The sequence below is a fragment of the Streptomyces sp. NBC_00448 genome, assembly GCF_036014115.1.
GTDB lineage: Bacteria > Actinomycetota > Actinomycetes > Streptomycetales > Streptomycetaceae > Actinacidiphila.
In genome coordinates this window covers 8,822,501-9,053,186 of sequence record NZ_CP107913.1, presented here as the reverse complement: position 1 = coordinate 9,053,186, position 230,686 = coordinate 8,822,501, and the positions used below count along the sequence as shown (strand labels likewise).

Annotated in this window: 178 protein-coding genes, 1 tRNA gene, 2 rRNA genes, 1 pseudogene and 2 riboswitches (2 of these 184 cut by a window edge); of the genes and pseudogenes, 89 read left to right on the top strand and 93 right to left on the bottom strand. The window is 73.3% G+C overall.

Annotated features, from left to right (window positions below):
- Positions 1-1,771, top strand: the 3' portion of a protein-coding gene (locus OG370_RS38850) for a helix-turn-helix transcriptional regulator (protein WP_328472804.1). The gene continues 1,226 nt to the left of window position 1, outside the view; 1,771 of the gene's 2,997 nt are visible here — the last part of the coding sequence; its start codon lies off the left edge, out of view; it ends in the stop codon at positions 1,769-1,771.
- Between the two features lie 101 nt (positions 1,772-1,872).
- Here OG370_RS38850 and OG370_RS38845 read toward each other — a convergent pair whose 3' ends face one another.
- The 3 genes from OG370_RS38845 to OG370_RS38835 all read right to left on the bottom strand — a co-directional run bounded on the left by OG370_RS38845 (position 1,873) and on the right by OG370_RS38835 (position 6,010).
- Entirely contained in the window at positions 1,873-3,216 is a 1,344-nt protein-coding gene (locus OG370_RS38845) for a cysteate synthase (protein ID WP_328472802.1), read from the bottom strand.
- A 29-nt stretch (positions 3,217-3,245) separates the two neighbouring features.
- Positions 3,246-5,237, bottom strand: coding sequence for a thioester reductase domain-containing protein (locus OG370_RS38840; RefSeq protein ID WP_328472800.1), 1,992 nt, complete (start codon positions 5,235-5,237; stop codon positions 3,246-3,248).
- A 566-nt stretch (positions 5,238-5,803) separates the two neighbouring features.
- Positions 5,804-6,010 carry an MbtH family protein gene (locus OG370_RS38835; RefSeq protein WP_328472798.1) on the bottom strand — a complete coding sequence of 69 codons (207 nt, stop codon included), beginning with the start codon at positions 6,008-6,010 and terminating at the stop codon, positions 5,804-5,806.
- Positions 6,011-6,758: 748 nt separating this feature from the next.
- Between OG370_RS38835 and OG370_RS38830 the strand changes: the two genes are divergently transcribed.
- The gene (locus OG370_RS38830; RefSeq protein WP_328472796.1) at positions 6,759-9,080 is read left to right on the top strand and encodes an ATP-binding protein; all 2,322 of its coding nucleotides are present in this window, start codon (positions 6,759-6,761) and stop codon (positions 9,078-9,080) included.
- Between the two features lie 26 nt (positions 9,081-9,106).
- On the opposite strand, the gene OG370_RS38825 is transcribed toward OG370_RS38830, so the two are convergent.
- The 5 genes from OG370_RS38825 to OG370_RS38805 form a co-directional block, all read right to left on the bottom strand.
- Positions 9,107-9,628 (bottom strand): hypothetical protein, encoded by a 522-nt coding sequence (locus OG370_RS38825; protein WP_328472795.1) that lies wholly within the window; start codon positions 9,626-9,628, stop codon positions 9,107-9,109.
- 233 nt (positions 9,629-9,861) lie between these two features.
- Entirely contained in the window at positions 9,862-10,008 is a 147-nt protein-coding gene (locus OG370_RS38820; RefSeq protein ID WP_328472793.1) for a hypothetical protein, read from the bottom strand.
- Positions 9,996-12,659 (bottom strand): class III lanthionine synthetase LanKC, encoded by a 2,664-nt coding sequence (lanKC, locus tag OG370_RS38815; protein ID WP_328472791.1) that lies wholly within the window; start codon positions 12,657-12,659, stop codon positions 9,996-9,998. The genes OG370_RS38820 and lanKC overlap by 13 nt, the downstream gene beginning before the upstream one ends.
- 238 nt (positions 12,660-12,897) lie before the next feature.
- A complete protein-coding gene (locus OG370_RS38810) occupies positions 12,898-15,531 on the bottom strand; it encodes a lanthionine synthetase C family protein (RefSeq protein WP_328472789.1) in 2,634 nt (877 codons plus the stop codon).
- Positions 15,528-17,810, bottom strand: a complete 2,283-nt coding sequence (locus tag OG370_RS38805) for a peptidase domain-containing ABC transporter (protein ID WP_328472788.1) — start codon at positions 17,808-17,810, stop codon at positions 15,528-15,530. The genes OG370_RS38810 and OG370_RS38805 overlap by 4 nt, the downstream gene beginning before the upstream one ends.
- A gap of 647 nt (positions 17,811-18,457) precedes the next feature.
- Here OG370_RS38805 and OG370_RS38800 point away from each other — a divergent pair.
- The 4 genes from OG370_RS38800 to OG370_RS38785 all read left to right on the top strand — a co-directional run bounded on the left by OG370_RS38800 (position 18,458) and on the right by OG370_RS38785 (position 24,029).
- Positions 18,458-21,979: a type 2 lanthipeptide synthetase LanM family protein gene (locus tag OG370_RS38800; RefSeq protein WP_328472786.1), complete on the top strand. Its 3,522-nt coding sequence runs from the start codon at positions 18,458-18,460 to the stop codon at positions 21,977-21,979.
- A gap of 122 nt (positions 21,980-22,101) precedes the next feature.
- Entirely contained in the window at positions 22,102-22,287 is a 186-nt protein-coding gene (locus OG370_RS38795; RefSeq protein ID WP_328472783.1) for a hypothetical protein, read from the top strand.
- 76 nt (positions 22,288-22,363) lie between these two features.
- Positions 22,364-22,546 (top strand): hypothetical protein, encoded by a 183-nt coding sequence (locus tag OG370_RS38790; protein ID WP_328472781.1) that lies wholly within the window; start codon positions 22,364-22,366, stop codon positions 22,544-22,546.
- A 337-nt stretch (positions 22,547-22,883) separates the two neighbouring features.
- Positions 22,884-24,029 (top strand): PP2C family protein-serine/threonine phosphatase, encoded by a 1,146-nt coding sequence (locus OG370_RS38785; RefSeq protein ID WP_328472779.1) that lies wholly within the window; start codon positions 22,884-22,886, stop codon positions 24,027-24,029.
- A 94-nt stretch (positions 24,030-24,123) separates the two neighbouring features.
- Here OG370_RS38785 and OG370_RS38780 read toward each other — a convergent pair whose 3' ends face one another.
- On the bottom strand, positions 24,124-25,053 hold the full coding sequence (locus OG370_RS38780; protein ID WP_328472777.1) for a LysR family transcriptional regulator: 930 nt from the start codon (positions 25,051-25,053) through the stop codon (positions 24,124-24,126).
- 127 nt (positions 25,054-25,180) lie between these two features.
- On the opposite strand from OG370_RS38780, the gene OG370_RS38775 reads away from it, so the two are divergent.
- The 4 genes from OG370_RS38775 (at position 25,181) to OG370_RS38760 (ending at position 30,237) form a co-directional block, all read left to right on the top strand.
- Positions 25,181-26,146, top strand: coding sequence for a hydroxyacid dehydrogenase (locus tag OG370_RS38775; protein ID WP_328472775.1), 966 nt, complete (start codon positions 25,181-25,183; stop codon positions 26,144-26,146).
- 80 nt (positions 26,147-26,226) lie between these two features.
- On the top strand, positions 26,227-27,357 hold the full coding sequence (locus tag OG370_RS38770; RefSeq protein WP_328472773.1) for a mandelate racemase/muconate lactonizing enzyme family protein: 1,131 nt from the start codon (positions 26,227-26,229) through the stop codon (positions 27,355-27,357).
- 221 nt (positions 27,358-27,578) lie between these two features.
- On the top strand, positions 27,579-28,367 hold the full coding sequence (locus tag OG370_RS38765) for a sugar phosphate isomerase/epimerase family protein (RefSeq protein ID WP_328472771.1): 789 nt from the start codon (positions 27,579-27,581) through the stop codon (positions 28,365-28,367).
- A gap of 241 nt (positions 28,368-28,608) precedes the next feature.
- A complete protein-coding gene (locus OG370_RS38760) occupies positions 28,609-30,237 on the top strand; it encodes an FAD-dependent monooxygenase (RefSeq protein ID WP_328472769.1) in 1,629 nt (542 codons plus the stop codon).
- Positions 30,238-30,346: 109 nt separating this feature from the next.
- Here the strand turns inward: OG370_RS38760 and OG370_RS38755 are convergent, their stop codons facing one another.
- Positions 30,347-31,150, bottom strand: coding sequence for an SDR family NAD(P)-dependent oxidoreductase (locus OG370_RS38755; protein WP_328472767.1), 804 nt, complete (start codon positions 31,148-31,150; stop codon positions 30,347-30,349).
- Between the two features lie 186 nt (positions 31,151-31,336).
- Complete coding sequence (locus tag OG370_RS38750; RefSeq protein WP_328472765.1) at positions 31,337-32,443, bottom strand: NAD(P)/FAD-dependent oxidoreductase; 1,107 nt, start codon at positions 32,441-32,443, stop codon at positions 31,337-31,339.
- Between the two features lie 358 nt (positions 32,444-32,801).
- Between OG370_RS38750 and OG370_RS38745 the strand changes: the two genes are divergently transcribed.
- Complete coding sequence (locus OG370_RS38745) at positions 32,802-33,728, top strand: NADP-dependent oxidoreductase (protein ID WP_328472763.1); 927 nt, start codon at positions 32,802-32,804, stop codon at positions 33,726-33,728.
- A gap of 233 nt (positions 33,729-33,961) precedes the next feature.
- Here the strand turns inward: OG370_RS38745 and OG370_RS38740 are convergent, their stop codons facing one another.
- A complete protein-coding gene (locus OG370_RS38740; RefSeq protein WP_328472761.1) occupies positions 33,962-34,267 on the bottom strand; it encodes a hypothetical protein in 306 nt (101 codons plus the stop codon).
- Positions 34,264-34,875, bottom strand: a complete 612-nt coding sequence (locus tag OG370_RS38735) for an OvmZ protein (protein WP_328472759.1) — start codon at positions 34,873-34,875, stop codon at positions 34,264-34,266. Before OG370_RS38735 ends, OG370_RS38740 begins: the two co-directional genes overlap by 4 nt.
- Before the next feature lie 804 nt (positions 34,876-35,679).
- Between OG370_RS38735 and OG370_RS38730 the strand changes: the two genes are divergently transcribed.
- The 16 genes from OG370_RS38730 (at position 35,680) to OG370_RS38655 (ending at position 53,615) form a co-directional block, all read left to right on the top strand.
- Positions 35,680-37,170 (top strand): FAD-dependent monooxygenase, encoded by a 1,491-nt coding sequence (locus OG370_RS38730; RefSeq protein WP_328472757.1) that lies wholly within the window; start codon positions 35,680-35,682, stop codon positions 37,168-37,170.
- Positions 37,171-37,447: 277 nt separating this feature from the next.
- Positions 37,448-37,777 (top strand): TcmI family type II polyketide cyclase, encoded by a 330-nt coding sequence (locus tag OG370_RS38725; RefSeq protein WP_328472755.1) that lies wholly within the window; start codon positions 37,448-37,450, stop codon positions 37,775-37,777.
- Positions 37,774-39,045, top strand: coding sequence for a beta-ketoacyl-[acyl-carrier-protein] synthase family protein (locus OG370_RS38720; protein WP_328472753.1), 1,272 nt, complete (start codon positions 37,774-37,776; stop codon positions 39,043-39,045). Before OG370_RS38725 ends, OG370_RS38720 begins: the two co-directional genes overlap by 4 nt.
- A 41-nt stretch (positions 39,046-39,086) precedes the next feature.
- Positions 39,087-40,304: a ketosynthase chain-length factor gene (locus tag OG370_RS38715; RefSeq protein WP_328474834.1), complete on the top strand. Its 1,218-nt coding sequence runs from the start codon at positions 39,087-39,089 to the stop codon at positions 40,302-40,304.
- 167 nt (positions 40,305-40,471) lie between these two features.
- The gene (locus OG370_RS38710; protein WP_328472751.1) at positions 40,472-40,741 is read left to right on the top strand and encodes an acyl carrier protein; all 270 of its coding nucleotides are present in this window, start codon (positions 40,472-40,474) and stop codon (positions 40,739-40,741) included.
- Between the two features lie 82 nt (positions 40,742-40,823).
- Positions 40,824-41,669, top strand: coding sequence for a 3-oxoacyl-ACP reductase FabG (fabG, locus tag OG370_RS38705; RefSeq protein WP_328472749.1), 846 nt, complete (start codon positions 40,824-40,826; stop codon positions 41,667-41,669).
- Between the two features lie 55 nt (positions 41,670-41,724).
- Positions 41,725-42,666, top strand: coding sequence for an aromatase/cyclase (locus OG370_RS38700; RefSeq protein ID WP_328472747.1), 942 nt, complete (start codon positions 41,725-41,727; stop codon positions 42,664-42,666).
- Between the two features lie 3 nt (positions 42,667-42,669).
- A complete protein-coding gene (locus OG370_RS38695) occupies positions 42,670-44,325 on the top strand; it encodes an FAD-dependent monooxygenase (RefSeq protein WP_328472746.1) in 1,656 nt (551 codons plus the stop codon).
- Between the two features lie 86 nt (positions 44,326-44,411).
- Positions 44,412-44,930, top strand: a complete 519-nt coding sequence (locus OG370_RS38690) for a nuclear transport factor 2 family protein (RefSeq protein WP_328472744.1) — start codon at positions 44,412-44,414, stop codon at positions 44,928-44,930.
- 417 nt (positions 44,931-45,347) lie between these two features.
- Positions 45,348-46,358 carry a methyltransferase gene (locus OG370_RS38685; protein WP_328472742.1) on the top strand — a complete coding sequence of 337 codons (1,011 nt, stop codon included), beginning with the start codon at positions 45,348-45,350 and terminating at the stop codon, positions 46,356-46,358.
- A 62-nt stretch (positions 46,359-46,420) separates the two neighbouring features.
- Entirely contained in the window at positions 46,421-47,098 is a 678-nt protein-coding gene (locus OG370_RS38680; protein WP_328472740.1) for an antibiotic biosynthesis monooxygenase family protein, read from the top strand.
- Positions 47,099-47,153: 55 nt separating this feature from the next.
- Positions 47,154-48,059, top strand: a complete 906-nt coding sequence (locus OG370_RS38675; protein ID WP_328472738.1) for an LLM class flavin-dependent oxidoreductase — start codon at positions 47,154-47,156, stop codon at positions 48,057-48,059.
- 187 nt (positions 48,060-48,246) lie between these two features.
- Positions 48,247-49,902: an ABC transporter substrate-binding protein gene (locus tag OG370_RS38670; RefSeq protein WP_328472736.1), complete on the top strand. Its 1,656-nt coding sequence runs from the start codon at positions 48,247-48,249 to the stop codon at positions 49,900-49,902.
- Between the two features lies 1 nt (position 49,903).
- Positions 49,904-50,854, top strand: a complete 951-nt coding sequence (locus tag OG370_RS38665; RefSeq protein ID WP_328472734.1) for an ABC transporter permease — start codon at positions 49,904-49,906, stop codon at positions 50,852-50,854.
- Positions 50,851-51,735, top strand: a complete 885-nt coding sequence (locus tag OG370_RS38660) for an ABC transporter permease (protein ID WP_328472732.1) — start codon at positions 50,851-50,853, stop codon at positions 51,733-51,735. The genes OG370_RS38665 and OG370_RS38660 overlap by 4 nt, the downstream gene beginning before the upstream one ends.
- Positions 51,732-53,615 carry an ABC transporter ATP-binding protein gene (locus OG370_RS38655; protein ID WP_328472730.1) on the top strand — a complete coding sequence of 628 codons (1,884 nt, stop codon included), beginning with the start codon at positions 51,732-51,734 and terminating at the stop codon, positions 53,613-53,615. Before OG370_RS38660 ends, OG370_RS38655 begins: the two co-directional genes overlap by 4 nt.
- 211 nt (positions 53,616-53,826) lie before the next feature.
- Here the strand turns inward: OG370_RS38655 and OG370_RS38650 are convergent, their stop codons facing one another.
- The 4 genes from OG370_RS38650 to OG370_RS38635 all read right to left on the bottom strand — a co-directional run bounded on the left by OG370_RS38650 (position 53,827) and on the right by OG370_RS38635 (position 58,453).
- Entirely contained in the window at positions 53,827-55,239 is a 1,413-nt protein-coding gene (locus tag OG370_RS38650; RefSeq protein WP_328472728.1) for an MFS transporter, read from the bottom strand.
- A gap of 198 nt (positions 55,240-55,437) precedes the next feature.
- Positions 55,438-56,328 (bottom strand): LLM class flavin-dependent oxidoreductase, encoded by an 891-nt coding sequence (locus tag OG370_RS38645; RefSeq protein WP_328472726.1) that lies wholly within the window; start codon positions 56,326-56,328, stop codon positions 55,438-55,440.
- Complete coding sequence (locus tag OG370_RS38640) at positions 56,325-57,332, bottom strand: sulfurtransferase (protein WP_328472724.1); 1,008 nt, start codon at positions 57,330-57,332, stop codon at positions 56,325-56,327. Before OG370_RS38640 ends, OG370_RS38645 begins: the two co-directional genes overlap by 4 nt.
- On the bottom strand, positions 57,329-58,453 hold the full coding sequence (locus OG370_RS38635) for an LLM class flavin-dependent oxidoreductase (RefSeq protein ID WP_328472722.1): 1,125 nt from the start codon (positions 58,451-58,453) through the stop codon (positions 57,329-57,331). The genes OG370_RS38640 and OG370_RS38635 overlap by 4 nt, the downstream gene beginning before the upstream one ends.
- A 53-nt stretch (positions 58,454-58,506) precedes the next feature.
- Here OG370_RS38635 and OG370_RS38630 point away from each other — a divergent pair, with 53 nt between their 5' ends.
- Positions 58,507-59,244, top strand: a complete 738-nt coding sequence (locus OG370_RS38630; RefSeq protein ID WP_328472720.1) for a TetR/AcrR family transcriptional regulator — start codon at positions 58,507-58,509, stop codon at positions 59,242-59,244.
- 78 nt (positions 59,245-59,322) lie between these two features.
- Here the strand turns inward: OG370_RS38630 and OG370_RS38625 are convergent, their stop codons facing one another.
- Entirely contained in the window at positions 59,323-59,793 is a 471-nt protein-coding gene (locus tag OG370_RS38625; RefSeq protein WP_328472718.1) for a hypothetical protein, read from the bottom strand.
- A 289-nt stretch (positions 59,794-60,082) separates the two neighbouring features.
- Positions 60,083-61,126: a LacI family DNA-binding transcriptional regulator gene (locus tag OG370_RS38620; protein ID WP_366411718.1), complete on the bottom strand. Its 1,044-nt coding sequence runs from the start codon at positions 61,124-61,126 to the stop codon at positions 60,083-60,085.
- Between the two features lie 300 nt (positions 61,127-61,426).
- Here OG370_RS38620 and OG370_RS38615 point away from each other — a divergent pair, with 300 nt between their 5' ends.
- The 8 genes from OG370_RS38615 to OG370_RS38580 all read left to right on the top strand — a co-directional run bounded on the left by OG370_RS38615 (position 61,427) and on the right by OG370_RS38580 (position 69,434).
- Positions 61,427-62,575 (top strand): Gfo/Idh/MocA family protein, encoded by a 1,149-nt coding sequence (locus tag OG370_RS38615; protein WP_328472717.1) that lies wholly within the window; start codon positions 61,427-61,429, stop codon positions 62,573-62,575.
- A complete protein-coding gene (locus tag OG370_RS38610; protein WP_328472715.1) occupies positions 62,572-63,498 on the top strand; it encodes a PmoA family protein in 927 nt (308 codons plus the stop codon). The genes OG370_RS38615 and OG370_RS38610 overlap by 4 nt, the downstream gene beginning before the upstream one ends.
- Complete coding sequence (locus OG370_RS38605; RefSeq protein WP_328472713.1) at positions 63,492-64,220, top strand: cupin domain-containing protein; 729 nt, start codon at positions 63,492-63,494, stop codon at positions 64,218-64,220. Before OG370_RS38610 ends, OG370_RS38605 begins: the two co-directional genes overlap by 7 nt.
- 173 nt (positions 64,221-64,393) lie before the next feature.
- Positions 64,394-65,728, top strand: coding sequence for an ABC transporter substrate-binding protein (locus OG370_RS38600; RefSeq protein ID WP_328472711.1), 1,335 nt, complete (start codon positions 64,394-64,396; stop codon positions 65,726-65,728).
- Positions 65,725-66,690, top strand: a complete 966-nt coding sequence (locus OG370_RS38595; protein ID WP_328472709.1) for a carbohydrate ABC transporter permease — start codon at positions 65,725-65,727, stop codon at positions 66,688-66,690. Before OG370_RS38600 ends, OG370_RS38595 begins: the two co-directional genes overlap by 4 nt.
- The gene (locus tag OG370_RS38590) at positions 66,690-67,526 is read left to right on the top strand and encodes a carbohydrate ABC transporter permease (protein WP_328474830.1); all 837 of its coding nucleotides are present in this window, start codon (positions 66,690-66,692) and stop codon (positions 67,524-67,526) included. Before OG370_RS38595 ends, OG370_RS38590 begins: the two co-directional genes overlap by 1 nt.
- A 12-nt stretch (positions 67,527-67,538) precedes the next feature.
- Positions 67,539-68,159 carry a hypothetical protein gene (locus tag OG370_RS38585; protein ID WP_328472707.1) on the top strand — a complete coding sequence of 207 codons (621 nt, stop codon included), beginning with the start codon at positions 67,539-67,541 and terminating at the stop codon, positions 68,157-68,159.
- 39 nt (positions 68,160-68,198) lie between these two features.
- Entirely contained in the window at positions 68,199-69,434 is a 1,236-nt protein-coding gene (locus tag OG370_RS38580; protein WP_328472705.1) for an epoxide hydrolase family protein, read from the top strand.
- Between the two features lie 183 nt (positions 69,435-69,617).
- Here OG370_RS38580 and OG370_RS38575 read toward each other — a convergent pair whose 3' ends face one another.
- From OG370_RS38575 to OG370_RS38555, 5 genes are all read right to left on the bottom strand, one after another.
- Complete coding sequence (locus OG370_RS38575; protein ID WP_328472703.1) at positions 69,618-70,589, bottom strand: acetylxylan esterase; 972 nt, start codon at positions 70,587-70,589, stop codon at positions 69,618-69,620.
- A 386-nt stretch (positions 70,590-70,975) separates the two neighbouring features.
- On the bottom strand, positions 70,976-72,064 hold the full coding sequence (locus tag OG370_RS38570) for a hypothetical protein (RefSeq protein ID WP_328472701.1): 1,089 nt from the start codon (positions 72,062-72,064) through the stop codon (positions 70,976-70,978).
- Between the two features lie 134 nt (positions 72,065-72,198).
- A complete protein-coding gene (locus OG370_RS38565) occupies positions 72,199-73,041 on the bottom strand; it encodes a DUF1206 domain-containing protein (RefSeq protein WP_443060823.1) in 843 nt (280 codons plus the stop codon).
- On the bottom strand, positions 73,038-73,334 hold the full coding sequence (locus OG370_RS38560; protein WP_328472699.1) for a hypothetical protein: 297 nt from the start codon (positions 73,332-73,334) through the stop codon (positions 73,038-73,040). The genes OG370_RS38565 and OG370_RS38560 overlap by 4 nt, the downstream gene beginning before the upstream one ends.
- A 141-nt stretch (positions 73,335-73,475) precedes the next feature.
- A complete protein-coding gene (locus tag OG370_RS38555) occupies positions 73,476-74,636 on the bottom strand; it encodes a nuclear transport factor 2 family protein (protein WP_328472697.1) in 1,161 nt (386 codons plus the stop codon).
- A 93-nt stretch (positions 74,637-74,729) separates the two neighbouring features.
- Between OG370_RS38555 and OG370_RS38550 the strand changes: the two genes are divergently transcribed.
- Positions 74,730-75,647 (top strand): LysR family transcriptional regulator, encoded by a 918-nt coding sequence (locus OG370_RS38550; protein WP_328472695.1) that lies wholly within the window; start codon positions 74,730-74,732, stop codon positions 75,645-75,647.
- Positions 75,648-75,996: 349 nt separating this feature from the next.
- Positions 75,997-77,298: a PQQ-dependent sugar dehydrogenase gene (locus tag OG370_RS38545; RefSeq protein ID WP_328472693.1), complete on the top strand. Its 1,302-nt coding sequence runs from the start codon at positions 75,997-75,999 to the stop codon at positions 77,296-77,298.
- A 21-nt stretch (positions 77,299-77,319) separates the two neighbouring features.
- Here OG370_RS38545 and OG370_RS38540 read toward each other — a convergent pair whose 3' ends face one another.
- A complete protein-coding gene (locus OG370_RS38540; protein WP_328472692.1) occupies positions 77,320-78,066 on the bottom strand; it encodes a TetR/AcrR family transcriptional regulator in 747 nt (248 codons plus the stop codon).
- Positions 78,067-78,319: 253 nt separating this feature from the next.
- Here OG370_RS38540 and OG370_RS38535 point away from each other — a divergent pair, with 253 nt between their 5' ends.
- Positions 78,320-80,548 carry an MMPL family transporter gene (locus OG370_RS38535; protein ID WP_328472690.1) on the top strand — a complete coding sequence of 743 codons (2,229 nt, stop codon included), beginning with the start codon at positions 78,320-78,322 and terminating at the stop codon, positions 80,546-80,548.
- An 81-nt stretch (positions 80,549-80,629) separates the two neighbouring features.
- Here the strand turns inward: OG370_RS38535 and OG370_RS38530 are convergent, their stop codons facing one another.
- The 9 genes from OG370_RS38530 to OG370_RS38490 all read right to left on the bottom strand — a co-directional run bounded on the left by OG370_RS38530 (position 80,630) and on the right by OG370_RS38490 (position 91,589).
- Positions 80,630-81,457, bottom strand: coding sequence for an SDR family NAD(P)-dependent oxidoreductase (locus tag OG370_RS38530; RefSeq protein WP_328472688.1), 828 nt, complete (start codon positions 81,455-81,457; stop codon positions 80,630-80,632).
- A 252-nt stretch (positions 81,458-81,709) separates the two neighbouring features.
- The gene (locus OG370_RS38525) at positions 81,710-82,231 is read right to left on the bottom strand and encodes a MarR family winged helix-turn-helix transcriptional regulator (protein WP_328472686.1); all 522 of its coding nucleotides are present in this window, start codon (positions 82,229-82,231) and stop codon (positions 81,710-81,712) included.
- Between the two features lie 204 nt (positions 82,232-82,435).
- Positions 82,436-83,119, bottom strand: a complete 684-nt coding sequence (locus OG370_RS38520) for a hypothetical protein (RefSeq protein WP_328472684.1) — start codon at positions 83,117-83,119, stop codon at positions 82,436-82,438.
- A 130-nt stretch (positions 83,120-83,249) separates the two neighbouring features.
- Positions 83,250-85,280, bottom strand: coding sequence for a hypothetical protein (locus tag OG370_RS38515; RefSeq protein ID WP_328472682.1), 2,031 nt, complete (start codon positions 85,278-85,280; stop codon positions 83,250-83,252).
- A 5-nt stretch (positions 85,281-85,285) separates the two neighbouring features.
- Positions 85,286-86,884: a heparinase II/III domain-containing protein gene (locus OG370_RS38510; protein WP_328472680.1), complete on the bottom strand. Its 1,599-nt coding sequence runs from the start codon at positions 86,882-86,884 to the stop codon at positions 85,286-85,288.
- 665 nt (positions 86,885-87,549) lie between these two features.
- The gene (locus OG370_RS38505; RefSeq protein WP_328472678.1) at positions 87,550-88,317 is read right to left on the bottom strand and encodes an SDR family NAD(P)-dependent oxidoreductase; all 768 of its coding nucleotides are present in this window, start codon (positions 88,315-88,317) and stop codon (positions 87,550-87,552) included.
- An 89-nt stretch (positions 88,318-88,406) separates the two neighbouring features.
- A complete protein-coding gene (locus OG370_RS38500) occupies positions 88,407-89,315 on the bottom strand; it encodes a carbohydrate ABC transporter permease (RefSeq protein ID WP_328472676.1) in 909 nt (302 codons plus the stop codon).
- Entirely contained in the window at positions 89,305-90,288 is a 984-nt protein-coding gene (locus OG370_RS38495) for a carbohydrate ABC transporter permease (protein WP_328472674.1), read from the bottom strand. The genes OG370_RS38500 and OG370_RS38495 overlap by 11 nt, the downstream gene beginning before the upstream one ends.
- Positions 90,288-91,589, bottom strand: coding sequence for an ABC transporter substrate-binding protein (locus OG370_RS38490; protein ID WP_328472672.1), 1,302 nt, complete (start codon positions 91,587-91,589; stop codon positions 90,288-90,290). The genes OG370_RS38495 and OG370_RS38490 overlap by 1 nt, the downstream gene beginning before the upstream one ends.
- A gap of 182 nt (positions 91,590-91,771) precedes the next feature.
- Here OG370_RS38490 and OG370_RS38485 point away from each other — a divergent pair, with 182 nt between their 5' ends.
- The gene (locus tag OG370_RS38485; RefSeq protein WP_328472670.1) at positions 91,772-92,821 is read left to right on the top strand and encodes a LacI family DNA-binding transcriptional regulator; all 1,050 of its coding nucleotides are present in this window, start codon (positions 91,772-91,774) and stop codon (positions 92,819-92,821) included.
- A 121-nt stretch (positions 92,822-92,942) separates the two neighbouring features.
- Here OG370_RS38485 and OG370_RS38480 read toward each other — a convergent pair whose 3' ends face one another.
- Positions 92,943-93,842: a LysR family transcriptional regulator gene (locus OG370_RS38480; protein ID WP_328472668.1), complete on the bottom strand. Its 900-nt coding sequence runs from the start codon at positions 93,840-93,842 to the stop codon at positions 92,943-92,945.
- A gap of 122 nt (positions 93,843-93,964) precedes the next feature.
- Between OG370_RS38480 and OG370_RS38475 the strand changes: the two genes are divergently transcribed.
- The gene (locus OG370_RS38475) at positions 93,965-95,053 is read left to right on the top strand and encodes an alcohol dehydrogenase catalytic domain-containing protein (protein WP_328472666.1); all 1,089 of its coding nucleotides are present in this window, start codon (positions 93,965-93,967) and stop codon (positions 95,051-95,053) included.
- A 49-nt stretch (positions 95,054-95,102) separates the two neighbouring features.
- Here OG370_RS38475 and OG370_RS38470 read toward each other — a convergent pair whose 3' ends face one another.
- The 3 genes from OG370_RS38470 to OG370_RS38460 form a co-directional block, all read right to left on the bottom strand.
- Complete coding sequence (locus OG370_RS38470; RefSeq protein ID WP_328472664.1) at positions 95,103-96,317, bottom strand: FHA domain-containing serine/threonine-protein kinase; 1,215 nt, start codon at positions 96,315-96,317, stop codon at positions 95,103-95,105.
- A 2-nt stretch (positions 96,318-96,319) separates the two neighbouring features.
- Positions 96,320-99,913, bottom strand: coding sequence for a serine/threonine-protein kinase (locus tag OG370_RS38465; protein WP_328472662.1), 3,594 nt, complete (start codon positions 99,911-99,913; stop codon positions 96,320-96,322).
- A gap of 312 nt (positions 99,914-100,225) precedes the next feature.
- Positions 100,226-104,419, bottom strand: a complete 4,194-nt coding sequence (locus OG370_RS38460) for a S8 family serine peptidase (RefSeq protein ID WP_328472661.1) — start codon at positions 104,417-104,419, stop codon at positions 100,226-100,228.
- A gap of 196 nt (positions 104,420-104,615) precedes the next feature.
- Here OG370_RS38460 and OG370_RS38455 point away from each other — a divergent pair, with 196 nt between their 5' ends.
- From OG370_RS38455 to OG370_RS38445, 3 genes are all read left to right on the top strand, one after another.
- Positions 104,616-105,647 (top strand): helix-turn-helix domain-containing protein, encoded by a 1,032-nt coding sequence (locus OG370_RS38455; protein WP_328472659.1) that lies wholly within the window; start codon positions 104,616-104,618, stop codon positions 105,645-105,647.
- Positions 105,648-105,860: 213 nt separating this feature from the next.
- Positions 105,861-108,443 carry an outer membrane protein assembly factor BamB family protein gene (locus OG370_RS38450; RefSeq protein ID WP_328472657.1) on the top strand — a complete coding sequence of 861 codons (2,583 nt, stop codon included), beginning with the start codon at positions 105,861-105,863 and terminating at the stop codon, positions 108,441-108,443.
- 160 nt (positions 108,444-108,603) lie between these two features.
- Positions 108,604-109,245, top strand: coding sequence for a hypothetical protein (locus OG370_RS38445; protein WP_328472655.1), 642 nt, complete (start codon positions 108,604-108,606; stop codon positions 109,243-109,245).
- A 119-nt stretch (positions 109,246-109,364) separates the two neighbouring features.
- On the opposite strand, the gene OG370_RS38440 is transcribed toward OG370_RS38445, so the two are convergent.
- Positions 109,365-109,439: transfer RNA gene (locus OG370_RS38440), tRNA-Trp, on the bottom strand.
- Between the two features lie 160 nt (positions 109,440-109,599).
- Between OG370_RS38440 and OG370_RS38435 the strand changes: the two genes are divergently transcribed.
- Complete coding sequence (locus tag OG370_RS38435) at positions 109,600-109,950, top strand: hypothetical protein (RefSeq protein ID WP_328472653.1); 351 nt, start codon at positions 109,600-109,602, stop codon at positions 109,948-109,950.
- 37 nt (positions 109,951-109,987) lie between these two features.
- Here the strand turns inward: OG370_RS38435 and OG370_RS38430 are convergent, their stop codons facing one another.
- Complete coding sequence (locus OG370_RS38430) at positions 109,988-111,475, bottom strand: MFS transporter (protein ID WP_328472651.1); 1,488 nt, start codon at positions 111,473-111,475, stop codon at positions 109,988-109,990.
- 116 nt (positions 111,476-111,591) lie between these two features.
- Between OG370_RS38430 and OG370_RS38425 the strand changes: the two genes are divergently transcribed.
- Positions 111,592-112,485, top strand: coding sequence for a LysR family transcriptional regulator (locus OG370_RS38425; protein ID WP_328472649.1), 894 nt, complete (start codon positions 111,592-111,594; stop codon positions 112,483-112,485).
- An 82-nt stretch (positions 112,486-112,567) separates the two neighbouring features.
- Here OG370_RS38425 and OG370_RS38420 read toward each other — a convergent pair whose 3' ends face one another.
- Positions 112,568-113,503 carry an alpha/beta fold hydrolase gene (locus OG370_RS38420; RefSeq protein ID WP_328472647.1) on the bottom strand — a complete coding sequence of 312 codons (936 nt, stop codon included), beginning with the start codon at positions 113,501-113,503 and terminating at the stop codon, positions 112,568-112,570.
- 542 nt (positions 113,504-114,045) lie between these two features.
- A complete protein-coding gene (locus OG370_RS38415; RefSeq protein WP_328472645.1) occupies positions 114,046-114,666 on the bottom strand; it encodes an L-threonylcarbamoyladenylate synthase in 621 nt (206 codons plus the stop codon).
- 173 nt (positions 114,667-114,839) lie between these two features.
- On the opposite strand from OG370_RS38415, the gene OG370_RS38410 reads away from it, so the two are divergent.
- The 6 genes from OG370_RS38410 (at position 114,840) to OG370_RS38385 (ending at position 122,326) form a co-directional block, all read left to right on the top strand.
- Positions 114,840-116,000 (top strand): hypothetical protein, encoded by a 1,161-nt coding sequence (locus OG370_RS38410; protein ID WP_328474826.1) that lies wholly within the window; start codon positions 114,840-114,842, stop codon positions 115,998-116,000.
- 167 nt (positions 116,001-116,167) lie between these two features.
- Positions 116,168-117,553 carry an MFS transporter gene (locus OG370_RS38405; RefSeq protein ID WP_328472643.1) on the top strand — a complete coding sequence of 462 codons (1,386 nt, stop codon included), beginning with the start codon at positions 116,168-116,170 and terminating at the stop codon, positions 117,551-117,553.
- 130 nt (positions 117,554-117,683) lie between these two features.
- Entirely contained in the window at positions 117,684-119,390 is a 1,707-nt protein-coding gene (locus tag OG370_RS38400) for a purine-cytosine permease family protein (protein ID WP_328472641.1), read from the top strand.
- Between the two features lie 26 nt (positions 119,391-119,416).
- Positions 119,417-120,337 carry a GntR family transcriptional regulator gene (locus OG370_RS38395; RefSeq protein ID WP_328472639.1) on the top strand — a complete coding sequence of 307 codons (921 nt, stop codon included), beginning with the start codon at positions 119,417-119,419 and terminating at the stop codon, positions 120,335-120,337.
- Between the two features lie 151 nt (positions 120,338-120,488).
- Positions 120,489-121,949 (top strand): amidase, encoded by a 1,461-nt coding sequence (locus tag OG370_RS38390; RefSeq protein WP_328472637.1) that lies wholly within the window; start codon positions 120,489-120,491, stop codon positions 121,947-121,949.
- 80 nt (positions 121,950-122,029) lie between these two features.
- The gene (locus OG370_RS38385; protein WP_328472635.1) at positions 122,030-122,326 is read left to right on the top strand and encodes a hypothetical protein; all 297 of its coding nucleotides are present in this window, start codon (positions 122,030-122,032) and stop codon (positions 122,324-122,326) included.
- An 85-nt stretch (positions 122,327-122,411) separates the two neighbouring features.
- On the opposite strand, the gene OG370_RS38380 is transcribed toward OG370_RS38385, so the two are convergent.
- From OG370_RS38380 to OG370_RS38360, 5 genes and pseudogenes are all read right to left on the bottom strand, one after another.
- Positions 122,412-124,211 (bottom strand): adenylyl cyclase, encoded by a 1,800-nt coding sequence (locus tag OG370_RS38380; RefSeq protein ID WP_328472633.1) that lies wholly within the window; start codon positions 124,209-124,211, stop codon positions 122,412-122,414.
- Between the two features lie 591 nt (positions 124,212-124,802).
- A complete protein-coding gene (locus OG370_RS38375; protein ID WP_328472631.1) occupies positions 124,803-127,565 on the bottom strand; it encodes an NPCBM/NEW2 domain-containing protein in 2,763 nt (920 codons plus the stop codon).
- 164 nt (positions 127,566-127,729) lie between these two features.
- A complete protein-coding gene (locus OG370_RS38370; protein WP_328472629.1) occupies positions 127,730-129,004 on the bottom strand; it encodes a PP2C family protein-serine/threonine phosphatase in 1,275 nt (424 codons plus the stop codon).
- Between the two features lie 172 nt (positions 129,005-129,176).
- The gene (locus OG370_RS38365) at positions 129,177-133,166 is read right to left on the bottom strand and encodes a GH92 family glycosyl hydrolase (RefSeq protein ID WP_328472627.1); all 3,990 of its coding nucleotides are present in this window, start codon (positions 133,164-133,166) and stop codon (positions 129,177-129,179) included.
- A 1,056-nt stretch (positions 133,167-134,222) separates the two neighbouring features.
- Positions 134,223-136,565 (bottom strand): annotated as a pseudogene (locus OG370_RS38360) (GH92 family glycosyl hydrolase); the annotation flags it as partial.
- 320 nt (positions 136,566-136,885) lie between these two features.
- On the opposite strand from OG370_RS38360, the gene OG370_RS38355 reads away from it, so the two are divergent.
- Complete coding sequence (locus OG370_RS38355; RefSeq protein WP_328472625.1) at positions 136,886-139,534, top strand: alpha-L-rhamnosidase-related protein; 2,649 nt, start codon at positions 136,886-136,888, stop codon at positions 139,532-139,534.
- A gap of 65 nt (positions 139,535-139,599) precedes the next feature.
- Here OG370_RS38355 and OG370_RS38350 read toward each other — a convergent pair whose 3' ends face one another.
- Entirely contained in the window at positions 139,600-142,905 is a 3,306-nt protein-coding gene (locus OG370_RS38350; RefSeq protein WP_328474824.1) for a GH92 family glycosyl hydrolase, read from the bottom strand.
- A 396-nt stretch (positions 142,906-143,301) separates the two neighbouring features.
- Entirely contained in the window at positions 143,302-143,736 is a 435-nt protein-coding gene (locus tag OG370_RS38345; RefSeq protein ID WP_328472623.1) for a winged helix-turn-helix transcriptional regulator, read from the bottom strand.
- A gap of 100 nt (positions 143,737-143,836) precedes the next feature.
- Between OG370_RS38345 and OG370_RS38340 the strand changes: the two genes are divergently transcribed.
- The 4 genes from OG370_RS38340 (at position 143,837) to OG370_RS38325 (ending at position 146,828) form a co-directional block, all read left to right on the top strand.
- Positions 143,837-144,706 carry an alpha/beta fold hydrolase gene (locus tag OG370_RS38340; protein WP_328472621.1) on the top strand — a complete coding sequence of 290 codons (870 nt, stop codon included), beginning with the start codon at positions 143,837-143,839 and terminating at the stop codon, positions 144,704-144,706.
- A 255-nt stretch (positions 144,707-144,961) separates the two neighbouring features.
- A complete protein-coding gene (locus OG370_RS38335) occupies positions 144,962-145,429 on the top strand; it encodes a hypothetical protein (RefSeq protein WP_328472619.1) in 468 nt (155 codons plus the stop codon).
- Entirely contained in the window at positions 145,426-146,082 is a 657-nt protein-coding gene (locus tag OG370_RS38330; protein WP_328472617.1) for a hypothetical protein, read from the top strand. The genes OG370_RS38335 and OG370_RS38330 overlap by 4 nt, the downstream gene beginning before the upstream one ends.
- Positions 146,083-146,393: 311 nt before the next feature.
- A complete protein-coding gene (locus OG370_RS38325; protein ID WP_328472615.1) occupies positions 146,394-146,828 on the top strand; it encodes a DUF779 domain-containing protein in 435 nt (144 codons plus the stop codon).
- A 30-nt stretch (positions 146,829-146,858) separates the two neighbouring features.
- On the opposite strand, the gene OG370_RS38320 is transcribed toward OG370_RS38325, so the two are convergent.
- From OG370_RS38320 to OG370_RS38315, 3 genes are all read right to left on the bottom strand, one after another.
- A complete protein-coding gene (locus OG370_RS38320; RefSeq protein WP_328472613.1) occupies positions 146,859-147,056 on the bottom strand; it encodes a hypothetical protein in 198 nt (65 codons plus the stop codon).
- Positions 147,053-147,232, bottom strand: coding sequence for a helix-turn-helix domain-containing protein (locus tag OG370_RS41620; RefSeq protein WP_443060930.1), 180 nt, complete (start codon positions 147,230-147,232; stop codon positions 147,053-147,055). Before OG370_RS41620 ends, OG370_RS38320 begins: the two co-directional genes overlap by 4 nt.
- 246 nt (positions 147,233-147,478) lie before the next feature.
- Positions 147,479-147,844 (bottom strand): ATP-binding protein, encoded by a 366-nt coding sequence (locus tag OG370_RS38315; protein ID WP_328472611.1) that lies wholly within the window; start codon positions 147,842-147,844, stop codon positions 147,479-147,481.
- Between the two features lie 359 nt (positions 147,845-148,203).
- On the opposite strand from OG370_RS38315, the gene OG370_RS38310 reads away from it, so the two are divergent.
- Together OG370_RS38310 and ribD are read left to right on the top strand one after the other, a co-directional pair.
- On the top strand, positions 148,204-149,685 hold the full coding sequence (locus OG370_RS38310; RefSeq protein WP_328472609.1) for a hypothetical protein: 1,482 nt from the start codon (positions 148,204-148,206) through the stop codon (positions 149,683-149,685).
- Entirely contained in the window at positions 149,672-150,565 is an 894-nt protein-coding gene (ribD, locus tag OG370_RS38305; protein ID WP_328472607.1) for a bifunctional diaminohydroxyphosphoribosylaminopyrimidine deaminase/5-amino-6-(5-phosphoribosylamino)uracil reductase RibD, read from the top strand. Before OG370_RS38310 ends, ribD begins: the two co-directional genes overlap by 14 nt.
- 678 nt (positions 150,566-151,243) lie before the next feature.
- On the opposite strand, the gene OG370_RS38300 is transcribed toward ribD, so the two are convergent.
- Positions 151,244-151,978, bottom strand: a complete 735-nt coding sequence (locus OG370_RS38300; RefSeq protein WP_328472605.1) for a helix-turn-helix transcriptional regulator — start codon at positions 151,976-151,978, stop codon at positions 151,244-151,246.
- A 279-nt stretch (positions 151,979-152,257) separates the two neighbouring features.
- On the opposite strand from OG370_RS38300, the gene OG370_RS38295 reads away from it, so the two are divergent.
- The 3 genes from OG370_RS38295 to OG370_RS38285 all read left to right on the top strand — a co-directional run bounded on the left by OG370_RS38295 (position 152,258) and on the right by OG370_RS38285 (position 154,371).
- The gene (locus OG370_RS38295; protein WP_328472603.1) at positions 152,258-152,926 is read left to right on the top strand and encodes an alpha/beta fold hydrolase; all 669 of its coding nucleotides are present in this window, start codon (positions 152,258-152,260) and stop codon (positions 152,924-152,926) included.
- Between the two features lie 188 nt (positions 152,927-153,114).
- Positions 153,115-153,792 carry a hypothetical protein gene (locus tag OG370_RS38290; protein WP_328472601.1) on the top strand — a complete coding sequence of 226 codons (678 nt, stop codon included), beginning with the start codon at positions 153,115-153,117 and terminating at the stop codon, positions 153,790-153,792.
- An 84-nt stretch (positions 153,793-153,876) separates the two neighbouring features.
- A complete protein-coding gene (locus tag OG370_RS38285; protein WP_328472599.1) occupies positions 153,877-154,371 on the top strand; it encodes a DUF1269 domain-containing protein in 495 nt (164 codons plus the stop codon).
- Between the two features lie 95 nt (positions 154,372-154,466).
- Here OG370_RS38285 and ligD read toward each other — a convergent pair whose 3' ends face one another.
- Positions 154,467-155,354 (bottom strand): non-homologous end-joining DNA ligase, encoded by an 888-nt coding sequence (ligD, locus tag OG370_RS38280; protein WP_328472597.1) that lies wholly within the window; start codon positions 155,352-155,354, stop codon positions 154,467-154,469.
- Between the two features lie 38 nt (positions 155,355-155,392).
- On the opposite strand from ligD, the gene ku reads away from it, so the two are divergent.
- The 8 genes from ku to OG370_RS38240 all read left to right on the top strand — a co-directional run bounded on the left by ku (position 155,393) and on the right by OG370_RS38240 (position 164,465).
- On the top strand, positions 155,393-156,370 hold the full coding sequence (gene ku / locus OG370_RS38275; RefSeq protein ID WP_328472595.1) for a non-homologous end joining protein Ku: 978 nt from the start codon (positions 155,393-155,395) through the stop codon (positions 156,368-156,370).
- A gap of 113 nt (positions 156,371-156,483) precedes the next feature.
- The gene (locus OG370_RS38270; protein ID WP_328472593.1) at positions 156,484-158,178 is read left to right on the top strand and encodes a DHA2 family efflux MFS transporter permease subunit; all 1,695 of its coding nucleotides are present in this window, start codon (positions 156,484-156,486) and stop codon (positions 158,176-158,178) included.
- Positions 158,175-158,786, top strand: coding sequence for an acyl-CoA-like ligand-binding transcription factor (locus tag OG370_RS38265; RefSeq protein WP_328472591.1), 612 nt, complete (start codon positions 158,175-158,177; stop codon positions 158,784-158,786). The genes OG370_RS38270 and OG370_RS38265 overlap by 4 nt, the downstream gene beginning before the upstream one ends.
- 716 nt (positions 158,787-159,502) lie before the next feature.
- The gene (locus OG370_RS38260) at positions 159,503-160,510 is read left to right on the top strand and encodes an amino acid ABC transporter permease (protein WP_328472589.1); all 1,008 of its coding nucleotides are present in this window, start codon (positions 159,503-159,505) and stop codon (positions 160,508-160,510) included.
- Complete coding sequence (locus OG370_RS38255; RefSeq protein WP_443060822.1) at positions 160,507-161,337, top strand: amino acid ABC transporter ATP-binding protein; 831 nt, start codon at positions 160,507-160,509, stop codon at positions 161,335-161,337. The genes OG370_RS38260 and OG370_RS38255 overlap by 4 nt, the downstream gene beginning before the upstream one ends.
- Positions 161,338-161,473: 136 nt before the next feature.
- Positions 161,474-162,490, top strand: coding sequence for a transporter substrate-binding domain-containing protein (locus OG370_RS38250; RefSeq protein WP_328472587.1), 1,017 nt, complete (start codon positions 161,474-161,476; stop codon positions 162,488-162,490).
- Between the two features lie 143 nt (positions 162,491-162,633).
- Positions 162,634-163,524: a GNAT family N-acetyltransferase gene (locus tag OG370_RS38245; protein ID WP_328472585.1), complete on the top strand. Its 891-nt coding sequence runs from the start codon at positions 162,634-162,636 to the stop codon at positions 163,522-163,524.
- A gap of 5 nt (positions 163,525-163,529) precedes the next feature.
- The gene (locus OG370_RS38240; protein WP_328472583.1) at positions 163,530-164,465 is read left to right on the top strand and encodes an NADP-dependent oxidoreductase; all 936 of its coding nucleotides are present in this window, start codon (positions 163,530-163,532) and stop codon (positions 164,463-164,465) included.
- 105 nt (positions 164,466-164,570) lie between these two features.
- On the opposite strand, the gene OG370_RS38235 is transcribed toward OG370_RS38240, so the two are convergent.
- From OG370_RS38235 to OG370_RS38225, 3 genes are all read right to left on the bottom strand, one after another.
- Entirely contained in the window at positions 164,571-165,635 is a 1,065-nt protein-coding gene (locus tag OG370_RS38235) for an ABC transporter substrate-binding protein (protein WP_328472581.1), read from the bottom strand.
- Between the two features lie 91 nt (positions 165,636-165,726).
- Complete coding sequence (locus OG370_RS38230) at positions 165,727-166,602, bottom strand: ABC transporter permease (RefSeq protein ID WP_328472579.1); 876 nt, start codon at positions 166,600-166,602, stop codon at positions 165,727-165,729.
- Positions 166,592-167,407, bottom strand: coding sequence for an ABC transporter ATP-binding protein (locus tag OG370_RS38225; RefSeq protein ID WP_328472577.1), 816 nt, complete (start codon positions 167,405-167,407; stop codon positions 166,592-166,594). Before OG370_RS38225 ends, OG370_RS38230 begins: the two co-directional genes overlap by 11 nt.
- 298 nt (positions 167,408-167,705) lie before the next feature.
- On the opposite strand from OG370_RS38225, the gene OG370_RS38220 reads away from it, so the two are divergent.
- Both OG370_RS38220 and OG370_RS38215 read left to right on the top strand, forming a co-directional pair.
- Positions 167,706-169,325 (top strand): sensor histidine kinase, encoded by a 1,620-nt coding sequence (locus tag OG370_RS38220; protein WP_328472575.1) that lies wholly within the window; start codon positions 167,706-167,708, stop codon positions 169,323-169,325.
- The gene (locus tag OG370_RS38215; protein ID WP_328472573.1) at positions 169,322-170,023 is read left to right on the top strand and encodes a response regulator; all 702 of its coding nucleotides are present in this window, start codon (positions 169,322-169,324) and stop codon (positions 170,021-170,023) included. Before OG370_RS38220 ends, OG370_RS38215 begins: the two co-directional genes overlap by 4 nt.
- A 145-nt stretch (positions 170,024-170,168) precedes the next feature.
- On the opposite strand, the gene OG370_RS38210 is transcribed toward OG370_RS38215, so the two are convergent.
- Together OG370_RS38210 and OG370_RS38205 are read right to left on the bottom strand one after the other, a co-directional pair.
- Positions 170,169-174,230: an ABC transporter ATP-binding protein gene (locus OG370_RS38210; RefSeq protein WP_443060929.1), complete on the bottom strand. Its 4,062-nt coding sequence runs from the start codon at positions 174,228-174,230 to the stop codon at positions 170,169-170,171.
- A gap of 515 nt (positions 174,231-174,745) precedes the next feature.
- On the bottom strand, positions 174,746-175,333 hold the full coding sequence (locus OG370_RS38205) for a TetR/AcrR family transcriptional regulator (protein WP_328472569.1): 588 nt from the start codon (positions 175,331-175,333) through the stop codon (positions 174,746-174,748).
- Between the two features lie 125 nt (positions 175,334-175,458).
- Between OG370_RS38205 and OG370_RS38200 the strand changes: the two genes are divergently transcribed.
- Complete coding sequence (locus OG370_RS38200) at positions 175,459-176,169, top strand: SDR family oxidoreductase (RefSeq protein ID WP_328472567.1); 711 nt, start codon at positions 175,459-175,461, stop codon at positions 176,167-176,169.
- A gap of 103 nt (positions 176,170-176,272) precedes the next feature.
- On the opposite strand, the gene OG370_RS38195 is transcribed toward OG370_RS38200, so the two are convergent.
- The gene (locus OG370_RS38195) at positions 176,273-177,703 is read right to left on the bottom strand and encodes a dihydrolipoyl dehydrogenase family protein (protein ID WP_328472565.1); all 1,431 of its coding nucleotides are present in this window, start codon (positions 177,701-177,703) and stop codon (positions 176,273-176,275) included.
- 385 nt (positions 177,704-178,088) lie between these two features.
- Here OG370_RS38195 and OG370_RS38190 point away from each other — a divergent pair, with 385 nt between their 5' ends.
- From OG370_RS38190 to lnt, 3 genes are all read left to right on the top strand, one after another.
- Positions 178,089-178,685: a histidine phosphatase family protein gene (locus tag OG370_RS38190; RefSeq protein WP_328472563.1), complete on the top strand. Its 597-nt coding sequence runs from the start codon at positions 178,089-178,091 to the stop codon at positions 178,683-178,685.
- Between the two features lie 137 nt (positions 178,686-178,822).
- Positions 178,823-179,368 carry a DoxX family protein gene (locus OG370_RS38185; protein ID WP_328472561.1) on the top strand — a complete coding sequence of 182 codons (546 nt, stop codon included), beginning with the start codon at positions 178,823-178,825 and terminating at the stop codon, positions 179,366-179,368.
- A gap of 288 nt (positions 179,369-179,656) precedes the next feature.
- A complete protein-coding gene (gene lnt, locus OG370_RS38180; RefSeq protein ID WP_443060821.1) occupies positions 179,657-181,339 on the top strand; it encodes an apolipoprotein N-acyltransferase in 1,683 nt (560 codons plus the stop codon).
- Here the strand turns inward: lnt and OG370_RS38175 are convergent.
- Positions 181,317-182,258: a Gfo/Idh/MocA family protein gene (locus OG370_RS38175; protein WP_328474820.1), complete on the bottom strand. Its 942-nt coding sequence runs from the start codon at positions 182,256-182,258 to the stop codon at positions 181,317-181,319. The genes lnt and OG370_RS38175 overlap by 23 nt on opposite strands.
- Positions 182,259-182,393: 135 nt before the next feature.
- Between OG370_RS38175 and OG370_RS38170 the strand changes: the two genes are divergently transcribed.
- Positions 182,394-182,810 carry a hypothetical protein gene (locus tag OG370_RS38170; protein ID WP_328472557.1) on the top strand — a complete coding sequence of 139 codons (417 nt, stop codon included), beginning with the start codon at positions 182,394-182,396 and terminating at the stop codon, positions 182,808-182,810.
- A 61-nt stretch (positions 182,811-182,871) separates the two neighbouring features.
- Here the strand turns inward: OG370_RS38170 and ung are convergent, their stop codons facing one another.
- From ung to OG370_RS38140, 6 genes are all read right to left on the bottom strand, one after another.
- Positions 182,872-183,546: a uracil-DNA glycosylase gene (gene ung / locus OG370_RS38165; RefSeq protein WP_328474818.1), complete on the bottom strand. Its 675-nt coding sequence runs from the start codon at positions 183,544-183,546 to the stop codon at positions 182,872-182,874.
- A gap of 143 nt (positions 183,547-183,689) precedes the next feature.
- A complete protein-coding gene (locus OG370_RS38160; RefSeq protein ID WP_328472555.1) occupies positions 183,690-184,655 on the bottom strand; it encodes an aldo/keto reductase in 966 nt (321 codons plus the stop codon).
- Positions 184,656-184,766: 111 nt separating this feature from the next.
- On the bottom strand, positions 184,767-185,528 hold the full coding sequence (locus tag OG370_RS38155; RefSeq protein ID WP_328472553.1) for an SDR family oxidoreductase: 762 nt from the start codon (positions 185,526-185,528) through the stop codon (positions 184,767-184,769).
- Positions 185,529-185,565: 37 nt separating this feature from the next.
- Positions 185,566-186,327, bottom strand: a complete 762-nt coding sequence (gene fabG / locus OG370_RS38150) for a 3-oxoacyl-ACP reductase FabG (RefSeq protein ID WP_328472551.1) — start codon at positions 186,325-186,327, stop codon at positions 185,566-185,568.
- 246 nt (positions 186,328-186,573) lie between these two features.
- Complete coding sequence (locus tag OG370_RS38145; protein ID WP_328472549.1) at positions 186,574-186,957, bottom strand: DUF3037 domain-containing protein; 384 nt, start codon at positions 186,955-186,957, stop codon at positions 186,574-186,576.
- Positions 186,954-187,772 carry a HipA family kinase gene (locus tag OG370_RS38140; RefSeq protein ID WP_328472547.1) on the bottom strand — a complete coding sequence of 273 codons (819 nt, stop codon included), beginning with the start codon at positions 187,770-187,772 and terminating at the stop codon, positions 186,954-186,956. Before OG370_RS38140 ends, OG370_RS38145 begins: the two co-directional genes overlap by 4 nt.
- A gap of 32 nt (positions 187,773-187,804) precedes the next feature.
- Here OG370_RS38140 and OG370_RS38135 point away from each other — a divergent pair, with 32 nt between their 5' ends.
- On the top strand, positions 187,805-189,910 hold the full coding sequence (locus OG370_RS38135) for a S9 family peptidase (RefSeq protein ID WP_328472545.1): 2,106 nt from the start codon (positions 187,805-187,807) through the stop codon (positions 189,908-189,910).
- Positions 189,911-189,988: 78 nt separating this feature from the next.
- Positions 189,989-190,486: a Rieske (2Fe-2S) protein gene (locus tag OG370_RS38130; protein WP_328472543.1), complete on the top strand. Its 498-nt coding sequence runs from the start codon at positions 189,989-189,991 to the stop codon at positions 190,484-190,486.
- A 140-nt stretch (positions 190,487-190,626) separates the two neighbouring features.
- Here the strand turns inward: OG370_RS38130 and OG370_RS38125 are convergent, their stop codons facing one another.
- Complete coding sequence (locus tag OG370_RS38125) at positions 190,627-191,541, bottom strand: LysR family transcriptional regulator (RefSeq protein WP_328472541.1); 915 nt, start codon at positions 191,539-191,541, stop codon at positions 190,627-190,629.
- Between the two features lie 72 nt (positions 191,542-191,613).
- Between OG370_RS38125 and OG370_RS38120 the strand changes: the two genes are divergently transcribed.
- Both OG370_RS38120 and OG370_RS38115 read left to right on the top strand, forming a co-directional pair.
- Positions 191,614-192,627, top strand: coding sequence for a DMT family transporter (locus OG370_RS38120; RefSeq protein ID WP_328472539.1), 1,014 nt, complete (start codon positions 191,614-191,616; stop codon positions 192,625-192,627).
- Between the two features lie 70 nt (positions 192,628-192,697).
- Positions 192,698-193,672: a serine/threonine dehydratase gene (locus OG370_RS38115; protein ID WP_328472537.1), complete on the top strand. Its 975-nt coding sequence runs from the start codon at positions 192,698-192,700 to the stop codon at positions 193,670-193,672.
- A gap of 113 nt (positions 193,673-193,785) precedes the next feature.
- On the opposite strand, the gene OG370_RS38110 is transcribed toward OG370_RS38115, so the two are convergent.
- Positions 193,786-195,117, bottom strand: coding sequence for an aminotransferase class I/II-fold pyridoxal phosphate-dependent enzyme (locus tag OG370_RS38110; protein ID WP_328472535.1), 1,332 nt, complete (start codon positions 195,115-195,117; stop codon positions 193,786-193,788).
- A gap of 35 nt (positions 195,118-195,152) precedes the next feature.
- On the opposite strand from OG370_RS38110, the gene OG370_RS38105 reads away from it, so the two are divergent.
- Together OG370_RS38105 and OG370_RS38100 are read left to right on the top strand one after the other, a co-directional pair.
- Complete coding sequence (locus tag OG370_RS38105) at positions 195,153-195,914, top strand: pyridoxamine 5'-phosphate oxidase family protein (protein ID WP_328472534.1); 762 nt, start codon at positions 195,153-195,155, stop codon at positions 195,912-195,914.
- On the top strand, positions 195,908-196,552 hold the full coding sequence (locus OG370_RS38100; protein WP_328472532.1) for an FMN-binding negative transcriptional regulator: 645 nt from the start codon (positions 195,908-195,910) through the stop codon (positions 196,550-196,552). Before OG370_RS38105 ends, OG370_RS38100 begins: the two co-directional genes overlap by 7 nt.
- Here OG370_RS38100 and OG370_RS38095 read toward each other — a convergent pair.
- The 4 genes from OG370_RS38095 to OG370_RS38080 form a co-directional block, all read right to left on the bottom strand.
- The gene (locus tag OG370_RS38095; protein ID WP_328472530.1) at positions 196,541-197,602 is read right to left on the bottom strand and encodes a DMT family transporter; all 1,062 of its coding nucleotides are present in this window, start codon (positions 197,600-197,602) and stop codon (positions 196,541-196,543) included. The two genes, OG370_RS38100 and OG370_RS38095, sit on opposite strands and share 12 nt — an antisense overlap.
- Positions 197,603-198,053: 451 nt before the next feature.
- A complete protein-coding gene (locus OG370_RS38090; RefSeq protein ID WP_328472528.1) occupies positions 198,054-199,136 on the bottom strand; it encodes an EamA family transporter in 1,083 nt (360 codons plus the stop codon).
- 159 nt (positions 199,137-199,295) lie between these two features.
- Positions 199,296-200,027, bottom strand: a complete 732-nt coding sequence (locus OG370_RS38085; RefSeq protein WP_328472526.1) for a pyridoxine/pyridoxamine 5'-phosphate oxidase — start codon at positions 200,025-200,027, stop codon at positions 199,296-199,298.
- 188 nt (positions 200,028-200,215) lie between these two features.
- A complete protein-coding gene (locus tag OG370_RS38080; RefSeq protein WP_328472524.1) occupies positions 200,216-202,465 on the bottom strand; it encodes a glycoside hydrolase family 3 N-terminal domain-containing protein in 2,250 nt (749 codons plus the stop codon).
- Positions 202,466-202,748: 283 nt separating this feature from the next.
- Here OG370_RS38080 and OG370_RS38075 point away from each other — a divergent pair, with 283 nt between their 5' ends.
- On the top strand, positions 202,749-203,771 hold the full coding sequence (locus OG370_RS38075) for a LacI family DNA-binding transcriptional regulator (RefSeq protein ID WP_328472522.1): 1,023 nt from the start codon (positions 202,749-202,751) through the stop codon (positions 203,769-203,771).
- Positions 203,772-204,024: 253 nt separating this feature from the next.
- Here the strand turns inward: OG370_RS38075 and OG370_RS38070 are convergent, their stop codons facing one another.
- On the bottom strand, positions 204,025-204,651 hold the full coding sequence (locus OG370_RS38070; protein WP_328472520.1) for a PadR family transcriptional regulator: 627 nt from the start codon (positions 204,649-204,651) through the stop codon (positions 204,025-204,027).
- A gap of 193 nt (positions 204,652-204,844) precedes the next feature.
- Between OG370_RS38070 and OG370_RS38065 the strand changes: the two genes are divergently transcribed.
- Positions 204,845-206,185 carry an MFS transporter gene (locus OG370_RS38065; RefSeq protein WP_328472518.1) on the top strand — a complete coding sequence of 447 codons (1,341 nt, stop codon included), beginning with the start codon at positions 204,845-204,847 and terminating at the stop codon, positions 206,183-206,185.
- A gap of 98 nt (positions 206,186-206,283) precedes the next feature.
- On the opposite strand, the gene OG370_RS38060 is transcribed toward OG370_RS38065, so the two are convergent.
- A complete protein-coding gene (locus tag OG370_RS38060; protein ID WP_328472516.1) occupies positions 206,284-207,165 on the bottom strand; it encodes an MOSC domain-containing protein in 882 nt (293 codons plus the stop codon).
- Positions 207,162-207,782, bottom strand: a complete 621-nt coding sequence (locus OG370_RS38055; protein ID WP_443060820.1) for an ArsR/SmtB family transcription factor — start codon at positions 207,780-207,782, stop codon at positions 207,162-207,164. The genes OG370_RS38060 and OG370_RS38055 overlap by 4 nt, the downstream gene beginning before the upstream one ends.
- Before the next feature lie 180 nt (positions 207,783-207,962).
- Between OG370_RS38055 and OG370_RS38050 the strand changes: the two genes are divergently transcribed.
- Complete coding sequence (locus OG370_RS38050; RefSeq protein ID WP_328472514.1) at positions 207,963-208,154, top strand: DUF1059 domain-containing protein; 192 nt, start codon at positions 207,963-207,965, stop codon at positions 208,152-208,154.
- A 216-nt stretch (positions 208,155-208,370) separates the two neighbouring features.
- Positions 208,371-209,198: a PhzF family phenazine biosynthesis protein gene (locus tag OG370_RS38045; RefSeq protein WP_328472512.1), complete on the top strand. Its 828-nt coding sequence runs from the start codon at positions 208,371-208,373 to the stop codon at positions 209,196-209,198.
- A 95-nt stretch (positions 209,199-209,293) separates the two neighbouring features.
- On the opposite strand, the gene OG370_RS38040 is transcribed toward OG370_RS38045, so the two are convergent.
- From OG370_RS38040 to OG370_RS38030, 3 genes are all read right to left on the bottom strand, one after another.
- On the bottom strand, positions 209,294-210,100 hold the full coding sequence (locus tag OG370_RS38040; protein ID WP_443060928.1) for a CPBP family intramembrane glutamic endopeptidase: 807 nt from the start codon (positions 210,098-210,100) through the stop codon (positions 209,294-209,296).
- A 185-nt stretch (positions 210,101-210,285) separates the two neighbouring features.
- Positions 210,286-211,725 carry a serine hydrolase domain-containing protein gene (locus OG370_RS38035; RefSeq protein ID WP_328472510.1) on the bottom strand — a complete coding sequence of 480 codons (1,440 nt, stop codon included), beginning with the start codon at positions 211,723-211,725 and terminating at the stop codon, positions 210,286-210,288.
- 89 nt (positions 211,726-211,814) lie between these two features.
- Positions 211,815-213,308: a glutamate--cysteine ligase gene (locus OG370_RS38030; protein ID WP_328472508.1), complete on the bottom strand. Its 1,494-nt coding sequence runs from the start codon at positions 213,306-213,308 to the stop codon at positions 211,815-211,817.
- Between the two features lie 473 nt (positions 213,309-213,781).
- Between OG370_RS38030 and OG370_RS38025 the strand changes: the two genes are divergently transcribed.
- Entirely contained in the window at positions 213,782-214,369 is a 588-nt protein-coding gene (locus OG370_RS38025; protein ID WP_328472506.1) for a hypothetical protein, read from the top strand.
- Between the two features lie 171 nt (positions 214,370-214,540).
- Here OG370_RS38025 and OG370_RS38020 read toward each other — a convergent pair whose 3' ends face one another.
- Together OG370_RS38020 and gcvP are read right to left on the bottom strand one after the other, a co-directional pair.
- Complete coding sequence (locus OG370_RS38020) at positions 214,541-214,747, bottom strand: DUF5999 family protein (RefSeq protein WP_328472503.1); 207 nt, start codon at positions 214,745-214,747, stop codon at positions 214,541-214,543.
- Between the two features lie 261 nt (positions 214,748-215,008).
- Entirely contained in the window at positions 215,009-217,894 is a 2,886-nt protein-coding gene (gene gcvP / locus OG370_RS38015) for an aminomethyl-transferring glycine dehydrogenase (protein WP_328472501.1), read from the bottom strand.
- 58 nt (positions 217,895-217,952) lie between these two features.
- Positions 217,953-218,079, bottom strand: a riboswitch (glycine riboswitch).
- Positions 218,080-218,191, bottom strand: a riboswitch (glycine riboswitch).
- A 147-nt stretch (positions 218,192-218,338) separates the two neighbouring features.
- On the opposite strand from gcvP, the gene OG370_RS38010 reads away from it, so the two are divergent.
- Positions 218,339-218,710 (top strand): PRC-barrel domain-containing protein, encoded by a 372-nt coding sequence (locus OG370_RS38010; RefSeq protein WP_328472499.1) that lies wholly within the window; start codon positions 218,339-218,341, stop codon positions 218,708-218,710.
- Here OG370_RS38010 and OG370_RS38005 read toward each other — a convergent pair.
- From OG370_RS38005 to OG370_RS37950, 12 genes are all read right to left on the bottom strand, one after another.
- Entirely contained in the window at positions 218,632-220,179 is a 1,548-nt protein-coding gene (locus tag OG370_RS38005) for a DNA polymerase IV (RefSeq protein WP_328472497.1), read from the bottom strand. The two genes, OG370_RS38010 and OG370_RS38005, sit on opposite strands and share 79 nt — an antisense overlap.
- 169 nt (positions 220,180-220,348) lie before the next feature.
- Positions 220,349-220,951, bottom strand: a complete 603-nt coding sequence (locus tag OG370_RS38000; protein ID WP_328472495.1) for a MerR family transcriptional regulator — start codon at positions 220,949-220,951, stop codon at positions 220,349-220,351.
- Between the two features lie 277 nt (positions 220,952-221,228).
- Complete coding sequence (locus tag OG370_RS37995) at positions 221,229-221,702, bottom strand: bifunctional nuclease family protein (protein WP_328472493.1); 474 nt, start codon at positions 221,700-221,702, stop codon at positions 221,229-221,231.
- Between the two features lie 189 nt (positions 221,703-221,891).
- Positions 221,892-222,638 carry a transcriptional regulator FtsR gene (gene ftsR / locus OG370_RS37990; RefSeq protein WP_328472491.1) on the bottom strand — a complete coding sequence of 249 codons (747 nt, stop codon included), beginning with the start codon at positions 222,636-222,638 and terminating at the stop codon, positions 221,892-221,894.
- 33 nt (positions 222,639-222,671) lie between these two features.
- On the bottom strand, positions 222,672-223,517 hold the full coding sequence (locus tag OG370_RS37985) for an FHA domain-containing protein (protein ID WP_328474812.1): 846 nt from the start codon (positions 223,515-223,517) through the stop codon (positions 222,672-222,674).
- Between the two features lie 64 nt (positions 223,518-223,581).
- Positions 223,582-224,490: a DUF881 domain-containing protein gene (locus OG370_RS37980; protein ID WP_328472489.1), complete on the bottom strand. Its 909-nt coding sequence runs from the start codon at positions 224,488-224,490 to the stop codon at positions 223,582-223,584.
- Positions 224,491-224,497: 7 nt separating this feature from the next.
- A complete protein-coding gene (locus OG370_RS37975) occupies positions 224,498-224,830 on the bottom strand; it encodes a small basic family protein (protein WP_202237672.1) in 333 nt (110 codons plus the stop codon).
- Between the two features lie 3 nt (positions 224,831-224,833).
- On the bottom strand, positions 224,834-225,769 hold the full coding sequence (locus OG370_RS37970) for a DUF881 domain-containing protein (RefSeq protein WP_328472485.1): 936 nt from the start codon (positions 225,767-225,769) through the stop codon (positions 224,834-224,836).
- Positions 225,770-226,055: 286 nt separating this feature from the next.
- Positions 226,056-228,551: a mannose-1-phosphate guanyltransferase gene (locus OG370_RS37965; RefSeq protein WP_328472483.1), complete on the bottom strand. Its 2,496-nt coding sequence runs from the start codon at positions 228,549-228,551 to the stop codon at positions 226,056-226,058.
- Between the two features lie 23 nt (positions 228,552-228,574).
- Positions 228,575-229,183, bottom strand: a complete 609-nt coding sequence (locus OG370_RS37960) for a CDP-alcohol phosphatidyltransferase family protein (protein WP_328472481.1) — start codon at positions 229,181-229,183, stop codon at positions 228,575-228,577.
- Between the two features lie 167 nt (positions 229,184-229,350).
- A 5S ribosomal RNA gene (rrf, locus tag OG370_RS37955) occupies positions 229,351-229,467 on the bottom strand.
- 108 nt (positions 229,468-229,575) lie between these two features.
- Positions 229,576-230,686 (bottom strand): 23S ribosomal RNA (locus tag OG370_RS37950); it runs 2,014 nt beyond the window's last position.

Sequence of the window (230,686 nt, the reverse complement as noted above, 5' to 3'; positions counted from 1 at the left end):
CGCCGCCCTGCGGCAGGCGGCCGGGGACGCCCGGGCCGCCGCGCTTCGCTTCGCGGATGCCGGCCGGTCCGCACTGGACAGCGGCGCCGTCAACTCCGCCGTGTCACTGCTCGAACGGGCCCTCGACCTGCTGCCCGGGGCCGACCAGGCCGCCGAACGGGCGCCGCTGGTCGAGCAGTTGGTGTACACGCTGGTGGAGAACGGCCAGCTGGACCGGGCCTGCGCCCTGGCCGACGAGCTGCCGGAGGCCGGTCCTGGCGCGCTGGACGCGATGCGGGCCGCCACCTTGCAGGCCCGGATCGCCTGGGCGGCCGTGACGGCCGCGCGGTTCGAGGACGCTGCGGGGCGGGTGCGCCAGGTCCGCCAACTGCTCCGGCTGGTTCCCGACGGCGACGGCCCGTCCGCCGGCGCCGCGCTGGGGCCGGCGGTCAAGATGGTCGAGGCCCATCTGATCCTCTCCGGCGTGCGGGAGAGCGGCGGTGACCGCACCCACGAGGCGGAACGGCTGGCCCGGCAGGCCGCGGACGGCGCGGAGCGCGCCGGGCTGCCGGAGATCGCCTGCCAGGCATGGCAGTTACTCGCCGTGCTGGCCCGCCGGCACGGCTTCGAGCAGTCCGACGCGTACCTGGAGAAGTGCCTCGTGCTGGCCAACGAGCACCGGCTGACCGCGTGGCAGCTCGACACCCTGATGTGGCTGGGCGTCAACGACTTCATGCGTACCGGCTCCTCCGCCCGGCTGGAGCGGGCCCACCGGGCGGCGCTCGGCCATGGCGCGCTGGCACTGATGTACCGGGCCGAGGCCGCCATGGCCATGCAGCAGGTCCTGCGGGGCGACTACGCCGGGGCCCAGGAGCTGGCCGAGCGCTGCGCCGAGGGCACCGCGCGGCTGCGGGACGCCGACAACCACCAGTTCGTCCTGCTCACCCGCGTGGCGCTCGCCGCCCACCAGGGGCGGCGCCGGCAGATGGAACGGGAGCTGGCCGAGTTCCGCCGCTGGGGCGGTGAGCAGTCGCTCCAGTCGCCGCAGGCGTTCGGCAGCCGCGCCATCTGCGCGCTGCTGGAGGAGGACCAGGAGCGGGCGCTGCGCGAACTCGACGAGGCGTTCGCCTGGGAGCAGGGGAACCCTTCCGTGCACTACCTCAACGGCCGCTACGGACTACGGCCGCTGCTGCGCGCGCTGACCGGGCAGGCCGACCCCGAGGAGCACGCGGAGATCGTCGCCGACCCCTCCGCGGCGCTCCCGTGGAACCGGCAGTTCGAACGGCTCGCGTTCGCGGTGCACGAGGGCCGGGCCGGCCGCGGAGCGGCGGCCGAGGCCGCGGTGGCGCAGGCGCAGGAAGCGGGCGAGCCGTTCCTGATGGCCCGCCGGCTCGGCCAGCGGCTGGTGGCGCCGGTGGCGCTGGCCGACGGCTGGGGTGACCCGGTGGGCTGGCTGCGCGACGCCGAGGAGTACTTCTACGGCGCGGGCGTGCCGGCCGTGGCCAACAGCTGCCGCGACCTGCTGCGCCGGGCGGGCGCGACCGTCCGGCAGCGGCGGGACGGAACGCCCGGCGTGCCGACCCAGCTGCGACGCCAGGGGCTGACCGCACGCGAGTACGAGGTGTTCTTGCTGCTCGCGCCGCGCCTGGGGAACCAGGAGATCGCCGAGCGGCTGTACATCTCCCCGCGGACGGTGGAGAAGCACGTCGCCAAGCTGCTCGCCAAGACCGGTCGGCCGCACCGCTCGGCCCTGTGCGACTACGCGACCGAACTCATCACGCAGCTCCCCTGAGCCGCCCGCGGGATCTCTCGCCACGGCCCACTCGTATCGCCCATCATGGACATACCGCGTCCGCTCGCGCCGCGTGCCGGGCCGGGCGGCCTGCCGCGCGCTCAGGCGGACGCCTCCGCCGCGGGGAACAGCTCCCGGACCCGCTGGAGGGTGCCGGGGGATTCGAGCGTGGCGGGGTCCAGGCGCAGGACCGGCCGGGCGGCGAGGTCGTCCCGGGTCCCGGCGGACAGCCGCGCGCGGCCGCCGCCGGTGATGTTCAACAGGACGCGGGCGCCCCTGGGCACGCGGCCCTCCCGCACGGATCGGCCCAGGCAGGCGAGGGCCACCGCCGCCGCGGGTTCGATGTCGATCCCCTCGGTCCGCGCGAAGAGTCCGGCCGCCGCGCGGGCCGCCTCGCCGGGGCAGTGCAGGACGTCACCGCCGCTCGTGCGCAGCGCCTCCTCGATGCCTCCGGTGAGGGCGTACGGCGGGTGCTGGTTGACGAGTTCGTCCGCGTACACCCGGCCGGTCGCGGCGCGGCGCTGCTGCTTGTCCAACGGACCGCGCGCCGCGGGGCCTTCGTGCCACAGCCGGTGCACCGGTGCGACGCCCTCGTTCTGGCAGATCAGCAGCCGCGGTGTCGCCGGGCCGTAGTGGCCGGAGGCGATCAGCCGGGTGGCCGCCTCGTGGACCGCGATCGCCCCGACCGCGCTGCCGACGGCCTGGACGTAGACCTCCGGCAGCGCGCCCATCACCTCGACCGCGGACAGCAGGACCGTGGCGAGACCGTCGCGCCGGGCGACGTTCCACGCCCCGCCCACGGCCCGGAACCCCGGTAACGCCGAGACCCGTTCGGCCAGTTCGATGGCGTCGTCGTAGTCGCCGCCCGCGATCGACACCAGCCGGACGGTCGGCGCGAGGTCGGGGACCGCGGCGAACCGGTGCAGTCCGCTGTCCGGCACCACGAGCAGGCACTCCACCCCGGTCCTGGAGAACACGGACGCGAACGCGGCGGCGGTGTTGCCGACGGACGGCACCACGAGGACGGGGGGATGCTCGGGCAGCCGGCCGAAGACGGCGTACGCCTCGAGTTCCTTGAACGTGCCGGTCCGCAGGTCGGCGCCGCGTTCCGGCCAGTAGCCGTTGAACGCGATCCACAGGTCGTCGAGCCCCAGCGCGCGCCCCAGTTCCTCGCCGCGGTAGACGACCGTCCGGCCCGCCCCGGGAAGGGTGCGGACGACCGGCAGCCAGCGCCGGTAGCGGTACAGGCCGTCGGCCGCGGGGCTCACCGCGAGTTCCCGGTCGTGGTAGCGGGTGCGCAGCAGCGCGGGCGGGTGGCTCCGCGGGCAGCGCAGGGTGAGTCCGTCGTCGGCCATGGTGTGGCCGCAGGCCCGGCAGACCAGGTCGTAGTGGCGTGCGGTGTGCGTCGGGACCGTGCTGTTGCGGACAACGTCCTTCGCGCTCACGGGTGTTCCCTCTCCTCGGGCGGTCGGCATCACGCACCGCTCTCGTGGGCGTCCTCCGGCGGCCTCGGCAGGAAGCCCGTCTCGATGAAGTACGTGAGGTACTGGTGCAGCAGCGCGGACCCGACGGGGGCCCCGATGAGCCGGGTGCCGGCCAGCCCCCGCAGGAGGTTGCGCCGGTCGGCCCGGAGCCGATAGGCCCCGGTGGTGGGCCGCGGAGCGCTGTCGAGCAGCAGGGCGGCGTGCAGCGACGTCCGTTCGGAGACGGGCGTCCTCGCCGCCGCGTCCGCGAGCCGCTGCCGCCACGCGTCGTACGGGACGGGCTCCAGGCGATAGCCGAGGGCGGCCACCCGGTCCAGCACGGTCACGGTCACGGTCTCGGTCGCGGCCGGGGCGGCGATGTTGTAGACCGTGCCGTCCGCCCGTCCGCCGAGCGCGAGATGGGTGAACGCCTTGGCCACGAAGTCCACGGGGACCAGGTTCGCCTGGAAGTCGACCTCCGTGGCCGGGCGTGCGCCCAGCTCGACGCAGGCCCTGACGAAGTGCCAGAGCGCGTCGTCGCCGCTCACCACGCCGCTGCGGGAGTCGCCGCTGACGTGCGCCGGGCGGTGGACGGCGGTCGGGATGCCCCGTTCGTGCGCGAGGCGGAGGATGCCCTCCGCGACCCACTTGCTCGCCGCGTAGCCGCTGAACTCCAGCAGGGCCGGGTCGCTGCGCCATGCCTCGGGCAGGACCTCGGGGTCGCCGGGGCCCGCGATGGCGGTGCTGAGCGTGGAGACGTAGTGCACCGGCTTCACCCGGTGCAGGGCCACCAGCCGGCAGATCTCGCGTACCGCCAGCACGTTGGCGTTCCTCAGGCGCGCGTACGGTTCGGTGAGGTTGACCCGGGCGCCGTTGTGGAAGACCGCCTCGACCTGGCGCGCGAGCCGGTCGAAGCGCTCCGGCGGCAGTCCCAGGAGGGGCTGCTCCAGGTCCCCCGGGACGGGGACGATCCGCCCCGCGAACCGCTCCTCCCACAGTCCGTACCCGTCCAAGGTCCGGTGGACCCGCTTCAGGGCCTGGCCCGGATCGGCCGCGCGCACCAGGCAGAAGACGTCCGCGGCCGTGCGGTCCAGCACCTCGCGCAGGATGAACGCGCCGAGGAAACCGGTGGCGCCGGTGAGGAGCACGCTGCGCGGGGCCCGCCCGTCCGGCACCCGGGGCGTGTGCCCCTCGGCGGTGACGGCGGGGTCGAGGTGGACATCGGCGATCAGCCGGTCCGCGGCGGCGGGCAGGCTCGTCGCCCCGGCCGCCGGGGCCGCGTCCAGCAGCGGCGCGAGCGCGGCGACGGTGTCGTGGTCGAAGATCACCTTCAGCGGAAGGGCCGCGGCCAGGCGTTCGTTGACGATCCCGACCAGCCGGGTGGCGAGCAGCGAGTGGCCCCCGAGGACGAAGAAGCTGTCGTCGACGCCGACCCGCTCGACGCCGAGCACCTCGGCGAACAGCGCGCACAGTTCCGCCTCGCGCCGCGACCGCGGCTCCCGGCCGGTCACGTCGGCCGGATACGCGGGCACGGGCAGGGCCCGCCGGTCCAGCTTCCCGTTCGCCGTGAGCGGCAGCGCGTCCAGCACGACCACGGCGGCGGGCACCATATGGGCCGGCAGCCGGTCCGCGACGGCCGCCCGCAACTCCGCGGCGCTGACGTCCGCGCCGGCGGCGGCCGGGACGACGTAGCCGGTCAGGCGCTTGTCCCCGGGCGTGTCCTCCCGCACCACCACCACGGCCCGGGAGACCCGATCGTCGGCGAGGGGGGCCGCCTCGATCTCGACCGGCTCGATCCGGAAGCCGCGGATCTTGACCTGGTGGTCGGCCCGGCCGACGAATTCCACCAGCCCCTCGGGGCTCCACCTCACCACGTCGCCGGTGCGGTACATCCGCTCCCTGGACCGGTGGGGGTCGGCGACGAAACGCTCCGCCGTCAGCGCGGCCCGGCCGAGATAGCCGCGCGCCACATGGGCCCCCGCGACGTACAACTCGCCGGGCACGCCCGGCGGGACGGGGCGCAGCCAGGCGTCGTCTCGGCGGTCGCGGCACGCAGCGTGTTCATGGGCTGGTCAACCTCCAGTCGGGGCCGGCGGAAGGGCCCCGTGGACGTGGCACCACGGGGCCGTCCGACCGGTCTCCGGGACTCGGCGCACGTCGCCGGAGTGTGCCGAGTGGTCCGCGGGCGTCATCGGCGGAGTCCGCACAGTTGCGTAACCCGCTTTCCCTGCCCGGCTCCTGCGGACCGGGCGGCGAGGTGGGCCCGCGGGCGCGGACCGAACCGCTCGCGGAGGTGCCGGGTGCGCCGTACATGCCGGGTGCAGCGGGTACACCGGGTGCGCCGGACATGCCGGGTGCGCCGGGTGCACCGGGGCGGAAGGGCCCCCGCCCGGCTTGGTGGCCGACGGCTTGGCGGGCCGTCGCCGACCGGCCGGCCCGCGACGCGGAGAGCCCTCTCTCACCGGGGCGCGCGTGCCGGCCGGGTGACCCGCCGCGCGGCGCTTCTCGATCGGTGCACCGCCTGGGATCGGTGCCCGGTCGAGCGGGCGCGCGCGACGGGAGCTGCAACTCACCCGTCCATGGCCTCGGCCAGGCTCCTGGGCCGCATGTCCGTCCAGTTCTCCTCGATGTAGGCAAGGGCACCGGTGCGGCCGGCCCGGTCGTGGCCCACGCGCCAGCCGTCGGGCACGTCGAAGGACGCGGGCCAGAGGGAGTGCTGTCCTTCGTCGTTGACCAGCACCAGGAACTCGCCGTCCGGTTCGTCAAAGGGGTTCATGCCCCGAAGGTTCCAGACATCGAACACTTCGGGTATCGGTGATGACCGCAGTTACGCCGGTTCGCGCCGCCGGGGCCCGTACCACCGACCGCTGAAGCACGCGTCGGCGTCCCCCTCCATGAAATCCGCGCAGACTCGTGATTCAAATGAAGAACGTGCGTCATTTCCCACCGGAGGAATCGCCCAGAGGCGGCAACGGGAAGTGCGCGGCGGCCGGCACAGGTCCCGTGGAGCCGGCCCCGGCCCCGTACGGACGGCGCGAAGGCGGTGCACACACCTCGTGAACTGGGTCGCAGTCCGCCCGGGCCGGAGGCATACGGTCCCCGCCGGCCGCGCGACCGACCGGAGTTTATCCGCCATCCTCTTTTCCGGATGACCGAAATCAGCCTCACTCGGCGGTGTGTTCAGCCCCGCGCGCGGACGGAAACCCGTGAGCGTACACCCGCCCGACCTCCCGACAAGCCGGAACGCTGTCATAATATGACGAAAGATGAAGCCTTGAAACCCCGGTCAACGGGCCCTACGATCACAGCGGCTGACTGATCGTCACCACCCATGAGATCCGCCATGTCCACCGCGCGAGACTTCCCCCCATTAGTGTCGTGGAGTTTTTTTCATGGTTCATCCGAATTCCATGCCGCATTCCTGCAATTCATGTGGCTCCCCCCTGGAAAAAGGATTGAGAACTGAGGCCTCGTCCGCTCGGTACTGCTCGAACGCATGCCGGCAGCGCGCCTATCGACGACGTATGAAGAGCGAGTCTCTGGCGACGGAGACGTCCGGTGATCTGCTGACCCCGCTGAGCAGCTTCGTCGGCCGGGTGGACGAGATGGTGGAGGCGAGCAGACTGCTGCGGGGCACCCGGCTGCTCACGCTGACGGGAACCGCGGGCGCCGGGAAGACCCGGCTGGCCCTCGAAGTGGCCAGGAAGGAGCAGCGCGGCGGGCGCCAGGCGATCGCGGTGGTCGAACTCGGCGCGTGTGCCGGACCGGAGTCCGTGGCCAGTCGCGTCTTCGCCGCGCTGCACGGCCGTATCGACGCCGACACGCTCTTCGCGGAGGCGAAGGGGTCGGGCGTCAAGCTGGACGGCTGGCTGGTGGTGATCGACAACTGCGAGCACGTGATCGGCGAGTGCGGGCTCCTGGTGGGCCGGCTGCTCGCCCGGTATCCGGGGCTCCAGATCCTCGCCACCAGCCGCGAGGCGCTGCGGATACCCGGCGAGACCGTATATCCGGTGACCGGGCTGCCGCTGCCGGACCCTGACGGCAGGCCCTCGGCCAGCGAATACCTGCGATCGGACGCGGTCCGGCTGTTCGCCGACCGGGCCCGCGCCGTGGTGCCGGACTTCGCACTCACCCAGGAGAACGCCGCGGACACCGGGGCGGTCTGCGAGCGGCTGGGCGGCCTGCCGCTCCCCATCGAACTCGCCGCACAGCTGATCCGGACCTTCTCGGTGGCCGAGCTGCGGAAGCGGCTGGACGACCCGCTCTCCCTCCTGGTCGGCGGGTGGCGGACGGCGTCCACCCGGCACCGGAGTTGGCGGGCGGCGCTCACCTGGAGCTACGACCTGCTCAAGCCGATGGAGCAGATGCTGTTCCGGCGGCTCTCGGTCTTCCCGGGCGGCTTCGGCGTGGACGCCGCGGTCGCCGTGGTCGCGGACGAGGTCCCGGCGTCGTCGGTGCCCGGGCTGCTGACGGCGCTCGAATCGAAGTCCGTCATCCGGTCCCCGGCCGGCCCGGGTCGCGAGGAGGCGGGGGCCGGCAGGTTCCACATGCTGGAACCGGTCCGATGTTACGCCCACCAGCAACTCCGCGATCTGCACGAGGAGGAGCAGGCGTACGAAGGACTCACCCGGTGGCTCGCGGCCCTGGTGAGTCCTTTGTGGCGAACGGGGATCGCCTCCCGGGAGACGATGCGCACGGCGGGGGCCGAACTCGCCAACCTGCGGCACGCCCTCGAAGGGCCGGCCGCCGACGATGACGAGCGCCGGCTGCTGCTGGTGGGCGGGCTGGTCACCCTGGACACGGACACGGACACGGACCCGGGGGCCGGTACGGATACGGCCCTCCTCGTCCACGGCGCCTTACGCGCCACGAAGCCCGAGGCGCGCTACCGGGCGATCGCCCTGGAGGCAGCGGGGATGCTGGCCGCTCGGCGCGGCGCGCACCGCGAGGCGCTGCACGCCATGCAGGAGGCAGTCGACCGGGAACGCGCGAGCGCGCCGAGCCCCCTGCTGTGCCGCCTGCTGCTCCGGCTCAGCCTGCTGAAGGAGCACGCCGGCGACCGTTCCGGCGCCCTCGAAGACCTCACGGCGAGCGTCCGCGCGGGCGAACAGCCGGCGGACGAGCTGACCTTCGCGGTGTGCGTGGGCCACCTCGCCAGGCACGAGTTGACCCGCGGCGATCCCACCTCGGCGGCCCGGTTGATCGACCGGGCGCTCCCCGCCGTACCCGCCGTCCCGCCGGAGTGGCAGTGCGACGTCATGCACGTGGCGGGGGCACTCGCCGTCGAACGTGACGACCTCTCGACGGCGGAGCGGCACTTCACCGCGCCGCTGCGGTCGCCGGCAAAGGGCCCCGGCGACGCGGCCGGGCTGATCGAGGGGCTCGCCGTGGTGGCCGTCCGGCGCTTCCAGTTCGAGCGCGGGCTCCACCTGATCTCGGCCGCCGAGGAGATGGCCGAGTCGGTCACCTGCGGGCTGCGGTCCCATCCTTGGTGGCGTCAGCGGGTCGAGGCCGCCAGGGCCGCCGGCGTCAACGGCCTGACCTCCCGGGCGGACCGCGAGCTGGCCCTGGGCCGTTCGCTCCGCCCGGACGAGGTGGTGGCTTACGCGCTGGGCGACGCACCGGCAGCGCCGCCGGCGCGGGACGAGGTCCGGCACGGCCCGCTGAGCCCGCGCCAGTGGGCCGTGGCCGCCTTGCTGATACAGGGATTGACGAACCGTCAGATCGCGTCGCGGATTCACGTGTCGGTGCGCACGGTGGAGACCCACGTCCGCAACATCCGCGGCACGCTCGGCCTGCGCTCGCGCTCCCACATCGCGGCATGGGCCGCCCAGTCCCAGCAGTGACGCGGCGTCCGCGGCCCCCTCGGGGGTCAGTTCGACAGCGTGTACACGCCGGTGCCGGTCGCGGTGGTCACCCCGCCCGGGAGCGCGCAGGCCGAGGGGAGGTTGCTGAGGGTGTAGGAGGCGGTGATGGTGTCCCCGGTGAAGGGGCCCGAGGTGATGGTGCCGCTGTTCACACTGACCAGGGAGCCGTTGGTCTGGAGCACGCGCAGCGCCGTGAAGGTGAAGTGCGAGGTGGTCTTGTCGTTCCAGGTGATGTCGCCCTCGACCTTCAGGCTCCCGGCGGTGCAGGAGAAGGAGTCGCTGGAGCCCTGCGCGGCGATGGTCCCGGAGGTCACTCCCGCCTTCCCGACGCAGTTGTCCAGGGTGCCGGGCCCGTTCAGGGTGACGGCCGCGGGGGTGAGGGTCAGCCCGGGGGTGTACTGCGGGGCGATGGTGCTCGTGCAGGCCAGGTCGACCGCGGTGGCGTGGGCCGCCGACGTGGCGGTGAGCGTGGTGCAGGCGGCGAGCACGAGCGCGGCAGCGCCCGTGGCGGGACGGAGAATACGCACGGGGGCGCCTTCCGGTCGGCGGACGAACGTCCGGGGGTGGCGTTCCCAGGAGAATTACGCTCCCCCGCCCATCCTCAAGCGATCCGGCCCCGCGATTCACGCGAATGAGGTCCACCCGCCAAGTGGCCGAGCCTCCGGTGCCGCACAGGGTCCGCCGGCCGTCCGGGCGGGCCCGCGGTGGGGGCGCGGGCCCGGGCGGGGACGGGGCCGGGGACGGGGGCGGAGGCGGGTGCTCAGATGCAGACGCTGACGCTGAACTCGCTGGGGAACGGTCCGCAGATCGCGAAGCTCAGCTCGGAGATCGCGATCTCCCCGTTCTCGGGGGCGGGGTCGTGCCGGGGTGCGTCGGGCAGGCTCTGCAGGGCGATCACTTGGTCCATGGTCCGCTCTTTCCGTGGGAGGGGTCGTGTCGGTTGCGTCCCGTGCCGTCGTCGGCGCGGGGGTCGGTGGCGGCCGGTGCCGTAGCAGCCGCGCGGTGGCGCGCGCTCAGCCGGTCGAGGCTGAACAGCCGGTCCTGGCCCGCGCCGAGCACCTGGTCGAGGAAGAGCAGGACGCCCGCGCCGCCGCTCCACAGGTCCGCGCTGAACCGCTTGAGCTTCTCGCCGTGGAACCTGACGCCGGTGGCGCCGGGGACCGCGTACTTGAACAGGGCCCGGGCGGTGCGCAGCGCGGAGCGGGCGGATGCCTCGTCGCCGCTGACGGCCGCGTGGTCGGCGAGCGCGAAGCCCAGCCCGGCCAGGCCCTGGTACAGGCCCGGCATGACCGTGTACGTGGTGCGCAGCCGCGGCAGGAGGTCGCTCTCGACGGCGGCGAGGCGCTCGTCCGCGCAGACGGTGGTGTAGCGGCAGACCGCGCGCAGGATTCCGGCGGTGCCGCTGAACAGGTACGGCATCGACCGGCGGTCGGTGGCGGAGAGCGGGAAGTGCGGCGACGCCGACGCGGCGGGCATCGCCCGGTCCAACTCGTGGTGCAGCAGCCGCACCCCGCGGTCGAGATGGCCGGTGTCCCCGGTGACCGCGGCGAGCGGGTGGAGCGCCCAGGCGATGCCGCACCTGCCGTGCAGCCATCCGGTCGGGTCGTCGGGCGCCAGCAGTCCGGCCAGTTCCCCGTCCGCCGGCAGCGCGGACAGCAGGCGCTCGGCGGTGTCGACGTGCCGGTGGTCGCCGGTGTGCTCGAAGAGCGACAGGTGGGTCATCGCCACCCCGGCCGCGCCTTCGGCGAAGCCGGCCCGCCGGCCGGTCAGCGGGTGCTCGGTCGCGGCGGCGAGCAGGTCGCGCGCCTCGTCGAGGTATCCGTGGTCGGCCAGCACCCAGGCGACGCCGGCCAGCCCGACGTGCAGCCCCGGCGGCAGGCTCCCGGCGGTGGCCAGCGCGTCGCGGCGGAAGCGTGCGACGAGGTCCTCGTGCACGGTGACGCCGCTGTGCCGCAGCGCGTGCAGGACACCCGCGGAACCGTAGGCGACGCACACGGTGTTGCTGGCGTACCCGTCGGGGATGGTCGGGAAGAGGGTGTCCGCGCGGTCCGGGTCGGCCATCGAGGTCAGGGCGTCCGCGACCTTGTCGCGCAGATCGCGGAGGTGGCGTACCGGGTCGGCCGCCACCTCCCGCGGGCCCGGCAGCAGTTCCGGGCCGTCGGCCGGGTGGTAGCGGACCGCGCGCTCCCACAGCGCCGGGGGCACGGCCATCCTCTCCTGGAGGTCGGCCCGCAGGTGCTCCAGCGAGCGGGGGTAGCGGTCCGCCGTGGCGAAGGTCGGGCCGAGCATCAGCCGGACCAGCGCCGAGATGCCGTAGTCGTCCTGGACCGCCGGGTCGTCCTGCACCAGGTGGGCGGGGGGCGCGTATCCGTCGGTGGCCACCGAGACGCCCTTGTCCCGCAGCCCGCGCGCCGCCTCGAAGTCCACCAGGCGCGGCTGGTCGCCGTCGCCGACCAGGACGTTGCCGGGGCTGACGTCGCCGAAGAGGTACCCCAGCGCGTGCAGGACCCGCACCTGCTCCGCCAGCGACGCGACGACCGCCTCGCAGTCGGCGGTGTACCGGTCGAAGTCCGGCCGCCGCGCCTCCACCTGGGTCACCGGGCTGCGGGCGACCACCCAGGAGTTGAGCGTCATGCCCTCGATGAACTCGGTGACCAGGAACTCGTGTTCCCACTCGCGGAAGTACGCGATCGGCTCGGGGCAGATCCCGGGGTGCGCGTCGTGCAGCGCCCGCAGGGTGTCCCACTCGCGCCGGGTGCGCTCGACGGCGGTCAGGCCGTCCCAGGAGAGCCCGGTGTGGTCGCGGGCCTCCTTGATGAAGACCTTCCGGCCGGTGGCGAGTTCGCGGCCGGCGTAGGTCCCGCCGCCGTTGCTGTGCCGGACGGCGTGGTCGAAGGCGAAGCCGTGGAAGTCGGTCCCCGTGTCGTCGGGCGCGCTGTCCGGCGCGAACGGGTCGGTGATCCCCTCGGGCAGGTGGAACCTCGGCTCGCGGCGGTCGGTGACGATCCGGCCGCGACCGTCACGCAGCACCGGCGTGCCGGTGCCGTCCGGCTGGAGCCGGCGCCGGGGCGTGAAGGAGCCGTAGCGGTAGTGGACCACCTGGGAGTCGCCGAAGCGGCGGTCGGTGAGGATGAACTGCCCCTGCTCGGACTCCAGTCGCGCGGCGAGCGCGCCCATCAGCGTCCGGGCGGCCCGTTCGTCGGCCGGGTAGGCGACCACGAGTTTGCCGCTCTGCGTGCGGGAGGCGTGCTTGTGCTGGAGCAGCAGCACGAAACGCGTGGCCGCGACGTGCTTGAAGGGGATGCCGCGCGCGAAGCACTCGTCGGCGACCACGTCGAGGACGTCGGCGATCCGGTCGGCGCGGGCCGAGACGTGCACCTTCCAGCCCTGGTCGGGCATCGGCCGGCCCTTGCGCCCCCAGGACCGCCACAGGTAGTGGTCGAAGGACTGCCAGCCGTCCGGGACCTTCGACGGGGCGTACTCCCGGCCGCGGTCCGCGAGGGTCTCGACGGGCCGGTAGTAGTCGGGGTCGGCCATCGCATAGGTCTGTTCGATCATTGCTGCCTCGCGTTTCCCGGACGTGGGTGAGCAGGTGGGCCGTCCGCCCGCGGGGGGCCGGGGCGACGCGTGTCACGGACGCGCCGCCCCGGCAGTGCCTCACGCGCAGAGGAACCAGCTGGCGTCGCTGCAGATGAAGTAGCTGCCCTCTACCTCCTGCTGCTGGTCGGGGGCCGGGATTTCCATCTCCTGGAGGTTCAGCACCTGGCTCATGGGTCTCTCCTGATCTGTCGGGACTTCACGGCTTCCGCGCCGTCGGGTGACGGGCGGACATCTGGGGGGTGCGCGCCGGGGCCGGCGTGACGGCGCGGCGGGCGGCGGGGGCCGGGTGGCCGGCGCGGCGGGCGGGGGACGGTGAACCGGTGCCGCGCGCGAGGGAGTCGACGCTGAAGAGCGGGTCGGGGCGCTGGTCGAGCAGGTGCGAGAGGAAGAGCAGGACACCGGAGGCTCCGCTCCACAACTCGCAGCTGTGGCGCAGCCGCAGGTCGCCGAGGAAGCGGACGCCGTCGCCGCTGGGCCGCGCGTGGGCGAACAGGGTGCGCGCCGACTTCCACGAGGCGGCCCGCGCCCGCGCGTCGTCGAGCAGCCGGCCGCACTCGGCCAGGGCGAACCCCAGTCCCGCCAGCCCCTGGAAGAGCCCGGCGTGCGCCACGTACGTGATCGACGACTTCGCCACGAGCTTCGGTACGGCCATCGCCAGCCGCTCGTCCGGTGCGGCGGCCAGGTGGCGGGCGGCCACGGTGAGGAAGCCGGCGGTGCCGCAGTGCAGGTAGTACATGCCCCTGCGGTCCTTCGCGGAGACCGGGAAGACGAGTTCGCCGGTCCCCGACTCCCGGGCCCGGTCGAGTTCCGCGTGCAGCAGCCGGACGCCGTCACGCCGCAGGCGGTCCTCGCCGGTGACGGCCGCCACCTGCTGGAGGGCGTGGGCGATCCCGGTGCGTCCGTAGCACAGGCCGGTCATGTCGTGCGGGCCGAGCCGTGCGCTCAGCGCGGCCGGCCGCTCGGGCAGGCTCGTCAACTCCAGGGCGCGGTCGAGGTGGTGCTCGTCGCGGCTGTGCCCGTACAGGGCCAGGTGCGCCATGGCGACGCCCGCGGCGCCCCACGCGAGGGTGGCCGAGTCGCGGGTCAGCGGATGGCGGTCCGCCACGCCGAGCAGGGCGCCCGCCTCGTCATGGCACCCGAGGTCGGCCAGCACCCAGGCGATGCCGGCCAGGCCCGAACAGAGCCCGGGCGGAAGGGAGTCGGCCTGCGCCAGCGCGTCCTCGCGCAGCCGCCGGGTGATCCAGTCGGGGACGTCCACCCCGGACCTGCGCAGGGCGTGCACCACGCCGGCGGTGCCGTAGGCCACGCCGAGCGTGTTGGTCTCGTAGCCCTGCGGGACGGTGGGGAAGACGCCCCAGGGACGGTCGGCCGCCGCGTCCACGATGCCCGCCGCGACGCGGTCGCGCAGCTCGGTGAGGGCCTTGCGCTCGTCGGCGTCGACCTGTTCGGGGGTGGGGAGCGCGGCGGTGGCCGCCGCGGTCACGGACGATCCGGCCGAGCGGGTCGCCCGGCGCCACAGCTCCGGCGGCACCGGGCCGCGTTCGGTGAGGTCGCGCAGGAGGTGCGCCAAGGCGCCCGGGTTCCGCTCGGCCGACGGCGCCAGCGGCGTCAGCAGGAGCAGCCCCAGGCGGGCGGCGGTCGCGGCCGGACCGTCCGTGCTCCCCCGTCGGGCGCCACCGGAACCGGCGCTGTCACCGGCGCCCTCACCGGGACCGTCACCGTCACCGTCACCGTCCGGGCCGCTGCCGATGCCCGCGCCGACGAAACCGCCGGTCAACCGGATGCCGTCGTCACCGTCGACGAGGACGTCGCGCGCCTCGACGCGGTCCACCGGCCGGCCGAGGAGCCACAGGCGGTGCAGGTCGCGCTCGATCCGGGCCATCAGGTCCGCCGCCCGCCGGTGGTAGCGCGCCCAGTCGCCCGCCGACGCGGCCGGGTCGGCCAGCGGGCTGTTCGCGACCACCCAGGAGGTCAGCGGCACTCCCTCCACCAACTCGGCCAGCAGATACGGGTATTGACGCCCCGCGACGAAGACCAGCGGGCGCGGGCACAGGCCGGGCGCCTCCTTGTGGATCAGGGTCAGCGCCCGCCACTCCGCGCGCAGCCGATCGGCCGCCGTGCCCCCGTTCTCGGTCGGCCCGGCGTGCGGGAACGCCTGCTTGACAAAGATCTCGGAGCCGTCGAGCACGTTGCGCGCGGTGTACGCATATCCGGCGGTGGAGGCCGCCTTGAGCCGCCGTACCTCGAAGCCCTCGGGTGGCACGGGGGTGGGCGCGGGGCCGTCCATCAGATAGTCCTCGGTGGCCCGCGTGCCGTCCGGGCGGATCGCGGACGCGGCCGGGGAGGGGACGCGGCCGGGCCGTACGAACGACGGGCCCTGGTGCTGCGCCTCTGCCGCCCCCGCCGGCCCGGCCTCGAAGACCGCGGCCGTGCGCAGCGCCCGCAGCAGGTCCTCCGAGGAGGCCGCGTCGGCGGGGGCGGCGACGCAGAACCTGCCCGCCTGCGCCCGCGAGCCGCGCGGGTGGTTCAGATGGCGGTGGACGCTCCGGTTCGCGACGTGCCGGAAGGGGATGCCGCGCGCGAAGCAGGCCGCGGCGAAGGCGTCCAGCGCCGGCTGGAGCTGTTCGGGGTGCGCGGAGGCGTGGACGCGCAGGTCGCCCGCCCCGAACCGCCGCCCGCCGTCGGGCGTCCACTGGGTCCACCACCCGGTCATCGCGGCGGTCCAGTCCGGCGGTACGGTCCCCGGCCGCAGGTGGGGCGCGCGGTCCGCGACCGCGGACGGCGGCAGGTAGAAGTCGGGATCGGCGAAGGTGAACACGTCGACGCTCATGAGGTGACCTCCACGCGGCGGCCGGCGGTGGGTGCCGCCAGATCGGGGGCCGCACCAGCTGCGGGCGCCGCCAAGTCGGGGTGCGGGCCGGGGTCCGCGCCGGCCGCCTCGTCGTGGCCGAACAGATCCCGGTAGACGCCCGGTTGCGCGATCAGCCGGCGGTGGTCGCCGCGCTGGACGATCCGGCCGCGCTCCAGCGCGATGATCTGGTCGGCGTTGCGGACCGCGTTGATGCGGTGCGAGATGACGACGCGGGTGATGGACAGTTCGCTGAGCGCCGCGTCGACCCGGCGCTCGGTCTCGGGGTCGAGGTGGCTGGTCGCCTCGTCGAGCAGCAGCAGCCGCGGCCGGTGGATCAGTGCGCGGGCGAGCGCGACCCGCTGGCGCTGGCCCGCCGACAGCCCGGTGCCGCCCTCGCCCACCGCCGTGTCGTAGCCCATCGGCAGGGCGGCGACGTCGTCGTGCAGCCCGGCCAGCCGCGCCGCCCTGACGATCTCGTCGAGTCCGGCGTCCGGTCTGCTGAGCACCAGGTTGTCCCGGATCGAACCGTCGAACAGGGTCAGGTCCTGCAGGACGGCGCCGCAGTGCGCGCGCAGGTCCGGCAGGTCCAGGTCGGCCAGCGCGACACCGTCGTGCCGGATCTCGCCGCGCTCGGGCAGGTGCAGGCCGAGCAGCAGCCCGCCGAGCGTGCTCTTGCCCGAGCCGGTCCGGCCGACGATCGCCGTCTTCCGCCCGGCGGCGACGGTGAAGGTGATGTCCTCCAGCGTCGGGCGGCGGCCTCCCGGGTAGCGGAACGCGACGTCGCTCAGGGAGATCGCCGAGGACGCCGCCGCGGGCAGCCGGACGGTGCCGGACCGCTCGCGCGGGGCGTCGAGGACGTCGAAGACCCGCTCGACCTGCGCCCTGATGCCCTGGTACATCTGGCCGGAGTTGGCGAACGTCTCGATGGGGCTGAGGACGGACAGCGCGATCGCGTTGTCGGCGAGCATGGTGCCGACGCTCATCCGGTGGGTGAGCACCAGCCACGCCCCCAGCCAGAGCAGCGCCAGCGGCCCGAACATGCTCAGGCCCTTCTGGGCACCGGTCAGCCAGGCGGTCCATCGGCCGCGGTGCGCGCTGGCCGTCTGGTACGTCGTGAACAGCCGCTCCCAGCGGGCGGTGGCGCGCCGCTCCACGCCGTTGGCCTTCAGCGCGCTGATCGCTTCGAGGGCCTCCACGAGGTAGCCCTGCTCCTCGGTCTTGGCCGCCAGCTCCCGCTGCGCGAGAATCCGCGTCTTGCGGTAGCTGCCCGTGACGACGGCGAGTTGGAGCACGAACAGCGGGACCACGGCCACGGCGAACAGCGGCGCGGTCACCAGCAGGCCGATGACGTACCCGGAGAGCAGGCAGCCGTCGAGGACGGTGGTGAGCAGTTGCTGGGTCAGCGCCTCCCGGGTCGACGACACGCTCGCCAGGCGCATCAGCAGGTCGCCTCGGCCCCGGTCGCCGAAGAAGCCGAGCGGCAGGGCGAACAGATGCGTCACGAACTCCCGGCTCAGCCGCTGGTCCCCGCGCACCCGCAGGGCGAGCATCGCCAGGCCGCGGGCCGCGGCGAGCACCCCGCACAGCACCGCGACGCCCACCGCGGCCACGAGGAAGAAGCCGAGCGAGCCCACACGGTGGCCGGGGATGACCGAGTCCACGATGGCCCTGGTCGCCATCGGCGCGGCCAGCCCCAGCCCCTGCAGGCCGGCGGCGAGCAGCGCGGCGAGCGCGAGCCGGCGCCGCCCGCCCGGCATGGCGACGAACTGCCGCAGGTAGCGCACCATCGGCAGGTCCCGGACCGCCGACCGGCGGTGGGCGAAGTCCGGGCCCGGTGCGAAGCGGAGCAGCACCCCGCCGTAGCCCTCGGCGAACTCGGCGCGGGGCAGCCGGCGCCGCCCGGCGCCGGGGTCGGCGATCCAGACGTGGGAGCCCGACACCTTGGCCACCACGACGAAGTGGTGGCGGGACAGGTACGCGATCGTCGGCCCGCTCCGCGGTCGCGCCCACGCGTCGTCGGAGGTGTCCAGCGTCACCCGCAGCCCGAACGTCTCGGCAGCGCGCGCGATCTCGCCGGCGGAGACCCCGTCGCGCCCCATCTCCAGGCGCGCGCGGCTCTCGGGCACCGACGTCTGCCGGCCGTGGAAGCTGAGCACCATCGCCAGGCACGCGGCGCCGCACTCGGTCCTGGTCAGCTGGACGCGCAACGGGACCCGCCGGGCCGGAAGGAGGCGACGCGCGAACGGGGGGAGGCTCATGGCTGTTCCTCCAGGGGAAGGGCGGACGTGACGCTTTCCGGCGCGGCGCGAAGGAGCGGCGACCCGTACCGCGCGTCGGCAGGCCGTGGGGCGGGGCCGACCCGGGCCGGCGCCGTCAACTGCCAGAGCGCCAGGGGCTGTTCGAGAACCGGCGGCCGTTCGAGGACCGGTGGCCGTTCGGCAAGCAGCGGCCGTCCAGCGACCGGCGGCCGTCGACGAACCGGCAGGGCACGGCTCGGCAGGGCACCGCTCGACCGGCCGGCGGGCGGTGCCGGGCGGGCGGGGGCGAGGAGCTTCCGCCCGTTCTCGTCGACTGTCGGCACCAGACCCTCCTCCCTCGTCGTACGCACCCGGTGACGTCCGTTCGTGCGGGTGGGTCGCGGCGCGGCATCTCGGTTCCGGCCGGGCGCCGGATCGGCGCCGGATCGGCGCGACCGGGATCGACGATCGCAGCGGCCCGCGGCACGGACATGCGTGCTGAGCACCCAAGTTCCGCCCCACCCGGCGCCCTTGACGGCCGCGACCGGCGGCGGCCGGACCTCGCCCCGGCGCGCACGCGCGAATGTGGGTGGTGAACGCGCATGCGGTGCGACGGCACCTAGCGGTCGACTCATGGCAGCTACCCGACCGCGACGAGGGAGGCCCCCATGGCGTCGAAGACCCGGCCGACCGCTGCCCGCCCGCTCACCATGCCCTGGGAGCGTCGCGGCCGGCCGGCCCTGACCGGGGCCTGGTGGGTCCGGGCGCTCCGCCTCGACGAGCGCTGCGCCACCGGGTGGCCGGAGGCCGACGACGGGGACGCCGAGAGCGACGACGCCGCGGCCGTGGCCGACATCCGGCTGCGGCGCTGGCGCGACGCCTTCGCCGACCTCGCCGCGGACGCGCTCGACCGCCAGACGGGCGAGTACGGCGGTACGCCCCGGCAGCTCAGGACACTGCTGGCCGAACCGCCCGAGCGCCTCGCGCAGCGCGTGGCCAAGCCCGCGTGGGCCCTGGACGTCGAACGGGTGGCGGCGTCGGTGACGGGAGACCACGGCGCGGAGGAACCGGCCGGCCGTCCCGCCCCCGGCGGAAGCCAACACGGAGCAGGCCAACAGGAGGCAGGCCGACTCGGCAGCTGGCAGCGCGGCTTCGCCTTCGTCGTCGAGCCGTTCGTGCACGAGTCGCTGCGCCGGTTCGACGCCGCGACCGACAACGTCGGCCCGTCAAGCGCCGCGGACCGCGCGGCGGTCAGGGACGCGGCGCGCGGCGAGGTCACCCGCCGTCTCGTACGCCTCGCCAGCCGGGTGCTCGTGCTCGAACTGAACGTCCTGCGCGTCACCGGCCGGCTCGACGGCGACGCGCCCGAGGAGCGCTTCTGGTCGTTCGTCCGGCACTTCCGCCGCCCCGCGCCGCTCGCCGAACTGCTCGACGAGTACGCCGTGCTGGCCCGTCTGCTGATCGCCGCGGCCGGCCAAGTGGCCGCGGTCCACGCCGAGTTCCTCCAGCGGCTCGTCCAGGACCGGCCCGAGCTGGTGCGCCGGCTGTTCGGCGGCGCCGACCCGGGCCCCCTCGCCCGCGTCGAACTGGCCAAGGGCGACACGCACGGTGGCGGCCGTTCGGTGGGCGTCGCCACCTTCGCCTCGGGCGCCCGGGCAGTCTACAAGCCCCGGCCGCTGAGCATGCACCGCCACTTCAACGACGTGATCGACTGGTACAACGGGCGGCTGCCGGGCCCGTCCCGGCTGCGGACCCTGACCGTCGTCGACCGCGGGGAGCACGGCTGGGTCGAGTTCGTCGCGCCGGCGCCCTGCGCGGACGGCGCCGCCGCGACGCGCTACTTCCACCGCCAGGGCGCGCTGCTCGCGCTCCTGCACAGCCTGGGCGGCGTCGACTTCCACTTCGAGAACCTGATCGCCGTCGGCGACCAGCCCGTCCCGATCGACCTCGAATCGCTGTTCTGCGCCGACCTGCCCCGCTCCTACGGCAGCGCGACCCTGGACGGCGACCCGGCGGTGACGGCGTACCGCGAGTCGGTGGGCCGGGTCGGCCTGCTGCCCTCCGTCGTGGTCGGCGCCGACGGGCAGGCGTTCGACGCGGGCGGCATGGGGGGCGACGAGGACGCGGCGCTGCCGTACCGGGTGGTGGACTGGACCGGGGCGGGCACCGACGCGATGCGCCTGGACCGGGTCCAGCCCGTCCTCGGCAGCGTCCACAACCGGCCCCGGCTGGACGGCGCAGACCTGGACGCGGTGCGGTACGCGGGCCCACTGCTGGACGGCTACCGCGAGGGATACGCGGCGATCGCCGCCGGACGCGGCGAACTGCTGTACCCAGGACAGCCGTTGCCGACGAGCGAGGCACGCACGTCGCGCGAGGCGCCCGCCTCGCCCGGCGAACTGCAGGCGCCGGGCGGGCCGTTGGCCCCCTTCGCGGGCGACCTCGCGCGTGTCATCCCGCGGCCCACCCACGAGTACGCCACGCTGCTCGCCGAGACCACGCACCCGGACGTGCTGCGCGACGCGCTCGACCGGGACCAGGTGTTCGGCGTGCTGTGGGCCAGGGCGGCGACCGATCCGGCCCGCGCCCGGCTGGTCCGGCACGAGGTGGCCGATCTGTGGGCGGGCGACGTCCCGCTGTTCACCGCCCGCGGCGATTCCCGTGACGTGCGCACGGCCGGCGGCGCGGTCCTCGCGGACCTGCTGCCGGAATCCGGCGCGGCCCTGGTCGGGCGCACCCTGGCCGGGATGGGCGGGCGCGACCTGGACGACCAGCGGTGGATCGTGGCGGCGCACCTGGCCACGCGTACGAGCGGCGCCGAGCCCGGACCGTCGGGCGACACCGCCGGGTCCGGCCGGGCCCTGCCCGAGCAGGGCCTCCTGCCACCGGACCTGCCCGAGCGGGCGTTGTCCGCCGCGCGGGCCGTCGCGGACCGCCTCGAAGCGTCGGCGTACGCGAGCGGGGGGCGGCTCGGCTGGCTCGGGCTCGACCTCTGGCAGGAGTCGCGCTGGTCGGTGCGGCCGCTGGGCGTCGATCTGTACAACGGCTACGCGGGCATCGCCCTGTTCCTGGCGCAGCTCGCCCATGTCACGGGCGAGCCCCGCCACGCCGACCTCGCCCGGGGAGCCCTCGGCCCGGTCGCGGGTTACGCGCGGGAGGTGCTCGACGCCGGCGGTGCGCACGAAGCCGAGGCGATCGTGGGGGCGTTCACCGGGATGAGCGGGGTGGCGTACGCGCTCGCCTGCTGTTCCGCGCTGCTCGGCGACGCGTCCGCGCGCGCTCTTGTCGCGCCGCTGCTCGAACTCGCCCGGGAGCGCGTGTCGCAGGACGTCGCCCACGACGTCATCAGTGGCACCGCGGGCTGCCTCGCGGTCGCCGAGGCCCTGTCGTCCGATCACGGATGGGCGGCGTACCGGCCGGCCGCGCACCGGCTGGCCGAACGCTGCGCCGAGGCGCTCGTCGCGGGCGCGGTGCCGGCCGGCGACGGTGTCGGGTGGCCGGGGACGGCGCACCGCCCGCTGCTCGGTTTCTCGCACGGTGCCGCGGGCGCCGGCTGGGCCTTGCTGTCGTACGCCGCGCGGACCGGTGACGGGGGTGCGCGCGCCACGGGCCTGCGCGCGTTCGGCTACGAACGCGGCGCGTACGACGCGCGGTCGGGCAACTGGCCGGATCACCGCAAGGCGGAGCCGAGCAGCCAGCACTCCTGGTGCCACGGGGCGCCCGGTGTCGGCCTGGCCAGGGCCGCGGTCCTGCACGCGTACGCACGGGCCCCCGAGGCACCCGCCTTCGTGGCGAACCTCGCGGACCTGCGGCGCGCGCTGGACAGCACCGCCCGGTTCGGCCGGCACCGCAACCACAGCCTGTGCCATGGCGCGTTGGGGAACCTCGAACTGCTCTCCGCCGCAAGGACGTTGGGGACGTCGGTCAGCGCGGATGGCGCGGGCGGCGCGGATGGCGCGGATGGCGCGGATGGCGCACACCACACGGCGGTTCAGCTCGCCTGGTCCCGGGAGGCGTCGGCCGCGGTGGCGCAGATCGAGCGGGACGGGCCGGTCTGCGGAACGCCGGGCGGCATCGCGACGCCGGGGCTGATGACCGGTCTGGCCGGGATCGGCCACGGGCTGCTGCGGATCGCCGCGCCCGAACAGGTGGCCCCCGTACTGCTGTTGGCGCCGCCTCCACCGGTTTGAGATCCGCGGACGGTCCCCGTCCTGGGCCCGCGGGTCGGCAAGCGCGCATCCGCCGGGAGTTCCCGGCGATGTTGCGGCACCACATCCGGCACCACCAGAGAAACGAACGAAAGGGTCGACACATGGACTTGGACAACGACGTCGTGCGCTCCTGGAAGGAATACACCCCCACCGGGACGCCCGACTCCAGCCCCGTCAGCTCCATCGACATCGCCGACGTCGCACACGGCGGCATGATCGCCCAGAGCTGGCAGTGGTCGTTCAGCTGCTGCGACACGACGCTCTGCTCCGACTGCTCCATCCACTGATCACCACTGCCGGCCGGGGGCCGCATCGCGACGGTGCGACTCCCGCGGCGTGGCCCGCCTCAGAAAGGGTCGACACATGGACATGGACAACGACATCGTGCGCTCCTGGAAGGAATACACCCCCACCGGGACGCCCGACTCCAGCCCCGTCAGCTCCATCGACATCGCCGACGTCGCACACGGCGGCATGATCGCCCAGAGCTGGGAATGGTCGTTCAGCTGCTGCGACACGACGCTGTGCGCCGGCTGCACGGCCTGACCACCGCTGCTCGCGTGGGCCGCATCCCCCGGGGTGCGGCTCCCGCGGCGTAGGCCCCGTCCCGCAGGTGTCACGGACGCGCCCCCGGCAGGCGGCGGGTCCGGGACGCCTGCGGGCGCGCGCACGACGCGGCCGGTGACCTGGCGGTACGGCGCCGGCCCGCGCGCGTACCGCCACCCGGACAGCGGTGTCGCCACCCGTACGGGCCCATTTCGGCGCGGTCGCGGCCAGCCTTCCGACGGGCGGTCGGCGGGAGGGAATGATCGGGGCGGTCTGTCTGCTGCCGGGTGCGGTACTCGCCGCCGGCTCGCCGCGATCGCCGCTGGAGGAACCGCGCATGCCCCGTCTGCTCCGAGCAGCGCTGCCCTCGGCACGAGGGCTGACGGACAGCGACGAGGACGCCCCCATCGGCACCCCGCCCACCCGCAATGTCGTACTGACGACCGTGGTGTCGACGGCGGTGGCGCTCGCCCTCGTCCTGCTGACCGGTACCGCGGTGCTCGTTCTCGGCCTGCTGGTGTTCCTGCCGGCGTTCGCCGCCGCGCGGTGCAGCCCGCGCCAGACCGCGATGGTCTCCACCTGGGTCTGCGCCATCGTCATCATCCCGGTGGCGCTGCAGCCCACGGGGCGGATCGTCGACCGGGTGGTCCTCTCGCTGTTCGCCGTCGCGTTCGGCGCGTTGGCCGTCTACGCCTCCCGCGCGCGGATCAGCCGCGAGGCGGAACTGGTACGGCTGCGGTCGACCGCGGCCGCGATGCAGCGGCAGATCCTGCGGCCGCTGCCCATGCTCACCGACGACGTCCTCGTGGACGGCGTGTACGAGCCGCTGCAGCAGGACAAGCTCGTCGGGGGCGACATCTACGACGTGGCGGCCACCCCTTGGGGCACCCGGGTGCTGATCGGGGACGTCCAGGGGAAGGGGCTGCCCGCCATCGGCATGGCCATCGACGTGGTGGGCGCCTTCCGCGAGGCCGCGCACCGCGAGCCGACGGTGACCTCGCTCGTCGACGCCCTCGAGGGGGCGGTGGTCCGCCACAACGACGACGCGCTCGGGCGCGGCGAGCCGGAACGGTTCGTCACCGCGCTCGTCCTGGGGGTGGACGGGGCCGTCGACACCCAGGTCGTCTCGTGCGGCCACATCCCGCCGTATCTGCTGCACGCCGGCGACGTCACCGCCATCGGCGTGGGAACGGAGCATGTGCCGCTCGGTCTGGCGAAGCTGGTCGACGAGCCGCGCACCGTGTCCTGGTTCGCCTTCCCCGCCGGGGCGACGCTGCTGCTGTGCACCGACGGTCTGACCGAGGCCCGTTCGCCCGACGGCGCCTTCTACCCGCTGGAGGCGCGCCTCAGCGGTCGTACCGACATCACCGCCGATCGGCTCACCAGTTCGCTCGTCGACGACGCGCGTTCCTTCGCCGCGGGGGTACAGCAGGACGACCTCGCGGTCCTCGCCGTGCGCCGCTCCCCGCACCGGGCGCTGTAGCCGGGCAGGCGCGGGCCCGCTTCGCCGACGCCGGGGAACTGCTCGCCGCCGCCCGGGGCGACATCGCCCGGGTGCGACCGCCCGGTCCTGGCAGCTACGCGCTCGCGGTCCGCTCGCTGCCGCGCGCGTCGGGCAGGGCCGGCAGACCGGAGCCGGAGGTGCGCAGGACGTCGGCCAGGCGGCGCAGCACGGGATTGGGACTGTCCGGGCTCCAGCAGGCGTGCAAGGTGACGGAGTGGGCGTCGGCCGGGGCGAGGTCGCGGTAGCGGACGCCGTGTACCCCCATCGCCATGATCGAGCGCGGCACCAGGGCGCAGCCGAGGCCCGCCCTCACGAGTGCCAGCATGGTCGGCACCTGCGAGGTCAACTGGCTGACGGCATAACGGTCGACTCCGATCAGCGCGGCACAGACATCGTGGAGGTAGCGGGAGCCCTCGGGGCTGTAGCCGATGTACTCGTGCGTGACGTCGGCCAGGAGGACCGGTCCCGCCGCGGCGAGCGGGTGCCCGGCGGGGACCGCGAGCACCAGGTCCTCCGTGTGCACCAGGACCGACTCGTACTGCTCCGGGATCGGTGGGCGCACCAGTCCCATGTCGACGCGCAGTTCCGACAGGGCGGTGAACTGGTCGGGGCTGGCGAGTTCGGTGAGTTCGACCGCCGCGTCGGGAAGATGGGCGTCCGCGAGCTTCAGCATGTCGGCCAGTACGGCATAGGCGCCGATCGAGGTGAAGGCCAGGCGGAGGGTACCGCTGCGCCCGTCGGCGGCGCGCCGCGTCGCGGCCGGCGCCGCCTCCAGCAGGGCGAGCACCCGGCGGCAGTGGTCGAGGAAGACCGCCCCGGCGGCCGTCAGCCGCGTGCCCCGGCCGCCGCGCTCGAACAGGGTGACTCCCAGGATGCGTTCGAGGGCCTGTATCTGCCGGGTCAGCGGCGGCTGGGTCATGTTGAGGCGAACCGCGGCGCGGCCGAAGTGCTGCTCCTCCGCCACCGCGACGAAGCCGCGGAGCTGCTGAAGTGAGTAGTTCATACCGTCACGGTATCGGTCGATGCGAATTTGGGCTTGGACGCGCATGAGCGGTCCTTCCTAGTCTCGTGCCCGGTAGCACGAGGCATCCCACATCCAGGAGTTCAGGTTGCTGAAACTGGCCGTAGCCATGACACCGCAGCGCGTTGACGACGTGTGCGGGCGGGAGCTCCGCCGCGAGATCGAGGGAAGCTACGAAGTGGTCTGGGGCGGTGCGCGGATGAGCGGTGCGGAGGTCGCCCGGCTCGCCGTCGGCAGCGACGTGCTGCTGACGGGTTGGGGTACGCCCCACCTGGACCGGTCGATCTGGGCCGGCGCGGACGGCCCGCGCGCGGTGGCCCACGCGGCCGGCACCGTGAAGAGGCTCCTCGACCGGGAGGTCCTCGACCAAGGCGTCGCCGTCTTCTCGGCGGCGAGCCGGATCGCGTGGTCGGTGGGCGAATACTGCCTCGGGGCCATGCTCACCCTCGCCCGGCGGCTTCCGCAGCTGGACGCCGCGGTGCGGGCCGGCGGCTGGACACAGCCGCGGCTGCGGGGCCACGAACTCGCCCACCGCCGGGTGGGCATCCTGGGCGCCAGTTCGACGGCCCGGGCCCTGATCACCCTGCTGGCGCCCTTCCACTGCGACATCGCGGTGTACGACCCCTATCTCGACGAGGAGCGGGCCCGGCGGCTCGGCGTGCGCACGACCTCCCTCGAAGAGGCGCTGAGTTGTCCCGTCGTCTCCGTCCACGTGCCGAACCTGCCCGCGACCGAGGGAATGGTGAGCCGCACGCTCATCGACGCCATGCCCGACGGCGCGATCGTCGTCAACTCCTCCCGGGGCCCGGCCGTCGACCAGTCCGCGCTGATCGAGCAGGCCCGCGCGGGCCGGCTCCTCGCCGCCCTCGATGTCTACGACTCGGAGCCCCCGGTGCTCGACGCGGACACGCTGAGCTGCCCGAACCTTCTGCTCACCCCGCACGTCGCGGGCGACACGGTGGAGGGCCACCTCGCACTGACCGGCTACGTCATGGCCGATGTCGCCGCGTGGTGGGAAAGCGGCGCCCGCGGTCCCTCCTGGGTCGACCCGGCGGCGTGGTCCACCGCCGCCTGAGCCGTCCCCGGCCGGCCGCCGGACCGTACCGCGTCCTCACATCCGCGCGCCCGGCACCCGATGCGAAAGGTTCGACTTCCATGTCCCGAATCACGGCGGTTGACGTCTTCACCGTCGCCGTCCCCTTCGCCCGCCCCTTCGTGCTCGGCAGCGGAGCCGTCGGCGGCCCCGACCAGGCGGGTTCGGTCGTCTTCGTGAAACTGACGACCGAGGACGGCGTCAGCGGCTGGGGCGAGCAGCGAGCCCTGCCGAGCTGGAGCTACGAGACGGCGGAGACGATCCGCTCGGTGATCGAGCGCGAGCTGACCCCCATCCTGCTGGAACTCACGCCCTTCGACGTGGAGTTGTTCCACGCCCGGGCCGCGCGCCGGCTCAGCCCGTCGGTGTCCAACGGCTTCCCCTTCGCGCGGGCCGCGGTGGACATCGCCCTGCACGACGCCGCGGGCAAACTGGCCGGCCAACCGGTCCACGCCCTGCTGGGGGGCAAGGTGCGTGACGAGATACCGCTCTGCTCGGCCATCGGAGTCGGTGAACCCGCCGCCGTCCGCTCCCACGCGCAGGAATCCCGCGGCTACGGCGCGTACAAGGTGAAGATCGCCGGCGACCCCGTCGCCGATGCCGCGGCGGTCACGGCCGTGGCGGGCGTGGCCGGCGACAAGCCGATCTGGCTGGATGCCAACCAGTCCTACCGTCCCACCGCGGTGCTGCGTCTCCTGGACCGGCTCCGGGACGTCTCGACCCTGCACTGCGTGGAGCAGCCCGTGCCGAGCACGGACACGCTCGGCATGCGGCGGCTGCGGCAGATGACCGCTCTGCCGGTCGCCATCGACGAGGGGTGTTTCACCGCACGGGACCTGGCCAGGTGCCTGCGCCTGGATGCCGCCGATCTGGTGGTGGTCAAGATCTGCAAGTCCGGCGGCATCCGCAACGCCCTCAAGACCGCGCAACTCGCCGCGGCCGACGGGCTCGAAGTGCTCGGCAGCGGTCTGACCGACTGCGGCATCGGGTTCGCCGCGGCGCTGCATCTGTTCAGCCAGCTGGAGCTGGCCCTGCCGGCCGAGCTGAACGGCCCGGAACTGCTCGCCGACCTCTACGTCGAAGGGCTGTCCATCACCGCGGCCACGGCGACCGTGCCCACCGCGCCCGGGCTCGGCGTGGAGGTCGACGAGGAGCGTATCCGCGCCGAAGCGAAAGCCCTGAGCCGCGGGTGACCCGGCCCGGACGGTCGTCCGGGCCGAACAGGACCGCCGTCCCGGCCGAACAGGACCGCCGTCCCGGCCGAACAGGACCGCCGTCCCGGCCGAACAGGACCGCCGTCCCGGCCGAACAGGACCGCCGTCCGGGCCGAGCAGGGCCGCCTTCCGGGCCGGCGACGGCGCTGGTCCCTTCCCTGACGAGCATCACCATGAGCGGGCTCGGAGGCCGCCGAACCATGACATTCCTGTGGTCCGTCTTCACCAAACCCTGGTCCGAACTCCCCGGCGACCGGCTGGGGCCCCTCGTCGCCGGCCTGGGCTTCGCCGGCGCCGAGGTGCCCGTGCGGGACACCTCGTATGTGACGCCCGCGGTGGCCGAGCGAGAACTGCCCAAGCTCACCCACCGGTTGAGGGACGACGGCGTCGAAGTGATCAGCATCGCCGGTTACCTCGACGAGTCCTTCTTCGCGGCGTGCGCCGCCGCGGGAGTCCCCATGATCCGGGTGATGGCAGCACTCGGCCCGGACGGCTACGCGGCGTCCGCCCACCGCGCACGCGCCTGGCTCGAAGCGGCGGCGCCGCTCGCCGAGCGGTATTCCGTGCAGGTCGGTGTGCAGCCTCACCACGGGAGCTACGTCTCGTCCACACTCGGGGTGCTGGCCCTCCTCGACGGCCTGCCCTCCGCGCACTTCAGGCTGGTCTGGGACGCCGCGCACGACGCGCTGGCCGGCGACGACCCGAGGGTCACCCTGCCGCTGGCGGCCGACCGGCTGGGCATCGTCAACCTCAAGAACGCCGTCTACGCCCCGGTGGAAGCCGGCGGCTCCTCCACCGGCGACCGCTGGCACACCTGGTTCGTTCCCGGCGAGGAGGGGCTCGCGAACTGGGCCACCGCGCTGGAGGTGCTGGCCGGTCTCGGTTACCACGGGCCGGTCTGCCTGTCGGGCCAGTACTCGGACCCTTCGGTCCCCGTCGAGGAGCTCCTGGTCACCGACTTGGCCGCGGCCCGCCGGGCGGCACGGTAGGCGCCTGCGAAGGGGCCCGCGCCGGGACCGGCAGCCCGTGGTGGCCCGTACGCGGAGCCCCGGGGGCCGACATGCCGCCGCAGCACGGGGTTCACAGACGCGGAGCAGGATGAGACGTGTCGCGAGCCGGCCCCGCGCCCCCTGTTCCGCGGAGCCCGCGGTGCCCGCCGCGCTCCCGCCGCACCGCCGACTCCGGGCCGGCACGCGTTGCCCCGTCTTCTCTTCAGGAAGCGAGTCGCGCATGTCCCAGGAACCTCGGCACCGCACCGGCACGGGTGCGGCCGAACCGCCCTCCCGCACGGTCGTGGTGGCCGGCGCCGGCCCGAGCGGGCTGCTGCTCGCGGGCGACCTCGCGGCTGCCGGCGTGCACGTGGTGGTCCTCGAACGGCGCCCGGAAGGCGTCAGCAACCTCACCCGCGCCTTCGGCGTCCACGCCCGTACCCTCGAACTCCTCGACGCCCGGGGCCTGGCGGACGAGCTGGTCCCCACCGGACAGGTCATCCGGGAGCTGCGGCTGTTCGGCGCGATACCGTTCGACATCGGCCAACTGCCCTCGCGGTTCCCGTTCCTGCTGGTCACCCCGCAGTACGAGGTGGAAAAGCTGCTGCTGCGCCGGGCGTTGGAGCAGGGCGCCACGATCCGCTACGGCACCGAGGTCCACGGCCTGACGCAGGACGCCGACGGGGTGACCGTCTCGGTGCGCGACACCGACACCGATGCCGACACCGACACCGATGCCGACGCCGGCCGCGAGGACGGCACCGGCACCGGCGGGGCCCGCGAGGAGACGACGGTGCGCGCCGCCTACCTCGTGGGCGCCGACGGCGTACGCAGCGCGGTGCGCGAGGCGTTGGGGCTGCCCTTCCCCGGCAAGGTCGTCATACGGTCGGTCGCGCTCGCCGACGTGAAGTTCACCGAGGAGCCCGAACTGGTGGTCCGCGTGCACGGCACCGGCGACGCGTTCGGCTTCATCGCCCCGTTCGGCGACGGCTGGTGGCGGGTCGGCGGCTGGGACCGCGCCCACCGGGGCCAACCGGACGACTCCCCGCTGGAGTTCGAGGAGCTGCGGTCGATCATCGAGCGGGCCTTCGGCAGCGACTACGGCATGCACGACCCGCGCTGGCTCTCCCGGTTCCACAGCGACGAACGCCAGGTGCCGCGGTACCGGGTGGGCCGGGTGTTCCTCGCCGGGGACGCCGCCCACCAGCACTCGCCGGCCGGCGGCCAGGGCATGAACACCGGCCTTCAGGACGCCGCCAACCTCGGCTGGAAACTCGCCGCGGTGCTCGGCGGCTGGGGCGACGACGCCCTTCTGGACAGCTACCACAGCGAGCGCCACCCGATCGGCCGGGCCGTCCTGCGCACCAGCGGCCTGAACCTGCGGCTGGCGATGGCCCACAATCCGCTGGAGGTCGCGCTGCGCACCCTGCGGAAACTCGTGGTCACCCACGTCCGGCCGGTGACACGGCAGGCCGTCGGCGAGATCACCGGCATCGGCTACTCCTATCCCGCCCCCCGCGGCGCCCGTCGCGACGTCGGCAGGCGCGCCCCGGATCTGGAGCTGGACGCGGGCCGGCTCTACGAGCTGCTGCGCGAGGGGCGGTTCGTCCTGGCCCTTCCCGCAGCCGCGGCAGCCGGCGCCACCGCGGACACCCGCCCGGCGGACGACGACCCGGCTGACCTGCTGCCGGTCCTCGCCGACCGCAAGGACCGCCTGGTGGTGGCCCGTCGCACCCCTCCCACCGATGGCGACGGCAACGGCGGCGCGGCAACGGATGCCGTCCTGGTACGCCCCGACGGCTACGTCGCCTGGGCCGGCCCGGCCACCGCGGACGCCCTCCAGGCCGGCCTCGCACCCTGGATCGGGTGACCCTCCAGCTGCGTACGCGCCCCGGCACCGGCAACCGGCGGTGGCCCGGACCGGCCCGCGAGGGTCGGCCCGGGCCACGGCCGGTCGGTGCCGGGCGCGGCGCCCCGCGTCAGCGCGGAGGCAGCGGTGACAGCGTGGGCAGGTGGGAGAGGAAGCCCCCGTCGACCGGCAGCACCTGACCGGTGATGAAGGACGCCGCCGGAGAGGCGAGGAACGCCACCAGCTGCGCGACGTCGTCCGGCGTACCCAGGCGCGGGATCAGGTTCGCGCTCTGGAACATCTGCTGCACCGGCACCGGCATGTCCGCTTCCAGCGCCGGGGTGCGGACCAGCCCGGGCGCGACGGCGTTGCAGCGGATGCCGTCGGCACCGTAGGCGGCGGCGACGAAACGGGTCAGCGAGACGAGCCCGCCCTTCGAGCTGCCGTACGCGACCATGACCCGGTCGCCGGACAGGCCCTGCCCGCTGGTGATGTTGATGATGGAGCCGCCGCCGCGCTCGATCATCACCGGCACGGTGTGCTTGCACAGCAGCATCGGGCCGCGCAGGTTCACCGCGAGCACCTGGTCCCACAGCTCCACCGACATCGACACCACGTCCCGGTCGGCCCGGATCGCCGACGTCAGGGCCGCGTTGTTGTCCAGCACGTCGATGCCGCCGAACGTGTCCACGGTGAAGTCCACCAGGGCCCGGACACTGTCCTCGGAGGCGACGTCGACCGTGCGGCCCACCACGGAGAGCCCCTTCGCGGCCAGCCGGCCGGCGATGTCCTGGACGGGGGCGTCCTCGACGTCGGCCAGGACGACGTCCGCACCCGCCGTCGCCAGCGCCTCCACGGTGGCGACACCGATGCCTCCCGCACCGCCGGTGACCACGGCCACCTTGCCCGCAAGGGACTGCGTTCCGTTGCCCATCGATGGACCACCTCTCGTTCGAGCCCTCGTTCGAGCCGGGATGTGCTCCCGATCCTGGCGGACACGTGTGACGGCGGCGCTGCGGAGTTGTGTCGGGATCTCGGTCAACGCGCCTTCATGTGAAGGAACATGACGGACCGTCACATCTGCCGGGGCGCCGTCCCGGACTCCGGCTCGGGCTCCTGGTCATCCGGCGACCGGCTGCCCGAGGCCGAACAGCTCCGCGTAGCGGCCCACCAGGAGGTCGCCGCCCTTGTAGCGCGCCGTGTCCTGCGCGCCCAGGACGACCGGCCCGTCCGGCCCCGGCACCTGCGACGCGCCCCCGGTGGAGCCCAACGGGACCAGGACGCCGTCCCCGCCCGGCTGGTGGACCCGCTGCGGGGAGCGCCCGGCGGCGAGCGCCGCGATGTTGTCGGCCACCACGGCGGCGTGCTCGGAGGCGGCCTTGGACCGCTTGGGCTCGGGCACCGCGGTGACGTCGCCGACGGCGAAGACGTTCGGCGCCCCGGGCACCCGCAGGTGCTCGTCCACCTCCACGAAACCGTCGGGCCGGCGCGCGGCGGCGAGGGCGCCCCGGAGCATGTCGCTCAGCGGTGAGACGCCGTAGCAGCGGAACCACAGGTCCGCCTCGATGCGGACGCCCGCGAGGGTGTGCACGGTGAACGGCGCGTGCTCGCCGGAGGGCACCGGCGGGGGCGAGGCCAGCGCGCTGCCGAGGACGAGTTCCACGCCCAGCGCGGTGAGTTGCTCGCGCAGCGCGTCGCGCAACTGGGGCAGGTAGCGTCCGCCGAGCACGTCGTCGGCCGGGTCGACCAGGACGACCTGCCGACCGGGCCAGCGCTCGGTGATCTCGCCGGCCAGCTCCAGCCCGACCGGCCCCGCGCCGAGCAGCAGGACCCGCTCGGCGGCGGCCAGCGCGGTCCGCGTCGCGGCGTGCCGGGCGCGCGCGACCGCGGAGTCGTCGGTCTCCGGTTTTGCCGGATACGGGTAGGAGGAGCCGGTGGCGAGCACCACGTAGTCCGCGTCCAGCCGCACCCCGCCCGCGGTGGTCACCCCGCGCTCGTCGACCGCCACGGCCCGGTCGCGCAGATGGCGGCCCCGCCGCAACAGCCCGTCGAACGGGAAGTAGATCCGCTGTGACCAGTCCTCGTCCACCAGCCCGCGCAGGGCGGCGACCGTGTGGACGAAGGCGTCCTTGGGGTCGACCAGCACCACATCGAAGTCCGCGTCGAGTTGACGGGCCAATGCCGCCCCGCCGTATCCGCCACCGACGACCACGACCGTGCTTGCCATTCGCTGTGCTCCTTGTCCGTGTCGCCCGCCGCCGGGAATCGCGCGGGGACGGCCGAGGGGCTCGCCGGGCGCGCGGCGCGGGCCGAATGCCGTGCCTTCGACGGAGAACTGAGGCTCCGTCGTACTTCGGTGGAGCCTAGCCAGCGTCTTAGGTAAAATGCAATCTGCATGGCATTTTCGCGGGAGTCGCGGACGAACGGAGTCTCCGTTGCCGGGAACCCGCACGGATCGGTCGTGGATCGGTCGTGGATCGGTCATCGATCAGCCGCCGATCGGCAGAAGGAATCGCCGTGCAGGGGAAGTCGTCGGACCGGTTTCCGTATGGTGCGGAAACCGCTTGGGAAGACCGGGGAAACACATGCCGCTGGCCTATGTACACGCTCGCTACGGGGGCCCGGAGGTCGAGCACTTCGCGGACCTGCCGCGCCCCGCGCCGGGGCCGGGGCAGTTGCTCGTCGCGGTCCGCGCGGCCGGCGTCAACCCGGTGGACTGGAAGCGCCGTTCGGGCCGCCGGCCGCGCGGGGCGCCGGTCGTGCACCTGCCGGCCGTGATGGGCGGCGAGGCGGCCGGTGAGGTGGTGGCGGTGGGGTCGGGGGTGGCCGGGTTCGCGGTCGGCGACGCGGTCCTCGGCGGTCCGCTGACCGGCGGGTACGCCCGGTTCACGCTGTTCGCCGCGGACGCGGCGGTACGCAAGCCCCCCGAGGTGGCCTGGACGGACGCGGCGGTGCTGCCGATAGCGGCGGCGACCGGGTACGGCGCGGTGCGCCAACTGGGGCTGCGGGCCGGGGCGACGCTGCTGGTGACCGGGGTCGGCGGCGGGGTGGGGGTGGCCGCCGCGCAGGTCGCCGCCCATCTCGGCCTGACGGTGGTGGGCTCCGCGTCCGCCGGCAAGCGGGAGTTCGTCGAGTCGCTGGGCGTACGGCACGTCGCCTCCGGGCCGGGGCTCACCGCGAGGGTGCGGGCAGCCGCGCCCCAGGGCATCGACGGCGTGCTCGACCTGGTCGGCGGCGAGGTGCTGCGCGAGGCCGCGGCCCTGGTGGCGGACCCGGCCAAGGTGGTCAGCGGGGCGGACCGGGAGGCGGTCGGCGCGCTGGGCGGCGCGCCGGTGGGACCGGTTCGCGACCCCGCGCTGCTCGGCGCGGTGGTGGAGCTGGTGCGCGCCGGCGCCCTGGACCCGAAGGTGACGCGGGTGGTGCCGTTCGCCCAGGCACCGGAGGCGGTGCGGGCGGTGGAGGGCGGTCACACCGTGGGGAAGGTGGTGCTGGAGATGCCTCCCGCACCATGAGGCCCGCCGGGCCGCGGCGGGGCCGCGAGGGAACCACGGCGGGGCGGCGGTGGCGCGGCAGTGGGGCGGCGGTCGGGCGTCAGGAGCCGCCGCTCCAGGGGTCCGGCATCGCGGAGACCGCACCCGTAAGGACGTCTCTCCGTAAAGGGGAATCCGCGGGCGCGGACGTGCGCGTTCCGCGAAATACCGCTCGGAAACCCCTCGCGCCCGGCGGCGCGACGCGCACTTACGTCTCACCGGCAGGCGCCGCAGTCGACTTCTCCACGGAGGCCGTTCTCGATATGCGTTTCGGGTGCTCCACCGATTTCATCTCCCTCGGATGCGCGGTCTTCCGAGGAATGGTCCGCCGGAATCTCCCGGTTGCCGCCATCGGCCAGTTCGAAGAGTTCGTCGAGGTCGTATTCCGCGCGCTGCGGAGTTCCGTACCGGGTGATCTTCCCGCGGCTCGCCCATTTCCTTATGGTCGCCTCGGAAACGCCCATCGCGAGTGCGGCGAGTTCCGTGGGCACGGTGCGCGCGCGGCGCCGGCCGGCGCTCACCGCACGGCGCCTTCCCGGGCCGGCCGGCCGGGGCGGGTGGGCGTGGCGGGTCCCGGTCGCCGGTCGCCGGGCCCGCGGCGTATCCGCTCGGCCAGCAGGAACCACTGGCGCGGGGGGATGGCGTGGCCGTGCTCGCAGCGGACCTGATCGGCGGCGGGCAGCGCATCGCCCGCGGCGGTGGCCGGTCCGCGCAGCGTGCCGCCGCAGCCCGGCTGCGAGCAGGGCCCCAGCGGCGCCGACGCCTGCGGCGCTGGGCCCGCGGGCACGCCCGCGGACGCCAGCAGCTCGGCCACCTCGTCGGCGAGGTCCTGCGCCGCCGGGTGGCCGCAGAGCCAGTCCAGATGGCACACCAGGAACCGCAGCAACCCTCTGACCTCGGTGTCACCGGCCCCCGGCACCCCCCGCTCGTCGGCGACCAGCCGCGCCCACGACTGGAGCACGGAGCGGATCGCCGAGCGCACCGCCACCGTCTCGTCGTCGAGCACGATCCCGACCGAGCGGCTGCCGCTGACCCGCTGCCGCAGTCCCACCGGGGAGCGCACCAGGGCGCGTTCGGACTCCTCGTAGAGGGTGAGCACCCGGCACAGGTCGGTCCGCAGTCGCTCCACGCACCGCCCGCACAGCCGTCGGCCCGAGGGGGAGCCAGGTCTGCCCGGCCGGGCCTCGCCGCCGCAGCGCGCACACGCGGCGACGCGGTCGACGGGCGTGGCGGGTGCATGCCGCGGTGCACGGGCCTGCGTCACGAGCGGGGGCGGGCACATGAGGACACCCTTTCTGGTCGGCCGGCCGGGTGGTCGAAATTCTCGTCCCGGCCGGAGAGGTGAATCGAAGGGCTGTTCGCAGCTGAGTCCGGCAGAACACTAGGCAGTCCCGCGGCGGGACGTCAAGGAAATAGGGGCGGGGCGGGCGGCGGCCGACCGGGGGAAATGTTTCGCCCAATGACATGCGGATGAAGGACGTGTGTGGAGACCCCGCCGAGCAGCGATCACCGGCGCGGAGACCGGCCGCCGACCAGCTTTGCACCGTCCTGCCAACCGGTCGCCGTCCAGCTTTGCACCGGGCGTATGATCGCGATTCAGATCGGCTATTGACATTGCCGGAAGGGCACTGTCACACTTTTTCCGCGGCACACCTGTGCCCACATCGGGAAGCCTTACTGGCTCCCGCGGGAGACCCGGAGCGCTCTCCTCGCCCCGAGGGCGACGCCGCGCCCCGGGCGCCGGTCCGGCCCGGCGCCCTGTCCGCCCGGCACCCTTGCGCCCGGCGTCCTTTCCCTGCCGGCCCCGGTGCGCCCGGAACCTCCCGGCGGTCCGCGGCCCGGCTACGGCTGCGGCTGCGACCGCCGCCCGATCCCTCCCCCGTCGCCCCTTCGCTTCCACCTGCCGTGGAACACACCGAGAGGAGGCACCACCATGGACGCTGCCGTCATCGTCGTCGGCGCGGGCCCCACAGGACTGATGACCGCCGGCGAACTGCGGCTGGCCGGCGTCGACGTCCTCGTGCTGGACCGGCTGCCCCGGCCCAGCGGCGAGTCGCGCGGGCTCGGCTTCACCCCGCGCACCATGGAGGTTTTCGACCAGCGCGGGCTGCTGCCGCGCTACGGACCGCTCGACACCAGCCCGCTCGGCCACTTCGGCGGCGTGCCGGTGGACTTCGGCGTGCTCGACGGCGCGCACTTCAGCGTGCGGGGCGTGCCCCAGCACCGCACCGAGGCGGTGCTCGGCGACTGGATCACCGAACTCGGCGCGCGTGTGCTGCGCGGCACCGCGGTGGTGGGGCTTCGCGCGGACCCCGACGGCGTCAGCGTCGACGTGGACGGGCCGCGGGGCCGCCGCACGCTGCGGGCGGCCTGGCTGGTCGGGTGCGACGGCGGCCGCAGCACCGTACGCGGGCTCGCCGGATTCGCCTTCGACGGCACCGAGTCCACGATGGAGATGTTCCTCGCCGACATCGGCGACTGCGACATCGCGCCGCGCCCCATCGGCGAGTCGCTACCGGGCGGCATGGCGATGTCGGTCCCGATCGGCGACGGCGTGCACCGGATCATCGCCTGCGAGCGCGGCGCCCGCCCCCGCGCCCGGCCGGAGGGCCTGCGGTACGCCGAAGTGGCCGCCGCCTGGCAGCGGTTGACCGGCCAGGACATCGCCGGGGCCACGCCGCTGTGGATCAGCGCCTTCGGCGACGCCGCCCGGCAGGCGACCGAGTACCGCCGCGGCCGGGTGTTGCTGGCCGGCGACGCCGCCCACATCCACCTGCCCGCCGGGGGCCAGGGCATGAACACCGGCGTCCAGGACGCCGTCAACCTCGGCTGGAAGCTCGGCGCCGTCGTACGCGGCGACGCCCCCGAAGCCCTGCTGGACACCTACCACGGCGAGCGCCACCCGGTCGGGCGCCGGCTGCTCGCCAACACCCGCGCGCAGGGCCTGCTCTACCTCAGCGGCAGCGAGGTGCAGCCGCTGCGCGACGTGCTCACCGGCCTGGTGGTCCACGACGAGGTGGGCCGGCACCTGGCCGGGATGGTCAGCGGCCTCGACATCCGCTACGACGTCGGGCCCGGCACGCACCCGCTGCTGGGCCGCCGCCTGCCGCACCAGGAACTGGCCACCGCCGGCGGCACGGTGGGCACCACCGAACTGCTCCACCCGGCCCGCGGTGTGCTTCTCGACCTCGCCGACGACCCGGGGCTGCGCCGCCGCGCCGCCGCCTGGCGCGACCGGCTGACGATCGTCACCGGCGCGCCCCGGCACGGCGGTTCCGCGCCTCCGACCGGGACGAGGGCCGTCCTGGTCCGCCCGGACGGCCACGTGGCCTGGACCGCGCCGGGCACCGGCGTCCGGCTGGACGAGGCGCTGACCCGGTGGTTCGGCCCCGCCCACCGGCCCGTCCGCGCCGCCGCGGCCTGACCCGTACGCGAGGCCGCGGCCGCGTCTCCGAAGTCCGCCCGAGCACCCTTCGCGGCCTCGCCCCTGTCCGACCCCGCCCCCGCCCCCGCCCCCGCCCCCGCCCGACGGTCCCCCTCAACCCGCCGCTCCCGCAAGCGACTCCGCCCCCATCACCGCCCAACCCGTAACCGGCCCCCGCCCGACCGACCGTCCCCCTGACCACCCCGCACCGCAGGGCCCGACGACGTGCCCCCGCTCTCCTGTCACCCCGCCAACGGAACGACCGAGAGAAGGACCCATGCACAGCACCCTGATCGTGGCCCGGATGGAACCCGGCCACGCCGCCGACGTCGGCGCGCTCTTCGCCGACTTCGACCGCACCGACGTGCCGCACCGGATGGGCACCCGGCGCCGCCAGCTGTTCTCCTACCACGGCCTCTACTTCCACCTGCAGGACTTCGACGACAACGACGGCGGCACCCGGATCGAGGAGGCGAAGACCGACCCCCGCTTCGTGCGGATCAGCGCCGACCTCAAGCCGTTCATCGTCGCCTACGACCCGGCGACCTGGCGGTCCCCGTCCGACGCCATGGCCACCCGGTTCTACGACTGGGACGGTTCGGCATGAGCGGGCGGCGTGTCGTCATCACCGGTATCGGCGTCCTCGCCCCCGGCGGCGTCGGCGTCAAGAACTTCTGGAGCCTGCTCAGCGAGGGCCGCACCGCGACGCGGGGCATCACCTTCTTCGACCCCGCGCCCTTCCGGTCCCGCATCGCGGCCGAGATCGACTTCTGCCCCGAGGCGCACGGCCTCGGCCCGCAGGAGATCCGGCGGATGGACCGGGCGGCCCAACTGGCGGTGGCCGCCACCCGCGAGGCGCTCGACGACAGCGGCCTCGACATCGGCGCCCTGGACCCGCACCGGGTCGGCGTCACCGTCGGCAGCGCGGTGGGCGCGACCACCGGGCTCGACACGGAGTACCGCGTCGTCAGCGACGGCGGCCGGCTGGCCGAGGTCGACCACACCTACGCGGTGCGGCACCTGTACGACTACCTCGTCCCCAGCTCGTTCGCCGCCGAAGTCGCCTGGACCGCGGGCGCCGAGGGGCCCTCGGCCGTGGTCTCCACCGGATGCACCTCCGGCATCGACTCGGTCGGCCACGCGGTCGAGCTGATCCGGGAGGGCAGCGCCGACGTCATGGTGGCCGGCTCCTCCGACGCCCCCATCTCCCCCATCACGGTGGCCTGCTTCGACGCCATCAAGGCCACCACCCCCCGCAACGACGACCCCGCGCACGCCTCCCGCCCCTTCGACGGCACCCGCAACGGGTTCGTGCTCGGCGAGGGCGCGGCCTTCTTCGTCCTGGAGGAACTCGGCAGCGCCCGCAGGCGAGGTGCCCGGGTCTACGCCGAGATCGCCGGCTACGCCTCCCGCTGCAACGCCTTCCACATGACCGGACTGCGGCCGGACGGCGCCGAGATGGCCGAGGCGATCCGGGTCGCCCTGGACGAGGCCCGGCTCGATCCCTCCGCCGTGGACTACGTCAACGCCCACGGTTCGGGGACCAAGCAGAACGACCGGCACGAGACGGCCGCGTTCAAGCGCAGCCTCGGCGAGCACGCCCGCCGGGTCCCGGTCAGCTCGATCAAGTCGATGGTGGGCCACTCGCTGGGCGCCATCGGCTCCATCGAGATCGCCGCGTCGGCACTCGCGATACGGCACGACGTGGTGCCGCCCACCGCGAACCTGCACACCCCCGACCCCGAGTGCGACCTCGACTACGTCCCGCTCAACGCACGCGAGCACCGCACCGACACCGTGCTCACCGTCGGCAGCGGCTTCGGCGGCTTCCAGAGCGCCATGGTGCTCGCCGAGCCGGACCGGAGCGCGGCGTGACCGGGGCAGCGGCGACCGGGGCGGTGGCGACCCGGGCGCCGGTGACCGGGGCGGTGGTCACCGGTCTCGGCATCGTGTCGCCCACCGGCCTCGGCACGCGCGCGTACTGGTCCGCGGCCGTCGAAGGGCGCAGCGCCATCCGGACGATCACCCGCTTCGACGCGGACCGGTATCCCGCCCGGCTGGCCGGGGAGATCACCGGCTTCGTCGCCGAGGACCACCTGCCGGGCCGGCTGATCCCGCAGACCGACCGCATGACGCGACTGGCCCTGGTCGCCGCCGACTGGGCACTGGACGACGCGGGGATCGACCCGTCGCAGCACGCCGCGTTCGACATGGGCGTGGTCACGGCCAGCACCTCCGGCGGCTTCGAGTTCGGGCAGAACGAGCTGCGGAAGCTGTGGAGCCAGGGCGGGCAGTACGTGAGCGCGTACCAGTCCTTCGCCTGGTTCTACGCCGTCAACAGCGGCCAGATCTCCATCCGCCACGGCATGAAGGGGCCGTCCGGCGTGGTCGTCAGCGATCACGCCGGCGGCCTGGACGCGCTCGCGCACACCCGGCGGCTCATCCGCAAGGGCACCCCGGTGATCGTCTCCGGCGGTGTGGACGCGGCGCTGTGCCCCTGGGGCTGGGTGGCCCAACTCGCCAGCGAGCGGCTCAGTACGAGCGACGACCCGGCCGGCGCCTACCTGCCCTTCGACGCCTCCGCCTCCGGCCACGTCCCCGGCGAGGGCGGGGCCATCCTCCTGGTGGAGGACGCCGCCTCGGCGCGCGGCCGCGGGGTGCCCGGCTACGGCGTCATCGCGGGCTACGGCGCCTCCTTCGACCCGCGGCCGGAGACCGGTCGGGAGCCGGGGCTGCGGCACGCCATCGACGTCGCCCTCCGCGACGCGCGGGTCACGGCCGAGCAGATCGACGTGGTCTTCGCCGACGCCGCGGGCCTGCCCGCGCTGGACCGGGTCGAAGCGGACGCCCTCGCGGCGGTGTTCGGCCCCGGCGGCGTCCCGGTCACCGCCCCCAAGACCGCCACCGGCCGGCTCGGCTCCGGCGCGGCCCCGCTGGACCTGGCCACTGCGCTGCTGGCCCTGCGGCACGGCGTGATCCCGCCGACCGTCCATGTCCGGCCCGACCCCGCGTACCGCATCGACCTGGTCACCGGCGCGGCCCGCGAGGTCCCGCTGCGCACGGCCCTGGTCCTGGCACGCGGCTACGGCGGCTTCAACTCGGCCGTGGTGGTCCGCGCGGCGGAACCGATCTGAGCCGATCCGAGCCGCTCGGACCTGAACTCGTCCGAGCCGGCCCGAGCCGGTCCCGGCGGCGCCCGGCGCGCGGCCGTCCCGCCGCGGTCCGGGCGCCCCGGGGCCCTCGGCCCCCGCCGGCACCGCTCCCCCGCTCCCCCACTCCCCCGCACCGATGAGAGGACGTCATGCCCCAACTGCCCTTCCACCTCGATGACCTGCGCCGAATCCTGCGGGAGGGGGCCGGCGCCGACGAGACCGTCGACCTCGACGGCGAGATCCTCGACACCGACTTCGACGCGCTCGGCTACGAGTCGCTCGCCCTGCTGGAGACCGGCAGCCGGATCGAGCGCGAGTACGGCATCGCGCTCGCCGACGACGCGCTCGCGCCGGACACCACCCCCCGGGCGCTGATCGCCGCCGTGAACGGCGAACTGGCCGCGGCCCCGCCCGCGTGACCCGCATCCCCCGCGTACCCGGCCCGGGTACGCCTCGACACCCGTCGCCCGCGAGGGCGCCGCGAGGACCAAGGAGCAGGACGTGGCACCAAGCGAACAGCCGGACCGGCAGGGCCGGCCCCAACAGACCGAACGCAACGAACGCAACGAACGACCCGAACGCGTCGCCGTCGTCACCGGCGGAACCAGCGGCATCGGCCTGGCCGTCGCCCGCCAACTCGCCGAGCAGGGCCATCGGGTCTTCCTCGGCGCACGCACCGGCGAGGCGGTCACCACCACCGTCAAGGAACTGCGCGCCGCCGGGCTCACCGTGGCCGGTGCCGAGGTCGACGTGCGCGCCCCCGGCTCGGTGCGGCTCTTCGTCGAGGCCGCCGTCGCCGCGTACGGCAGCGTCGACATCCTGGTCAACAACGCCGGGCGCTCCGGCGGCGGCGTCACCGCCGACATCGCCGACGAGCTCTGGTACGACGTGATCGACACCAACCTCAACAGCGTCTTCCTGGTCACCCGGGAGGTGCTGACCACCGGCGGCCTGCGGGACCGGCCGTGGGGCCGGATCGTCAACATCGCGTCCACCGCGGGCAAGCAGGGCGTCGTCCTCGGGGCTCCCTACTCCGCGTCCAAGCACGGCGTGGTCGGCTTCACCAAGGCGCTCGGCAACGAACTGGCCCCCACCGGCATCACCGTCAACGCCGTCTGCCCCGGCTACGTGGAGACGCCCATGGCCCAGCGGGTGCGGGCCGGTTACGCCCAGGCGTGGGACGTCAGCGAGGGCGACGTCCTCACCCGCTTCCAGGCGAAGATCCCGCTCGGCCGCTACTCCACCCCGCAGGAGGTGGCCGGCCTCGTCGGCTACCTGGTCTCCGACGCGGCCGCGTCGGTCACCTCGCAGGCCCTCAACGTCTGCGGCGGCCTGGGCAACTTCTGACCCGGCCCCGTACCCGCCCCGTACCCGGGCCACCCGACCCCTCACGGAGGTTCCCATGCCGCCGAGCGGCACACACGAGACCGAGCACACCGTCACCGTCGCGGCCCCGGCGGCCGCCGTCTACCAGTTGCTCGCCGATGTCGAGAACTGGCCGCTGATCTTCCCGCCCACCATCTACGTCGACCACCTGGAGCGCTCCGGCGACCAGGAGCGCATCCGTATCTGGGCCACCGCCAACGGCGAGGCGAAGAGCTGGACGTCGCACCGCTCGCTGGACCCGGACGCCCGCCGGATCGACTTCCGCCAGGAGGTCTCCGCCCCGCCGGTCGCGCGCATGAGCGGCACGTGGATCGTCGAGGAGGCGGGCGAGGGCTCCCGGGTCCGGCTGCTGCACGACTACCGCGCCGTGGACGACAGCCCGCAGGGGCTGGAGTGGATCGACCGCGCGGTGGACCGCAACTCCCGCACCGAGCTGGCCGCGCTGCGCGAGAACGTCGAACGCGCCCACGGCGCCGAGGAGTTGACGTTCACCTTCGAGGACGTGGTGCGGATCGACGGCTCGGTGAAGGACGTCTACGACTTCGTCAACGAGGCCGACCGGTGGGAGCACCGGCTGCCGCACGTCGCCCGGGTCCGGCTCACCGAGCACACCCCCGGCCTTCAGACGCTGGAGATGGACACCCGCGCGAAGGACGGCAGCACCCACACCACCGCGTCCCACCGGGTCTGCCTGCCCCCGCACCGGATCGCCTACAAGCAGGTCACGCTGCCGGCGCTGCTGTCGCTGCACACCGGCCTGTGGACGTTCACGGACACCGGCCGCCGGGTCACGGCGGCGTCGCGGCACACGGTCGTCCTGGACCCCGGGGCGATCCGCGGCGTCCTGGGTCCCGAGGCGGACGTGGCGTCCGCCCGCGAGTACGTCCGCGGGGCGCTGAGCGCCAACAGCCTGGCAACGCTCGGCCTCGGCCGGGACTACGCGGAAAGCAGGCGCTGAACGATGACCACCGTGAACGGCACCACCTCCCCGAAGCGCACCCCCGCGACCGACACCGCCACGACCGGCGCCCCCACGAACGGTGCCCCCGGCCTCGACGCCGACGTCGTCGTCATCGGCGCCGGCCCCGTCGGGCTGCTGCTCGCCGACGAACTGCGGCTGGGCGGCGCCGACGTGCTCGTACTGGAGCGGCTGGCGGAACCCACCACCGAGTCCCGCGCCTCCACCCTGCACGCGCGCACCATGGAACTCCTCGACAGCCGGGACCTGCTGACCCGGTTCGGCGTCCTCCCCCAGGACCCGCGCGGCCACTTCGGCGGCATCCCGCTGGACCTCACCGTGCCGGGCCCCCACCCCGGCCAGTGGAAGGCGCCGCAGACCGTGACCGAGAAGCTGCTGGCTTCCCTGGCCGCGGACCTGGGCGTGCGGGTGCTGCGCGGCCACGACGTGCACGCCGTCGAACCCGGCCCCGACCACGTCGCGTTGCTCGCCCGGACCCCGGACGGCACCGACACGCGGATACGGGCCCGCTACGCCGTCGCCTGCGACGGGCAGGACAGCGGGCTGCGCGGCCTGCTCGGGGCGGACTTCCCCGGCCGGCCCGCCGAACGCGAACTGCTGCGGGCCGACGTCGCCGGCCTCGACATCCCCGACCGCCGCTTCGAGCGGCTGGATCGCGGACTGGCCATCGCCGCCCGGCGCGGCGACGGGGTGACGCGGGTGATGGTCCACGAGTTCGGCACGCAGCCCTCCCCCAGCCGCGCCACGGACTTCGCGACCGTCGCCGACGTCTGGAAGCGGGTCACCGGGGAGGAGATCGGCCACGGCACCCCGCTGTGGTCCGGGTCCTTCGACGACTCCGTCCGCCAGCTCACCCGCTACCGGCACGGACGCGTGCTGTTCGCCGGCGACGCTGCCCACCGGCAGCTCCCGGTCGGCGGGCAGGCACTCAACCTCGGCCTCCAGGACGCCTTCAACCTCGGCTGGAAACTCGCGTCGGCCGTCCGGGCCGAGGCCGCCGGGCCGGGCACGTTCGCCGACGCGCTCCTGGACACCTACCACGCCGAGCGGCACCCGGCCGGGCAGCAGGTGCTCACCTCGATCACCGCGCAGGCACTGCTGCTGCTCGGCGGCCCCGAAGTGGGCCCGGTGCGGGCGGTGTTCGAGGAGCTGATCGCGCTGGCCCCGGCCCGCCGGCACCTCGCGGGCGCGGTCAGCGGCCTCGACACGCGCTACGACCTGGGCGGCGGCCACCGGCTGACCGGCGCGCTGCTGCCGCACGTCCCCCTGCACACGTCCGAGCGCACCGGCGAGGATACGGGCACGGGCGGGGGCACGGCCCCGTGGCGAACGGTCACCCACAGCGCCGCGCTCCTGCGCGACGGGCGCGGCCTGCTGCTGGACCTCACCGGCGACGCCGCGCACGGGGAGCGGCTGGCCCGCGCCGTCGCGCCCTGGCTCCCGCGGGTACGGCACGTCCGCGCGCAGACGTCAGGGCCCGGGGCGGTCCGGCTGGACGACGTCGGAGCCGCGCTGGTCCGCCCGGACGGCCACGTGGCCTGGGCGACCGGCCCCGACGCCACGCCGGCCCGGGCGCTGGCCGGCGCGCGGAGAGCCCTGCGCCGCTGGTTCGGCCCGCCGGCCCGCACCTCCCGCTGAACCGGCCCGCCGACCCGTTGAACCCCGGCCCGCCAACCCGTCGACCCGTCGGCCCGCCGGCCCGCTACCGAAGAGGCGGTACCGCCATGACCCGTCCCCTCCGCGCCACCACCCGCACCGCCGCCCCCGGCCCGCCCGCGCACGAGGACGCCGCCGGCCTCGCGGACCTGCTCGACCGCGCCGAGATCGGCGGTCTCCTCGACCGCTACCTGCTGGACTTCGACAGCCGCCCGGACCCGCCGCGCGACGACTCCTTCTACCGCTCGCTGTTCACCGAAGACCTGGACCTGCGGTTCCCCGTGGGCGGTCACCGCGGGCTGGCCGGCCTGGCGGAGTTCCAGCACGCCGCCAAGCGGAACTGGGCACGCACCCACCACGCCAGCACCAACCACGTGGTGGAGCTCCTCGGCGACAGGGCCGAGGTGTCCGCCAAGCTCCTGGTGACCCATGTGCACCCGCCGCTGTCGGGCCGGGCCGACCTGCGGACCGGCAGCCGGATCGAGGCGGAGGCGGTCCGCACCGCGGACGGCTGGCGGTTGCGCGCCTTGGCGATCCACCTGGTGTGGAGCCGCGGCGACCTGCCGTCGGGCGCGGGCCGGCAGTGAGCGCCGCCTCCGCCGCGGCGGTCGCACGGGGCCCTCCCGCCTCCGTCGTCACCTCGCTCCCACGCGCTGCCGGGCCTCGCCGGACCGATCCATGTCGCCTGTCGACGGCGCGTGTTGACGCTCCGCTTCGGCATGTGTCACGCTTTCCAGGCGGCTTCGCCCTGCCCGGAAAACGACGGTTCGTCGACGACCTGCCGAGCAGCGCCTCTCGGAATCCCGGAATCTCCCACTCCGCACCTTGCCGCAGTCCACCCCGCCCGGTGCCCCCGCGTCTCCTCGTCGTGCGCTCTCGCGCGAACGCCGCAGGCGCGGACGGTTCGGGACGCGGAGCGCCGCCATCCGCCCCGCGCGCCGACAGCGCGCCGGTGGGGCGGTGCGCCGGTGGATCGGCAACCCCATCTTGGAGGCAGCTTCGCCATGTCCGCTCCGCTTCCACCCCCCGTCCGGATACTCCAACTGGCGACCGCCGGCTGGATGTCCCAGGTCGTCAGCGCCGCCGCCGAGCTCGGAGTCGCCGACGCGCTGGCCGCCGGCCCCCGTACCGTCGAGCAGATCGCCGTGGACATCGACGCCCACGCCCCCACGCTCTACCGGCTGCTGCGCGCCTGCGCCGACATCGAGCTGTTCGAGGAGCGACCGGACCGGGTCTTCGCGCTCACCGAACTCGGCGACGCGCTGCGCGGCGACTCACCGGTCTCCCTGCGCGACTTCGCCATCTGGACCGGCCTGCCCGCCGAGCGCCACACCTGGACCCAACTGGCCCGCAGCGTCCGCACCGGCGCACCCGCCTTCGAGGGCGTGCACGGCGTGCCGGTGTGGGACCACATCCGTGAACACCCCGACGTGCTGGGCGTGTTCGACCGGGCCATGACGCAGACGTCCCGGCAGATCATCGGATCGATCGTCGCGGCCTACGACTTCGGCGGCCTGCGCACGCTCGTCGACGTCGGCGGCGGGCGCGGCGCCCTGCTCTCGGCGATCCTGGCGGCCAACCCCGACCTGCGCGGGGTGCTGTACGACCAGCCGGAGGTCGTCGCCGAGTCCGGGCCGGTGCTGAAGGAGGCCGGTGTCACCGAGCGCAGCACGACCGAAGGCGGCGACTTCTTCGACTCCGTGCCCGCCGGCGGCGACGCCTATCTGCTCTCCAACATCATCCACGACTGGGACGACGAGCCGTCGGTCCGCATCCTGTCGCACGTGCGCGCGGTGCTGCCCGCGCACGGGCGGGTGCTGCTGGTCGAGGCGGTGCTGCCGACCGACCGTCCGGCGCTGAACGTGAAGCTGATGGACCTGGACATGCTCGTGCTGTGCGGCGGACGCCAGCGCACCGAGGCGGAGTTCGCCGCCCTGCTGGCCCGCGCCGGACTGCGGCTGACCCGGGTCGTCCCCGGCGGCCACTGCAGCGTGGTCGAGGCCGTTCCCGCCTGACCGCGGGCCCGCCCCGGAGCCCGTTCCCGCGCCCGACCGCGCCCCGACCCCACGGAGACACCATGCCTTTGCTCTCGCCCGACGACGGCTATCTGACCGTGTTCAACCTCTTCCGCACCGAGACCGAGCAGGGCCAGGACCGGCTGCTCGACGCGATGCGGGACATCATCGACCACGCCGACTACCCCGGGTGGATCTCCTCGACCCTCCACGCCGGCCGGGACGAGCGCGGCACCGCCAACGTCATCCAGTGGCGCAGCCTCGAAGACCTCCAGGCCCGCTACGCCGGCGAGGGGTTCAAGCACCACACCGTGCCGCTCTTCAACGAACTCGCCACCTCCATCCGCCTGTTGCAGACCGAGGTGGTCGCCTCGCAGCTGCACCCGGACCTGGAGCAGGTGGAGTTCTCCACCCGCCGCGACGACTACACGGTGATCATCGTCTTCGACGTCGACCCGCAGAACCAGAAGGACCTGGTCGACACCCTCGCCCAGCCGGAGGAGTGGGTCCGTACCCGGCCCGGGCACCGCTCCCACACCATCCTGCGCGGCCTCGACGGCACCACCGTCGTCAACTACGCCCAGTGGGAGAGCAAGGAGGCGTACGACGCCTTCCACCGGCTGCCGGAGGAGGACCGCCCGGTCAGCGTCCGGCGGGGCCGGGAGCACGCCCGCTCGCTGATCACCGCACGCGACGCCAACACGTACACCGTCGTGCACGACCGGTCGGCGGCCGGCTGACCCGGGCGCCACCGCAGCACCGCACCACCCGTCCACGAACGAGGAGAACGCACCGATGCCGCAGCACACCACGTTGTTCGGATTCGCCCCGGGGACCGAGACCGCCCGGGCGGCCGAGATCGTCCGGCTCGGCGTGCAGGCCGACCGGGCCGGCCTCGACCTCTTCTCCACCTCGGACCATCCGTACTACGGGCACCGGCTGGACGCGTACTCCACGTTGGGCTTCGTCCTCGGTGCCACCTCGGGCATCGCCGGACTGGCGAACGTGACCAACCTGCCCAGCCGGCCCGCGCCGGTCCTCGCCCGCGCGCTCACCTCCCTGTCGGCCCTGTCCGGGGGCCGGATCGTGCTCGGAATCGGCGCCGGCGGGCTGTGGGACGACATCGAGCGGTTCGGCCGGCCCCGGCTCGGCCCCGGCCAGGCGGTGCGCGCGCTGGAGGAGGCGATCACGCTGGTGCGCGCCCTGTCCGGCGGGGGCGAACCGGTCACCTTCCTCGGCGAGTTCAACGAGATCCACGGGATCGAGCCGGCCGACGTGCCCGCGCCGCTGATCTGGACCGGCTCGCTCGGCGAGCGGTCGCTCGCCGTGACCGGCCGGCTCGCCGACGGCTGGATACCCGGCCACGCCTCGGACTGGGTGAGCGAGCGGTACCGCGCCTCCCGGCCGCTGGTCGACCGGGCCGCCGAGCAGGCCGGGCGCGATCCGTCCGCCGTCGCCACCGTCTTCAACCTGCCGGGGCAGATCACCGAGGCGCCCCTGGCCCGGACCCGCGACAACAGCGGCCGCTGGGTCGGCGGCTCGGTGCGGCAGTGGACGGACGAACTCACCGGCGCCGTCCTGGAACACGGCGCCGCCGGCTTCATCCTCTTCCCCACCGGCGACGCCCCCCTCGACACCGCCCTCGGGCGGTGGGCCGAGGAGGTCGTGCCGGCCGTCCGCGAGAACGTCGCCAAGGGCTGACCGCCCCGACGCCCAAACCACCCCGCCACCTGCCACCCGCCGCCGTAGGGCAACCACCCGTACGACCGGCACGGACCGCACCACCGCACCACCGCACCACCGCACCACCGACACACCCTGACGGCCGGGCCGCGCCACGCGGTCCGGCCGCCGCCATGCCACCACCAGGTACCTCCGGGAGACCCGCATGTCCCGCCTCAGCCGCAGACCCGTCCCGCTCGCCGTCGCCACCGCCGCCGTACTCCTCGCCGCGGCCTGCGGCTCCGGTTCGGGGTCGGGCGGCAGCACCTCCTCCGCCGGCAAACCCGTCTCCGGCGGTTCCCTCACCTACGCGGTGGACACCGAACCGGTCTCCTGGGACATCGACGTCAGCCAGCAGGACATCACCGGCTCCATCCAGCGCAACGTCTTCGACTCCCTCGTCCACCAGGACGACAAGGGGCAGTTCCACGCCTGGCTCGCCTCGTCCTGGACGGTCGCCAAGGACCTGCGCACCTACACCTTCCACCTGCGCAAGGACGTCACCTTCACCGACGGCACCCCGTTCGACGCCCAGGCGGTCAAGGCCAACTTCGACCGGATCGTGGACCCGGCGACCAAGTCGCAGTACGCCGCCGGGCTGCTCGGCCCCTACACCGGGACGAAGGTCGTCGACCCCTACACCGTCCAGGTCACCTTCTCCAAGGCGTTCGCCCCCTTCCTGCAGGCGGCCAGCACCCCCTACCTCGGCTTCTACTCGCCGGCCGCGATCGCCAAGTACGGCTCCAAGCTCGGCGCCGGCGGCCCCGCCGACGTGGGCACCGGCCCGTTCGTGTTCTCCTCCTACACCAAGGGCCAGAGCGCCGTGCTGACCCGGAACCCCAAGTACCGGTGGGCGCCGTCCACCGACGCCCACCAGGGCCCCGCCTACCTCGACAAGCTCACCTACCGCTTCCTCAGCCAGGACTCGGTCCGGGTCGGAGCGCTGCGCAGCGGACAGGTCCAGGTCGCCAAGTCCATCCCGCCGACCGACGTCAAGACCCTCACCCCCGGCGCCGGCCTCACCGTGATCTCCAAGCAGGCGCCCGGCGGCGTGTACAACCTGGTCCTCAACGCCTCCCGCGGACCCTTCACCGACCAGCGCGTCCGCCAGGCGGTGCAGCGCGGCATCAACGTCGACGCCGACGTCAAGAGCGTGTACTTCGGCGCCTACCAGCGCGCCTGGAGCCCGCTGTCCCCGGCGACCCTCGGCTACGACTCCTCGCTGACCGGCACCTGGCCGTACGACCCGACGCTGGCGGCGAAGCTGCTGGACCAGGCCGGCTGGAGCACGCGGGACTCCGCGGGCTACCGCACCAAGAACGGCAAGCGGCTGTCCCTGGTCTGGCCGCTGATGCCGCAGAACCTCGTCAGCCAGCAGCACGACATCCTCGGCCAGGCCGTGCAGGCCGACCTGAAGAAGCTCGGCATCCAGGTGGAGCGGCCCCGGCAGGACGTCGGCACCTTCGTCAAGCAGCTCTTCGGCGGCAAGGACGACATCTCCGACTACAGCTGGTCCCGGGCCGACCCGGACGTGCTGCGGCTGTACTTCAACAGCGCCGAGACCCCCGCGAAGGGCGGCGCCAACGGCACCTTCATCAAGGACGCCGACCTCGACAGGTGGACCGAGCAGGGCCAGACCACCCTCGACCCGGCCGGCCGGGCCAGGTACTACACCCAGGTCCAGAAGCGCGCCGTCGACCTCTCCCTGGTGGTGCCGATGTACGTCGTCTCCTCGGTGTACGGCGCCTCCAGCCACGTGCACGGCATCGCCGCCGACGCCAACACCTGGCTGGAGTTCCACGACGCCTGGCTCGGGAAGTGACGTGAAGGCGACACACCTGCTCCGGGCGGTCGCCCGGCGGGTGGCGGCGGCCGTGGCGGTGCTCCTGGGCGCCGCCACGGTCGCGTTCGCCGCCCTGCAACTCATCCCCGGTGACCCGGTGACCACCATGCTCGGCCCGTTCAGCTCCGCCTCGCCGGAGGTCCGCGACCGCATCCGCGCCCAGTACGGCCTGGGCGAACCGGTGTGGCAGCAGTACCTGCACTACCTGAGCCACCTGCTGCGCGGGGACCTCGGGGAGTCCTACCAGGTGCAGCGGCCGGTCAGCTCGCTCATCAGCGGCCAGCTCGCCCCCACCGCGCAACTGGCCCTGGCCGCGCTGGCGGTGGCCCTGCTGCTGGCCGTGCTCAGCGCCACCGCCACCGCCGGACGGCGCCCGGTGCTGCGCGGCGCCGCGTCACTGCTGGAACTGCTCACCGTCTCCAGCCCGTCGTACTGGACCGGCATCCTGCTGCTCACCGTGTTCTCCTTCCACTGGCAGCTGTTCCCGGTGGCCGGCGCGCAGAACGGCACCGCGCTGGTGCTGCCCGCGCTGACCCTGGCGCTGCCCATGACCGGCGTGCTGGCCCAGGTGCTGCGCGAGGGGCTGGAGACCGCGCTGCACGAGCCGTTCGCGGTGACCGCGCGCTCCCGGGGGCTGAGCACCACCGCGGTGCGGCTGCGCCACGCGCTGCGGCACGCGGCGCTGCCGCTGATCACCCTGACCGGCTGGCTGGCCGGTTCGCTGCTGGGCGGCGCGGTGCTGGTCGAGACGGTGTTCGGCCGGCCCGGCATCGGCGCCCTCATCCTCCAGGCGACCACCAACAAGGACATGCCCCTGGCGATCGGTCTGGTGCTGCTGTCCGCCCTGGTGTTCGTCGTGCTCTCGACCCTGGTGGACCTGCTCTACCTGGTCATCGACCCCCGCCTCAGGACGGACCAGGTGACACCGTGACCGTGCTCCCCACCCTGGAGTCCGCTCCGCATCCGCCGGCCGCGCCCGCGGCCCGCGCCGGGCGCCGACCGCGCCCCCGTACCCTGCTGCTCGGCGCGGCCGTGCTCTTCCTCGCCCTGCTGGTGGTGGCCGCCGCGGCGCCCGGCCTGTTCACCGGGAACGCGCCCGACACCACCGACCCGCTCCAGGCGCTGCGGCCGCCCGGCTCCGGCCACTGGTTCGGCACCGACCAACTCGGCCGCGACCTCTACACCCGGGTCGTCTACGGCACCCGGCTGTCCCTGCTGCTCGGCGCGGGCGCCACCGCGCTGTCCGTGCTGGCCGGCGCCGCCCTCGGCCTTGCCGCCGGGCTCGGCGGGCGGGTGGCCGACCAGGTCCTCATGCGGGTCGCCGACGTGCTGCTCGCCCTTCCGCCGATCCTGCTCGCCCTGCTGGCGGTCGCCGTCCTCGGCAGCGGCACCGTGAACGTCGCGATCGCCATCGCGGCCGCGTTCGCCCCCGGTTACGCCCGGATCGTCCGCGCCGAGACCCTGGTCGTGCGCCGCTCCGGCTACGTCGAGGCCGCCACCACCCTGGGCCTGTCCCGGCCGGTCCTGGTGTGGCGGCATGTCGTGCCCAACGCGCTCGGCCCGCTGCTGGTCCTGGCCACCGTCGGCTTCGGCTCCTCGCTCATCGCCGCCTCCGGGCTGAGCTTCCTGGGCCTGGGACCGCAGCCGCCCACCGCGGAGTGGGGGGCGATGCTCGACCAGGGCCGCGACTTCCTGCAGACCGCCTGGTGGCTGGGCATCTTCCCCGGCGCCGCCATCACCGCGACCGCGCTGGTGGTCAACATCGTGGGCCGCCAGGCCCAGGCCCGCTTCACCCGGAGGACCGGCCGATGACGCCCCTGCTCACCGTCGACGGCCTCGACGTGTCCTTCGGCGCGCTGCGCGCCGTACGGGAGGTCTCCTTCACCCTCGACGCCGGCGAATGCCTCGCCGTGGTGGGCGAGTCCGGCTCCGGCAAGAGCGTCACCGCCCGCGCCCTGGTCGGGCTCGCGGGAGAGGGTGCGCGAGTACGCGCCGGGACGCTGTCGTTCGACGGCCACGACCTCACCCGGCTGCGCGAGCCGCAGTGGCGGCGGCTGCGCGGGCGCCGGGTCGGCCTGGTCCTCCAGGACGCCCTGTCCTCGCTCGACCCGCTGCGCACCGTCGGCGCCGAGATCGCGGAGCCGCTGCGCGTGCACGGCGTGGCGGCCCGCCAGGACCGCGCCGAGCGGGTGCAGGAACTCCTCGCCGATGTCGGCGTGCCCGAACCCGGGCGCCGCGCCGCGCAGTACCCCCACCAGCTCTCCGGCGGGCTGCGGCAGCGCGCCCTGATCGCCTCGGCCATCGCCGCGGGCCCCGACCTGCTCATCGCCGACGAGCCCACCACCGCCCTCGACGTGTCCGTGCAGGCACAGATCCTCGACCTGCTCGACCGGCTGCGCCGCGAGGGCACGGCGCTGCTGCTGATCAGTCACGACCTGTCCGTGGTGGCCCGGCTCGCCGACCGGGTGGCGGTGATGTACGGCGGGCGGATCGTCGAGACGGGCACCGGCCGGCGGGTGCTGGAACGGCCGCGCCATCCGTACACCCGGGCGCTGCTGGACGCGGTGCCGGCCCTGCACGCCAAGGGCACCCGGCTCTCGGTGCCCGCGGCGCCGAGACCGCACGCCGGCCCGGACGGCTGCCCCTACGCCCACCGGTGCGCGGCCGCCGACGAGACCTGCCGCACCCTGCTGCCGGTCGTCTCCGGCGCGGACACCGCGGTCTGCCACCACCCGCTGGACGGGCCGGAGTCGGAGCGAACACCGGTACGCGCGCCGGTGCGGGCGCCGGCCGTGGCGCGAAGCGCGGTGCGCGACCGCAGGCCGCCGGGCGCGGCCGGGCGCGCGGAGGACCTCGCGGAGCGGGCGCCGCTGCTGGAGGTCGACGCGGTGTCGAAGGGCTTCCGCGGCCCGGACGGCTCGGTGCACCACGCGGTGCGCGAGGTCTCGCTCCGCCTGGGCGCGGGCGAGGCGGTCGGCGTGGTCGGCGAGTCCGGCTCGGGCAAGACCACCGTCGCGAGGATCATCCTCGGCCTGCTGCCGCCCGACACCGGGCAGGTGCGGTTCGACGGGCGGCCGTGGAGCGGGGTGCCGGAGCGGGAGCGCCGCGCCGCGCGTCCCCGTATCCAGGCGGTGCAGCAGGACCCGCTGGGCTCGTTCGACCCCCGCTACAGCGTGGAGCGGGTGGTCGGCGAGGCCGTGGCCCGGGCCGGGGTGCGCGGCCGCGCCGAACGCCGCACGCAGGCCGCGGAGTTGCTGGACCGGGTGGGGCTGCCCGCCGCGGTGCTGCAACGCCGCCCCGCCGAACTGTCCGGCGGGCAGCGCCAGCGCGTGGCCATCGCCCGCGCGCTGGCCACCGCGCCCGACGTGGTGGTCTGCGACGAGCCGGTCTCGGCACTCGACGTGTCGGTGCAGGCGCAGATCCTCGATCTGCTCGCCGACATCCAGCACGACCTCGGGGTGGCGCTGCTGTTCATCTCGCACGACCTCGGCGTGGTCCATCACGTCAGCGACCGGGTCGTGGTGATGAAGGACGGGCAGGTGGTGGAGAGCGGGCCGGTGGACGCCGTCTTCGCCGCGCCCTCGCACGCCTACACCCGCACGCTGCTGGCGGCAGCGGCGCCCGCCGCCGCGTCACCGGCTGACGCCGAACCACCGGCGACCGCGGCGTCCCGGCCCGCCGGTTCCGTCTGACCCCGGGCGAGGACACGGCAGCGGCCGAGGCCGCGCCTTCGGCTTCGACCGCACACCTCAAGGGCCCTGGGTCCACGGGAACATCCGTGGCCCCAGGGCCCTTTGCGCTGTCAGCCGCCACTCGGGAGCCGCCCGGGACGCCAGGTGGACGCCGTACGCACGCCGTACGCGCGCCGGTCGGGCGCCGGTTCCGCTCCCGGTCGCGGTGTCGTCAGGCCCCGGCGGCCTCGGGCTGTGCGGCGGTGTCGGCCGGGGCCGGGCGGACGGGCGGCGGCACGAAGTCCTTCTGCCGGATCAGCAGGGCGCTGAGCACCGCCGACACCAGCGCCACGACCGCGCCGATCCACAGGATCAGGTTGAGCCCGCTGGCGAAGCCGTGGTGCTCGCTGCGGGTGGTGAACACGGTGCCGAGCACCGCGATCGCGGTGGCCAGCCCGACCTGCCGGGCGGTGGCGTTCACCCCCGACGCCACACCCGCCTGGGCCGGGGCGACCACACCGACGGCCGTGGAGGCCAGCGGCACGGTGACCATGCCCGCGCCCGCGCCGGAGACGATCATCCCCGCCAGCAGGTGCGTCCACGTCGAGGAGTCCTTCACCCCGGTCATCAGCGCGATGCCGACGGCGATGAGCACGAAGCCGACGCTGATCATCAGCCGTACCGGGACCGCGGAGCTGAGCCGACCGGCGGTCGTGGACGCCACGAACATCGCCCCGGTCAGCGCGAGCAGCCGCAGGCCCGCCTGGGCGGGGCTGAAGTGCAGGTCCTGCTGGAGGTAGAGCACCAGGTAGGTGATGAGCGCGTAGATCGAGGCGTTGAGCCCGAACGCGGCCACCAGCCCGCCGTTGAAGGTGGGCTTGCGGAACAGCGACAGGTCCAGCATCGGGTGCGCGGCCCGCCGCTCCAGCAGCAGGAAGGCGGCCAGCAGTACCGCGGCACCGACCAGCGTCCCCCACACCTTCGCCTGCGACCAGCCGTCGGCGGCGTTGATCAGGCCGTAGAGCAGGAGCGAGAGCCCGGCGCTGAAGAGGACGAAGCCGGTCCAGTCCGGGCGGGCCGCGGTCGGGTTGCGGGACTCCTCAAGCTTCAGCAGGGTGATCGCGACGACCGCGACGCCGATGGGCACGTTCACCCAGAAGATCCAGTGCCAGCTCAGCCCGCTGGTGAGCGCGCCGCCGAGCACCGGTCCGACCGCCACCGCGATGCCGAGGACCCCGCCGTAGATCCCGAACGCCAGGCCGCGTTCACGGCCCTGGAACGCCTGGCTCAGCAGTGCGAGCGAGGTCGCCCACACCACCGCGCCACCTATGCCCTGGCCGGCCCGGGCCAGCGCCAGGAACAGCGGGCCGGTGGCCAGGCCGCACAGCAGCGAGCCGATCGTGAAGACCGCGGTGCCCACCGCGTACAGCCGGCGCCGCCCCCACAGGTCCGCGAGCGAGCCGCCGGTGAGCAGACCAGCCGCCAGCGCCAACGCGTAGGCGTCGATGACCCATTGCAGATCCGACAGCGACGAGTGGAAGTCGTCCCGGATGTCGGGGAGTGCCACGTTCACGATGGTGATGTCCAGGACGAGCATGAACACTCCGGCCACGACGGCCACGAGCGTCCACCATTTGCGTGCCATGCGTGATCTTCCTTTCGTGTCCGGGCAGGCCGGATCGGCCGGCCTGCCCGGCTGGGTGTGGGTGTCGCGGGTCTCCGCCCGTCCGGCTCTCGGGCCCCTCGGCCCCCGGCGGGCCGGCATGTCGGCGCGCGGACGTCACGCGTCAGGGGTCGGGCGTCAGGTGACGGATGTCAGGGGTCAGTGGTCAGGCGTCAGGGGTCAGGCGCGGACGAACTCGGCGCGCACCAGGGGCATCACCTCGGTGGCGAAGCGCTCCCGGGTCTCGGGGTGGGTCAGCCCGAACAGCAGCGGGAAGGTGAAGCCGGCCCGGACGACGGCGACCAGCTGTTCCGCCACGTCCTGCGAGGAGCCCGCGAGGACGTGGCCAGGGACGCCGCGCCGGCGCTCCAGCAGCACCTGCACGTTGCAGGCACAGGTGAGGGTGTCCGGGTCGCGGCCGGCCGCGCGGGCCGCGGCCCGCACCTTGTCGCGCAGGCCCACCGCCTCGGCCAGGCCCAGGCGTTGCAGCGACGGCAGCCAGCCGTCCGCCAGCCGCCCGGTGACCTCCAGGGCCCGCGGGCCGTAGGTGCCGAGCCAGATCGGGACGGGGTGCGCCGGCCGCGGCTCGATCCGCGCGTCGTACACCGCGAAGTGCCGGCCCACGAACGTGGTCGTCGGCCGCTGCCACAGCGAGTTGATGACCTGCACCGCCTCGTCGAGGGCGGCGACCTTCTGCCCCGGGGTGCGCATGCTCAGGCCGAACGCGGCGAACTCCGCGTCGTAGCCGCCGTTGCCCAGCCCGAGCACCAGCCGGCCGTGCGAGAGCCGGTCGAGGGTCTCGGCCATCTTCGCGAGCACGGCCGGCGCGCGGTACGGCAGCCCGAGCACGTCCGTGGCCAGGGTGATCCGCTCGGTCGCCGCGGCCAGGAAGCTCAGCGCGGTCCACGGCTCCCAGGTGTCGCGGTCGCCGTGCAGGTGGTCGCTGAGCGCGAACAGGTCGAAGCCCAGCCGTTCGGCGTCGCGCGCCTCGGCCACCAGGTGCTCGGGGTCGGGCCCCTGGTAGTGCGAGACGACGCCGAAGCCGAGGTGCTGTCCGGTGAGGGTGCTCATCGCGCTGCCCCTTCGGTACGGGACGCGTCGGCGGTACGGGACGCGTCGGCGGCATCGGCACGGCCCGCCCGCGGACCGGCCGGGTCCGGGGCGTCCGGGCCGTCTGGGCCATCCGTGGCGAACGGGTACGGGCCCGCCACCACCGGCCGCTCCGGGTCGGCCGACCACGCCGACCACGAGCCGGGGAAGAGGGCGGCGTCCGGCAGGCCGGCCCGCTCGACGGCCAGCAGGTTGTGGCAGGCGGTGACCCCGGAACCGCAGGAGAACACCACCTCCTCGGCGTCGGCGGCGCCCAACTCCTCGAAACGGCGGCGCAGTTCCTCCGGCGAGCGGAAGGTGCCGTCGGCGGCCAGGTTCTCCTGCCAGGGAGCGCTGAGTGCCCCGGGAACGTGGCCGGACCGGGTCTCGCCGGCGTGCGCGTCGGCCCCGGAGTAGCGGCCGGCGGCGCGGGAGTCCAGCACCAGCGCGTCCGGTGCGCCCGCCGCCCGGGCGACCTGGTCCGCGTCGCGCAGCAGCGCGGCCGGCCACGGCGTCACGCGGCGCGTGACCGGCGCCCGGTGCACCGGGCCGGTGTCCAGCGCGCCGGGCCATCCGGCCAGGCCGCCGTCGAGCAGCGCGGCGGCGCGGCCGGTCCGCCGCAGCAGCCACACCAGGCGGGCGGCGAACCCGCCGCCCTGGTCGTCGTAGGCCACCACCACGCTGTCGTCGGCGATGCCGAGCCGCCCGAGCCGTGCGGCGAACTCCTCGGGGGCGGGCAGCGGGTGGCGCCCGCCGGACGGGGTGGGCGGTGCGGCCAGGTCGGTGTCGACGTCCACCCAGAGGGCGCCGGGGAGGTGCCCGCCGAGGTAGGCGTCGTATCCGGAGCGCCCGTCGAGGTACCAGCGGACGTCGGCGAGCACCAGCGTGTCGTCCCGCTCGGCCGCGCCGGCCCGTTCGCGTACCCATGCGGCCGGGACCACCGGCGGTACCGGCTGTGCCACCGCGTCCGCCCGTATCGCGCTCACGCCTTCCCTCCGACCGGCTCGGCCGCCGCGGCCGCGAGCGCCGAGGGCGCCGGGGGCCGGCCGCCGACGGTGCCGCCCGTGGGGCGGTCCGCACCCAGACCGGCCACCTGCGGGATCACCTCGGCGGCGACCAGTTCCATCGCGCGCGCCACCTTGCCGTGCGGGATGCCGCCGATGTCGATGGACAGCAGGTGGAGGTCGTGCCCCCACAGGTCGTGCAGCCGGCCGAGCTTGTCGACCACCTCCGCCGGGCTGCCGCAGATCGCCGAGCCCGGGCCGACCAGGTCGTCGAAGTCGAAGGCGAACGGGCGGGCGCCGGCCGGCAGTTTCGCGCCGCGGAAGTAGTTGCCGTAGTACTCCCGCCACTGCTCGCGGGCCTCGGCGGTGGTGTCGGCGACGAAGACATGGCTGGCGGCGCCGGTCCTGGCCTGATCCGCCGGGCGGCCGGCGCGCTCCCACAGCTCGCGGTAGAGCCGGAACATCGGCGCGTGCGTCTCGGGCGGGCGGGCGGTGGTGCCGAAGACCATGGGCAGCGCGGACTCGACCGCCAGGTGCACCGACTCGGGGCGGGAGCCCCCGCTGACCCAGATCGGCGGCCGGTCCTGGTGGAGGCGGGGCTGTACGCGCACCGCGTCCAGCGGCGGGCGGAACGCGCCCTCCCAGGTCACCTCGGGCTCTTCCTCGGACCACAGGCGCAGCAGGAGTTCGAGGTTCTCCCGCTTGCGGTCGGCCTTGCTCTCCGGGGGCTGGGCGAAGACGGTGTAAGGGTCGGGGAAGAACGAGGCGCCCGCGATGAGCTGGAGCCGCCCGTGGGAGAGCAGGTCGAGCGTGGCGTAGTCCTCGGCGACCAGGACCGGGTCGCGGTTGGCGACCAGCGTGGTGCCGGTGGCCAGAGTGATCGTGGAGGTCCGGGCGGCTATCGCGGCCAGCACCACCGGCGGCGCCGATATGACGTCGCGCTCGCCGAAGTGGTGCTCGCCGACCGTGAACCAGGAGAAGCCCAGCCGCTCGGCGAGCACCGCGGCACGGACCACCTCGTCGAGGCGTTCCGCCTGGGAGACGCGGTGCCCGGTATAGGGGTCGCTGAGTAGGGTGCCGAAAGTGATAGTGCCGATGTCCATCGCACGGTCCTTAGCCAGGTGAAGGAAAGCCCTGAAAGTAAAGTACAACGTGCATGGTAAATTGGGCAACGGACGACCGACCGCAGGAGGCCCCCCTGAGCACCTCACCGACAGCCCACGCCACCCCCGCCGCCCCGGCGACGCCGGTGCGCCCCGGTCCGGCCCGCACCGGCGGGCGGGCGGGGAAGCGCCAGGCCATCACCCAGGGCGCCCGGACCGTCTTCGGCCGGGAGGGCTACAGCCGCACCAGCATCGAGGCCATCGCGGCCGAGGCGGGCGTGTCCACGCGCACGATCTACAACCACTTCGAGGGCAAGGAGCAGCTCTTCTCCGACGTGGTCCACGACAGCGCCGGCCAGGTCGCGGACGCCTTCATCGCGACGGTCGAGCAGCAGGTGACCGGGACCGACCCGCGGACCGATCTGCTGGCGCTCGGCCGCGCCTTCGTCGGCCAGCGCACCCAGTTCCCCGAGCACTTCGCGATGGTGCGGCAGATCAAGGCCGAGGTGCAGCACTTCCCGCCGGCCGTGATCGACGCCTGGCAGCAGGCCGGACCCCAGCGCGTGCAGCGGGAGGTCGGCCGCCGGCTCCAGCAGCTCGCCGACGGCGGCCTGCTGCGCATCCCGGAACCGGCCCGGGCCACCGTGCACTTCATCGCCCTGGTGACCTCGGAGATCACCATCCGCCCCTACGGCAGCCCGTCCCTGAGCCCGGCCCAGGTCCAGGACCGCGTGAGCCGCGGGGTCGACGCCTTCCTGCACGGATACGGCGCCGGCGCCCCGACCGCGTGAACGGACGCGTGCGGGCGCGAACCCGGAACCACCGGGTGCGCGCCCCGCTCATCCACGGTCAGGCGCCGCGCTCCACGGTCAGGCGCCGTGCTGGGACAGGTAGGCGGCCAATCCGGTGTTCGCGGCGTCGCGCCGCCCCGCGGCGGTGGTGTTGACCGTCGCCTCCCAGGAGTGCGCGCCGCCGGTCACCACGACCACCCCGGCGTACACACCGGTCTGCGCCCCGACGTCGTTCGTGCAGCTGAAGCGGGTCTTGCTCCGATCACCCCAGCGGCAGGACCGGCCGAGCCGGTCGAAGGAGCCGAAGACCGACCGGGCCTGGCCGGCCGAGGACGTGAGCCGCTGGATCGCGACGGTGTCCCCGCGGCCCATCGCGTCGAGGCTGCCGGTGTAGGCGCAGCCGAAGCCCTTGGTCTTCCGCGACGTCACCGTCAGCCCGCTGATCCGGCTGACCTGCGCCGGGGTGAGGCCGACCGCCGCGCAGCCGGTGGCGCCCGAGGGCACCGCCGGAGTGCTGCCGGACGGCGACCCCGACGGCGAGCGGTCCACAGGCGCGGACGAGCCGGTCGTGCTCGGGCTCGCCGGCGAACTCGCTGCGGGGGCGCCCGCGGAGTGCGAGGACCCACCGCCCCCGCCGCTCCCACCGCACCCGCTCGCGGCGATCAGTACGGCGCACCCGGCGATCACTCGGTTCCAGCAGCCCACACGCATGGCCGGGAACACTACCAACCCGAACATGCCGTGCCGCCCTCCCCCGCACGGCACGCAGGTCCGCGGCCGCGGGAACGGAGCCGCAGCCGCGGGGAAGCCGGCCGGGCCTTCGTGGAAGCGCCGCCGCTCAGTCGTCCACCGGCCGCCGCACCCCGGTCGTGGACTCCCCCACCTCCAGCCGGTACGGCGCCAGGTGCACCGCGTGTCGCGGCGGGGTGGCCGCCCCGATCCGGTGGGCCAGCGAGGTGACGGCCAGCGAGGCGATGGCCGCCTTGTCGGGGACCACCGTCGTCAGCGAGGGGGTGGCGTACCGGGCCTCCTCGCTGCCGTCGACGCTGGCGACGGCGATGTCCCCGGGCACCGCGAGACCGGCCTCGTGGAAGGCCCGGATCGCGCCGACGGCCAGCAGGTCGTTGAAGCAGAACACCGCGTCCGGGCGGGCTTCGGCCGGGAGGGCGGCGAGCGTGCGGCCGGCCCGCAGCCCGCTGCGCCGGTCGAACTCCTCCACCGGCGGCGCGAGTCGGGGGTCGAACGGGATACCCGCCTCGTGCAAGGCGAGTTGGAAGCCCTCCAGGCGCTGCCGGCTGGTCGCCGAGCCCTGCCGGTCCACGCCGACGGCGGCGCACCGGGTCCGGCCGAGGGAGGCGAGGTGGGCGGTGGCCTCGCGGGCGGCGGCCACGTTGTCGATCAGGACGTGGTCGGTCTCGAGCCGCTCCCGGCCGTCCTCCCGCTCGCCCAGCAGCACCAGCGGGAAACCGGCCGTGGTGGCGGCGAGTTGGTCGAAGGGCACCCGGAGCGGGGAGAGGATCACCCCGTCCAGCATGGCCGCGCCGAGCCCGCTGGCCAGCCGCAGCTCCTCCCGGGCGTCGCCCAGCGTCTCCTCGATCAGCACGGTCAGCCCGATCCGGGACGCCTCGGTTCTCACGTGGTGGGCGAGTTCGGCGAAGTAGGGCGTGGCCAGGAACGGCACCGCCAGGGCGATCAGCCCGCTGCGGCCGGTGCGCAGCCGCACCGCCGACGGGTTGGGGCGGTAACCCAGTTCGCTCACCGCGGCCATGACGCGCTCCCGGGTGGCGGGTGCCACTTTCGACATTCCGCGTACAACGTTGGAAACGGTCTTGACGGAGACGCCCGCACGGTCGGCGACATCCTTGAGCCTCACTGCCGTCACGTACCTGCCCCTTCTCGAAGTGGCCTCATTGTAGGGCAGTTCATGGCAGACCGCGCCGGTGGCGACCATGCGGAGAAGTCGGCGATGCCCAAAGGGTTGACCCGCGGCACGCGCGCTGGTTACAACGTTGGAATAGCCCGGGCGAAGGAGCCGCCGGCCCACCCTTCCGGTGGCTCCGCGCGCCCGCATGCCGTGGGCACGGGGGCCGACCGCCGCCGTGCCCGCGGCGATCGAGCGGCCGGCCGGCACCCCGGTTCCGCGCCGCTCATGACGTACCGCCAGCCTCACGAGAGGGCCCGTATGTCCCCGCACCGTCCGAAACCCCCGTTGCGCACCGCCGTGGTGGGCACCGGAAGCATCGCCCGAGGAGCCCACCTGCCCGCGCTCGCCACCCTGGCGGGCGAGGGCGCGGTGGAGATCGTCGCCGTCGTCGACGTCGCCGAGGAGGCGGCCCGCGCCGCCGCCGAGGAGTTCGCCGTGGCGAGCGCCTTCACCGACCTCGACACCATGCTCGGCGAGCTGCGCCCCGACCTGGTGGTGCTCTGCACGCCGCCCTCGCTGCACCGGGAGCAGGCGATCGCCGCGGTGCGGGCCGGCGCCCACGTGTGGTGCGAGAAGCCGCCGTGCCCCTCGCTCGCCGACTACGACGCGATGACCGCCGCCGCCGGCGAGGAACCCGGCTCTCCCGCCACGTCCTTCGTCTTCCAGCACCGGTTCGGCTCCGGCGCCCGGCACGTCCGCCGGCTGCTGCGCGAGGGCGCCTTCGGCCGGCCGCTGGTCGCGCACTGCCAGACCACCTGGTACCGGGACGCCGCCTACTACGCGGTGCCGTGGCGCGGCCGCTGGGACACCGAGGGCGGCGGCCCCGCCATGGGCCACGGCATCCACCAGACCGACCTGCTGCTGGACCTGTTGGGCCCGTGGCGGGAGGTCCGCGCGATGGCCGCCCGGCTGGTGCACGACGTGCAGACCGAGGACGTCTCCACCGCCCAGGTCCGGTTCGCCAGCGGCGCGGTCGCCACCGTCGTCAACAGCGTGCTCAGCCCCGACGAGGTCAGCCGGGTCCGGATCGACTGCGAGCTGGCCACCATCGAGCTCACCCACCTCTACGGCTACCGCAACGCCGACTGGCGGATCACCCCCGCCCCCGGCGTCCCGGAGCGGAAGGTCCGGGACTGGAACCACTTCGGCCCCGACGAGCCCAGCTCCCACCTGGCCCAACTGCGCGCCCTCGTGGCGGACATCGAGGCCGCCGCACCCCACCCGACCAGCGGCGAGGGCGGTCGGCGGGTGGTGGAGTTCACCGCCGCGCTCTACAAGTCCGCCTTCACCGACACCCCCGTCCGGGCCGGCGAGATCGGCCCCGGCGACCCGTTCTACGCCGCCATGCACGGCGGCGACCCCGACCGGCTGCCGGTCGGCGCCCGCGAGGAGGAGCAGGCCGTATGACGCTCTCGCTGACCCACGTGCACGGCGACCGGATCACCGTGGCCCACCAGGCCACCGGTACCGAGCTGTTCGCCTACGTGTACCGCCCCGAGGCCGCCTGGGAGGCGCCCAAGCCGTACCTCCACCCGATCCGCACCCTCGGCGGCGCCCTGGTCACCGACTACCGCCCCAACGACCACCGTTGGCACAAGGGCCTCCAGCTGACCGCCTCGCACCTGTCGGGCCAGAACCTGTGGGGCGGCAACACCTACGTCCACGGCGAGGGTTACCTGGCGCTGCCCGAGCGGATCGGCTCGATGGATCACGCCGGCTTCGACGAGGTGTCCGCCCGGCCGGAGGGTGTGGTGATCGCCGAACGCCTGACCTGGCACCCGTACGACGGCTCGCTGTGGGCCGAGGAGGAGCGCCGGATCGAGGTCCGGGCCGACGCCGAGGCCGGCAGCTGGAGTCTGACCTGGTCCTCCGCCGTCACCAACCGGCGCTCCGAGCCGTTGCGGTTCGGCAGCCCCACCACCGCCGGACGCCCCGCCGCCGGCTACACCGGGCTGTTCTGGCGCGGGCCCCGGGCCTTCCGCGACGGGCACGCCTTCACCGCGGACGCCGACAGCGCCGAGCGCGACCTGATGGGTGATCAGGCGCCGTGGCTGGCCTACTCCGGCGAGCACGACGGCCGCGACGGGCACGCCACTCTCGTCTTCGAGCACGCACCCGGCAACGACCACACCGGAGCGAAGGGCACCCACCCCGCGCACTGGTTCGTCCGCACCGACCCGTTCGCCGCCGTCGCCCCCTCCTTCGCCTTCCACGAGGAACTGGTCCTCGACCCCGGCGAGGAACTGGCCCGCCGCTACCGCGTGCACGTCGCGGACGGCGCCTGGGACCGCGCGGCGGTCACCGCACACCTGGAGCGGCACCCATGGTGACCACGGCCTACGACGGGTTCCCCGGGGCGGTCGCGGTCTCCCGGCTGACCGTCTACGACTGGCCGACCGTCGACGGCCGGCCCGGCGGCGGCACCCCGCACCTCCACCTGACGTGCAGCGAGGGGTACGTGGTGACGGACGGCGAGGGCGCCGTGCAGACCCTGACCACCTCAGGCTTCGAGGAGACCCCGCTGCGGGCCGGCACGGTGGCCTGGTTCACCCCCGGCACCATCCACCGGCTGGTCAACCACGGCGGGCTGCGGATCACCGTCGTCATGCAGAACAGCGGGCTGCCCGAGGCGGGCGACGCGGTCCTCACCCTGCCCCCGGACCGGATCACCGACCCCGACACCTACGCGGCGGCGGTCCGGCTGCCCACCGCGGGGAGCGAGCAGGACCAGGTCGTCGCGGCGCGGGCCCGCCGCGACCTCGCCACCCGCCGCTTCGTCGAGCTGCGGGAGGCGGTCGCCGCCGGCGACCCGGAGCCGCTCGCCGCCTTCCACCGCGCGGCGGCCGAGCTGGTGCGGCCCCGCCTCGCCGAGTGGGAGCGCCGCTGGCGCGAGGGCGCCCACGCGGCCGCCACCGCCACCCGCGACCAGTTGGCCGCCCTCGGCGACGGCGACCCGAGCCACCTCGCCGCCGCCCGCACCCGGGCCGGCGGGCCCACCGCGACCGGACGGTTCGGCATGTGCGGCCGGCTCGACGTCTACCACGACGCCTGAGCCGACCCGTTCCCTCAAGCCCCCGTTCCCGGCGGGGAGTCGACCGGCCGGTCCGCACCCGGCGCCCGCCCGGGCGCCTGAGCCGACCGGCCGGTCCCCCACCGGGCCCCCGGCCGGCGGCGCCCGCCCCGCCTCGCGCCACCGCTCCACCCACTCACCCCGGAAAGGCCACCATGCCCGAGCCCCGAAGCGGCCGGCGTCGGTTCCTCCGCCGCCGGGCGGTCGCCACGGCGGTCGCCGCCGGCTGCAGCACCGTCCTGCTGGCCGCGCTCACCTCCTGCGGTGCCTCCGGCGCCGCGGGCCACCACATCACCCTCACCTTCACCTGGTGGGGCAACGACGACCGGCAGGCCCGTACCGAGAAGGCGGTACGGCTGTTCGAGAAGGCGCACCCGGACGTCACCGTCCAGATGTCCAACGCCGACTTCGGCTCCTACAAGCAGCGGCTGGCCACCCAGGCCGCCGGCGGCGGCATCCCGGACCTGGCGCAGCTGGACTACCGCCAGATCTCCCAGTTCTCCACCGGTGGCGCCCTGCTCCCCCTGGACAGCTACGTCCAGGACGGCACCCTCCACACCGGCGAGATGGACCCGTCGCTGGTGCACACCGGCCACCTGGCCGGCAAGCAGTACGCCCTGCCGATGGGCCGCGGCATCACCGGCTACGTCTACGACGCCACCGTCTTCGCGCAGGCCGGCATCCCCGCGCCGCAACCCTCCTGGACCTGGCAGGACTACGCGGCGGTCGACGCGAAGATCGCCGCGATGAAACTGAAGTCCCCCGACGGGCGGACCGTGGCGGGCTCCAACGACGGCGGCAGCAACGAGGACGTCTTCGAGGACTGGCTGCGCAGCCACGGCAAGCAGCTCTACGCCGGCCCCACCAAGCTCGGCTACACCGAGCAGGACCTCGCCGCGTTCTGGTCCTTCTGCCACCGGCTGCAGAAGTCGGGGGCGCTGGTGTCGGCCAAGGACAGCGCGCAGGCCGACGCGACGGGCATCAGCGCCTTCAGCCGCGGCCTGGACGCCCTCGACTACTCCTGGGACGCCACCTTCACCGGCTTCACCAGCCCGACCGGGCACACGATGCGCTACGCCCCGGTCCCCGGCGTCGACGGCAAGGCGGGCGCCTACTTCAAGCCCACGATGCTGATCGGCATCGGCGCCCACTCCAAACACCCCCAGATGGCAGCCGAGTTGATGGACTTCCTCCTCAACGACCAGCAGGCCGGCGACATCCTGGGCGTCACCCGGTCCCAGCCCCCCAACCGGGCGATCGCCGCCGAGGTGGACAGGAAGCTGAGCGGGCCGGACCTGAAGGTGTGGCAGTTCGACGAGCAGATGCAGAAGTACGGCGTGCAGCCCCCGCCGGCCGCGCCCCCCAAGGGTGACGTCGCGATCGAGAGCGCCTTCGTCCGCGAGTACCAGCGGGTGGAGTTCGGCCTGGCCTCGCCCGCGAAGGCGGCCCACGAACTCGTCGTCCAGGCGAAGCAGGAGCTGGAGTCATGAGCGTCTCGCAGATCGACGTGCCCAAGCCCGCCGGGCCGGCGGCGGACCGGGCGGACGCGCGCCGGCGCGCCCGCGGCCGCCGCGAGGCGCGCTGGCCGGCGTATGTCTTCCTCACCCCGTGGATGATCGGCGCGGTCGCGGTGACGCTGGTGCCGATGGCGGTGTCCCTCTACCTCTCCTTCACCAGCTACGACATGTTCAACGCCCCGCATTGGGTGGGCCTGCGCAACTACCGGGAGATGCTGTTCGACGACCCGCGGTACTGGCGGTCGGTGCTGACCACCCTGAAGTACGTGGTGATCGCCGTCCCGCTCAAGCTGGCCCTGGCGCTCGGCGCCGCGCTGCTGCTCAAGCGGCTCAGGGCCGGCCGCGGCTTCTACCGTTCGGCGTTCTACGCCCCGTCCCTGCTCGGCGCGAGCATGTCGATCGCCCTGGTGTTCCGGGCGCTGTTCAACGACGGCGGCACCGTCGACAACGTGCTCGGCACCTTCGGCATCCACCTCGGCGGCTGGGTCGGCGACCCGCACCTGGCCACCTTCGTCGTGGTGATGCTGACCATCTGGCAGTTCGGCGCCCCCATGGTCATCTTCCTGGCCGGCCTCCAGCAGATCTCGCCGGAGCTGTACGAGGCGGCGGGGCTCGACGGGGCGGGCGCCTGGCGGCAGTTCGTGTCCATCACGGTGCCGATGCTCTCGCCGGTGGTCTTCTTCAACCTGGTGCTGGAGATGATCCAGTCCTTCCAGGTCTTCACGCCCGCCTTCGTGGTCAGCGGCGGCAACGGCGGGCCGGCCGACTCCACCCTCTTCTACACGCTCTACCTGTACGAGCGCGGGTTCACCGCCTCGCACATGGGCTACGCCTCGGCCATGGCCTGGCTGATGCTGCTCGCCATCGCGGCCGTCACCGCGGTGATGTTCAAGGTCTCCCGGGCCTGGGTGTTCTACGCGGACGAGGCGGAATGATGAACCTGACCATGCGACGCTGGCTGCCCCACACGGTCGCCCTGATCGCGCTGCTCGCCCTGCTCTACCCGCTGCTGTGGCTGCTGGTGACCTCCGTGAAGCCGGCCGACGAGGTGGTGACCAGCGTCAACCTGTGGCCCAGCCACTTCGAGTGGAGCAACTACAGCACCGCGCTGGACGGCGTCTCGGGCGTCTCCGTGACCCGGCTGCTCGGCAACAGCCTGCTGATCAGCCTCGGCGCGGTGGTCGGGAACGTGATGTCCTGCTCGCTGGCCGCCTACGCCTTCGCCCGGCTGCGGTTCCGGATGCGCGGCCCGATGTTCGCGTTCACCGTGGCCACACTGATGCTGCCGCAGCACGTGGTGCTGATCCCGCAGTACATCATCTTCAACAAGCTCGGCATGACCAACACCTTCTGGCCGCTCATCCTGCCGAAGTTCCTCGCGGTGGACGCGTTCTTCGTCTTCCTCATCGTGCAGTTCATGCGGAACCTGCCCAGGGAGCTGGAGGAGGCGGCCCGGATCGACGGCTGCGGCCCGTTCCGCTCGTTCTTCCACATCGTCCTGCCGCTCAGCCGCCCCGCGCTGATCACCACCGCGATCTTCTCGTTCATCTGGTCCTGGAACGACTTCTTCGCGCAGATGATCTACCTGTTCTCGCCGCAGAAGGCCACCATCACGCTGGCGCTGCGGAACTTCGTCGACCAGTCGAGCACGTCCGCCTACGGGCCGATGTTCGCCATGTCGGTGATCTCCGTCCTGCCCATCGTGCTGTTCTTCTTCGTCTTCCAGCGCTACCTGGTGCAGGGCATGGCCACGTCCGGACTGAAGAGCTGAGGAGGATTCCCGATGACGATGACCCACGTACCCGATCAGGCCCGCCCGGCCCGGCGCGAGCCGGGCGAGGTGTTCGGCTCCGGCTTCACCCTCTTCGCCGACATGCTGCTGGTGGGCGTGATCACCGCCGTGGCCTGCCTGCCGGTGGTCACCGCCCCGGCCGCGCTCTCCGCCGCGAGCGCCGTGCTGCGCCGGTCCGCCGGCAACGGCGTCCAGGTCAAGGTGCGCGACCTGCCGGCCGGACTCCGGGCCCGGCTGACCCTGGCCACGCTCGCCAAGGGCCTGGTGCCGCCCGCGTTCGGCGTGCTGTTCCTGCTCGACGAGCGGCTGCTGCGCTCCGGGCTGCCCGGGGCCGCCGCGATGGCGCCGGTCCTGCTGCTGCTCGCGCTCGGCGCCGCCGCCGTCGGCCTGCGCGCGGTCGCCCTGGACGGGCCGCACCGGCTCTCCGGACGGGAGGCGCTGGCCCGCTCGCTGGCGGACCCGCGCGGCACCGCGCTGCTGGCCGCCGCCGTGGTGTTGGCGGCCCTCCTGCTGTGGGCCCTGCCGGTGCTGCTGCCGCTGCTGCCCGGGCCGCTGGCGTTCGCCGCCACCGCGGTGGACCTGCGGGACTCCGCCCACCGGCAGGACGGATGACCGGTCCCGCCGGTCGACGGCCCGGTAAAATTCCCCGCCATGACCTCCGCGCGCACGTTCGCACTGGAACCCACCCCGATCCACGTGCCCGACGAGGTCCTCGACGACCTGCGCGCCCGGCTGCGGCTGACCCGGCCGCCGCTGGACGAGGGGAACGAGGACTGGTCCTACGGCGTACCGGCCGGCTATCTGGGCGAGTTGGTCGCCTACTGGCGGGACGGGTACGACTGGCGCGCGGCCGAGCGCGCCATCAACACCTACCAGCACTACCAGGTGAACGTGCGGGGTGTCCCGGTGCACTTCCTGCGCAAGGCCGGCCGCGGCCCCCGCCCGATCCCGTTGATCCTCACCCACGGCTGGCCGTGGACGTTCTGGCACTGGTCGAAGGTGATCGACCCGCTCGCCGACCCGGCCGCATTCGGCGGCGACCCCGCCGACGCGTTCGACGTCATCGTGCCCTCCCTGCCCGGCTTCGGCTTCCCCGGCCCGCTCACCGGCTTCCCCGACGTCAACTTCTGGAAGGTCTCCGACCTCTGGCACACCCTGATGACCGAGACCCTGGGGTACGCGAAGTACGCCGCCGGGGGCTGCGACATCGGCGGGATCGTCACCAGCCAGCTCGGCCACAAGTACGCCGACGAGCTGTACGGCATCCACATCGGCTCCGGCCTGCCGCTCGACTTCTTCACCGGCCCCCGCGCCTGGGACTTCGCCCGCAACCGGCCCCTCACCGACGACCAGCCCGCCGACGTGCGCGCCCGCATCGTCGCGATGGACCGCCGCTCGGCGTCCCACCTCGCCACGCACATGCTCGACGGCGCCACCCTGGCCCACGGGCTGAGCGACTCCCCCGCCGGACTGCTCGCCTGGCTGCTGGAGCGCTGGAACGCCTGGAGCGACAACGGCGGCGACGTCGAGTCCGTCTTCAGCAAGGACGACCTGCTCACCCACGCCACGATCTACTGGGTGAACAACTCCATCGCCACGTCGATGCGTTACTACGCCAACGCCAACCGCTACCCCTGGGCCCCTTCCCACGACCGCACCCCGGTGGTGCAGGCCCCGGTCGGCCTCACCTTCGTCACCTACGAGAACCCGCCCGGCGTCCACTCCGCCGACGCACGCGTCCAGGCGTTCACCTCCGGCCCGCAGGCCCGGTGGTTCCACCACGTCAACGTCAACGCCCATGACCACGGGGGCCACTTCATTCCCTGGGAGAACCCCGACGCCTGGGTGGGCGACCTGCGCGGCACCTTCCGGGGCCGCCGGCCCTGAGCGCACGGGAGCGCCTGGGGGTATGTGGGACCACCCGTGAGCGCCCGGGAGCACCGGTGGGCGCCCGGCCCGGCGGTCACGGGCCGGGCCGGGGCTCATGCGCTCATACGTACGAGCATGGAAACGGGGCGCGTTGCGGGGGGCGTCAAGACGATGTGCGGGAATCTCCTCGCAGGAGGGGCGTTACCGCTCGGCCGTCAGGAACTCCCGCTGGGCGCGCAGCAGTCGGGCCTCGTCCCGGGCCAGTCCTGGGTGGTCGAAGTGGCCGGCCGCCAGGACGAACAGCTCCTTCGGCCCGGCCAGCGCGTTGTACACCGCGAACTGCCCGGGCGGCGGCACCGAGGGGTCGAAGAGCGCCGCACCGACGTGCACGGGGACCCGTATCCGCGTGGCCGCGACGGCCGCGTCGAAGTAGCCGAGCACGTCGGTCACTTCGGGGTGCCGGGCGTGGTGGCCGCGGACCGCCTCGCCGCTGCCGGTGCAGGGCAGGGTCAGCCGCAGCGGGTGGTTGCCGAAGCTCGGCACCACCAGCGCCCCGCGCGCGAACCGCTCGTCCCAGGGCAGCGCGAGCGCGCCGATCCCGCCGCCGAAGCTCACCCCGGTCAGCGTCAGCCGGTCCGCGGCCGGCGGCACCAACTCCAGCAGGGCGGAGGCCGCGCACCACACGTCGGCGGCGCATCCGCCGTGCACGTAGCTCTCCCGCGAGCCGATGCCGTGCAGCACGTGCCCGGCCGAGACCGGGGGGATGTCCGGGTCCAGGCTGCGTGTCCCCAACCCCCGGGCGCACGGCCAGATCGCGGCCGTGCCCGGCGGCGGGAGCGGCACGTCGACCGCGGCCCTGCCGCCGTAGCCGTGCAGCACCACCATGCCGCGCGTGACGTGGCCGTCGGCCGGCACCGTCAGCCAGCCGCCCACCTGGAAGCCGCCCGCCGAGGTGTACGACACCGCGTGGACGCGGACCCCGTCCCGCTCCTCCTCCACGGCGCCCACCCGCGGCGCCGTGTCGACGGCCCGCGCTTCGGCGTACTTGGCGCGCCAGAAGTCGTCGAAGCCGGGCGGTGGTTCGGGCGCGCCGACCTCCAACAGCCGGTCCAGGTCGTAGCCGTGGGTGGGGTCGAACGGGAAGTCGTGGGTGCGGATGGTCTCGACGGTCACGGGCGGGGTCCTCTCCTCGGTGCTTCTGGTCGGACCTGCTGCTCGGTCCTTCTGCCCAGCTCGGGACCACCCTGCCGGGCCCGGCGAGTGCGCCGCCAGTCGGGATGATCGACGCGCGCGGCGGAGGCGGCTCCCCTCGGCGCGTCCACACCTCGATCTCTCGCGTCCACCTCGATTTCCCGCGTCCACGTCGATTTCCCGCGTCTCCGTCGAGCCCCGGGCGCGCTCGTCCTGCCCCTTCGGCGAGGTGGCGGTCGTCCGGAAGCCCCCCGCCCCGGGCCACGCGGCGGCGGACGGGGGAAGGCGTCCACGTGAGCCCGCCGACGGGTCACCCTCGCTCGCACCGAGCGGCGGTGACCCGACGGCACCGTGCGGCCCGGTCCTTGCTACGAGGCCGACCCGGCGTCCTTCCGCGGGGCGGCCGACGTCCGGTAGGGGCAGACGAGTTGGCGCTGGATCGCCGGGGCGAGCAGATCCTCGGGGCCCTTCAGCGCGTCCGCCAGCTTCCGGTCGGTGGGGAAGACCAGCTCCGCCGCGACGTTGTCCTGCACGATCCGGGCCAGGTTGTCGAGAGCCACGAATACCGGGTCGGCGGGGAGTTGGGCCGTCGGCAGGTCGATCAGGTGCGTGTCCGCCGTCGCGGGGGCCAGGAACCGCTTGACGATGAGCGAGTTCTGGTTCGGCGCGGACGTCGTCCAGATCGACAGCACGACGACGTACAGGCCGGGCCAGTCCGCCTCGCCGACCTCGGCCCGCCACCGCTTCATGAGCCCTTCCACGCCCGCGATCTGCGCCCGGGCCGCGTAGTTGAGGTTGGTGCCGATGGCGTCGTCCAGGACGCCCGCGAAGTGCTCGAACGACCGCATGTCGAAGGCGCCGCGCCGGACGGCCCCCTCGGCGAACTCCACGGCGGCATCGAGGATCTGCGCACTGGACGCCGCCAGCTCCCGTGGCAGGCGCGCGTCGCCGAGCTGCCGCCGAGCGGTGGTCAGGGTGGCGCCGAACTCCCGGAGCGGGCCGACCCAGTCCTTCGTCCGGGGCCCCTTGAACGCCACCATCCGCAGGTCGTGCCGGTCCGGGCGGGCCGCGCCGGGCAGGCCCGGAACCCGGTGGTCGAGATAGGGCGCGAGGATCGAGTAGATGCCCAGCGGGGCGTGGGCGATCGACTTGGCCAGCGCGAAGAGCGCGGGGACCGGGTGCGCCGACTCCCGCGTCCCGTGGTGGACCAGGGTGTACAGGCCGCCCCGGTCGTCGTTCTGCACGACGATCACCGGGCCGAGCCGCCGGGCCAACTCGGCCCGGAGCGCGTCGTAGTGACGCTGGGTGGCGGTGTCGACCGCGAGCACCGCGTGCCGGGCCGGCAGTTCCGGCGCCGCCGCGTCCGGTCCGGCCGCAGCCGCGGCGTCGGCGCCGTCGAGGAATGCCATGGCGCCGACCGCGGTGGCGGTGCCGAGAAAACTTCTGCGGGTGCTCACCCTCCGTCCCTTCCCTCCGCGGAATACGAACATTCCCGCACGAACGCCTCTGCGAGGGTGAAAGATGAGCTAAGTCTCAGAAAAAGGAGGAAACGTGTCGAACGAGGGCACGAAGCCACCCCGGCCCGGCGTCATCAGAGCGCGCGCCAGCGGGCGCAGGCCCAGGAGAAGCCGCCGAAGGCGACCAGGCCCACGGCAACCAGCACCAGCAGCCACGGGCCCGCGGGCGTCCCGGCGAACGACCTCAGCGTGTCGTCCATGCCCTTGGACTCGCCTGGCCGGTGCTGGACGGCGGCCACCACCGCGAACACGCCGGCGGTCGCGAAGAGGACGCCTCGCGCCACCCCACCGGACACCCCGAGGACGTCCACGACGCGACGCTGCCGTACCGACATCTCGCCCGTCTTCAGGTGCTTGTGGAACGTGCGCATCACCGCACGGGCGGCGATCCACGCGCCGGCGCAGGCCACCGCGACCCCGGCGACGCCGGCGATCCACTGCCCGCCCGGCCAGTCGAGAACCCGGGCTGTCACGTCGTCGGTCCGCTTGTCGGTCGAGCCGCTCCCGCTCCCCTTGTCGCCCACCGCGTAGGCGAGGACGGAGTACGACACGAACCCGTAGAAGACGCAACGCCCCGCGGCCGCCGCGCGCTTGGCGGGCTTGCCGCCGTCAGGGCCCGCCTGGCCGAAGGCCGCCTCGGAGAGCCGCCACAGCGCCATGCCCGCCAGCCCCGCGCCCAGCAGCCACACCAGCACCTCGCCGAACGGCTCGTGGGCGATCTCCGCGAGCGCGCCGCCCCGGTCGGCCTGCTGCCCGCCCGCGTCGGAGAAGGCGACGCGCACCGCCAGCACGCCGACGAGTACGTAGATCACGCCGCGCGCCGCGAAACCGGCGCGCCCGCCCCACTCGACGGCCGTGCCACCGGCCGCTCTCCCGATGCCGCGCCGGCCGGCCGCTGTCCCTGCTGAAGTGTTCACGCCGTCCGCGTGCCCGCGACCCGGACGTTCAGACCTGCCCACCGCCGGCCGGCCGCTCCGATCGGCGTACCGGAGCGGCCGGCCCGCGGCGGCTGTCGGTGGCGGGCACCTCGGCCGAACGCCTTGCCGGAAAGGTCGTCCCATGCCTCCCACTCGGCGATCCGCCGGGCGTACTCGGTGCGCATCAGCGGGAGCGGCCGGTCGCCGAAGAAGACCCGCGGCGGCGGCTCGTCGACGTCGGCGATCGCCAGGATCGCCGCGGCGGGCGGAGGCGCTGACCGGCAGGTTCGCACGGAACTTCGCGCACGCGGGCGCGTGTTCGGCCTGGTCCGCCGAGGCGCCCTGCCAGTCGGTGGCGAAGCCGGCCGGTTCGACCAGGGCCACCTTGACGCCGGGGCCCTCCTCCGTACGGGCCGGACGTGACTTCCACTGCCTCAAGGGTGCCGGTGGTACACCTTGTTGGCGATACGCCAGCCGTCGCCGCCCTGGACCAGCAGGAAGAGGTCGGTGAAGGTGTCCGGGCCGTGCCGGAGCGTCATGGTCGCGGTCGCCACGGTGCCGCGGACCTCGACGGAGTCGATCCGGCGCGAGCGGGCCGGCTCGTCCGGGGCGGGCCGGCCGCCGAACAGGGCGCAGTAGTCGTCCAGTCGCCACGACACGAACGCGCCGTCCCGCAGGCCCTCGATGTGGGCGGTGGGCAGGAACGCGTCGCGGAAGTGGCCGGGGTCGCCGGTGGCGTGCCCGCGCTGGTAGGCGCGCAGCGGGGCGAGCACCGCGTCGCCGGGGGCGGGCACGGTGGCGGCGAGGGCGATGTCGGCGTCAGAGCCGGCCGGGCAGGCGCCCCACTCGGCCGCGCCGCGCAGCGGGACGTCCGACGCCGCCGCCAGCAGCGCCATGTCCTTGGCGAGCGCGCCGATCGTGAACTCGGCGGCGGCGGAGGCCGGTTGGTCGCCGAGGAAGGCTCGCTTGCGGCTGACGAGGCCGCCGAGGTGCCCGAGTTCGAGGACGTCCAGCGCCTGGGCGCGGGGCACGCCCAGGGCGTCGGCCTGCCGCAGCGACTCGCCCAGCGCGAGCACCGCGCCGGCCAGCGAGCTGTTGGCAACCAGCTTGAGCGCGGCGGCGGTTGCCGCGTCGTCCACCGCCCACACGGTGCCGAGCGCCTCCAGGACCGGCAGCGCCCGGTCCAGCGCGGGGCTCTCGGCGGCGGCGAGAATCCGCAGCGTCCCCGCGGTGGCGGCGGGCACCGAGCCGAGCACCGGGGCGTGGACGTAGGACGGGCCGAACTCCCTTGCCAGCAGCGCCGCTTCGGCGGGGGCGATGGTGCTGGTGTTGAGCACGAGCGTGTCGGGGCGCAGCGACGCGCGGACCCGGTCGGCGACGTCGCGGCAGGCCGGGCCGTCGTACAACGCCAGGAGCGTCACGTCGGCCTTCGCCACGGCGTCGTTCGGGTCGCCGGTGGTACGGACGGCGCCGGCCGCGCGCCCGGAGCGCGTCCAGCCGACGACGTCCCAGCCCTCTCCGGCCAGCCGTGCGGCGATCGCGGCGCCCATCCGGCCCAGGCCGAGGACCGCGATCGTGTGCGGTGTGGTGGTCATACGTCCAGCGTGGTGCACCGCGATAGCTGCGACAAGCGCAGATCTCACAGGTCAGCTCTGCGCAACGCGCATGGCAGCGGGCATACTGGCGTCATGGATCTGCTGGTGTGGCGGGCGTTCGTGACGGTGTGCCGGCTCGGCTCGCTGTCGGCGGCGGCGGCGGAGCTCGGGCACACCCAGTCGGCCGTCTCCCGGCAGATCGCCGGGCTGGAGCGCCGACTCGGCGTGCCGCTGGTGGAACGCCACGCGCGCGGGGTGCGCCCGACACCGGCCGGCGAGGTGTTCCGCCGCCACGCCCTGGTCGCGCTCAACGAGGCCGAGCGCGCGGTCCGCGCCGTCCGCGACCTGCGCGACGGGGCGGCCGGCCGGGCGCTGGCCGTCGGTGCGACGCCGTCCCTGGCGGCCGGGGTGGTGCCCGCGGCGATCCGCCGCCTGCTGGACGAGGAAGGTCCCCTCGGCTGGAGCCTGTCGCCCGGGCTGAGCGCGGACCTGCACGGCCGGGTGGCCGCCGGCGATCTCGATGTCGCCGTGGTCACCGACGCGCCGCCCGGGCTCCCCGACGATCCGCGGGTCGAGCGGCGGTTCCTCGGGATGGACGCCATGGTCGTCGTGCTGCCGGCCGGCCATCCCCGCGCCGGGCGCGGACCCGTACCCGTCGAGGCGCTGGCCGGCGAGACCTGGGTCGAGGACAACGACGGCTCCGCTGCGCTGCTGCGCCGGCACGCCGCCCGCGCCGGCGTCACCGCCCGCATCGACCTGACCGCCGCCGATCTGCCCGGCAAGATCGCCCTGGTGGCGACCGGCCACGCCGTCGCGCTGATCCCCGGGGTGCTGAGGTCCGCGCTCCGGACCGACGTCACGACCGTGGCCCTCGTGGACCCTCCGACCCGTGGCGTCTACGCCCTCGCGCCGCGCCGCGACCCGCACCCGTCCACCGCGGCGCTGCTCGACCGGCTCGCGTCGGCCTTCACCCCCGGGGCGCCCTCCACCCCGCCCGCTCAACGGACTTGAGCCGGACCCCGCCCGCCCGGCGGCGGTGTGCGTGGCGCCGGCGGTCCTGGCGCCGGGCGGTACGACGGCCTGACCCGAGCGCGGACCCGGACCCGCACGCCGACCCGCACGCCGCCCCAAGCCCCGACCCGCACCCCCGCGCACGGATCGGCGGGCCCCCGGCCCGGGAGGGAACGGGAGGGGCCGTTCGGGCGCTGGTGGCCGGTGCCGGTCGCGGCGGGCCCGGGCATGGGGTAGGAGTGGCCCGAGGGCCCGGACCGGGCCCGGTCGGCTTACGGCACGCGGCATACGGCATACGGCATACGGCACACCGGCGCACGGCACCGGGTACGAGAAGGGCGACCGTCCGATGACGGCATGGCGCAGGACACTGACGGAGCACGCGGACCGCTTCCACCCGCAGCGGCGGACCGGGACCGCGGCCCGGCGCGGGCGGGGCATCGCGGTGGGCGCCGCCGCGGTGGCGGCCGTGCTGCTCGCGGGCTGCTCGTCGGGATCGGGCGGCAGCGCGTCCACCCCGTCCGGCGACGCCGGCGCGTCGTCATCGGCGTCACCGTCGGCGAGCGCGTCGGCCCCGACCGGTACCGCGGGTTCCGCCACCACCTCGGCGCCCGCGACCGCGACGCCGACCGCCACCGCGGGAGCCGCCTCCGGGTCGGCGGCGGTCACCCGTACCGTCGCCAAGAACCTGGACGTGCCGTGGGGCATGGCCGCACTGCCCGGCGGCGACCTGCTGGTGAACTCGCGCGACACCGGGGTGATCCAGCGGATCGCGGCCGGCACCGGCAAGCGCACCGTGGCCGGCACGGTGCCCGGGGTGGTCTCCACCAAGAGCTCCGCGGGCGAGACCGGCCTGCTCGGGCTGGCGCTCTCCCCGGACTTCGGCGCGAACCAGCTGATCTATGTCTACTTCTCCACGGCGACCGACAACCGCATCGCGAAACTGACGTACACCCCCTCCGCGACCGCCGGCCACCAACTCGGCAAGCTCGACGTCATCCTCAAAGGCATCCCGCGCAACATCCACCACGACGGCGGCCGGATCGCCTTCGGTCCGGACGGCTTCCTCTACGCGGGCACCGGCGACGCGGAGAACAAGGCACTGCCGCAGAACAAGTCCTCGCTCGGCGGCAAGATCCTGCGGATGACGCCGGACGGCAAGCCGGCACCGGGCAATCCCTTCGGCCACTCCGTCGTCTACACCCTCGGCCACCGCAACGTGCAGGGCCTGGCCTGGGACCCGTCCGGGAACCTGTGGGCCTCCGAACTCGGCGACAAGAAGGCCGACGAGCTGAACCTGATCAAGGCCGGCCACAACTACGGCTGGCCCGCCACCCAGGGAAAGACCAACCACCCCGGATACACCTCGCCCGTCGCCCAGTTCGGCACCGAGCAGGACTCCCCCAGCGGCATCGCCTGGGCCGACGGCTGCATCTGGATGGCGGCCCTGAAGGGCGAGCGGCTGTGGCGCATCCCGCTGAACGGCACCAAGCTGGTCGCCGCGCCGCAGAGCAAGCTGGTCGCCACCTACGGCCGACTGCGTACCGTCCTGGCCTACGACGGCGGGCTGCTGGTGACCACCAGCAACACCGACGGCCGGATCAGCCCGAAGCCGGGTGACGACAAGATGCTGATGGTGAAGGTGAGTTGACGATCCGTCAGCACACCCGGGTCAGGCCGGCGCGCTGACTGCGGCGGGTATGCGGCGGTGGACGTCCTGGAGCATGTGGGACATCGCCATCCGGAAGATCTCGGCCTGGCCGTCGCCGATGAACGAGGTCTGCCCGAAGACCTCGAGGACGACGAGGCCGTGCACCCGCCCCCACGCGTCGATGAAGAGCGCGATCGCGGGCGGCGGCAGCTCGCCCGGCCCTTCGGCCGGCAGGCTCTCCAGGTGCGCCAGGAGTTCGGGCGAGAGCGCCGAGGTGTCGGCCGCCGCGAGTTGCTCCCTGCTGAACCCGTCGAACAGCTCGCGCTGGAAGATGCCGGCTATCCGGCGCATCGCCTTGGTGGTGGCGCCCTCGGCGGGGGCCGCATAGCCGCGCAGCGGCGTGCCGAAGAGGAGTTGGAACCGCTCGGGGTGGGCCATGGCCCAGCGGCGGTAGCCCTCGGTCGCGGCCACCAGGCGCGGCACGTCCGAGGAGTCCGGCACGCCGTCGAGGGCGGCCTGCAGCGCGTCGGCCAGGTCTTCGTACTCCTTGGCGACCAGCGACGTGACGAGGGCTTCCCGCTTCGGGAAGTAGTGGTAGAGGGCCTGCACGGTCATGCCGAGGCTGCGGGCGACCGCCCGCAAGGACAGGGCCGCGGGGCCGTCCTCGGCGATCTGGCGCTCGGCGGCCTCCAGGATCTCCCGGACGGCGGCGGCCCGGCGCCGCTCGCGCAGGGTGGGCGGGGCCGTGGCGTGCTCTTCTGCGGGCATGAAGTCACCGTACGGCCTACGGCTCCTGACGGTCTTCAGGAATTCGAACACTGTCAGGTAAATCTCACACTGCCAACTCCCGCTCCGTCTCACTAACGTCGTTGCCGCGACGAAGAGCGCGGTGCCGGTCCCGGTGACGCGCCAGGTTCCGACGCGCGCCCAGCCGCCGTCGAGCGCCGCGTGGTTCCCCCTGCCTCCCGGCCGCCACCACGTCGCCTTCACCGCAAGCGCAAGGACAAAGAGGAGATCCCGCGTGTTCCCACACATAGCCGAACTGGCGATCCGCCGGTCCCGGCTGGTACTCATCGTCGCTGTCGTGGCAACGGCCCTCATGGGTGCCGCGGGCAGCGGCGCGTTCACCAAGCTGCTGGGCGGCGGATTCGACGACCCCTCCTCCCAGTCGACCCGGGCGAGCAACGTCATCGACCGGAAGTTCGGCGGTGAGACGAACCTGGTGCTGCTGGTCCGGGCCGGCGACGGCCGCATCGACACCCCGGCCGCGGAGCGCGGCGGCCGCGCGCTGGAGGCCGACCTCAAGCACGAGAGCACCCTGGCGAACGTCGTCTCGTTCTGGGACACGCACAGCGCCCAACTCCGCTCGCGGGACGGCCGCGAGGCCATCGTGCTCGCCCACGTCAAGGGCGACGAGACCCAGCAGAAGAAGAGCGCCGAGCACCTCATCGACACCTACAGCGGCGCTTACGGGCACACGCTCACGGTCAAGGCCGGCGGCGGCGCCGCGGTGAACTCCGACATGTCCAAGCAGGTGGTGAGCGATCTCTTCCTGGCCGAGACCATCGCCATCCCGCTGACCCTCGTGCTGCTCCTGTTCGTCTTCGGCAGCGTGGTCGCCGCGCTGCTGCCGCTGGCGATCGCCACCATCGCCGTCCTGGGCTCGTTCGCCCTGCTCTCCCTGCTCGGCAGCCTCACCAGCGTGGCCGACACCGCGACCAACCTCACCACGGCCCTCGGCCTGGGACTGGGCATCGACTACGCCCTGCTGATGATCAGCCGCTTCCGGGAGCAGCTCGCGACCGGGGCGAGCGTGGACGACGCGGTCCGGCGCACCGTGCACACCGCGGGCCGCACCGTCGCGTTCTCCTCCGCGACCGTGGCCGCCGCGCTGGCCGCGCTGCTGGTGTTCCCGCAGTACTTCCTGCGCTCGTTCGGCTACGCCGGGGTCGGGGTCGTCGCCATCGCGGCCCTCAGTGCCCTGTTCGTGCTGCCGCCGCTGCTCGCCGTCCTGGGCCACCGGGTCAACAGCGGGCGGCTGCCGTGGCTGAAGTCCGAGCGCTCCGGCGTGCGCGAATCCGTGTGGGGTCGGCTGGCGCGCACCGTCATGCGGCGGCCCGCGCTCACCGCGCTGCCCGTGCTCGCGGTCCTGCTGGTGGCGGCGAGCCCCCTGCTGGGGATCACCTTCGGCACGCCGGACGAGCGCGTGCTGCCCACGAACGCCGAGAGCCGCCAGGTGTCCGCGGCGCTGCAGAAGAACTTCGACGGGAACGACGACACGGCCCTGCAGATCGTCATCGACCAGCGGGTGGGCGAGGCCCCGCTGGGCGCGTACGCGACGGAGCTGTCCCGTCTCAAGGGCGTGGAGCGCGTCGAGACCAGCACGGCGACCTACGCCGGCGGGCAACGCTCGGCGGCCGGACCCGGCAGCGCCGTCCTCGGTCGGCCGGACGCCCAACGGATCAGCGTGGTCAGCTCGTTGACGCCGAGGTCGGAGGACGCGCAGGACCTCGTCCGCGAGGTGCGGGCGCTGGCTCCGCCGCCCGGGGCGCACCCGCTGCTGGGCGGGCAGGACGCCGAACTGGTCGACGCCAAGCACTCCATCAGCAGCCACCTCCCGCTCGCCATCGGCCTGGTCGCCCTCACCACCTTCGTGCTGCTCTTCCTGTTCACCGGCAGCGTGGTGCAGCCGCTGCGCGCCCTGGCGCTCAATGTGATCACCCTGGGGACGACCCTCGGCGCCATGACGTGGATCTTCCAGAGCGGCCACCTGTCGGGCCTGTTCGGTTTCACCGCGCAGCCGATGGAGGTGTCGATGACGGTGCTGATGTTCTGCATCGTCTTCGGCCTGTCGATGGACTACGAGGTGTTCGTCACCAGCCGGATCAAGGAGCTCCACGACCAGGGCGAGGACACCGGGTCCGCCGTCGCCAACGGCCTGGGGCACACCGGCCGCATCGTCACCGCGGCCGCCTGCCTGCTCGCGGTCAGCTTCTTCGCCTTCGGCACGGCCAAGGTCAGCTTCATGCAGATGTTCGGCCTCGGCAGCGGACTGGCCATCCTCATCGACGCGATCGCCGTCCGCGGGGTCCTGGTTCCGGCCGCGATGCGGCTGCTGGGCCGCTCGGCCTGGTACGCGCCCGGGTTCCTGCGCACGCTGCACGGACGGATCGGGCTCAGCGAGGGCGGGCCCGAACCCGTGGCCGCCGCACCTGAGTTGCCCCAGGTGAAGGACGCCTCGGGGGTCTGACGGCCGGACCGGACCGGCAACTGGGTCGGCCGACCTGGCAGTTGCCGGGGCGGGCGCCCCTCGGGCGGGCGACGGGCGCCGTCATCGCGGCAGGCCGGCGAGGAGCCGCTCGGTCATCTCGTGCAGGCGGGCGGCGTCCGCCGGGTCGAACGCCTGCCCGTCGGTGGGGACTTGGCGGCCCTCCAGTACGGCGGTGAGGCGGGCGGGCGGCTCGTCGAGGAACGGCTGGATCTGCGCGAGGGCCTCGGCCACGGGCTTGCCGGTCGCCTTCAGCCGGTCGACGGCGGCCGCGGTGGCCGGGTCGTACTCCCCCGCGAAGCTGGTGGACACCACCCCGGGGTGGTTGAGGACGTAGTGCACGGGGGTGCCGGCGTGCAGCCGGGCGAAGTGGACGCCGAGCAGGTCGCAGAGGGCGCCGCCGTGGCCGAGGGCGCCGGTGCCCGGGTAGCCGTGGCGCAGTTGCAGGTCGTTCCAGCGGACCGGGCCGGTCTGGCCGGAGCCGCCGAAGTTGAGCACGACGGCTCGCTCGGCACGGCTGAGGGGTGCGATCAGCCCGTGGCTGAGCAGGTGGCGGCTGAGGTAGTACAGCGCGAAGTTGCTCTCCAGCCCGTCCGGGGTCTCCGCCCGGGTCGAGCGGTGGAAGCGCGCGCCCAGCACCAGCAGGTCGAGGGCCGGGTAGTCGCGCGTGATCTCGCCGATGACGCGGTGGTTCTCCGCCACCCGGCTCAGGTCGGCCCTGAGGAACCGCGCCCGGTCGCCGGCGCCGCTCCGCTCGGCCGCGGCCAGGAACGCATCGCCCTTCTCGGCACTGGTGCCGACGATCAGCACGTCGTGGCCGCGCCCCAGGTAGCGGTCGGCCAGCGCGCGACCGATGCCGTCGGTGCCGCCGGTGATGACGGTGGTTCCCATGGTCTCCCCCAGGCTCTCTTCAACTAGTTTGATCAATCAAAGCAGATTGCCGAGAGGTGAGCAACGCGCTTGCGGGGATGGGGACTTCGGCACACGTCGGGGACGCGGGCGAACTTCCCTGGCAGCGGGGGCCGTCGGGTGCGGGTGCGGGTGTGGGTCCGCGTGCGGGTGCGGGGAGACTCGGGCGCGCTCGGGGCGGGGGGCCGGGGGCCGGGATCCGGGGGAAGGTCGGCGCGGAGGCCAACGCGGCGGTCAGTCGAGCGACTTGACGTAGCCCGCCTCGACCATGCCCGCGAGCATGTGGTCCTGGACCTGGATCAGGGTGTCGGCGGCCCGGCCGAGTTCGTCCGGCACCGCCTCGGTGAAGACGGTGGCGAGCAGTTCGCAGCGTGCGGCCCGGACGCGCGCGAGGACCTCGCGACCGCGTTCGGTGATCGCGATGACCCCGGCGCGGCCGTCGGACGGGTCCCGGAGCCGGCTGACCAGCGCGTCGGCCTTCAGCTGGCGAAGCTGCAGCGAGACCGTCGAGATGTCGATCCTCAGGCACTCCGCGATGTCCGACACCCGCATCGCGCCGGCGACGTCGAAGTGCTCCAGCAGCCGCAGCGCGCTCGACGGTATGTCGCACCCCGACCGGCGGGCCACCTCGGCCCGGATGTACTTGCTCTCGCTCCACCGCATCAGCGCCGACAGCGCCACTTCCAGGCGGGCCAACTCCGGCGCGGCGGAAGGATTCCTCGGTGCGACTCCGGACACCGGCGTGGATGAGGCCATTGCTCCAGGCTACAAGGGCGGCGCTTCCCGCGGGGCCGTGCTCCGGCAATGATCGGCGCCGTGCGCCACGCTCGCCTCAGTCGGCAATGCGGGCGTCCGTACGAGCCCCGGCGGACATCCCGGGCCGACCAGGCCGACCAGGCCGACCAGGCCGACCAGGCCGACCAGGCGCCGGTCGCACCCCGCGGGCCGACGCACCTGCCGCTACAGGGGCGACGGCGCCGGCCTCGCGGGCCCGTGCGGAGCCGCCGACGACGCCCCTCCGGACGGGCCACGGCCGTACACACCCGGCGCCGCGCGGAGGCCGGCCGGCGTCACCGGGGCGGCCAGGGACAGCGCGGCCATCAGCGGCAACGTCGGCCCGAGCAGCACCGGTCCGAGCGGCACCGGCAGCACCGACAGCGGCAGCACGGCCACCGCCGCCACGAGGCCGAGGGTGCGCCACGGCGAGCCGAACGCGAAGACCGCCGCCGCCTGGTGCAACTCCCTTCGGTCCGCGTCCGGTTGGAGCGTCGTCGTCACCGCGAGGGCGACGGCGTAGACCGCCGCGGCGGCGAGCAGGACGGCCTGCACGGGCAGCAGCGCCAGCGCGGGTCCGCTCCGCCCCACCAGGAACACGGTGTTGGAGACGCAGAGCAGCAACACCGCCGTGCCGAGCAGCGCTTCGCCCCGCAGCCGCCGCCACTGCGCCGGGAAGGCCCGCAGCGTCGCGGTGAAGCAGCGGTCCGAACCGTCGGTGCGCCAGCTCTGCAGCGCGGTGGCGGCCGCCGCCAGGGCCGGCAGCCAGGTGACGACGCCGAGCGCGAGCACGCAGAACGCGGCCCCGGCCAGGGCCGGGTAGGCGACGAACTCCGCGGCGCGCAGCGCCTTGCGTTCCCAGCCGTCCATGAGTGTGCTCCTGCCGGTCGGTGTGCCGTGGATGTGCGGTGGAGGGAGGTGAGGCGTCGAAGGTGAGGGATCGGAGGTGGTGGGCCGGGTGTACGGCGGCCGAGGGCCGCGAGCCGGCGCCGGCTCGCGGTCAGCTCAGGATCGCGGTGACCGGCTCGCCGGACGCCAGGAGTCGCTGCCCTCCTCGGTGCACCGCGCGTGCCCCGACCACCGCGGTGCGGCCGCCCGACATGACGACGGCGGCCGCGTCCGCCCGTACACCGCCCGCGTCGATGCGCCGGGTGAGCGGGGCGAGCAGCACCGTTTCGGCGTCCTCGCCCCGGCCGACCCGGACACCCCAGCCCTCGGCCGTATCGAGCGCCACTGCGGCCGCCGGTGTGGCGTCGAAGGCGTCGGCGCACTCGATGACCGTCAACAGCGCTGTCTCCCGGGCGGGTTCTGTGGTCAGGTGCAGGGTCTGGAGGGTCTTCTCGATCCGCAGACTCGGCGTGCTGGACGTGGGGTTCGCCTCGATCGGGGTCGCGAAGCGCGTGGCGCGCACCGTCTGCGGGGCGAGCCGGGTCAGCCGTGCCTGGGCCGGGCCCGACGCCAACAGCCAGCTCTCGCCGTCGATTTCCTCGGCCGGCCAGTCGGAGTGCAGCACGAACGTCCACTCCCGGGGCTGCCCGGCAGCGAGCAGGTCGAGCACGACGACCCGGCCGCGCGGGGTCACCACGAGCGTGCGGTCCAGCCGGGTCACGCCGAGTTCGGCGGGGAACATGCGGGCCGTCTCGCTGGTGGCGTGCGCGAACCCGCCCTCGGCGAGCACGTCCCGCACCCGGGGCCGCCGCTCGTAGGGGATGTCGCGGTAGACGTGGTAGCGGTCCTCGTCGGCCCAGCCCCGGCCGTCGACCAGCACCAGGTTGTGGTGCGCGGCGCGCTTGCGGTTGCTGTAGCCCTCGTCCACCGCGAGGAAGGCGCCGCGCGAGGCGATGACGAACGCGCCCGCGTCGGGGTGGTGGTGTCCCGCGCTGGCGGCCTCCCAGCCGGTCGCGCGCCGCAGCCGCTCGCCCTCCTCCCACGCGTGGTGGCCCCCGCCGGGTGCCGCCTTGAAACTGACGACGGTGGCCGGGGCGTCCCAGCCGGTGCGGGCGGTGATCTGCCCGAGGTCGGGGAAGTACGCGGTGGCCGGCGTCTCCCCGCCCGGGGCGCGGGCCGGTATCCGCGGGTCGTACCAGAGCAGTTCGAGGTACGCCTCGGGCATCACGCCGGGCCGGACCCCCGACGCGTACGCCTCGCGCCAGAAGTGCCGTTCGGCGACGAGGGCGCCGAGCCACTGGGCGGTGGGGTCGGCGTACGCGGCGGCGAGCCGGTAGTACAGGGCGACGCTGTGGCCGCTGCGGCGGTCGTGGCAGTCGCCGTGGTCGATGTTCTCCTCGAAGGTGCCGCCGGCCGACTGGTGCAGCCGCCAGTTCGTGGTGTTGCGCAGGAAGTCGCACGACTTGAACAGGTCGGCGCCCTCGACCCGTTGGACGAGGTCGGCGTGGATCGCCAGCCAGGGCACGCCGTAGCGCCAGTAGACGACGCCCTCGGAGTCGGAGCCGTCGCGGGCGAGGTTGGCCAGCACCGTCTCCAGGTTGGCGCGGGCCGCGTCGGACCACTCGGGGCGGCCGAGCGCGTAACCGGCCGTGGCCAGCCCGGCCCAGCAGATCCAGTTGTGGTTCTGCCAGTAGGCGTCCGTCCACCATGTGCCCTTGTTCTGCTGGACGTACGCCCACAGCCGCTCACCCTGGAGGGTCAGCTTCTCCCGCAACTCCGCGCGCCGGTCCGGCTCCAGGTCCTCGCCCAGCCAGGAGTACGCCAGCGACAGCCCGTGCAGCAGCCAGCCGGCGTCGAGGTCATGGTCGGGCATGTTGGCCTTGCCCCAGTGCGGGTAGGCCACGCACGCGGAGATCCAGCGCCGGCACTCGTCGAGGTAGCCGCGCCGGCCGGTGAGGCGGTAGGCGAGCGCGAGGTTCGCGGCCGCGGGGCCGAAGTACGTGATGCTGGCGGTGGGGTGCTCGGCCGGCGGCGTCTGGCCGCGGTACCAGTCGCACTGCTCGTACAGCCTGCGCCACTGCGCGGCCCGTACGGTGCGCAGTTCGGCCCGCAGCGTTTCCAACTCGCCGTCGAGTAGCAGCACTTCGCTCACTCTCCCAGGTCGTGGTGGTCGGTGGTGCCGTCGAGGAGTTCGACGGCGAGCAGCGAACCGTCCAGCCGCATGGCGCGGACCGGGGACAGCCCGCGGCAGTAGGCGGAGGCGAAGACGACGCGGCGGCCGTGCGCGGACCAGTCGGCGCCCTGCCGGACGGCCGCCGGGTCGTCGGCCGGCCCTGGGTGCGGCCGGACCGCGAACTCCGCCTGCGCCGAGGCGACATGGCTGCCGGTGAGGACCGGGCCCGCCTCGTCGCCCCAGACGGTGCGGACCACGCCGTCCGGGCCTCGCACCGCGTCGAACTCCACCGCCGGGCGCAGGTGCGCGGTGAGCGTGCGCGCGCGGTCGGCCTCGACGGTCAGCACGTCGAGCAGGTAGCCCGCGGCCGCGGTGACCGTGCGGGTGGCGGTCACCCCGTCGTACGCCTGCGCGCACACGCCGTGCGCGGAGCGCTCGTCCGCCCGGTCCAGCCGGGCGTCCACCTGCCGCTGGTCCGCGCCGTCCACGCAGAAGGCGGGGTGCGCGGCCGTCGAGGCGTAGTACGCCCGGAAAGCGCGGTGCGCGTACGGCACCTGGCCGGGGTCCGGCTGCCACGCCACGCCGTCCGGGCCGTACAGGTACAGCGCGAGCTTGTCCTGGTGGCCGTGGCCGCCGCCATGCGGGCCGGCGTCCAGGACGGCGTGCACGCCGCCGCCCCTGACCACCGCGAATCCGGCGTCGGGGAAGGTCCGGCGGGGGCGGGAGTACGGCCACGGCAGCGCGGGGCCGTCGAACCAGCCCTCGACGTCGGGCGCGGGCGCGGCGGACCGGGACCGGACCCGGTCCAGGACCTCAGCCAGCGGTTCGCCGGTGAACAACTGGTGTACCAGCAGGCACACTTCGTGCAGCTCGGCCAGGGCCTCGGCTCGCCGGTAGGGCCCGTCGTGCAGCTCCGGCAGGTCGCCGTCGGGTGCGGCGACTCCGGCCAGCGCGGCGGCCATCGCCGCGAGCCGCTCCCGGTCGTCCGGCGCGATCCGGGCGGGGTCGCAGCCGCGCAGCGACAGCAGGTAGGCCCGCAGCACGAACAGGTGGTAGTAGGTGCTGCCCTCCCACTCCCAGCCGTCGGGGTGGGTGGCCAGTCCCGGGTGTCCGCGCAGGTCGCCGTCGCGGCGGCCTCGGCAGACCGCGGCGGCGGCGTTCAGCCACGCGGTGTAGTTGGAGCGCTCGTCGCCGCGGGCCACCAGCCGTTCGCGGGCCGCATCCGCGGAGTGCGCGAGCGCGGTGAGCAGGCGTGCCACGGCCGCGCCGCCGGTGCCGGTGCCGGTGTCCTCGCCGCGCTCGGCGAGGCTCCAGGCCGCGTGCCCGATGTTCACCGCCCAGATCGCCTCGGTCAGCGCCTGCTGGAAGAGTCGGCCGCGCAGCATCCAGTCGGGCGCGCCGCTGTGCTCCCCCGGCCGGGTCAACTCCGCGTACAGGGCCGCGTATCGCTCCAGTCCCCGGGCCGCGCTCACCCGATCCGCGGCATCGTCGGACGCGGCGAGGTGCCGCAGCCGCAGCGCGCACGCCTGATGGGCGAGCACCGTCCAGGCGCCGCGCACCTCAGCGGTGTCCACCCGGCAGCCATGCGGGCACACCGCTCCACCCGCGGGAAACCGCCCACCGAGCAGATCCCCGTGCCCGAGCTCCGTGCCGTGCACGGGACACACGTAGGCATGCCACCACCCACCCCGCTCCCCCGGCGGGACGACCGCGCGCTCCCCTGCCGGGGTGACCGGGTGGCCGTGCTCCCCAGCCGGGGGCGTCAGGTGTCCGCGCTCCTCGGCCGGGGTGACCGGGCGGCTGTGCTCCCCAGCCGGGGTGACCGAACCTCCGCGCTCCCCAGCCAGGGCCGCCAGGCGTCCGTCCTCCCCGCCGGTGCCGCGGGTGGCCCCGGTGCCGCCGTTCGTGTCGGTCGCGCCCATGCCCTCAGTCCCGCCGCTCGCACTGGCCTCACCGGCCGCGCTCACAATGCCGGTTCCGCTGGTGCCGCCGATCCTGTCGGTTCCGCCCATGCCCTCAGCCTCACCAGCCGTGCCGCTCTCACCGGCCCCGCCAACACCGCCGACCATGCCCGGTAGGCCCACGCCCCCGGCCCCGCCGATCGCGCTGCTCTCAGCGACCCTGATCACCTCGCCCGTTCCGCCAGTCATATCGGCTCCGCCCGAACCCTCGGTCCCGCCGACCACGCCGGGCTCACCGGCGGCACCGGACGCACCGGCCGCGCCCCGCGCGGACGCGCTCATCGCGGCCACGCGCCGCCGCCGATGTCGAAGGTGGCCCCGGTGAGGTAGCCCGCCTCGTCCGAGGCGAGGTAGACGGCCGCGCCGGCGACGTCGTCCGGGACGCCGCCGCGGCCGATCGGCAGGCCGCCGACGATCTTCTCCTGGACCTGCGGGGCGGTGAAGGTGCCGTGGAAGGCGGTGTCGCCGATGAAGCCGGGGGCGAGGGAGTTCGCGGTGATGCCGTCCTGGCCGAACTCCTTGGCCAGGCCCTTGGTGAACCCGACGACCCCGGCCTTCGCCGCGGCGTAGGCCGCCGCGCCCGGTCCGCCGCCGTCGTGCGCGGCCTGCGAGGCCATCGTGATGATCCGGCCGCGGCGGCCGGCTTCCCGCAGGTACGGCACGGCGGCGCGCACGGTCCGGTAGGTCGCCGTCAGGTTGACGTCGATAACGGCGTGGAAGTGGTCCTCGGTCATCTCGGCGACCGGCACCCGCGCCACGAGGTGGCCGGCGTTGGTCACCACGATGTCGAGGCCGCCGAGGAAGCCGGCCGCCGCGTCGACGAGCGCGGTGACCTCGGCGCCGTCGGTGACGTCGGCGTGCAGCGCCGTGGCCTTCCGGCCGAGTCCGGCGATCTCGGCGGCGACCTGTTCGGCGCCTTCGGCACTGCGGCCGTAGTGGACGGCGACGTCCGCGCCCGCGGCGGCCAGACCGCGGGCGACGGCGGCGCCGATCCCGTGGCCGGCCCCGGTGACGAGGGCGCGGCGCCCGGTGAGATCGAACGGCATGGGGGTGCCTCCTGGTGTGCGGTGGGTGAACTGCGAAGGGTGGGTGCGAGGGAAGGGAGGAAGAGTGGTGAACGGGCCTCGCGGCGCGGTCACTTGATGCCGGAGTTGGCGAAGCCCTGCACGAAGTAGCGCTGGGTGAAGAGGAAGAGGACGACCATCGGCACGGTGGCCATCGTGGTGCCGGCCATCAGGTAGGCCCACGCGTTCTGGTCGGACTGCTGGAAGCTGGACAACCCCACCTGCAACACCCGCTTGTCGGGACTGCTGGTGACGATCAGCGGCCACAGGAAGTTGTTCCAGCTCGACTCGAAGGTCAGCAGCGCCACCGTCGCGATGGCCGGCTTCACCTGCGGTGTCATCACCCTGGCGTAGATGCCGAACTCGCCGAGCCCGTCGATCCGGGCCGCCTCCTCCAGTTCGCGCGGCAGCGACAGGTAGAACTGCCGGAACAGGAAGATGGCGAACGGGGTGAGCGCGCCGGGGACGATCAGCCCCCACCACGAGTCGAGCCAGCCGTGGCCGCCGCGGCCGAGGTAGTCGTTGCCGCCGAAGAAGGGCATGCCCTTCGCGATCAGGTACTGCGGCACGACCTTGGTGTAGGTGGGGATCATCATCATGGCGAGGATCGCCATGAACAGCGGTGTCCGGCCGCGGAACGGCACACGGGCGAGCGCGTATCCGGCCATCGAGGCGAGCAGCAGGTTCAGCGCCGTGTGGCTGACCGCGATCACCAGGCTGTTCAGGGAGTACGTGCCGAACGGCGCGTAGCTCAGTGCCGTCGAGTAGTTCGACCACCGCCAGTGCTGCGGGAGCAGGTGCGGCGGATAGGACGCCAGGTCCGCCTCGGTCTTCACCGAGGTGAGGACCATCCACACGAACGGGGCGATCATCGCCAGGGACACCAGCAGCAGCACCAGGTGCAGTGCCGCCCTGCGCAGCCGCCGTGCGAGCAGCGGGTCGAGGGACCGTATCCGGCCCCGGATCGGCTCAGCGGACATCGTCCTCCCTCCCCGTCACTCGCCGGCTGATCAGCATGAGCACCAGCAGGAAGGCGAAGAGCACCACGCTCATCGCGCACGCCTGGCCCATCTGGAACTCCTTGAACGCCTTGGTGTAGATCTCGTACGTCATCACGGTCGTGGAGTTGGCCGGCCCGCCGTCCGGCGTCAGCACGTAGAGCTGGTCGAACGCCTGGAAGGAGTCGATGATCGACACCACCAGCACGAAGAACGTCGCGGGCTTGAGCAGCGGCAGCGTGATCGACCAGAAGGTGCGGGCCTTGGAGGCGCCGTCGAGCGCGGCCGCCTCGTACACGTCCTGCGGCATCGCCTGGAGCGCGGCCAGGTAGATGAGCATCTTGATGCCGACGCCCTTCCAGATCGACACCATGATCACGGCGAACAGCGCCCAGCTCGGGTCGCCGAGCCACACCGGGCCCTTCACGCCGAACCAGCCCAGCGCCGTGTTGAAGATGCCGATCCGCGGCTCGAACATCCACATCCACACCAGCGCGATCGCCACCGTCGCGGTGATGTGCGGCATGAAGATCGCCGCCCGGTACCAGGCGCGCCCGCGGATCTTGTTGTTGAGCAGGACCGCGAGCACGACCGCGATGGCCATCGCCACCGGCACGGTGAAGAAGGTGAAGACCACGGTGTGCCAGATCGAGGCGTTCCAGGTGCTGTCGGAGAAGATCGCCCGGAAGTTGTCCAGGCCGGTGAACGTGGCGGTGCCGGCGAGGATGTCGTAGTTCATGAAGGCGAGCACGAACGTGGCGGCCACGGGTACGCCGATCCACCACACGAGGTGGATGGTGGCCGGGGTGAGCATGAGCAGCGCGACCCGGCGGCGGTCCCGCCCGAACTTCGGCCGCCGGCCGCCGCCGTGCCGCCGTGCCGCCGGGAGCGGGAAGCCGCGCGGCGGCGGTGTGCCGCCGCGGGGGTGCGGGGCCTGCGCGGTGGGCGCGGCCATCAGGCGTCCTTGGCCATGATCGCCCGGGCCTTCTCGGCCAGCCCCTGGAGCGCCTTGGCCGGGGTGGTCCGGCCGAGCAGCGCGCTCTCCAGCGCGGGCTTGAACTCGTCGCGGATCTCCAGCCAGGACGGCACGCCGCCCTCGGAGAAGGCGTGGTCGAGGTTCTGCATGGCGAAGCCGACGAGCTTGTCGTCCTTGACGTACGCGGAGTCGGCGGCGCTGTTGACGGCGGGGAGGTTGCCGCGCTGCTGCGCGGCCTGCGGGGAGACCTGCGCGCTGGAGAGGAACTCGACCAGTTTCTTCGCCTCCTCGCGGTGGCTGGAGCGTGCCGCGACGGTGGCCAGGGTGCCGCCCTGGAACATCGCCGGGCGGGCCTGGTTGAGGGTGAACCCGGCGACCTTGTCCTCCTTGATCAGGTCGGGCGCGGCCGCCTCCATCTGCCGCCACAGGTCGTTGTGGCCGACCGCCATCGCGGCCCGGCCCTGGGTGAGCGGGGCGGCGACCGCGCTGGTGCTGGAGAAGCCGTAGTCCTCGATCCTGTCGTTGCGGACGACGTCCACCATCCACTGGAGCGCGTCGATCGCCTCCGGGGAGTCGAAGGCGGGCTTGCCGTCCTTGAACAGGTCGGCGCCGAAGGCCCACATCAGCGGCAGGAAGGTCTGCCGGATGTCGTTGCTGAGGATGTCCACCCCGGCCCGTTGCAGGGTGCCGCCCTTACGGACCGTCAACTCCTTTGCCATGTGCTTGAGTTCGGTGAGATCCTTCGGCGGCGCGGTGATGCCGGCCGCCGCCAGGATGTCCTTGCGGTAGATGCCGAGCCGGGTGTCCAGGACGACCGGCCGCGCGTAGGTCCTGCCGTCGTAGACGCCCGCCTCGACCACTCGGGAGTTGTAGACCTTGCCCAGTTCGGCCGCGCTGGTCTCCAGGTCGGCGAGCACCCCCTTCTTGGCGAAGGGCGGTATCCAGCCGACCCCGATCAGCATCACGTCGTACGGCATACCGCCGACGATCGAGGTGGTGAGCTTCTCGTTGAGCTTGCTGTAACTGGTGTAGTCCGGTTGGACCGTGACCCCGGGGTTGGTCTTCCGGAAGTCGGCGATCAGCGACTCCAGCAGCTTCTGGCCGTCGGAGCGGTCGAAGATCGGGGTGATCATCCGGAGCGTGCCGCCGCCGCCTCCGCCGCCGCCCGACGAGTTCGGCGCCGGACCGCCGCACGCGGCGAGCGCGGCGCCGGCCGCCGCTGCCGTACCGAGGCCGAGGAAGTGTCTGCGGGACAGTGCTGCTGAGCGTGTTGGAGGCATGGCTGAACTCCCGTCGGCGAGCAGGATCGCCGTGGTAGAAGACTCGCTTGGTCTTGCGCTGACGCCAGTGCATCGATTTACTTGGCTGCGTTGCAGAGCAGACTAGAAATGTCACCAGAGAGTGTCAACATGTGTGAAACACATTGGTTATCAGCGCGAGTGAGGGTGGGACCTTGAGTGGTGTGACGATCTACCAGGTGGCGGCGGAAGCGGGCGTCTCGCCGAGCACCGTCTCGAACCTCCTCAACGGGCGGCACGCCAAGATGCAGCCGGAGACCCGGGAGCGGGTGGAGTCCGCGATACGGAAGCTCGGCTACCGGCCGAACCGGGCCGCGCGGCAACTGCGCACCGGGCGGGTGCAGACGGTCGGCCTGATCGTGCCGTCGGTGGCCAACCCCTTCTGGGGGACCTTCGCCCGGCACTTCGAGGCGGCCGCGCTCGCCGACGGGTTCTACGTGCTGCTCTGCAACAGCGAGCGCGATCCGGTCCGCGAGCGCGGCTACGTCGAGGAGTTGTGGGACGACGGCATCGGCGGGGTGGTGCTGTGCTCCTCGCTGCCCTCGCTCGACCACCTGCGCCCGGTCGTCGAACGCGGCCTGGCGCTGGTCGCGTTCGACCGCACCGCGCAGCCGGGCGACCCGTCGACCGTGGTGAACGTCGGCACCGACAACGTGCTCGGCGCGCAGATGTCCGGCAGCCATCTGATCGAACTCGGCCACCGCCGCTTCGGGTTCGTCTCCGGCTCCATCGGCAGCGTCAACCGCTCCGAGCGGTACCGCGGCTTCCGGCAGGCGCTGGAGGCAGCCGGGCTGCCGGAGGACGCCATCACCGTCTCCTCGGCCGCCGCCACCGCGAACTTCGACGACCGCGACTCCGCGGAGATGGGCCGTACCGCGGCCCGCGAACTCCTGGACGGGGAGCATCCGCCCACCGCGATCGTCGCCATCAACGACGTCTGCGCGCTGGGCGTCTGCGCGGGGGTGCGCGACGCGGGCCTCGAAGTCGGCCGGGACGTCTCGGTCGTGGGGTACGACGACATCATGCTGGCGCAGATGGCCATGCCCGGGCTGACCACGGTCCGCCAGCCGATCGCCGAGATGGCCACGGGCGCCTTCGCGAAGCTGCGCGAGCAGACCGAGGCCGAGACGGCCACCGCCGGCCACTCGGTGCTGCACCGCCCCGAACTCGTCGTCCGCGGCTCGACCGGCCCGGCCCCCGCGCCACGGTCCTGACGGCGCGGCCCTGACGGCGGGGCGCGGGTCCTGACGGCGCGGCCCTGACGGCGCGGGCGGCCGCGCGCCCCACCGGAAGGCGGCGCCACCAGTGCGCCGTGCGCCGCCGGTCGGAGGGCCGTCACCCGCCGGTCGAAGCGGCCATGACCGCGCGGGTGACAGCCGCGACCGCGGGGGTGGGGCGGCCGGGAAGGCGGGCCAGCAACACCCGGCGGATCTCGGGCGGCGCGCCCTCGACACGCAGCAGGATCACACCCGGGGGCAGCGCCGTCGAGGACCGGGAGGGCACTGTCGTCACGCCGAACCCCCTCGCGACGAGCCGGAGTTTGGTCAGCCAGTCGGCCGCGCGGTGGGCGACGCGGGCCCGCCCGGGCAGGCCCGGCCACACCCCGAGCAGCGGCTGTGCGGACGAGGAGGGGGTGGCGATCCAGGCGGCGTCCACGAGTTCGTCGACGTGCACCGCGGTGCGGCCGGCGAACTTCCCGTCCGACGACGCCGCGACGGCCAGTTCGGTGTCCTCGACGGTCTCCAGGCGCAGGCGCGGCGACTCGCCGTCCGACGGCCTGTGCGGCGGGCGGGAGGTCAGCAGGGCCAGGTCCGTCGAGCCGGCGCGCAGCGCCCGGATCAGGGCGGGCGTGCTGCCCTCGCTCGTCGTCACGGTGATCCGCGGGTGGGCCGAGAGCCGGTCGAGCACGTCGGGCAGGACGGCCCAGCCCGCACTGGGGAACGCGCCCAGCCGCACCACCTCGGTCCGCGAGCCGGCGCCGGCGAGTTCGCGCTCGGCGTCCGCGACGGAGTCCAGGATGGTCCGGGCGTGGCGCAGCAGGACGAGTCCGGCGGGGGTCAGCCGCACCCCGTCCGTGTGGCGCTCGAACAAGGCGGCGTTCGCGTTCCGTTCGAGGGCGGCCGCCTGGCGCGAGACGGCCGACTGCGTGTAGCCGAGGTGGGCCGCGGCGGCGGTGAAGCTGCCGGACTCCGCGATCTGCCGCAGGACCCGCAGGCCCGCACTGGAGATGTCCATGCGCACCAGGCATACCACGCATGCTCGATCGTCGCTTCCCGCATGGCCGGCCCGGTCGTAGCGTCGATACCGGAAACGCGGACGAAAGACCCGGAATCACGGACGAAAGACGAGGTCATCACGTGCGAGCAGCGGTTCTCACGGAGTTCGGCGCGCCGCTCACGGTGCGGGAGGTGCCCGACCCCGAGGCGGGCGGCGGTGAGGTGGTAGTCGACGTGCTGGGCGCCTGCGTGCCTCCATACACCGCCGAGGTCTTCAGCGGCGAGCGCAACTACCCGCTGGTCCCTCCCGTCGTGCCCGGTGTCGGCGGTGTGGGCCGGGTGGTCCACGTCGGGCCGGACGCCACCCGGCTGCGGGCCGGCGACCTGGTGTGGTGCGACTCGACCGTGCGCTCCCGGGACGACGCCCTGGCCCCCGACATCACGTTGCAGGGCTGGAGTTCCCGTGGCGACGGCGGCGCGCGGCTCGCCGAGCACCTGCACGACGGTTCGTTCGCCGAGTCGATGCGGGTGCCGACCGAGAACGTCTTCCCGCTGCCCGCGGCGGCGCGGTCCGATCCGGCCCGCTGGGCCGCGCTCACCGTGCACGCCATCCCCTACGGCGGGCTGCTGGCCGGCGGGCTCGAAGCCGGTGAGACGCTGCTCGTCAGCGGGGCCACCGGGAACCTCGGCAGCAGCGCGGTCGCGGTCGCCCTGGCGATGGGGGCGGGCCGGGTGGTGGCACCGGGCCGGAACCAGGCCGCACTCGACCTGCTCGCCGACCGGTTCGGCCCGCGCGTGCAACCGGTCCGGTTGACCGGGGACGAGGCCGCCGACCGTGCGGCGATGTCCGCGGCGGCCCGCGGCCCGGTCGACATGGTGATCGACCTGCTGCCGCCGCGCGCGCCCGGCTCCGTGACGCGCACAGCCGCCATGACCGTACGGGAGAACGGCCGCGTCGTCCTGATGGGTGGCGTCGGCATGCTCGGCGGCGAGGACCTGGCGCTCCCGTACCGGTGGATCATGCGCAACTCGATCACCGTGCGCGGGCAGTGGATGTATCCGCGCTCTGCGAACGTGGGCATCGTCCGGCTGCTCGCGTCGGGCGCGCTCGACCTCGCCCCCGAACGTGTCCGGTCCTTCGGGCTCGACGCGGTCAACGACGCCGTCGCGTACGCCGCGGCGCACCCGGGACCGTTCGACCGCACGGTCCTCGTCCCGCCGGCCGGCTGACCGCCGTTACGTCAGACGGCAGAAGGCGTACGGCAGACGGCAGGCCCGCTCACAGCGTCCGTCGCAACGCCGAGGCCAGCTCGGACGCCGAGGACGGTGCCGTGCCGCCCGACTCGTCGAGGGTGGCGTCGATCAGCTCGGCGAGCCCGCGTGGCAGCGACGGCACGCGGGTGCGCACCGGCACCGGCGGCTCCCACAGCACGATCTCGGCGGGGTCCACGTCCGGGGGGAAGTCGCGTGGCGTGTGGCCGGTCAGCATCCAGTACAGGCAGGCCGCGGTCGCCCACAGGTCGACGTCGGGCCGGGAGTACTTGTAGTCCAGCAGCTGGCGGCGCGGCATGAAGGCGATGCTGCCGCCGACCGCACCGGTGTGGGTGCCCCCGGACAGGCCGGCGTAGTCGAACGCCTTCGCCAGGCCGAAGTCCGCGACCTTCAGCACCGGTTGCCGGCCGGGACCGTCCAGCAGCAGGTTCTGGGGCTTGATGTCACGATGCACCAGTCCGCGCGCGACCGCCGCCCCACCGTCGGCGCGGCGTACCGTGACCTCGGCCTCGTGGGCGTACGCGAGCCCCTCCAGGGCCTGGAGCGCCAGGGGGACGGCCGTCTCGACGGGGAGCCGGCCACCACTGCGCCGCACCAGGTCGGCGACGCTGCCGCCGGCGCAGTACTCGCACAGCAGCCAGAACACGCCGTCGCGCGCGGCGCTGTCGTGGAAGCGGACGATGTGCGGATGGCGCAGCGCCTTCGTGCAGTCGAGTTCCCGGCGGAACGCCTCGCGCGCGGCCGGGTCGACATGGCCCTGCGGGATCAGCGACTTCACGGCGACGAGCCTGCGGGAGCGTGCGTGCCGGGCCAGTTCGACCACGCCCTGCCCGCCTCGCCCCAGCTCCCGCAGGACACGCAGTCCGGGCGGCAGGTCGGCGCGGACGTCCGGGCGCAGCACCACCCGCACGGTCGTGCCGCCCGCGCGCAGCTCGTCCCCGTCCGCCAACTCCCGTGCGCCGGCGGCCTCGTCGACGCGCTCGCCGTTGACGTAGGTGCCGTTGCGGCTGTCCAGGTCGCGCACGAAGGCGTGCGGTGGCCGGACCTCGACCAGGCAGTGCCGGCGGGACACCTTGTGCTGCTCGGCGGCGATCCGGACGCGCGCGTCCCGGCCGCGCCCGAGCACGCAGTCGGCGCGCTCGGTGAACACGTGCTCGTCGGTGAGTTCGGCCCCGTCGTCGGTCCGCCCGGTGGTGACGACGAGCACCGCGGTCCACGGCACGGTCACTCCCCGTCCGCGGGTGCGAGGGTGTGGTCCCAGGCCAGCTCCCACACCCGCAGGTTCGACCCCAGGTCCGTGGTGGCGAGCAGGGTGCCGTCCCGGCTCAGCTCGATCCCGCCGACGGCGGCCTCGTGGCCCTCCAGTGTCCGCAGGCAGCGGCCCGAACGCAGGTCGTACACCCGGACCGGCCCGTCCCAGTCGCCGGTGATCGCGAACGTGCCGTCGGCGCTGAGGGTGAAGGCGTACGGCATACCGCAGGGCAGCGAGTGGAGCACCCGGCCGGTCGCGGTCTCCCACACCTGCACCGCGCCGCCGGCCGGGGAGGCGGCCAGCCTGCCGTCGGCGCTGAAGGCGCCGGCCGTCTGGCCGGTCGCGAACACGCCGCCGCCCCGGACCGAGTACCGCAACGACCCGCTCGCCACGTCCCACGCCGTGGTCATCAGGCCGGCGGAGAGGAACAGGGTCCGCCCGTCCGGGCTGAAGTCCAGCTCCTCCTGGCTCGATCGGGACGGCAGGGTCCAGGCGGGGCGGTCCGCGTCCAGCGGCCACAGGTGGACCTCGTGCTCGCCCGCGGGCGGGAACGAGGTGTCCGTGTCCGGCCGGGTCAGGCCGTGCGTGGCGGCGAACCGGCCGTCGGGGCTGAGCGCCACCGCGCCCACATTTCCGCCGTGCGCCCGGAACTCGCGCAGGACGGTGCAGCCGGGCAGGTCGCGCAGGCGCACCGTGCCGGTCGCGTCGCCGATGAGTATCCGGTCGCCCGCGGGGTTCAGCGCGAACGTGCCGATCCGGCCGAACTCGTCGGTGAGCAGATACCTGCCACCGTCCTCCAGGCTCAGCAGCCGGATCGTGCCCGCGTTGGTCAGGACCGCCAGCACTCGGCCGTCGAGGGCGAACCGGATGTCCTTGGCGTGGCCGCCCTCACCGTGGTCGAAGGTGTGCAGCAGCTCCCCGGCCTCGACATCCCAGATGTCCACCTCACCGCTCCACCGCCCGGTCGCCAGCAGGCTTCCGGCGGGGACGAGCGCGGTGGTGGCGGGCTGGGTGAACTGCCGGTGCCCGCTGTACGCGTACAGCCCCCAGGCACCGAGCAGCGTCGCCCTGCGGCCGTGCGCGCCGACCCTGGCCCACGCCTGGCGCAGCTCGGGATGGCGGGCGAAGCCGGGCACCTGCTGTGCGGCGCGCAGGGCCTCGGCGGCGGGCGCGTAGCGCGCCGCGTCCGCGAGGTCGCGGGCACGTGCCATCAGCTCGCGGAACGTCTCTCCCGCGGTGGTGAGTTCACCGGCCGAGCTCGGGCGGGCGTAACACCACGGCGCACGGTAGCCGGTGGCGGGCAGCGAGCGCAGCACGACGGTGGAGCGGCCGCCGAGCACGACCACCCGGCCGTTCGCCGCCAGGGCCGCGGAGTTCACCGAGCGAGCGTCGGACGGCACCTCCCTATCGAGGGTGCGCAGGCAGCGGCCGGTCGTCGGGGCCCATGCCTGGATCGGCACCCCGGCGTCGCCGGCCGTCAGGAGGGTGGGTCCGGCCGAGGCGACCACCATGAACGTGTTGTGCTGCAACCGGTGCGGCACTTCGCTCACCACCTCGCCGCGTCGGGCGTCCCACACCGTGAGCGGCCCGTCCCACCAGGCGACCACGGCACAGCGGGCGTCAGGGGAGATGCCCGCCACGTCCATCCCGAGGGCCCGCACGTCCCTGCCGTGCAGCGTTCCCCGGACCGGACCGACCAGGGTGCCGACCAGCCGCGGGCCGACCAGGTTCCACGAGCGGACGGTGCCGTCCCGGCCGAAGTCGTCGAAGGACGCGGACACGGCGCGGCTGCCGGTACTGTTCAGCGCGAGCGAGGTGACCGCGCCGCCGTGCGCCTGCACGACGGTGGCTCCGGCGCTCATCCGATCCGGTTCCCAGACCCGGATGGTGCCGTCCTGGTGTCCCACGGCCACGTAACGGCCGTCGCCGCTGATCGCCAGCGCGCGGACGGCGGAGTGCGCGTCCCTCGACACGATTCGCCGGCGGCCCCGTTCCAGGTCCCAGATCTCGACGGCGCCGTCCTCGCGGGCCGCCGCTCCCCGCGTGCCCGTCGCGTCCACGGCGAGGTGCGCGACGGCCGGCCCGTTCCGGGCCAGGGTGCGCCGCGCGCGCCTTCGGTGCTGCTCGCCGGGCGCCGACAGCAGCAGCCGGCCCGCGCGGTCGCCGGACAGCACGAGGCCGCCGTCCGCGCTGACCGCGACCGCCGACACCTTCTCGGAGTGGCCGTCGAGGTCGGTGCGGACCGGCGGCGGCCGGCGCGCCAGCTCGGCCAGCGCCGCCGCGGCGTCCGCCGAGTCCGGGTCCGCGGCGGCCGCCTCGCGCAGCAACTCCCCGGCCCGCTCGTCCTCGTGGCGTTCCAGCTCCAGGCAGCCGAGCAGGAGGGCGCCGAGGCCGGCCGGGGCACCGGCGGCGCGGGCCGCCGCCAGGTCGGAGGCCGCCTGCTCGCCGGTGGCGTGACCCGAACGCCAGCGGTGCAGGCCGAAGTTGTACAGGGTCGGGAGATGGTGCGGGTCGGCGCCCGTGGCCCGTCGCCACAGTTCCTCGGCCTCCTCGGCCCTGCCCAGGTCCAGGAGCGAGAGCGCCTGGTTGGACAGGCCGTCCGACAGCAGGCGTACCGCCCTGGGCGCGGGCCGCGGATGGGCGGTGCCGAGGGCCGCGCGGTACACCTCGCCGAGCGTCGCCGCGATCTCGTCGAAGCCGGACGGGCGGGCCGCCGGGTCCTCGGCGAAGCACCGGCGCAGCAGTTCGCCGACCCCGGCGGGCATCTCCGGCACGCGTGCGTCCTCGGCGCCGCCGCCCCGTAGGAACGTCGCCAGCGCCTCGCCGGCGACCTGTCCCCGAGCGGTGAGGCGGCGTCCGGCGAACATCTCCAGGACGCTCACCGCCCAGGACCACACGTCGGTCGCCGCGGTCAGCCGGACCGCGCCGCGGCCCGCGCCGGCCGCCGCCTGCTCCGGGGAGCAGTAGGCGGGTGTCATCCCGGCGTACGTCGCGGTCAGCGGGTCGCCGGCCGGGGGCTCGGCCGCCTCCGGCCGGCTCGCCGCCGGTCCCCCGGCCAGGCCGAAGTCGGTGACCTTCGCCGTGCCGTCCGCCTGGAGCATCACGTTCGCCGGTTTGACGTCCTGATGGACCAGCCCGCTGTCGTGTGCGTGCGCCAGCCCCCAGGCCATCTGCACGGCGATGTCGAGGACGCGGCCGAGCGCGGCCCGGTGCCCGCCCTCGTACAGCCTGCCGCCGCGTACGGCCTGCGCCAGGCTGCCGCCGTCGACCCACTCGGCGAACACCCGGGGCAGCCCGTCGATGGTGCGCACGTACACGCAGTTGACGGTGTGCGGATGGAGCCCGAGCCCCACCCACGTGCCCGCCTCGTTCTCGAACCGCCGCCGGTCGTCCGGCGTCCGCACCCGGTCGGGGCGCGGGGTCTTCACGGCGAGGTCCACCTGCCAGTCGCGGTGCCGGACCCGGTGCACCAGGCCCATCCCGCCGTCGCGCACCACGTCGAGGACCTCGTACAGCCCGAGGACGGTATCGCCCGGCGCCCAGATACGGGCGGGTCCGCGTGCCACGGCGGCCTCAGCCCCCGAGGCCGAGCGGCGACGGCAGCGGGGCGGCCCCCGCGTCGCCGACGTGCCGGCAGTAGCGCAGCGGCATCCGGCCGCCCTCCCCCGATATGACGTCAACTCACCGACGTCAGGCTAGCGGCCGGCGCGGCCGGCTGTTCACGCTTTGCGGTTCCGGCGCACGCGGAAGGCCGGTGCCCGGGGGGTCTGCCCCGGGCACCGGCCTGAGTGACCGGCCGGATCGGCCTGGTGGGCCGGGCCGGCCGGTTCCGCCTCGATCAGCCGCCGTCAGCGGTGATCGGCCGCCGTCAGCCGCGATCAGTAGCTGAACTGCTGGATCTGCTGGTCGTACGCCCCGAAGGTCCACCCCGTCCGCGTCGACGGGTCGAGCTGGATGGCGTCGGCGGGCGAGGCGTGTCCGCCGAGCGTGAAGCCGGTGAGCGTACGCAGCACCGTGCCCGTGGTCAGGTCCACCACGACCAGTTGGCCGCTCGCGTTGTTGTCCGGGACCCACATGCCCGCCCCGAAGTACGCGGTGCCGGCGGGCGAGGAGTAGGAGACGACGGCGATCTTGTGGGTGCCGTCGACCGCGAGCGCGGCCGGCTTGCCCAGTCGCACCGTCACCGAGTCGCCGGCGGTGGCTCCGGTGGTCTCGTCGGTGCCGGAGATGACGCCGGTGGGCACGATGTTCACGCTGATCGCGGTGGCGAACAGGTTGTAGAGCGTGCCGGTTCCGTCGGAGGCGATGCCGTGGCTGCACGCCGAGGTGCTGCCGGCCGCGGTCACCGTGCGGGCGGCCAGGTCGACGCGGGCGACGGTGGCCCCGCCCAGGCAGTTGAACGGCCCGGCCGGGCGGGCCAGGAACACCGCCCCGGTGGAGGTGTCGACGGTCAGCAGCCCGTACGACCCGACGAGCACGCCGGGCAGGTCGGCGGGGATGGGCGCCGCCGCCGTCCCGGTGGACAGGTCAACCGGCAGCACCAGGTCGGCGCTGTCGGCGCCGTGCAGCAGCAGGGCGCCACGGCCGTGCGCGGCGTCCACCCGGCCGGTGACGAAGGTGTCCTCGGCGGCGGGCAGCACGGTGGAGCCCACGAGTGCGCCGGACGCGGTGTCCCACGTCTCGACCCGCAGGTCGCCGCCCGGTGCGGAGCGGTGCACGAGCAGCACGCGGTCGGTCGTGGCGCCCACCACCTGGTAGGCGGAACCGGCCGCGGTGTCGGCGGTGATGACGGCCCCGTAGCGGCCGGTCGCCGACGCGTAGTGCCGCACCTCGGTGCCGCCGGACGCGGTGGTGAGGGCCACCACCGAGTGGTCGCCGTCGGCCGCGAAGCCGCTCACCGACGAGCCGTCGGGGGCGAGCCCGTCGTCGAAGGCGAGCGAGGACAGCGGGGACGCCTGGCCGACCGCGTGCCCGGCGCGGTCCAGCGCGAGGACCCGCACGCCGTAGCCGTCGGAGCTGCCCAGGCCGAGCGCGGACGCGTCCAGCCGGACCGTCCCGGACGCGCCCGGCAGCACCCGGTGCGCGGCCGAGGGGGTGTCCACGCCGTCGTCGTCGAGCCCGGTGCCGTTGGCGTTGGTGAACGTGTTCATCGAGCCGAACGCGGTGGGCGCCGGCGCGGAGAACTCCAGTTCCGCGCTGTGCGCGCCCGGCACCGTACGCACGTCGTAGCGCACGTCGAACCGCGGTGCGGCGCGGGTGGGTTCGGCGGTGTGGCCGGCCGCGCCGCCGGCCGCGGACAGCAGCGGGGCGTCGGGGCGCTGGGCCGCGGTGGCGCCCGCGACCCGGATCGGGGCGAACTCGCCGTACCCGGTGAGCTGCGGGTTGCCGCCGTAGCCGAACTGCGCGATGCCGATCCCGTAGATGCCGCCACCGTCGTCGAACGCGGACGCCGGGATGGTGACGGTGCCCTTGTCCGCGGTCAGCTCCTGGTGCCAGGCGGCGGTGAACAGCGGGGCGAGCTGCGGGTTCCAGTGGCCCGCGGTGGAGACGACCAGCTGCGGGCTGGAGGTCTTCGCCACCCCGGTCAGGTCGTAGGAGACGGTCACCGCGTGCCCGGCGGCGACCACGGCGGGCGCGGTGGGAGCGGCCGCCTCGGCGTAACGCCCGTCGCTCGGGCCGACGGTGAGGGTACGGCGCCGGCTCGCGACGGTGCGGCCGCCGCTGACCACCGCGTAGGTGACGGTGACCTGCCGGTCCGTGCCGGAGACCACGGGCAGCCCCGCGGCGGCCAGCAGCCGGCTCGGCGTCAGCCGGATCGCAGGCGAGTCGGAGCGCAGGACGGTGTGGCCGACGGTGAGGGTGTACGACGTCCGGCCGCCGGTCAGGCCGGTCACGTCGCCGGCGAAGGTGATCGGGCCGACCAGGCCCTCGCCGTTGCCGCCCGAGGCCATGTCGCCCAGGTCGATCCGGTCCTGGTCGGTGCCCTCCAGGAAGGTGCCGCCCAGGCCGCCTTGGGTGACCCGGTGCGCGACCGACAGCCGCACCAGTGCCGGGCGGGCCGGTGCCTTGCGGCCCAGCGCCCGCTCGGCGGCGGCGGTCACGTCGATCTGCGGGCCGACGTGCAGCGTGCGGTCGATCTGCGGCGGCGTCGGCACCGCGCGGCCGGTCTGCTCCAGCAGGTCGCGGACCTGCTGCGGGCTCAGCTCGCGGCCGTCGAGCCGGCCGGCCTGCAGCACCACGGCGGCCGCCGCGGCGATCTCCGGGGCGGAGGCCGAAGTGCCGCCGTTGAGCGAGACGTTCACGTCCTGCGCGGAGCCGCCCGCGGCGTGCGAGAAGGCGAGGATGTTGTCGCTGGGCGCCGACAGGTCGACCCGGCTGCCGAAGCCGGAGGAGAAGCTGCCGAAGCCGCTGAGCCGGGTCTCGGCGGTGGTGGCCGGGCCGCTGGTGCCCTGCGCGAGCGTGTCGTCGAGCGTGCTGCCGCCGGCGGCTATGGCGCCGGTGTCCGGCACCCGGGTGGGCGTGGTCGACAGCGCGTCGTCGTTGATGGTGGTCGCCGGCGAGTGGCCCGGCGCGGTGTCGGTCGGGGTGCTGCCGCCGTCCGGGCCGACCGCGGCCGGGGTGTAGAGCCGGGTGCCGTCGTTGGAGGAGATCGACACCACGATGTGGTCGCGCTGCACGATCGACGCGACGACCGAGCGGATCACCGGGTCGTCCTCCAGGTAACGGCCGGGCAGTCCTTGGGAGTCGGTGCCGAAGCCGAGGCTCGCGGTGATCACGTCCGGCTTGGGCGACTGGTCGGCCGCGGCCAGCAGCGCCCCGGCGATACGGTCGGTGGTCGGCTGCTCGGGCACCACCAGCCGGTAGTTCGCGCCGGGTGCGATGCCGAGCAGGTCGGTGTAGCCGCTGCCGGTCGCGCCGTCGCGCTGCTGGTCGTGCGGCAGCGGCGCCATCACCCCGAAGTCGAGCATGACCTCGTCGAGGGAGGGGTCCTGCTGCTCGGTGGAGGCGGCGCCGTCCAGGCCGCCGGAGTCCTTGGCGACGTACGCCGGGATCAGCGGCATCGACGGCAGGTCGAGATAGCGCTGCCCGTGCTGGAGGACGGTGGTCGGGCCGTTCCCCTGGACGTACGTGTCGCCGGCGTCGGCCATCGACTGGTCGGTGAGGTCGCCGATCGACACGTTGGTGATGGTCTCGCCGGCGCCGGGCTGCCGGCCGAACTCGCCGCCCAGCAGGGAGTAGGCGCCGACCGCGTCGACGCCGCCGGCGTCGAGGAACGCCTGCGCGGAGTCGGAGAGAGTGTCGTTGGCGGGGAGGGAGGCGGTGCCGGAGGTGCCGGGCTTGCCGGGCTTGCCGGGCTTGCCGGGCGTGGCGCTCTCGGCGGGGGTGTGCGCCGCCGTGCCGGGCGCGGTCACCCCCTTCGGGAGCTGCTGCGCGCCGCTGTTCATGGTGTTGACGTAGCGGTCGGGTTCCGCCGCGACCACGCCGGGGCTCTTCGCCAACTCCCGTGCCACGGCTGCCGCGTCCTTCCCGGAGGTGCGCAGCACATAGGTACGGCCGAGGTCGGGGGCGGCGGTGCCCAGCCGGCTGCGGGCGGCACCGGTCAGCGTCTTGGCGGCGGACTCGGACACGCCGGGCAGCAGCGGGCTCAGTGACTGCGCGCCGACCGACTTCAGCCGCGTGTCGAGCGCGGAGTTGCTGGTGTCGGGCCGGCGCGCGGCGATCCGGGTGCCGGGCACGCCGCTCCCGGTCACCGAGGTCGCGGCGTCCAGCGTCACCAACACCTGCCCCGGCACGACGCCTTGGCGCTGGGGCGGGGGCGGGGGCGGGGTCGGTGCGGCGGCCTTGCCGAGCGGGGACAGGGCCGGGGCGGGCGGGTCGGTGGAGGGGTTCCCCGAGGAGGCGGTCGAGCCGGATGAGTCCGGCGCGGCCGGCGCGGAGAACGCCTGAGGGTGCGGGGTCGCCGCTGACACCGTTGTCGGAGCGGCCACGGCGGTGGCGACGGCCGCGACGACCGCCACCACGGCGGCACGTGCGCGGCCGGGCGCGCTGCCCGGCAGGTTGGAGCGGTGCATGGAACACCTTCCGACGGAGGGAGTGCGAGTGCGGGCGCACAGGGAAGGAACGGGCGGCGCTTCCGGGGCTGCGTCGACACGGGAACGACACCCTGTGCGGTGGAAGATGCCAACTGCGGTCGATCATGCGCAAGATGTTCACGTTGGCCGGGTTGTGCCAGGTGGCTGCGGGCCGCCACACGAGTACGGAGAAACCATGAAACTTGACGTCCTGGGACTCGGTGCGGAAACAGAGCGCGTCTACACGGCGCTGGTCGGCCTTCCCCGGTCCAGCGCCTCGGAGCTGGCCGAGGCGTCCGGCGGCAGCACCGCCGCCGTCGCGAAGGTGCTCGCGGCGCTGGTCGCCAAGGGCCTCGCGACCCGGGCCGGCGGCAGGCCGCCGCGCTTCACCGCCGCCCCGCCGGACGTCGCGGTCACCGCGCTGATCCAGGAGCGGCAGCGCCGGCTCGACGCGGCGCGCACGCTGGTGCAGCGCCTCGCGGAGACGCACCGCGAGGCGCTGCGCATCAACGACCCTGACATCGCGGTGGAGTTGCTCACCCACCGTGACGACATCAGCGCGGCCGCCGGACGGCTGATCAACGAGGCGGAGCGCGAGGTGCGGGCGTTCGACCTGCCGCCGTACATCGACCGGCCGGGCAGCAACCTCCAGCACCAGCTGCGGCGGCAGCGCATCGGGATGGCACACCGGGTGATCTACTCGCGTGACGCGGTGGCGTGGCCGGGCCGGCTCCTCGACGACATCCTGCCGAGCGTGCAGGCCGGTGAACAGGCGCGGGTGCGCGGCGAGTTGCCGTTGAAGCTCGTCATACGCGACGACGTGGCGGCGCTCATCCCGTTCAGCCTGTCGGCCGGCGGGCACTCCGCGGCGTACCTGGTCCACCCGTCCCCGATCCTGGCGGCGCTGGAGGCGCTGTTCGAGGCGGAGTGGGACCGGGCGGTGCCGCTCGGCGCGGGCGGGCCGGGGCTGTCGCAGGGGGCCGCGGGAGCCGTGGAGGCGCCGGGGGCCGGGATCGCCGGGATCGCCGGGGCGTCGGCTGCGCCGAGCGAGGAGACCAGGACCCTGCTCATGCTCCTCACCTCCGGGCTGACCGACGCCGCGATCGCCAGAACCCAGGGGTGGAGCCCGCGCACCACGCAGCGGCGCATCCAGGCCCTGATGACCGCCCTCGGCGCGACCACCCGCTTCCAGGCCGCCCTGGCCGCCGCCCGCCGCGGCTGGGTGTGACCTCGCGCCGCCCCCACCGCACCCCCGCACGACCAAACACCTTGCGCCCAGGGCCAACTTGTTCCGTCCACCGCACCTCGGCGTCCGCCCATTCCATAACGGAGCGATAACGGGTCTAGTCCAGATTTCAGAGGCTGTTCACGCGCCGGTTCGCCGCTCCTCGCGGGGGCTACGCCGGTGCGGCCGAGGGTGGGGACCATGTGCAACCACGACATGACCCGACGTACGTTGATGGGCGCGGGCGCCGCCGCGGCCGCCGCGCTCACCTTGGACATCTCCCCGGCGCTGAGCGGGTCGGCGGCCGCCGACTCCGGCGCCACCGCGACGGTTTCGGGGGTGGTGTACCTGGACCGCAGGAAGAACGGGACGGCGGGCCACGGCAACCCCGGCATCGCGGGGGTCGCCGTCAGCGACGGGGTGCAGACCGTCCTGACCGACCGCGACGGGGCGTACCACCTGAGCGTGGACCCGGGCCGCCGCGCGCAGACCATCGTCTTCATCTGCGTGCCCGACGGCTGCACCGCGCCGCTCGACCAGTACCGCGTCCCCCGCTTCTACCGCCGGGTCGGCGCCCTGAGCGCCGGTTCCCAGGTGACCGCCGACTTCGGTCTCGACCGCGACCACGCCGCCGGCGGCAGCGCGTTCACCTTCACCCAGATCTCCGACACCCATGTGAACACCATCGACATCCCCGAGCCGCCGAGCGACGACAAGGGTGCCGCGATCGGCCGGATCAGCCGCTACCTGGAGCAGATCGGCGCGCTGACGGCCGCTCCCGCGTTCATCCTGAACACCGGCGACCTGTCCTTCGACGGCGCGGACGGGATGTTCCAGGGGCTGCTGGCCGCGTTGAAGAACTCGCCGCTGCCGGTGTGGCCGGTCGTCGGCAACCACGACCACGGTGGCGGCGGCTCGTTGGGCACCGACCGTTACCGCTCCTACCTGGGCCCGGAGTGGTACTCCTTCGACTACCGCGGCTGCCACTTCGTCGTGCTGGAGAACAACGGCGGCTTCGGTGTCGCCGAGCAACTCGCCTGGCTCCAGCAGGATCTGAAGCTGCACGCGCGGGACTCCAAGGGCCGGATGAAGAAGCTGATCGTGGCCACCCACGAGCCCTGGGACACCCCCGCGGCCGGCGGCTCCACCGTCCAACTCCAGTCGTACCTCGACGCGCTGGCCCCCTACGGACCGCGCACGCTGCTCAACGGCCACAGCCACGCGAACTACGTCTCCGAGCGCATCGCGCCCAACACGGTGCAGTACAACACCAGTTCGTCGAACTACAACGACGACCAGAGCCCGATGGGCTACCGCGAGTTCGCGGTCACCACCAAGGGGGTCAGGAGCACTTTCCGGCCCTACGACTACGAGCGCCGCACCGCGTTCCTCAACCCCCTGCCCGGGCAGACCGTCGCCCGCACGCGCACCGACTTCCAGGTCAACGTGTTCGACACCTCGGCCGAGATCGAGTGGGTCCGCTTCCGCGTCGACGACCGCGGCGGCTGGAACGACCTGATGCGCACCGGCCTGTTCACCTGGTCCGCCCCCTGGAACACCAAGCAGCTCGGCCTCGGGCGGCACACCGCGCAACTGCGCGTCCACGCCCGCGGCAACACCGCCTGGAGCGCGGAGACCACCTTCACCGTCACCGCCGCGCCCGCCGCGGTTCCCGCCGTCGCCAACCGGCCCGAGCTGCAGCAGTTCCACGGCGGCCCCGCCCACACCGGCATCGCCGCCGGCCGGGTCGGCCCCGAGCTGGACCTCCTGTGGAGCCACCGCTCCGGCGCCGCCACCGTCATGAGCTCCCCGGTCATCGCCTCCGGCGTGGCCTACTGGGGCACTTGGGACAACGACGCCGAAGCCGGCAACGGCCTGGTCGCCGTCGACACCGCCACCGGCGGGCAGTTGTGGCGCTTCCCCACCCGCTCACAGATCCAGGGCACCCCCGCGGTCAGCGCCGACACCGTCTACGCCACCGAGGTCCACGGCCTGCTGCACGCGGTCGACGCCCGTACCGGAAAGCAGCGTTGGAGCCTGATGCTGCCCGGCGTCAACGCCACCCTCGGCGGCTGGGCGTACACCTCCCCCACCGTCGTGGACACCACCGTGTACGCCATCGGCTACGGGGCGACCCCCCAGTGCAGCGCCATCGACGCCCTCAGCGGCCGCGTCCTGTGGTCGGCGCCCCTGGACGGCGGCTGGTGGAACAGCACCGCCCCCACCGTGGTCGGCGACAAGGTCTACATCAACTCCAACCCCTCCGAGCTCGTCATCCTGGACCGGGCCACCGGTACCCGCCTCGCTGCCTCCAGCCAGCTCGGCGCCCTGACCCACTCCACGCCCGCCGTCGACGGCGACACCGCGTACGCGGGCGCGTTCGGCAACATCCTGGTCGCCCGCGACGCCACCACCGCCGCCGAGAAGTGGCGCTTCACCTCCACCGGCCCCTCCGTGCACGAGGCCGCGCAGATGGGCTCCTCCCCGGCGGTCGACGGCACCACGGTCTACGTCGGGTTCACCGACGGCCGGGTCACCGCCGTCGACAAGGCCACCGGCGGCCAGAAGTGGAGCGTGATGACCGGCGCCGCGATCGTCTCCTCCCCGACCGTCGCCGGCGACCTGGTGTGGATCGGCTCCATGGACGGCTTCCTCTACGCCTTCGACAAGGCCACCGGCGCCAGGCGCGCCGCCGTCGACATCGGCGCCCCCGTCGACGGCACTCCCGCCGTCGCCGACCACCTCCTCCTCGTCACCGCCTACGACGGCAACCTCTACGCCCTCACCACCCGGCGCTGACCCCCACCCGGTGCGGCAGCCGCCCGGCGCCCGGGGCAACCCGGCCGTCCACCGGCTGCCGCACCGCACGCGGGAGTTCACCCCGCGACCCCGACCCACCGGGCCCGTCGGCGGGCACACTGGCTGTAGTTCCAACTGCCGCTCGCCGTATGGGGGGACGATGCTGACGCTGTCGATCTCGGTGCTGGCCGTACTCGTGTCGCTGGGATCGCTCTTCCTCGCGTACGCGTCGGACCGGCGCTCCGAGATGCCGGTGCTCCAGTTCATGTGGGAGAGCGGCCAGGGAACGAGCGGCGAGCCGAAGTGGTGGCTGGTCAACGTCGGCGCCGGCCCCGCCACGAACGTCGTCGTCGCGCAGTCGCTCCGCACGGGTCTCGGCCGCGGCCTGGACCACGAGACGTGGTTCAACCCGGTCCTGGTGCCGTCGATTCCGGCGGGCGGCAGGCTGGCCCTGGCGTGGCTGGGGGGCACGCAAGGTCTCGACTGCGGCTTGGGCGCGAGCTGTACGGACGTCCACCGGTTCTTCTACACCACCAAGTGCGGCGACGACGTGTCGATGTTCCACGTCGGCTTGCACCTGCCGCGATGGCCGCTGCTGAAACTCCACGGGGAGAAGGCGGTCAAGACCTGGTGGGGCGTGGAGGATCTGTCCGGTCCGGAGTGGTCGCACGCCGCGGCGGGGTGCGTGCGCAGGCGCTGGTGGCTGCCGCGGCGGTTCGGGCTCAGCCGCCGCCTCGGGGGGTGGGCGGACCCCGTGCTCTCCTACCGCCCGCAGGCCGTCGTCAGCGGCGCCCCGCAGTGACCGCGCCGGCTCGGCTCAGCCGGCTCCACAGTGCCCGAAAGCCCCGCCGCTGCCAGAGATCCCGGCCCCCTCCGCGAGCGGAAACGTGTCGGAGGAGGCGGCCGGCTGCGCGAGGTGGACGAAGCCGGCCGGATTCGAACCGGCGTCCTCGCGGTTTTGGAGACCGCGCGCGTCGACCGCTGCGCTACGGCTTCGCCCAGCCGGAATCCCAGGCCCCCGCGCCGCGGACAGCTCCGGCTTTCGGTGCCCCTGGCGGCGCGGGCCGGCCGACGGACCGTCACTGCCCCTTGGTCTCGCCCCGCGCGGACGTGTGGGACTACCTTCGGCACGTTCGGACGCGTCGAAAGGGGACACATGACACTGGCCGGAAAGGGATCACGGCGCACCGTGGTCGATGGTGCGGCATACCGGTGGCGGCTCCGGGCGAGGCCCACCTACTCCCAGGGGCTGTGCTGGTCGCCCGCCACGTACGCGGTGGAGAGCGCCGACCGGCCCGGCGCCGTTCTCCTCGTCACCACCGACCAGCCGCACCTGTCCAACTGGGTCGGTCGGACGGGGCGTTCGGTTCTGCCGGCGGACGTCGCGGCCGCCGTACGGCAGGCCCTGGTCCTCGGCTGGGCGCCCGCGCGCCCCGGTGCACCGTTCCGGCTCGACCAGTCGCGCGGCTTCGTTCCGTGGCCGGAGGCGCCGCTCGCCGAGCGGTGATCCGCGGCGAGAGCGGGAGCGCCCCGTACGGCCGGCGTCAGCGGCTCAGCGCTGCCGGTTCGGGGGAGGCCGCGGGCGGCCCGGACTTGGAGCGCGCGGCGAAGGCGACGTCGGCCGCGGCCACGACCAGGGCAAGCGCGATGAAACCGATGCAGTACAGCAGCCCCTTGCCCGCAGCGGCGGGGAACCGTCGGTGCGAAGCGCGCAGCGCGCCGAAGAACGCCGAGCTGGTGACGGCGAGGCCGACCGCCGCTCCGATGCGCTGAGCGGTCTGGAGCGCCGCGGCGGCGGTACCGCCTTCGGACGGGGGCACCTCGTGCAGCGCCAGCGTCAGGTTCGGCCCGACGACCACCCCGCTGCCGGCGCCGGAGAGCAGGAACGGCCCCAGCAGGACCAGCCAGATCGGGGTGCCGTGCACGGTGCGGATCAGGACGACGGTGGCGGCGAGCCCGATCACCACGGTGACCGCGCCGAGCAGGACCAGGAGGCGGCCGAGCCGGATGACGAACCGTCCGGTCAACGCGGCGCCGGCCGCGGCTCCGACCGCGAACGGCACCCCGGTCGCGCCCGAGGCAAGTGCCGTATAGCCGAGCCCCTGTTGGAGGTAGAGCGAGGTGATGAAGGGAATGGCGCTGTACCCGGCGAAGTACGGCACCCCGATGAGCGCGGCGAAGACGTACGACCGCTGCCGCAGCAGCGCCGGATTGATCAGCGGCTGCCCACCGCGCCCGCCGCACCGTCGCTCCCACCCCGCGAAGCCGACCAGCACCACCACGCCGAGGCCGACGGCCGGCCATCGCTGCGCGCCGCCGAAGGAGGTCAACGGCAAGGTGACCAAGGTGATGCCGGCGCCGAGCAGCAGCACGCCGACGGGGTCGAACCGGACGGTACGGCCGCGTGTCCGGTCGAGCCGCCGGCGGTCGTGAGGGATGCGACGCGCCCCGAGGGCATACGCGACGACGCCGATCGGCACGTTCACCAGGAACACCCACCGCCACCCGTTCGCGTTCCCGGCTCCCTGGACGATCAGCCCGCCGGCCACCGGCCCGACGGCGGTCGCCGCCGCGATCATGGCGGCGTACCAGCCGTAGGCGACACCGCGTTCCCGCCCGACGAACAACTGCTGCATCACGCCGACCACCTGCGGCGCGAGCAACCCGCCCGCGACCCCCTGGGCCAGCCGGGCGGACACCAGCCACTCTCCGGAGGGGGCCGACCCGCAGGCCAGGCTGGTCACGGTGAACAGCACCAGGCCGGACAGCAGGAGCGTACGGCGTCCGAACACGTCGCCGAGCCGGCCGGCGGGCACGAGCACCAGTCCGAAGGCCAGCGTGTAGCCGGCCACCGTCCACGACAACTCGCCGGAGGAGACGCCGAGCCCGGCCTGCATCGACGGCATCGCCACGTTGACGATGCTCACGTCGAGCAACGTCATGAACCCGGCGATCAGGCACACCGCGAACGCCGACCAGCGTCGCGGGTCCGTGCCGCGCCCCGGATCGGGTTCGGCGATTGATTCGACCACGTGCACTCCCTGGTTTCCCGTTCGTCCGGGCACCAGTCCACCGGGCTCGGCGAGGGGTGGTCAATGACCGATGCGCCCGTAGACTCATCACCAAACGGAATCAATGGAGATCAACGATGGAGCTCCGGCAACTGCGTTATTTCGTCGCTGTCGCGGAGTTCGGCCACTTCGGCCGGGCCGCGGCGCATCTGCACATCGTGCAGCCCGCGGTGAGCAAGCAGATCGCCGGCCTGGAACGCGAACTCGGACTCGACCTGTTCGACCGCTCCCGCCGGCAGGCGAGGCTCACCCCCGACGGCGAAGCCTTTCTGCCGCACGCGCGCCGGGTGCTGCGCGCCGTCGACCGGGCCGCGACCGCGGCGGCGGATCTCGCGGCGGGCTCGACGGGAACGCTGCGCCTGGGCGGCAACCCGGGCCTCGGCCGCCGACTGGAGGACATCCTCACCGAGTTCCGCAAGCGGCGCCCGGCCGTCACGGTGCATCTGACGACGACCCGGTCGGCCCCGGAGAAGGTCGACGCGGTGCTGGGCGGCGACCTCGACGCCGCGTTCGTCGCGGCGGTGCCGAGGAATCCGCGCCTGAGGGTGCGTCATCTGTGGGACGAGCCGCTGCTCCTCGCGGTACCGGCCGGCCGCGCGCAGGTCGCCGCCGGCCTGATCGGCCTCGCCGACCTGCCACTGTCGAGGACGACCCGCGAGGAGAACCCCGACACGTTCGACCTGATCACCGACGCGTGCAAGGCGGCCGGCTTCACGCCGAGGCCCGGCCCCACCCTCGTCACGGCACAGGACATCCTGCTCGGCCCGGTCGCCGCGGGACGGTGCTGGACGGTGCTGCCCGCGCACACCGCGCACGCGGACTCGGCCGCCGTGGCGTTCGTCGAGCCGGACCGGCCGATCCTGGAACCCACGTCGTTCGTCCTGCCGCACCCCTCCGCCCGCCCGGCCGCCGAGGAACTGCTCGCCGCCGTGCTCCAGGTGACGAAGCAGCGGACCGACGACCGTCGGTGACGACCGGCCGCCACGGCGCGCGGTCACGACGGGCCGTCACGACCGGCGGTCCACGGCCGGCACGCTCCAGCGGCCGATACGGTCAGCGGGTGGCCGTCACCATGGCTTCGATCTGCGCCTCGACGATGTCGGGGCGGTCGACGGGGATGTCGTGCGAGCTGTGCGCGGCCGTGACCAGACGCCGGTTGGACGCCTCCTTCGCGAACGCGGCCTGCGCGGCACGCCACGCCTGCGCGTCGGGCGGCGAGGTCGGGAACGGCGTCTGCTCGGACACGATCACGGTGGCGGGCACGCTCACCGGCCACGCGGTCCGGTGGTACGCGTGCTGGTCCGCCACGTAATCGGCGGCGACCGCCAGCAGTTGACGGTCCGCCTTCGTCACGGGCTTGCCCTTCAACGCGTCGACCTGCGCCTGGGTGGCCGCCGCGACCCGGGCCACCTCGGCGTCCGTGGAGAACTGCGGCACGCTCGCGTCCACCAGCACGGCCCCGGCGAACTGCCCCGGGTGCTGCCGGGTGGCATACGTGGCGATCTCCCCGGCCTCCGAATGCGCCACCAGGATCACGTCGTGGGTGGCCCCCAGATCGGTGAGCCCGGCCTCCAGATCCGAGACCGCGCTCCGCACCTTCCACGGACCCGGCACCGCGTCGCTGGCACCCATCCCCGCCCGGTCGTAGGTGATGATCTCCGACCCGGTCTTCTTCGCCAGCACCGGCACGATGGTCTTCCAGTACGACGAGTCAAGACCGCCACCCGCGTCCAGCACGATCGCGGGCTGATGCCCAGCGGTCACGTGAAACGCCAACCGATGCCCCTGGTTGCCGACCATACGCAACGTCGAACCGGCGCCGGTCGCCCCGGCTTGCGCACTCCCGGCGGAGTGCGACGCGGCGGCGGGGTGGGAAGCACCGGTCCCGGAGTGCCCGCACCCGGCGAGCACCCCGGTCAGCGCCGCGGCCACCCCCACGGCGATCGCCGTACGCCGGCGCTTGGTTGACGACAGGAATCGTGCGGTCATGAGGGTCTCCCCCACAGCTACGGTCGCGGCCCGTGCGGCCCGGAACAGTGGGTTCCCCCGCGTTCCTTCGACAAGTTCAACCCTGCCGTGGCCCGCACACCCGCACGCTGCAGTTGAAACCCCGAACGGGGTGGACACAACCCCACCCCCACCCGGGGGCCTACTCGAAGCGCGTGGGGTCGCCGGCGCCGTGCTCCCCGGACGTCCCACCACCGCGAGGGATCGGTGGCACCGGGTCCGAGCGGTCACGCTTCCGGTGCTTGCTCCACCAGTCGCCGCCCTGGAACACCAGTAGACCGGCCAGGAACGAGGACGCACCGCCGTACGCGAGGCCGCGCCCGTGCATGCCCTCCGCCCAGTCATCCGTGGCAACCGTCCCAGCAGCCATCAACAGCGACCGACCCACGTTCGCAAGACGCACCACGCCGCCTCCCCCCGACACCCGACCACCAGAGTGTCCTACCCCACCACCGCCGGGCCGTGAACTCCCGGCACGCACGGGTGCCGGGGCCCCGGCAGACGTATGCGGGCCGGGCGGGCTCCTACTCGAAGCGCGTGGGGTCGCCGGCGCCGTGGCGGAGGATTTCGCTCGCGCCGCTGGAGAAGTCCACGACGGTGGTGGGCTCGGTGCCGCAGTCGCCGGAGTCGACCACGGCGTCGACGACGTGGTCGAGCCGTTCCTTGATCTCCCAGCCCTGGGTCAGCGGCTCGCCCTCGTCGGGCAGCAGGAGGGTGCTGGAGACGAGGGGTTCGCCGAGTTCGGCGAGGAGCGCCTGGGTGACGACGTGGTCGGGGATGCGGACGCCGACGGTCTTCTTCTTGGCGTGCAGCAGTTGCCGGGGCACTTCGCGGGTGGCCGGGAGGATGAAGGTGTAACTGCCCGGGGTCGCCGCCTTGATCGCCCGGAACACGTCGTTGTCGATCTGCACGAGCTGGCCGAGCTGCGCGAAGTTCTGGCACATCAGGGTGAAGTGGTGCCGGTCGTCGAGGTTGCGGATGGACCGGATTCGGTCGATCCCGTCGCGGTTGCCCAGCCGGCAGCCGAGGGCGTAGCAGGAGTCCGTCGGGTAGGCGACGAGCGCGCCGGACCGGATGCTGTCGGCCACTCCGCTGATGATGCGCGGCTGGGGATTCTCAGGATGTACGTCGAGGTATCGCGCCATCGGCCAAGCGTAGTACCCCGCTTGCGCTTTGCTGTCCGCCCAGGTCAGGCGCGTCGGCGGGGGCCGGGCGGCACGGAGTGGCGTAGTTCACGAAAAGAGCGCAAAAGGAACTTTATGCCATCAGCTGTCCGTCTGTTCTTGCGGTTGACCGTGAGAGGTGGGCAGTGTCTGACATGGGAGCGGGACGGGTCGGCGACGAGCCCCCGGAGCAGGGCGAGCAGGTGGAACAGGGCGAGCGCCCCGACCTGGGCAAGCACCCGGGGAAGGGCCGGCGCCTCGACCTGAGCGTGCCGCAGGTGGCGGGGAGCGCCGTCGCCGCGGTCGTGGCCGCCAAGCTCGCGTCCAACCTCGGCGTGTACGGGACGATCATGGGCGCCGGAGTGGTCAGCGTGCTGGGCACCTGCGGCGGCTCGCTCCTCCAGCACGTCTTCCACCGCACCGGCCGGCACGTACACGAGGTGGCCGGGCACGTCCACGGGGCGGCGACGCAGGTCAAGCCGAAGATCCTCCGCTCGGCGATCGAGACGGCGGCTACGGCGACGCGCCCGGCCGCCGATACGGGCACGGCCGCCGCGCGTACGTTCACCGCCGTGGAGCCCCCCGCGCCCGCCGCTCCCACGGCGATCGGTCCCGTGATGGACACGACGGTGGAGCCGCGGGTGGAGCCGGAGGCGGAACCGGCGGCCGACGCGACGAGACCGTTCCCCCTGGACGCCACCGGCACCTTCGCGGCCCCCACCGCGTACACCGCGTACACCTCGTACACCACGCCCACCGCCCACATCGACCCCGAGAGCACCGACTACTCCGAGGGCACCGTGCACCGCGCCCGCGGGCTGCGCTGGAAGCGGCCGGCGGCGGCGGTGGCGCTCGCGTTCGGCCTGACCATGGGCGGCATCACGGTGTGCGAACTCGCCTCGGGCCAGAACATCAGCGGCCACGGCAGCGGCACGACCATCGGCAACGCCTTCACCGGCGGCAACTCGTCGCACTCCAAGAAGACCCCGTCCCCCGGGACCACGGAGAGCCCCTCCGGCGGCCCCTCCAGCGGCACGCGGGACGGGGGCGACCCCACGCCGTCCGACACCCGTCCGAGCACCGGCGGCACCGCGCCCACCTCCCCCACCCCCTCCCGGACGCCGAGCACCGGACCCGGAACCGGCGGCGGCGCGAACACGGGCGGCGGCACCGGGACCAGCGGCGGCGCGGGTACGGGCGGCGCCGGCACGGGCGGGTCCGTCCGGCCTTCCCCGTCCGCCCCGTCGGCGTCCCCCTCCCCCTCCGACAGCGGCGACCCGGGCGGCGGCGCGGCCGACGCGCAGGACCTGCCGTAGCCCTCGGCCGCACGGCCCGGGACACCCGCGCCATCCACCGCACTCGCCCCACCCACCCCACCCCGTACATGTGTCGACGTCAAGTATCTTGACGTCAAGCAATATCGCGGGGCAGACTCACGTGGTCTCTCGACATCGAGAGACATTCGCGACGAAGGGGCGGGCACATGCGCGGCGGGGGAACCGGCCGGCCGGACCGGGGACAGCGGCACGGCAGCCTGATCGCCCAGACACGGAACCCGCCGGGCGGCCGCGACGCGCGGACGATGCTCTTCGCCCTGCTGCTGGACCGCACGGGCTCCGGCATGTGGTCCGCGGTCTCGGTGCTCTACTTCACCTTCGTGACCGGGCTCGACGCCCGGCAGGTCGGGCTGCTGCTGGGCGTGGCCGGCGCGACCGGCATCGCCGGGTCCCCGCTGGCCGGCCGGCTCGCCGGGCGGTTCCCGCTCCGCCCCCTGCTGCTCGGGTCCCACCTGCTGCGGATGGCGGCCGTCGTCCTGCTGCTGGTCTGCGGCGACTTCGGCACGCTGCTGCCCGTGGTCGCCGTCATCTGCGTCGCCGACCGCGCGGCGAAGACCTGGGAGACGCTCTTCGCCACCCGCGCCGCGGGGCCGGAGCGCACCCGGTACCGGGCCCTGTCGCGCGTCATGATGAACGCCGGCTACGGCGTGGGCGCGGGCGTCGCCGCCCTCGGACTCGCGGTGGGCACCCGCGGCGCGTACACCGCCCTGGTGCTCGGCAACGCGCTGTCCTTCCTGCTCGCCGGCACGCTGGTCGCGCGCACCCGCGAGTCGCGCCGATCGTACGAGGCACCGGCGCGGGAGCAGGGCGCCGTCGTCGGGCCGGCACCCGGCACGAGCCCGTGGCGCGACCCCGGCTACCTGCTGTTCGTCCTGCTCGACACGCCCCTGAACATCGACGACGCGATCCTCAACGTCGGCCTGCCGCTCTGGCTGGTGAACCACACCAGCGCGCCGCACACCGTGGTGCCCGCGTTCATGATCGTCAACAACATCCTGGTCGTCGGCTGCCAGATGCCGGTGTCCGCCCGGATCGACGGCCCGCGCCGCGCGCTGGGGGCGGTGGTGGCGTACGGCGGCGCCCTGCTCGCCTGCTGCGTCCTGGTGGCGCTGTCCGCCGGCGGGGGCCCGGTCACCGCCTCGGTGCTGCTGCTGGCCGCGGCGGTGGCGGTGACCGCCGCGGAGATGATGCGGGCGGTGAGTTCGTGGGAACTGTCGGTCTCCATGGCGCCGGCCCGGTCGCAGGCGGCCTACCTCGGGGTCGCCGGGGTCTCGCAGGGCGTGGCGCGGTCGGCCGGCCCGGTGGTGCTCACCGGCGCGGTGATGGTCGCCGGTCCGGCCGGCTGGCTGGTGCTGGGGACCGCGGTGGCCGGCGTGTCGCTGGCCCAACGCCGCTGCTCCGCACGCCGGCTGGACACCCTGCTCCCGCCGGAGCGCCCTGGCCCGAAACAGCCGCCGCGGCCGGCCGGCGAGCGGCGCATGCCGGCCGAGACCGGCGTTCCGGCCCCGGGCGCGGCCGATCAGCGCAGGTAGCCGGGGTGGGCGCGGCCCGGCGGGCGGCGTAGCGAGGCGTAAAGCGGCGCGGCATCCGCACGAAACACACCATTCATAGCTTCCCGGCCAAGCCGCCTGCGACGGCTCCGCTACGAAGGAGATGGTGGGTATGGGCCTGGCCGACAACCCGGAGATGGAAGACTACTCGCTACGTTTCACCCCCGCGGCCTTCCGCAAGTGGTCGCCGTGGATGGTGTTCCTGTCCTGCCTGGTGGGCATCTCGGCCATGGCGGGGTACGCCCTGGACGCGGCCTTCGTCGACGCGTACGGCTTCGGCAACGCGCTGGTCGGCTTCCTGGTGGCCGCGGCGGTGACGGTGCCGCTGACCTTGGTGCTGGCCTTCGCCATCGCCCGCAAGCACGTGGACATCGACCTGCTGACCCGCGGTTCGGGCTTCGGCTACCTCGGCTCGACCCTCACCTCGCTGGTGTACGCGACGTACACGCTGATCTTCCTCGCCTACGAGGGCGCCATCATGGCGCAGGCGGTCACCGCGCTGACCCACCTCGACATCCACCTGTCGTACGTGCTCGTGGCCGCGGTGATGATCCCGCTGACGCTGTACGGGATGACGTTCAGCTCCAAGTTCCAGGCGTGGACCTGGCCGTTGTGGGTGGCGCTGATCGGCCTGGCGGTGGGGGCGGCGATCACCTCGCCGGACGCCGGGCACCACATGACCTCGCCGGCCACCGTGTCGGCGTCGGGGGCGGCCGGGATCGGCGTGCTGGCGGTCTTCACCATCGCGGCCGCGCAGCTGTCGCTGGCCACCCAGATCGGTGAACAGGGCGACTACCTGCGGCTGATGAAGGACCCGGAGCCGGGCCGGGAGCGCGGCTGGCGGCTCGCGGTGATCTTCGGCGGACCGGGCATGTCGCTGTTCGCGGTGGCCATCTTCTTCGCCTCCACGCTGCTGGTCGGCTACGCCGGCACCAAGGCCGACGCGAGCGTGGTCGCGGTGCCGGTGGACCTGTTCACGGTGGTCTTCGAGCGGGTGACCGGCGGCCACACCTCGGCGCTGGTGCTGGCCGGCAGCCTGGTGCTGCTCTCCCAGCTCAAGATCAACATCATGAACACCTACTCGGGTTCGCTGTCCTGGTCGAACTTCTTCTCCCGGCTGCTGCACCGCCACCCCGGCCGCGCCGCCTGGGTCTTCCTCCAGGTCGGCCTGGCGCTGGTGCTGATGGAGCTGGACATCTTCCACCACATCGTCACGGTGCTGACCTGGTACGCCAACATCGGCGTCGCCTGGATCACCGCGATGTTCAGCGACCTGGTGATCAACAAGCGCTGGCTGCGGCTGAGTCCGCCGCAGCTCGTCTTCCACCGGGCGCACCTGTACAACGTCAACCCGGTGGGCTTCGGCTCGATGCTGATCGCCGCGGCGGTGTCGATGACCGCCTCCTACAAGGTTTTCGGCCCGACCGCGGCGGCGCTGGCGCCGTTCCTGTCCGTCGGCCTGGCGCTGGTGCTGCCGCCGCTGATCGCCGCCGGGACCCGAGGCCGCTGGTACATCGCCCGGCTCAGCGAACTCCCCGCGGGCGCGGAGGAGTTGCCGTGCGCGGTGTGCGGCGGCGACTACGACGTGTCCGACCTGGCGACCTGCCCCTTCCACCGCGGCACGATCTGCTCGCTGTGCTGCTCGACCGAAGGCGCCTGCCACGACCGCTGCAAGCCGAACGCCTGGCGGCCGCCGGCCGGCGCCACGATGCTCGGCATGCCGGCGATGCCCGTCCTGGTCGCCCGCGGCGGCGACGATCCGGCCGCGGTGGGCGCGCACGCCGGCGGCCCGGCCGCCGTCGAGGAGGCGCAGGCGTGAGGGCGCCGGCCGCGACCGCGGAACGTATGCCGGAGACGGAGCAGGAGACGGAGACGGAGCTGGAACTGGAGCCGGACCGCGCACCGCACCCGCCGGCCGCGACGCTCGCCGAGCGCAACGCGCTCGTGCGGGACCGGAAACCCCACGGCAACCGGATGCGGCCAGCATGGCACCGGATGAGACCTGTACCGCCCTCCCCCGGCCGCCGCGAGAGCGCGCGCGTCCACGAGGTGCGCCGGCTGCGGGACATGATCAGGACCACCATCCAGCGCGACGGCTACCCCGGCGGCCTGCTCCCGTACGAGTCCGAGCTGATGGCCGGCCACGGGATGTCCCGGGCCACCGTCCGGGAGGCGCTGGCCATGCTGCGCGCCGACGGTCTGATCGAGCGCACCCAGGGCGTCGGCACCCACGTGGTGACCGCCACCGTGACCACCGGCCTGGCCGAGGCGCACGGCGCGGTACGGCCCACCGCCAACGGTCTCTTCGACCGGCGGATGCGCCCGCGGGTGCTGGACCGCAGCCGGATTCCGGTGCCCGGCACGGTCGCCGAACGCCTCGGCGTCCCGCTCGGCACCCCCTGCCTGCGCCTGGAGTACGTCGGCCTGCTCGACGAGGAACCGCTGCTCGTCGCCACCAACTACGCCCTCTACCCGGAGGCGGAGCGGCTGGGCGACAGCCCGTTCGTCTCGGACTGGTACGCCCTGATGGCGGCGGCCGGCGCGGACTTCGGACAGTCCGAGTTCGTGATCGGCTCCGAACTGGCCGACCCGCTCACCGCCGACATGCTGGGCCTGCGCCCGGGAGCACCGCTGCTCGCGATGGAGCAGGTCATCTACGACCCGGACGGGCGGCCGTTCGACGTGGCGTTCATCTACACCCGCAGCGACCGGATGCGGTTCATGTCCAGGGCCGTGGTGGACACTCCGCCGCCGGCCGGCGCCTGAGCGCCGCGCCGCACCGTTCCCACACCGCCGTTCCCACACCCCGCCGTTCCAGCACCCCGCCGCCCCACCACGCAGCCGCCCCAGCACGCGGCCGCGCCCGGTCGCGCTGCCGCCAACTCCCCTTCCCGCCAAGCACTTTGGAGCTGCCACCATGACCACCACGACCACGACCACGACCACGACAACAACCGCCACCACCGCCCTGCCGGTGACGCTCACCGACGCGGCCAGGGCGCTGCGCGAGGGCACCGTGACCTCGACCGCCCTCACCCGGGCCGCGCTGGCCGCCGCCGACCGGCTGGACGCGGCGACCGGAACGTACCTGCACCGGCTCGACGCCTACGCACTGGCCACCGCCGAGCGCGCCGACCGGGAGCTGGCCGACGGCCTGGACCGCGGCCCGCTGCACGGCATCCCGTTCGGCGTGAAGGACATCCTGGCGATGGCGGAGGGCCCGACCACCGCGCAGAGCCTGATCCTGGACCGCCGGTGGGGTGCGGACAAGGACGCGCCCGTGGTCGCCCGGCTGAAGGCGGCCGGCGCGGTGATCACCGGCAAGACCTCCACCATGGAGTTCGCCTGCGGCATGCCCGACACCGACAAGCCGTTCCCGGTGCCGCGCAACCCGTGGGACACCGCGACCTGGCCGGGCGGGTCCAGCTCCGGCACCGGCACCGGGGTGGCCGGCGGGCTGTTCCTGGCCGGGCTCGGCACCGACACGGCCGGCAGCATCCGCATCCCGGCCGCCTTCTGCGGGGTGACCGGACTGATGCCGACCTTCGGCCGGGTGCCCAAGTCCGGCTGCGTGCCGCTGGGTTACAGCCTCGACCACATCGGCCCGCTGGCCCGCAGCGCCCGCGACTGCGCGGCGGTGCTCGAAGTGCTGGCCGGCCCGGACGCCAGCGACCCGGACTGCGTGGACGCGCCGTTCACCGCTCCCGCCCTGACCGGCGACCTCACCGGCGTGCGGATCGGCCTGGTGCGCGAGCACCACTTCCCCGAAGGCAGCGACCCGGCGGTGGAACCCGCCTTCGAGGCGGCGGCGGCTGTGCTGGCCGAGCGCGGCGCGACCGTCGTCGAGGCGGTGCTGCCGTACTGGTCGGAGATGATCACCGCCGACATGGTCACCATGTCCTGCGAGGCGCTCGCCTACCACCGCACCGACCTGTCCGACCGCTGGGGCGACTACTTCCGCTCCACCCGCGCCACCATCGCACTCGGCGCGCTGGTCTCCGGTGCCGACTACGTCCAGGCCCAACGGGTGCGCCGGGTCGCCCAGGACGCGCTCGCCCGGCTCTTCCGCGAGGTCGACGTCCTCGCCTGCCCGACCATCTCGGTCGGCGCGCCGGCCTACGAGTCGGTGGTCGACGCCGAGGGCCGGCTCGACGTGGAGGCGCTCTTCCGCTTCATCCACACGCCGTACTGGGACAGCGTCGGCAACCCCGTCATCGCGCTGCCGATGGGCTTCACCGCCGCCGGGCTGCCGCTGTCCCTGCAACTCGCCGGACCCGCCTTCGGCGAGGCGGTCCTGCTGCGGGCCGCCGACGCCTTCCAGCAGTCCACCGACTGGCACCTGCGGGTGCCGGCCGGCGCGGCACCGTACCCGGGTTGACCGCACCGCACCGCCCACACCGCCCAGCCCCGACCCGCACCCTGCGCGCCCCGCGCCGCGCCCTCGGAAGGACCCCCGCCATGAACGACGCATCGCCCAACGACACGACGCAGCATGTTGGTTCGGAGGTCTCCGGTTCGCAGCAGCCCGGTCCGCAGGACTCCGGCGCCGACGAGACGACCACCCGACTCCTGCTCGCCGCCGCCTCGTTGCCGGTCGACGCGGGCGAACTCGCCCTCCTCACCGCGCAGTACCCGAGGCGCCGCGCCGACGTGGACGCGCTCTACGCGGTGCCGGCCGCCCGCTACGCCGACCCCGCACTGCGCTTCCGGGCCGGCGCCACCATCGAGGAGTGGGCGCGGCCGGCGGTCGGCTGACCGCTCCCCCACGCCGACGGCCGCCGGTGCGGTCCGGGTCTGCCCGGACCGCACCGGCGGCCTGCCACGAGGGGCGGTCGCGAGGTCAGACGGTCGCGACGCCGTTCGCGTACCGCTTCATGTTGTACGTGCCGAAGCCGTTCTCGACCGGGTCACCGCTGCTGTTGATGCAGTGCAGGATGCCGCCGCCGGCCGCGTCGTTGAGGCAGACGGTCATCAGGTCGGTGAAGACCACGCCGGGGGTGTCGGGGACCTCGTAGGCGCGGTCGGTGTAGATGTTCGCCTCCAGGTTGAAGAAGCAGTAGCTCCCCAGTCCCCAGGCGAGGTGGTCGGTGACGGAGTCCGCGACCTTGTAGGCGGCGTACCCGTTGGTGCCGCCGTGCACCCAGGCCGACTGGGTGGGCACGTCGTACGGGTGCTCGTTCTGGAAGAAGTACGTACGGCCGTGGTTGCCGTTCCAGACCACTTCGTACTTCTGGTAGTGCTCCACCGCCAGGGCGTAGGCGGTGACGTGCTCGCCGTTGACGAGGAAGCCGGTGTCGGCCGGGTTGACCGACCAGCCGACGGTGCCGTCCAGGCCGTGGTCGGCACGCCAGAGCCAGAGGTTGTCGCAGATCACGTCGTTGCTGTCGAGCTGGACGCTGACCCCCGCGCCGCCCGGCAGGGAGCCGCCGATCCGGGCGTAGACGTCGAAGAGCGCGGTGGGGTCCGCGGAGTGCCTGATCCGGCTGCGGCCGTGGCCGACCCGCAGCAGCACCGGGGAGTGCGCCGAGGCCGCCTCCAGGAGCACCCCGGCGACGGTGACGCCGCCGACGTCGGCGACCTCCACCAGGGAGTTGCCGTGGGTGGCCTGGAGCGTGGCCAGGCCGAGGCCCAGGACGACGGTGCCGGGGCGGTTCACCCGCAGCGGCGCGGACACCTGGTAGACGCCGGGGGTCAGCAGCAGGTGCTGCCCCCGCGCCAGGGCCCGGTTGAGGTCCGCGGCGGAGTCACCGGGCTTGGCCACGTGGAAGTCGGACAGCGGGATGCTGCGGCCCTTGGCCCGGCCGTGGGCCCAGGTGGTGCCGGCGCTGTCGCGGCGCAGCGCGGGCACGAAGACCTGGTAGCCGCCGTGCCGGTCCGCGGTCAGGAAGGGCTTCTCCCGTACGGTCGGGGTCCGGTCGACGGTGGTGTAGGGCGGCGTGGGGAAGGACTGCGCGGGGGCGCCCTGGGTGCCGACGAAGACCATGTTCCAGTTGGAGCCGGTCCAGCTGCCGAAGGTGTCGTTGCGCGACAGCCACTGCTGCTGCGAGCCGGAGTCCACCTGGCCGTCCACCACGCTGTCGGCGAGGAATCCCCCGCTGGACCACTGGTTGCCGGGCGGGCTCGGCCACAGGGTCATGTCGCCCTTCACGTGGACGCGGCGCATCGGGCCCGCCTGGGCGACCGCCCAGCGCTCCAGGCCGTCCGGCGGGGCGATGCTCAGGTTCTCCGCGGCCCGCCAGAAGTTCTGCGTGCCGTTGCCGTCCAACCACTGCGCGTCGACGGTGACATGACCGTTGATCACCACGTCGTCCGGGCTGTCGCCCAGGCCGAGCACGTGGGTGTAGAAGCCCACGTTGACGTCGACGTTGTAGCTGCCGGGCATGAAGGCCAGGGCGTACCGCTCGGTGCCGAACTGGTTGGACTGCTGGGTGGCGAACACGGCGTCGAGCTTCGCCTGGATCGCCGCGTCGCCCATGGACGGCTCGAAGACGAGGACGTTCGGCCCCAGGTCGGCGCCGCCCCCGTGACCGGGCTGCGGGTGACCGGGGTTCGCGTGGCCGGGCTGCGAGGCGAAGGCTGAACCGGTGGCGATGCCGCCGACCAGCGGCACCGCGGCGGCGACGGCCGCTCCGCGGAGCATGGCACGGCGCGTGGGAATGACGGACACGGCTCTCCCTGAAGTGGTGGATGGGGAGGAGAACTGCGGCTGGCCCTGAACCGCGTGAGAGCGCTCTCAGGGACGAAGTGAATCATCGCGCTTATGCAGCGTCAATAAAGCGGACGGTCATAACTCGACCGGCTGGGAGGCGCGAGGGAGAGGCCGCTGCGGCAGCAGCGACACCCGGCTGGGGCGGCTGTGGCAGCGGGTGAAGGAGTGGCGCCGGCGCGGCGGATGGAGGCAGCAGGGTACGGCGGCAGCGCGGCAGTTGGAGGCGTCTCCGGGCGGCGGCACGGCGGGCGAAGGGCTCGGCGCCGGGCGAAAGAGCCAGGGCGGGCGAAGGACCCGCGGCGCCGAGCGCAACCGTCCACCCGCGGCGCACGCAACCACCCGTCCGCGCCGGCGCCACTCCTTCACCCGCGCCGAGCCCAACCGTCCGTCCGCGCCACGCGCAACCGTCCATCCGCGCCGAGCCCAACCGTCCGGCCGCGCCACGCGCGACGGTCCGGCCGCGCGTGGGCACGGCCGGACCGGGCTGCCGGGGTCACCCGGCATCGCCTCGCGCGCGGGCGCTCAGCCGGAGCAGGTGACGACGGGCGCCGCCCAGTCCCCGTGGTCGTAGGCGTTGCCGTCGCCGGCGTCGCCCACCACGAGGTCGAGAGTCTGCACGCCGGTCAGATCGGCGCTGATCTTCTGCGCCGGGTCACCGCCCTTGATGGTGCCCGTGGCCGTCAGCGTCTTGCCGTCGCCGAGCACGCTGAACGTGTCGCTGCCGGACGTCCCCGCGTCGTCGTCGTTGCCGACCGTGGCGGTGAACTTCGAGCAGTTGCCGCCGAGATAGATCGTCACGTCGCTGATCGAGTTGGTGCCCAGGCCCTTCGGGTACACCGTGCCACCGAGCGTGATCGGGGTGCCGTCACCGGCGTTGGTGCCGCCCACCGACTCGTCGCGCTCCACGGGGCCCCAACCGTTCGTGGACGAGACGAAGTCGAGGTCGCTCACGTCGTTCACCCCGGTCGGCGGCGGCGGGTTGGTGACCGCCACCTGCGCGTCCTGCCGCAGCCACTGCGCGACCTCGCCCTGCGCGAAGGTCGCGGTGGCGCTGACGGTCGCGGTCGACGCCTTGTCCGTCGGCGCGGTCAACTGCCAGACGGCGGTGGCGCTCTGCCCGGGCCGGATCGCCCCGAACACCTCCGGCTGGGCGTCGAAGGTGAACCCGGGCGCGGAGAGGGAGACGTTGACGCCCTCGGCGGTCTTCGCGCGGGCCGGCACCGACACGGTGGCGGACACCGTCAGGGTCTTGCCGCGCTGCACGCTCTTGGCCGACGGGGTGACCGCCAGCGCCGCGGTGGCCTTGTCGCCACCGGTCTTCTGGAAGGACAGGTTGTCGAACTGGTCGGTGTCGTACGACGTGAGGCCGAGCCCGCCCTGGCCCGCGGTGTAGCTGCTGTCGTGCGCCACGCCGACCTGCTTGCCGTCCACGGACGCGGTGATCGCCGAGCCGCTGAAGGAGAGCCCGAGCCGGTGCCACTTGCCGGTGCCGAGCGGGGTCGTCGCGGACCTGCTCAGCACCGTGCGGTTGCCGTCCGCGTCGCTCTTCAGGATCGTCCAGGCACCGGTGTCGCTGATCTGGAAGTAGTAGCCCTGCTGGTGGGACTGCGGGCGGTTCTGGGTGCCCGCGCGCCCGATCAGCTCGACGGTGCCGGGCTTGGCCAGTTCGACGTCGGACTGGAGCGAGTAGTCCGTCCAGGTCGGGTCGCCGACCAGGGTGAACGCGTCGGAGTCGTCCTGCCATTCGATCGGCTTGACCGGCGCCATCTGCTGCAGGCACATCCCCCGCCGGCCGGCGGCGCACTTCTGCACCTCGAACGAACCCTGCATGTCGGAGACGTACTTCGCCTCAGTACCCGCGACATCGTTGTCAAAGCTGTCGGAGTAAGGCAGCTTCAGCGCGTGCGCGGCGGGCGCGGTCGCGGTGCCCTTGCCCTGCCCGGTGGTCGTGGTGACCGTGTAGATGTAACCGGGCTTCATCGTCAGCGCGTACGTGCCGTCGGACGACGGGGTGATGTCCTGGGTGTGCACGAAGTCCGTCGCCGCGCTGGGCTGGTCGACGTCGGTGGCCCACACGTGCGCGGTGCCCGTGGACAGCCCGCCCTTGACGGTGAAGTGCGCGGTCTGCGCGGCGGTGGCGGTGGTGGTCTCCAGCACCGTCGAATAGTCCTTGCCGTTCGGGGACTTGAGCGTCACGTAGCTGCCGTTCGACTCCGAGCCGCCGAGGTAGCCCGACCCCGCGTCGACGAACTTCCAGCCGGGCTGGGCGAACTGGGTGACCTGCGCGGTGGCCCAGGTGTTCTCGCCGATGCCGTAGTTGCCCGACCAGGGCGAGCCGGCGGTGGCCAGGCCCACCGTGGAGTACGGCAGGTTGGGGTAGATCGCCGCGATCAGCGGCCAGTTGAAGTAGCTGGTCATCTTGGCATCGACGTAGCCGCGGGTGATGGAGCGGATCAGCGCGGGCGCGCCGGTGTTCATGTCCTGCGAGCCGTTCTCGGACGCCCACAGCGGCTTGCCGTTGTCCTGTGCGGTCTTCGTGCTGGAGCAGCTCGTCGCCGGTCCGCCGTCCCCCTGGCAGGGGTAGTGAGCGCCGATGATGGAGACCGCGTTGTTGAAGTCGGGGTCCTTGGCCATGTCGTCGGCGACGTCCCAGCCGCTGTCGTCGGCCACGATCTGCACCTTGGAGTAGCCGGCGTCATCAAGGGCCTTGCGGAGCTGCACGTACCAGTCGGCGTCGTGGCCGCGCTCGTTCCAGCCGCCGAGGTACTTGATGTCCAGGCCGTGGCTCTTGGCGCAACCCAGCCACGAGATCAGGTAGTTGATGGTGTCGGTCGACCAGAAGCCGCCGTTGATCCAGCCGGGCGCGGCCCATGCCAGGCCGTACAGGCCGATGTCCGGGTTGCGCTTGACCGCCTGCTCGGCGAGCCAGAACTCGTAGCCCGCGTCGCAGTTGACCGTGCCCTTGCTGTGCTCGATCGACGGCTCCGAGCCGTCCGTGGAGTTGGCGTCACCGCCGATCTCCAACTTCAGCAACTGGAGGTTCGCGCCGTAGCCCGGCTTGAACATGTAGTCGAGGATCTGCTTCTGCTGGGCGGCCGGATAGTCCGTCAGCAGGCGGGAGTTGCCACCCCCACCGCTGATCGCGCCGATCCCGTCGAACGTCCGGCCGCTCTGGCCGCCGTCCACGCTGATCGACGTACCGGGGTCCGCGTGGGCCGGCGCCGTGCTCGCGGCCAGCAGCGCTGCCAGCAAGGCCAGCACCCACAGCGGGGTAAGTCTCCACACACGAGTCATCACTCGGGGCATGGCTGACGCCCTTCACTAGAGGAGGATGGCGCCAAGTGTCCCTACCTGTTGAATATTCGGTCAACAGCGCGAACAAAGAAACACAATCAAACATCCCCCGACCCACCGCCCGGGTAAAAACCTCACCGGGCGAACAGGACCCGTCAAAGCCGGATGACGAGCAGGGAGATGTCGTCCTGCTGGCCGGAGGGGTCGGTCATGGCCGGGAGCAGGCCGTCGGCCAGGTCGTCCGGGGAGAGCGCGCGCAGCTCGCGGATGGCGTCGATCAGGCGGTCGACGCCCGTGTAGATGTCCTCGCCGCGCCGCTCGATCAGGCCGTCGGTGTAGAGCACCAGGGTGTCGCCCGCCCGGTACTCCGCGGTGGCCTGCGGCCGCGGCACGTGCTCCAGGCGCGCGCCCAGCGGCGGGTCGGTGGCCTGGTCCAGCAGGTCGTACGTGCCGTCGGCGCGCATGAGCACCGGCGGCGGGTGGCCGGCGTTGCTGTACATCACCAGCCGGCTGAGCGGGAAGAGCTGGCAGGTGAACGTGGTGGTGGCCATCGCGCCGTCGTGGGAGCGCGCGTACAGGCCCAGCGTCTCCAGCGCGCCGTTGGGGCCGTCGGCGACACGGATCGCGGCGCTCAGCGCGCTGCGCAGCATGCCCATGACGCTGGCGGCGTCCACGCCGTGGCCCACCACGTCGCCGACGGACAGCGCCAGCCGCCCGTCGGGCAGGTCCACGACGTCGTACCAGTCCCCGCAGGCGTTCATGCCCTTCAGCGCCGGCAGGTAGCGCACCGCGATCTCGGGGTGCGCGGCCAGGTCGGGGGTGGCGAGCATGGCCCGCTGCAGGGCCAGCGCGACATCGCGGGTGCGCAGCGCGGACTCCTGGAGGCGGGCGTTGGCCTGCCGCAACTCCTGTGCCCTGGTGAACATGTCCGCGCGCGGCGCCTCGACGTCGGCGCCGTCTCCCGCCCGGCCGTCGTCCACCGCGCCCTCGTCCTCCTGCTCGGAGCGGACGTACTCGGTGACGTCGTCGACCTGGTGGATGATCAGCTCCACCTGCCCGTCGGCGCCCTTCACCGGCCGGTTCACCACGTTCCACCAGCGGGGGTCCAACCGGCCGGCCCGGTCCGGCCGCGGCACCGTGAAGCGGTGCAGCAACAGCATGTTGGTGCGGCCCGAGGTGAGCGCGACCTCCAGCGACCTGCGCTGGACCTCGGCGCCGTGCGAAGCCGGGTCGCTGGGATCGGGCGGGTAGGCGTCGAAGAAGCCGGAGCCGAGCAGTTCCTCCGCCGCCCTGCCGGTGGCCGCGACGTACGCCTCGTTGACCGCGACGATCGTCAGCTGCCGGTCGAGCACCACGCAGGCCGCCGGCATCGCCGCGAACAGCGCCGCGTAGTCCAGCTCGGCGCCCTCGCCGCCAGCCACCGCGACCACCCGGCCTCCCTCTCTGCACCCGTGTCGTACGCCCTGGTCCGGCCGTGCCCGCCAGTCAACCCCGGCGGCGCGGCAGCCGAGCTCAGGCGCACAGGCGGCTCGCCCGGACAGCGGAACGCGACGGCGCCCCCGGCACGGATGTGCCGGGGGCGCCGCCTCGGGCGGGTGCGGATCAGTGGTGGGTGCTCGCGCCGGATGTGGCGAGCAGTTCCACCTCGGACAGCGTGGTGGACGTGCCGCCGTTGTTCGCGGTCACCACCAGGCGGTAGGACGAGTAGGCGCCGGGGTGGGCGATCTCGAAGGGACGGGTCTGCAGGCGGTCGTCGAAGGTCTGGCCGCTGCGGGTGTCGACGGTCTTCCAGTGCTTCCCGCCGTCGTCGGAGCCCTGGAGCTGCCAGCTCTTCGGGTCCTGGGCGGCGGTGCTGCCGGAGGTGAGGGTGTAGAAGGTGGCCTTCTGCTCGGCCGACTTGCCGCTGCCCTGGTAGGCGTAGGTGATCTGCGGCGTCGCGGACGGGAAGGTGACCGCGGTCTTGGAGGTGTTGTCGAACAGGCCGGACACATCGGTGCCGTCGGTCGCCGAGCCGGTGCCCAGGCCCGCCCCAGTGGTGTCCGCGAGCGGCTTCGGGGTGCCGCCGGCCGGGGTCAGCGAGGTCTGGACGGCGGAGCTGCCGGTGCCCCACTTGGACGGCTTGGCGCCCATGGTGAAGTCCAGCACGGCGCCCTTGGAGAGCTGGTCCTGGGTCAGGTAGACCTTGTCGTACGGCTTGCCGTTGACCTTCAGCGACTGCACGTAGACGTTGCTGCGGCTGTTCTTCGGCGCGTTGACGGTGATGGTCTTGCCGTTGTCGAGGTGGATCGTCGCCTTGGTGAACAGCGGCGAGCCGATCTCGTAGTTGCCGCTGCCGGTCTGCAGCGGGTAGAAGCCCAGCGCGCTGAAGATCTGCCAGGTGGAGGTGGCGCCGTTGTCCTCGTCACCGGGGTAGCCCTGGCCGATCGAGCTGCCGGTGAACAGCCGCTGCTCGATCTCCCGGACCGCCGCCTGGGTCTTGGCCGGCGCGCCCGCGTAGTCGTACATGTACGGGATGCCGTAGGAGGGCTGGTTGCTCATGCCCAGCTCGCCCATGCGGACGTCGCGGGCCTCGATCATCTCGTGGATGGTGCCGCCGTACGACCCGGTGTCGCCCTGGGCGGTCTCCTGCGTGCCGAAGAACGTGTCGAGCTTCTTCTCCATGCTCTTCTGGCCGCCGTACAGCGAGGTCAGGCCGGCCGGGTCCTGCGGCACGGTGAAGGCGTAGTTCCAGCCGTTGGACTCGGTGTACTCGTAGCCCCAGGTCTTGGGGTCGTAGTCCGAGTCCGCCACCCGCCAGGAACCGTCGGCCTTGCGGCCCTCGAAGAAGCCCACGTTCTTGTTGAAGATCGTGGTGTAGTTCTGCGCGCGGGCCAGGAAGTACGCGGACTCCTCCTGGTAGCGCTCGCGGTCGGCCTTGGAGGTGCCGGGGGCCTTGGCGAGCTTCGCCGCCATGGTGCCGATGCCGTAGTCGTTGACGTAGCCGTCCAGCGACCAGGAGACGCTGCCGTCCACCGAGGTGTTGGTGTATCCGGTGAACTCGGAGGTGTCGATGCCCTTGCGGCCGGTGCCGGAGTTCGGCGAGACGGTGGTGGCGTTCTTCACCGCCGCTTCGTACGCGGCCTTGGCGTCGAAGCCGGTCACGCCCTTGGCGTAGGCGTCGGCGAACGCGACGTCGGAGCTGGTTCCGGTCATCAGGTCGGCGTAGCCGGGCGAGGACCAGCGGGCGGTCCAGCCGCCGTCCTTGTACTGCTGCACGAAGCCGTTGGCGAGCTTGCCCGCGGTGTCGGACTCCAGCAGCGAGTAGGCCGGCCACTCGGTGCGGTAGGTGTCCCAGAAGCCGTTGTTGACGTAGACCTGGCCGGGGACGACCTTCGCGCCGGTCTGCGTCGGGGAGCTGGGGCCCTGCGGCGAGAACGAGCTGGCGTAGCTCCACACCGGGTGGGCGTTCGTCCCGGTGTTCTCCGAGGCGGAGTTCGGGTAGAGGTTCATCCGGTACAGGTCGGAGTAGAGCGTGGTCAGCTGGTCGTCGCTGGCGCCCTGCACCTCGACCTTGCCCAGCTTGGCGTTCCACGCCTGCGCGGCGCGGTCCTTCACGGAGGTGAAGGAGGTGCCCTGCGGGATCTCCTGGTCCAGGTTCTTCTTCGCCTGGTCGGCGCTGATGAACGAGGTGGCGATGCGCATGGTCACCACCTTGTTGCCGGAGGTGTCGAACTGCGCGTAGCCGGTGACGTTGTCGCGGCCCGCTCCGGTGGTCTTGGTGGCCGTGCCGGGGGTCCGGTCGAACTCGGCGTGGATGTACATCCGGCTGGCGCCGGTGGACAGCCCGCTCTTGTGGTCGGCGTAGCCGTCGAGGGTGCCCTTGGCGGCGTCGAAGGTCAGGCCGCCGTTGTTGTCGATGTTGTCGAAGAGCAGGTCGCCGGTGTTGCCGGGGAAGGTGAAGCGCATGATCGCCGAGTGGTCGGCGGGCGCGACCTCGGCCTTCAGACCGTTGGTGAACGTCACGCCGTAGTAGTCGGGCTGCGCCACCTCGTCGGAGTGCTTGAAGGGCAGCGCCCGCTTGGTGCGGTCCAGGTCCGGGGTACCGGTGGCCGTGGAGGGCATCACCTGGAACAGGTCGCGGTCACCCATCCACGGGCTGGGCTCGTGGCTGATGCCGAGCGCCTGCAGCTCGGGCAGGTTGTCGGCGTTGTTCTGCGCCGCGTAGCTGTACTCCCAGCTGTCCGAACCCGCGTCGGTGACCGGGGTGTAGAAGTTGAAGCCGTTCGGCACCGCGGTCAGCGGCAGGTTGTTGCCGCGGGAGAACGACCCGGAGGAGTTGGTGCCGCGCCGGGTGTCCACGTGGTCGACGTAGCTCTTGGAGGTGTTCGCCGCCGGGGCCGCGCCGATCGTCAGGTCGTCGATCCAGCCCTTGAACTGGGTGGCGGCGCCCTGTGCGGCGCTGCCGGCCGGGTCGTCGTAGCCGATCAGGATGCGGTCGATCGTCTTGCCCGCGGCGACCTTGCCGACGGACGCGGCGACCGCGTTCCACTGCGAGGCGTAGAGGATCTTCGAGTCGCCCTGCGCCCGCGGGGTGAGCGCGACGCCGTTCACGTCCTGCGCGCTGCTCCGCAGCTGGCTCAGGTACGTGCCGTCGGTGAAGTGCAGGTCGATCGAGGCGTACGTGCTGGGGTACTTCAGGTCCCCGCCGGTCAGCTCCGGGAAGATGTCGTACGACAGCCGGGTGTCACGCGCGACCGGGATGTGCACGTCGTAGAGCTTGTTCCAGGCGTGCACCGCGCCGGACGCGGTGTGGGTGCCGGCGTACTCCAGCGCCTTGGCGCCGGTGAAGCCGACGTTCGGCTTGACGTCGGGACCCGAGGACGGGCCGCTGCCCACGTCGGTGGTCATGCCGGCCACCGGGGTCGGGGCGGCGGAGCCGTCGGAGAGGATGAGGTCGGCGAGCTGGGTGGAGCCGGTGTCGCCGCTGTTGGCCGTGACGTTGAGCCGGTAGTAGCGGTAGGCGCCGGGGTGGGCCACGTCGAAGATGTCCGACGAGAAGCGGTTGGCGAACTTCTGACCGCTCTCGCTGTCCACGGTGGTCCAGGTGGAGCCGTCGGCCGAGCCCTGCAGCTCGAAGTCCTTCGGGTCGCGGTCCGGGCTGTCGTTGGCCGAGGTGAGCGCGTACTTCTTGACGGTCACGTCGCCGGACAGCTCGTACTGCAGCCAGCCGGTGGTGGCGAAGGTCAGCCACTTGGTGTTGGGGTCCTCGTCGGCGGCCTTGCCGGCCGTCTCGTCGGGCGGGTTGTCCGAACTCGCCGTGACCTTGGCGATCTTGTCCTTGATACTGCCGGCCAGCACCGGCACGTTGCCGGCGGTCACGCCGGAGACCCACGCCTTGCCCTTGGCGTCGGTCTCCGAGGTGCTGGTCCAGGTCGGCTGCGGCTGCCCGGACTCGAAGGACGTGGTGAAGGCCGGCGCGGGGGTGTCGCCCGCGCCGTGCGAGCCGCTGCCCGCGGCGTGCGCGAGGCCGGCGGCGGGCACGGTCAGGGCCATGGACACCGCGGCTGCCAGCAGTGATCTGGCGAGGGTGCGGTGGGATCGGCCACTTCTCATGGAGGTGCTGCCTTTCTGGTGACGGCTCCAGGTACTGACCGGTGCCCCGCCCGCTTGCACGGGGGTCGCGGGCGGGCGGGGCACCGGCAGGTATGCGGCGGTCGGACGGGCGATCAGGCGGCGATCAGGGACGATCGGCCGCGGTCAGGCGTTGTGCCCGCTGATCGCGTACAGCGCCAGGTTCGTGTTGTCGGGAAGGGTGACGGACTGCGCGGTCTTGCCGCTGTCCAGCGGGACGGAGAGGTGCCAGAGGTTGACCGCGACGCCGTCCGGCGCGCCGCTGCTGTTGTAGCGGCTGTCGGCGTGCACGGCGATGTCCTCGCCGAGCCGCGGGGAACCGGCCGCCCAGTCCGTGGCGTTCAGCGCGAGCTGCGCGCTGCTGCCGTCGGTGTAGTGCACCGTCGCGGTCGAGGTGACGTCGCCGCCGTGCGCGGAGAGCAGCACGTCGAGCCCCGAGTAGGCGCGCGGCACCAGGGAGACGGTCTGGCCGTGGGCGGTGACGAAGTTCTTCGCGGTGCCCGCGGTGTCCGGGAAGTCGTAGGCGCGGCCGGCCAGCACCCCGGTGCCGGGCGTCGGCATCTGCTCGGCGGGGTAACTGGTGCCGGTGCCGTCGAAGTCCGCGCCGGGGCCGCCCGCCGCGCTGACCCCGTCCACGTCGTACTGCCCGGACAGGTCCTGCGGGCAGTAGCCGCTGCTGCCCTGGCAGCCCGCGGTCGTCACCGACACCGGTACGGTCCTGGTCGCGGTCGGCCCGCCGGCCTGCTTCACCGTGACGGTCACCGGGTAGGTGCCGTCGGGCGTGCCCGCCGGGGCGGAGACGTGCAGCGGCACCACGTGGGTGGCGGGCAGGGACTTGGACTCGACGGTGAAGGAGGTCCGCGCCGGGTCGACGGTCAGCGGTCCGGCGGAGGAGGCCGCCACCGAACCGGACACCGTGCCGGGCCCGGAGAGCACCGCGGACACGTCCACCTCGGTGGCCTTGGCCCCGGCGAGGATGCCGGGCGCGGCCGGGCTCGCGGCCGCGGCGGTGTGCCGACGGTTGTCGGGCACGTGGTCGAGGGCGGGCGGCGCGGCCGACTTGGCGGTGCCCCAGGTCGAGGGCGAGGTGCCGAGGGTCAGCGCGAGGTTCTTGCCCGCCTTGATGTCGGCGGTGGTGAAGTAGGTGTCGGTGAGCGCCTTGCCGCCCAGGCGCGCGGACTGGATGTAGCGGTCACTGTCGCTGCTGCCCGGCGCGGTGACGGTCAGCCGGCCGCTCGGGTAGTACTTCCGGTCCAGGCTGAGGTCCACCCGGCTGAACAGCGGCGTGGACACGCCCCATTCGTCGGTGCCGGGCGCCATCGGGTAGATCCCGATCGCGGACAGCACCTGCCAGGCCGACATCGTGCCGAGGTCGTCGTTGCCGGTGACCCCGTTGGGCGCGTCGGTGAACAGCGTCAGCGCGGCGTGCACCACGTCGGTGGTCTTCCACGGCTGCCCGGTGGACAGGTACGTGTACGGGGCGCTGAGGTCGGGCTCGTTCTGCGGGTTGTACTTGTCCTGGTTGTAGTACGAGTAGGGGCCGTTGACCCACACGTTCCGGGCGGTGCCGGCCGGGTCCTTGAGCAACTGGTCGTAGGCGAAGAAGGAATCCAGCCGCGCGTTCCCGGCGGAGGTGCCGCCGATCTGGTCGAGCAGGCCGGGCAGGTCCTGCGGCACCAGCCACATGTACTGCCAGGACGTGCCCTCGTGGAAGCCGACGCTGGAGGCGGGGTCGGTCGGGCCGACGAACGCGCCGTCGGTGTCGCGGGCCTGGAAGAAGCCGGTGGCCGAGTTGAGGATGCTGCGGTAGTTCTGGCCGCGGGTCAGGTACGTGGCGGCGTCGGCCTGGTGGCCCAGGTCGCGCGCCATCCCGCCCAGCGCCGCGTCGGCCAGCGCGTACTCCAGCGTCGCGGACGGCCCGTGCTGGTAGTCGTCGTCACCGGGCTTGGTCTGCGGCCGGGTCGGGTCGTAGGGCACGTAGCCGTTCGCCAGGTACTCCGGGTCGGCCTGGCGGTCGGCGGACGGCGAGGAGGCGGGCGCCGCGTGGTCGACGTGCTGCTTCAGCACCCGGTACGCCTCCTCCTCATGGCCCTTCAGCAGGCCCTGCCGGTAGGCGTCGACCAGGAACGGGGTCACCGGGTCGCCGGTCATGATGTTGGTCTCGACGGTGCCGTAGCCCCAGCGCGGCAGTTGCCCGCTCTCGTCGGCCACCCGCAGCAGCGACAGCGCCATGTCCCGGGACTCGCGCGGCGCCAGCAGCGACAGCAGTTGCTGCTGGGTGCGGTAGGTGTCCCACAGCGACCAGTTCTGGTAGTACGTGATGCCGTCCGCGGGGTGCACCTTGCCGTCCCAGCCGGTGTACCGGCCGTCCACGTCGTCGCCGACGTTCGGGGCGAGGAAGGACCGGTACAGCGACGAGTAGAAGGTGCGCTGCTGCTCGTCGGTGCCGCCGGTCACCCGTATCTGCGCGAGCCGGTCCTGCCATGCCTGCTTGGCGGCGGCGCGGGTCCGGTCGAAGCTGCCGCGCCCCTCCGCGGCGAGGTTCTTCGCGGCGCCGGCCGGGCCGGTCCACGACAGCGAGGTCACGGCGGTGACGGCGCGGTCCTTGGTGGTGTCGAACCGCACGTAGGCGCCGCCGCGTCCGGTGGAGGTGGACGTGGCGCTGCCCGCGGTGACGGTGCCGCCGTTCCAGGTGCCGTAGGAGGCGAACGGCCGGTCGAAGCGGGTCTCGGTGTAGAGCGTGTACGGCTTGGTGTCCTGGCAGAAGCCGCTGCCGGTGATCGCGGTGAGCACGGTGCGGTCGTCCACGACGGTCACGGTGCTGCTGGTCACCTTGTGCAGCGCCTGGCCGCTGTTGAGCAGGACATTGGCCTTGTCGGTCGCGGGGAAGGTGTAGCGCTGCCAGCCGGTGCGCGCGGTCGCGGTCAGCTCGGCGGTGATGCCGGTGCCGAGCTTCACCTGGTACGACCCGGGCGACGCGCTCTCGTCGTCGTGGCTGTACGGCGCCGCGTACTGCGCGTCGTCGGTGCTGGTGATGTCGCCGGTGGTGGGCAGCACCGGCAGGTCCCCGCCGAGGCCGCAGCCGACGCCGGACAGGTGCACCGAGCTGAAGCCGAGGATGTGGTCCTGGTTGTAGTCGTAGCCGGTGTTGTGGCCGGTGTCCGGGGAGAGTTGGACCATGCCGAAGGGCACGGCGGCGCCGGGGTAGGTGTTGCCGTCGTCCTGGGTCCCGATGAACGGGTTCACCAGGTGGGTCAGGTCCCCGCCCGCGCTCGCCGTGCCGGCCGAGGCGGCTTGCGCCGGCAGTGCCGCCGCGCAGGCCGCGGCGAGCGCGACCACTGCCGCGGTGGCCGCTCTTCGCAGCCGCGTCCGTCGGGTCATCGTGTACTCCACTTCGTTGACAACGTTGTCAGCTCTCCATACAGGCCGGGCCTGATGGAATCCGGGGCGTGGGACATGCCAAGAATGACAGGAATCCTGACGACGAAGGGCCCCGGCGTCAAGCGTTCGGCGCCTGACGGATGATCAGAAGCCGTCCGGCGCTGCCGCGTCCGTATCGATTCAAGCTTCGGCGCACCCCCGGCGGGCCGCGAAGGCTCGCCCGGCGCGACACCTGGACGGAGCTCGGATGTGCTTGTAGCCTCAAGCCGCACTCCACCATTGAAACGTTTCACACCGTCTTCCCGTCTGGAGCCGCCCCCATGCCCAACACCCCTGCGGGAGAAGGCCCCCGCCCGCCCGGACCGCAGCGCCGCACCGTCATGAAGGCCGGGCTCGGCGGCGCCGCGCTGGCCGCCGCCGGGCTCACCTTCGGCTCCGCCGGCACCGCCGCCGCGGACAGCGCCCACCGCGGCCCGGCCGGCGCCCCGGCCCCGCACGACACCGGCGACTGGCAGAAGTACGTCCAGGGCCCGTCCAGCCGGACCGTACGGCCGGTGAGCGTGCTGCGCAGCAGCGGCTCGGTCACCGACCCGCAGGCGCTGCTGGCGCCGGGCGGCGGCGTCACCGTGCTGAGCCGCCCGCAGCCGGCGCAGCCGCCGCGCTGGCCGGACGGCACCACGGCGACCGCCTCGTCCTCGCACGCGCCCAACGGCGGCGACGACGGGCAGCCGCGCACCTACGACGCCGGCAACGCGATCGACGGCGACCCCGGCACCTTCTGGAACGACGACACGATCGCGGCCTACCCGGACACCCTGACCGTCACCACGGCCGCGCCGCTGTCCCTGCCGGGCATCACGCTGCTGTCCAACTCCGACGGCGTGCCGGCCGACTTCACCGTCGAGACCTGGGACGGCGCGGCCTGGCGGACCGCCGCCACCGTCACCGGCAACACGTCCGTGCGGCGGGCCGTGCCCTTCGCCGCGACGGTCTCCACCACGCAGGTGCGGATCAACGTCACCGCCGACCAGAGCACGCCCCAGGGCGAGTTCACCCGGATCAACGAGGTGTACCCGGGGCTGCTGGCCGACGACGACATCCCGCGGGTGGTGATCGACTTCGGCAAGGTCGTGGTGGGCTACCCGCACGTCACCTTCACCTCCGCCTCGGGCAACTCCCCCGGCGTGCGGCTGGCGTTCTCCGAGACCGTCCAGTTCCTCACCGACCGCAGCGACTTCACCCGGGCCGACCAGTCCGGGGTGCCCTCCCAGGGCACCGACCAGTTCGCGGTGCCGGCCGGCGGCGCCGACTGGAAGGACACCAAGGGCTACCAGAGCGGCACCCAGGTCTACGCCGACGGCCTGCACGGCTTCCGCTACCTGCAGATCAGCCTGGACGCGCTCGCCTCCGACGCGCCGGCCGCCCAGCCCTGGGGCGAGGTGTCGATCGACGCGGTGTGGCTGGAGTTCACCGCCTACCTCGGCACCCCGGACTCCTACACCGGCTGGTTCCTCAGCGCCGACGACGACCTCAACCGCTACTGGTACGGCGCCGCGTACACCAACGAGCTGGTCACCGACACCTTCCGGTCCGACGACATCGACCCCCGCGGCGCCGACAGCCCCTCCCTGGACGGCAAGCTGGTCCTCCAGGACGGCGCCAAGCGCGACCGGGACCCGTACGTCGGCGACCTGGCGGTGTCCGCCCGCACCCTGTACCTCACCCACGACGACGCGGCCGCGGCCGCCCGCAACGTGCTCGCCGACCTCGCCGACCACCAGCGCTCCGACGGCTGGATACCGCCCGCGTCGATCAACGGCTACACCCTGCCGCTGTTCGACTATCCGCTGTGGTGGGTGACCTGCAGCTGGGACTACGTCCTGCACACCGGCGACCGCGCCTACGCCACCGGCTACTACCCGCACCTGACGAAGGTGCTCGACTCCTGGTACCCGTCGGTGACCGACGGGGACGGTCTGCTCAGCAAGGGGCTCAACGGCACGTCGGGGTACGGCGACTACGCCTTCCTCGGCCGCACCGGGCAGATCACCTACTACAACGCCAACTACGTGCAGGCCCTCACCGACGCCGCCTCGATCGCGACGTACCTGGGCAACTCCGCCGACGCCGGCCGCTGGACGGACCGGGCGACCACGGTCGCCGCCGCCGTCAACGCCCATCTGTGGGACGCGGCCGCCGGCGCCTACCTGGACTCCTCCAGCGGCCCGGCCCGGCACGCCCAGGACGGCAACGCGATCGCGATCACCGCCGGCGTGGCCGACGCCACCCGGGCCGCGTCCGCCCTCGCCCACCTGGACGCCACGACGGTACTGCCGTACGGCAACGCCTTCATGGACAACGACACCATCTTCGACGGCGCCTCGCAGCGGGTCTACGCCTTCACCTCCTACCCGGAGCTGGTCGCCCGCTTCCGCAGCGGCCGGGAGGACTCCGCGCTGGACCAGATCCGCCGCACCTACGGCTGGATGGACACCCACGACCCGGGCATCACCAGCTGGGAGGGGATCGGCCCCGACGGCTCGCTGTACGAAGGCTCGTACACCAGCATGGCGCACGGCTGGTCGACCGGCGTGGTGCCGGCGCTCACCAACGAGTTGCTCGGCGTCCGGCCGACCGCGCCGGGCTTCACCACCTGGTCGGTGCGCCCCCGCCCCGGCTCGGTCGCCTGGGCGCGCGGCCAGGTGCCCACCCCGCGCGGCCCGCTCGGGGTGGACTGGCACCATCCCGGCCGGGGCACGTTCGCCCTGACCGTCCGGGTGCCGCGTGGCACCCGGGGCAGCGTCGCCCTGCCCACCGACGGACACCACGTCACGGTGCACGTCGACGGCAAGCTCGCGTGGAACGGAAGGAAGGCCAAGGCGTACGCCGCCCGGGCCCAGGACGGGTGCGTGCTGCTCGACGGGCTGACCGCCGGGACCCGCACGGTGTCCGTCCGCCCGGCCGGCTGAGCGGGCGCGGGCGGCCGCCCCCGGACCCGCGTGCTCGGTCCGGGGACGGCCGCCCGCGCCGTCGGTCACGCCGTCGCCACCGCGAAGACGTGCATGTCGCCTCCCGTGGTGGTGGCCGGCAGCGTCACCGAGGCGAGCTGCTTGCCCGCCTGGAGGGTGATGGCCGCGGTCGCGAAGACATCGGTGCCCACCGGGTCGGTGCTGCTGCCCATGACGTCGCGGTACGTGGTGTGCACCGCCGTGACGTTGCCGAAGGAGGGCTGGTCACCGCCGCCGCCGAGGGTCCAGTCGCTGAAGCCGATGTCGGCCTGCTGGGTGGTGCCGTCGGTGTAGGTGAGGGTGGCCGTGCCGCTGGTGGGGCCGTCGTCGGCGCTGCCCAGCAGGCTGAGCCGGGTGGCGCCCGCCGCGGTCTTGGAGACGTCGAGCACCTGGTCACCGCCGCCGACCTGGATGTTGTCGGGGGCGCCCGGCGTCACCTGCGGCCAGGTGAAGTCGAAGCCGCCCGCCGAGACGGTGCCGCCCGGGGTGACGCCGGCCGCGGCCAGCGCCTTCGCCGAGTAACTCCAGCCGCCGCCGTCGAAGTCGGCCGCCGGGTTGTCGTCGTCGGCCGATATGCCGCGGTTGTTGACGTACCAGCTGATGCTGCCCTTCACCCCGACCGTCACCGACAGCCACGCCTTGGGGGCGGGGGTGCTGCCGGAGCCGGCAGCCGAGGAGGTCAGGGTGATCGGGACGGCGTAGACGCCCGGCTTGGTGCCCGCGGCGACCGAGACCGACAGCTTCGCGGTGGCGGTGCCGTTCGCGGACAGGCCGATCCGCCCGCTCGCCGGGGTGAGCGTGATGCCGTCCGGCACGTCGGCCGACCAGCGCACGTCCTGGCGGCTGTCGCGGATCGTCGAGACGCTCAGCGTGCTGTCCGCCGACGTGCCGGGCTCGGCCTTGACCGCCCCGGGCGCGGTGCTGGCGAAGAACGGCGCCTCACCGTCGCGGTAGGACGGCGGCGCGTCCTTGGCGGCACTGCCCCACTTGGTGTTCGGGGTGCTGCCCAGGGTGTAGTCCAGGGTGCCGCCGTGGGTGACGAAGGAGGCGGGGACCCAGGGCTGGTCGGAGCTCCTGCCGTTGGTGCGCAGGCTCTGGATGTAGACGTTCTTCGCCGAGGTCTGCGGCGCGTTGACCGTGATGGTCCGGCCCAGGCCGGTGTGGATCACCGCGTGCGGGAAGACCGGCGCGGTGAGCACCAGGTCGGCCCGGCTGGGGACCTGCGGGTACAGGCCGAGCGCGGAGAAGACGTACCAGGACGACATGGTGCCCGCGTCGTCGTTGCCGGGGATGCCGCCGGGGGTGTTCGTCCACAGCGTGTCGGTCTCGGCGCGGGTGGTCTCCTGCGTCTTGTAGGGCGCGCCGAAGTAGTCGTACAGGTAGGCCGCGTTGATGTCGGGCTCGTTGGTCGGGTCGTTCTTCGTCGGGTCGTCGGCGGTGAAGTCGAAGCTGCCGTCGGCGTCGTGGAAGAAGGCGTCGAGGCGTTCGATGGCCGCCTTGTTCCCGCCCATCGCCTGGGCGAGGCCGGCGATGTCGGAGTAGACCATCCAGCTGTACTGCGAGCTGGTGCCCTCCACGAAGCCGTCGCCGGTGGCGGGGCTGAAGTTGGTGCCGGCCCAGGAGCCGTCGGAGTTGCGGTTGCGCATCCAACCGCCCTGCGTGGTGGCGTTCGGGTCGAAGACGTTGCTCCAACTGCCGCTGCGCTGCGCGAACTTCTGCGCGTCGGAGCGGTCGCCGAGCTGGCCGGCCAGCTGCGAGATGCCGAAGTCGGCCGCGGCGTCCTCCAACGTCTCGGCGGCGCCGCCCCAGCAGTGGCAGTTGTCGGCCGGCACGTAACCGAGCGCCTTGTACTGGTCCAGCGCGGGGCGCTGGCCGACGCACTCGACGTTGCAGCCGGAGCTGTCGGAGTCGTTCGCGGTCGGCACGGTGGCGGCCTTGACCAGCGAGGCGAGGGCGCCCTTGACGTCGAAGTCGGTGCCGCCGAAGGCGTAGATCCCGGCGAGCGCCGCGTCGGAGGGGTCGCCGGACATGACGCTGGTCTTGCCGTTCTCCAGCAGCCAGCGGTCCCATTCACCGCCGCGCTGGTTCGCGTAGTTGAACAGCGACTGGGCGTAGTCGCTGCCGACCTTGGGCTGGAGCAGCGTCAACAGCTGCACCTGGGCGCGGTACTGGTCCCAGCCGGAGAAGGTGCCGTACTGCGCGTGCTGGCCGCGGGAGAGCCGGTGGACCTTGCGGTCGCCGCCGAGGTACTGCCCGTTGGCGTCGTTGGTGAGCGTCGGCTCCAGCATCGAGTGGTAGAGCGCGGTGTAGAAGGTGCTGGTCTGGTCGGAACTGCCGCCGGAGACCTGGACCTTGCGCAGCGCGGTGTTCCACGCGGCGACCGCCTGGGCGTGGACCGCGGCGAAGGACTTGCCCGCCGGGTTCTCCGCGCGCAGGTTCGCCTCGGCGTTCGCGGCGCTGACGTACGAGATCGCGACCTTGGCCTGCACGTTCTTCGTGCCCTGGGCGAAGGTGACGTAGGCGCCGGAGCCCTTGCCCGCGGTCGGGTTGCCGCTGGAGTTGTAGCCGGTGCCGCCGGAGGCCGAGGTGGAGCCGGGCTTCAGCGTGTCGTCGGTCCAGGTGCCGACCTTCGCGAACGGCTGGTCGAAGTGCGCGGTGAAGTACAGGGTGTACAGGTCGTGCCGGTTGTTCGCGCTCTGCGGGCCGCAGAAGTTGCCCGCGCTCACCGAGCCGGTGACGGTCCGGGTCGCGGCGTCCACGTGGACGTCGGCCGCGCTGCTGCCGCTCTCGGAGTTGGAGGTGCGCAGCAGCATGCTCGCGGGCTTGTCCGCCGGGAAGCCGAACTCCCCCGTGCCGGTACGGGCGGTGCTGGTCAGCTCGGCGCTCGCGCCGCTGTCCAGGCCGACCTTGTAGTAGCCGGGCGACGCGGTCTCGTTCGCGTGGCTGAAGGTGCTCGCGTAGGTGGCGTCCTTGGTGTCCGCGCTCGGCGAGGAGTCGACGTCGCCGACGTACGGCATGATCGGGATGTCCCCGTTCGCGCCGGAGCAGCCCACGCCGTTGAGGTGGGTCAGGCTGAAGCCGCGGATCTTCGTGGCGTCGTAGCGGTAGCCGCCGGGCGCCGGCGTGGAGAACTGGTTGCCCGTCGAGTTCTGCGGGCTCCACGCGAGCATGCCGAACGGCACCACGGAGCCGGGGTAGGTGTTGCCCGCGTTCGACGTTCCGATCAGCGGGTTGACGGCCGAGGCCGGGTCGGCGGGCGCGCCGTGCGAGGGCGCCGCGTCGGCGGTCCCGGCGCCGAGGCCGAGCCCGAGGAGTGCGGTCGCCGCGGCCAGCGCGCAGACGGCTCTGCGCCTGCGGCGGGTTCCGACCGTCCGGTGCGGGGTTGAGTCTGGCACCAATCCTGCCCTTCGTGGAGTACGGGTGATCGGCAGGGGAACGGCCTCTCCCCCCGGCGGGCGGGGCGACGGGACCGAACCCGACAACGTTGTCAGGAAGTGAATGACGATGTTGCTCCGACCGCGCAGGAGTGTCAAGGAAAGTTCTGCGGCCCGGGCGGACAAACGCGGTCAACTGCACGTAAGCGGGGGGCTGTCGCGGGTGCGGGGGGCGCGGGGGGCTGGTGACGGGGCGTCACCCGGGGGCGATCGGGGGAGGTCCGGGGGCCGGAGGTCGGGGGGCCGACGGGCGGGCGCGGCCGGTCCGGCGGCCGCCGCGTGGGGTCCGGCGGGTCAGCCGTCGGACGGGTGGGCGTCGGACGGGTGGGCGTCGGCCCGTGCGTGGGCGCGGTCGATCTCGGCCATGTGCTGCTCGGCCCAGTCCCTGACCGCGGACAGCGGGCCCTCCAGGGAGAGCCCCAACTCCGTGAGGCGGTAGTGGACGCGGGGCGGCACCGTGGGTTCGACGCGACGGCTGACGAGACCGTCGCGGGTCAGTCCGCGCAGCGTGACCGACAGCATCTTCTGCGAGACGCCCGCCATACGGCGCTGGAGTTCCGCGAAGCGCACCTCGTCCGGGGACGCCTCCGCCAGCACCTTGACGGCCATCGACGTCCACTTGGTCCCGATCCGGTCGAGCAGGCGCCGGGTCGGGCACAGCGGGTCGAAGAGGTCGCCGCGGCCCTGGGGCGGACCGGACGGGGAGGAGGGGACGGAAGGGGCGGTCACCTGGAACTCACCACCTGTGGCACGAGTGCGGTCTTGGCCGGTCCAGCGTAGTTACCTACGGTGGTGTTGTCACCATTGGTAACCGCCTGGGAGGTCGCCCATGTCCCCCGTCCCCCGCACCACCGCCCGCAGCCGCCCGCCCGAGGTGGTGCTGCGCCACGTCGAGGCGGGCGGCGTCGAACTCCACGTGGCGACCGCGGGACAGGGCCCCGCCGTCCTCCTCCTGCACGGGTTCCCGCACACCTGGCAGTTGTGGACCGAGGTCATCGGCGAACTCGCCCACGACCACCGGGTGATCGCCCCCGACCTGCGCGGGCTGGGCGCCAGCGGGCCCGCGACCGGCGGTTACGACGCAGGCACCCTCGCGGCCGACGCGGAAGCCCTTCTCGCCGCCCTCGGCGAGACCTCCGCGGCCGTGGTCGGCATCGACGCGGGCACCCCGCCCGCCTTCCTGCTGGCCATGCGCCGCCCCGACCTCGTCAGCCGGCTGGTGGTCATGGAGTCGCTGCTGGGGACGCTGCCGGGCGCCGAGGACTTCCTGGCCGGCGGGGCACCGTGGTGGTTCGGCTTCCACGCCGTGCCCGGCCTCGCGGAAGACGTGCTCACCGGCCACGAGGCCCGCTACATCGACTGGTTCCTCGACGCCGGCACCCTCGGGGAGGGGCTCCGCGCCGACCTCCGCGACGCCTTCGTCAGCGCCTACACCGGCAGCGACGCGCTGCGCCGCGCCTTCTCGTACTACCGCGCGATGCCCGCCGGCGCCCGGCAGATCCAGCAGGCCGCCGCCACCGGCAGGCTGGCGGTGCCCACGATGGCGATCGGCGCGCACCCTGTCGGGGCCGCGCTCGAACGGCAGTTGCGGCCGATCACCGACGATCTCGTGGGCCACGTCCTTGAGGACTGCGGCCACATCATCCCGCTGCACCGCCCGGAGGCGCTGCTCGGCCTGATCAAGCCGTTCCTGGGCTGAGGCCGGCCCGGAGCGGCGACCACTCGTCACAGGGAGACCGTCTCACCCCTTACTGTCACTGGGGTACGTGAGGCGTGACCATCACCCGAAAGGGCGACTCCGCTACGCAACGTCGCGCGATCGAAAATCGGCCACGGCTCGATCCGGGCTTCGTTCCGGGCCCTGACGGGCGGGGCCGCGGTCGAACGGGACGCGACCGGACGGAACCACGCGTCGCGGTGTTTCACGCCCGCGGGTGCGGGTCACCCGGGGACCATGATGCGAACGCTACTGCGCGGCGGCCTCGCCGGAGCCGCCGGGACGACCGTGCTCAACGCCGTCACGTACGGCGACATGGCCCTGCGCGGCAGACCCGCGAGCACCGTTCCGGAGGCGACCGTGGAGGCGCTGGCGGACCGGGCCGGGGTCACCATCGACGGCACCGGCCAGACCCGCGACAACCGGGTGAGCGCGTTGGCGGCGCTGTCCGGGATCGCCACCGGCATGGGGGTGGGCACAGCCGTCGCCGTACTGCGGAAAGCGGGGGTGCGGCTGCCGCTCTGGGCGGGCGGCGTCCTCACCGGGGCGCTCGCCATGGCGGTCAGCGACCTGTCCATGGCCGAGTTGAAGGTGAGCGACCCGCGCACGTGGTCGGGCGCGGACTGGGTCTCCGACGCGATACCGCACCTGCTGTACGGCCTCGCGACGTACGGCGTCGTGACGGCCGGGGAGCGGCGCGCGTGAGAGCGCCCGCCGGCGTACGGGCCGGCCTCGTGCGAGCCGGGCTGGTCGGGGCCGCGTCCGGGGCGCGCAGCCAGATCGGAACGGCGGCCGTCGCGGTGAGCGGGCGGGCCGAGACCGCCCCGGAACCGCTGGACCTGCTGGCCGGGCGGCCGGCCGTGATCGGCACGGTGACTGCTGCCGTCGGTGAGCTGGTCGCCGACAAGCTGCCGGCGACCCCGAGCCGGCTGACCGCCGCCGGGCTGGTGCCCCGCGTCGTGCTCGGCGGCCTGGCGGCCGCGGTGCTCGCCGCGGACGCCGTGCGGGCGCTCGCGCCGCCGCCCGGCCGGCGGCCCTCGGCGGACGACGGCAACGGTTCGGTGCAGCAGGCGAGTTCGGCGGGTTCGTTGACGGGTTCGGCGGATTGGGCGGGTTCGGCGGAGAGGCCCGCGCCCTCCTCACCCGGGCCGGTCCTGCTCGCCACCGCCGGCACGGTCGGCGGGGCCGTGGCCGTCGCCGCCGCCTTCGCGGGCGCCCGATGGCGCCGCCGGTGGTCCCTGCGCGGACACGACGACTGGCCCGCCGCGGCCCTGGAGGACCTGGCCGCCTTGGCCCTCGCGTGCGCCGCGTGCACCCGGCCGACTCCCCCACCCCGTACCGGTGACGCCGCGTGGTGATGGGGCGGGCCGCCTGCGCGGGACGCACCCGGTGCCCCGGTGGGCCCCGTCCCTGCCGGCACGTCACCCTCGGGCCGCGGCGACCACTGACGTACGGACCCGGGACCCTGCGCGGCCGAACCACGACCGGCCACCACCGGCCACGACCGGCCCGCGCCGCGCAACCCGGGCCCCGACGAGCGGGTTCGGCCGGGGAGTTCGGCAGTAGCATCGAGGGAACGGGACGGACCGCCGTGGGAGCGGCGATCGGGGTGCGGACCAGGGACCGCGCGTCCGCCGGCCGGCCGCCCCGCCTGGAACGGAGGGCCGCGATGACTCCCCCGGCCTCCCCCGCGGACCCGGCCGAGCCGGTTCGCCGGGTCGAGTTGACCCCCGCCGCCGAGGAACTGCTCGGCCGGCTCGCCGACCGGCACGGCCCGCTGATGTTCCACCAGTCCGGCGGCTGCTGCGACGGAAGCTCCCCGATGTGCTACCTGCGCGGCGAGTTCCGGGTGGGCGGCGCGGACGTGCTGCTCGGCAGGGTGGCGGGCGACACGCCGTTCTGGATGAGCGCGAGCCAGTTCGCCTACTGGCGCCACACCCACCTCACGGTCGACGTGGTCAAGGGCCGTGGCAGCGGCTTCTCGCTGGAGGCCCCGGAGGGCGTGCGCTTCCTGCTGCGCTCACGCCTGCTCACCGACGACGAACTCGCCCTGCTCGCCGCCGAACCCTCCCCGCTCACCGGCGCGGACGCCACCGCGTCGTAGTCCGCCCGCCCCGCCCGACCCCACCTCACCTCACCTCACCCAGCTCAGCAGCGCCGCGTGAAACGCGTCGAACGCCTCGCACCTTTCCGGGGTGGGCGTCGGGTCGATCTCCGTCTGCGACCGGCACACCTCGTCATCGCCGTTGGGGGTCAGGCGCGCGAGGAAGCCGAACCCGTCCCCGACCCGCACCGCGTGCAACGTCAGCGGATTGTTGCGGCCTTTCCTCATCGGTCGTGTGTGATGGATGCGGTCGGTACCTCGAGCGCGTTCGCGTACCGGCGGATCGTGTCGGGGCTGGCACCGACAAGCCCGCGCTCCAAGCGGGACAAATGACCCCGGTCGAGGCCGGTTAATGTCTGCATGTCCCGCAGGCTTACCTTGAGGGCAGTTCGCAGAGCCCGCATGGCAGCGCCGTTCGGTCGTAGGCGCGGCACACCGCCCGCTTTCGGTGGAGTGTTCTTGATTGGCATGATCCTGGTTCTCGATGAATACAGGGGTCGGACGTTCGGTACGGATTTCCTGCGTTGCTGCCCATTGCCCGGACGGCAGCCTTCGGGGTCATACGGTCGTCAGCTTGCAGCTACGCCGGTGGACACGAATCGAACTGCCACAAACGGTGCCCCGAATCCCACGCATGCCCATCGGTCAGCTCACTGCGGCACCTCTGCGCCGTTCTCGCCGCACACAGCCCACAGCACCTTTCCCGGGCCGTCCCGGTCGCTCACGCCCCACTGCCCGCCAGTCAGCGCGTCCACCAAACCCAGGCCGCGCCCGGACTCGTCGTCTGGTGACGCCTCCCTGTGCTCCGGCTTGGCGTCACTGGCGTCATGCACCTCGATGCGCACTCCGGAGGCGAGTCGCTCGAACCGAGTGGCGATCAGATTCCCGTACGGCGGGTGCGCGTGCGTGACCGCGTTGGTGACCAGCTCGCATACGACCACTTGGGCGCTGTCCTTGAGATGCGGCAACCCCCAGGCGTCGAGGTGCTGGGCGAGGAACTGACGCGCCCTGCACACCGAGAGGGGCGCGGGAGGCCACAACTTGTCGACAACGGACGGACATTCCTCGGCCGGAACCGCCGGCGCAGGCGAGGTCATGACGAGACCCCCGTCCGGCCGAGAGGTTCGACTGTTACCCATTCGGGCAACGCTGTGAGAAGGCTCATTGGCTGCCTGCTGTCTCAGGTGGTCCGGGGCCCCGGGGCCGTTCGAGCGGTCGCCGAGGTCTGCTGTCAGCACGTAACGGTGCCGTCCCATGAGCTTCAAGCGGACAGAGCGCCAGGGGAACCGCGAACGGGGAACCCCGCAACGCCATTTGGGGAACCCCGCACGGGGCTACCCTGGAAGGGTTCGCCTCCGTTCCTGCAAGGTGGCCCATGGACGAGCGCAAGACACACCGCCGTGACTTCCCGCTGACGATTCCGGATGCACTCCTACAAAGCGACGCCATGCGGCAGGCATGCGCTGCGCGGAACTTTCAGGAGATATTCCGACTCGTCAACCGGAGGACGGGCTCCAGCTATGCGGCCATGGCTGCCGCCGTTGGAAAGATGACAAGTTCACGAGTGAGCGACATCATCCGTGGCGTTCGTGGGATTCGCGGACAGGGAGTGATCGAACGAATTGCCGATGGATTCGGCATCCCAGGTGAAATGCTCGGACTCCCGATGCGGCCATGGGAGAGGATTTCCCCGGAGGAAGTCGCCCGGCCGGATTCGCTGATTCGCTCCCCAGTACAAGAGGCGAAAGATTCGTCGCCCTTACTCTCCGCAGAGACGAGCGCGGCGTCTGACATTCTTTTCATCTCTGTGTGGGTCGAGGGGAGGAGGCAGATTGTGCCTATGAGTCGCCGCGCATTGCTTGCTGGGGCCGTTGGCGCCGGGTTGCACGCTCCGGAAAGCGGAATCATATTCCACCACGCCGTACCCAAGCTCGACGGCTCCCGCATTGAAGCAGCGACAGAACATCTCAGAGATATGTGGCATACGCTTGTCCGAGCCGACAACCTCTTCGGCCCGCGACATGCCCTCGCATCAGTTCAGCAGCAGATTTTGATTCTCGAAGCGCTACTGGAATACACGCGAGGCGATCAACGGCTTGAGCTGCTGAGGCTGGCCGCCCAATACGCCGAGTCTGCCGCATGGCTGCATGAGGACTCCGCCGATTTGTCTATGGCGGCGAGATGGACGAGCCAGGCAATGGAATGGGCAACAGAATCCGGGGATCAGGCCATGGTGACATGGACACTGTTTCGCAGAAGTCAGCAGGCCACGACGAAGAGGAATCCCGGGCAGGCCATCGGCCTCGCTCAGGCAGTCCAACGGAACGAGGCTGTGCTCACCGCGCCCATGAGGGCAGCTGCTTTGCAGCAAGAGGCTCACGGATATGCCTTGGATGGGGACGAAATCGCCTGTCACAAACGGCTGGACAGAGCTCATGAATTCGCGGCCTCACAGCAGACGAAGGGAGACGCCCGCTCCGGACACGGTGACTTCTGTACGCCGAGTTACATCGAGATCCAGCGTGCGAACTGTTGGCTCAGCCTCAACCGGCCCGATCGTGCCGCACCCGTCTTCGCACAGGCACTGACCGAGCTTCCGGACGCGTACCAGCGTGACCGGGGCCTTGCACAGGCACGGCTGGCAATGGCGTACGCGGGAATCCAGGAGTACGACGAAGCCGCCAAACATGCTGCTTCAGCGCTCAGCGTTGCACGTGGTTCGGGCTCGGCGCGTACCATGCATGAGACGATTTCCGCGGTTAACGCACTCGGGGCGGTCCATGGCTCGCCTGCCGTGACTGAACTGTTTGATGCAATCGGGGAAGGGCCGGAGTTGGAGCGCGGTGAACACTCATGAGTCGGCAGCCATGCGGCGTGCTATTGCAATTTCCGCCCAGGGCCTGGGGTCGGCAAGCCCAAATCCGCCGGTGGGATGCGTAATTCTCGACCGCGACGGGCGGACGGTCGGCGAAGGATACCATGTCCGCAAGGGGAATCCACATGCGGAGGTCAATGCGCTCGCTGCCGCCGGCAATCTCGCCGATGGCGGTACGGCGCTAGTGACGCTGGAGCCGTGCAATCATTACGGCCGGACGCCACCCTGTCGGGAAGCACTGATCCAGGCGAATGTGGCCAGAGTTCTGATCGCCGTGATGGACCCGACTTCACGCGGTGAAGGTGGCGCCGCTCTCCTGCGTGCAGCAGGCGTGCAGGTGGAAACCAATGTTCTTGAAGATGAAGCGCTGATTGTTTTGGGCCCCTGGCTGGCCGCACTGAAAAACGGTCGCCCCTTCGTCACATGGGTGTACACGGCCGACTCGGACGGCTTGCCGGACTCGGACCGGGAGCGCGATGCGGCATTCCATGAAATGCGAGCGATTCGGGGATCGTACGATCTTCTGGTCCACGAAGACGGCGGAATAGCGGAAGGAATGCCGGGGAGTCACGGCGAGGGAGTCTTCCGGACCCCCGCCGACTGGCCGCGCGACGGCGCCGGAGAAATATTGCGAGCGTTCGGCGAGACTGGTGCGCGATCACTGCTGATTCATGGCGCCTCTGAATACGCGACTTCCTTCAGCGCAGCGGGCGCCGTGGACCAGGTGATTGCCTACCTGCCCAGCACTCCACACTCCCGGTCTCCCGATTTCGCCCACCTCACCGCTGTTCCAGAGGGCTACCGCCTGACCGACGTCACCCGCCGGGGAAACCACGTGCGCGTAGTCGGCCGAAGGGCCTGACGATGACCGGTTGAAGCTGCCGACGCGTTTCCCGGCGTAGTTCCGGTCCGCGACTTCAAGGAGTCGACCCGCCCGGAACACGCCTTCCGCCCCAGTTGCGGCGCGAGCATTCCCCTCCCTCCCTGCCACGCTGGAGAGCCGGGGCGAGGGGGTTCACCTCCAGTCGGCCCGTCACCGCGGCAAGGCTTGCCGCGCTCCGCAGCCCAACCGCCCGGCTGGTGCTTCGCGGTCTCGCGGTTGTGGCATGTCGTGCACAGCGGACGCAACCTCGACCACGCGTCCGGTTCGGTGCTCCCGGCGTCCCGCGCTACTGCTGCGCCTCCCGCTCATGGACCCGGCGGCGCCCACCGGTGGTCGGTTCGGGGCACCCGGAGACTGAGCACGGGGCGGGGCCTATGCGGCATGGGGGTGCTCCAATGGATGAGGCAGCTCCGGGAGAAGCGTTAACGGAATTAACGGGGTCCGTGCCGGAGAGTCGTGGTGGGTCCTCTGCGAATCTGGTGCGATTGACCCATGCCAGACGAGAGCAGCCCAGACAGCCCCGCCCCATCGTTCGAACTGCGCTGCGGCGGTCTCCACTTAACGATTCAGCGCGTCCCGAGATGGCTGGTGGCGGCCCTCGCCACGACCACGGGATGTGGACTCGCAGCGTGGTTCACCTCGCGCTAGCTGTATTGGTCATGAGCGTCGTTGACGGATGTCACTCGGGGGGCGTTTCCCGGGTCGGGAGGTGGGGGTGGTGCTCTGGCGACCGGTGCGGTAGCGGCCCGGGGTGGTGCCGATGATGTGGGTGAACGCCTCGATGAAGCCGCTGGGGTTGGCCCATCCGCAGGCGTAGGCGGTCCGGGTGGTGTCATGGCCCTCGGCGAGGAGCACGAGCGCGTGGTGGACGCGCAGTTGGGTGCGCCACTCGTAGAAGGTCATACCGAGTTCGTTGCGGAAGAGCCGGCTGAGGGTGCGGGTGCTGGCTCCGATCGCCTTCCCGAGTTCGGTCAACGTGGCGTTGTCCGCGGGCGTCTCGTGCAGTATCCGGGCGATGGCTCGCAGCCGGTCGTCCCGCGGTTCGGGCAGGTGCAGTGGCTGTTCGGGGGCTTCGCGGAGTTCCTCGACGAGGACGCGAAGCAGGCGCGAGCGCGCGGAGCGGCTGTAGCCGGTTGCGTCGTCGTCGTAGTTGCGGGGGCCGGTCAGGGCGAGCAGGACCTCGCGGGCGAGGCCGGAGGCCAGGAACACGGCGGGACGGTCCGGGACGAGCCGGGCCAGGGACGGGGTGAGGAAGACGATCCGCATGTCGGTGTGGCCGTGGGCGCGGTGGTCGTGCGTGAACCCGGCGGGGGTCCAGGCGACCCGGTTGGCGGGAACGATCGAGGTGCCGCGCTCGGTGCGCACCGCCAGGACCCCGCCGGCCGCGTACACCAGGTGCCCTCGTGCGTGTGACTGCCACGCGCTCGTTCCGCCGGAGGGCCACAGGTGCCGCCCGCCGGAGGGCCACACATGTGACGTCACACCGGGGTTCGGGCGAGGTTGGCGGCGAGCGGGCATCGGTTGGCATCCTAACGGTGGCAAGCCATCTCCTGATCCCGTGACACTTCCTGCATGCGGAGTGGTCCTCAGGCGCGCAGCGCGCCTGGCCGCACCGCATGCCATCGAGGCGGTGTGCCTCGATGTCGCGGGTTGGGAGAGAAGGAGACTCACATGACGACATTCGTCCTCGTGCCCGGTGCTTGGAAGGGTTCCTGGTCGTTCGAGGCGGTGGTGCCGTTGCTGGAGCGTGCCGGTCACAGCGTTCACGCCCTGACCCTGACGGGCCTGCGGCCGGACGACGACGACGCGACGGTCGCGACCGCCAGCCTCGACACGCACGCCGGCGACGTCCTGCGGCACCTCGATCGCCATCACCTCACCGGCGTGACGCTGGTCGGCCACAGCTACGCCGGGATGGTGGTCGCCGCCGCGGCCGACCGCGCCGACGGCCGGGTCGCGCGACTGGTGCATCTCGACGCCTACGTACCGCGCGACGGCGAGTCGTGCTGGTCGTCGACGAACGACCACTTCCGGGACGTGTTCGCGGCCGGCGCCGCGGCCACCGGCTACTCCGTCCGGCCGCCGGACGGCGGCGACCCCCGCCGCCGTCCCCATCCCCTCGCCTCGTTCCTGCAGACGATCCGGCTCACGGGCGCGCTCGCCCAGGTCCCCCGCCGGGAGTTCGTCTACTGCTCGGGGTGGGAGGACCGGACGCCGTTCGCCGGACTCCGCGCCCGGCTCCGAGCCGATCCCGAGTGGCGGGTCCACGAACTCCCCACCGGGCACGACGCGATGCACGAAGCCCCGGAAGCGGTCGCCGCGCTGCTGCTCGGCGAATGAGGCGCGGACGGCGGCAGGCCCGGCGGCGCGGTCGGCGATGAGAGCGTGGACCCGCCGGGAAGCCGGACGACCGCCGGCCGGCTGACCGGTTGGCCGACCGGTCGACCCGGGCGCGCCACACCGCGGACCGACCACCTTGCCGCGCAAACCGTTTGGCACCGTGCCGTCCGACGCATACGGTGCCGGACGTGGACCCCTCACTCGCGGTACCGACGACAGGCACACCGACTCCCCACTCCCCCGGGCCGGTCGGCCCCGACGACGTGGCACTGGCCGTGAAGCTGTCGGTGCGCGCGCTCTCGTCCGTGCCGGAGGACGGCTGGGACCGTCCGGCCGGCGACGTGACCTGGTCCTGCTGGGAGACCGTCGAGCACCTGGCCGACGACCTGTTCGCGTACGCGCTCCAGATCGGCCCGGCAGTGCCGCCGGTGACCACGCATGTGCCCGTCTCCTGGCGGCAGATGCGGCCGGACGGACCGTCGAGCACCATCTTCGTGGCGCGCGAGGAGGGCCGGGACGGGCTGCTCCAGGCGCTGGAGGCGTGCGGCGCCCTGCTGGTGGCGATGGTGCGCACCAGCTCGCCGCGGCTCCGCGCCCACCACGTCTTCGGCGTCTCCGACCCCGAGGGGTTCGGGGCGATGGGCGTGGTGGAGACCCTGGTGCACACCCATGACGTCACCTCCGGGTCCGGCCTGCCGTGGCAGCCGCCGGACCACCTCTGCCGGCGGGTGCTGCACCGGCTCTTCCCCGACGCCCCGACGGACGCCGCCCCGTGGCCGGCCCTGCTGTGGTCGACCGGTCGGGCCGAACTGCCGGGCCGGCCACGACTGGAGAAGTGGCGCTGGCACGGGGAGCCGCGCGGCTAGGGTCTGCCGTTCGGCACCGCGTGGCCGTGCCGACATTTCGGACATAGGGTTCCTCACGTCGCCCACGCCATCGAGGAGGCCCCGATGTCCGAACTCATCGTGATCGCTTACGACGACCACAGCACCGCCGAGAACGCCTACGAGCGGGTGCAGAAGCTCCAGAAGGACTACGTGGTGAACCTCAACGGGCTCGCCGTCGTCTCGGTCGACGCGGAGGGCAAGACCCACGTCGACACCCCCAGCAAGATCGTCGGGGTCTCGGCGGCGTCGGGCGCGCTGTGGGGAATGGTCTTCGGCATCCTCTTCCTGGTTCCCGGGCTCGGCCTGCTGGCCGGCGCGGCGATGGGCGGACTGCTCGGCAAGCTGGGCAAGTCCGGGATCGACGACCAGTTCCGCGACCAGGTGCAGGCGATGCTCAAGCCGGGCACGTCGGCGGTGGTGGTGATGGCCGCGAAGATCACCGAGGACAAGTTCGCCGACGCCATGCGCCCCTACGGCGGCACCCTGGTGAAGACCTCGCTCAGCGACGAGGACGAGAAGGAGCTCGCGGAGCACCTGGCGGGCGCGCAGCAGCAGTAGGCGGCACGGCGGGCGGCCCCCGCGGCAGCAGTAGGCGCTACGACGGGCGGCCCGCGCGGCAGCGTGACGGCGGCCCGTCCGCCACGTCCGTACGCTCACCCCGGCAGCGCGCTCGCGCCGCCCGGTTCGAGCAGCGCGGCGAGCGGATCGCCGACCTCGGCCAGCCGGGCGGGCATCTCGCCGATGGTGAAGTCGAGTTGGCCCGGTTCCTCGGCGGCGGCGACCTCGTCCCAGGTCAGCGGCGCGGAGACGGTGGGACGGGCGCGGGCGCGCACCGTGTAGGGGACGGCGGTGGTCTTGCTCGCCGAGTTCTGCGACCAGTCGATGAAGACCCGGCCGGTGCGGTCCGCCTTGGCCATCCGCGACACCACGCGGTCCGGGTGCGCGGCCTCCAGCTCGCGGGCGATCGTCCTGGCGTACGCGCGCGCCTCGTCGGGGGTGGCGCCGCGCAGCGCGGCCAGCAGGTGCAGCCCCTTGGAGCCGCTGGTCTTCGCCCAGGCCGCGATCCCGTCGGCGCCGAGCCGCTCGCGCAGGTCGAGCGCGACCCGGCAGCAGTCGACGACCGTACGGTCCGGGCCCGGGTCCAGGTCGAGCACCAGCCGGTCGGCGGCGTCGGGGTCGGCGGCGCGCCACTGCGGGGTGTGGATCTCCACACAGGCGAGGTTGCCGGCCCAGACGAGGGTGGCGAGGTCGTTCACCTCGACCTGGTCCATCAGCTCGCCGCTGCTGCGCGCCCGCTCGGTGGTCTTCACCCAGTCGGGCGTACCGGCGGGCGGACGTTTCTGGAAGAAGCGCTGGCCGTCCACGCCGTCGGGGGTGCGGACGAAGCTGGCCAGCCGGCCGCTGGTGTGCGGCAGCAGGACGCCGGCGACGGTGGCGTAGTACTCCAGCAGCTCCGCCTTGGTGGTGCCGGTCTCCGGCCAGAGCACGCGGTCGAGGTGGCTGAGCTTGACCCGGCGGCCCTCGACCTCGGTGATCGGCATATCATAAAGGTCCCATAGCCTGACAAAAAGGACACGCTATGCGCAGCGTCTGGTCGGGGAACCTCGCCTTCGGCCTGGTTTCGATACCGGTGAAGCTCGGCTCCGCCGTCTCCAGCCACAAGATCAGCTTCCGGCAGATCCACCTGGCCGACCAGGGCCGGGTCCGGTACCAGAAGACCTGCGAGCTGGACGAGGAGGTGCTGGCCGCCTCGGACATCGGCCGCGCCTACGAGACCCCGGACGACCAGCTCGTCCAGGTCACCGACTCCGACCTCCAGGCACTGCCGCTGCCCACCGCGAAGACCATCGAGGTCAGCGGCTTCGTGGACATGGCGTCGGTGGACGTGATGCAACTCGACACCCCGTACTTCCTCGCCCCGGCCTCGGCGGGTGCGAACAAGCCGTACGTCCTGATGCGCGAGGCGCTGGAGCGGTCGGGCAAGGCGGCGGTCGGCAAGTTCGCGATGCGCAACTCCGAGCACCTGGCGCTGATCCGGCCGCGCGACGACGTGCTGCTGCTCCAGACGCTGCGCTGGCCCGACGAGTTGAACAACCCCGCCGAGGCGGCGCCGAAGGGCAGCGTCAAGATCAGCGACTCCGAGTTGAAGCTCGCCGACACCCTCATCGAGGCGCTGGGCGAGGCCGACCTCACCGCGTACCACGACGAGTACGCGCAGGCGGTGGAGGCGCTGGTGACCGCGAAGCTGGAGGGCGCGGAGCCGCCGACGGTGAGCGAGGAGGCCGGCGGCGGGAACGTCGTGGACCTGATGGCGGCGCTGCGGGCGTCCGTGGAGCAGGCGAAGCCGTCGGGCGGGCGGTCCGGTGGGCGCGCCGGCGGCGCGAAGAAGACCGCGACGGGCAAGCGGGCCGGCGCGAAGAAGACCGCGGCCAAGGCGGGCTCGGCCAAGTCGAGCACGGCCAAGGCCGGCGGGACCCGGGCGGGCGGAACCAAGTCCGGCGCCGCGAAGAAGACGGCGGCACGCAAGACGGCGTCGTCCGGACGGAAGGCGAGCTGAGCGGCGCGCCGTCGCCACCCCCTCCGACATAATGAAAGCCAGCTTTCATTTGACGAGGAACAGCTTTTTGAGAGTGTACTGTCTTTATACGGTCCACTCCCAGGAGGCTGCCCATGCCGATGCCCGCGGACACCGCACCGCCCTCTCCGTCAGCCGACCCCGCTCAGCCCGCTCAGCGCGTTTCCGCGCCCCTGTCCCCGCCCCCGCCGCCGCATCCGCTCGCGGACTCGCCACGCCGCTGGCTGGCCCTCGCCGCACTGACGCTGAGCGTGCTGATCATCGGACTCGACGGCACCGTCATCAACGTCGCGCTGCCCACGCTCTCCGGTGAACTGGGCGCCAGCAGCGCCCAGTTGCAGTGGATCGGCGGCGGCTACCTGCTGGCTCTCTCGGTGGTGATGCTGCCGGTCGGGCTGCTCGGCGACCGGTACGGGCACAAGCGCTTGCTGGTCGGCGGCATCACGCTCTTCGGCCTCGCCTCGCTCGCCGGCACCAGGGCCGGGTCGCCGGACGAGCTGATCGCGGTGCGTACCGTGCTCGGCGCCGGCGCCGCGATGATCATGCCGCTGTCGATGGCGATCCTGCCGCGGATCTTCTCCCGGCAGGAGCTGCCCAAGGCGATCGCCACCTGGACCGCGGCCACCGCGCTCGGCATGCCGGTCGGCCCGCTGGTCGGCGGCTGGTTGCTCAACCACTTCTGGTGGGGCTCGGTGTTCGTCTTCAACGTGCCGGTCGCCGTGATCGCGCTGCTCGCCGCGGTCTGGCTGCTGCCCGGCGACCACGACCGCGCCCCGGCGGCGCCCGGCCCCTTCGACGTCACCGGCACCGTACTGAGCGTGGCCGGCATCACCGCCCTGGTCTACGGCACGATCCTGGTGCCGGACCACGGCTGGGGCAGCCCGAAGGTGCTCGCCGGGATCGTCGGCGGCGCCGCGGTGCTGGCCGCCTTCCTGATACGGCAGCGGCGCACCGCGCACCCCCTGGTCGACCTCGGCCTCTTCGCCGACCGGGCGTTCCGCTGGGGCACCCTGCTCGCGGTGTTCGTGAACTTCGCGGTGATGGGCATCCTGTTCGTCGTGCCGCAGTACCTCCAATCCGTGCTCGGGCACGACGCGTTCGGCACCGGCCTGCGCATCCTGCCGCTGATCGCCGGGCTGATGGTCGCCGCGACCCTCAGCGAGCCGATCGCGAAGAGGTTCGGGCCGCGCCTGGTGATCCCGGCCGGGCTGCTGCTGCTCGCCGCGGGGGCCCTGCTCGGCGCGACCACCGCGGCGGGCGACGGTTACGGCTTCGCCGCCGTGTGGCTGACGTTGATCGGCTTCGGCTTCGGCAGCGCGATGGTGCCCGCGACCGGTCTGGTGATGGGCTCGCTGCCCGCGGAGCGCTCGGGCCAGGGCACCAGCCTGCTGGAGACCGTCCAGCAGGTCGGCGGGGTGCTCGGCGTGGCCGCGCTCGGCAGCGTGCTCAGCGCCGGCTACCTCGGCCGGCTCGCCGTCCACCGGCTGGACGCCTCGTCCGCCCATGCCGCGCGGGACTCGGTCACCGGCGCCGACGCGGTCGCCGCCCGGCTGCACGACCCCGGCCTGCGCGCCTCCGCGCACGCCGCCTTCGTCCACGGCATGGACCTGGTGATGCTGACCTGCGGCGTGTGCGCGGCACTGGCGGGCGTACTCGGGCTGCTGCTGCTCCCCGCGTCCGCGCCGGCGCCCGGTTCACCGGCCGCACCCGCGCGGGAGGGCCGGTCCTCGGCCGACACGGCGGACGGGGTGGCCGCCGGCGGCGCGGGACCCGGAGAATCGGTGGCATGAGCACTGAGGAGACCCCGGCCGTGGCGGCACCGAGCCTGCGGGAGCGCAAGAAGCAGCGCACCCGGGAGGCGATCAGGCGGGAGGCGTACCGGCTCTTCGCCGAGCAGGGGTACGAGGCCACCACCGTGGACCAGATCGCCGAGGCGGCCGAGGTCTCCCCGAGCACGTTCTTCCGCTACTACCCGACCAAGGAGGACGTGGTCCTCGTCGACGACTACGACTCCGTGCTCGCCAACGCGCTGCTGGCCCGCCCGGCCGGCGAGCCGATCATGGAGTCGCTGCTGGCCGCGCTCGCGGACTCCTTCGGCCCGGTCATCAAGTCGGACCTGGACGAACTGCTGCTGCGCACCCGGCTCGGCTTCAACGACCCGGCGATCAGGGCCCGTTCGTGGGACGAGTTGCAGCGCAGCCAGGACCGCCTGGCCGAGGTGATCATGGCCCGCACCGGCCGCGGCCCCGACGACCTCGACGTGCACGCCGCGGCCGCCGCGATCATGGCGGTGTCCACGGCGGTCGTCCGCTACTGGGTCGAACGCGACGGTGTCCCCGACCTCCCCGCCCTCTACGAGGCCCCCTTCCGCATGCTCGCCCAGGGCCTGCGGCTGTAGGCGTACCGAGGCGGCGTCCGGCGTCGAACGCGTTTCGGGGACCGTGAGGCGCCCAGCCTTCGCTCCCCGAACCGCGCCGGCACGCACTGCCGGCAGGCGGCAGGCGGCAGTGTCACGTTGTCGTGGCCGCCGGACTCCCGGCACCGGCGGACGCCCACCCGGTCGTCGGGTGGGTTTTTGAACGGGGGATGAAACCCGCGTCGCGAAACCCGAGCACACCGGGGCATAGCGACGGGCACGGCGTTGACACCCGTGGCGGCGCTGCCTACGTTGACGCCGGGGTCAGGGCGCTTCCGCCCGGCCGCGAGCAGCACGCGAGGCCCGCAGCGGTGGGCGGGCGAAGGTGGGCGGGATGACCGAGGCAGTCGGTTCGGAGCAGTGGCGATGCCACCGTCCGCACCGCCCTGTCCTGGCCCGGCACATCGACCTGCTGCGCGTCAGCAGCGCGCTCTGTAGCAGCTGAACTCCCCCGGGCCGCAGGCCCGTTGAGGCACGCACCGCACTTCGGCACGCACCGCCGCTCCCGCCGCACGTCACACGTCACATGTCGCACGTCAGGCCCGCCGCTCGCGTACGACCGCACGCGCGGGCCGCGTTCCACCCCGCTTCCCGCTCTCGCCCGTCAACCCTCCACCGTCCCGCTCCCGCCGCGCGCGCCGCCCTGGTCCGTGAACGCGTGCTGCGTGCGAGCGTCCTCCCCGCGCCGGAGTCGCCCCATGTCCGACCTGCCCCGCGCCGCCTCCCCCACCGCAGTCGACCCACCCGCACCCGTACACGGCAAGGAAGTTGACGCCACGTCGGATCAGGCCGACGAGCAGCGGGTGGTGCCGCTGCGCCACCCCTGGAGATGGGTGCTCACCGTGGCCGTGCTGGTCGTGGTCGCGCAGATCGCGCACGGCCTGGCCACCAACCAGTTCTTCCAGTGGGGCAGGTTCCGCTACTGGTTCCTGCGGCCGGTGATCCTGCACGGGCTCGGCGTCACCCTCCAGGTCACCGCGTGGAGCGCGGTGTTCGGGTTGCTCGCCGGGATCGTGCTGGCGCTGGCACGGATGTCGCGCAGCCCGGTGCTGCGCGTCGTGAGCTGGGTGTACGTGTGGCTGTTCCGCTCGATACCCCTGATCGTGGTGCTGCTGTTCCTCGCCAACTTCCAGGCGCTGTACGCCACGTTGAGCCTCGGGGTGCCGTTCGGGCCGCACCTCGTGGACTTCGACGAGACCAGGGCGGCCACCAGCCTCGTGGTCGCGGTGGTCGGCATCAGCCTCAACGAGGCCGCGTACGCCGCCGAGGTGGTGCGCGGCGGGCTGCTGTCGGTGGACCAGGGCCAGCACGAGGCGGCGGCCGCGCTCGGGCTGCCGCGCCGCTACCAGTTCACCCGGATCATCTTCCCTCAGGCGCTGCGGGCGATCGTCCCGGCGTACGTCAACCAGCTCATCGGCCTGGTGAAGAGCACCTCGCTGGTCTTCTACGTCTCGCTGCTCGACATCTTCGGCCGGGTGGAGACGCTCGGCAGCACCTACCCCAGCGACATCGTGCCGCTGCTGCTGGTCGCGACGGTCTGGTACGTGGTGCTGACCAGCGTGGTGTCCGTCGCGCAGTTCTACGTGGAGCGGTACTTCTCCCGCGGCGCGCTGCGGACGCTGCCACCGACGCCGCTGCAACGGCTGCGCGCCGCGTTCTTCGACGTCCGGGCCCGGGCCCGGCTCGCGACGGGATCGGCCCGATGAGCGCGGCGGCGGGCCCGGTGCGGGACAGCAACGCCCAGGACAGCACCGTGCGAGGCGGGGCGGTGCAGCCGGTCGCGGTCACCGTACGAGGCGCGTACAAGCGGTTCGGCGCGCAGCAGGTGCTCGCCGGGGTGGATCTGACGGTGCCGGCCGGCGAGGTGACGGTGATCCTCGGGCCGTCCGGCTCGGGCAAGTCCACGCTGCTGCGGGCGATCAACCACCTGGAGAAGCTGGACGCCGGACATGTCGAGGTCGGCGGCGAGCCCATCGGGGTACGCCGCCACCGCGGCCGCTTCAAGGAGCTCGGCGAGCGGGCGATCCTGGCGCAGCGCGGCCGGATCGGGTTCGTCTTCCAGAACTTCAACCTCTTCCCGCATCTCACCGCAGTGGAGAACGTGGCCGCCGCGCCCGCGGCGACCGGCCGCAAGAGCCGGGCGCAGGCGCGCGAGGCCGCCCGCGAGCTGCTGGCGCGGGTCGGCCTGGGCGACCGGGCGGAGGCGTATCCGCGGCAGCTGTCCGGGGGGCAGCAGCAGCGGGTCGCCATCGCCCGGGCGCTCGCCCTGGAACCCGGCGTGATCCTCTTCGACGAGCCGACCTCGGCGCTCGACCCCGAACTGGTCGGCGAGGTGCTCGCGGTGATCAGGGACCTGGCCACCAGCGGCACGACGCTGATCGTCGTCACCCACGAGATCGGCTTCGCCCGGGAGGTCGCCGACAGCGTCGTCTTCCTCGACGGCGGCCGGGTCGTGGAGCAGGGGCCGCCCGCGCAGGTGCTGTCGGCCCCGCGCCATGCCCGTACCCGGGAGTTCCTCAGCCGCGTCCTGTGAGGAAGCCGCCCGGCGCGGGCCGGACACCGCTCGCGACGCCGCCCGCGCCGGCCCGTCCCGCGCCGCCACCACGTCCGGTCCCGGGTCCGCCCGTTGCCGCCGCTGTTCCCGTTCACCCCTGCCAAGGAAGGCCGTCATGCCCCGTACCGCTTCCCGACTCGTCCTGAGCGCCGCCGCCGCGACATCACTCCTGCTGGGCCTGGCCGCCTGCGGCAGCGACGACGGCGCGGGCTCCTCCGCCCCTGCCGCGGCGGACGCCAAGGGCACGGTGGTGGTCGGCGCGCTGTCCAACGGCGCCGCCAAGGAGACCACCCTGAAGGTGCCCGAGGTGGCCTCGATCCGCGCCGAACTGCCCAAGTCCGTACGGGACAGCAAGCAGCTCGTGGTGGGTCTCGGCTTCCTCCCCGCCGGCTCCCCGCCGATCGGCTACACCGGCACCGACCAGAAGACGCTGACCGGCTCGGAGCCGGACCTCGGCCGGCTCGTCGCGGCGGTCTTCGGGCTCGAGCCGGTGCTCACCAACGCCACCTGGGACAACCTCTTCATCGGCATCGACAGCGGCAAGACCGACGTCGGGTTCTCCAACATCACCGACACCGAGCAGCGCAAGCAGAAGTACGACTTCGCCGCCTACCGGCAGGACAACCTCGGCTTCGAGGTCCGCAAGGACGACCCGTGGACCTTCACCGGCGACTTCCACGAGCTGGCCGGCAAGACCGTGGCGGTCGGCTCCGGCACCAACCAGGAGAAGATCCTGCTGGAGTGGCAGAGCCGGCTCAAGGCGGAGGGCAAGAAGCTCACCATCAAGTACTACCAGGAGGCGAACAGCACCTACCTGGCACTCAGCTCCCACCACATCGACGCCTACTTCGCGCCGAACCCGAGCGTCGCCTACCACGTCGCCAAGACCGCCGGCAGCCCGCAGGCCACCCGCAGCGCGGGCACCTTCTCCGGCGCAGGGGCGAGCCTGCAGGGCCTGATCTGCGCCACCACCAAGAAGGACGACGGCCTGGTCAAGCCGCTCTCCGACGCCATCGACTACCTGATCAAGAACGGCCAGTACGCCCAGTGGCTGGCCGCGTGGAACCTCAGCGACGAGGCGGTGCCGAGCGCGCGGATCAACCCGCCCGGCCTGCCGCTGAGCAACTCCTGACCTCGGCGCGACACGGGCTGTACCGATCCCGACCGGCCCCGCGGGATTTTCCGCGGGCCGGGTCGGCGTTGTCCCGCACGAGCACCCGCAGGCGCCCACCGGCGCCGAACGCACCGCACCCGGAACGGAGAGTCACGGCGAACATGTCGACCAGCCCTCGGACCACGCCACCGCCACCGTACGCACCCCTCCCGCAGGACCCGGCGGAGACATCCGGTGGACACGTCCTGGACAACGCCGCCTGGGCCTCCATGAGCGGAGCGCACCGGCACCTGGCGGAGTTCGTCGGCCGGGCGGGCCGCTACCGCCGCGACGTGTCGCCGTTCGTCGCCGTCGCCGACACAGCCGACCCGCGCGCGTGGGCCGACCTGGCCGCGCTGATCGGGCCCGGCAACACCTTCACCGTCGCCGGGGTCGCCGAGCTGCCCGAGGGGTGGACCGGCGGCGACGCGATCCCGGGCGTGCAGCTCGTGGCGACCACGCTGCGCGGCGAGCTGGACCCGGAGGCGGTGCCGCTCGGCCCCGCGGACGTCCCGGAGATGCTGGACCTGGTCGAGCGGACCCGGCCCGGGCCGTTCCTGCCCGGCACCGTCGAGATGGGCGCGTACGTCGGCATCCGGCGCGAGGGCGCGCTGGTGGCGATGGCCGGGGAGCGGCTGCACCCGCCGGGCTGGACCGAGATCAGCGCGGTGTGCACCGACCCGGCGTACCGCGGCCAGGGCCTGGCCACCCGGCTGATCCGCCATGTCGCGGCCGGGATCGGCGCGCGCGGCGACACGCCGTTCCTGCACGCCGCCGCCGCGAACACTTCAGCGGTCAAGCTGTACGAGTCGATCGGTTTCACGCTCCGCCGCACCACCGTCTTCCGCCTGGTCCGGGTGCCGGACCTGGACGCGGACCGCGCCACCGCCGCACCCGACCCGTCCGCCATCGCCACTCCTGCCGCTCCCCCCAGCACTTCCGCCGCACCCGCCGCACCCGGGGCCGTATCCGGACCGGTTCCCCGTCCCTCATCCACCCTCGACGCGAGGTAGCAGCCATGCCCAAGGCGTATGTGTTCACCGAACTCGGCGGCCCCGAGGCCGAGTCCTTCGCCGACCTGCCGCGGCCCGTGCCCGCGCCCGGACAGGTACTGGTCGAGGTCAGGGCGGCCGGCGTCAACCCGGTCGACTGGAAGCGGCGGGCCGGCTTCCGGCCGGTCGGCACGCCCGTCCCCGACCTGCCCGCGGTGTTCGGCAACGAGGCGGCGGGCGTCGTGGTCGAGGTCGGCCCGGACAGCGGCGACGGCGACACCGCCCGATTCGCGGTGGGCGACGAGGTGTTCGGCAACACCGTCGCCGGCGGCTACGCCGAGTACGCCCTGCTGCTGGCGTCGGTCACCGCGCACAAGCCCGCCGCGCTGTCGTGGGCGGACGCGGCGTCGCTGCCGGTCGCCTCGGCCACCGCCTACGACGCGGTCCGCCAGCTCGCCCTCCCCCCGGACGGCACCCTGCTGATCAACGGCGCCGGCGGCGGGGTCGGCGTGGCCGCGGTACAGATCGCCCGGCACGACGGCCTGACGGTGCTGGGCACCGCGAGCGCGGCGAAGAAGGAGTTCCTGGAGTCGCTGGGCGCGGTGCACGTCACCTCCGGGCTGGGGGTCGCGGACCGGGTCAGGGCCGCCGCGCCCGGCGGGGTCGACGGGATCGTGGACCTGGTCGGCGGCGAGCCGCTGCGGGACGTGGCCGCGCTGCTCGCCGACCCGGCCGAGCTGGTGAGCGCCGGGGACCGCGGCACCGTGGCCGAGCTGGGCGGCAGCCCGGTGGTGCGCAAGCGCACCGCACAGGTGCTGGACGACCTGGCCGGCCTGGTCGTCGGCGGCGACCTCGACCCGCTGGTCACCCGCACCTTCCCCTTCGCCCAGGCCGGCGAGGCGCTGCGCGCGGTCGAGGGCGGCCACGCCCGGGGCAAGATCGTCATCGAGTTCGACGCGTAGGGCGGCCGATACGGCACTCGACGCGCCGACCGTGCGACCGGTCCGGTCGTACGGTCGGCGCTGCCGGAAGGACGGCCGAGCAGCGGACCCGTGGCCGAGGCCCCGCTACTCGACGTTCTTCACGAACTGCGTGGTGTAGGTCTTCTCCAGGTCCACGGTGGCGTCCTTCAGGTTGGGGTTGAACGCCTTGAGGACGTTCTCCACGGTCTCCGGACCGTCCGCCGGCATCACACCGTCGGTGGTGAACATCGGCAGCGTCGACCTGATCGACTGCTCGTACAGCTTCGCGCCGCCCTGCGCGTAGTCGGCGGGCATCTTCGCCGCGATCTCCGCCGGGCTGTGGGTGGACATCCACCGGAGCGTCTTGACGAACGCGTTGGCCAGCTTCTGGACGGTGTCCTTGTGGCCGTTCACCCAGTCCGTGTTCATGTACAGGCTGGACGACGGGTAGAGGCCGCCGAGCGCCTTCCGCGAACCCTCGGGCGTGCGCATGTCGTAGAGCACCTTGCCGATGCCCTTGTCCAGGATCTGCGCCACGGTGGGGTCCGTGGTCATGCCGGCCTGGATCGACCCCTGCTGCATGGCGGCGATGAAGGTCTGGCCGGCCCCGGCCGCGATCGGGGTGAAGTCGCTGACCTGGAGCCCGTTGTGCACGGCCAGGTACTTGGTGAGGAAGTCGGTGGAGGAGCCGAGCCCGGTCACCCCGAGCCGCTTGCCCTTGAAGTCCCTGGCGGAGGTGATGTCGCCGGCCGCCTTCTTCGACACCACCTCGACCTCGCCGGGCGCCTGGGCGAACTGCACCACGGACTCCACGGACTTGTGCTTGGTCTGCAGGTCGAGGGTGTGGTCGTAGAAGCCGACCGCGCCCTGGACGTCGCCGGAGACCAGCGCGGTGGTGGCGTCCACGCCCGCGGGCTCGGTCATCAGCGTCACGTCCAGGCCCTCGGCCGCGAAGTAGCCGAGCCGCTGGGACAGCATCGCCGGCAGGTAGATGACCTTGTCGAGGCCACCCACCATGATCTTCACCTTGGTGGCGTCCTTGCCGGCGCCCGTCGCCGCGCCGGCGTCGGAGGCCGAACCGGAGCCCGACGAGGCGTCGTTCGCGCAGGCGGTGAGAGCGGTCAGCGCGAGCACGCCGGCCAGGGCGATCATCGTGGTGCGAGTGCGCATGGGGTCACGTCCTTGTGTGGTGGTGGGGCGGCGCGGACCCGCTCGGCGGGCCGGCGGGATTCGACAGGCGCCGGATTCGACAGGCGCCGACTCAACGAGCGCCGGACTCAACGGGCTTCCAGCGGAAGAGCCGCTTCTCCAGGAAGGTGAGAAGTCCCTCGGCGATCAGGGCCACGACGGCCAGGATCACCATCGCGGCGTACACGCCGGCCGAGTTGAAGGTGCCCTGGGCGGTGGAGACCATCAGCCCGAGGCCCTTGGTGGCCCCGATGTACTCGCCGACGATCGCGCCGATCAGCGCGAAGCCGAAGCTGACGTGCAGGCTGGTGAAGATCCACGAGGTGGCCGAGGGGATGACCACCTGGAACGTGACCTGGCGGTTGCTCGCGCCGAGGATGCGGGCGTTGGCGACCAGGTTGCGGTCGACCTCCCGGGCGCCCTGGAAGGCGTTGAAGAACACCGGGAAGAAGACCAGCACGACGGCCGAGGCGATCTTGGAGGCCGGGCCGAGGCCGAACCAGATGAGGAAGATCGGTGCCAGCACGATGCGCGGCATGGCGTTGAGGACCTTCACATACGGCCCGAAGACCTCCGCGAGGATGCGCACCCGGCCGAGGGCGACGCCCATCAGCACGCCGGCGGCGACACCGATCGCCCAGCCGTACAGGGCCTCCTGGAGGGTGGTCCAGATCTGCTCGCCGAGCGAGCCCTGGGCCGTGCCGTGCAGGACCCAGGTGCGGATCTGGTCCCCGACCTGCGAGGGCATGGAGAAGTTGAACGCGTCGATGACGCCGGCCCGGGAGAACCACTCCCACAGGCCGAGGAAGAGCACGAGCACCAGCACCCGGCAGCCGTTGACCAGCAGGGCGTGCCTGCGGGCCGCGCGAGCCCGCGACCTGGTGCGTTCGGCGGCGCCGGTCGGCTTGCCCGTGGCCGCCGCCGACAGGGATACGGACTCAGGCGGCATTTCCGGCGCCCCTTTCCCGGGTGATGCGGACCTCTTCGCCCAGCGACGACCAGATCTCGCGGTAGATCTCCAGGAACCGCGGCTCCAGCCGGACCTCCTCGACGCTGCGGGGGCGCGGCAGGTCGATGGTGAAGACCTCCTTGACGGTGGCCGGGCCCGCGGTCATCACGACGACCTTGTCGGCGAGCGCGATCGACTCCTCCAGGTCGTGGGTGACGAACACGACGGACGATCCGGTGCCGGCCCACAGGTCGAGCAGCTGGTCGGACATCAGTGCCCGGGTCTGCACGTCGAGTGCGGAGAACGGCTCGTCCATCAGCAGGATCTTCGGGTCGTTGACGAAGGTGGCCGCCAACGCGACGCGCTTGCGCTGGCCGCCGGACAGCTGGTGCGGGTAGCGGTCCTCGAAGGCCGTCAGGCCCACCCGGGCCAGCCAGTCCCGGGCCCGCTCCCTGGCCTCGGCCTTCGCGGCGCCGCGGAAGCGCGGGCCGGCCGTCACGTTGGACAGCACCGTCCGCCAGGGGAAGACGGCGTCCTGCTGGAAGACGAAGCCGACGTCGGCGCCGATTCCGCGCACCGGCTCCCCGCCGACGAGGACCTCGCCCTCGGTCGGCTCCTCCAGGCCGCTGACGAGGGTCAGCGTGGTCGACTTGCCGCATCCGGTGGGACCGACGACGGCGACGAACTCACCGCGTCCCACGGTCAGGTCCAGATCCCGTACGGCGGTGTGCGGGGCCCCGGACGGTGTCCGGAACGCCTTGCCCGCCCCCCGCAACTCGATGGCGGGGCTCGTGTCGATGGTCATGTCGCTGGACGTTAGAAGCGTCTCCGCCGGTCCTGACAGCCTTGTGAGCGCTGGGCCCCTTCTGCGCACAGAGCGGTGTTCTGCTCGTTCTGCTCGCGCGCGCACGACGAAATCGACCCGAGGACTGCCCAACGGGCGCGACGGCGTCTACTTTGCGGTGACGACACGGACGTCGGCGCGTGAACCGCCGTCGCCGACGCCGTCGCCGCCGGAGGACCGGGGGACCGGCCCGGGCGGACGGCCGGGGGCGGAGCCGGAATCGAAGCCGAAGTCAGAGTGGGAGTCGGAGGGCAGCGCTATGCGGATCAGGTGGCCGCGCCGTGTCTCGGCGCAGGTCCTGCGGATGCAGCTCGCGATCACCGTCGGCGTCACGGCGCTGGCCACCGGTCTCTTCCTGGCTCCGCTCAGCCACGAACTCGACGACCAGGGCATGCACCGGGCGCTGGCCATCGCGCAGACGGTGGCGGCCGACCCGGACGTCGCCGAGGCGCTGGTCTCCTCCCGGCCGACCCCCGACGGACCGGTGCAGGCCGAGGCGGAGCGCATCCGGCTGGCCACCGGCGCCAGCTACATCGTGGTCATGGACACCCACGGCACCCGCTGGTCGCACACCGACCCCGGGCGGATCGGCGAGCATGTCTCGACCGACCCGAGCGTGGCGCTGGGCGGCAAGGACATCATGCAGATCGACCGGGGCACGCTGGGGCGCAGTGCCCGCGGCAAGGTTCCGCTGCGGGACCGCTCCGGGCGGATCGTCGGCGCGGTCTCGGTGGGCATCGCCTACAACAGCGTCCGCGGCCGATTGCTCGCCGCCGTACCCGGGCTGCTGCTGTACGCGGGGGCGGCGCTGGCCGTCGGCGTGGTGGCCGCGGTGTGGGCCTCCCGGCGGCTCCAGCGGGCCACCCGCGGACTCGCGTTCGCCGACATCTCGGCGCTGCTGGACGAGCGCGAGGCGATGCTGCACGGCATCCGGGAGGGGGTGGTGGCGCTCGACCCGCAGGGCAGGGTCCGGCTGGTCAACGACGAGGCGCAGCGCCTGCTGGGCCTGGACGGTGACGCGGCGGGGCGTCCGCTGCACGCGTTGCTGCCGCCGGGACGGACCACCGACGTGCTGGCCGGGGAGGCGGAGGGCTCCGATCTGCTGACCGTCAGCGGCAGCCGGGTACTGATCGCCAACCGCATGCCGACCGAGGACGGCGGCGCCGTGGTCACGCTGCGGGACCGTACCGAACTGGAACTGCTCGGCCGGGAACTGGACGCCACGCACGGCCTGCTGGACGCCCTGCGGGCCCAGGACCACGAGCACGCCAACCGGCTGCACACCGTGCTGGGGCTGCTCGAACTGGAACTCTACGAGGAAGCCGTGGACTACGTCGCCGAGGTCGCCGACACCCGCCGCGCCTCGGCGGAGCAGGTCGCCGACCGGGTGCACGTACCGCTCCTGTCGGCGTTGCTGGTCGGCAAGGCGGCGATCGCCGCGGAACGCGGGGTGCGGCTGCGGATCTCGGCGACGACGTGGCTGCCGGACCGGGTGGTGGACCCGCGCGATCCGGTGACGGTGCTGGGCAACCTCATCGACAACGCGCTGGACGCGACGGCGTCGGAGGTCGAGGTGGAGCTGCGGGTCGAACACACCACGCTGGTGATGCGGGTGAGCGACGACGGACCCGGGGTTCCCCCCGAACTGCGGGAGCGGGTCTTCACCGAAGGCTGGACCACGAAGAAGTCGCCGAGCCACCGGGGGCGCGGGCTCGGCCTGGCGCTGGTGCGGCGGCTGGCCGAGCGGTACGGCGGCATGGCCCGGGTCGGCGCCCGCGCGGGCGGCGGCGCGGTGTTCACCGTCGTGCTGCCGGAGGCGCTGGCCCCGGCGGAGTTCGGTGCCGACATGTGCGCCGCGCTGCCCGGAGGTGCACGGTGATCGAAGTGCTGGTCGTGGACGACGACTTCAGGGTGGCCGAGATCAACTCGGCGTACGTGGCCAAGGTTCCGGGCTTCCGGGTGGCAGCGCGCGCCCACACCGCGGCGCACGCGCTGGCCACCCTCGAACGCACCCGCGTGGACCTGGTGCTGCTCGACCACTACCTGCCGGACGAGCCGGGTCTGACCCTGGTGCGGCGGATGCGCCAACTCGGCCACTGCGCCGACGTGATCATGGTGACCGCGGCCCGTGACGTTGCCACCGTGCAGGCCGCGATGCGGCTCGGTGCGCTGCAGTACCTGGTCAAGCCGTTCGGCTTCGCGGACCTGGGGGCCAAGCTCGACGGGTACGCCGCTTTGCGGCGCACCGTGGACGGCATGGCGTCCGGGGGCGACGGCGAGGCCGGCCAGGAACAGGTGGACCGGATCTTCGGCGCGCTGCGCAGCGCCTCCGCCTCGCCGGCGGCGCTGCCCAAGGGCCACTCGGCCCCGACCGCCGAACTCATCCGGCGCGTGCTGAGGGAGACCGGGGCCGCGCTGTCGGCGCACGAGGTCGCCGAGCGGTCGGGGCTCAGCCGCTCCACCGCGCAGCGCTACCTCAAGCACCTGGAACAGGCCGGACGGGTCCGGCTCACCCTGAAGTACGGGGACACCGGCCGCCCGGAGCACCTGTACGCCTGGGCGGCGACGCCGGCCTGACCGGGGCGGCCTGACCCGGACGGCCTGACCGGAGGCATGGCCCGGATGGCCTGATCCGGCACGCGCGGGGAGCGGACCCTCCCACCGGCGGGCGGTCCCTCAACCGGCAGGCCCCGGCTCCCTGTCGGGTCAGCCCTCCCCCAGGTCAGGACCCCCCTGTCTCGGACCCCGCGAGCTGGTCGACCGTCGCCGACGCACCGTGCTGCCGGAAGGCGTCCCACAGCTTCCGGTACGTCCCGCCCGCGGTGAGCAGCCCCGCGTGCGTACCGGTCTCCACGACGGTGCCGTGGTCCAGCACCACCACCCGGTCGGCCCGGGCCGCCGTGGTGAGCCGGTGCGCGACCACGAGCGTGGTGCGCCTGCGGGTGAGCGCGTCCGTGGCGGCGGTGACCCTGCTCTCGGTGGCGAGGTCGAGCGACGCGGTGGCCTCGTCGAGCAACAGCACGTCGGGGTCGACGAGTTCGGCCCGGGCCAGCGCGAGGAGCTGGCGCTGGCCCGCGGACAGGTTGCGGCCCCGCTCGCCGACCGGCTGGAGGTACCCCGCCTGGAGCGTGGCCACCATCTCGTGGGCGCCGACCGCCCGCGCCGCCGCCTCCACCTCGGCATCGGTGGCGTCGGGCCGGCCGTAGGCGATGGCGTCACGCACGGTGCCGCTGAACAGGTGGGCCTCCTGCGGCACCACACCGAGCCGGCCGCGGTATCCGGCCAGGTCCAGCCCGCGCAGGTCGTGGCCGTCCACCCGGACCGCGCCGGTGGTGGGGTCGTAGAACCGGGCGATCAGCTTCATCACGGTGGACTTGCCCGCACCGGTCGCGCCGACCAGCGCGACGGTCTCGCCGGGCGCGATCCGCAGGCAGACACCGTGCAGCACCTCCTGGCCGCCGCCGCCCGCGTAGCCGAAGGACACGTCGTCGAAGACCACCTCGCCCTTCAAGTGGCTGACGGCACGCGGCTGTTCGGGGACGGGCGTGCCGGTCGGGGTGCGCATCAGGGTGCGCAACCGGCCCAGCCCGACCACGGCCTGCTGGTAGCCGTCGAAGACCTGCGAGAACTGCTGGATCGGGGAGAAGAACAGGTCGACGTAGAGGAGGAAGGCGATCAGGGTGCCGGCGGTGAGGGTGCCGGAGCGGACCTGGCCGGCGCCGACCGCGAGCACGGCCGCGGTGGACAGGGTGCCCAGGAACTCCACGAACGGGAAGAACGTCGCCATGTAGCGCTGGGCGCGCAGCCGCGAGTCGCGGAAGGACCAGGCGAGCCGGGCGAAGTCCTCGGCGTTGCGGCTCTCGCGGCGGAACGCCTGGGTGACGCGGATCGCGGTGACGTTCTCCTGGAGGGCCGCGTTGACGGCACTGACCCGCTCCCGCGCCTCGTGGTAGGCGGGCACCGAGTGGTGGCGGAAGACCGCGGTGCCGACCACCAGCAGCGGCAGCGCCCCGAGCAGCACCACCGCGAGCCCGGCGTCGATGACCAGGAGCGTGACGAGCACGCCGAAGACCGTGAGCAGGCTGACCACCGCGGTGATCAGGCCGGTCTGCAGGAAGTTGGACAGCGCGTCGACGTCGGTGGTCATCCGGGTCATGATCCGGCCGCCGAGTTCGCGCTCGTAGTAGTCCAGGCCGAGCCGCTGGAGTTGGGCGAACGTCTTGACCCGCAGCGTGTAGAGCAGGCGCTCGCCGGTACGCCCTGTGGTGCGGATCTGGCCGACACCGATCAGCCAGTCCGCGGCGACCACGGCCGCGGCGGCGGCCGCCGCCTCCAGCAGCACCCGGCCGGCGTGGTGCGCCACGCCGTCGTCCACGCCCTGGCGGACCAGCACGGGGACGATGATCTGGGCGAGCGCGTCGAGGGCGACCAGGGCCAGGCCCAGCAGCAGCGCCGACCGGAACGGCCGCAGCAGCGGGCGCAGCCCGAAGTGCGGGTCCGCGGCCCTGGCACGGTCGGCGGGCACCTCCGGATCGGCGTCGCGCAGCGGCATCTTCGCCAGTCCGGCGAGGAGTTCGGGCGTGGGCGGGGCGGCGCCGAGTACTCCGCCGCCCGGTCCGCGGCCTCGCCCGGCCGTGGCCGAGGAGAGCGAGATCGCCTGCGCGGCCCGTAGCGCGGCGACTTCGCCGACGGCCGACGCGTCCTCGGTGTCGGGGCGCCGCCACAGGTCCGCGGTGACGGCCGGCGTCTCGTCCTCCGCGCCGTCGCGCACCCCCGCCCGCACGGGCGATCCGGCCCGCACGGACCCGTCGGCCGGACCGGTCGGATCGGACACACCGGTCGGACCGGTCCCGGCGGCGGGGTCGGTCCGCTCCGATACGGTGCCGCGCGGCTGGTCGGTGCCGAGTGCGGCGGTGGCGGAGGCGGCGACCGCGGCCGCCGGGTCCTGACCGTCGTCGTCGGCGGCGGCGGATAGGGCCGCGGAGAGGGCCGCGGCATCCGCCGGCCCGCCCAAGTCCCCCGCGCCGGCGGCTGATTCGGGCCCGGCCCCGGTCCCCGGTGCGCGCTCCACCTCCGGTTCGGGGACGTCGACCGCGGACAGCAGGGAGCGGAACAGCGGCGAGCGGGAACGCAGTTCGTCCATCGTCCCGGTGTCGACCACCCGGCCGCCGTCCAACAGCGCTATGCGGTCGGCGAGTTCGAGGGTGGAGCGGCGGTGGGCGATGATCAGCGTGGTGGGGCGGCGGACCACCTCGTGCAGGGCCGCGTGGATCTCCGACTCCACCCGGGCGTCGATCGCGGACGTCGCGTCGTCGAGCACGAGCACCGCCGGGTCGCACAGCAGCGCTCGCGCGAGCGCGACGCGCTGCCGCTGCCCGCCGGAGAGCGTCAGGCCCTGCTCGCCGACGACCGTGTCGTACCCCTGCGGGAGGCGTTCGATGAACTCGTCCGCGCGGGCCACCCGGGCGGCGGCCCTGATCCGCTCCTCGCTCGCGCCGGGCTCGCCGTAGGCGATGTTGTTGCGCACGGTGTCGGACAGCAGCAGGCTCTCCTCGAAGACGAACCCGATCCGGCCGCGCAACGAAGACAGCGTCAACTCGCGTACGTCGGTGCCGCCGACCCGCACCGCGCCGGCCGGGACGTCGTAGAAGCGCGGCAGCAGCGCCGCCGCGGTGGACTTGCCGGAGCCGGCCGGCCCGATCAGCGCGACCGTCTCGCCCGGGGCGATGTCGAGGCTGAAGCCGCGCAGCAGCGGCCGTCCGTCGCCGTAGCCGAAGGTGACGTCCTGCCAGGACAACGCGGGCGGCTCGTCGGGCAGTTCGCGGGCGCCGGGCGCGTCGGTGATCACCGGTGCCTCGTCGATGACTTCGAGGACGCGCTCGGTGCCGGCCCTGGCCTGCTGCCACACGGTGAGCAGGGTGGCGACCTGGCGGACCGGGGTGACGAACGAGCCGAGATAGCTGGTGAAGGCGAGGAACGTGCCCAGCGAGATCCGGCCGTGCAGCGCGAGATAGCCGCCGAAGGCGAGCACCGCGACCTGGCCGAGCGCCGGCACCGCCTGCAGGGCCGGGTTGTAGCGGCTGTTGTAGCGCACGACCCGCAGCCGCGAGGAGAACAGCCGCCGGGCACGCCGCTCCAGGCCGAGCAGTTCGCGCTGCTCCTGCCCGAAGCCCTTGACCACCCGCACGCCGGTGACGGTGGCCTCGACACCGGAGGCGACCTCGGCGGCCTCCTGCTGGGCGTGCCAGTTGGCGGGGAACAGGTCGCGGCGGCTGCGCAGCGCGATCAGCCACAGCAGCGGGCCGACGACGAGCGCGACCACCGTCAGCAACGGCGACAGCCACGCCATGAAGACCAGCGAGACCAGGAACATCAGGGCGTTGCTCGTCATGTTCGGCAGGAACTGGAGCAGCGACTGGATGAGGGTGATGTCGGAGATCGAGCGGCTGACGATCTGGCCGGTGCGCAGGCTGTCCTGCTGGGCGCCGCCGAGCCGCAGCAGCGCCGCGAACGCGTCGTTGCGCAGGTCGTACTGGACGCCCAGCGACAGCCGTCCCGAGGTGTAGCGGCGGGTGAAGCCGCCGGCGAAGCGGACGGCGCCGAGCCCGGCGAGCACCAGCGTCCACACGGTGAGCGACCCGGTTCGGCCCGAGGCGACGTGGTCCACGACATGCCTCAGCACCAGCGGCAGGGTCGCGGTGGCGATGGCGGCGGCGACCGCCGCGCCGAAGGCCAGCACGGCGTCCCGGCGGTGCCGCAGGCAGTACGCACCGAGCCGGCGCACCCAACTCGCGGCCGGCTCCGCCGGTTCAGCGGTTGTCCCGTCTGTCGCCTGCTCCCTACGGCCGGTCTGCTCCGTACGGCCCGTCACCGGGCGTCAGCCGTCGCCGGCACGTGGCAGGAGTCGGGGTGCGACGGCTGGCGGTCGGCCTTGCGGATCATGGGACTTCGTCTCCTCGCCCAACGGAACGGCTACGGGGTGCGGGTGCGCGGACGCGTACGGACGCGCGGACGGGTGCGGGCCGGGGGCACGCTCTCCGCGCACCCGAAAGCACCGCAACCGCCCGGCCCGACGACGCTCCCGTCCCTCCGGGCGTGCCACCGGGCCCGGCCCATCATGTATCCCCAACCTTTGAGCGCGTTGATCCACGATCCGTGCACGTGGCGTACTCGTGGCTGCTGTGGTGTGCGCCCCGCGCCCGCCGCGCCCGCCGACCGCGCCAACGCGCCCCGAACGGGGGGTGGTTCGTGCCCGCAGCGGGCGGGGCGCCGTACGTCGAGCCCGGAGGCGGAACCCGCCTACGAACCGGCGTCGCCCGCCGCGAGGCCCGCCGCGTCCAGCAGCAGCGCGGCCGTACTCACCGCGAGGCCGTCCAGCACCTCGGACCTGATGCCCGCGCGGGCACTCGCGCCGTCGTACACGATCGCCAACCGACGTGCCAGCAGCCCGGGTTCGGCCACACCCGCGCGCTCGGCCTCGGCCTGGAAGAAGTCGGTCAGCGCCTGCTTGCCGCGGGCGGCCACCGCGCTCGCGGGGTGCCCGGGGTCCTTCAGCTCGACCTGCGCCGCCAGGAAGGGGCACCCCCGGTAGTCGGGCGAGGCGGCCGCCTCCTCCAACCGCTGGAAGACGTACAGGATGCGGTCGCGCGGGGCGGCCGGTTTCCCGGGCGGCGGCACCAGCAGCGCGGTCAGCCGCGGCTCCTGCCGGGCCAGCGCGGCGGCCAGCACGTCGTCCTTGCCGTCGAAGAGCTGGTACATCGACCGCTTGGACACCCCGGCCGCCTTGCACAGCGCGTCGATGCCGGTGCCGACACCCTGCCGGTAGATCAGCTCCGCCGCCGCGTCCAGCAGCCGGTCACGCGAGGAGGGCTTCGCCGTCGTGGTCATACCCGCCAGGTTAGCGCCCGGGCTCGACAGCGGAAACCGATCGGTCTACGGTGGGGCGGTAGAGGAAACCGATCGGTTTCCCCCGTGGCCGGCGCACCGGCTTCCCCTCACCGAAGGACAATCCCATGAAGATCGACGGCTCCGTCGCCCTCGTCACCGGCGGCAACCGCGGCATCGGCGAGCAGTTCGTACGGGCGCTGCTCGAACGCGGCGCGGCCAAGGTCTACGCGGCGGCGCGCGACCCCAGGAAGGTCGCCGTGCCCGGCGCGGTCCCCCTGCGGCTGGACATCACCGACGCCGGCTCCGTGCACGCGGCGGCCGAGCAGGCGGGCGACGTCACCCTCCTGGTCAACAACGCGGGGATCTCCACCGGTGCCTCGCTGCTGGACGGCGATCTCGCGGACTTCCGGAGGGAGTTCGACACGCACGTCTTCGGCACGCTCGCCGTCAGCCGCGCCTTCGCCCCCGTCCTCGCCCGGGGTGGCGGCGGCGGGCTGCTCAACGTGCTCTCGGCGCTGTCCTGGGTCTCCCTCCCGGCGAGCGCCGCGTACTGCGCCGCGAAGTCCGCGGAGTGGTCGCTGACGAACGCCCTCCGCGTCGAACTCGCCGCCCAGGGAACCCAGGTGACCGGGCTGCACATGGGCTACGTCGACACCGACCTCATCGCCGACGTGCGGGCGCCCAAGTCCGACCCCGCCGACATCGTCCGCGCCGCCCTCGACGGCTTCGCCGCGGGCGACTTCGAGGTGACCGCGGACGCCACCGCCCGGCAGGTCAAGTCGGCCCTCTCCGCCGGCCCGGCCGCCCTCTACCCCCAACTGACGCCCTCCGCCTAGCAGTCACGCGAGCGGCGAGGCACGAAGTCGGGGAACGAAGGAGCGGAGGGCGGGCCCCGGCGCGGCGGACAGCGGGTTCACCGGGGGCCCGGCTCCCCCCGGGCTACCCCCGGTAGGTCTCCAGCAGGCGCAGCCACACCTCGCTGATGGTGGGGTAGGACGGCACCGCGTGCCAGAGCCGGGAGATCGGCACCTCGCCGACCACGGCGACCGTGGCGGAGTGCACCAGCTCGCTCACCCCGGGCCCGACGAAGGTGACCCCGAGCAGGACCTCGCGGTCGAGGTCGACCACCATGCGGGCCCGGCCCCGGTAGTCGTCTCCGTACAGGCTCGCCCCGGCCACCCGCGCGAGGTCGTAGTCGACGACGCGCACCCGCCGCCCGGAGTGTTCGGCCTCCTGGGCGGTCAGGCCGACCGAGCCGACCTCGGGGTCGGTGAAGACGACCTGCGGCACCGCGCCGTGGTCGGCGGTGGCGACGTCGGCGCCCCAGGGCGCGTCGTCCAGCGGCCGGCCCTGGGCGCGCGCGGCGATCGCCGCACCGGCCATCCGCCCCTGGTACTTGCCCTGGTGGGTGAGGAGCGCGCGGTGGTTGACGTCGCCCGTGGCGTAGAGCCAGCCGTCGGCGACATCCGTGACCTGGCAGGTGTCGTCGACCGTGAGCCAGTCGCCCGGCGTGAGCCCGACCGTGTCGAGGCCGAGGTCGGCGGTGTGCGGTTCGCGGCCGACCGCGAAGAGGATCTCGTCGGCGGTCAGCTCGCCGCCGTCGTCCAGCCCGACCCGCACCTCGCGACCCTCGCGCGCCACGGACGTCACGGACACCCCGAACCGCACCTCGGCCCCGGCCTCCCGCAGCCCGTCGGCGACCATCTCCCCCGCGAACGGCTCCATCCGGCCCAGCAGTTCACCGCCGCGCACCAGGACGGTCACCCGCGCGCCGAGCGCCTGCCAGGCGGTCGCCATCTCGACGGCGACCACGCCGCCGCCGACCACCACCAGGCTCTCGGGCACCTGTTTGGCGCTGGTCGCCTCGCGGCTGGTCCAGGGCCGTACGTCGGTCAGCCCGGGCAGGTCGGGCAGCGCCGCGGTGGTGCCGGTGCAGACCGCGACCGCGTGCCGGGCGGTCAGCCGCACCGTACCGCCGTCCGGGGTGTCCACCACGACCTGGCGGGGCCCGTCGAGCCGCCCGCGGCCGCGCACCAGGTCGATGTGCACGGAGTCCAGCCACTCCACCTGGCCGTCGTCCTTCCATTGCGAGGTGAACTCGTCACGGCGGGCCAGCACCTCGGCGGAGTCCAGCGGCCCGCCCACGGCCGCGGCCAGCCCCGGCAGCCGGCGCGCGTCGGCGCGGGCCGCCACCGGCCGCAGCAGCGCCTTGCTCGGCATGCACGCCCAGTACGAGCACTCGCCGCCGACGAGTTCGCTCTCCACGACAACCGTGCTGAGCCCGGCCGCCTGGGTCCGCTCGGCCAGGTTCTCCCCGACCGGGCCCGCTCCGATGACGACCACGTCGTACGTGCGGGGTGTGTCGTTCATTCCGGCTCCTGTACTGGTCGCTGCCGCGCGTGCCCGCGCGTTCCCGTGTGCCCTGTGCCTGTGTGCCCTGTGCCCGTGTGCCGAGAGACGTGGCGCCTACCGGTGGCCGTGTCCACCCGTCCGTCCCCACGGTCGCCCACGGCGCGCCTCGGCGGGCGCCGCGACCCACCGCGTACGCCCGTACGCCGCTTCGATCCGACCGAGAACCCGCCGACGCCGCAACCGGAGCGGCCCGCGCCATCGTACTGACGGAACGTGAGGGGAAGGCTTTCGCCCGGCCCACCGTTCTGCTGACGGGGTGTACGACCGGCCCGCGCGGTGGTCACGGCGCGCGGTCGGCATATGATCACAAACGGGCGCCGTGGGGCGCCACGGGAGGTGTCCGATGGGTGAGCTCGTCCTGATCCGGCACGGCGAGACCGAGTGGTCGCAGTCCGGTCAGCACACCAGCTACACCGACCTGCCGCTCACCGAGCACGGCGAGGAGCAGGCCCGGTCGCTGGCGCCGCTGCTCGCCTCCCGGCACATCGGGTGCGTGATCAGCAGCCCGATGCAGCGCGCGCAGCAGACCGCGAAACTGGCCGGCCTCGACCACGTGAGGATCGACCCCGACCTGCACGAATGGGACTACGGCGGCTACGAGGGCGTCACCACCCGTGACATCCACCGGACCCGCCCGAACTGGGAGATCTGGACCGACGGCGTCATCCCCGGGCCCGAGGGGCATCCCGGCGAGACCCCCGAGCAGATCGGTGACCGCGCCGACCGCGTACTGGCCCGCGTCGAGGCGGCGTTCACCAACGGCGACGGCGGCGACGTCGTCCTCGTGGCGCACGCGCACTTCCTGCGGGTGCTCACCGCCCGGCGGCTCGGCCTGCCGCCCGCCGAGGGGGCCCTCTTCCAGCTGGCCACCGGCACGGTGAGCCGGCTCGGCATGGAACACGGCCACCATGTGCTGACCGCCTGGAACCGCCTCCCGTAACGGCCCGCGACCGCCTGCCGTCCCGAGGTTTCGCCCGGACAGACCGCCTGGCGCGGCGCGATGGCCGACCACCCGCACACACTGGCCGGGTGGGCCCTTCCGTCGGAGGGGGGCCGGGCAATCGAAAGGACGCGGCCATGGGATGTGCCTACCGCACGGACATCGGACTGCTCGCCCTGCGTCTCGGCGCCGGGTCCGTACTCTTCGCGCACGGCGCGCAGAAGCTGTTCGGGTGGTTCGGCGGGGGCGGGCTCGCCGGCACCGCCGGCGCCATGGAGCACATGGGCTTCCGGCCGGGCAAGCCGGCCGCGGTCGCCGCGGGGCTCGGCGAGGCGGGCGGTGGCGCTCTCCTCGCGCTGGGTCTGGCCACGCCGGCGGCCGGAGCGGCCGCCGCCGGGGCGATGGCCGGTGCCGTCTCCGTCCACGCGCCCGCCGGGTTCTTCGCGATGTCCGGGGGCTTCGAGCACCCGGCGCTCCTCGGCTGGACCGCCGCGGCGCTCGGCCTCGCCGGGCCCGGCCGGCTCTCCCTCGACCACCTCAGCGACCACTGCCTCAACCGGCCCTGGGTCATCGCCGCCGCCTTCAGCGCCGCGGCCCTCAGCGCGGCCGCCGTCGTCACCACCCGCAACCGTGCGGTGGCCAACGACTCCCGCGAAGCCGCCACCTCCGAGGACGCGACGTAGCTCCAGCCTGACCCACCCGGGTGCCCCGGTCTGTCGGCCGAGGGACCACCTCGCGGTGGTGGGCTGGTCGCGCAGTTCTCCCCCTGGCTTCGCCGGGAGGTACCCCCAGCGCCCCTGAATTTGTGCGGCTACCTCCGCGAAAGGACGGCCCCTCAAGGGGCGCGTGGGGGTCCCTCCCAGGCGAAGCTCTGGGGGAGAACCGCGCGAGCAACCCCCCACCGGCAGGTGGTCCCTGAACAGACAGACCGGGGGCACCCGGGGGGTCAGGGCCCAGAACGGGAGTACCGGATGACGCCAACGGCCCAGCCCCCCACCCGTCCACGCGGACTCCGCCCCCTCGTGCGCCGCGCGCAGCGCGCCCCCTGGGCTCGCTCACTGCTCGCCGCCGCGTGCGGCGCCCTCCCGGCGCTGGCGTTCCCCACCCCCTCCCTGTGGTGGTTCGCCTACTTCGCCCTCGTCCCCTGGCTCCTCCTGATCCGCTCGGCGCCGACCGGGCGCCGGGCGGCCCTGGACGGCTGGTTCGGCGGCGCCGGCTTCATGCTCGCGGTCCACAACTGGCTGCTGCCGAGCCTGACCGTCTTCCTCCCGGTCCTCGCCCTGCTGCTGGGCGCCCTGTGGGCCCCGTGGGGCTGGCTGGTCCGGCGAGTCCTCGGGAACGGGGGCCGTCCGGCCGTCGGCGCCGCCCTGGCCCTCCTCCCGAGCGGCTGGCTGCTGATCGAACTCGTCCGCTCCTGGCAGTACCTCGGCGGCCCCTGGGGCCTGCTCGGCGCGAGCCAGTGGCAGGTCACCCCGGCCCTGCGCCTCGCCTCGATCGGCGGGGTGTGGCTGGTCAGCGTCCTGATCGTGCTCGCCAACACGGCCCTCGCGGTGCTGTGCGCGATGCCGTCCGCACGCCGCACGGCCGCCGCGGCGTTGCTCGCCGCCGCCGTGGCCGGCGGCACCGTATGGCTGTGGGCGCCTCGCCCGCACCGCACCGCACCGGTCCGGGTCGCCGTCGTGCAGCCCGGGATGATCGCCGGACCGGCCGCCCGGTTCGCCCGCGAGGTCCGTCTCACCCGGCAGCTCGCCGGCACCCGCCCCGACCTGGTGGTGTGGGGCGAGAGCAGCGTCACCGTCGACCTGTCGAACCACCCCGGCACCACCGCCACGCTCGCCGCGCTCTCCCGCCTGGTCGGCGCCGACCTGCTGGTCAACGTGGACGCCGAACGCGCCGACGGCACCGGCATCTCCAAGACCTCGGAACTCGTCGGCCCGCACGGCGTGACCGGCCCCACGTACGACAAGATGCGGCTGGTGCCGTTCGGCGAGTACATCCCCATGCGCTCGCTGCTCGGCTGGGCCACCTCCGTGGGGAAGGCCGCCGGGCAGGACCGCAGGCCGGGCAGCCGACAGGTGGTGATGGACACCGGGACCCTGCGGTTCGGGCCGCTGGTCTGCTTCGAGTCGGCGTTCCCGGACATGAGCCGTCACCTGGCGGCGGACGGCGCGCGGCTCCTGGTCGCCCAGTCGTCCACCTCGTCGTTCCAGGGCAGTTGGGCGCCCGCGCAGCACGCCTCGCTCGCGGCGCTGCGGGCCGCGGAGACCTGGCGGCCGATGGTGCACGCCACCCTCACCGGCATCAGCGCGGTCTACGGCCCCGGGGGCGCGCCCGTCGGGCACTGGGTCGGCACGGGCAGCAGCACCTCCACGGTGTACGAGGTGCCGACCGCCACGGGCACGAGCCCCTACGTACGGTTCGGTGACTGGGTGCCGCACCTGGCGCTGCTGCTGGTGCTCGCCGCCGCGGCGTACGAGGCGGTCCGCGGGGTGCGCCGCCGGATCACCGCACCCGCACCGGCCGCCGCCGCGGCCCCGAAGGACCCGACCGGCCCAACCGGCGCCACCGATCCGACGGAACCCACCGATCCGACCGGCCCGACGGACCCGCCCGACCCGACGGAACCCGCGCTCAACCGATACCCGCGCCCGTAGCCCCGGCGAAGTCGGTGCCCGGCGCGGCGCCGCCGGTGATCTCCGCGACGATGCGCTCGCACAGCTCGTGGGTGCGCAGCGCGTCGCGGGCGTCGAGGGGCGTGCCGGCGCGGACCGCGTCGAGGAAGGCCAGCACGGCCTGTTCGATGCCGCGCTGCCGGGCGACCGGCACCCAGTCGCCGCGGCGCCGGACGCTGGGCTGGCCCTTGTGGTCGATCACCTCGGCGAGATTGAACACCTGGCGGCGGGTGTCGGCGCCGCTGACGTCGAGGCTCTCCTCGGTGGACCCGCTCATCCGGTTCATCGACCCGATCGCGGTGAAGCCGTCACCGGACAGGTGCACCACCACATGGTGCAGCAGCCCGTCGTGCACGCGGGCCGAGACCCGGACCTGCTCGATCGGCCCGGGCGCGAGGAACCGCAGCGTGTCGGCGACGTGCACGAAGTCGTCGAAGACGACCGTGCGGGGGTCCTCGGCGAGTCCGACCCGGTTCTTCTGCATCAGGATCAGGTCGCGCGGGTGGCTGAGGCACTGCGCGTACCCGGGCGCGTAGCGGCGGTTGAAGCCGACCGCCAGCGGCACGCCGCGCGCCTCGGCGAGGTCCACCAGCCGGCGGGCGCCGTCCAGGTCGTACGCGAGCGGCTTGTCGATGTACGCCGGGACGCCCGCCTCGATCAGGCGGGTGCCGATCTCCACGTGGTGGGCGGTGGGGGCGTGTACGAAGGCCGCGTCGAGGTCCTGGTCGAGCAGCGCGTCCAACGTGGTGTGCCGGTGCGGGAGCCGGTGGGCGTCGCCGACCGCGGCCAGGGTGGCGGGGGTGCGGGTCTGCAGGTGCAGTTCGAGGCCCGGCTGGGCGGCGAGCACCGGCAGATACGCCTTCTGCGCGATGTCACCGAGCCCGATGACGCCGATCTTCAAGGGGGCGCTGCGCGGTGCCATGCGTGCTCCTGGTGCGTTCCGGGCCGTGCGATATCCCCGCAGCATACGGGGGCGCCGCGCGTTCACTCCTGCGGGGAATACCCGGACGGCGCCGGGTACGGCACAGTGGAGCGGGTGCGTGGACCATTCCCTTTCCTGGCACCGGTGTTCGTGATCTGCGCGGTGTGCGCGCTCGCCGGCTGCACCACCGTCTCCGCCCCGCCGACCAGGCCGCCCGCACCGCCGCCGTCGGCACCCGGGCGGCCCGGGCAGCCCGACGATGCGCGGGTGGTGCCCGCGCCGGCCCACGGGGTGCTGGCCACCGCGCGTCCGGACACTCCCGCGCCGGACCCCAGGCGCCACCGCGCCCCGGCCGCGCCCCCGCCGGCTCCCCCGCACCCGGCGCCACGACCTGCCGCTCCCCGCACCCACCCGTCCGGCCGCCTGCCGCGCCCCGCCGCGCCCGACGTGTGCGGGCTCGGCAAGACATACGGCGGCTGGGCGCCGGGCGGCCAGGCGTCCTCGATCTGCCGCGAGGTCTACCACCCCTGACCGCCCGGGCAGGCAGCGGGACCGGCACCCACGCCGGCGCTCAGCCCCGTATCCGGTCCCGCTACGCCGACGCGAGGTCCGGGATGCGCCAGTCGATCGGGGCGTGGCCCTGCGACTTCACCGCGTCGTCGATCTGGGTGAAGGGGTGGCTGCCGAGGAAGAGCTTCGCCGACAGCGGCGACGGGTGGGCGCCCTCTATGACGGTGTGGCGGTCGGTGTCGATGAGCGGCTTCTTCTTCTTCGCGTAGTTGCCCCACAGGACGAAGACGGCCGGGTCGGGGCGGTCCGAGACGGCCCGGATGACCGCGTCGGTGAACTTCTCCCAGCCCTTGCCCTTGTGCGAGTTGGCCTCGCCCTCGCGGACCGTCAGCACCGCGTTGAGCAGCAGGACGCCCTGCTGGGCCCAGGGCATCAGATAGCCGTTGTCCGGCACCGGGTAGCCGAACTCGTCCTTCAGCTCCTTGAAGATGTTCCGCAGCGAGGGCGGGGTCCGCACCCCGGGGCGCACCGAGAAGCACAGCCCGTGGCCCTGGCCCGCGCCGTGGTACGGGTCCTGGCCGAGCACCAGCACCTTCACCTTGTCGAACGGGGTGGCGTCCAGGGCGGCGAACACCTCGTCCCGCGGCGGGAAGACGTGGTGCTCCTGCCGCTCGGCCTCGACGAAGTCGGTGAGCTGCTGGAAGTAGGGCTTGTCCAACTCCTCGCCGAGTACGGCCTGCCAGGAGTCGGGCAGCATGCTGGGCACGTCGGGAACCTCCGGTACGCGATCGGTTACTGGTTCCGAAACTACCGCGCCCCACTGACAATCCCCGCCGCGTCCTTCCTCCCGCCCCGACCGGCACGCATCCGGACGGCGGTCAGGCCGCGGTCGGGCCGCTGTCAGGCCGCGTCCAGCCGGGCCCTCAGCTCCGGATCGAGGTCGAGGTCCACCGCGCCCAGCGCCTCGTCGAGTTGGGCGACACTGCTCACCCCGACCACCGGCACGATCGGCAGCGGGCCGCCCATCTGCCAGGCCAGTACCACCTGGTTGGGGGTGGCGCCGGCCTCGCGGGCCACCTCGCGCAGCACCGCCAGCCGCCGCTGCGACATCGGGTGGTCGTACGGCGCGAGCAGCGGCCTGTCCGCGCGGGTGTAGGCGCCGTGCACCAGCGGGCCGTACGCCATGAGCGTCATGTCGTCGTGGGCCGCGACGAAGTCCTGCATGTCGTCACGGGCGTACCACTGGGCGCCCCACTCGCCGCCGGGCACCGGCCACAGGTAGGTGTGCCGCTGCTCGACGCAGGTGTAGCCGGGCAGGTCGTGCGCGGCCGCGTACTGCCGTGCCTCGGCGACGCGCCAGGCGGCGTGGTTGCTCGCGCCGATCAGCCGGGTGGCGCCGCTGCGGACGACCTCGGCGAAGGTCTCCACGGTCTCCGCGACCGGGACCGCGCGGTCCTCGACGTGGGCGTAGTACAGGTCCACGTGGTCGGTGCCCAGGCGGCGCAGGCTGCCCTCGATCCCGGCCCGGACCACCTTCGCCGAGAGCCCTTCCCACGCGTCGGGCCACACCTGCGTGCTGCCCTCCGGCGGGCGGGCGCCGACCTTGGTGGCCACCACGGTACGGTCGCGGGCGCCGCGGGCGCTCAGCCAGCGGCCGAGCAGCAGCTCGCTCTCGTCACCGGTGCCGCCGGGCGCCCAGACCGAGTAGTTGTTGGAGGTGTCGACGAAGGTGCCGCCGGCCTCGGCGAAGCGGTCGAGCACCGCGAAGGAGGTCTGCTCGTCGACGGTGGAGCCGAACGGCAGGATGCCCAGGCACAGGTTGCTGACCTGGGGACCGCGGCCGCCGGCAAGGGTGCGGTAGCGCATGGGTGCGTCACTCCGTACAGGTGGAAGGTCCTCGGAGGCGGGCCCCGGAGGAAGCCGCCGTCCGAGGACTGTGCACCTTGGAGTACGGACGAAGGCAAGCGCCTCGACCGGTCAGCTGCCGGCCTTGAGGAAGAGGCCGCCGTCGACCACCAGGTTCTGCCCGGTGATCCACCCGGCCTGGTCCGACAGCAGGAACGCCGCCGCGCCGCCGATGTCCTCGGGCACGCCGAGCCGCTGCAGGGGGTACCCGGCGGCCGTCTCCTCCTCGCGGCCCTCGTACAGCGCCGCGGCGAACTTCGTCTTCACCACCGCGGGGGCGATCGAGTTGACCCGCACCTTGGGGGCCATCTCCGCGGCGAGCTGCACGGTGAGGTTGACCATGGCGGCCTTGCTCATGCCGTAGGCGGCGATGAACGGGGACGGGGCGAGGCCGGCGATGGAGGTGATGTTGACGATCGAGCCGCCGTTCTCCTGCTGCCAGGCCCGCCAGGTCTGCTGGGCGAAGCCGAGCGCGGACAGCACGTTGGTCTCGTAGACCTTGCGGGCGACCCCGAGGTCGAGGTCGGTGAGCAGGCCGAAGACCGGGTTGGTGCCGGCGTTGTTGACGAGGTGGTCGAGCCGGCCGAACGCGTCCATCGCGCGGCCGACGGCGGCCTCCTGGTGTGCCTCGTCGTGCGCCTTGCCGGCCACGCCGATCACCCGGTCGCCGCCGCCCAGGCTCTCGACGGCCGCCTTGAGCGCGTCCTCGTTGCGGCCGGTGATGCAGACGCGGTCGCCGCGGGCGACGAGTGCCTGGGCTATCCCGTACCCGATGCCGCGGCTGGCGCCGGTGATGATCGCGGCGCGGCCGCTCTCCGGGGGGAGCTGAGTCATGTGCTGGTACGCCTTCGCTACTGGTGGGGTGCGCGGGTCAGTCGAGGGGTCCGCCGGCGATGTACAGCACCTGGCCGGAGACGAAGCCGGCCGCGTCGCCGGTGAAGAAGGCGATGGCGCCCGCGACGTCCTCGGGCCTGCCGACCCGCTGGACCGGGATCTGGGTGGCGGCCGCCGCCTGGAACTCCTCGAAGCCCATGCCGACCCGGGCGGCGGTCGCGGCGGTCATGTCGGTGACGATGAAGCCGGGGGCGACCGCGTTCGCGGTGACGCCGAACTTGCCGAGTTCGATCGCGAGGGTCTTGGTGAAGCCCTGCATGCCCGCCTTGGCGGCGGAGTAGTTGACCTGGCCGCGGTTGCCCAGGGCCGAGGACGAGGAGAGGTTCACCACGCGGCCGAACTTCGCGTCCACCATGTGCTTCTGCACCGCGCGGGTCATCAGGAAGGCGCCGCGCAGGTGGACGTTGAGCACGGTGTCCCAGTCCGCCGCGGACATCTTGAAGAGCAGGTTGTCGCGGAGCACGCCGGCGTTGTTCACCAGGATCGTGGGCGCGCCGAGTTCTTCGGCCACCCGGGCGACGGCCGCTTCGACCTGGGCCTCGTCCGAGACGTCCGCGCCGACCGCGAGCGCCCGGCCGCCCGCGCCCGTGATCGACTCCACGGTCTCCTTGCAGGCGCCCTCGTCCAGGTCGATCACGGCGACGGCCCGGCCCTCGGCGGCCAGCCGGACCGCGGTCGCTGCTCCGATACCGCGGGCGCCGCCCGTCACGATCGCGACGCGCTGCTCGGTGGTGGACATCTTCGTCTCCTCAGCCTCGGCCCGATGACGCGCCCGCCCCGACATGAGCGACCGCTTAGTAGGTCCCGCCCCGAACCGTAGGAGCGCCGCATGGTGCTGTCAACAGGACCCCCCCGGGGTGCCCCGTCCTGTCGGTTCAGGGACCACCTGTGAGTGGATGGCTTGTCGCGCGGTTCTCCCCCTGGCTTCGCCGGGAGGTGCCCCCAGCGCCCCTGGGTATGTGCGGCTCCTTCCGCGAAAGGAGGGTCACCGCACCAGGAGGTCGAGGAGGCGGTCGGCCTCCTTGCGGGCGTCGGGCGTGAGCCCGGTGTGGATCGGCCCGGGCTGGACGATCGTGCTGCGCGGAGCCGTGAGCCAGCGGAAGCGGCGCCCGGGGTCGTCCCCGGCCGCCTGCCCGGCGGAATCGCCCCCTTCGCAGATCCCCTGGTACCCACGCAGAGCGGCGGCCACGCCGTCCACATCGACCTCGGGGTCGAGGCAGCGCAGCCGCGCGACATCCAGGTGCACCCGGGCCCCGACGTAGGACTGCGCGCGGCAGTACACCAGCACCCCGGCGTTGATCAGCTCGCCGCGCTCGATCCGCGGCATCACCCGCACCAGTGCGTACTCGAAGACGTCCCGCCCGCTCATTCCGCGTTCTTCCCCTCGACCCAGGTGCGCAGCCACTCCGGCGGCGGTTGCTTCGCCTGGACGCGACCGGTGGTGATGCGTTCGTGGACGTCGACGGCGCGGGCGCCCAGCAGTTCGCGGTAGGCGGCGCGCACGTCGTCGGGCGAGTCGAAGCCGGGCTCGTCGAGCAGCCACTCGTCGGGCACCAGGCCGGTCACCTCGGTGAGCAGCGACTCCGTCACCTGCGCGGCCAACTCGGTTGCGACGGCCGCGGGTTCGGGCGAGAAGCGGGACAGCGCGTGGTCGGTCGCGTCGTACGGCTTGGCGGACGCGGCGGGCGCCGACTTCCAGTTGTGGTGCCAGATGAGCGAGGCGCCGTGGTCGATCAGCCACACGTCCCGGTGCCAGACCAGCATGTTAGGATTACGCCACGATCGGTCGACGTTGGCGATGAGCGCGTCGAACCAGACGATGCGGCTGGCCTCTTCGGGCTCCATGGTGAACACCAGAGGATCGAAGCCGAGCGAGCCGGGCAGGAAGTCCATTCCGAGGTTGAGACCGCCGCTCGCTTTGAGCAGGTCCTGGATCTCCTCGTCGGGCTCCCCGAGTCCGATCACCGGATCGAAGTCGAACCGCACCAACTCGGGCACCCGCAGGCCCAGTCGACGGCCGAGTTCGCCCGCGATCACCTCGGCGACCAGCGCCTTGCGCCCCTGGGCCGCGCCGCTGAACTTCACGACGTAGGTACCGAGGTCGTCCGCCTCGACCACGCCCGGCACGGAACCGCCCTCACGCAGCGGCGTGACGTAGCGGATGCCGGTCACTTCTCTCAACATCCCCCCAGGTTAGCGGGGAGGAGACTGCCCTTATGGACAAGATCACCGATCATCGCGACTTCCCAGGCCAGTTCGCCCGCACCCAGCGCTTCTCGCTGGGCGTCCCCCGGAGCTTCACCCTCTCCCCCGACGGCTCGTCGGTGCTGTACGTACGCACCCGCGGCCCCGAGGACCGCGTCGGCCGCCTGTGGCGGCTGGACGCCGACGGCGAGCACCTGCTCGCCGACCCGGCCGCGCTCGCGGAGACGGCCGCCGAGGTGCCGCAGGCCGAGCTGATCCGGCGCGAGCGGGCCCGCGAGCGCGCCACCGGGATCGTCGGCTACACGACCGACGCGGCCGTACGCCTCATCGTGTTCGCGCTCGACGGCGCGCTGTGGACCGCCGATCCGGCCGGCGCCCGGCCGCCTCGCCCGCTCGCCACCGCAGGTCCCGTGGTGGACCCGCGGCCCGACCCGACCCGCCGCCGGGTCGCCTACGTCACCGACGGCGCCCTGCACGTCCTGGACCTGGCAAGCGGCGCGGACCTGGCGCTCGCCGAGCCGGAGAGCGGCGAGGTGACGTACGGGCTGGCCGAGCACGTGGCGGCCGAGTCGATGCACCGGCACCGCGGCTACTGGTGGTCCCCCGACGGCAGCCGGCTGCTGGTCGCGCGGGTGGACAACACACCGGTGGCACGCTGGTGGATCGCCGACCAGGTGGACCCGGAGCACCACCCGCGCGAGATGGCCTACCCGGCGGCCGGCACCGCGAACGCCGACGTGTCGCTGCACCTCCTGGCCGCGGACGGCACCGGCGAGCGTACGGAGGTCGATTGGGACCGGGCCGGCTACGAGTACCTGGCGACCGCCGGCTGGGACGCGCACGGCCCGCTGCTGAGCGTGCAGAGCCGCGACCAGCGGACCGTACGGGTGCTGGCGGCCGATCCGGCGACAGGCGCGACCCGGCTGCTGCACGAGCAACGCGACCCGGCGTGGGTGGAGTTGGTGCCCGGCACGCCCGCACGCACCGCGTCCGGAGCCCTGGTGCACACCGCGGACGCGGGCGAGACCCGCCACCTGACCGTCGGCGGCGAGCCGGTCACCCCGGAGGGCGTGCAGATCCGCGAAGTGCTGTCCGTGGACGGCGAGTCGGTGCTGTTCGCGGCGTCCAGGGAGCCGACCGAGGAGCAGCTGTGGACCTACCACCCGGACGGCGGTGCGGCGCCGCTCAGCGAGGGCCCCGGGGTGCACACCGGGCAGCGGGCCGGGGACACGCTGCTGCTGTCGTCGCTGACCGAAGAGGGCCGCGACATCCGGCTGCTGCGGCCCGACGGCGAGTTGCGGGTGCCGTCCCTGGGAGCCACGCCGGTGGTGACCCCGCGGGTGACCTGGCTGCGGGCCGGCGAGCACGACATCCGCACCGCGCTGCTGCTGCCGTCCTGGCACCGGCCCGGCTCGGGCCCGCTGCCGGTGCTGCTCGCGCCCTACGGAGGGCCGGCGCTCCAGCTGGTGATGCGGGCGGCGACCTGGCCGCTGGCCGAGGCGCAGTGGTTCGCGGAGGAGGGCTTCGCGGTGGTGGTCGCCGACGGGCGCGGCACCCCGGGGCGCGGCCCGCGGTGGGAGAAGACCGTCCACAAGGACACCATGAGCGCGCCCGTCGAGGACCAGGTGACCGCGCTGCACGCGGCCGCCGCGCACTGCCCCGACCTCGACCTGGGCCGGGTGGCGATCCGCGGCTGGAGCTTCGGCGGCACCCTGGCGGCCATGGCGGTACTGCGCCGCCCGGACGTCTTCCACGCGGCGATCAGCGGCGCGGGCCCCAGCGACCAGCGGCTGTACGACACGCACTGGCGCGAGCGGTTCCTCGGCCACCCCGACGAGGACCCGGAGGCGTACGACCGCTCCTCGCCGATCGGGTCGGCGGCCGCGCTGGAGCGGCCGCTGCTGCTGGTGCACGGCCTCGCCGACGACAACGTGGTGGCCGCGCACACGCTGCGGCTGTCGGCGGCGCTGCTGGCCGCGGGCCGCTACCACCAGGTGCTGCCGCTGTCGCACGCGACGCACGGACCGAGCGATCCGGTGATGGTGGAGGGGCTGCTGCGACACCAGTTGAGATTCCTCCGCGACGCGTTGAACACCGCGCCGCGGCCGTCCGTATGAACGGGTACGCGTGACAGCACGCTGCCGGCCGGCGAGGGCCCCGCCGTCCGGTCCGATCCACGAACAGGATGCAACCTCATGGCAGAAAGCTCCGGAATCCCCGAGTCACCGACCCGCCGCGGCGTTGTCGCGGCGGCCGGTGGCGTGGGCCTCGCCGCCGTTCTGACCGCCTGCGGTTCCGGCTCCTCCTCGCACTCCTCCGACGACGCCGCCGGCAGCTCGTCCGCCTCGCCGGCGCCGTCCGGTGGCGCCGGCTCCAGCTCCCCGGCCGCCGGGGGCGGGGGAGGCGGCACCCCGCTCGCCAAGACCTCGGAGATCCCGGTCGGCGGCGGCAAGATCTTCGCCGCCCAGAAGGTCGTGGTCACCCAGCCGAGCAGCGGGCAGTTCAAGGCCTTCTCGGCGGTGTGCACGCACCAGGGCTGCACGGTCGCCAAGGTGTCCGACGGCCAGATCATCTGCCCGTGCCACGGCAGCGCCTTCCATGTCGCCGACGGCTCCGTGGCCAAGGGCCCGGCCACGACGGCGCTCCCCGCGAAGAACGTCACCGTGTCGGGCGACGAGGTCACGCTCGCCTGATCCCCGCACGCCGGTCCGGGTTCTCGGGGCGGGCCCCGAACCCGGACCGGCCCCTTCCGGCCCTTGTGCTCCTTCCGTTCCGTCGCGCCTCCGCGCCCTTCGCGCCCCTTCTCCCCCGCCCGCCGGGCGGTTCGCCGTGGTCAGGAGGCGGGCGGCTGGTAGGCGTTCGCGGACGCGCGCAGGGCGTCGACGGCGGCGCGGATCGCCGGGCGGCGGTCGGCGTCCTCGCGCCAGACCGCGTAGACGTGGCGCTGCATGGTGTGGCGGACGGGCATGATGCGCACGCCCGGCGGCATCGGGTCGCGGCCCAGCCGGGGCATCACCGCGACGCCGAGCCCGGCCGCGACCAGCGCCAGCACGGTGGCGTGCTCCTCGGCGTGGTGGGCGACGCGCGGCTCGATGCCCTTGCCTCGCAGCGTGAACAGCAGCCACTCGTGGCAGAAGCCGCCGTCCGGCCAGGCGATCCAGTCGTCGTCGGCGAGTTCGTCCAGCTCGATCTCGGTGCGGCCCTCCAGCCGGTGCCCCAGCGGCAGCGCGGCGTCCACGATGTCGTCGAAGAGCGGGGCCTTGGCGAGCCCGCCGGGCAGCGACAGCGGCTTGTTGTACCAGTCGAGCACGACCGCGAGGTCGACGTCGCCGCGGCCGAGCCGGGCCAGCGACTCCTGGGGTTCCAACTCGTGGACGACGGTGCGCAGTTGCGGGTACGCGGCGCGCAGGTCGGCGAGCGCGGCGGGGAACAGTCCGCGCACCGCGGTCGGGAACGCCCCGGCGCGCAGTTCTCCGACCGCGACGCCTCGGTGCGCCTCCAGGTCGGAGTGGGCGAGCTCGACCAGGGACAGTATCCGCTCGGCGTGCCCGGACAGCAGGCGTCCGGCGTCGGTGAGCCGCACCCCCCGGCCGTTCTTGCCGAGGAGCGGCTGGCCGGTCTCCCGCTCCAGCTTCGCCATCTGCTGCGACACCGCGGAGGTCGTCACGTTCAGCACCTCGGCGGCGGCGCTCACCGAGCCGTACGTGTCGATGGCGTGCAGGATGCGGAGCCGTTCGAGTGACAACATGTAAGTGATTCTACGTCGTCTGTGCAGAAATTCTCGCTTGTTCTACGACGTCGCAGCCGTCATCGTGGACTCATGAAGACTTCCGCCGTCCGCGGCACGGCCGTTGAGCCGCCCGTCGAGCCGCCTGTCGAGCCACCCGTCCAGGTGTCCGTCGCGGCCGTCCCGGCGCCCGCCTCCGGATCACCGTCGCAGGGGCTGCTGCGGCTGCTGGACTGGCGGGTCCGCTTCGCCGCGCTGGGCCTGGTGTGGGGCTTCAGCTTCCTGTTCATGAAGGTGGGCAACGAAGCGTTCGCGCCGCTCCAGGTCACCCTCGGCCGGATGGTCTTCGGCACCGCGGTCCTGGCCACCGCGGTCGCGGTGAAGCGGGAGCGGCTGCCGCGCGGCCGCCGGAACTGGCTGCATCTGTTCGTCGCCGCCTTCCTGCTGAACTCACTGCCGTTCACGCTGTTCGCCACCGCCGAGCAGACCATCCCGTCGATGCTCGCGGGGATATGCAACGCGGCCACCCCGCTGTTCTCGATGCTGGTCTCGCTGGTCGCGCTGTCGGAGGACCGGCCGTCGCGGCAGCGGTTCGCCGGGGTCGGCCTCGGCTTCGCCGGTGTGCTGACCGTGCTCGGCGCCTGGCAGGGCTTCGCGGGCCAGGACCCCAAGGGCACGATGATGGCGCTGGCCGCGGCGATCAGCTACGCGGTGGGCTGGGCCTATGTCCGGCGCACCCTGAGCGGCAGCGGCAGCTCCAACCTGGCGATGTCCGCGAGCCAGTTGATGCTGGGCACCCTGCAACTCCTGCTCGTCACGCCGTTCTTCACCTCGATGCCGTCGTCGTATCCGGCGAAGTCGGTGCTGTCGGTGCTGGCGCTGGGCGCGTTGGGCACGGGCATGGCGTTCCTGGTCCAGTACGGACTGGTGGCGGAGAAGGGTCCGACCATCGGGTCGATGGTCACGTACCTGATACCGATCGTCGCCACCGCCGCCGGGGTGCTGCTCCTCGGCGAGTCGCTGAGCTGGAACGAACCGGTGGGCGCCGCGGTGATCCTGGTGGGCGCGGCACTCACCCAGCGGCGGCCGAAGGGCGCCCGGGCGTAGCGTGTCGGTGCGGCGCGGCGGGCCGCGACCGGTGCCCGCGCCGCCTCCCCCTATCGCTACGGAGCGCCACGTGCACGAGATCAGCTACGGAGACGTCAAGGCGGCCACCGACCGGGTGGCCGGCCAGGTCCGACCCGTCACCGTCGTCCCGCCGACGGGCGGACCGCAGGACCCGCAGGTCTGGTTCGCCCTCGAATACATGCAGTACACCGGCTCCTTCAAGGCGCGCGGCGCGCAGAACTTCATCGCCGCGCACCGCGACGCGGGCACCCTGCCCGCGGCCGGCGTCTGCATCGCCAGTGGTGGCAACGCCGGGCTGGCGTGCGCGTGGGCGGCCCGCCGGCAGGGGCTGACCGCCACCGTGTTCCTGCCGCAGAACGCCCCGGCGCTGAAGATCGCCCGGCTGAGGGAGTACGGCGCGCAGGTGCGCCTGGCCGGCACGCAGTACGCAGAGGCCCTGGAGGCGTGCGAGCAGTTCGCCGCGGAGTCCGGGGCGCTGGCCGCGCACGCGTACGCCGACCCGTATGTCAGCGCCGGCGCGGGCACCTTGATGGAGGAGATCCACGCGCTGATACCGGACCTGGACACGGTGGTGGTCTCGGTGGGCGGCGGCGGGCTGTTCGCGGGCGTGTCGGCGTCCGCGCGGCAGCACGGGGTGCGGGCGGTCGCCGTCGAGCCGGAGAACTGCCGTTCGCTCAACGCTGCGTTGGAGGCGGGAGAACTGGTCGACGCGAGCGTGGACTCCGTCGCCGCGGACGCGCTGGGGGCGCGACGCGCCTGGCAGGGGGCACTGGCCGCGGTGCGGCAGGACAACGCCCGGTCGGTGCTGGTCGGTGACGAGCAGATCATCGCCGCCCGCCGGTCGCTGTGGGACGAGCGCCGGATCGTGGTCGAGCACGCCGCCGCCACCGCGCTGGCCGCGCTCCTCCCCACCGACGACCCCTCGCGCGGCTACCGTCCGACGCCGGGCGAGAAGATCGCGGTGGTGCTGTGCGGGGCGAACACCGACCCGACGGACCTGCTGGCACCGGCCGCCGCGAGCTGAGGACATCGGCCGCCGCGAGCTGAGGGTGGCGGCCCGGAAGTGGCCCGGCCGCCCGGGAGTTGCCGCGCCCCTCATCCGGCGCGCGCCGGCCTGGGCGGGTGCCGGCAGCGGGCTCAGCCGAAGCGGCTCGCACCCGTGGAGCGGAGCACCGCGGCGACGGTGTCGGCGAGCGGGTCGATGTCGGCGAGGCCGAGCGGGGAGACGGTGATGCGCACACCGGGCGGGGAGTTGACCCGGAAGCGGGCGCCGGGCGCGACGGCCCAGCCGTGCTGGAGCAGCCCGGCGACCGCGCCGGTCTCGTCGGCGACCGGCACCCAGGCGTTCAGGCCGCAGCGGCCATGGGCGGCGACGCCGCGCTCGTCGAGCGCCCCGAGCAGGGCCTCGCGCCGCACCGCGTAGGAGCGGGCGGTGCGCTCGGGGTCCACGGCGTGGTGCTGCCAGAGGTGCACCACCGCCCGTTGCAGCAGGTGGCTGACCCAGCCCACGCCGAGCCGGTGCCTGCCGCGCACCCGGGCGACGGTGACCTCGTCGCCGGTGAACACGGCCAGCCGCAGATCCGGGCCGTACGCCTTGGCGGTGGAGCGGACCAGCGCCCAGTGGTCGGTGGCGCCGGACAGGCAGTGCAGGGGGAGGTCCACGAGACCGTGCAGGTGGTCGTCGTCGATCACCAGGACGTGCGGGTGGGTGGCGAGCAGGGCGCGCAGTTCGGCCGCGCGGGCCGCGGACAGGGCCGCGCCGGTCGGGTTCTGGCCGCGGTCGGTGACCAGCAGGGCGCGTACGCCGGCGGCCAGCGCGCGGGCCACCTCCGCGGTGACCGGCCCCTCGTCGTCGACGGCGACCGGCACCGCGCGCAGCCCCATCGCCGGCACCAGGTCGAGCACGCTGCCCCACCCGGGGTCCTCGACGGCGACCGCGTCGCCGGGGCGCAGGTGGGCGGCGAGGACACGTTCGATGGCGTCGAGCGATCCGGAGGTGAGGCCGATCGGGCCTGCGGGCACCCTGTCGGCGTCCAGGGCGGCCCGGGCCAGTTCGGCGAGGTCGGCGTCGATGACGGTGCCGCCGTACAGCCCGGGGGCGATGGCGTGGTGGGCGGCGGCCTCGGCCAGGGCGTCGGCCAGCGGCGGGAGCAGCGCCAGGTCGGGGTTGCCGGTGGACAGGTCGCGGGTGCCGGGCGGCACGTCGATCCGGATCGCCTTGCGGGGAGCGACGGCCGGGCGGGCCCGCACCCGGCTGCCGCGGCGGCCCGCCGTCTCGATCACCCCGCGGTCGCGCAGCAACCGGTAGGCGGCGGCCACCGTGTTGGGGTTCACATCGAGGTCGCGGGCGAGTTCGCGCAGCGGCGGCAGGACGGTGCCCGGCCGCAACGCGCCCGCGCCGACCGCGCGTTCGATGTCGGCGGCGATTGTCGATGCGCCACGCCCGCTGATTGAGTACTCTCCTAGCACAAACAATATTATGCACTAGTTCAAAGGATCGCGCCATGCCCGCCACACCGGCCACCCCCGACGCACCCCCGCCACCGCAGCAGCCCGCACAGCCGGCCGTGCCCGCACCGCCGCCGTACCCCACCACCGACCGCACCGTCCCGACCCGTTCCGCGGACCGCGCCTCGTACGACCGCGCCGTCGTGCACGCCATCCTCGACGAGGGCTACCTCTGCCACCTCGGCTTCGTCCGCGACGGCGCGCCGGTGGTGCTGCCGACGCTGTACGCGCGCAGCGGCGAGCGGCTGTACGTGCACGGGTCGACGGGTTCACGGCCGCTGCGGGGCGCGCGCCGCGACCCGGGGCTCGCGGTGTGCGTGACGGTGACGCACGTCGACGGGTTGGTGCTGGCGAAGTCGGCGTTCCACCACTCGATCAACTACCGGTCCGTGGTGGTGCACGGCACCGCCCACCAGGTGACCGACCCGCAGGAGCGGGCCCTGGCGCTGGACGCGATCGTGGAGCAGGCCGTGCCCGGCCGGGCCGACGACTCCCGCCGGGCCAACGCGAAGGAACTGGCCGCCACCGCCGTGATCCGGCTCGACCTGCGCGAGGTGTCGGCGAAGATGCGCACCGGCGGGCCCAACGACGAGCCGGAGGACCTCGACCTGCCGTACTGGGCCGGCGTGGTCCCGGTCGCGCCCGCCTACGCCGCGCCCGTGCCGGCCGGCTACCAGGCGCCGTCCGCGCCCCTGCCCGGCTACCTCGCGCCCGCCGGCCCGCGCGGCGCCGACCGGAAGGACCCCGCCGCATGCTGATCCACCCCTGGGACGCGGCCACCGACGACGCCGAGTGGCAGCAGTGGCTGGCCGCCCACGACTTCGGCCAGTTCGCGGTGAACGGCCTCGACGGCGAGCCGCCCTTCGTCCAGCCCGCCCACTTCGTGTACGACCCGGCGCCCGGTGCGCACGGCGAGGTGCTGCTGCACCTGGCCCGGCCCAACCCGCTGTGGCACGCGCTGGAGGCGGCGCCCCAGGTCACCCTCAGCGTCGTGGACGACTACACCTTCGTCCCCGGCCCCTGGCACGCCGCGCCCGGTGACCCTTCCGAGTACGGCACCCCGACCAGCTTCTACGCCGCCGTCCAACTCCTGGGCACCGCCCACATCCTGGACGACCCGCAGGTCAAGGCCGACCTGCTCCGGCGCCAGGTCGCCCACTTCCAGCCCGACGGCGGCACCGCCCGGGTCGCGCCCGGCCAGGAGCCGTTCGGCCGCATGCTCGCCGGCATCCGCGGGGTGCGGATCGACGTCACGCAGGTGCGGGCCAAGTTCAAGTACGGCGGCAACAAGCCCGAGGAGGTACGGCACCGCGTCACCGGCCTGCTCGCCGGCCGCGCCGCTCCCGGCGACGCGGCCGCGCGAGCCCACCAGCTGCGCCAGCTGTCAGCCGACTGACGGCCCGGATGGCACGGCCGGGCCCGCCGGACCCGCCGGACCGGAGCCTGCGGGCTGCTGCCGCGCCTCCTCCCAGGCCAGCACCCCGACCGCCGCCAGCAGCACCAGCGTCCCGGCCAGGGTGGCGGCGGTCAGCCGCTCGCCGAGCAGGGTGACCGCGAGGGCGGCCGCCGAGACCGGCTCGATCAGCGCCACCACCGAGACCGTCGCCGCGCGCAGCACGGCCGCCCCCGCGAAGTACAGCGCGTAGGCGAACGCGGTCGGCACGGAGGCGAGATAGCCGAGCAACGCGAGCGTGCGGCCCAGGTGTTCGGCGTGCGGCAGCAGCCCCTCCGACCAGGCGGCCGGCAGCAGCACGACCGCGCAGATCCCGAACGACCACAGCGAGGTGGTCAGCGGGTCGCCCGCCGCCCCGCGGCTGCCGTGCCACCGGGTCAGCAGCGTGATCCCGGCGTACCCGGCCGCCGACAGCACCGCCAGGACCACCCCGGCCGGCCGCACCTGCGTGCCACCGCCGCCGAGCACCAGCACGGCCAGCCCGGCGAGCGCCCCGGCCACCGCGACCGCGCCGCCCCGGCCGATGCGTTCGCCCATCGCCGCCCGGGCGACCAGCGCGATCAGCACCGGGCCCGAGCCCAGCGTGACCACCGTGGCGACGGCGAGCCCGGTCGAGCGCACCGCGCAGAAGTACGCGACCTGGAAGAGGGTGAGCCCCGCGCCGGTCACGGCGATCCGGACGAACCGGCCCCACCGGGGCGCCGCCGGCACCGCGGCGAGGACGGGCCGTACGGCCGTACCGGCACCGGCACCGGCACCCGCACCCGCACCCGCACCCGCACCCGCACCCGGGCGCAGCCTGCGGGCCGCCAGCAGCAGGACGAAGCCGCCCGCGGCCCGCCAGAACGTCAGCGCGAGCGGGCCGAGGCCGCTCCCGCGGTAGAGGACCGCGGCGACGGCGCCCGCCGTGCCCCACGCGGTCGCCGCGAACACCACATACAACAACCCCTGCCCGGACGTGATCCGGGCAGCCGAAACCTGCGAACGTGACAAGGGAGTCTCCCGCCGAAAAGGTGAGTTGAGAAACGAACGTCACCGTCTGCGGGCAGCACACATGGCCGTACGGGGCCTACCGGCGCCTCGACGAGCCGTTACCGGGTCCACGCCGCCCGCGTCAGGCGGCGGGAGGCGGAAGAACAGTCAGGTGCATGTCCCCACCCTAGGGCCTGTCGTGTGGATCTCCGCGGCGTCGCGGCATCCGGCACGCGCATCTGCCGCGTTCTCGTCGGTCGCCGACTCCCCCACGGCCGGGGGCGTGGGGGCACCCCCACCGCGTCGTCTCCCTCCTCCGCCTTGCAACTGCACTCACCGGACGCCGCTCCTTCACCCACGGAGATCCACACGACAGGCCCTAGCCCCCACCGGAAGCCGGGACCCGCCGCGCGTCGAGCCTCTGCCCGCCCGCGCTGACCGCCCTGACCGCACCGCCCCAGGTCGCGGGGCGCTACCGCCGGGGCGCCAGATCCGGCTCGACGCAGGGTTCCGGAGCCGTCGGGGACGCGGCCGGGGCGGGCTCCCCCGCTGCCGCGGGCAGGGCCGTCTGCGCCACGAAAGCACCGGCCAGCACGAGCGCGCCGCCGAACAACTGCGGGGTGCCCAGGTGCTCGCCGAGCAGGAACCAGGCCAGCACCGCGCCGACGACGGCCTCGACGCAGGAGACGACCGCGGCGATCTGCGGGCTGAGCCGCCGTACGGCCATCACGCCGGTCAGGTACGACACGACCGTGCAGACGAGCACGATCCAGCCCACCAGCAGGATTCCGGGAACGTCCGCGTCGCCGAGCGGCACCTGGTGGGCGAGGGACGTCCAGGCGATGTCCCACGGGCGTGCGACCAGGGTGAGGGACGCGGTGCCGAACAGCAGCGCGTGCGCGATCACCGCGACCGGGTCCGGGGCTCCCCCGCCGTCGGAACCGTCCCCGAGCCCGTCCACGAGCCCGTCGTCAAGCCCGTCGCCCGCGCGCTCGCGGTCCGGGGACCCCGGCGACGCGGCCGAGCCGTCCTGCGCGCCGTGGTCGGCCAGTACGAAGTACGCGACCTGGCAGCAGGCTGCGCCGAAGGAGCAGAGCAGGCCGACCGGCGCGAAGGCGAACCCGGACCAGATCCCCACCACGAAGCACATGCCGCCGACCGCGAGGACCACGCCCACCACCGCGGCACGCCGCACCTTCCGCCGCTGCACGAACCGCACCCAGCCAAGCAGCAGCGCCGGGCCGAGGTACTCCACGAGGATGGCCACGCCGACCGGTATGCGGGCGATCGCCAGGTAGTACAGCGCCTGGACGCCGACGATGCCGAGCAGCCCGAAGCCGATCACCAACCCGGGCCGCTGGAGCGGAAGTCGGCGGTGCCGCACCGCGACGGGCAGCAGCACCAGCGCGGCGCCCGCCACCCGCATCCACACCACGTGCAGCGGTTCGAACCCGGCCTCGATGAGGGGCTTCGCCGCCACCCCGGAACCTCCGAAGGCCACGGCGGACAGCAGTGCGAGCCCGACCCCGCCGCTCCGCACCTGAGTTGACCGCATCAGGACATGATGGCAGTCCCCGACAGCAGCGTCACCTCGAACGCCGCCGCTGCCGAGCCCCATCGGCCCGCCCCGATCCGGAAGCCGATCATCCGGAAGCCGCTGGTCGGGGCGTTGACGCCCCAGGGAACGGCTGTCCCGGCGTCGGCTCGCGCGCGGTCACGGCCACAGCAGCGTGCGCGCCCAGCCCTCCCCCGCCGCCCGGCGTTCGTACCGCACCCGTACGTGGAAATGCGCCGGGTCGGCCTGCCAGAACTCCGCCTCGGCCGCCCGTAGTCGGTACACCGTGTGCGTGGCGGGCACCCGGTCCGGCTCGGCGGCGACCAGCTCGCGGGCGGCCCGCAGTGCTTCGTCGTACTGGTCCGGCCCGGACAGCGGCGCGCTCATCGGGCCGGCGAACGCGGCCGCGCGCGCGTGCTCGCCGCGGCCGAGGAAGTCGCGGGCGGTGGCGTCGGGGCCGAGCACGCCGACCGGTCCCGCCATCCGGATCTGCCGGCCCTGCGCGGGCCAGTACCAGGTCAGCGCGGCACGCGGGTTGGCGGCCAGGTCGCGGCTCTTGCGGCTGCGGGAGTCGGACGCGAAGTCGTAGGCGCAGTCGGCGGTGTCGATGCCGCGCAGGATCAGCACGCGGGCGCTGGGCGTGCCGTCGGCTGCTGCCGTGCTGAGCGTCATGACGTGCGGTTCGGGCACCGCGCCGGTCAGCGCCGCGTCCAGCCACTGCGCGAACAGCGGCCCCGGGGCGTCGGGCACGGCCGCCGGATCGAGGTGCGGCAGCGGCCCGGCGAGCACGGGCGCGGCCCGGGTACGGGCGAGCAGCGCCTCGTCCGCGCGCCGCCCGGCCCCGGCCCCGGAGCCCGAGCCGGAGTCGTTGCCGCCACCACCGCTCTCCATCCGCCCCTCCATACCGCGCCCTTCCCGCTGTCGCGTGCACCCGACAGCGTCCATCACACACCAGCGCCGGGCCGCGGACGGGTTGCCCCGCCCACGGCCCGGCGCAACGGGTGCCGATCACCGGAGTCCGCTGCCGCGCACACCGATCGCGACACACTGATCAGCGCACACCGATCACCGCACGCCGCTCATCTCAGCGTGACCGTCGCCGTCTGCGTGCCCGCGGTGAAGACGTACGTCCCGGGCGCCACCTGCCGCGGACCCGCGCCGTCGATGTCGCCCGGGGTGACGGCCAGTTCGCTCGGCGGGACGCTGAGCGAGACCGTACGGGACTGGCCCGCGTCGAGGTGCACCTTGGTGAACGCGACCAGCTTGCGGGACGGGGAGAGCACGTCGCTGGACGGCTGCGCGACGTAGACCGGCACCACCAGATCGCCCGCGCGGCTGCCGGTGTTGGAGACGTGGACCGCGAGTTTCACGGTGTCCTTGGTGCGCGCGGTGGCGGATGCGGCCTTGACCGAGTCGAACGTGTAGGTGGTGTAGGACAGTCCGGCGCCGAAGGGGTAGGCGGCGTCGTAGGAGGACTCCGGACCGGCGTTGGTGCCGGGGAGCTGCTGGTAGTACATCGGTTCGTTCCCGATGTCCTTCGGCCAGGAGGCGTTGAGCCGCCCGCTGGGGTCGGTCTTCCCGAACAGCACGTCGGCGACGGCGTTTCCGCCCTCGGTGCCGGGCAGCCACGACATCAGCAGCCCCTGGGTGCCGTCGGCGTCGCCGAGCACCAGCGGCCGCCCGGCGAGCACCACGGTGACCACGGGCTTCCCGGTGGCCTTCAGCGACTTCACCAACGCCTGTTGATCGGGGGTGAGTTCGGGCCGCGGGCTGTCCGCGCTGCCTTCGGCCGCCGCCTTCTCGCCGACCACCACCACGGTCAGGTCGGCGTCCTTCGCCTGGGTGACGGCGTCGTCGGCGGTCTTGGCCTGCACGACCTGGGTACCGGACGGCGCGGCCTTCTCGATGCCCTGCAGCACGGTGGTGCCGGGCAGGGTGACGCCGTCGGGCACGCCCTGCCAGCCGACCGTCCAGCCGCCCACCTGGTCGTTGATGTCGTCGGCGTAGGAGCCGGCCACCACGATCTTCTTCGCCTTCGACGAGATCGGCAGCACCCCGCCGTCGTTGCGCAGCAGCACCTGGGACTCGTCGGCGGCCTGCCGGGCGAGGCCGGTGTCGGCGCCGATCACCCGGGAGTCGGCCTTCGACGCGTCCACGTACGGGTGCTCGAACAGGCCGAGCCGGAACTTCAGCGTCAGGATGCGCTTGACCGACTGGTCGATCCGGGCGACGGAGACCAGGTGGCGCTGGACCGCGGTCTTCAGGCCGTCGCTCCAGCCCTGCGCGTCGTACGGCTCCATCGCCATGTCCAGACCGGCGTTGACGGCCTTGGCGATCGCGGCCGGGTAGTCCGCGGTGAGGTGGTAGGAGGTCTGGAGCGCGCGCACGTCGGCCCAGTCGCTGACCACGACGCCCTTGAAGCCCCACTGCTTGCGCAGCACGTCGGTGAGCAGGTAATGCGACGCGGTGGCCGGGATGCCGTTGATGGCACCGGAGTTGACCATCACGGACTTCGCACCGGCGTCGATGGCCTGCTGGTAGGAGGGCAGCAGGGTGTCCTGGAGGTAGCGCATCGACACGTCGCCGGGGACGCGGTCGTGGCCGTTGCCGGGCTCGCCGTAGCCGGCGAAGTGCTTGACGGTGGCCGCGACGTCCTTCGCGCCTCCCGCGCCCTGGATGCCCTGGACCGCGGCGGCGGCGAGCGTGCCGGACAGCAGCGGGTCCTCGCCGTACGTCTCGTAGTAGCGGCCCCAGCGCTGGTCGCGGGCGATGTCGGTGACCGGCGCGAAGTTCCAGTCGATGCCGGTGGCGGCCACCGCGCGGGCGGTGCTCGCCCCGGCCGCCTTGACCAGCGACGGGTCCCAGGTAGAGCCCATGCCGATCTCCTGCGGGAAGATCGTCGCGCCCAGCACGTTGTTGTGGCCGTGCACGGCGTCCACGCCGTAGATGATCGGGATGTGCAGCCGGGAGTTCTTCACCGCGTACTGCTGGACGGTGTTGACCATCTTCGCCCAGTTCTCCGGGGTGTTGACCGACGGGCCGGCGCCGCCGCCGGAGAGCACCGAGCCGGCCGCGTTCTTCAGCAGCACGTCGTGCAGGCAGGATTCGGTGAAGTCGCCGCCGCTCCACTGGCAGTCGCCCTGCATGTTGACCACCGAGATCTGGTCCATCTGGCCGATCTTCTCGTCCAGCGTCATCCGGTGCAGCAGGTCGTTGACGCGCACGTCGATCGGCGCGTTGGGGTTGGTGTAGGTCGGGTTGTCTCCGGCCTGGGCCGGCGCCGAGGCGACCGCCGCCACGCAGGCGGCCGCGGTGGCGAGGGTCAGCAACCCTCTGAGACTCAGTCTTCGTGCGTTCGTTGGCATCGCAGGAGTCCCGTTCCTGTTGGGGGGCGGCCCCGGCGTCGCGGGACCGTTGGTGCCGTAAACGATTCCGATCGGCCGGAAGTCTGTCCCCCACGCTCACAGATCGTCAAGACTGTACGCAGGGCATTGTTGTGCCCCACCCTGGCGGGAGCGCTTTCCCGCACGTCAGCACGACCACGCACAGCGCACGCACAGACAATCCGTCCGACGGACCGCCCCTGTCCAACTCGCGCAGAACGGGTACCTCGTGAACATCCGTGAACTCGCCCGCCGCAGCGGTGTGTCGACCGCCACCGTCTCGCGGGCGCTCAACGACCGGGCCGAGGTCAGCGAGGCCACCCGTGCGCGGATACGCCAACTGGCCCTGGAACTGGGGTACGCGCCCAACGAGCCGGCCCGCACCCTGGTACGGCGCCGCTCGGACACGATCGGGCTGATCTGGGACAGCGGGCAGGAGGCGCAGGGCCTGCACAACCCCTTCCTGCTCGGCCTGCTCAGTGCCGTGCGCACCGCCCTGTCCGAGGCGGACTACCACCTGATGCTGCTCACCACCGCGGGCGCCGAGGAGCCCGACGGGGCGTACCTCCAGGCGGTCCAGCGGCACAACCTGGAGGGTGTCATCGTGCTGACCACTCCCCCGGACGACCGCTGCCTGCGCGCGCTGGCCGCCTCCACGGTGCCCTGCGCGGGCATCGACACCGCGTTCACCGGGCCGCGTACGGTCCGGGTCAGCTCCGACAACGCGGCGGGCGCGGCGGCCGCCGTCCAGCACCTGTACGAGTGGGGACACCGCAGGATCGCCACCGTCACCGGCCCGCTGCACCTGCCGCCGGCGGCCGAGCGGCTGACCGGCTATCGGCGGGCGTGCGAGCGGCTGGGCCTGCCGGTGCCCGACGAGTACGTCGTCGAGGGGGACTTCTTCCTGGCCAGCGGCGAGGCGGCGGCCCGCGGTCTGCTCGCCCTCGCCGAGCCGCCGACCGCGATCTTCGCGGCCGGCGACCAGATGGCGATCGGCGCGATGCACGCGGCGGCGGACGCGGGGCTGTCGGTGCCGCGGGACCTGGCGGTGGTCGGCTTCGACGACATCGACGCCGCCTCGCTGGTCCGGCCCGCGCTGTCCACGGTCGCGCAGGACCAGCGCGCCCTGGGCGAGGCCGCGGTCGCGGCCCTGCGCAGCCTGCTGGACGCCGACCCCGGCCGGCCCAAGGACCTCGTCCACTCGTACATCGTGCCGACCCGGCTGCTGATCCGCGGCTCGAGCCGCGCGTAGCTCGGACGCGGGAGCGCAGCTCGGGGACGGAAGCGCAACCGGGGGGCGGGAGCGCAACTCGGGCGCGGGAGCGCAACTCCGGCGCGGCGGGCGGCGTCCGCCCGGCATGCCACCGGCCGCTCCGGTCACCCGCCGTCCGCGGGCGGCCGGAGCGGCCGGTGTTCCTCGCACGCACGGTCCGCCACCGGGCGATGCCTGGTGGCGGACCGTGCGACCGTGCGCGGGCGCCGAGTTCAGCACTCCGCCGCGGGATCTACTGCTCGGTGTCCTCGTCGGCGAGGATCAGGTACAGCTTCTTCCGCGCGTCGTTCACCACGGTCAGCGCCTTGTCGCGCTGCTCCGGTGTGCCCGTCGCCCAGACCTGGCGGAACGCCTCGATCAGGCCCCCGCCGGCCTTCCGGATCTCGTTGAGCGCGTCCCAGTCGACGCCGCGTTCGGCGTCCTCCCAGGGCGCGTCGGGACCCGCCTCGGCCTCGGCCCGGCCGGCGTCCGTGAGCGTGAACAGCTTCTTGCCGCCCTCGCTCGCGCTGCCGATCAGGCCCTCGTCCTCCAGCAGTTGCAGCGTCGGGTAGACCGAACCGGGGCTCGGCCGCCACGCGCCGCCGCTGCGCTCGGCGATCTCCTGGATCATCTCGTAGCCGTGCATCGGGCGGTCGGTGAGCAGCGCCAGGATCGACGCGCGTACATCGCCACGCCGGGCGCGTCCGCGCGGTCCGCCGCGCCCGTGGCCTCGGCCGCCGGGGCCGAACGGTCCGCCGCCGAAGGGCGGCCCGAACGCTCCGAACGCCGCCCGCGACCCCTCTCGCTCGCCCCACCCGTGATGTCCGGGTCCGCAGTCTCCGTGTCCATGTCCATGTGCATGTGGTCCTTGGGAACGCATGATGTCGCTCCTTCCATCGTTGATCGTTCGCGACAGTTCTACGATATATCGGAATCGCTCGTTCGACAACCCTGGACGACCCCGCCCGCCCTTCCGCCGCGCGCACCGCCCTTCCAGCGCCCGCGCACCGCGCCTCCACCGCGCCCCCGCCGTCGCTTGACCTCAAGCCCGCTTGAGGGGCCAGCCTGTCCCGGTGACCGCCTTCCCCTCGCCCTCGCGGCTGCTGCCACCGGCCTACCGCCCGCTCTTCGCGCACCGCGACTTCCGGCGGCTGCTGCCCGCACTGGCGGCCTGCGACCTCGGCGACGGGATGAGCATGGTCGCGGTGGCCTGGACCGCGCTCGCGATCGCTCCTCCCGGCCGGGCCGGGCTGCTGGTGGGGGCCGCGGTGGCGGCGTACGCGCTGCCGGGGGCCGCCGGGGCGCTGCTCCTGGGCCGGTGGCTGCGCCGGCTGCCCGCCTGGCGGCTGCTGGCCGCGGACAGCTGGCTGCGTGCGGTGCTGCTGGGCTGCGTCCCGCTCGCCTGGGCGCTGGGCGAGCTGCGTCCGGCCGGCTATGTCGCGCTGCTGGCCGGCTCCTCGGTGCTGCACGCGTGGGGAGGCGCGGGCAAGTACGCGCTGCTCGCCCGGGTCCTACCGGCGGGGCAGCGGCTCGCGGCGAACGCGCTGGTCAGCTCCAGCGGTTCGGCGGCGGTGATCGTGGGGCCCGCGCTCGCCGGGTTCCTGGCGGCCGCCGTCTCCCCGGCGTGGATCATCGGCCTGGACGCCGCGTCGTTCGCCGTGCTGGCGGTACGGGCCGGCCGGCTCGGGTCCAGGAAGCGGACCGCCGGGCAGGCCCCGGCGGAGGGCGCGGCCGACGACGCCACCGACAGCGCGCCCGCGCCCGTCGACACCGGCCAGGCGGCGGCCGGCCGGCGGCTGCTGCGCGGGCAGCCGGAACTCCTCGGCATCCTCGCCCTGACCTGGTTCTTCAACTTCCTCTACGGCCCGGTCGAGGTGGCCCTCCCGCTGCACGTCACCGGCGACCTGCACGCCGGCGCGCGCCTGCTCGGCCTGTACTGGACGCTCTTCGGCGCGGGCGCGGTCCTCGGCGCCCTGTGCGCGGGCACCCTGCGCAGGCTCCCGCTGTGGCCGGTCACCCTCGGCATCGTCGCCGGCTGGGGCCTGACCCTCGTGCCCTTCGGCCTGGGCGCGCCCGCCGCCGTCACGCTCGCCTGCTTCTCCCTCGGCGGCATCATCTACGGGCCCTTCACCGCGCTGTCCTTCACCCTCTTCCAGGACCGCACCCCCGCCGCCCTCCTCACCACGGTGCTGGCCGCCCGCGGCGCCGCCCTCCTCACCGCCGCCCCGGTCGGCACCGCGCTGGGCGGCCCCCTCACCGCCGCGCTCGGCCCCCGCACGGTCCTCGCCGCCTCCGGCCTGGCGACCCTCGCCCTCGCCGCGACCACGGCCACCGCCCGTGCGCTGGGCACCGCCCACCGGACCGGCGGCAGCGAGAGCGAACCCGCCCCCGCCGAACCCGGCGCCCCCTCGTAACGGGACCCGCCCCGCGAGCCCGACACCCGCACCGGCGGGAAACCCCGGCCGCGACCGCCGCCCGTGGACGACCCCCTCGGATCTGGGGGCGGTCCCTTCTAGGACCCGCCCTCGGGAGCTGCGGCGGCCGGCAGGACGGTGAGGCGGTCGCCGACCGCGATCCGGCCCGGGCGCAGCACCCGCACGTAGACGCCGGCGCAGGGCTGCGGGCCGAACTCGTCCGTCGGTGGCACGCGGTTGTGGGCGGCCGGCACCCGCAGGGCGTCGGGGTCACGCGGCAGCGTGCCGTGCTCCAGGGTGGGGATCGCGCAGCGCGGGCTGCGGGCGATGACGCGCAGCGTGAGCCGGTCACCGATCCGCAGGTCGTGGCCGACCCAGTCGTTCTCGACGAACCCGGAGCCCGCGGTGTCGATGACGACGTTCGGCCGGTAGCGCTCCGCCTCCACCGTGCCGCGCGGGCTGGACTCGGCGATCCGCCGCAGCGTCGAGGACGTGATCAGGTGCAGCGGGGCGAAGTCGAAGAAGGTGCCCTCGGGTGCGGCGCCGCCCAGCCGGCCCACTTCCACCGCGACCTCCGCGCGGACGCCGTCGCGCAGCACCTCCTCGGGGCGCGCCCGGTCGAGTTCGGCGTCGGCGGGCGGTCGCCCGGTCAGGACCACCGGCTGGTCGAGAAGCGCGGAGAGCCGCTCGTCCACGTCGGCGTCGGTGCTCCACACCGCCTTGCCGTCCGGGAGCCCGATCCGTACCGCCGCCGGCGTGGCGTTGGCGGTGAGCTTGAGCAGCCGCCGCCACATCCTGGGGTTCTTCGCGCTGGCGACCTTGCCGGTCTCCCGGTGCAGCAGGGCGAGTTGACGGTCGTACGGCAGCCCGCGCTCGGTCACGTCGGCCGCGACGACCGCCTCGCCCAGCATCGACTTCACCGGGTAGCGGAGCAGCGCCCGCACCGTGGCGCCCTCCGCGCCCTGTGCCGGCGGCCTCACCGCTCACCGTCCGAAGCCCCGGGCAGCAGCGGGAACAGCCGGCTGACGAACGCCACCGGGCGCGCGTCGGCCGGGCGCGCCAGGACGTCGTGGTCCCGGTGCCGGTAGCCGTCGAGCGTCGCCCGTACCGCCGCGGCGACGGCCCGCAACTCCTGCGGGGTGAGGTGCACGACGGTGCTGAACGCCTCGTCCGCCCGCCACTCCCGCGGCGCGTGGTCGCGCTGGGCGAGCCATCGCCGGTGGCTCTCGTCCTCCAGCCCGCGGGCAAGTACGCCGAACTCGTCGCTCCGCGCCGGCTCGTCCGGTACGGGCTCGGGCTCCCGCGGCCGCTCCCAGCGCAACCGCCACGGCCGGGCCCGGCCGCCGGAGTGCGGCGCCTCCTCGATCAGCCCGTGCCGGGCGAGCTGCCGCAGATGGAAGGAGCACAGTCCGGAACTCTCACCGAGCCGCGCGGCCGCCTCGGTGGACGTCACCGTGCCGCCGTCGGCGAGCAGGTCGAGCAGGGCGACGCGCACGGGGTGAACGGGCAACTGCTCGGGCGCGCGCGGCCGCTCCCCCTGCGGCTCGGGCGGAGCAGGCGGCGGTATGGACGCGGGTACGGGCTTCTCCTCGGTCACGTTGCAGAAGCTGCCCCTTTGCAAAGCACCCCGTCAAGTGCGTTCCGTCAACTGCGTGCGGCCGGCTGCGTTCCGTCGACTGCCGCCTTCCCTCGCGGGCCGTCCACCGCCACCACTGCCACCGCGCCACCGGACATCGCTCGGACGGCGGATCTATCCTGGACAGTGAGGAGGTGCACGATGCGCAAAGTAGCCGACTGCCGTGACTTCCCGAGCGAGTCGAACTGCACCCTCGCCATTTCCGGCGAGGAGGACGAGGTCGTCCGCGCCGCGACCGAACACGCGGTGTCCGTGCACGGCCACGACGACAGCCCGGAGATGCGCGAGCAGATCCGCGGCATGCTCAAGGACGAGGTCCCGCAGCACGCCTGAACCCCGGCAGCCGGGACACACAGGCCCGGCTGCCCCCACCCCCGCCGACCCGCGGTGTGACCACTTCCGTACGACCCTGGCGCACAGCGGCGGCGGCGGCAGCGGTGTGCGGCTACGAACCCTGCCGGACCTGGCCTTACCCCACCCGGCCCGATCACCGCCCGATCATCTTCCCGCCCGCTGCTGCGGGTGGCCGCGCTCCCGTACCCTCTCGGCATGCGTATCCGAATCGTCGACGCGTTCACCGACCGCCCGTTCACCGGAAACCCGGCGGGCGTGCTGCTGCTCGGGGCGGACGGCTTCCCCTCCGACGGCTGGCTCCAGCGGGTCGCCGCCGAACTGAACCTCTCCGAGACGGCGTTCGCGCATCCGCTTCCCCCGGGCGGCGACGACGGCGCGACCTGGGCGCTGCGCTGGTTCACCCCCGCCACCGAGGTGCGGCTGTGCGGGCACGCCACCCTCGCCACCGCGCATGTGCTGCGCACCACCGGGGAGGCGCAGGGCACCGTCGGGTTCCGTACCAAGGCCGGGGTGCTGGCGGCGACGGCCGACGGCGACGGCACGATCACCCTGGACTTCCCGGCCGCGCCGCTCACCCCGGAGAAGGCGCCGGCCGGCCTCGCCGCGGCGCTCGGCGCCGAGCCGCTGACCGTGCTGGACACCGGTCCGGACTGCGGCGACCTGCTGGTGGAAGTGGCCGACGAGGCGGCGGTCCGCGCGCTCGCCCCGGACTTCAAGGCCCTGGCCGCGCTGTCCCGGCGCGGGGTGATCGCCACCGCGGCCGCCGCCGACCCGGCCGGCGGCTACGACTTCGTCTCGCGCGGCTTCTTCCCGGCGGTCGGCATCGACGAGGACCCGGTCACCGGCAGCGCGCACACCGCCCTCGCGCCGTTCTGGTCGGCCCGGCTGGGCCGCGACGCGCTGACCGGATACCAGGCGTCGGCCCGCGGCGGCCTGGTCGCGACCCGGCTGCGGGACGACCGGGTCGAACTGACCGGCGCGGCCGTGACCGTGGTGGACGGCGAACTGCACGCGGTGCCGTGACACGCGCCCACGTACGTCACGGGCGCCTACGCCAAACCGCGTACGCCGAAACCGGGCGCGTCACAGCCGGGCGCGTCACGGCGGCGCGGTGGCACTCACCCGGTGGGCAGCCAGCCCACCTTCCCGGCGAGCAGCGCGTACCCGACGAAGGCGACCGTGTCGATGAGCGAGTGCGCGGCCACCAGCGGGCCGACCCGGCCCCACCGGCGGTAGAGCAGCACGAACACCACGCCCATCGCCATGTTGCCGACCATGCCGCCGATGCCCTGGTACAGGTGGTAGGACCCGCGCAGCACCGCGCTGGCGGCGAGCGCGGCGATCGGCGACCACTTCAACTGGTCGAGCCGGCGCAGCAGATAGCCGACCACGATGACTTCTTCGAGGACCGCGTTCTGCACCGCGGAGGCGATCAGCACCGGGATGCGCCACCACACGTCCGGCAGCGACTCGGGCACCACCGTGAGGTTGAACCCGGCGCCCCGTGCGCACAGGTAGAAGGCCAGCCCGGTGCCGCCGATCACCGCGGCGACCAGCGCGCCCCAGGCCAGGTCCCGGCGCGGCCGGGTGAGGTCGAAGCCGATCGCGGGCATGCCGACCCGCTCGCGCGCCAGCAGGTGCGCGACCAGCGCGACCGGGGCCAGCGCGGTGGCGATCGAGAAGACCTGCCAGGCCAGGTCGAGCCAGGGGCGGCCGGGGGCCTGCGAACCGACCAGCGTCGCGGCCTGGTTCTTCAGCGCGCCCGGCCGCGTCACCGAGCCGATGAAGCTGATCACCGCGGACACACCGCTGGCGCCGAGCGACAGCGCCAGCACGATCAGCGTCTCGCTGCGCAGCGTCCGCTCCTCGAACGGCAACTGCCGCTGCTCCGGCTGCCCGGCCTGTGCCTGTGCCTCTGCCTGCACGCGGTCCTCCCGTGTCGTCGTGGACACGATACGAAGATCCCGCCCGCCGCCCTACCACCGCACCGCCACGGCCGCCCGCACGGTGTGCGCCGCGCGAGCCTACGCCACGAACCTGGCCGTCGCCCCGTTGACCAGCCCGAAGCGCGCCGACTCGCCGCGCGGCGCCGCCCGCCCCGGCTCCGCGCTCAGGCGGCGCGCAGCACGCACGGGTGCACCAGGTACGCGCCCAGCCGTCCTTCCAGGTCGCCGTTCTTGTACGCCACGGCCCGGCCCTCCAGCCGCTCGGGCCCGGCCCGCAGCGCGAGGGCCAGGTGCGGGCTGTTGACCCGTGCGTCGTCGGTGGGCAGTTGCAGCGGCGCGCTCGCGCACAGGTCCCACTGCTCGGAGGCGCCGGCCAGCACGGTGAACGGCGCGCCGTCGGCCAGCCGGATCTCCACCTGGCGGTCGGCGAGGACGCTGATCCGCAGCGGGACGCCGCCCTGAGGAGTGCCGACCTCGCCCGCCCACTCCCCCGGCGCTTGCGTCATCGGGCGGCCCGGGTCGGTGACCGGGGCGAGGTGCTCGTGGGGGAAGCCGGGCGCCAGGATGCCCATCAGGCGCAGGACGACGGCGTCCCGGGCCGCCTTGCGGGTGGAGTTGCTCAGCACCGCGACCGAGATCTCCCGCTCGGGCAGGTCGATCATCATCGCGGCGATGCCGCCCATGCCGCCGCCGTGGCTGCGGACGACCGGCCCGGGGCCGTGCGAGACGACCCGGCCGAATCCGTAGCCCAGGTGCCCGCCGATCGGCACCGCGTCGTGCATCGCCGCGGCCGTGGCGGGTCGGAGCAGACGGGTGGCCGTCCGGGCGAAGCGCGCCACGTCGGCGGCGCTCGCCCAGCCGGCCCCGGCCGCGGGGTGGTCGCTGAAGCAGGTCGGGTACGGCTGCCCGCCGGCGGAGTAGCGCTCGGCGACGGGCGCCGAGCCGGTGCAGGCGGCCCCGTAGCCGAAGCTGCTCAGGCCGAGCGGTGCGAAGATCCGCTCGCGCAGGTAGTCGCCCTCGCTCCGGCCGGTCGCGGACTCCAGCAGCCGGCCCAGTTCGGCGTAGCCGAGGTTGGAGTACTCGAAGCCGGTGCCCGGCTCGCGGACGAGCGTGCGGTAGTCGGCGATGTCGATCGGCAGCGGGCCGGTGTCGTAGTGGAAGTTGTAGAACGCGGGGAACCCACCGCGGTGCCGCAGCAGTTGGCGCGGGGTGGGCGCGGTCCCCGGGTAGTCGCCGGGGATCGGGGCGTCGAGGTCCAGCAGGCCCTCGTCGGCGGCCAGGCAGACGGCCGTGGCGGTGACCGCCTTGGTGACGGAGGCCAGCCCGTAGACAGTCTCGGGGGTGGCCGGCCGCCGGGCGGCGACGTCCGCAAGACCGTAGGCGCGGGCGAGCACGACCTCGTCGCGTGCCACGACGGCGAGGGAGAGCGACGCGCAGGAGTGGTCGGCCAGCGCCTGCGCGCAGAACTCGTCCAGCCCGTCCACTACGTCCGATACGTCCGTCGCGCCCGCTCCGTCGAGTACGTCCGGGCCGTTCGGGCCGTTCGGGCCGTTCGGTGCGTTCGGGCCGTTCGGTGCGTTCGGTTCCTTCGCTTCGTTCGGCACCCTGACCGCCCCCTTGATCGAATCCGCCGCTCGGTCGAAGGGTAATGCGCCACCGCGCCCGGGCAGTCGGCGGGACGGCGCGGCGCGGCTCAGCCGGGCATCGGCCAGGTGTGGACCGGGGCGCCCTCGGTGGACAGAGCGCGGTAGCGCTGCGTCATGGCGGCGAGCGCGGCCCGGCGGTCCAGGCCGCGGCCGAGGAAGTGGTGGAAGGCGTCGGCCTGCCAGCGGGCGCCGTTGGTACGGAGCCGGCAGCGCTGTTCGATGATGCCGAGGTAGTGGTCGCGGTCGACGGGGTCGATGCCCCAGCCGTCGAGCCCGGCGGCGGCCAGCGGCAGGAGTTCGTCCCGGATCAGGTCGGCCGCGGCGACCTGGGCGAGCGCGGTGCCGCGCGGGCGCGGCCAGTGCAGCATGGCGTCGATGCCGTCGCGGCAGGCGGCGTCGAAGTTCGCGGCGGCGGCGCCGAACGGCAGCCGCTGCCAGACCGGCCGCGGCGCCTCGGCGAGCGCGCGGACCAGGCCGTAGTAGAACGCCGCGTTGGCGATGACGTCGGCGACGGTGGGCCCGGCCGGCATCACCCGGTTCTCCACCCGCAAGTGCGGCACCCCGTCGACGACTTGGTAGACCGGGCGGTTCCAGCGGTAGATCGTGCCGTTGTGCAGGGCCAGTTCGCGCAGCTGGGGCACCCCGCCCTCGTCGAGCACCCGCAGCGGGTCCTCGTCGTCGCAGATCGGCAGCAGCGGCGGGAAGTAGCGCAGGTTCTCCGCGAACAGGTCGGCCACCGAGTCGATCCACCGCTCGCCGAACCAGGTCAACGGCCGTACGCCCTGGGCCCGCAGCTCCTGCGGGCGGGTGTCGGTGGCCTGCTGGAAGAGCAGCGGGCGGGTCTCGCGCCACAGCTCGCGGCCGAAGAGGAACGGCGAGTTCGCGCCGACCGCCACCTGCGGCGCGGAGACCACCTGGGCGGCGTTCCACGCCGGGGCGAAGCGCTCCGGGGTGACCTGGAGGTGCATCTGCGTGGAGGTGCAGGCCGCCTCGGGCGCGATCGAGGCGGAGGTGTAGACGAGGTGCTCGACGCCTTCGATGTCGAGGGTGATGTCCTCGCCGCGCATGGCCAGAATCCGCTCGTTGAGCAGGGTGTAGCGGTCGGCGCGGGAGAGGTTCGCCGAGACCAGGTCCTGGGCCTGGAGGGTGGGTAGGATTCCCACCATCACGATGCCGGCGCCGACCTCTCCGGCCATCCGGTCGGCGTAGCCGAGCCCGGTGCGCAGTTCCTCGGCGAGCCGGTCGAGCACCCGGCCGGAAAGCGGGTGCGGCGCGATGTTCACTTCAATATTGAACTGGGCCAGCTCGGTCTGGAAATCGCGGCTCGCGATGCGCTCCAGCACCTCTTCGTTCATCATGCGGGGCAGTCCCTCGGAATCCGCGAGATTCAATTCGATCTCCAGACCCATGAGATTGCGCGGCCGATCGAAGCGCCGCTCCGCCAACAGCCTCTCCAGCCCCACCAGGCACTGCTGGAGCTTGTTCCGATACATCCGCCGGTCGGCCAGGTCGAACGCCCCGGCCACCACCTTCTCCCCCATCGAAGCGTCCCTCCTCGCGCGGTCCTCACCGGAGGATGCCCACCCAAATGATCGATAACGCCCACCGGAGCACGACGTGCACGCTACGCTTGCCGTAGTGACCGGCCGCGGGCATGTTCCCGCGGCACATTCGGTGCAGGGCTCCCGCGTAAAATCCGGGTGAATACCACCGAACGGTTCCGGCCGACCGTACGGGGCGGAAATCAGCGGCATCCGCCCCCTACCCTGCGGGAATGCCGGCCGGACCCCTCGGGAAGAAGGCGGATAATCGCCTTGCGGGTAATACTGGCAGCGAGTAGATGAAACACGGAGCGAACACACGTCGTATAAACTCCGCGCACGAGGCAGAGTATCCGCCGTCGCCGGGCGAGCTTGAGCAGTAACCCTCACCAGGTACTGACCGCGCCGTCCGCACCTCGCCCGCACCGCTTTGTGCCCGCACCACGTGTCTCCCAGTGAGAGGCGACAACACCATGCCGCTGCTTGTCCCCCCAGCACCCGCACCAGCCCTGTTGAGTGTCCTGGCGGCGCTCAGTTCTCCCACTGCGGTCCTGGAAGCCCGGACCCCTGCCCTGCGCACCGCGGAAGGGCCGCTGGACGCCGAACACCCCCTGCCGGTCCATGTGTTCGAACCGGCGGCGGTTCCCGGTGGCCTGCCCCACGCGCGGCTGGCCGGCTGGCGGTTCCATATCAGGGCGGGGTCCCGGGTGGCCGCGGCGGGCGAGACCGTGGCGACACCTGACGGCTGGGTGTTCTCGCGCTTCTCCGAAGGCCCCTACCTGGCCTCGACCGAGCGGGCGCTGCGCCAGGCGGAGCCGCTGCCGGCCACCTACCAGCCGCACCTGCTGTCCGTGCCGAGCCTGTACATGATGGCGCTGTGGCTGCACTCGGTGCCGAGGGCCGACGCGGCCACCGCCCAGCCGGACCCGGCCGACCTGGTCATCCCGCTGGCGCCCGCGCCGCCGGGGATCGCCTCGCACCGGGTGTACCGGATCGTGGAGCTCGCGCCGCTGCTGAGCGCGTGGCTGGCCCCGCCGCCGCTGGCCGGCTCCCCGGCGTAGGCAGTGCAGGCCGCATAGGGCGCACAGGCCGTATCCGGCGGCCCGGCATGAGCGAAGCCGGTTCTCCTGGGCACCGAGGCTCAGGGGAACCGGCTGTGTCATGCGTCGGCCGACCCGTCCAACGCCTCGTCGGACGACCCGTGGAACGCCTCGGGCGCCTCGCCGGGCGGCTCAGGCGGCCGTGGTGACGCGCGTAGCGACCAGCGGCCGATGCGGTGCGATGATCTGCCCGTCGGGCAGGATCTCGCCGGTGTCCTCGAAGAGCAGCACCCCGTTGCACAGCAGGCTCCAGCCCTGCTCCGGGTGGTGGGCCACGATGAGGGCGGCCTCACGGTCGGCGCTGTCAGCGGTAGGGCACTGCGGCTCGTGCTTGCACATGGTCAATGGTGTCTTTCGCTGCGAGAGGTGAATGGTGCGGTCGGTCGCGTCGCCTGCCTGGTTCATCTCGGTCCCCCGTTCTCGCGCGGCCGGTCCCAGTCTTGCTCCCCGGACGGCATTCCGCAGGTATTTCACGTTCGCGCTACTCATTGGTGCAAGACGCGCCATCCACTCGGCCGGTTGCGGACACACGGCGGCGCCTCCCGGCCGTTTCCCGGTCGGGAGGCGCCGCCGCCCCGCCTGCGCGTCGCCGCGCGCCGATCAGCTCTCGTACGCGTCCAGCGGCGGGCAGGAGCAGACCAGATTGCGGTCGCCGAACGCCCCGTCGATCCGGCGTACCGGCGGCCAGTACTTGTCCGCGGGGTGCACGCCGGCCGGGAAGACGGCCTCCTCACGGCTGTACGGGTGACTCCAGTCGCCGCTGAGCGCGGCCGCGGTGTGCGGGGCCGCGCGCAGCGGGTTGTCGTCGGCGGGCCACGCGCCGGAGCCGACCCGGTCGATCTCGGCGCGGATCGCGATCATCGCCTCGCAGAACCGGTCGAGTTCGGCGAGGTCCTCGCTCTCGGTGGGCTCGATCATCAGGGTGCCGGCCACCGGGAAGGACATCGTCGGCGCGTGGAAGCCGTAGTCGATCAGCCGCTTGGCGACGTCGTCGACGCTGACACCGGTGTCCTTGGTCAGCGGCCGCAGGTCGATGATGCACTCGTGCGCGACCAGGCCGCCGGGGCCGGTGTAGAGCACCGGGTAGTGCGGCTCCAGCCGCTTGGCGACGTAGTTGGCGCTCAGCACGGCGATCTGGCTGGCCTGCTTCAGCCCCTCGCCGCCCATCAGCCGGACGTAGGTCCAGGAGATCGGGAGAATCCCCGCCGAGCCCCAGGGCGCGGCCGAGACCGGGCCGACACCGGTGGCGGGGCCGGCCTCGGGCTGGAGCGGGTGGTTGGGCAGGTGCGGGGCCAGGTGGGCGCGGACCGCGACCGGGCCGACGCCGGGGCCGCCGCCGCCGTGCGGGATGCAGAACGTCTTGTGCAGGTTCAGGTGGGACACGTCGGCGCCGAACCGGCCCGGGCGGGCCAGGCCGACCAGCGCGTTGAGGTTGGCACCGTCGACGTAGACCTGGCCGCCGGCGTCGTGCACGGCCGCGCAGACGTCGGTGATGTGCTCCTCGAACACGCCGTGCGTGGAGGGGTAGGTGACCATCAGCACGGCGAGCCGGTCGCGGTACTGCTCGATCTTCGCGCGCAGGTCGGCGACGTCCACGTCGCCGTCCTGGCTGGTCTTCACCACGACCACGGTCATCCCGGCCATCACCGCGCTGGCGGCGTTGGTGCCGTGCGCGGAGGACGGGATCAGGCAGACCGTACGGTCCAGGTCGCCGTTGGCCCGGTGGTAGGCGCGGACCGCGAGCAGGCCGGCCAGTTCGCCCTGCGACCCGGCGTTGGGCTGGAGGCTGACCTTGTCGTAGCCGGTGATCTCGGCGAGCTGGTCCTCCAGGCCGTGGATCAGGCTGAGGTAGCCCTCGGCCTGGTCGGCGGGCGCGAAGGGGTGCAGGGCGCCGAACTCCGGCCAGGTGACCGGCTCCATCTCGGTGGTCGCGTTGAGCTTCATGGTGCACGAGCCCAGCGGGATCATGCCGCGGTCCAGGGCGTAGTCGCGGTCGGCGAGCCGGCGCAGGTAGCGCAGCATCGAGGTCTCGCTGCGGTGCTGGTGGAAGACCGGGTGGGTGAGGTAGTCGTCGGTGCGCAGCAGGGCATCGGGCAGCGCGTCGGGGGCGGCGGCGTCGAGCGCGTCGATGTCGCCGGTGGCGCCGAAGGCGGCGAGCACCGAGCTGAGCGCGGCGCGGTCGGTGGTCTCGTCGCAGGCGATGCCGACGTGGTCGGCGTCGGTCAGCCGCAGGTTGACGCCGGCGGCGCGCGCGGCGGCCACGACGTCGGCGGCCCGGCCGGGCACGTGGGCGGTCAGCGTGTCGAAGTACGCGTCCTCGACGAGCTCGACGCCGGCCGCGCGCAGGCCCGCGGCGAGCACCGCGGCGTAGCGGTGGGTGCGGCGCGCGATGGCGGCCAGCCCGTCGGGCCCGTGGTAGACGGCGTACATGCCGGCCATCACGGCGAGCAGCACCTGGGCGGTGCAGATGTTGCTGGTGGCCTTCTCCCGGCGGATGTGCTGCTCGCGGGTCTGGAGCGCCAGCCGGAAGGCGGTGTCGCCGTCGGCGTCGACCGAGACGCCGACGAGCCGGCCGGGCAGGTTGCGGGCGTAGGAGTCGCGGACGGCCATGTAGCCGGCGTGCGGGCCGCCGAAGGCCATCGGGACGCCGAACCGCTGGGTGGTGCCGACCGCGATGTCCGCGCCGAGGTCGCCGGGCGAGGTGAGCAGGGTGAGCGCGAGCAGGTCGGCGGCCACGGTGACGATCGCGCCGAGGTCATGCGCCTGCTCGATGACCGGCCGCAGGTCGCGGACGGCGCCCGAGGCGCCGGGGTACTGCAGCAGCACGCCGGTGACGCCGCGCTCGGCGACGTCGGCGGGGATGCCGGCCGACAGGTCGGCGGTGACGACCTCGACGCCGGTCGGTTCGGCGCGGGTCCGGATCACCGCGAGGGTCTGCGGGAAGGTGTCGGCGTCGACCAGGAAGACGCCGTTCTTGACCTTGCCGACCCGGCGGGACAGCGCCATCGCCTCGGCGGCCGCGGTGCCCTCGTCCAGCAGGGATGCCCCGGAGGTGGGCAGGCCGGTGAGGTCGGCGACGACGGTCTGGAAGTTCAGCAGCGCTTCGAGCCGGCCCTGCGAGATCTCCGGCTGGTACGGGGTGTAGGCGGTGTACCAGGCCGGGTTCTCCAGCACGTTGCGCAGGATGACCGGCGGGGTGAAGGTGCCGTGGTAGCCCAGGCCGATCATCGGCGTGAGCACCTGGTTGCGGTCGGCGAGCGCGCGCAGCTCGGCGAGCGCCTCGGCCTCCGTGACGGCGGCGGGCAGACCGAGCGCTTCGGTGCTCTTGATGGTCTCGGGTACGGCGGCGCCCGTCAGTTCGTCCAGCGAGCCGTAGCCGACCTGGGCGAGCATCTTGGCCTGCGCCTCGGCGTCGGGGCCGATGTGGCGGCGGGCGAACGGCCGGCCGGCTTCCAGCTCGGCGAGGGAATTGCGGCGGTCACTCATCTTCGGGGGCCTCCTGGTCTGCAACGACCTTCGGGGGTGCCGCCAAGGCACCCGTACGGCCTCCCCCTCTGTCATCAGAACCTGAGAGCTTCACCGCCCCGGCCCACAGGGCGGCTTTCACCGTCGGTGAGGACGCGCCCGGCGGCCGCGCTGCTTCCGGGACAGGTCCTGCTTTCCAGAGTGACCTCACCCGAGCGGTACGGATGCCTGAGAGATTCCGGGGAGGATTTGCTCCTTCGGCGCCTTCCGCCACCCGCCACCAGGCGGGTTCTTGGAGGACTCTCCCGCACGGGGTCAACGGCCTTCTGCCAGCCTACCAGCGTGATCCGAACACGGATCGGAACAGGTGCCGAGTCGACACCGCCCCTGTTGTGGCTTTGGGTAGGAGTCGGCAGCCGTCGTACGACGGCGGGCCTGGGGTTGGTTGGACTCGTTGGAGGGACCGTGCAGACCGACATCGATCCGCGCAGCCTGATCGGCCGCCGCGCCTTCGACCGTGACGGGACGAGGATCGGCACGGTGGACGAGGTCTACCTCGACGACGCGACCGGCACGCCGGAATGGGCGGCGCTGCGCACCGGCCTGTTCACCCGGGACGCCTTCGTGCCGCTCGGCCCGAGCGAACTGGACGGCGACAAACTGCGGGTGCCGTACGAGAAGGCGCTGATCAAGGACGCGCCGGACTTCGGCGTGGGCCGGCACCTCTCGCCCGAGCAGGAGTTGCAGCTCTACCACCACTACGGAATGGACGTGCCGCGGTCGGGGGCGGAGCCGGCGCCTTCCGGGGACTTCGGCGAGCTGGCCGACGACGACTGAGCCGGATCGGCGGGCGGGTCGCTGCCCGCGTCCACGGGCGGGACCGCTGGCGGGTCTGCCGGCGGACCCGTGTCCTCCGAACCTGCGGGCGGACCGGACGGCGGCGGGTCGCCCGGGTCCACGGGCATCCGCTGGGCGGCCAGGGGCAGCGGATCGCTGGAACTGAGTTCCGGATCATCCACGGGGAAGGTGCGCACCCGGCCCGGCACGGCGTCCGAGGGCACCTCGAAGCGCACGGTCACCCGGCCGACCCCGCTGCCCTGCACCCACCCGGCGCCGTACGTGGCGTGGGTGACGTCGTGGCCCGGCAGCCAGCGGTTCGCCCGCTCGGGGGCCGGCGGGGGGCTGCTGGGCAGCGGCGGCGGGGCGTCGTCCTCCGCCGAGTCGCCGTTCAGCGCCCGCTCGCCCGCGGCCTGGGCGAACAGGTCCTCCTGCGTGAAGTCGGCGAGCCCGGCGACGCCCACCCCGAGCAGCCGCACGCCACCGGTGGTGTCGACGGCCTCGGCGAGCCGGCGGGCGGTCTCGCGCACCACGGCTGGGTCGTCGGTGGGCGCGCGCAGCGTCTCGGAGCGGGTGAGCGTGGAGAAGTCATACCGCCGGACCTTCACCACGACGGTGCGCCCGGAGCGGCCCGCGCCGCGCAGCCGCTGCACGCAGCGCTCGGCGAGCCGGTCGATCTCGTACCGCACATGGGCGCGGTCGGTCAGGTCGCTGTCGAAGGTGTCCTCGACCGAGATGGACTTGACGTCGCGGTCGGCGACCACCGGGCGGTTGTCGACACCGGCGGCCATCGCATGCAGGCCCGCGCCATGCGCCTTGCCGAGCAGCCGGACCAGTTCCCCCTCTCCGGCCTGGGCGATCTCGGCGACGGTGAGGATGCCGGCCCTGCGCAGATGCTCGGCCGTGGCGGGTCCGACCCCCGGCAGGGTGCGCACCGGCATCGGGTCGAGCAGCGCCTGCTCGGTGCCGGGCTCGACCACCACCAGGCCGTCGGGCTTGGCCTTCTCCGAGGCGATCTTGGCGAGCAGCTTGGAGCCGGCCAGCCCGACGGAGGCGGTCAGGCCGGTGGCGGCCTTGATGTCGGCGCGCAGGCCCCGGGCCACCGCCCGCGGATCGCCGGCGTACTCACCGGCCTCCAGGTCGACGAACGCCTCGTCGACGCTCAGCGGCTCTATCAGCGGTGACGCCTCGCGGAGCAGCGCCATCACGATCTCGCTGACCTGCCGATAGATGCCGAACCTCGGCGCGAGATACGCCGCGTTGGGGGCGAGCCGGCGGGCGTGCGCCATCGCCATGGCGGAGTGGACGCCGTGCACGCGCGCCTCGTAGGACGCGGTCGACACCACGCCGCGGGGTCCGAGGCCGCCGACCACCACCGGCTTGCCCCGCAGGCTCGGCTTGGACGCCTGCTCGACCGCGGCGAAGAACGCGTCCATGTCCAGGTGGAGGATCGTCGGCGCACTTCTCACACGTCCAAGCGTCCCGCATCCCACCGACATCGGCCGTACATGTGTACGGCGACGGCGGGTCGCGGCTGCGGCCCGGGGGTGGACCGAGCCACCGCACAGCGCCGCGCGGCCTGGCACGGCACCGCATGGCACGCGATGCGAGGCGGGCGCGAAGTGCGCGGGGCCGCGCTCAGACCGCCTTGTTGCGGCGCCGGGCCAGTTCGTCGGCCGGGTTGTGGCCGACCAGGGTCTCGCCGGTGTCCACGCGCTCGCCGTGCATCTCGGACAGCGCGGTCTCCACGTCGCGCCAGACCACGCCGACCGCGATGCCGAAGATGCCCTGGCCGCCCTGGAGCAGCTGGACCACTTCGTCGGGCGAGGTGCATTCGTAGACGGTGGCGCCGTCGCTCATCAGCGTCATCCGGGCCAGCTCACCCGGGCCGACCGAGCGCAGGTGCTGGACGGCGGTGCGGATGTTCTGCAGGGAGACGCCGGTGTCGAGCAGCCGCTTGACGATCTTGAGCACGACGACGTCGGAGAATCCGTACAGCCGCTGGGTGCCCGAGCCGTACGCGGGTCGCACGCTCGGCTCGACCAGGCCGGTCCTGGCCCAGTAGTCGAGCTGGCGGTAGGTGATGCCGGTCGCGGCGCAGGCCGCCGGACCTCGGTAGCCGATCTGCTCGGACGGCGTTTCGGCAGGTGGGCCGCCGTCGGCACCCACTGCGGCCGGGGCGAGTGCCCCTCGGGCCGGATACGGGCCGCCGGTCGCCAAACCGTCGCCGGTACTTCTCACGACGCCCTCCGTCCCTTCGCGTCCGCCGGCCGCGCGCACGTGCCACCGGACTTTCCCTCCTGACGGTAGGCAGTCGTCACACGTGCGTCAACGATCGCCACGCTCGGCACGCCGAGTGAAATTCACCCCAGGAGTGGTTTGATCTGATCACAGAGCGGGAACGGAATTCCGAATGGCCATATGGCGGCAACATTGCCCCGCCAACTCCCGATCGGGGGCAGGCCGGGACACTCCGCCCGGAACGGCGCCGACGGCCTTTCCGGGCGTTTCGGGCCGGCTACTGGTTGCTGGTCCCGAAGTCCTCGGGCGAGATCTGGTCGAGGAACTCGCGGAACTTCTCCACTTCGTCCTCCTGCTCGTCCGGGATCGCGATCCCCGCGTCGTCCAGCACACCGTCGCTGCCGTAGATCGGCGTCCCGGTGCGCAGCGCGAGCGCTATGGCGTCGGACGGGCGGGCACTGACCTCGACCCCGCCGGCGAAGACCAGCTCCGCGTAGAACACGCCTTCCCTCATGTCGGTGATACGCACCTCCGTCAGCGTCTGTCCCACCGCCTCGAGCACGTCCTTGAAGAGGTCGTGAGTCAGCGGTCGCGCCGGCGTCATACCCTGCTGCGCGAAGGCGATGGCCGTCGCCTCTCCCGGCCCGATCCAGATGGGCAGGTACCGGTCGCCTCCCACTTCACGCAGGAGCACGATCGGTTGGTTGGAGGGCATTTCGACCCGGACACCCACAACGTCGAGCTCGTTCACACAGCAACCCTAGGCCGTGCCCGCCGGGTTTGGGTAGTCGGGCAGCCGCCAGGTGCCGCCACGCGGCTCACCGGGAAGGGCCGCAAAGCGCCGGACAACCCCGCGGATGCCGCCCCCGGCAACGGTTCCGGCCACAATCCGGCCGAATTCCGGCGGCGATCCGGCCGCCGGATTCCACCGGATTCGATGTCAGTCCAGCCGGACCCGCAGCGCGGACTGCAGCATCGCCGCGTGCAACCGCACCGACAGCGTGGCCAGCTCCCGCGCGGTGGCCTCGGCGTGTATCCGCGTCTGCGGGTTGCGGTGCCGGCGCAGCGGCGCCACCACCTGCTCGACCAGGCCGGCCTCCCGGTCGGCGGCCGCCTTCACCGCGCGCAGATGGCGCGGCTCGAGACCGAACCGGCCGAGGTCCACGATCAGCCGGGCGACGCTCACCGCGTCGGCCTCGTAGCCGCCGTCGGCGTCGGCCTCCACCAGGCCGTAGGACTCCCACTGCGCGAGAGCGTCGCTGTCGGCCCCGGTGGCGGCCAGCAGCTCGTCCCGGCCGATCCGCATCCGCACGGGCTCCTCGGGCTCCTGAGAGCCCTCCAGCGCCTCGCGGGACTCGCCGGGCCCGGGCAGCGCGACCGGCTCGCCCCGGTCCATGGCGTCCAGGTGCTCGCGGATCACCCGCAGGGGCAGGTAGTGGTCGCGCTGCACCCGCAGGACGTACGCGAGCCGGTCGACGTCGGCCGCACCGAACTTCCGGTACCCCGAGGGGGTGCGCTGTGGCTCCACCAGCCCCTCCGCCTCCAGGAAGCGGATCTTGGAGATGGTGACCTCGGGGAACTCGTCCCGCAGCCGGGACAGCACCGCGCCGATGCTCAGCAGGGCGCCGTCCCCTCCGGCGGAGGCGATGGCGGTGCCGTCACCGGCACCGCCCGACGTTCGCGGCATGCACACCTTCCCTGGGACCAGGCGGCGGGAGGGTCAGACGCCCGCCTGGCTCGCGTAGAAGACCAGTCGGTACTTGCCGATCTGCACTTCGTCGCCATTGGACAGCTGCACCGCGTCGATCCGCTCCCGGTTGACGTAGGTGCCGTTGAGGCTGCCCACGTCGGAGACGGTGAACACGCCGTCGACGCCGCGCCGGAACTCGACATGGCGGCGGGAGACGGTCACGTCGTCCAGGAAGATGTCGCTCTGCGGATGCCGGCCGGCGGTGGTCAGCTCGCCGTCCAGCAGGAAGCGGCTGCCGGAGTTGGGCCCCCGCCGCACCACCAGCAGTGCCGATCCCGGGGGCAGCGCGGCCACCGCGGCCTGCGCCTCCGGGGAGAGCGACGGCATCGGGGTCTGACCGGTCGCCTCGGCTTCGTACGCCTCGATGCTGGAGATCGAGATGGTCGAAGTGGTCTCCGAGGGGCGCTCGAAGGGCGCGCCTCCCTGAGTTCCGCGCAACGGCGCACCGCAGTTGTTGCAGAAGCGACTCGCCTCCGCGTTCCGGTGCCCGCACCTGCCGCAGACCAGCACGCCGTGCTCACCACCCGTGTCCGAGGCCGACGGTTCCCCGAAACCTATGCGGGGGGCCGAACCGTGGTCAACAGGCGCCACGCCGGGCGCGCCCGGAATCTCGCCGCCTTGCTGCGGCGACTCCGCGCGGAACAGCGGACGCTCGGCCCCCTGGCCGGCGTCTCGCGCATCCTCCGCCCCGCTCCGCGGCGCGCGGTGGCGTGCCGTGGCCGGGTCGCCCGACTGGCGGGCGCTCTTGCCGAACAACTTCCCAAACAACTTCACGGGCGATTCCCCTTGAAAGAAGCAGACCCGCCCGTGGGGCAGGACGAACTCTCACTACTCACAGTTTCCACCACTCAGCACCCGGCCAGGTCCCCGACCCCCCGCCTCATTGGGATGACCGAGCGTAGTCAGGCTGCTTCGACGGCCGCAAGGCGTCCACGACGATCTTCTGCGACCTGACCACGCCGGCGCTCGCCTGCTCCTTCTCCAACGTCTGCACCACCCCGCCGGGGATGTTCAACGCGGGCTCCAGATCGGGCGGGTTGCCGATGACTTTGAAGACGTACGGTTGGGCCAATCGGTGCCCGTCAACGAGCACGGAGTTGGCTCCGTCGGTGAAATAAGTGTCGCTGACGACGCGCACGTTGTTGACCTGGATCGCCTCGGCGCCCGCCGCGCGCAGCTCCTGGACGGTGTCCAGCAGCGAGTCCGCCGCGACCTGGCCGTGCGGGTCCTTGACCGTCAACGTGATCCCCGGGCCCTGGGCGGCCACCGTGCCGGCCAGCACGCCGAGTTGCCGGGCCTTCTCCTGCGTCTGCTTGAGCGCCTCCGCGGCCTGGTCGGAACTGGTCTCCAACTCGCTGCGCTGGTCCTCCAGGCCGTGTTTCTCGTCCTGGAGCCGCTGGCCGCGGTTGTCCAGTTCGGTGAGGATACGGACCAGGTCCTCCTGACGCGCCCCGCGCAACGTGCTGTTGTCGTCACTGGTGGTGCGCACCTGGATGGCCAGGCCGAGGCCCAGCACGAACAGCAGTACCGCGACGATGAGTTGCGCGCGGGTCAGCCGCGGCGGCCACAGTCCGGCCACCAGCCGCTGCCGCCCGGTCCGCGGTGCGGTCGCGGGCTCCGAGCCGTCCTCGTGCTCCTGCGCGGGCGCGGCGCCGTCGTCGTGCGCGCGCTCCGGATCACGCTCGGGTTGGTGATCACGCTCGGGCTCGGGTGCCTGCTCGTCGTGGCTCCCACGCTCGTGCTCGTGCCCGTGCTCGGGCTCATGCCGGTGCTTGTGCTCGTTGCTCATCCGTTCGTCACGCCCGGAAGACGTGACGGCGGATGGCGGCGGCGTTGGAGAAGATCCGGATACCGAGGACGACCACCACGCCGGTGGACAACTGCGCGCCGACGCCGAGCTTGTCGCCCAGGAAGACGATCAACGCGGCCACCACCACGTTGGACAGGAAGGAGACCACGAAGACCTTGTCGTCGAAGATCCCGTCGAGCATGGCCCGCAGCCCGCCGAAGACGGCGTCGAGCGCGGCCACGACGGCGATCGGCAGATACGGCTCGACGCCCGAGGGCACCACCGGGCGCACCACGAGTCCGACCACGACCCCCACGACGAGGCCAAGTACGGCGATCACTTCTCAACCCTTCCCGTTCGACGGCGTCTTCGGTGGCGTCGTGGGCACGTCGGGTGTGGCGTACCGCAGGATCAGCGAGGGTGCGGCGGGCAGTCGGAGATCGCTCTGCACGCCGATGCTCGACCTGATGCCGTAGTTCGTCACCAACACGTGCAGGTACTCCCCGTCGGCGCTGTTCTGGAATGCCGTGCTCAACCGCTTCCCGTCCCCGATCGCCAGCACCGTGTACGGCGGCACCAGCGGCTTGTTGTCGACCAGTATGGCGTCCCCCGCGGCCCGGATCGCCGACAGCGCCGTCAGCCGCTCGCCGTTGACCGAGATCGCCTCGGCGCCGGAGACCCACAGACCGTTCACCACTTGCTGCATGTCGCGGTCGCGGACCCGCCCGGTGTCCGAGAAGCCACTGCTCTCCCGCGGGCCGCCGGTGCCCCCTTCAGAGGCTTCCTTGGCGTCATTGACGACCAGCTTGACCCCCGGGCCGTGCACCGGCGTGGCGGCGGCGAGCAGTTCGACGAGGCGATCGCCGTCTCCACCGGGCTGCTTGAGCGCGGCCTGCTGCTCCGCGGAGACGGTGTCCCGCAGCGAGTCGACGTTCTTCTGCAGGGCGTCGGCGCTCTTGGTCTCGGTCTGGACGCGGTCGATGAGGTTCTGCCGCTCCTTGGCCACGGAGGGCGCCGAGACCCGCGCCTGGGCCGCACCGAGCGTCACCACGAGCGCGGCGAGCACCAGCCCGGCCGCCAGCCCCACCTTGCCGCCCAGCGCCTTCGGCAGCCGCGAGGTGCCGACCTGCCCGCGCCGGGCCGCGGCCTCCGCGTAACCGTCGTCGAGGCTGTGCTCCATGATGTTCGTCAGCAGCGACATGGACGCGTCCAGGCGTCGCGGAGCGGCCCCGGGCGCGGGACTGCTCCGATCGGGTGGCTGCTGCGGCATGCCGCACATCGTCGCACGTCGGGACGCCCGCTCCCGAACGGGCCCCTCCCGACGCGCGGTTCGCCCGGTGCGACCGATTCCGGCGGATAGCACGGCTGATTCCGTCGGCGATCGATCGGTTGCCGACCGGTCGCCGACCGACAGTTGATCGGTCGGCGACCGGTTGGCGATCGCTCCACGACCGGTCCGCGCCCGGCCGGCAACCGGCGAACGGCGGTCCGGCCGCGGCCGGACCGCCGTTCAGCGGTGGATCGACGAAACGACGAGTCGACGAATCCATCCGGCCGCCCGCGGATCAGCGGCCGGCGCTCTCCACCACCTCGGACCACTCGTCCAGCAGCGCCTGCGCGGAGGCGTCGTCGGGACCCTCGGCCCACAGGTGCGTGACGGCCTCGGCCGGGTCGGGCAGCACCATCACCCACCGGCCGTCGGACTCCACCACCCGCACACCGTCGGTGGTGTCCACCGACCGGTCGCCGGCCTCCTCGACCACCCGGCGCATCACCGAGCCCTTCACCGCCCACGGCGTCGGCACATCCCGCTTCAGCACATGCGCCTTGGGGATACGGGCGTCGATCTGGCTCAGCGTGAGCTGCGTCCTGGCGACCAGGCCGATCAGCCGCACGAACGCCGCCGAACCGTCGAAGACGCTGCTGAACTCGGGCACGATGTAGCCGCCGCGCCCGTCGCCACCGAAGATCGTGCCCTCTTCCCGGCCGACCCTGGTCAGGTCGTCGGGCGACGTCGTCGTCCACGTCACCTGGGTGCCGTGGTACGCGGCGACCTGCTCGCCGATCCGGGTCGTGGTCACCGGCAGCGCCACCCGGCCGCTGCGCCGTTCCGCCGCGACGAGGTCGAGCAGCACCAGCAGCGCCCGGTCGTCCTCCACGATCCGGCCCCGCTCGTCGACCAGCGACATCCGCTCGCCGACCGGGTCGAACCGCACCCCGAACGCGGCCCGCGCCGAGGAGACGATCTCGCCGAGCCGGACCAGCCCGGCCCGGCGGCTCTGCTCGGTCTCGGTCGGCCGCGCCTCGTCGAGACCGGGGTTGATGGTCAGCGCGTCCACGCCCAGCCGACCGAGCAGGCTCGGCAGCACCAGGCCCGCACTGCCGTTGGCCGCGTCCACCACGACCTTCAGCCCGGCGTCGGCGATCCCGGTGATGTCCACGGCCCGCAGCAGCGCGCCGGTGTAGGAGTCGAAGACCGTCGCGGGGAAGGTCAGGTCACCGATCTCGCCCGGGAACGCCCTGCGGTACTCCTGACGCGAGAACACCCGGTCGAGCTTGCGCTGCCCCGCCCCGGACAGGTCGGCGCCGCGCTCGTCGAAGAACATGATGTCCAGCGAGTCGGGCCGCCCCGGACTGGTCCTGATCATGATGCCGCCCGCGCTGCCGCGCGCGGTCTGCTGCCGGGCCACCGGCATCGGTACGTTCTCCAGGTCGCGGACGTCGATCGCGCTGGCCTGGAGCGCCGAGATCACCGCCCGCTTCAGCGCGCGGGCGCCACGGGAGTGGTCGCGCGCCGTGGTGACCGTCGCGCCCTTCTTCAGCGTCGTCGCATACGCGCCCGCGAGTCGTACCGCCAGCTCCGGGGTGATCTCCACGTTCAGGATGCCGGAGACGCCGCGGGCGCCGAACAGGTGCGCCTGGCCGCGGGACTCCCAGATCACCGAGGTGTTGACGAACGCACCGGCCTCGACGGTCTTGAACGGGTACACCCGGACGGTGCCCGCGATGATCGACTCCTCGCCGATCAGGCACTCGTCGCCGATGACCGCGCCCTCGTCGATCCGAGCGGCGCGCATCACGTCGGTGTTCTTCCCGATGACGCAGCCGCGCAGGTTCGTCTGCGGACCGACGTACACGTTGTCCGCGATCACCGCCTTGTGCAGGAACGCCCCGGTCTTCACCACGACGTTGGAGCCGATGACGCTGTGCTCGCGGATCTCCGCGCCGGCCTCCACCTTCGCGTAGTCGCCGATGTAGAGCGGCCCGCGCAGTATCGCGTCGGGGTGGACCTCCGCGCCTTCGGCGACCCACACGCCGGGCGAGATCTCGAAGCCGTCGATGTCGACGTCGACCTTGCCCTCCAGGACATCCGCCTGGGCCTTCACGTAGCTCTCGTGCGTGCCGACGTCCTCCCAATAGCCCTCGGCGACAAAGCCGTAGACCGGCTTTCCCTCCTTCATGAGTTGCGGGAAGACATCGCCGGACCAGTCGACGGACACGTCGGCCTCGACGTAGTCGAACACCTCCGGCTCCATCACGTAGATGCCGGTGTTCACGGTGTCGGAGAAGACCTGGCCCCAGGTCGGCTTCTCCAGGAAGCGCTCGACCTTGCCGTCGTCGTCGATGATGGTGATTCCGAACTCCAGCGGGTTCGGCACCCGGGTCAGGCACACCGTGACCAGTGCGCCCTTCTCCTTGTGGAACTCGATGAGCTCGGTCAGATCGAAGTCCGTGAGCGCGTCGCCCGAGATCACCAGGAAGGCGTCGTCCTTGAGCGCCTCCTCTGCGTTCTTGACACTGCCCGCTGTCCCCAGCGGTTTTTCCTCGTTGGCGTAGGAAAGCTCCATGCCCATTTCCTCGCCGTCCCCGAAGTAATTCTTCACGAGGGACGCGAGGAACTGCACCGTGACCACTGTCTCGGTGAGGCCATGTCGCTTGAGCAGATTGAGAACGTGCTGCATGATGGGGCGATTCACCACCGGCAGCAGCGGTTTCGGCATGCTCGATGTCATTGGGCGAAGGCGTGTGCCCTCGCCGCCGGCCATTACAACCGCCTTCATGTCGGAAACGTCCTCCTCTTGACTCAGCCAGCCGTGGCGTCCGCCCTGACAAGTCGCCGGACCTGCACCACATAGAGGAACCCTGCCCACCAGTACAGGGTTGTACCCCAACCCGCGAACGCCCAGCCGAAAACAGTCGCCAGGTGCGCGAGCCATCCGCTCCCGTCGCTCAACAGCAGCAGCGGAAAGGCGTACATGAGGTTGAAGGTAGCCGCTTTCCCGATGAAGTTCACCTGGGGTGGGCCGTAGCGGTGCCTCCGCAGAATCAGCAGCATCACCGCCATCATGACCTCACGGGCCAGCAGCAGCACGGTGATCCACAGCGGCAGGATGCCGCGCCAGGTCAGACCCACCAGGGTGGTCAGCACATACAGCCGGTCCGCGGCCGGGTCCAGCACCCGGCCCAGCTCGCTGATCTGATTCCAGCGCCGGGCCAGCTTGCCGTCCAGGTAGTCGCTCACGCCGCTGAAGGCGAGCACCAGCAGAGCCCAGCCGTCGACCTTCGGCCCGCCGAACTCGGGCCACAGAATCAGCCACAGGAACACCGGAACGCCGACCAGGCGCGCCATACTCAGGATGTTGGGGATCGTGAAGATCCGATCCGTTTGCACCCGTGTCTCCTGGACCTCCACCGGGGTCCCTCCTGCTGTATGTGCGTGTACGTGTGTGCCGGCCCGCGCGGGCGGACCGTTGTACGTGCGGATGTACGTGCGGACGTTGCGGGCCGACTCTACCCCAGGCACACAAATGGCAAAGGCCCGGCCTCGGATACATGATCCGAGGCCGGGCCCCAATATTTGTTCGGCGGTGTCCTACTCTCCCACAGGGTCCCCCCTGCAGTACCATCGGCGCTGAAAGGCTTAGCTTCCGGGTTCGGAATGTAACCGGGCGTTTCCCTAACGCTATGACCACCGAAACACTATGAAACTGTCCCACACACCACACACCAACCCAGCCCTCACAAAGGAGCTAGGGGTGTGTGGTTGCTGGTTGTTTCAGAACTACACAGTGGACGCGAGCACACATGGACAAGCCCTCGGCCTATTAGTACCGGTCAGCTCCACCCCTCACGAGGCTTCCACATCCGGCCTATCAACCCAGTCGTCTACTGGGAGCCTTACCCCATCAAGTGGGTGGGAGCCCTCATCTCGAAGCAGGCTTCCCGCTTAGATGCTTTCAGCGGTTATCCCTCCCGAACGTAGCCAACCAGCCATGCCCTTGGCAGGACAACTGGCACACCAGAGGTTCGTCCGTCCCGGTCCTCTCGTACTAGGGACAGCCCTTCTCAAGACTCCTACGCGCGCAGCGGATAGGGACCGAACTGTCTCACGACGTTCTAAACCCAGCTCGCGTACCGCTTTAATGGGCGAACAGCCCAACCCTTGGGACCGACTCCAGCCCCAGGATGCGACGAGCCGACATCGAGGTGCCAAACCATCCCGTCGATATGGACTCTTGGGGAAGATCAGCCTGTTATCCCCGGGGTACCTTTTATCCGTTGAGCGACGGCGCTTCCACAAGCCACCGCCGGATCACTAGTCCCTACTTTCGTACCTGCTCGACCCGTCAGTCTCACAGTCAAGCTCCCTTGTGCACTTACACTCAACACCTGATTGCCAACCAGGCTGAGGGAACCTTTGGGCGCCTCCGTTACCCTTTAGGAGGCAACCGCCCCAGTTAAACTACCCACCAGACACTGTCCCTGATCCGGATCACGGACCGAGGTTAGACATCCAGCACGACCAGAGTGGTATTTCAACGACGACTCCACCACGGCTGGCGCCGCGATATCAAAGTCTCCCACCTATCCTACACAAGCCGAACCGAACACCAATATCAAGCTATAGTAAAGGTCCCGGGGTCTTTCCGTCCTGCTGCGCGAAACGAGCATCTTTACTCGTAGTGCAATTTCACCGGGCCTATGGTTGAGACAGTCGAGAAGTCGTTACGCCATTCGTGCAGGTCGGAACTTACCCGACAAGGAATTTCGCTACCTTAGGATGGTTATAGTTACCACCGCCGTTTACTGGCGCTTAAGTTCTCAGCTTCGCCACACCGAAGTATGACTAACCGGTCCCCTTAACGTTCCAGCACCGGGCAGGCGTCAGTCCGTATACATCGCCTTACGGCTTCGC

What these genes read in the sequence shown, in the direction of transcription:
- OG370_RS38655 (WP_328472730.1), top strand. Translation starts at nt 51,732, where the DNA reads ATGACGCCCCTGCTCACCGTCGACGGCCTCGACGTGTCCTTCGGCGCG.
- OG370_RS38820 (WP_328472793.1), bottom strand. Translation starts at nt 10,008, where the DNA reads ATGGACCAAGTGATCGCCCTGCAGAGCCTGCCCGACGCACCCCGGCAC.
- OG370_RS38505 (WP_328472678.1), bottom strand. Translation starts at nt 88,317, where the DNA reads ATGCCGTTCGATCTCACCGGGCGCCGCGCCCTCGTCACCGGGGCCGGC.
- OG370_RS38460 (WP_328472661.1), bottom strand. Translation starts at nt 104,419, where the DNA reads ATGCACCGCTCCAACCTGCCGGGCAGCGCGCCCGGCCGCGCACGTGCC.
- OG370_RS38800 (WP_328472786.1), top strand. Translation starts at nt 18,458, where the DNA reads ATGGCGTCGAAGACCCGGCCGACCGCTGCCCGCCCGCTCACCATGCCC.
- OG370_RS38145 (WP_328472549.1), bottom strand. Translation starts at nt 186,957, where the DNA reads ATGAGCGGGCGGGACGTCTTCGAGTACGCACTGGTGCGGGTGATGCCG.
- OG370_RS38120 (WP_328472539.1), top strand. Translation starts at nt 191,614, where the DNA reads ATGAAGACTTCCGCCGTCCGCGGCACGGCCGTTGAGCCGCCCGTCGAG.
- OG370_RS38380 (WP_328472633.1), bottom strand. Translation starts at nt 124,211, where the DNA reads ATGCTCCGCGGAGCGGCCGTCGCCGCCGCGGTGCCGCTGGTCGGCGGC.
- OG370_RS38765 (WP_328472771.1), top strand. Translation starts at nt 27,579, where the DNA reads ATGACATTCCTGTGGTCCGTCTTCACCAAACCCTGGTCCGAACTCCCC.
- OG370_RS38550 (WP_328472695.1), top strand. Translation starts at nt 74,730, where the DNA reads ATGGATCTGCTGGTGTGGCGGGCGTTCGTGACGGTGTGCCGGCTCGGC.
- ku (WP_328472595.1), top strand. Translation starts at nt 155,393, where the DNA reads ATGCGCAGCGTCTGGTCGGGGAACCTCGCCTTCGGCCTGGTTTCGATA.
- OG370_RS38030 (WP_328472508.1), bottom strand. Translation starts at nt 213,308, where the DNA reads ATGGGGGAGAAGGTGGTGGCCGGGGCGTTCGACCTGGCCGACCGGCGG.
- OG370_RS38405 (WP_328472643.1), top strand. Translation starts at nt 116,168, where the DNA reads ATGCGCGGCGGGGGAACCGGCCGGCCGGACCGGGGACAGCGGCACGGC.
- OG370_RS38225 (WP_328472577.1), bottom strand. Translation starts at nt 167,407, where the DNA reads ATGACCATCGACACGAGCCCCGCCATCGAGTTGCGGGGGGCGGGCAAG.
- OG370_RS38340 (WP_328472621.1), top strand. Translation starts at nt 143,837, where the DNA reads ATGTCCCCCGTCCCCCGCACCACCGCCCGCAGCCGCCCGCCCGAGGTG.
- OG370_RS38500 (WP_328472676.1), bottom strand. Translation starts at nt 89,315, where the DNA reads ATGTCCGCTGAGCCGATCCGGGGCCGGATACGGTCCCTCGACCCGCTG.
- OG370_RS38185 (WP_328472561.1), top strand. Translation starts at nt 178,823, where the DNA reads ATGGGATGTGCCTACCGCACGGACATCGGACTGCTCGCCCTGCGTCTC.
- OG370_RS38730 (WP_328472757.1), top strand. Translation starts at nt 35,680, where the DNA reads ATGGACGCTGCCGTCATCGTCGTCGGCGCGGGCCCCACAGGACTGATG.
- OG370_RS38160 (WP_328472555.1), bottom strand. Translation starts at nt 184,655, where the DNA reads ATGCGCTACCGCACCCTTGCCGGCGGCCGCGGTCCCCAGGTCAGCAAC.
- lnt (WP_443060821.1), top strand. Translation starts at nt 179,657, where the DNA reads ATGACGCCAACGGCCCAGCCCCCCACCCGTCCACGCGGACTCCGCCCC.
- OG370_RS38675 (WP_328472738.1), top strand. Translation starts at nt 47,154, where the DNA reads ATGCCGCAGCACACCACGTTGTTCGGATTCGCCCCGGGGACCGAGACC.
- OG370_RS38605 (WP_328472713.1), top strand. Translation starts at nt 63,492, where the DNA reads ATGGTGACCACGGCCTACGACGGGTTCCCCGGGGCGGTCGCGGTCTCC.
- OG370_RS38200 (WP_328472567.1), top strand. Translation starts at nt 175,459, where the DNA reads ATGAAGATCGACGGCTCCGTCGCCCTCGTCACCGGCGGCAACCGCGGC.
- OG370_RS38090 (WP_328472528.1), bottom strand. Translation starts at nt 199,136, where the DNA reads ATGCGGTCAACTCAGGTGCGGAGCGGCGGGGTCGGGCTCGCACTGCTG.
- OG370_RS38140 (WP_328472547.1), bottom strand. Translation starts at nt 187,772, where the DNA reads ATGTTGAGAGAAGTGACCGGCATCCGCTACGTCACGCCGCTGCGTGAG.
- OG370_RS38245 (WP_328472585.1), top strand. Translation starts at nt 162,634, where the DNA reads ATGTCGACCAGCCCTCGGACCACGCCACCGCCACCGTACGCACCCCTC.
- OG370_RS38100 (WP_328472532.1), top strand. Translation starts at nt 195,908, where the DNA reads ATGCTGATCCACCCCTGGGACGCGGCCACCGACGACGCCGAGTGGCAG.
- OG370_RS38580 (WP_328472705.1), top strand. Translation starts at nt 68,199, where the DNA reads ATGACCTCCGCGCGCACGTTCGCACTGGAACCCACCCCGATCCACGTG.
- OG370_RS38205 (WP_328472569.1), bottom strand. Translation starts at nt 175,333, where the DNA reads ATGACCACGACGGCGAAGCCCTCCTCGCGTGACCGGCTGCTGGACGCG.
- OG370_RS38130 (WP_328472543.1), top strand. Translation starts at nt 189,989, where the DNA reads ATGGCAGAAAGCTCCGGAATCCCCGAGTCACCGACCCGCCGCGGCGTT.
- OG370_RS38830 (WP_328472796.1), top strand. Translation starts at nt 6,759, where the DNA reads ATGAAGAGCGAGTCTCTGGCGACGGAGACGTCCGGTGATCTGCTGACC.
- OG370_RS38365 (WP_328472627.1), bottom strand. Translation starts at nt 133,166, where the DNA reads ATGAGAAGTGGCCGATCCCACCGCACCCTCGCCAGATCACTGCTGGCA.
- OG370_RS38775 (WP_328472775.1), top strand. Translation starts at nt 25,181, where the DNA reads ATGACACCGCAGCGCGTTGACGACGTGTGCGGGCGGGAGCTCCGCCGC.
- OG370_RS38265 (WP_328472591.1), top strand. Translation starts at nt 158,175, where the DNA reads ATGAGCACTGAGGAGACCCCGGCCGTGGCGGCACCGAGCCTGCGGGAG.
- OG370_RS38045 (WP_328472512.1), top strand. Translation starts at nt 208,371, where the DNA reads ATGCGTATCCGAATCGTCGACGCGTTCACCGACCGCCCGTTCACCGGA.
- OG370_RS38325 (WP_328472615.1), top strand. Translation starts at nt 146,394, where the DNA reads ATGACTCCCCCGGCCTCCCCCGCGGACCCGGCCGAGCCGGTTCGCCGG.
- OG370_RS38270 (WP_328472593.1), top strand. Translation starts at nt 156,484, where the DNA reads ATGCCGATGCCCGCGGACACCGCACCGCCCTCTCCGTCAGCCGACCCC.
- OG370_RS38445 (WP_328472655.1), top strand. Translation starts at nt 108,604, where the DNA reads ATGCTGACGCTGTCGATCTCGGTGCTGGCCGTACTCGTGTCGCTGGGA.
- OG370_RS38710 (WP_328472751.1), top strand. Translation starts at nt 40,472, where the DNA reads ATGCCCCAACTGCCCTTCCACCTCGATGACCTGCGCCGAATCCTGCGG.
- OG370_RS38795 (WP_328472783.1), top strand. Translation starts at nt 22,102, where the DNA reads ATGGACTTGGACAACGACGTCGTGCGCTCCTGGAAGGAATACACCCCC.
- OG370_RS38530 (WP_328472688.1), bottom strand. Translation starts at nt 81,457, where the DNA reads ATGGGAACCACCGTCATCACCGGCGGCACCGACGGCATCGGTCGCGCG.
- OG370_RS38725 (WP_328472755.1), top strand. Translation starts at nt 37,448, where the DNA reads ATGCACAGCACCCTGATCGTGGCCCGGATGGAACCCGGCCACGCCGCC.
- OG370_RS38805 (WP_328472788.1), bottom strand. Translation starts at nt 17,810, where the DNA reads ATGAGCCTCCCCCCGTTCGCGCGTCGCCTCCTTCCGGCCCGGCGGGTC.
- OG370_RS38235 (WP_328472581.1), bottom strand. Translation starts at nt 165,635, where the DNA reads ATGCGCACTCGCACCACGATGATCGCCCTGGCCGGCGTGCTCGCGCTG.
- OG370_RS38645 (WP_328472726.1), bottom strand. Translation starts at nt 56,328, where the DNA reads ATGAGCACCCTCACCGGACAGCACCTCGGCTTCGGCGTCGTCTCGCAC.
- OG370_RS38770 (WP_328472773.1), top strand. Translation starts at nt 26,227, where the DNA reads ATGTCCCGAATCACGGCGGTTGACGTCTTCACCGTCGCCGTCCCCTTC.
- OG370_RS38700 (WP_328472747.1), top strand. Translation starts at nt 41,725, where the DNA reads ATGCCGCCGAGCGGCACACACGAGACCGAGCACACCGTCACCGTCGCG.
- OG370_RS37980 (WP_328472489.1), bottom strand. Translation starts at nt 224,490, where the DNA reads ATGAGCAACGAGCACAAGCACCGGCATGAGCCCGAGCACGGGCACGAG.
- OG370_RS38410 (WP_328474826.1), top strand. Translation starts at nt 114,840, where the DNA reads ATGGGAGCGGGACGGGTCGGCGACGAGCCCCCGGAGCAGGGCGAGCAG.
- OG370_RS38085 (WP_328472526.1), bottom strand. Translation starts at nt 200,027, where the DNA reads ATGGAGAGCGGTGGTGGCGGCAACGACTCCGGCTCGGGCTCCGGGGCC.
- OG370_RS38835 (WP_328472798.1), bottom strand. Translation starts at nt 6,010, where the DNA reads ATGAACCCCTTTGACGAACCGGACGGCGAGTTCCTGGTGCTGGTCAAC.
- ung (WP_328474818.1), bottom strand. Translation starts at nt 183,546, where the DNA reads ATGCTGCCCGACTCCTGGCAGGCCGTACTCGGCGAGGAGTTGGACAAG.
- lanKC (WP_328472791.1), bottom strand. Translation starts at nt 12,659, where the DNA reads ATGATCGAACAGACCTATGCGATGGCCGACCCCGACTACTACCGGCCC.
- OG370_RS38590 (WP_328474830.1), top strand. Translation starts at nt 66,690, where the DNA reads ATGAACCTGACCATGCGACGCTGGCTGCCCCACACGGTCGCCCTGATC.
- OG370_RS38760 (WP_328472769.1), top strand. Translation starts at nt 28,609, where the DNA reads ATGTCCCAGGAACCTCGGCACCGCACCGGCACGGGTGCGGCCGAACCG.
- OG370_RS38390 (WP_328472637.1), top strand. Translation starts at nt 120,489, where the DNA reads ATGACCACCACGACCACGACCACGACCACGACAACAACCGCCACCACC.
- OG370_RS38525 (WP_328472686.1), bottom strand. Translation starts at nt 82,231, where the DNA reads ATGGCCTCATCCACGCCGGTGTCCGGAGTCGCACCGAGGAATCCTTCC.
- OG370_RS38745 (WP_328472763.1), top strand. Translation starts at nt 32,802, where the DNA reads ATGCCGCTGGCCTATGTACACGCTCGCTACGGGGGCCCGGAGGTCGAG.
- OG370_RS38230 (WP_328472579.1), bottom strand. Translation starts at nt 166,602, where the DNA reads ATGCCGCCTGAGTCCGTATCCCTGTCGGCGGCGGCCACGGGCAAGCCG.
- OG370_RS38415 (WP_328472645.1), bottom strand. Translation starts at nt 114,666, where the DNA reads ATGGCGCGATACCTCGACGTACATCCTGAGAATCCCCAGCCGCGCATC.
- OG370_RS38610 (WP_328472715.1), top strand. Translation starts at nt 62,572, where the DNA reads ATGACGCTCTCGCTGACCCACGTGCACGGCGACCGGATCACCGTGGCC.
- OG370_RS38785 (WP_328472779.1), top strand. Translation starts at nt 22,884, where the DNA reads ATGCCCCGTCTGCTCCGAGCAGCGCTGCCCTCGGCACGAGGGCTGACG.
- OG370_RS38385 (WP_328472635.1), top strand. Translation starts at nt 122,030, where the DNA reads ATGAACGACGCATCGCCCAACGACACGACGCAGCATGTTGGTTCGGAG.
- OG370_RS38020 (WP_328472503.1), bottom strand. Translation starts at nt 214,747, where the DNA reads ATGTGCAAGCACGAGCCGCAGTGCCCTACCGCTGACAGCGCCGACCGT.
- OG370_RS38285 (WP_328472599.1), top strand. Translation starts at nt 153,877, where the DNA reads ATGTCCGAACTCATCGTGATCGCTTACGACGACCACAGCACCGCCGAG.
- OG370_RS38490 (WP_328472672.1), bottom strand. Translation starts at nt 91,589, where the DNA reads ATGCCTCCAACACGCTCAGCAGCACTGTCCCGCAGACACTTCCTCGGC.
- OG370_RS38395 (WP_328472639.1), top strand. Translation starts at nt 119,417, where the DNA reads ATGCCGGAGACGGAGCAGGAGACGGAGACGGAGCTGGAACTGGAGCCG.
- OG370_RS38070 (WP_328472520.1), bottom strand. Translation starts at nt 204,651, where the DNA reads ATGCGTTCCCAAGGACCACATGCACATGGACATGGACACGGAGACTGC.
- OG370_RS38105 (WP_328472534.1), top strand. Translation starts at nt 195,153, where the DNA reads ATGCCCGCCACACCGGCCACCCCCGACGCACCCCCGCCACCGCAGCAG.
- OG370_RS38335 (WP_328472619.1), top strand. Translation starts at nt 144,962, where the DNA reads ATGATGCGAACGCTACTGCGCGGCGGCCTCGCCGGAGCCGCCGGGACG.
- OG370_RS38695 (WP_328472746.1), top strand. Translation starts at nt 42,670, where the DNA reads ATGACCACCGTGAACGGCACCACCTCCCCGAAGCGCACCCCCGCGACC.
- OG370_RS38255 (WP_443060822.1), top strand. Translation starts at nt 160,507, where the DNA reads ATGAGCGCGGCGGCGGGCCCGGTGCGGGACAGCAACGCCCAGGACAGC.
- OG370_RS38450 (WP_328472657.1), top strand. Translation starts at nt 105,861, where the DNA reads ATGACCCGACGTACGTTGATGGGCGCGGGCGCCGCCGCGGCCGCCGCG.
- OG370_RS38585 (WP_328472707.1), top strand. Translation starts at nt 67,539, where the DNA reads ATGACGATGACCCACGTACCCGATCAGGCCCGCCCGGCCCGGCGCGAG.
- OG370_RS38495 (WP_328472674.1), bottom strand. Translation starts at nt 90,288, where the DNA reads ATGGCCGCGCCCACCGCGCAGGCCCCGCACCCCCGCGGCGGCACACCG.
- OG370_RS37965 (WP_328472483.1), bottom strand. Translation starts at nt 228,551, where the DNA reads ATGAAGGCGGTTGTAATGGCCGGCGGCGAGGGCACACGCCTTCGCCCA.
- OG370_RS38050 (WP_328472514.1), top strand. Translation starts at nt 207,963, where the DNA reads ATGCGCAAAGTAGCCGACTGCCGTGACTTCCCGAGCGAGTCGAACTGC.
- OG370_RS38455 (WP_328472659.1), top strand. Translation starts at nt 104,616, where the DNA reads ATGAAACTTGACGTCCTGGGACTCGGTGCGGAAACAGAGCGCGTCTAC.
- OG370_RS38545 (WP_328472693.1), top strand. Translation starts at nt 75,997, where the DNA reads ATGACGGCATGGCGCAGGACACTGACGGAGCACGCGGACCGCTTCCAC.
- OG370_RS38690 (WP_328472744.1), top strand. Translation starts at nt 44,412, where the DNA reads ATGACCCGTCCCCTCCGCGCCACCACCCGCACCGCCGCCCCCGGCCCG.
- OG370_RS38420 (WP_328472647.1), bottom strand. Translation starts at nt 113,503, where the DNA reads ATGACCGCACGATTCCTGTCGTCAACCAAGCGCCGGCGTACGGCGATC.
- OG370_RS38355 (WP_328472625.1), top strand. Translation starts at nt 136,886, where the DNA reads ATGCCCAACACCCCTGCGGGAGAAGGCCCCCGCCCGCCCGGACCGCAG.
- OG370_RS38520 (WP_328472684.1), bottom strand. Translation starts at nt 83,119, where the DNA reads ATGGACGGCTGGGAACGCAAGGCGCTGCGCGCCGCGGAGTTCGTCGCC.
- OG370_RS38540 (WP_328472692.1), bottom strand. Translation starts at nt 78,066, where the DNA reads ATGCCCGCAGAAGAGCACGCCACGGCCCCGCCCACCCTGCGCGAGCGG.
- OG370_RS38755 (WP_328472767.1), bottom strand. Translation starts at nt 31,150, where the DNA reads ATGGGCAACGGAACGCAGTCCCTTGCGGGCAAGGTGGCCGTGGTCACC.
- ftsR (WP_328472491.1), bottom strand. Translation starts at nt 222,638, where the DNA reads ATGCCGCGAACGTCGGGCGGTGCCGGTGACGGCACCGCCATCGCCTCC.
- OG370_RS38260 (WP_328472589.1), top strand. Translation starts at nt 159,503, where the DNA reads ATGTCCGACCTGCCCCGCGCCGCCTCCCCCACCGCAGTCGACCCACCC.
- OG370_RS38685 (WP_328472742.1), top strand. Translation starts at nt 45,348, where the DNA reads ATGTCCGCTCCGCTTCCACCCCCCGTCCGGATACTCCAACTGGCGACC.
- OG370_RS38600 (WP_328472711.1), top strand. Translation starts at nt 64,394, where the DNA reads ATGCCCGAGCCCCGAAGCGGCCGGCGTCGGTTCCTCCGCCGCCGGGCG.
- OG370_RS38155 (WP_328472553.1), bottom strand. Translation starts at nt 185,528, where the DNA reads ATGACTCAGCTCCCCCCGGAGAGCGGCCGCGCCGCGATCATCACCGGC.
- OG370_RS38670 (WP_328472736.1), top strand. Translation starts at nt 48,247, where the DNA reads ATGTCCCGCCTCAGCCGCAGACCCGTCCCGCTCGCCGTCGCCACCGCC.
- OG370_RS38220 (WP_328472575.1), top strand. Translation starts at nt 167,706, where the DNA reads ATGCGGATCAGGTGGCCGCGCCGTGTCTCGGCGCAGGTCCTGCGGATG.
- OG370_RS38320 (WP_328472613.1), bottom strand. Translation starts at nt 147,056, where the DNA reads ATGAGGAAAGGCCGCAACAATCCGCTGACGTTGCACGCGGTGCGGGTC.
- OG370_RS38310 (WP_328472609.1), top strand. Translation starts at nt 148,204, where the DNA reads ATGGACGAGCGCAAGACACACCGCCGTGACTTCCCGCTGACGATTCCG.
- OG370_RS38195 (WP_328472565.1), bottom strand. Translation starts at nt 177,703, where the DNA reads ATGAACGACACACCCCGCACGTACGACGTGGTCGTCATCGGAGCGGGC.
- OG370_RS38780 (WP_328472777.1), bottom strand. Translation starts at nt 25,053, where the DNA reads ATGAACTACTCACTTCAGCAGCTCCGCGGCTTCGTCGCGGTGGCGGAG.
- OG370_RS38595 (WP_328472709.1), top strand. Translation starts at nt 65,725, where the DNA reads ATGAGCGTCTCGCAGATCGACGTGCCCAAGCCCGCCGGGCCGGCGGCG.
- OG370_RS38295 (WP_328472603.1), top strand. Translation starts at nt 152,258, where the DNA reads ATGACGACATTCGTCCTCGTGCCCGGTGCTTGGAAGGGTTCCTGGTCG.
- OG370_RS38250 (WP_328472587.1), top strand. Translation starts at nt 161,474, where the DNA reads ATGCCCCGTACCGCTTCCCGACTCGTCCTGAGCGCCGCCGCCGCGACA.
- OG370_RS37970 (WP_328472485.1), bottom strand. Translation starts at nt 225,769, where the DNA reads ATGTGCGGCATGCCGCAGCAGCCACCCGATCGGAGCAGTCCCGCGCCC.
- OG370_RS38400 (WP_328472641.1), top strand. Translation starts at nt 117,684, where the DNA reads ATGGGCCTGGCCGACAACCCGGAGATGGAAGACTACTCGCTACGTTTC.
- OG370_RS38240 (WP_328472583.1), top strand. Translation starts at nt 163,530, where the DNA reads ATGCCCAAGGCGTATGTGTTCACCGAACTCGGCGGCCCCGAGGCCGAG.
- OG370_RS38790 (WP_328472781.1), top strand. Translation starts at nt 22,364, where the DNA reads ATGGACATGGACAACGACATCGTGCGCTCCTGGAAGGAATACACCCCC.
- ligD (WP_328472597.1), bottom strand. Translation starts at nt 155,354, where the DNA reads ATGCCGATCACCGAGGTCGAGGGCCGCCGGGTCAAGCTCAGCCACCTC.
- OG370_RS38125 (WP_328472541.1), bottom strand. Translation starts at nt 191,541, where the DNA reads ATGTTGTCACTCGAACGGCTCCGCATCCTGCACGCCATCGACACGTAC.
- OG370_RS41620 (WP_443060930.1), bottom strand. Translation starts at nt 147,232, where the DNA reads ATGCGGGCTCTGCGAACTGCCCTCAAGGTAAGCCTGCGGGACATGCAG.
- OG370_RS38135 (WP_328472545.1), top strand. Translation starts at nt 187,805, where the DNA reads ATGGACAAGATCACCGATCATCGCGACTTCCCAGGCCAGTTCGCCCGC.
- OG370_RS38480 (WP_328472668.1), bottom strand. Translation starts at nt 93,842, where the DNA reads ATGGACATCTCCAGTGCGGGCCTGCGGGTCCTGCGGCAGATCGCGGAG.
- OG370_RS38025 (WP_328472506.1), top strand. Translation starts at nt 213,782, where the DNA reads ATGCCGCTGCTTGTCCCCCCAGCACCCGCACCAGCCCTGTTGAGTGTC.
- OG370_RS38630 (WP_328472720.1), top strand. Translation starts at nt 58,507, where the DNA reads ATGGTAAATTGGGCAACGGACGACCGACCGCAGGAGGCCCCCCTGAGC.
- OG370_RS38650 (WP_328472728.1), bottom strand. Translation starts at nt 55,239, where the DNA reads ATGGCACGCAAATGGTGGACGCTCGTGGCCGTCGTGGCCGGAGTGTTC.
- OG370_RS38810 (WP_328472789.1), bottom strand. Translation starts at nt 15,531, where the DNA reads ATGAGCGTCGACGTGTTCACCTTCGCCGATCCCGACTTCTACCTGCCG.
- OG370_RS38615 (WP_328472717.1), top strand. Translation starts at nt 61,427, where the DNA reads ATGTCCCCGCACCGTCCGAAACCCCCGTTGCGCACCGCCGTGGTGGGC.
- OG370_RS38435 (WP_328472653.1), top strand. Translation starts at nt 109,600, where the DNA reads ATGACACTGGCCGGAAAGGGATCACGGCGCACCGTGGTCGATGGTGCG.
- gcvP (WP_328472501.1), bottom strand. Translation starts at nt 217,894, where the DNA reads ATGAGTGACCGCCGCAATTCCCTCGCCGAGCTGGAAGCCGGCCGGCCG.
- OG370_RS38190 (WP_328472563.1), top strand. Translation starts at nt 178,089, where the DNA reads ATGGGTGAGCTCGTCCTGATCCGGCACGGCGAGACCGAGTGGTCGCAG.
- OG370_RS38680 (WP_328472740.1), top strand. Translation starts at nt 46,421, where the DNA reads ATGCCTTTGCTCTCGCCCGACGACGGCTATCTGACCGTGTTCAACCTC.
- fabG (WP_328472551.1), bottom strand. Translation starts at nt 186,327, where the DNA reads ATGTCCACCACCGAGCAGCGCGTCGCGATCGTGACGGGCGGCGCCCGC.
- OG370_RS38555 (WP_328472697.1), bottom strand. Translation starts at nt 74,636, where the DNA reads ATGACCACCACACCGCACACGATCGCGGTCCTCGGCCTGGGCCGGATG.
- OG370_RS38750 (WP_328472765.1), bottom strand. Translation starts at nt 32,443, where the DNA reads ATGGCAAGCACGGTCGTGGTCGTCGGTGGCGGATACGGCGGGGCGGCA.
- OG370_RS38720 (WP_328472753.1), top strand. Translation starts at nt 37,774, where the DNA reads ATGAGCGGGCGGCGTGTCGTCATCACCGGTATCGGCGTCCTCGCCCCC.
- OG370_RS38635 (WP_328472722.1), bottom strand. Translation starts at nt 58,453, where the DNA reads ATGGACATCGGCACTATCACTTTCGGCACCCTACTCAGCGACCCCTAT.
- OG370_RS38425 (WP_328472649.1), top strand. Translation starts at nt 111,592, where the DNA reads ATGGAGCTCCGGCAACTGCGTTATTTCGTCGCTGTCGCGGAGTTCGGC.